This window comes from Pantoea sp. WEP (genome assembly GCF_041678305.1).
Classification (GTDB): Bacteria; Pseudomonadota; Gammaproteobacteria; order Enterobacterales; family Enterobacteriaceae; genus Pantoea; species Pantoea dispersa.
In genome coordinates, this window is record NZ_JBGNXB010000002.1 from 114,496 (window position 1) to 342,374 (window position 227,879).

204 protein-coding genes and 3 pseudogenes (2 of these 207 only partly in view) are annotated in these 227,879 nt (G+C 58.0%); 96 read left to right on the forward strand and 111 right to left on the reverse strand.

Annotation, left to right across the window (positions count from 1 at the left end):
• A protein-coding gene (gene malP, locus ABVR31_RS19665; protein ID WP_372774193.1) for a maltodextrin phosphorylase crosses the window boundary here: on the forward strand, nt 1–1,547 show its 3' portion. The gene continues 856 nt to the left of window position 1, outside the view; the window shows 1,547 of its 2,403 coding nt (coding positions 857–2,403); the start codon falls outside the window, past its left edge; its stop codon occupies nt 1,545–1,547.
• An 8-nt stretch (nt 1,548–1,555) separates the two neighbouring features.
• Complete coding sequence (malQ, locus tag ABVR31_RS19670; RefSeq protein ID WP_372774195.1) at nt 1,556–3,625, forward strand: 4-alpha-glucanotransferase; 2,070 nt, start codon at nt 1,556–1,558, stop codon at nt 3,623–3,625.
• Nucleotides 3,626–3,719: 94 nt separating this feature from the next.
• Here the strand turns inward: malQ and malM are convergent, their stop codons facing one another.
• The 3 genes from malM to malK all read right to left on the reverse strand — a co-directional run bounded on the left by malM (nt 3,720) and on the right by malK (nt 7,198).
• Nucleotides 3,720–4,631 (reverse strand): maltose operon protein MalM, encoded by a 912-nt coding sequence (gene malM, locus ABVR31_RS19675; RefSeq protein ID WP_372774197.1) that lies wholly within the window; start codon nt 4,629–4,631, stop codon nt 3,720–3,722.
• A gap of 114 nt (nt 4,632–4,745) precedes the next feature.
• Entirely contained in the window at nt 4,746–6,047 is a 1,302-nt protein-coding gene (locus ABVR31_RS19680) for a maltoporin (RefSeq protein ID WP_021509418.1), read from the reverse strand.
• 41 nt (nt 6,048–6,088) lie between these two features.
• Entirely contained in the window at nt 6,089–7,198 is a 1,110-nt protein-coding gene (malK, locus tag ABVR31_RS19685) for a maltose/maltodextrin ABC transporter ATP-binding protein MalK (protein WP_058770170.1), read from the reverse strand.
• A gap of 361 nt (nt 7,199–7,559) precedes the next feature.
• Here malK and malE point away from each other — a divergent pair, with 361 nt between their 5' ends.
• Genes malE through malG form a run of 3 tightly spaced genes read left to right on the forward strand, consistent with a single transcriptional unit; the run spans nt 7,560 to nt 11,241 of the window.
• Entirely contained in the window at nt 7,560–8,750 is a 1,191-nt protein-coding gene (gene malE / locus ABVR31_RS19690) for a maltose/maltodextrin ABC transporter substrate-binding protein MalE (protein ID WP_031280090.1), read from the forward strand.
• Nucleotides 8,751–8,808: 58 nt separating this feature from the next.
• On the forward strand, nt 8,809–10,341 hold the full coding sequence (malF, locus tag ABVR31_RS19695) for a maltose ABC transporter permease MalF (protein ID WP_031280088.1): 1,533 nt from the start codon (nt 8,809–8,811) through the stop codon (nt 10,339–10,341).
• A gap of 9 nt (nt 10,342–10,350) precedes the next feature.
• A complete protein-coding gene (gene malG, locus ABVR31_RS19700; RefSeq protein ID WP_372774199.1) occupies nt 10,351–11,241 on the forward strand; it encodes a maltose ABC transporter permease MalG in 891 nt (296 codons plus the stop codon).
• 134 nt (nt 11,242–11,375) lie between these two features.
• Here the strand turns inward: malG and ABVR31_RS19705 are convergent, their stop codons facing one another.
• The 4 genes from ABVR31_RS19705 to ABVR31_RS19720 form a co-directional block, all read right to left on the reverse strand.
• Complete coding sequence (locus ABVR31_RS19705) at nt 11,376–13,433, reverse strand: pyrroloquinoline quinone-dependent dehydrogenase (protein ID WP_249217958.1); 2,058 nt, start codon at nt 13,431–13,433, stop codon at nt 11,376–11,378.
• 31 nt (nt 13,434–13,464) lie between these two features.
• On the reverse strand, nt 13,465–13,848 hold the full coding sequence (locus tag ABVR31_RS19710; protein WP_150360275.1) for a hypothetical protein: 384 nt from the start codon (nt 13,846–13,848) through the stop codon (nt 13,465–13,467).
• Between the two features lie 352 nt (nt 13,849–14,200).
• Complete coding sequence (locus ABVR31_RS19715) at nt 14,201–15,229, reverse strand: methionine synthase (RefSeq protein ID WP_021509410.1); 1,029 nt, start codon at nt 15,227–15,229, stop codon at nt 14,201–14,203.
• 27 nt (nt 15,230–15,256) lie between these two features.
• On the reverse strand, nt 15,257–16,240 hold the full coding sequence (locus ABVR31_RS19720; protein WP_058776344.1) for a DUF1852 domain-containing protein: 984 nt from the start codon (nt 16,238–16,240) through the stop codon (nt 15,257–15,259).
• Between the two features lie 623 nt (nt 16,241–16,863).
• On the opposite strand from ABVR31_RS19720, the gene ABVR31_RS19725 reads away from it, so the two are divergent.
• Nucleotides 16,864–17,856, forward strand: a complete 993-nt coding sequence (locus ABVR31_RS19725) for a tyrosine-type recombinase/integrase (protein ID WP_372774723.1) — start codon at nt 16,864–16,866, stop codon at nt 17,854–17,856.
• A gap of 144 nt (nt 17,857–18,000) precedes the next feature.
• The gene (locus ABVR31_RS19730) at nt 18,001–19,695 is read left to right on the forward strand and encodes a thiamine pyrophosphate-binding protein (RefSeq protein ID WP_372774201.1); all 1,695 of its coding nucleotides are present in this window, start codon (nt 18,001–18,003) and stop codon (nt 19,693–19,695) included.
• Here the strand turns inward: ABVR31_RS19730 and ABVR31_RS19735 are convergent.
• Nucleotides 19,685–20,605 (reverse strand): LysR family transcriptional regulator, encoded by a 921-nt coding sequence (locus ABVR31_RS19735; RefSeq protein WP_372774203.1) that lies wholly within the window; start codon nt 20,603–20,605, stop codon nt 19,685–19,687. The genes ABVR31_RS19730 and ABVR31_RS19735 overlap by 11 nt on opposite strands.
• 123 nt (nt 20,606–20,728) lie before the next feature.
• A complete protein-coding gene (locus ABVR31_RS19740; RefSeq protein WP_372774205.1) occupies nt 20,729–21,631 on the reverse strand; it encodes a LysR family transcriptional regulator in 903 nt (300 codons plus the stop codon).
• 136 nt (nt 21,632–21,767) lie between these two features.
• Here ABVR31_RS19740 and ABVR31_RS19745 point away from each other — a divergent pair, with 136 nt between their 5' ends.
• On the forward strand, nt 21,768–22,361 hold the full coding sequence (locus ABVR31_RS19745; protein WP_166719186.1) for a UbiX family flavin prenyltransferase: 594 nt from the start codon (nt 21,768–21,770) through the stop codon (nt 22,359–22,361).
• A 10-nt stretch (nt 22,362–22,371) separates the two neighbouring features.
• Nucleotides 22,372–23,871: a UbiD family decarboxylase gene (locus ABVR31_RS19750; RefSeq protein WP_021509403.1), complete on the forward strand. Its 1,500-nt coding sequence runs from the start codon at nt 22,372–22,374 to the stop codon at nt 23,869–23,871.
• On the opposite strand, the gene ABVR31_RS19755 is transcribed toward ABVR31_RS19750, so the two are convergent.
• Both ABVR31_RS19755 and ABVR31_RS19760 read right to left on the reverse strand, forming a co-directional pair.
• Complete coding sequence (locus tag ABVR31_RS19755; protein WP_058759152.1) at nt 23,868–25,421, reverse strand: sensor domain-containing diguanylate cyclase; 1,554 nt, start codon at nt 25,419–25,421, stop codon at nt 23,868–23,870. The genes ABVR31_RS19750 and ABVR31_RS19755 overlap by 4 nt on opposite strands.
• A gap of 149 nt (nt 25,422–25,570) precedes the next feature.
• Entirely contained in the window at nt 25,571–26,599 is a 1,029-nt protein-coding gene (locus ABVR31_RS19760) for an NAD(P)-dependent alcohol dehydrogenase (RefSeq protein WP_278427277.1), read from the reverse strand.
• A 110-nt stretch (nt 26,600–26,709) separates the two neighbouring features.
• Here ABVR31_RS19760 and ABVR31_RS19765 point away from each other — a divergent pair, with 110 nt between their 5' ends.
• Together ABVR31_RS19765 and ABVR31_RS19770 are read left to right on the forward strand one after the other, a co-directional pair.
• Nucleotides 26,710–27,615 (forward strand): LysR family transcriptional regulator, encoded by a 906-nt coding sequence (locus ABVR31_RS19765; RefSeq protein ID WP_372774208.1) that lies wholly within the window; start codon nt 26,710–26,712, stop codon nt 27,613–27,615.
• A 385-nt stretch (nt 27,616–28,000) separates the two neighbouring features.
• A complete protein-coding gene (locus ABVR31_RS19770; RefSeq protein ID WP_372774210.1) occupies nt 28,001–28,648 on the forward strand; it encodes a hypothetical protein in 648 nt (215 codons plus the stop codon).
• A gap of 42 nt (nt 28,649–28,690) precedes the next feature.
• On the opposite strand, the gene ABVR31_RS19775 is transcribed toward ABVR31_RS19770, so the two are convergent.
• The gene (locus tag ABVR31_RS19775; protein ID WP_058776352.1) at nt 28,691–29,605 is read right to left on the reverse strand and encodes a LysR family transcriptional regulator; all 915 of its coding nucleotides are present in this window, start codon (nt 29,603–29,605) and stop codon (nt 28,691–28,693) included.
• 118 nt (nt 29,606–29,723) lie between these two features.
• On the opposite strand from ABVR31_RS19775, the gene ABVR31_RS19780 reads away from it, so the two are divergent.
• The 4 genes from ABVR31_RS19780 to ABVR31_RS19795 all read left to right on the forward strand — a co-directional run bounded on the left by ABVR31_RS19780 (nt 29,724) and on the right by ABVR31_RS19795 (nt 32,209).
• The gene (locus ABVR31_RS19780) at nt 29,724–30,461 is read left to right on the forward strand and encodes an SDR family oxidoreductase (protein ID WP_372774212.1); all 738 of its coding nucleotides are present in this window, start codon (nt 29,724–29,726) and stop codon (nt 30,459–30,461) included.
• A gap of 36 nt (nt 30,462–30,497) precedes the next feature.
• Nucleotides 30,498–31,412 (forward strand): SDR family oxidoreductase, encoded by a 915-nt coding sequence (locus ABVR31_RS19785; protein ID WP_372774214.1) that lies wholly within the window; start codon nt 30,498–30,500, stop codon nt 31,410–31,412.
• Between the two features lie 60 nt (nt 31,413–31,472).
• Entirely contained in the window at nt 31,473–31,733 is a 261-nt protein-coding gene (locus ABVR31_RS19790; protein WP_325924187.1) for a hypothetical protein, read from the forward strand.
• Nucleotides 31,734–31,879: 146 nt separating this feature from the next.
• Nucleotides 31,880–32,209, forward strand: a complete 330-nt coding sequence (locus tag ABVR31_RS19795; RefSeq protein WP_222952075.1) for a hypothetical protein — start codon at nt 31,880–31,882, stop codon at nt 32,207–32,209.
• On the opposite strand, the gene ABVR31_RS19800 is transcribed toward ABVR31_RS19795, so the two are convergent.
• On the reverse strand, nt 32,193–33,005 hold the full coding sequence (locus tag ABVR31_RS19800) for a DUF4225 domain-containing protein (protein ID WP_372774216.1): 813 nt from the start codon (nt 33,003–33,005) through the stop codon (nt 32,193–32,195). The genes ABVR31_RS19795 and ABVR31_RS19800 overlap by 17 nt on opposite strands.
• Nucleotides 33,006–33,332: 327 nt before the next feature.
• Here ABVR31_RS19800 and ABVR31_RS19805 point away from each other — a divergent pair, with 327 nt between their 5' ends.
• A complete protein-coding gene (locus tag ABVR31_RS19805; RefSeq protein WP_104187344.1) occupies nt 33,333–34,433 on the forward strand; it encodes an NADH:flavin oxidoreductase/NADH oxidase in 1,101 nt (366 codons plus the stop codon).
• A 129-nt stretch (nt 34,434–34,562) separates the two neighbouring features.
• Nucleotides 34,563–34,976: a hydroxyisourate hydrolase gene (uraH, locus tag ABVR31_RS19810; RefSeq protein WP_372774218.1), complete on the forward strand. Its 414-nt coding sequence runs from the start codon at nt 34,563–34,565 to the stop codon at nt 34,974–34,976.
• Nucleotides 34,977–35,162: 186 nt separating this feature from the next.
• On the opposite strand, the gene ABVR31_RS19815 is transcribed toward uraH, so the two are convergent.
• Entirely contained in the window at nt 35,163–36,002 is an 840-nt protein-coding gene (locus tag ABVR31_RS19815; protein WP_132463893.1) for a helix-turn-helix transcriptional regulator, read from the reverse strand.
• A 99-nt stretch (nt 36,003–36,101) separates the two neighbouring features.
• Here ABVR31_RS19815 and ABVR31_RS19820 point away from each other — a divergent pair, with 99 nt between their 5' ends.
• The gene (locus ABVR31_RS19820) at nt 36,102–36,998 is read left to right on the forward strand and encodes an SDR family oxidoreductase (RefSeq protein ID WP_372774220.1); all 897 of its coding nucleotides are present in this window, start codon (nt 36,102–36,104) and stop codon (nt 36,996–36,998) included.
• A 115-nt stretch (nt 36,999–37,113) separates the two neighbouring features.
• On the opposite strand, the gene ABVR31_RS19825 is transcribed toward ABVR31_RS19820, so the two are convergent.
• The 4 genes from ABVR31_RS19825 to ABVR31_RS19840 all read right to left on the reverse strand — a co-directional run bounded on the left by ABVR31_RS19825 (nt 37,114) and on the right by ABVR31_RS19840 (nt 41,967).
• Nucleotides 37,114–38,352 (reverse strand): aromatic amino acid transporter, encoded by a 1,239-nt coding sequence (locus ABVR31_RS19825; protein WP_088517257.1) that lies wholly within the window; start codon nt 38,350–38,352, stop codon nt 37,114–37,116.
• A gap of 158 nt (nt 38,353–38,510) precedes the next feature.
• Nucleotides 38,511–39,521 (reverse strand): Gfo/Idh/MocA family protein, encoded by a 1,011-nt coding sequence (locus tag ABVR31_RS19830; RefSeq protein WP_058770196.1) that lies wholly within the window; start codon nt 39,519–39,521, stop codon nt 38,511–38,513.
• A gap of 31 nt (nt 39,522–39,552) precedes the next feature.
• Nucleotides 39,553–40,374, reverse strand: coding sequence for a TIM barrel protein (locus tag ABVR31_RS19835; RefSeq protein WP_058759140.1), 822 nt, complete (start codon nt 40,372–40,374; stop codon nt 39,553–39,555).
• Nucleotides 40,375–40,521: 147 nt separating this feature from the next.
• Complete coding sequence (locus tag ABVR31_RS19840; RefSeq protein ID WP_058759139.1) at nt 40,522–41,967, reverse strand: sugar porter family MFS transporter; 1,446 nt, start codon at nt 41,965–41,967, stop codon at nt 40,522–40,524.
• 317 nt (nt 41,968–42,284) lie between these two features.
• Here ABVR31_RS19840 and ABVR31_RS19845 point away from each other — a divergent pair, with 317 nt between their 5' ends.
• Nucleotides 42,285–43,628: an MFS transporter gene (locus ABVR31_RS19845; RefSeq protein WP_372774223.1), complete on the forward strand. Its 1,344-nt coding sequence runs from the start codon at nt 42,285–42,287 to the stop codon at nt 43,626–43,628.
• Between the two features lie 3 nt (nt 43,629–43,631).
• On the opposite strand, the gene arnF is transcribed toward ABVR31_RS19845, so the two are convergent.
• From arnF to arnB, 7 genes are read right to left on the reverse strand one after another with little or no spacing between them, the layout of a single operon-like run.
• Nucleotides 43,632–43,994 carry a 4-amino-4-deoxy-L-arabinose-phosphoundecaprenol flippase subunit ArnF gene (gene arnF, locus ABVR31_RS19850; RefSeq protein ID WP_058781501.1) on the reverse strand — a complete coding sequence of 121 codons (363 nt, stop codon included), beginning with the start codon at nt 43,992–43,994 and terminating at the stop codon, nt 43,632–43,634.
• Nucleotides 43,991–44,311 carry a 4-amino-4-deoxy-L-arabinose-phosphoundecaprenol flippase subunit ArnE gene (gene arnE / locus ABVR31_RS19855; protein WP_021509383.1) on the reverse strand — a complete coding sequence of 107 codons (321 nt, stop codon included), beginning with the start codon at nt 44,309–44,311 and terminating at the stop codon, nt 43,991–43,993. Before arnE ends, arnF begins: the two co-directional genes overlap by 4 nt.
• Nucleotides 44,308–45,963: a lipid IV(A) 4-amino-4-deoxy-L-arabinosyltransferase gene (gene arnT / locus ABVR31_RS19860; RefSeq protein WP_372774725.1), complete on the reverse strand. Its 1,656-nt coding sequence runs from the start codon at nt 45,961–45,963 to the stop codon at nt 44,308–44,310. Before arnT ends, arnE begins: the two co-directional genes overlap by 4 nt.
• A gap of 31 nt (nt 45,964–45,994) precedes the next feature.
• Complete coding sequence (gene arnD / locus ABVR31_RS19865) at nt 45,995–46,879, reverse strand: 4-deoxy-4-formamido-L-arabinose-phosphoundecaprenol deformylase (RefSeq protein ID WP_372774225.1); 885 nt, start codon at nt 46,877–46,879, stop codon at nt 45,995–45,997.
• Entirely contained in the window at nt 46,876–48,855 is a 1,980-nt protein-coding gene (gene arnA / locus ABVR31_RS19870) for a bifunctional UDP-4-amino-4-deoxy-L-arabinose formyltransferase/UDP-glucuronic acid oxidase ArnA (protein ID WP_021509380.1), read from the reverse strand. Before arnA ends, arnD begins: the two co-directional genes overlap by 4 nt.
• Nucleotides 48,852–49,838: an undecaprenyl-phosphate 4-deoxy-4-formamido-L-arabinose transferase gene (gene arnC, locus ABVR31_RS19875; protein WP_021509379.1), complete on the reverse strand. Its 987-nt coding sequence runs from the start codon at nt 49,836–49,838 to the stop codon at nt 48,852–48,854. The genes arnA and arnC overlap by 4 nt, the downstream gene beginning before the upstream one ends.
• A 1-nt stretch (nt 49,839) precedes the next feature.
• On the reverse strand, nt 49,840–50,976 hold the full coding sequence (arnB, locus tag ABVR31_RS19880; protein ID WP_058776364.1) for a UDP-4-amino-4-deoxy-L-arabinose aminotransferase: 1,137 nt from the start codon (nt 50,974–50,976) through the stop codon (nt 49,840–49,842).
• A 457-nt stretch (nt 50,977–51,433) separates the two neighbouring features.
• On the opposite strand from arnB, the gene ABVR31_RS19885 reads away from it, so the two are divergent.
• Nucleotides 51,434–51,649 carry a hypothetical protein gene (locus ABVR31_RS19885; protein WP_227746467.1) on the forward strand — a complete coding sequence of 72 codons (216 nt, stop codon included), beginning with the start codon at nt 51,434–51,436 and terminating at the stop codon, nt 51,647–51,649.
• Between the two features lie 454 nt (nt 51,650–52,103).
• Here the strand turns inward: ABVR31_RS19885 and ABVR31_RS19890 are convergent, their stop codons facing one another.
• Nucleotides 52,104–53,231 carry a DDE-type integrase/transposase/recombinase gene (locus ABVR31_RS19890; RefSeq protein WP_372771880.1) on the reverse strand — a complete coding sequence of 376 codons (1,128 nt, stop codon included), beginning with the start codon at nt 53,229–53,231 and terminating at the stop codon, nt 52,104–52,106.
• Nucleotides 53,232–53,887: 656 nt separating this feature from the next.
• Between ABVR31_RS19890 and ABVR31_RS19895 the strand changes: the two genes are divergently transcribed.
• The 3 genes from ABVR31_RS19895 (at nt 53,888) to ABVR31_RS19905 (ending at nt 57,729) form a co-directional block, all read left to right on the forward strand.
• On the forward strand, nt 53,888–54,652 hold the full coding sequence (locus ABVR31_RS19895) for an A24 family peptidase (RefSeq protein WP_372774228.1): 765 nt from the start codon (nt 53,888–53,890) through the stop codon (nt 54,650–54,652).
• A gap of 215 nt (nt 54,653–54,867) precedes the next feature.
• Nucleotides 54,868–56,250: a diaminobutyrate--2-oxoglutarate transaminase gene (locus tag ABVR31_RS19900; protein ID WP_021509096.1), complete on the forward strand. Its 1,383-nt coding sequence runs from the start codon at nt 54,868–54,870 to the stop codon at nt 56,248–56,250.
• Between the two features lie 12 nt (nt 56,251–56,262).
• Nucleotides 56,263–57,729, forward strand: a complete 1,467-nt coding sequence (locus tag ABVR31_RS19905; RefSeq protein ID WP_372774230.1) for an aspartate aminotransferase family protein — start codon at nt 56,263–56,265, stop codon at nt 57,727–57,729.
• An 82-nt stretch (nt 57,730–57,811) separates the two neighbouring features.
• Here ABVR31_RS19905 and ABVR31_RS19910 read toward each other — a convergent pair whose 3' ends face one another.
• Entirely contained in the window at nt 57,812–58,204 is a 393-nt protein-coding gene (locus ABVR31_RS19910; RefSeq protein WP_150058993.1) for a RidA family protein, read from the reverse strand.
• A 129-nt stretch (nt 58,205–58,333) separates the two neighbouring features.
• Between ABVR31_RS19910 and ABVR31_RS19915 the strand changes: the two genes are divergently transcribed.
• On the forward strand, nt 58,334–58,936 hold the full coding sequence (locus ABVR31_RS19915; RefSeq protein ID WP_021509093.1) for a TetR/AcrR family transcriptional regulator: 603 nt from the start codon (nt 58,334–58,336) through the stop codon (nt 58,934–58,936).
• On the opposite strand, the gene ABVR31_RS19920 is transcribed toward ABVR31_RS19915, so the two are convergent.
• A complete protein-coding gene (locus ABVR31_RS19920; protein ID WP_372774233.1) occupies nt 58,917–59,828 on the reverse strand; it encodes a LysR substrate-binding domain-containing protein in 912 nt (303 codons plus the stop codon). The two genes, ABVR31_RS19915 and ABVR31_RS19920, sit on opposite strands and share 20 nt — an antisense overlap.
• 97 nt (nt 59,829–59,925) lie before the next feature.
• Here ABVR31_RS19920 and ABVR31_RS19925 point away from each other — a divergent pair, with 97 nt between their 5' ends.
• Nucleotides 59,926–60,789 carry an aldo/keto reductase family oxidoreductase gene (locus ABVR31_RS19925; protein ID WP_372774235.1) on the forward strand — a complete coding sequence of 288 codons (864 nt, stop codon included), beginning with the start codon at nt 59,926–59,928 and terminating at the stop codon, nt 60,787–60,789.
• Nucleotides 60,790–60,803: 14 nt separating this feature from the next.
• Here the strand turns inward: ABVR31_RS19925 and ABVR31_RS19930 are convergent, their stop codons facing one another.
• Complete coding sequence (locus tag ABVR31_RS19930) at nt 60,804–62,297, reverse strand: PLP-dependent aminotransferase family protein (protein WP_193751880.1); 1,494 nt, start codon at nt 62,295–62,297, stop codon at nt 60,804–60,806.
• A 109-nt stretch (nt 62,298–62,406) separates the two neighbouring features.
• Between ABVR31_RS19930 and gabT the strand changes: the two genes are divergently transcribed.
• Both gabT and gabP read left to right on the forward strand, forming a co-directional pair.
• Nucleotides 62,407–63,660, forward strand: a complete 1,254-nt coding sequence (gene gabT / locus ABVR31_RS19935) for a 4-aminobutyrate--2-oxoglutarate transaminase (protein WP_372774237.1) — start codon at nt 62,407–62,409, stop codon at nt 63,658–63,660.
• Nucleotides 63,661–63,764: 104 nt separating this feature from the next.
• Nucleotides 63,765–65,162, forward strand: coding sequence for a GABA permease (gabP, locus tag ABVR31_RS19940; protein ID WP_021509088.1), 1,398 nt, complete (start codon nt 63,765–63,767; stop codon nt 65,160–65,162).
• Nucleotides 65,163–65,193: 31 nt separating this feature from the next.
• Here the strand turns inward: gabP and ABVR31_RS19945 are convergent, their stop codons facing one another.
• Nucleotides 65,194–65,514: a hypothetical protein gene (locus ABVR31_RS19945; RefSeq protein ID WP_021312978.1), complete on the reverse strand. Its 321-nt coding sequence runs from the start codon at nt 65,512–65,514 to the stop codon at nt 65,194–65,196.
• Between the two features lie 172 nt (nt 65,515–65,686).
• Here ABVR31_RS19945 and ABVR31_RS19950 point away from each other — a divergent pair, with 172 nt between their 5' ends.
• On the forward strand, nt 65,687–66,979 hold the full coding sequence (locus ABVR31_RS19950; protein WP_372774727.1) for a glycoside hydrolase family 10 protein: 1,293 nt from the start codon (nt 65,687–65,689) through the stop codon (nt 66,977–66,979).
• 40 nt (nt 66,980–67,019) lie between these two features.
• On the opposite strand, the gene ABVR31_RS19955 is transcribed toward ABVR31_RS19950, so the two are convergent.
• From ABVR31_RS19955 to ABVR31_RS19975, 5 genes and pseudogenes are all read right to left on the reverse strand, one after another.
• Nucleotides 67,020–68,756 carry a hypothetical protein gene (locus ABVR31_RS19955; protein ID WP_372774239.1) on the reverse strand — a complete coding sequence of 579 codons (1,737 nt, stop codon included), beginning with the start codon at nt 68,754–68,756 and terminating at the stop codon, nt 67,020–67,022.
• Between the two features lie 464 nt (nt 68,757–69,220).
• Complete coding sequence (locus ABVR31_RS19960) at nt 69,221–71,203, reverse strand: autotransporter outer membrane beta-barrel domain-containing protein (protein ID WP_372774241.1); 1,983 nt, start codon at nt 71,201–71,203, stop codon at nt 69,221–69,223.
• 751 nt (nt 71,204–71,954) lie between these two features.
• The gene (locus tag ABVR31_RS19965) at nt 71,955–72,203 is read right to left on the reverse strand and encodes a hypothetical protein (protein ID WP_372774243.1); all 249 of its coding nucleotides are present in this window, start codon (nt 72,201–72,203) and stop codon (nt 71,955–71,957) included.
• A 39-nt stretch (nt 72,204–72,242) separates the two neighbouring features.
• On the reverse strand, nt 72,243–72,434 hold the full coding sequence (locus ABVR31_RS19970; RefSeq protein ID WP_372774729.1) for a VENN motif pre-toxin domain-containing protein: 192 nt from the start codon (nt 72,432–72,434) through the stop codon (nt 72,243–72,245).
• A pseudogene (locus ABVR31_RS19975) lies at nt 72,353–72,782 on the reverse strand (filamentous hemagglutinin); the annotation flags it as partial. The gene ABVR31_RS19970 and the pseudogene ABVR31_RS19975, both read right to left, overlap by 82 nt.
• A 162-nt stretch (nt 72,783–72,944) precedes the next feature.
• Between ABVR31_RS19975 and ABVR31_RS19980 the strand changes: the two are divergent.
• The 6 genes from ABVR31_RS19980 to ABVR31_RS20005 are packed head-to-tail and all read left to right on the forward strand — an operon-like array spanning nt 72,945 to nt 78,951.
• Nucleotides 72,945–73,655: a FadR/GntR family transcriptional regulator gene (locus ABVR31_RS19980; RefSeq protein WP_021509083.1), complete on the forward strand. Its 711-nt coding sequence runs from the start codon at nt 72,945–72,947 to the stop codon at nt 73,653–73,655.
• Nucleotides 73,642–74,808: a PLP-dependent transferase gene (locus tag ABVR31_RS19985; RefSeq protein WP_372774245.1), complete on the forward strand. Its 1,167-nt coding sequence runs from the start codon at nt 73,642–73,644 to the stop codon at nt 74,806–74,808. Before ABVR31_RS19980 ends, ABVR31_RS19985 begins: the two co-directional genes overlap by 14 nt.
• A gap of 21 nt (nt 74,809–74,829) precedes the next feature.
• Nucleotides 74,830–76,101 (forward strand): sugar ABC transporter substrate-binding protein, encoded by a 1,272-nt coding sequence (locus ABVR31_RS19990; RefSeq protein ID WP_372774248.1) that lies wholly within the window; start codon nt 74,830–74,832, stop codon nt 76,099–76,101.
• A 24-nt stretch (nt 76,102–76,125) separates the two neighbouring features.
• Nucleotides 76,126–77,046, forward strand: a complete 921-nt coding sequence (locus tag ABVR31_RS19995; protein WP_132463025.1) for a carbohydrate ABC transporter permease — start codon at nt 76,126–76,128, stop codon at nt 77,044–77,046.
• 9 nt (nt 77,047–77,055) lie between these two features.
• Nucleotides 77,056–77,880, forward strand: coding sequence for a carbohydrate ABC transporter permease (locus tag ABVR31_RS20000; RefSeq protein ID WP_132463028.1), 825 nt, complete (start codon nt 77,056–77,058; stop codon nt 77,878–77,880).
• Nucleotides 77,881–77,883: 3 nt separating this feature from the next.
• On the forward strand, nt 77,884–78,951 hold the full coding sequence (locus tag ABVR31_RS20005; protein WP_141495940.1) for an ABC transporter ATP-binding protein: 1,068 nt from the start codon (nt 77,884–77,886) through the stop codon (nt 78,949–78,951).
• Between the two features lie 27 nt (nt 78,952–78,978).
• Here the strand turns inward: ABVR31_RS20005 and ABVR31_RS20010 are convergent, their stop codons facing one another.
• Nucleotides 78,979–84,957 (reverse strand): autotransporter outer membrane beta-barrel domain-containing protein, encoded by a 5,979-nt coding sequence (locus ABVR31_RS20010; protein WP_372774251.1) that lies wholly within the window; start codon nt 84,955–84,957, stop codon nt 78,979–78,981.
• A gap of 300 nt (nt 84,958–85,257) precedes the next feature.
• A complete protein-coding gene (locus ABVR31_RS20015) occupies nt 85,258–86,385 on the reverse strand; it encodes an acyltransferase family protein (protein WP_058759114.1) in 1,128 nt (375 codons plus the stop codon).
• Between the two features lie 570 nt (nt 86,386–86,955).
• On the opposite strand from ABVR31_RS20015, the gene ABVR31_RS20020 reads away from it, so the two are divergent.
• The gene (locus ABVR31_RS20020; RefSeq protein ID WP_372774253.1) at nt 86,956–87,756 is read left to right on the forward strand and encodes an SGNH/GDSL hydrolase family protein; all 801 of its coding nucleotides are present in this window, start codon (nt 86,956–86,958) and stop codon (nt 87,754–87,756) included.
• Between the two features lie 168 nt (nt 87,757–87,924).
• Nucleotides 87,925–88,335, forward strand: a complete 411-nt coding sequence (locus ABVR31_RS20025; RefSeq protein ID WP_372774255.1) for a GNAT family N-acetyltransferase — start codon at nt 87,925–87,927, stop codon at nt 88,333–88,335.
• Between the two features lie 323 nt (nt 88,336–88,658).
• Here ABVR31_RS20025 and ABVR31_RS20030 read toward each other — a convergent pair whose 3' ends face one another.
• Nucleotides 88,659–89,603, reverse strand: coding sequence for a cupin domain-containing protein (locus ABVR31_RS20030; RefSeq protein WP_372774257.1), 945 nt, complete (start codon nt 89,601–89,603; stop codon nt 88,659–88,661).
• A gap of 99 nt (nt 89,604–89,702) precedes the next feature.
• Between ABVR31_RS20030 and ABVR31_RS20035 the strand changes: the two genes are divergently transcribed.
• Nucleotides 89,703–90,449: an SDR family oxidoreductase gene (locus ABVR31_RS20035; protein WP_021509071.1), complete on the forward strand. Its 747-nt coding sequence runs from the start codon at nt 89,703–89,705 to the stop codon at nt 90,447–90,449.
• Here the strand turns inward: ABVR31_RS20035 and ABVR31_RS20040 are convergent.
• Both ABVR31_RS20040 and ABVR31_RS20045 read right to left on the reverse strand, forming a co-directional pair.
• The gene (locus ABVR31_RS20040) at nt 90,446–90,874 is read right to left on the reverse strand and encodes an NUDIX hydrolase (RefSeq protein WP_372774731.1); all 429 of its coding nucleotides are present in this window, start codon (nt 90,872–90,874) and stop codon (nt 90,446–90,448) included. The genes ABVR31_RS20035 and ABVR31_RS20040 overlap by 4 nt on opposite strands.
• 80 nt (nt 90,875–90,954) lie before the next feature.
• Nucleotides 90,955–92,103: a CynX/NimT family MFS transporter gene (locus tag ABVR31_RS20045; RefSeq protein ID WP_372774259.1), complete on the reverse strand. Its 1,149-nt coding sequence runs from the start codon at nt 92,101–92,103 to the stop codon at nt 90,955–90,957.
• Nucleotides 92,104–92,213: 110 nt separating this feature from the next.
• Between ABVR31_RS20045 and ABVR31_RS20050 the strand changes: the two genes are divergently transcribed.
• Nucleotides 92,214–92,702: a MarR family winged helix-turn-helix transcriptional regulator gene (locus ABVR31_RS20050; RefSeq protein ID WP_059011261.1), complete on the forward strand. Its 489-nt coding sequence runs from the start codon at nt 92,214–92,216 to the stop codon at nt 92,700–92,702.
• A gap of 87 nt (nt 92,703–92,789) precedes the next feature.
• Nucleotides 92,790–93,329, forward strand: a complete 540-nt coding sequence (gene cybB, locus ABVR31_RS20055; protein ID WP_031280003.1) for a cytochrome b561 — start codon at nt 92,790–92,792, stop codon at nt 93,327–93,329.
• Between the two features lie 72 nt (nt 93,330–93,401).
• Here cybB and ABVR31_RS20060 read toward each other — a convergent pair whose 3' ends face one another.
• From ABVR31_RS20060 to ABVR31_RS20075, 4 genes are all read right to left on the reverse strand, one after another.
• Nucleotides 93,402–95,342, reverse strand: a complete 1,941-nt coding sequence (locus tag ABVR31_RS20060; RefSeq protein WP_132463053.1) for a methyl-accepting chemotaxis protein — start codon at nt 95,340–95,342, stop codon at nt 93,402–93,404.
• Nucleotides 95,343–95,805: 463 nt separating this feature from the next.
• Complete coding sequence (locus ABVR31_RS20065; RefSeq protein WP_150058968.1) at nt 95,806–96,135, reverse strand: YebG family protein; 330 nt, start codon at nt 96,133–96,135, stop codon at nt 95,806–95,808.
• A gap of 76 nt (nt 96,136–96,211) precedes the next feature.
• Complete coding sequence (locus ABVR31_RS20070) at nt 96,212–97,006, reverse strand: SIR2 family protein (RefSeq protein ID WP_010618046.1); 795 nt, start codon at nt 97,004–97,006, stop codon at nt 96,212–96,214.
• Nucleotides 97,003–97,563 carry a non-canonical purine NTP pyrophosphatase gene (locus ABVR31_RS20075; protein ID WP_010618047.1) on the reverse strand — a complete coding sequence of 187 codons (561 nt, stop codon included), beginning with the start codon at nt 97,561–97,563 and terminating at the stop codon, nt 97,003–97,005. The genes ABVR31_RS20070 and ABVR31_RS20075 overlap by 4 nt, the downstream gene beginning before the upstream one ends.
• Nucleotides 97,564–97,935: 372 nt before the next feature.
• Between ABVR31_RS20075 and ABVR31_RS20080 the strand changes: the two genes are divergently transcribed.
• Nucleotides 97,936–99,294 (forward strand): putative bifunctional diguanylate cyclase/phosphodiesterase, encoded by a 1,359-nt coding sequence (locus ABVR31_RS20080; protein ID WP_372774263.1) that lies wholly within the window; start codon nt 97,936–97,938, stop codon nt 99,292–99,294.
• Nucleotides 99,295–99,411: 117 nt separating this feature from the next.
• On the opposite strand, the gene ABVR31_RS20085 is transcribed toward ABVR31_RS20080, so the two are convergent.
• The 8 genes from ABVR31_RS20085 to ABVR31_RS20120 all read right to left on the reverse strand — a co-directional run bounded on the left by ABVR31_RS20085 (nt 99,412) and on the right by ABVR31_RS20120 (nt 107,048).
• Nucleotides 99,412–100,323 (reverse strand): ABC transporter substrate-binding protein, encoded by a 912-nt coding sequence (locus ABVR31_RS20085; RefSeq protein ID WP_141495934.1) that lies wholly within the window; start codon nt 100,321–100,323, stop codon nt 99,412–99,414.
• The gene (locus ABVR31_RS20090) at nt 100,323–101,117 is read right to left on the reverse strand and encodes an amino acid ABC transporter ATP-binding protein (RefSeq protein ID WP_372774265.1); all 795 of its coding nucleotides are present in this window, start codon (nt 101,115–101,117) and stop codon (nt 100,323–100,325) included. Before ABVR31_RS20090 ends, ABVR31_RS20085 begins: the two co-directional genes overlap by 1 nt.
• Nucleotides 101,101–102,027 carry an amino acid ABC transporter permease gene (locus tag ABVR31_RS20095; protein ID WP_141495932.1) on the reverse strand — a complete coding sequence of 309 codons (927 nt, stop codon included), beginning with the start codon at nt 102,025–102,027 and terminating at the stop codon, nt 101,101–101,103. Before ABVR31_RS20095 ends, ABVR31_RS20090 begins: the two co-directional genes overlap by 17 nt.
• 11 nt (nt 102,028–102,038) lie before the next feature.
• Entirely contained in the window at nt 102,039–102,551 is a 513-nt protein-coding gene (locus ABVR31_RS20100; RefSeq protein ID WP_141495931.1) for a GNAT family N-acetyltransferase, read from the reverse strand.
• A 9-nt stretch (nt 102,552–102,560) separates the two neighbouring features.
• Nucleotides 102,561–103,493, reverse strand: coding sequence for an ABC transporter substrate-binding protein (locus tag ABVR31_RS20105; protein ID WP_021509058.1), 933 nt, complete (start codon nt 103,491–103,493; stop codon nt 102,561–102,563).
• A 17-nt stretch (nt 103,494–103,510) separates the two neighbouring features.
• Nucleotides 103,511–104,824 carry an LLM class flavin-dependent oxidoreductase gene (locus tag ABVR31_RS20110; protein WP_104187426.1) on the reverse strand — a complete coding sequence of 438 codons (1,314 nt, stop codon included), beginning with the start codon at nt 104,822–104,824 and terminating at the stop codon, nt 103,511–103,513.
• A gap of 79 nt (nt 104,825–104,903) precedes the next feature.
• Nucleotides 104,904–106,040, reverse strand: coding sequence for an amidohydrolase (locus ABVR31_RS20115; protein ID WP_058759104.1), 1,137 nt, complete (start codon nt 106,038–106,040; stop codon nt 104,904–104,906).
• Between the two features lie 12 nt (nt 106,041–106,052).
• Nucleotides 106,053–107,048, reverse strand: a complete 996-nt coding sequence (locus ABVR31_RS20120; RefSeq protein ID WP_372774269.1) for an MsnO8 family LLM class oxidoreductase — start codon at nt 107,046–107,048, stop codon at nt 106,053–106,055.
• Between the two features lie 417 nt (nt 107,049–107,465).
• On the opposite strand from ABVR31_RS20120, the gene ABVR31_RS20125 reads away from it, so the two are divergent.
• Genes ABVR31_RS20125 through ABVR31_RS20160 form a run of 8 tightly spaced genes read left to right on the forward strand, consistent with a single transcriptional unit; the run spans nt 107,466 to nt 115,873 of the window.
• The gene (locus ABVR31_RS20125; protein WP_372774271.1) at nt 107,466–109,088 is read left to right on the forward strand and encodes a TIGR04028 family ABC transporter substrate-binding protein; all 1,623 of its coding nucleotides are present in this window, start codon (nt 107,466–107,468) and stop codon (nt 109,086–109,088) included.
• A gap of 10 nt (nt 109,089–109,098) precedes the next feature.
• The gene (locus ABVR31_RS20130) at nt 109,099–110,043 is read left to right on the forward strand and encodes an ABC transporter permease (RefSeq protein WP_372774733.1); all 945 of its coding nucleotides are present in this window, start codon (nt 109,099–109,101) and stop codon (nt 110,041–110,043) included.
• Nucleotides 110,040–110,897: an ABC transporter permease gene (locus tag ABVR31_RS20135; protein ID WP_372774273.1), complete on the forward strand. Its 858-nt coding sequence runs from the start codon at nt 110,040–110,042 to the stop codon at nt 110,895–110,897. The genes ABVR31_RS20130 and ABVR31_RS20135 overlap by 4 nt, the downstream gene beginning before the upstream one ends.
• A complete protein-coding gene (locus ABVR31_RS20140) occupies nt 110,894–112,504 on the forward strand; it encodes a dipeptide ABC transporter ATP-binding protein (RefSeq protein WP_372774275.1) in 1,611 nt (536 codons plus the stop codon). The genes ABVR31_RS20135 and ABVR31_RS20140 overlap by 4 nt, the downstream gene beginning before the upstream one ends.
• Nucleotides 112,501–113,505, forward strand: a complete 1,005-nt coding sequence (locus tag ABVR31_RS20145) for a putative FMN-dependent luciferase-like monooxygenase (protein ID WP_264251796.1) — start codon at nt 112,501–112,503, stop codon at nt 113,503–113,505. Before ABVR31_RS20140 ends, ABVR31_RS20145 begins: the two co-directional genes overlap by 4 nt.
• A 12-nt stretch (nt 113,506–113,517) precedes the next feature.
• Nucleotides 113,518–114,621 (forward strand): alkylhydroperoxidase domain protein, encoded by a 1,104-nt coding sequence (locus tag ABVR31_RS20150; protein WP_372774277.1) that lies wholly within the window; start codon nt 113,518–113,520, stop codon nt 114,619–114,621.
• Nucleotides 114,622–114,623: 2 nt separating this feature from the next.
• Nucleotides 114,624–115,001: a peptidase dimerization domain-containing protein gene (locus ABVR31_RS20155; protein WP_031280000.1), complete on the forward strand. Its 378-nt coding sequence runs from the start codon at nt 114,624–114,626 to the stop codon at nt 114,999–115,001.
• A gap of 23 nt (nt 115,002–115,024) precedes the next feature.
• Nucleotides 115,025–115,873, forward strand: a complete 849-nt coding sequence (locus tag ABVR31_RS20160; RefSeq protein WP_288421583.1) for a VOC family protein — start codon at nt 115,025–115,027, stop codon at nt 115,871–115,873.
• Between the two features lies 1 nt (nt 115,874).
• Here ABVR31_RS20160 and fetB read toward each other — a convergent pair whose 3' ends face one another.
• Both fetB and fetA read right to left on the reverse strand, forming a co-directional pair.
• Entirely contained in the window at nt 115,875–116,636 is a 762-nt protein-coding gene (gene fetB, locus ABVR31_RS20165) for an iron export ABC transporter permease subunit FetB (RefSeq protein ID WP_058775936.1), read from the reverse strand.
• Nucleotides 116,623–117,291 (reverse strand): iron ABC transporter ATP-binding protein FetA, encoded by a 669-nt coding sequence (fetA, locus tag ABVR31_RS20170; protein ID WP_372774279.1) that lies wholly within the window; start codon nt 117,289–117,291, stop codon nt 116,623–116,625. Before fetA ends, fetB begins: the two co-directional genes overlap by 14 nt.
• Nucleotides 117,292–117,415: 124 nt before the next feature.
• Here fetA and ABVR31_RS20175 point away from each other — a divergent pair, with 124 nt between their 5' ends.
• Nucleotides 117,416–118,351, forward strand: a complete 936-nt coding sequence (locus tag ABVR31_RS20175; protein WP_372774281.1) for a nickel/cobalt transporter — start codon at nt 117,416–117,418, stop codon at nt 118,349–118,351.
• A gap of 134 nt (nt 118,352–118,485) precedes the next feature.
• On the opposite strand, the gene fhuE is transcribed toward ABVR31_RS20175, so the two are convergent.
• On the reverse strand, nt 118,486–120,684 hold the full coding sequence (gene fhuE, locus ABVR31_RS20180) for a ferric-rhodotorulic acid/ferric-coprogen receptor FhuE (RefSeq protein ID WP_372774283.1): 2,199 nt from the start codon (nt 120,682–120,684) through the stop codon (nt 118,486–118,488).
• Between the two features lie 712 nt (nt 120,685–121,396).
• Between fhuE and ABVR31_RS20185 the strand changes: the two genes are divergently transcribed.
• Nucleotides 121,397–121,798, forward strand: coding sequence for an H-NS family nucleoid-associated regulatory protein (locus ABVR31_RS20185; RefSeq protein ID WP_021509031.1), 402 nt, complete (start codon nt 121,397–121,399; stop codon nt 121,796–121,798).
• Between the two features lie 156 nt (nt 121,799–121,954).
• Here ABVR31_RS20185 and ABVR31_RS20190 read toward each other — a convergent pair whose 3' ends face one another.
• Genes ABVR31_RS20190 through ABVR31_RS20200 form a run of 3 tightly spaced genes read right to left on the reverse strand, consistent with a single transcriptional unit; the run spans nt 121,955 to nt 125,574 of the window.
• A complete protein-coding gene (locus tag ABVR31_RS20190) occupies nt 121,955–123,154 on the reverse strand; it encodes an aminotransferase class I/II-fold pyridoxal phosphate-dependent enzyme (RefSeq protein WP_150058946.1) in 1,200 nt (399 codons plus the stop codon).
• A gap of 16 nt (nt 123,155–123,170) precedes the next feature.
• Nucleotides 123,171–124,469 (reverse strand): LLM class flavin-dependent oxidoreductase, encoded by a 1,299-nt coding sequence (locus tag ABVR31_RS20195; RefSeq protein ID WP_058770255.1) that lies wholly within the window; start codon nt 124,467–124,469, stop codon nt 123,171–123,173.
• Between the two features lie 34 nt (nt 124,470–124,503).
• Nucleotides 124,504–125,574, reverse strand: a complete 1,071-nt coding sequence (locus tag ABVR31_RS20200) for an iron-containing alcohol dehydrogenase family protein (RefSeq protein ID WP_058759090.1) — start codon at nt 125,572–125,574, stop codon at nt 124,504–124,506.
• Between the two features lie 252 nt (nt 125,575–125,826).
• On the opposite strand from ABVR31_RS20200, the gene ABVR31_RS20205 reads away from it, so the two are divergent.
• The 7 genes from ABVR31_RS20205 to ABVR31_RS20235 all read left to right on the forward strand — a co-directional run bounded on the left by ABVR31_RS20205 (nt 125,827) and on the right by ABVR31_RS20235 (nt 132,494).
• Nucleotides 125,827–126,372, forward strand: coding sequence for a GNAT family N-acetyltransferase (locus tag ABVR31_RS20205; RefSeq protein ID WP_288444998.1), 546 nt, complete (start codon nt 125,827–125,829; stop codon nt 126,370–126,372).
• On the forward strand, nt 126,369–127,520 hold the full coding sequence (locus ABVR31_RS20210) for an amidohydrolase (RefSeq protein WP_372774286.1): 1,152 nt from the start codon (nt 126,369–126,371) through the stop codon (nt 127,518–127,520). The genes ABVR31_RS20205 and ABVR31_RS20210 overlap by 4 nt, the downstream gene beginning before the upstream one ends.
• Complete coding sequence (locus ABVR31_RS20215) at nt 127,517–128,833, forward strand: MmgE/PrpD family protein (RefSeq protein WP_336699203.1); 1,317 nt, start codon at nt 127,517–127,519, stop codon at nt 128,831–128,833. Before ABVR31_RS20210 ends, ABVR31_RS20215 begins: the two co-directional genes overlap by 4 nt.
• Nucleotides 128,834–128,873: 40 nt before the next feature.
• Nucleotides 128,874–129,569, forward strand: a complete 696-nt coding sequence (locus ABVR31_RS20220; protein WP_288421560.1) for a YafY family protein — start codon at nt 128,874–128,876, stop codon at nt 129,567–129,569.
• Nucleotides 129,570–129,626: 57 nt separating this feature from the next.
• Nucleotides 129,627–130,010 carry a VOC family protein gene (locus ABVR31_RS20225; protein ID WP_372774288.1) on the forward strand — a complete coding sequence of 128 codons (384 nt, stop codon included), beginning with the start codon at nt 129,627–129,629 and terminating at the stop codon, nt 130,008–130,010.
• Between the two features lie 503 nt (nt 130,011–130,513).
• Nucleotides 130,514–131,665, forward strand: coding sequence for an MFS transporter (locus ABVR31_RS20230; RefSeq protein ID WP_372774735.1), 1,152 nt, complete (start codon nt 130,514–130,516; stop codon nt 131,663–131,665).
• Between the two features lie 34 nt (nt 131,666–131,699).
• Nucleotides 131,700–132,494, forward strand: coding sequence for a hypothetical protein (locus ABVR31_RS20235; protein ID WP_288421546.1), 795 nt, complete (start codon nt 131,700–131,702; stop codon nt 132,492–132,494).
• Between the two features lie 125 nt (nt 132,495–132,619).
• Here the strand turns inward: ABVR31_RS20235 and ABVR31_RS20240 are convergent, their stop codons facing one another.
• The 5 genes and pseudogenes from ABVR31_RS20240 to ABVR31_RS20260 all read right to left on the reverse strand — a co-directional run bounded on the left by ABVR31_RS20240 (nt 132,620) and on the right by ABVR31_RS20260 (nt 138,045).
• Nucleotides 132,620–133,327, reverse strand: coding sequence for a cysteine hydrolase family protein (locus tag ABVR31_RS20240; protein ID WP_021509020.1), 708 nt, complete (start codon nt 133,325–133,327; stop codon nt 132,620–132,622).
• A pseudogene (locus tag ABVR31_RS20245) lies at nt 133,320–134,631 on the reverse strand (cytosine permease). The gene ABVR31_RS20240 and the pseudogene ABVR31_RS20245 overlap by 8 nt, the downstream one beginning before the upstream one ends.
• Complete coding sequence (locus ABVR31_RS20250) at nt 134,624–136,072, reverse strand: amidase (protein ID WP_372774290.1); 1,449 nt, start codon at nt 136,070–136,072, stop codon at nt 134,624–134,626. The pseudogene ABVR31_RS20245 and the gene ABVR31_RS20250 overlap by 8 nt, the downstream one beginning before the upstream one ends.
• A 253-nt stretch (nt 136,073–136,325) precedes the next feature.
• Nucleotides 136,326–136,964 (reverse strand): leucine efflux protein LeuE, encoded by a 639-nt coding sequence (gene leuE, locus ABVR31_RS20255; protein ID WP_058759082.1) that lies wholly within the window; start codon nt 136,962–136,964, stop codon nt 136,326–136,328.
• A gap of 199 nt (nt 136,965–137,163) precedes the next feature.
• Nucleotides 137,164–138,045 (reverse strand): LysR family transcriptional regulator, encoded by an 882-nt coding sequence (locus ABVR31_RS20260; RefSeq protein ID WP_278706772.1) that lies wholly within the window; start codon nt 138,043–138,045, stop codon nt 137,164–137,166.
• 123 nt (nt 138,046–138,168) lie between these two features.
• On the opposite strand from ABVR31_RS20260, the gene ABVR31_RS20265 reads away from it, so the two are divergent.
• A complete protein-coding gene (locus ABVR31_RS20265; RefSeq protein WP_372774292.1) occupies nt 138,169–139,023 on the forward strand; it encodes a Vmh family MBL fold metallo-hydrolase in 855 nt (284 codons plus the stop codon).
• 48 nt (nt 139,024–139,071) lie between these two features.
• Here ABVR31_RS20265 and ABVR31_RS20270 read toward each other — a convergent pair whose 3' ends face one another.
• Nucleotides 139,072–140,052 (reverse strand): alpha/beta hydrolase, encoded by a 981-nt coding sequence (locus ABVR31_RS20270; protein WP_369974302.1) that lies wholly within the window; start codon nt 140,050–140,052, stop codon nt 139,072–139,074.
• 342 nt (nt 140,053–140,394) lie between these two features.
• Here ABVR31_RS20270 and yddG point away from each other — a divergent pair, with 342 nt between their 5' ends.
• Nucleotides 140,395–141,309, forward strand: a complete 915-nt coding sequence (yddG, locus tag ABVR31_RS20275) for an aromatic amino acid DMT transporter YddG (RefSeq protein ID WP_372774294.1) — start codon at nt 140,395–140,397, stop codon at nt 141,307–141,309.
• Nucleotides 141,310–141,356: 47 nt separating this feature from the next.
• Here yddG and ABVR31_RS20280 read toward each other — a convergent pair whose 3' ends face one another.
• On the reverse strand, nt 141,357–142,325 hold the full coding sequence (locus ABVR31_RS20280) for a GlxA family transcriptional regulator (RefSeq protein WP_372774296.1): 969 nt from the start codon (nt 142,323–142,325) through the stop codon (nt 141,357–141,359).
• Nucleotides 142,326–142,437: 112 nt separating this feature from the next.
• Here ABVR31_RS20280 and ABVR31_RS20285 point away from each other — a divergent pair, with 112 nt between their 5' ends.
• From ABVR31_RS20285 to ABVR31_RS20300, 4 genes are all read left to right on the forward strand, one after another.
• Nucleotides 142,438–143,079, forward strand: coding sequence for an HD domain-containing protein (locus ABVR31_RS20285; protein ID WP_371221326.1), 642 nt, complete (start codon nt 142,438–142,440; stop codon nt 143,077–143,079).
• Between the two features lie 594 nt (nt 143,080–143,673).
• Complete coding sequence (locus ABVR31_RS20290; RefSeq protein WP_371221325.1) at nt 143,674–144,408, forward strand: gluconate 2-dehydrogenase subunit 3 family protein; 735 nt, start codon at nt 143,674–143,676, stop codon at nt 144,406–144,408.
• Nucleotides 144,405–146,180 (forward strand): GMC family oxidoreductase, encoded by a 1,776-nt coding sequence (locus ABVR31_RS20295; RefSeq protein ID WP_372774299.1) that lies wholly within the window; start codon nt 144,405–144,407, stop codon nt 146,178–146,180. Before ABVR31_RS20290 ends, ABVR31_RS20295 begins: the two co-directional genes overlap by 4 nt.
• A gap of 18 nt (nt 146,181–146,198) precedes the next feature.
• Nucleotides 146,199–147,494, forward strand: a complete 1,296-nt coding sequence (locus ABVR31_RS20300; protein WP_372774301.1) for a cytochrome c — start codon at nt 146,199–146,201, stop codon at nt 147,492–147,494.
• A gap of 113 nt (nt 147,495–147,607) precedes the next feature.
• Here ABVR31_RS20300 and ABVR31_RS20305 read toward each other — a convergent pair whose 3' ends face one another.
• The 3 genes from ABVR31_RS20305 to ABVR31_RS20315 form a co-directional block, all read right to left on the reverse strand.
• Nucleotides 147,608–148,675, reverse strand: a complete 1,068-nt coding sequence (locus ABVR31_RS20305; protein ID WP_058759073.1) for a mechanosensitive ion channel family protein — start codon at nt 148,673–148,675, stop codon at nt 147,608–147,610.
• Nucleotides 148,676–149,092: 417 nt separating this feature from the next.
• Entirely contained in the window at nt 149,093–149,671 is a 579-nt protein-coding gene (locus ABVR31_RS20310; RefSeq protein WP_372774303.1) for a YceI family protein, read from the reverse strand.
• Nucleotides 149,672–149,952: 281 nt separating this feature from the next.
• Complete coding sequence (locus ABVR31_RS20315; RefSeq protein ID WP_058759071.1) at nt 149,953–150,330, reverse strand: helix-turn-helix domain-containing protein; 378 nt, start codon at nt 150,328–150,330, stop codon at nt 149,953–149,955.
• Nucleotides 150,331–150,431: 101 nt separating this feature from the next.
• Between ABVR31_RS20315 and ABVR31_RS20320 the strand changes: the two genes are divergently transcribed.
• On the forward strand, nt 150,432–151,160 hold the full coding sequence (locus ABVR31_RS20320) for an SDR family NAD(P)-dependent oxidoreductase (protein WP_372774737.1): 729 nt from the start codon (nt 150,432–150,434) through the stop codon (nt 151,158–151,160).
• A gap of 58 nt (nt 151,161–151,218) precedes the next feature.
• Here ABVR31_RS20320 and ABVR31_RS20325 read toward each other — a convergent pair whose 3' ends face one another.
• Nucleotides 151,219–151,998: a MipA/OmpV family protein gene (locus ABVR31_RS20325; protein ID WP_159377656.1), complete on the reverse strand. Its 780-nt coding sequence runs from the start codon at nt 151,996–151,998 to the stop codon at nt 151,219–151,221.
• A gap of 125 nt (nt 151,999–152,123) precedes the next feature.
• Between ABVR31_RS20325 and ABVR31_RS20330 the strand changes: the two genes are divergently transcribed.
• The 4 genes from ABVR31_RS20330 to ABVR31_RS20345 all read left to right on the forward strand — a co-directional run bounded on the left by ABVR31_RS20330 (nt 152,124) and on the right by ABVR31_RS20345 (nt 158,319).
• Complete coding sequence (locus ABVR31_RS20330) at nt 152,124–152,819, forward strand: response regulator transcription factor (RefSeq protein WP_372774305.1); 696 nt, start codon at nt 152,124–152,126, stop codon at nt 152,817–152,819.
• The gene (locus tag ABVR31_RS20335) at nt 152,816–153,988 is read left to right on the forward strand and encodes an ATP-binding protein (protein WP_372774307.1); all 1,173 of its coding nucleotides are present in this window, start codon (nt 152,816–152,818) and stop codon (nt 153,986–153,988) included. The genes ABVR31_RS20330 and ABVR31_RS20335 overlap by 4 nt, the downstream gene beginning before the upstream one ends.
• Nucleotides 153,989–154,085: 97 nt before the next feature.
• Nucleotides 154,086–155,255: an efflux RND transporter periplasmic adaptor subunit gene (locus ABVR31_RS20340; RefSeq protein ID WP_372774309.1), complete on the forward strand. Its 1,170-nt coding sequence runs from the start codon at nt 154,086–154,088 to the stop codon at nt 155,253–155,255.
• Nucleotides 155,239–158,319 carry an efflux RND transporter permease subunit gene (locus tag ABVR31_RS20345; protein WP_372774311.1) on the forward strand — a complete coding sequence of 1,027 codons (3,081 nt, stop codon included), beginning with the start codon at nt 155,239–155,241 and terminating at the stop codon, nt 158,317–158,319. Before ABVR31_RS20340 ends, ABVR31_RS20345 begins: the two co-directional genes overlap by 17 nt.
• Before the next feature lie 131 nt (nt 158,320–158,450).
• On the opposite strand, the gene ABVR31_RS20350 is transcribed toward ABVR31_RS20345, so the two are convergent.
• The 3 genes from ABVR31_RS20350 to ABVR31_RS20360 all read right to left on the reverse strand — a co-directional run bounded on the left by ABVR31_RS20350 (nt 158,451) and on the right by ABVR31_RS20360 (nt 162,316).
• Nucleotides 158,451–159,647 carry a cupin domain-containing protein gene (locus ABVR31_RS20350; protein WP_088517566.1) on the reverse strand — a complete coding sequence of 399 codons (1,197 nt, stop codon included), beginning with the start codon at nt 159,645–159,647 and terminating at the stop codon, nt 158,451–158,453.
• A 344-nt stretch (nt 159,648–159,991) separates the two neighbouring features.
• Nucleotides 159,992–161,191: an FAD-dependent oxidoreductase gene (locus ABVR31_RS20355; RefSeq protein ID WP_372774313.1), complete on the reverse strand. Its 1,200-nt coding sequence runs from the start codon at nt 161,189–161,191 to the stop codon at nt 159,992–159,994.
• 90 nt (nt 161,192–161,281) lie between these two features.
• Nucleotides 161,282–162,316 carry an SDR family oxidoreductase gene (locus ABVR31_RS20360; protein WP_372774315.1) on the reverse strand — a complete coding sequence of 345 codons (1,035 nt, stop codon included), beginning with the start codon at nt 162,314–162,316 and terminating at the stop codon, nt 161,282–161,284.
• A 108-nt stretch (nt 162,317–162,424) separates the two neighbouring features.
• Here ABVR31_RS20360 and ABVR31_RS20365 point away from each other — a divergent pair, with 108 nt between their 5' ends.
• Nucleotides 162,425–163,357, forward strand: coding sequence for an AraC family transcriptional regulator (locus ABVR31_RS20365; RefSeq protein ID WP_372774317.1), 933 nt, complete (start codon nt 162,425–162,427; stop codon nt 163,355–163,357).
• Nucleotides 163,358–163,385: 28 nt separating this feature from the next.
• On the opposite strand, the gene mgrA is transcribed toward ABVR31_RS20365, so the two are convergent.
• Nucleotides 163,386–164,420, reverse strand: coding sequence for an L-glyceraldehyde 3-phosphate reductase (gene mgrA, locus ABVR31_RS20370; protein WP_315658039.1), 1,035 nt, complete (start codon nt 164,418–164,420; stop codon nt 163,386–163,388).
• Nucleotides 164,421–164,589: 169 nt separating this feature from the next.
• Between mgrA and ABVR31_RS20375 the strand changes: the two genes are divergently transcribed.
• Nucleotides 164,590–165,489 carry a LysR family transcriptional regulator gene (locus ABVR31_RS20375; RefSeq protein ID WP_166719433.1) on the forward strand — a complete coding sequence of 300 codons (900 nt, stop codon included), beginning with the start codon at nt 164,590–164,592 and terminating at the stop codon, nt 165,487–165,489.
• Between the two features lie 165 nt (nt 165,490–165,654).
• Here the strand turns inward: ABVR31_RS20375 and ABVR31_RS20380 are convergent, their stop codons facing one another.
• Nucleotides 165,655–165,981 carry a DNA-binding transcriptional regulator gene (locus ABVR31_RS20380; RefSeq protein WP_211726866.1) on the reverse strand — a complete coding sequence of 109 codons (327 nt, stop codon included), beginning with the start codon at nt 165,979–165,981 and terminating at the stop codon, nt 165,655–165,657.
• Nucleotides 165,974–166,357 (reverse strand): type II toxin-antitoxin system RelE/ParE family toxin, encoded by a 384-nt coding sequence (locus tag ABVR31_RS20385; protein ID WP_021508991.1) that lies wholly within the window; start codon nt 166,355–166,357, stop codon nt 165,974–165,976. The genes ABVR31_RS20380 and ABVR31_RS20385 overlap by 8 nt, the downstream gene beginning before the upstream one ends.
• A gap of 305 nt (nt 166,358–166,662) precedes the next feature.
• On the opposite strand from ABVR31_RS20385, the gene ABVR31_RS20390 reads away from it, so the two are divergent.
• Nucleotides 166,663–166,953, forward strand: a complete 291-nt coding sequence (locus ABVR31_RS20390) for a hypothetical protein (RefSeq protein WP_021508990.1) — start codon at nt 166,663–166,665, stop codon at nt 166,951–166,953.
• A 25-nt stretch (nt 166,954–166,978) separates the two neighbouring features.
• On the opposite strand, the gene ABVR31_RS20395 is transcribed toward ABVR31_RS20390, so the two are convergent.
• A complete protein-coding gene (locus tag ABVR31_RS20395) occupies nt 166,979–168,406 on the reverse strand; it encodes a trehalose-6-phosphate synthase (RefSeq protein WP_288421495.1) in 1,428 nt (475 codons plus the stop codon).
• A gap of 172 nt (nt 168,407–168,578) precedes the next feature.
• The gene (locus tag ABVR31_RS20400) at nt 168,579–169,442 is read right to left on the reverse strand and encodes a substrate-binding domain-containing protein (protein WP_315658030.1); all 864 of its coding nucleotides are present in this window, start codon (nt 169,440–169,442) and stop codon (nt 168,579–168,581) included.
• Between the two features lie 234 nt (nt 169,443–169,676).
• Between ABVR31_RS20400 and ABVR31_RS20405 the strand changes: the two genes are divergently transcribed.
• From ABVR31_RS20405 to ABVR31_RS20415, 3 genes are all read left to right on the forward strand, one after another.
• Complete coding sequence (locus ABVR31_RS20405) at nt 169,677–170,372, forward strand: hypothetical protein (protein ID WP_058770282.1); 696 nt, start codon at nt 169,677–169,679, stop codon at nt 170,370–170,372.
• 98 nt (nt 170,373–170,470) lie between these two features.
• On the forward strand, nt 170,471–171,001 hold the full coding sequence (gene blc / locus ABVR31_RS20410) for an outer membrane lipoprotein Blc (RefSeq protein WP_021508986.1): 531 nt from the start codon (nt 170,471–170,473) through the stop codon (nt 170,999–171,001).
• Between the two features lie 229 nt (nt 171,002–171,230).
• Nucleotides 171,231–171,527 (forward strand): hypothetical protein, encoded by a 297-nt coding sequence (locus ABVR31_RS20415; RefSeq protein ID WP_072208578.1) that lies wholly within the window; start codon nt 171,231–171,233, stop codon nt 171,525–171,527.
• Between the two features lie 336 nt (nt 171,528–171,863).
• Here ABVR31_RS20415 and ABVR31_RS20420 read toward each other — a convergent pair whose 3' ends face one another.
• Nucleotides 171,864–172,652, reverse strand: a complete 789-nt coding sequence (locus tag ABVR31_RS20420) for a sulfite exporter TauE/SafE family protein (RefSeq protein ID WP_021508984.1) — start codon at nt 172,650–172,652, stop codon at nt 171,864–171,866.
• Nucleotides 172,653–172,759: 107 nt separating this feature from the next.
• On the opposite strand from ABVR31_RS20420, the gene ABVR31_RS20425 reads away from it, so the two are divergent.
• Nucleotides 172,760–173,527 (forward strand): helix-turn-helix transcriptional regulator, encoded by a 768-nt coding sequence (locus ABVR31_RS20425; RefSeq protein ID WP_021508983.1) that lies wholly within the window; start codon nt 172,760–172,762, stop codon nt 173,525–173,527.
• Nucleotides 173,528–173,726: 199 nt separating this feature from the next.
• Here ABVR31_RS20425 and ABVR31_RS20430 read toward each other — a convergent pair whose 3' ends face one another.
• Nucleotides 173,727–174,623 carry a LysR family transcriptional regulator gene (locus tag ABVR31_RS20430; protein ID WP_021508982.1) on the reverse strand — a complete coding sequence of 299 codons (897 nt, stop codon included), beginning with the start codon at nt 174,621–174,623 and terminating at the stop codon, nt 173,727–173,729.
• A gap of 109 nt (nt 174,624–174,732) precedes the next feature.
• Here ABVR31_RS20430 and ABVR31_RS20435 point away from each other — a divergent pair, with 109 nt between their 5' ends.
• A complete protein-coding gene (locus ABVR31_RS20435; RefSeq protein ID WP_136547306.1) occupies nt 174,733–175,896 on the forward strand; it encodes an alpha/beta fold hydrolase in 1,164 nt (387 codons plus the stop codon).
• Between the two features lie 91 nt (nt 175,897–175,987).
• Here the strand turns inward: ABVR31_RS20435 and ABVR31_RS20440 are convergent, their stop codons facing one another.
• Nucleotides 175,988–176,206, reverse strand: a complete 219-nt coding sequence (locus ABVR31_RS20440) for a hypothetical protein (RefSeq protein ID WP_372774323.1) — start codon at nt 176,204–176,206, stop codon at nt 175,988–175,990.
• A 331-nt stretch (nt 176,207–176,537) separates the two neighbouring features.
• Between ABVR31_RS20440 and ABVR31_RS20445 the strand changes: the two genes are divergently transcribed.
• From ABVR31_RS20445 to ABVR31_RS20460, 4 genes are all read left to right on the forward strand, one after another.
• Nucleotides 176,538–178,250: an ABC-F family ATP-binding cassette domain-containing protein gene (locus tag ABVR31_RS20445; RefSeq protein WP_372774325.1), complete on the forward strand. Its 1,713-nt coding sequence runs from the start codon at nt 176,538–176,540 to the stop codon at nt 178,248–178,250.
• Nucleotides 178,251–178,393: 143 nt separating this feature from the next.
• Nucleotides 178,394–179,569 (forward strand): efflux RND transporter periplasmic adaptor subunit, encoded by a 1,176-nt coding sequence (locus tag ABVR31_RS20450; RefSeq protein ID WP_372774739.1) that lies wholly within the window; start codon nt 178,394–178,396, stop codon nt 179,567–179,569.
• The gene (locus ABVR31_RS20455) at nt 179,566–181,503 is read left to right on the forward strand and encodes a MacB family efflux pump subunit (RefSeq protein ID WP_132463173.1); all 1,938 of its coding nucleotides are present in this window, start codon (nt 179,566–179,568) and stop codon (nt 181,501–181,503) included. The genes ABVR31_RS20450 and ABVR31_RS20455 overlap by 4 nt, the downstream gene beginning before the upstream one ends.
• 176 nt (nt 181,504–181,679) lie before the next feature.
• Nucleotides 181,680–181,958, forward strand: coding sequence for a hypothetical protein (locus ABVR31_RS20460; protein ID WP_215801065.1), 279 nt, complete (start codon nt 181,680–181,682; stop codon nt 181,956–181,958).
• 351 nt (nt 181,959–182,309) lie between these two features.
• On the opposite strand, the gene ABVR31_RS20465 is transcribed toward ABVR31_RS20460, so the two are convergent.
• From ABVR31_RS20465 to ABVR31_RS20485, 5 genes are all read right to left on the reverse strand, one after another.
• A complete protein-coding gene (locus tag ABVR31_RS20465) occupies nt 182,310–182,525 on the reverse strand; it encodes a YdgH/BhsA/McbA-like domain containing protein (protein WP_058770290.1) in 216 nt (71 codons plus the stop codon).
• A 114-nt stretch (nt 182,526–182,639) separates the two neighbouring features.
• On the reverse strand, nt 182,640–182,798 hold the full coding sequence (locus ABVR31_RS20470) for a hypothetical protein (RefSeq protein WP_164861079.1): 159 nt from the start codon (nt 182,796–182,798) through the stop codon (nt 182,640–182,642).
• A 141-nt stretch (nt 182,799–182,939) separates the two neighbouring features.
• On the reverse strand, nt 182,940–183,155 hold the full coding sequence (locus ABVR31_RS20475; RefSeq protein ID WP_058759052.1) for a YdgH/BhsA/McbA-like domain containing protein: 216 nt from the start codon (nt 183,153–183,155) through the stop codon (nt 182,940–182,942).
• A gap of 320 nt (nt 183,156–183,475) precedes the next feature.
• Nucleotides 183,476–184,027 (reverse strand): C40 family peptidase, encoded by a 552-nt coding sequence (locus ABVR31_RS20480; RefSeq protein WP_021508972.1) that lies wholly within the window; start codon nt 184,025–184,027, stop codon nt 183,476–183,478.
• A gap of 259 nt (nt 184,028–184,286) precedes the next feature.
• Nucleotides 184,287–185,804 (reverse strand): MDR family MFS transporter, encoded by a 1,518-nt coding sequence (locus ABVR31_RS20485; RefSeq protein WP_372774329.1) that lies wholly within the window; start codon nt 185,802–185,804, stop codon nt 184,287–184,289.
• Nucleotides 185,805–185,882: 78 nt separating this feature from the next.
• Here ABVR31_RS20485 and ABVR31_RS20490 point away from each other — a divergent pair, with 78 nt between their 5' ends.
• On the forward strand, nt 185,883–186,545 hold the full coding sequence (locus tag ABVR31_RS20490) for a TetR/AcrR family transcriptional regulator (RefSeq protein ID WP_215801061.1): 663 nt from the start codon (nt 185,883–185,885) through the stop codon (nt 186,543–186,545).
• A 1-nt stretch (nt 186,546) separates the two neighbouring features.
• Here the strand turns inward: ABVR31_RS20490 and ABVR31_RS20495 are convergent, their stop codons facing one another.
• The gene (locus ABVR31_RS20495; protein ID WP_193750267.1) at nt 186,547–186,702 is read right to left on the reverse strand and encodes a hypothetical protein; all 156 of its coding nucleotides are present in this window, start codon (nt 186,700–186,702) and stop codon (nt 186,547–186,549) included.
• A gap of 183 nt (nt 186,703–186,885) precedes the next feature.
• Here ABVR31_RS20495 and ABVR31_RS20500 point away from each other — a divergent pair, with 183 nt between their 5' ends.
• The 4 genes from ABVR31_RS20500 to ABVR31_RS20515 are packed head-to-tail and all read left to right on the forward strand — an operon-like array spanning nt 186,886 to nt 189,887.
• Nucleotides 186,886–187,452 carry a peroxiredoxin gene (locus tag ABVR31_RS20500; protein ID WP_125310836.1) on the forward strand — a complete coding sequence of 189 codons (567 nt, stop codon included), beginning with the start codon at nt 186,886–186,888 and terminating at the stop codon, nt 187,450–187,452.
• 14 nt (nt 187,453–187,466) lie between these two features.
• Complete coding sequence (locus ABVR31_RS20505; protein WP_215801059.1) at nt 187,467–188,696, forward strand: protein-disulfide reductase DsbD; 1,230 nt, start codon at nt 187,467–187,469, stop codon at nt 188,694–188,696.
• A 17-nt stretch (nt 188,697–188,713) separates the two neighbouring features.
• On the forward strand, nt 188,714–189,265 hold the full coding sequence (locus ABVR31_RS20510) for a sigma-70 family RNA polymerase sigma factor (RefSeq protein WP_058759048.1): 552 nt from the start codon (nt 188,714–188,716) through the stop codon (nt 189,263–189,265).
• Nucleotides 189,258–189,887 (forward strand): NrsF family protein, encoded by a 630-nt coding sequence (locus ABVR31_RS20515; protein WP_215801058.1) that lies wholly within the window; start codon nt 189,258–189,260, stop codon nt 189,885–189,887. The genes ABVR31_RS20510 and ABVR31_RS20515 overlap by 8 nt, the downstream gene beginning before the upstream one ends.
• Before the next feature lie 21 nt (nt 189,888–189,908).
• Here ABVR31_RS20515 and ABVR31_RS20520 read toward each other — a convergent pair whose 3' ends face one another.
• Nucleotides 189,909–190,973 (reverse strand): SDR family oxidoreductase, encoded by a 1,065-nt coding sequence (locus ABVR31_RS20520; protein ID WP_372774333.1) that lies wholly within the window; start codon nt 190,971–190,973, stop codon nt 189,909–189,911.
• Nucleotides 190,974–191,073: 100 nt separating this feature from the next.
• Between ABVR31_RS20520 and ABVR31_RS20525 the strand changes: the two genes are divergently transcribed.
• Nucleotides 191,074–191,976 carry a LysR family transcriptional regulator gene (locus ABVR31_RS20525; protein ID WP_372774335.1) on the forward strand — a complete coding sequence of 301 codons (903 nt, stop codon included), beginning with the start codon at nt 191,074–191,076 and terminating at the stop codon, nt 191,974–191,976.
• Nucleotides 191,977–191,983: 7 nt separating this feature from the next.
• Here the strand turns inward: ABVR31_RS20525 and ABVR31_RS20530 are convergent.
• From ABVR31_RS20530 to ABVR31_RS20560, 7 genes and pseudogenes are all read right to left on the reverse strand, one after another.
• A pseudogene (locus ABVR31_RS20530) lies at nt 191,984–192,633 on the reverse strand (methionine ABC transporter permease).
• Nucleotides 192,617–193,714, reverse strand: coding sequence for a methionine ABC transporter ATP-binding protein (locus ABVR31_RS20535; RefSeq protein ID WP_372774337.1), 1,098 nt, complete (start codon nt 193,712–193,714; stop codon nt 192,617–192,619). The pseudogene ABVR31_RS20530 and the gene ABVR31_RS20535 overlap by 17 nt, the downstream one beginning before the upstream one ends.
• Nucleotides 193,715–193,716: 2 nt before the next feature.
• Entirely contained in the window at nt 193,717–194,517 is an 801-nt protein-coding gene (locus ABVR31_RS20540) for a MetQ/NlpA family ABC transporter substrate-binding protein (RefSeq protein WP_021508960.1), read from the reverse strand.
• Between the two features lie 20 nt (nt 194,518–194,537).
• The gene (locus tag ABVR31_RS20545) at nt 194,538–195,899 is read right to left on the reverse strand and encodes an LLM class flavin-dependent oxidoreductase (RefSeq protein WP_141495882.1); all 1,362 of its coding nucleotides are present in this window, start codon (nt 195,897–195,899) and stop codon (nt 194,538–194,540) included.
• A complete protein-coding gene (locus ABVR31_RS20550; RefSeq protein ID WP_211724568.1) occupies nt 195,896–197,098 on the reverse strand; it encodes an SfnB family sulfur acquisition oxidoreductase in 1,203 nt (400 codons plus the stop codon). Before ABVR31_RS20550 ends, ABVR31_RS20545 begins: the two co-directional genes overlap by 4 nt.
• Before the next feature lie 9 nt (nt 197,099–197,107).
• Nucleotides 197,108–198,313, reverse strand: a complete 1,206-nt coding sequence (locus ABVR31_RS20555) for an SfnB family sulfur acquisition oxidoreductase (protein WP_372774340.1) — start codon at nt 198,311–198,313, stop codon at nt 197,108–197,110.
• Nucleotides 198,314–198,653: 340 nt separating this feature from the next.
• Nucleotides 198,654–200,078 (reverse strand): hypothetical protein, encoded by a 1,425-nt coding sequence (locus ABVR31_RS20560; protein ID WP_372774342.1) that lies wholly within the window; start codon nt 200,076–200,078, stop codon nt 198,654–198,656.
• Nucleotides 200,079–200,262: 184 nt separating this feature from the next.
• On the opposite strand from ABVR31_RS20560, the gene ABVR31_RS20565 reads away from it, so the two are divergent.
• On the forward strand, nt 200,263–201,150 hold the full coding sequence (locus ABVR31_RS20565) for an alpha/beta hydrolase (RefSeq protein WP_372774344.1): 888 nt from the start codon (nt 200,263–200,265) through the stop codon (nt 201,148–201,150).
• 8 nt (nt 201,151–201,158) lie between these two features.
• On the opposite strand, the gene ABVR31_RS20570 is transcribed toward ABVR31_RS20565, so the two are convergent.
• Nucleotides 201,159–202,268, reverse strand: coding sequence for a lactonase family protein (locus tag ABVR31_RS20570; RefSeq protein WP_141495878.1), 1,110 nt, complete (start codon nt 202,266–202,268; stop codon nt 201,159–201,161).
• A 373-nt stretch (nt 202,269–202,641) separates the two neighbouring features.
• Here ABVR31_RS20570 and ABVR31_RS20575 point away from each other — a divergent pair, with 373 nt between their 5' ends.
• The gene (locus ABVR31_RS20575) at nt 202,642–203,280 is read left to right on the forward strand and encodes a LysE family translocator (protein ID WP_141495877.1); all 639 of its coding nucleotides are present in this window, start codon (nt 202,642–202,644) and stop codon (nt 203,278–203,280) included.
• Nucleotides 203,281–203,393: 113 nt separating this feature from the next.
• On the opposite strand, the gene ABVR31_RS20580 is transcribed toward ABVR31_RS20575, so the two are convergent.
• The 4 genes from ABVR31_RS20580 to ABVR31_RS20595 form a co-directional block, all read right to left on the reverse strand.
• Nucleotides 203,394–204,194, reverse strand: coding sequence for an inositol monophosphatase (locus ABVR31_RS20580; protein WP_021508951.1), 801 nt, complete (start codon nt 204,192–204,194; stop codon nt 203,394–203,396).
• A gap of 14 nt (nt 204,195–204,208) precedes the next feature.
• Entirely contained in the window at nt 204,209–205,270 is a 1,062-nt protein-coding gene (locus tag ABVR31_RS20585) for an ABC transporter ATP-binding protein (RefSeq protein ID WP_021508950.1), read from the reverse strand.
• Nucleotides 205,267–207,489: an ABC transporter permease gene (locus ABVR31_RS20590; RefSeq protein ID WP_372774347.1), complete on the reverse strand. Its 2,223-nt coding sequence runs from the start codon at nt 207,487–207,489 to the stop codon at nt 205,267–205,269. The genes ABVR31_RS20585 and ABVR31_RS20590 overlap by 4 nt, the downstream gene beginning before the upstream one ends.
• Before the next feature lie 89 nt (nt 207,490–207,578).
• Nucleotides 207,579–208,607: an ABC transporter substrate-binding protein gene (locus ABVR31_RS20595; RefSeq protein ID WP_372774349.1), complete on the reverse strand. Its 1,029-nt coding sequence runs from the start codon at nt 208,605–208,607 to the stop codon at nt 207,579–207,581.
• Nucleotides 208,608–208,824: 217 nt separating this feature from the next.
• Here ABVR31_RS20595 and ABVR31_RS20600 point away from each other — a divergent pair, with 217 nt between their 5' ends.
• Nucleotides 208,825–209,859: a LacI family DNA-binding transcriptional regulator gene (locus ABVR31_RS20600; RefSeq protein WP_058759034.1), complete on the forward strand. Its 1,035-nt coding sequence runs from the start codon at nt 208,825–208,827 to the stop codon at nt 209,857–209,859.
• Between the two features lies 1 nt (nt 209,860).
• Here the strand turns inward: ABVR31_RS20600 and ABVR31_RS20605 are convergent, their stop codons facing one another.
• Nucleotides 209,861–210,763: a LysR family transcriptional regulator gene (locus ABVR31_RS20605; protein WP_372774351.1), complete on the reverse strand. Its 903-nt coding sequence runs from the start codon at nt 210,761–210,763 to the stop codon at nt 209,861–209,863.
• Nucleotides 210,764–210,894: 131 nt separating this feature from the next.
• On the opposite strand from ABVR31_RS20605, the gene ABVR31_RS20610 reads away from it, so the two are divergent.
• The gene (locus ABVR31_RS20610; protein ID WP_372774353.1) at nt 210,895–211,587 is read left to right on the forward strand and encodes an SDR family NAD(P)-dependent oxidoreductase; all 693 of its coding nucleotides are present in this window, start codon (nt 210,895–210,897) and stop codon (nt 211,585–211,587) included.
• A 5-nt stretch (nt 211,588–211,592) separates the two neighbouring features.
• Here ABVR31_RS20610 and ABVR31_RS20615 read toward each other — a convergent pair whose 3' ends face one another.
• Nucleotides 211,593–212,522: a LysR family transcriptional regulator gene (locus ABVR31_RS20615; RefSeq protein ID WP_372774355.1), complete on the reverse strand. Its 930-nt coding sequence runs from the start codon at nt 212,520–212,522 to the stop codon at nt 211,593–211,595.
• 79 nt (nt 212,523–212,601) lie between these two features.
• Between ABVR31_RS20615 and ABVR31_RS20620 the strand changes: the two genes are divergently transcribed.
• On the forward strand, nt 212,602–213,423 hold the full coding sequence (locus tag ABVR31_RS20620) for an MBL fold metallo-hydrolase (protein ID WP_372774357.1): 822 nt from the start codon (nt 212,602–212,604) through the stop codon (nt 213,421–213,423).
• A gap of 3 nt (nt 213,424–213,426) precedes the next feature.
• The gene (locus ABVR31_RS20625; RefSeq protein WP_372774359.1) at nt 213,427–214,788 is read left to right on the forward strand and encodes an amidase; all 1,362 of its coding nucleotides are present in this window, start codon (nt 213,427–213,429) and stop codon (nt 214,786–214,788) included.
• Here ABVR31_RS20625 and ABVR31_RS20630 read toward each other — a convergent pair.
• The 4 genes from ABVR31_RS20630 to ABVR31_RS20645 all read right to left on the reverse strand — a co-directional run bounded on the left by ABVR31_RS20630 (nt 214,763) and on the right by ABVR31_RS20645 (nt 218,378).
• Nucleotides 214,763–215,170, reverse strand: a complete 408-nt coding sequence (locus tag ABVR31_RS20630; RefSeq protein WP_372774361.1) for a DUF2000 family protein — start codon at nt 215,168–215,170, stop codon at nt 214,763–214,765. The two genes, ABVR31_RS20625 and ABVR31_RS20630, sit on opposite strands and share 26 nt — an antisense overlap.
• A 35-nt stretch (nt 215,171–215,205) precedes the next feature.
• Nucleotides 215,206–216,063, reverse strand: a complete 858-nt coding sequence (locus tag ABVR31_RS20635; protein ID WP_058759029.1) for an AraC family transcriptional regulator — start codon at nt 216,061–216,063, stop codon at nt 215,206–215,208.
• Between the two features lie 27 nt (nt 216,064–216,090).
• Nucleotides 216,091–217,386: an SLC13 family permease gene (locus ABVR31_RS20640; RefSeq protein WP_372774363.1), complete on the reverse strand. Its 1,296-nt coding sequence runs from the start codon at nt 217,384–217,386 to the stop codon at nt 216,091–216,093.
• A gap of 92 nt (nt 217,387–217,478) precedes the next feature.
• Entirely contained in the window at nt 217,479–218,378 is a 900-nt protein-coding gene (locus ABVR31_RS20645; RefSeq protein WP_132463230.1) for a LysR substrate-binding domain-containing protein, read from the reverse strand.
• 97 nt (nt 218,379–218,475) lie between these two features.
• On the opposite strand from ABVR31_RS20645, the gene ABVR31_RS20650 reads away from it, so the two are divergent.
• Nucleotides 218,476–219,246, forward strand: a complete 771-nt coding sequence (locus ABVR31_RS20650) for a 2OG-Fe(II) oxygenase (RefSeq protein WP_372774365.1) — start codon at nt 218,476–218,478, stop codon at nt 219,244–219,246.
• Here ABVR31_RS20650 and ABVR31_RS20655 read toward each other — a convergent pair.
• Both ABVR31_RS20655 and ABVR31_RS20660 read right to left on the reverse strand, forming a co-directional pair.
• Nucleotides 219,231–220,313, reverse strand: a complete 1,083-nt coding sequence (locus ABVR31_RS20655; RefSeq protein ID WP_372774367.1) for a DUF2817 domain-containing protein — start codon at nt 220,311–220,313, stop codon at nt 219,231–219,233. The genes ABVR31_RS20650 and ABVR31_RS20655 overlap by 16 nt on opposite strands.
• A gap of 38 nt (nt 220,314–220,351) precedes the next feature.
• Nucleotides 220,352–221,122 (reverse strand): transporter substrate-binding domain-containing protein, encoded by a 771-nt coding sequence (locus tag ABVR31_RS20660; protein ID WP_372774369.1) that lies wholly within the window; start codon nt 221,120–221,122, stop codon nt 220,352–220,354.
• Nucleotides 221,123–221,389: 267 nt separating this feature from the next.
• On the opposite strand from ABVR31_RS20660, the gene ABVR31_RS20665 reads away from it, so the two are divergent.
• Together ABVR31_RS20665 and ABVR31_RS20670 are read left to right on the forward strand one after the other, a co-directional pair.
• The gene (locus ABVR31_RS20665) at nt 221,390–222,064 is read left to right on the forward strand and encodes a heavy metal response regulator transcription factor (protein WP_104187544.1); all 675 of its coding nucleotides are present in this window, start codon (nt 221,390–221,392) and stop codon (nt 222,062–222,064) included.
• Nucleotides 222,061–223,440 carry a heavy metal sensor histidine kinase gene (locus ABVR31_RS20670; protein WP_159377628.1) on the forward strand — a complete coding sequence of 460 codons (1,380 nt, stop codon included), beginning with the start codon at nt 222,061–222,063 and terminating at the stop codon, nt 223,438–223,440. The genes ABVR31_RS20665 and ABVR31_RS20670 overlap by 4 nt, the downstream gene beginning before the upstream one ends.
• A gap of 37 nt (nt 223,441–223,477) precedes the next feature.
• On the opposite strand, the gene nfsB is transcribed toward ABVR31_RS20670, so the two are convergent.
• On the reverse strand, nt 223,478–224,131 hold the full coding sequence (gene nfsB / locus ABVR31_RS20675; RefSeq protein WP_058770319.1) for an oxygen-insensitive NAD(P)H nitroreductase: 654 nt from the start codon (nt 224,129–224,131) through the stop codon (nt 223,478–223,480).
• Between the two features lie 104 nt (nt 224,132–224,235).
• Complete coding sequence (locus tag ABVR31_RS20680) at nt 224,236–225,237, reverse strand: zinc-binding alcohol dehydrogenase family protein (protein ID WP_141495863.1); 1,002 nt, start codon at nt 225,235–225,237, stop codon at nt 224,236–224,238.
• A gap of 136 nt (nt 225,238–225,373) precedes the next feature.
• Here ABVR31_RS20680 and ABVR31_RS20685 point away from each other — a divergent pair, with 136 nt between their 5' ends.
• Nucleotides 225,374–226,291 carry a LysR family transcriptional regulator gene (locus tag ABVR31_RS20685; protein ID WP_058759023.1) on the forward strand — a complete coding sequence of 306 codons (918 nt, stop codon included), beginning with the start codon at nt 225,374–225,376 and terminating at the stop codon, nt 226,289–226,291.
• Between the two features lie 621 nt (nt 226,292–226,912).
• On the opposite strand, the gene ABVR31_RS20690 is transcribed toward ABVR31_RS20685, so the two are convergent.
• Both ABVR31_RS20690 and ABVR31_RS20695 read right to left on the reverse strand, forming a co-directional pair.
• A complete protein-coding gene (locus ABVR31_RS20690; protein ID WP_372774372.1) occupies nt 226,913–227,380 on the reverse strand; it encodes a hypothetical protein in 468 nt (155 codons plus the stop codon).
• A 185-nt stretch (nt 227,381–227,565) separates the two neighbouring features.
• Nucleotides 227,566–227,879: the end of an ABC transporter substrate-binding protein gene (locus ABVR31_RS20695; RefSeq protein WP_372774374.1), read on the reverse strand. It continues 616 nt past the right edge of the window; 314 of the gene's 930 nt are visible here — the last part of the coding sequence; its start codon lies off the right edge, out of view; the stop codon is at nt 227,566–227,568.

Genomic DNA, 227,879 nt, shown 5'->3' on the forward strand with positions numbered 1-227,879 from the left:
ATATTCTGCGCCGTCATCAGGCCGCGGGGCGAGCCATCGAAACGTTAGCGGATTATGAAGTGATCCAGCTGAACGATACCCATCCAACGCTGGCCATCCCGGAGCTGTTGCGCCTGCTGCTGGATGAGCACCGGCTCAGCTGGCAGGACGCATGGCGCATTACCCAGCGCACCTTCGCCTATACCAACCACACGCTGATGCCGGAAGCGCTGGAGTGCTGGAACCTGCGCCTGGTGCGCAGCCTGCTGCCGCGCCATGTGATGATCATCAATACGCTCAATGCGCAGCTAAAACAGCAGGTTGAGGCGCGCTGGCCGGGCAATCAGGCGATCTGGTCAAAACTGGCGCTGGTGCACGATCAGCAACTGCGCATGGCAAATCTGTGCGTGATCGGCAGCTTTGCAGTCAACGGCGTGGCGGCGCTGCACTCGCGTCTGGTGGTACAGGACCTGTTCCCCGATTATCACGCGCTTTGGCCGGAGAAGTTTCACAATGTCACCAACGGCATCACACCGCGTCGCTGGATCAACCAGTGCAATCCGGCGCTGGCGGCGCTGATCAACAAAACGCTGCAGCGTCCGTGGCTTAACGATCTCGATGCGCTGCAGGATCTGTCGCCATTCGCCGATGATGCCGCCTTCCGCGCCGAATATCGCGCCATTAAGCAGCACAACAAGCAGGCACTGACAGAGTGGATCGCCGCCCGAACCGGCATTGCGGTGCAGCCTGATGCGCTGTTTGACGTCCAAATCAAGCGGCTGCACGAATACAAACGGCAGCACCTGATGCTGCTGCACATGATTGCGCTGTGGCAAACGCTGGTCAGCGATCCGCAGGCCAATCTGGCTCCGCGCGTGATGCTGTTTGGTGCCAAAGCGGCGCCGGGTTATGCGCTGGCGAAAAACATCATTTACGCCATCAATAAAGTAGCAGAGACCATTAACCACGATGCGCGCGTCGGCGACCGGCTGAAAATTGTCTTTATCCCTGATTACAACGTGTCGGTTGCCGAGCGCCTGATCCCGGTCGCCGATCTCTCGGAACAGATCTCTACTGCGGGCAAAGAAGCATCCGGTACCGGCAATATGAAGCTGGCGCTGAACGGTGCACTCACCATCGGTACGCTGGATGGGGCCAACGTTGAAATCGCGCAGCAGGTCGGTGAAGAGAATATCTTCATCTTTGGCCATACCGTAGAGCAGGTCAGCGCGCTGAAACAGGCCGGTTACTCGCCATTGAACTGGCGCAGTAAGGACGCGCAGCTGGATCGCGCGCTGACCGCGCTGGAAGATGGCACCTTCAGTAACGGCGACCGCACGGCGTTCAGCGATCTGGTCAACAGCCTGGGCGCGCAAGGCGGCGATCCTTATCTGGTACTGGCTGATTTTCGCCACTATCTCAACGCGCAGCAGCAGGTTGAAGCACTGTGGGCCGATCCTGAGGCCTGGACGCGCGCCGCAATCCTCAATACCGCGCGTTGCGGCATGTTCAGTGCCGATCGCGCCATTCGTGACTATCAGCAACGTATCTGGCAGGCCAGCCGCTAAGGAACGCCATGAAACCCAAAGATGCTCTTGATCGCCGTGCTGACGCGCTTATTGCTGCGGAATATATTGATGCGCACGGAAAACCGCGGCAGATTTCTGCTCTTACCCATCAGCGTCTCGCTGCGCTGATGCAGGCCCCTGCGAACGGCTCCGCACCGCTGCCGTCGGTGGTAGTTTTTTATGTCGGACAGCCACTGAGTCTGGCACCGGTGCTCAGCGCCGACGCGGAATGGCAGTTGACGAGCGAAAGCGGCGAAAACTGGTCCGGGCGCTGCCAGCCGGGTGAAGCGTTGGTGTTGCCCGCGTTGCCCGCCGGTTATCACCAGCTGACATTGACCCAGGAGTTACAGTGTCACTGTTGCCCGATTATAGTGGCACCCCGCCGCTGCTACGAACCTGCGGAACTGCTGGCGGGCGAATCGCTGTGGGGCAGCTGTATTCAGCTGTATACGCTGCGCTCTGCGGCTAACTGGGGCATCGGGGATTTCGGCGATCTGCGGCAGATGATCGCTGAAACCGCGCGGCGCGGCGGCGCGTTTGTCGGGCTCAATCCGCTGCACGCGCTGTTTCCTGCCGCACCGGAGAGCGCCAGCCCTTACAGTCCCTCTTCCCGGCGCTGGCTCAACATCCTCTATATCGACGTAAGCGCCGTGGCAGATTTTGGCCTCAGCGACGCGGCGCAGGCCTGGTGGCAAGCTGAGGAGACGCAGCAGGCGATTCGGGCAGCGCGTGATGCCGCGTGGGTGGATTATACTGCCGTCACCCGGCTTAAGTTGCAGGGACTGCGGCTTGCCTGGCAGCAGTTTCGCCGGCGCACGGCAGATGATGGACAGGCGCAGGCGTTTGTGGAGTTTGTGCGTGCCGGGGGCGACAGCCTGCTGCATCAGGGGCTGTTTGATGCGCTGCACGCGGCGCGCAGCGCCCAGGATGGCACGGGCTATGGCTGGCAACACTGGCCGGCCGAATGGCAGCAGGCCCACAGTGCAACAGTGCTGGCGTTTCGCATTGAGCACAGCGACGAGGTGCGTTTCTACATGTGGCTGCAGTGGCTGGCGGCAGAGCAATTCGCCGCCTGCTGGCAGCTGTGTCAGCAGCAGCAGATGGCGATCGGGCTGTATCGCGACCTGGCGGTGGGCGTGGCGGCGGATGGCGCGGAAACCTGGCGCGATCGGCAGCTTTACTGCCTGGACGCCAGTGTTGGCGCGCCGCCGGATATCCTCGGTCCGCTCGGTCAGAACTGGGGATTGCCGCCGATGGACCCGCAGGTGATGGCCGCGCGCGGCTATGAACCGTGGATCGACCTGCTGCGCGCCAGCATGCGCGACTGCGGCGCGCTGCGCATTGACCATGTGATGGCGCTGCTGCGTTTATGGTGGATACCGAAGGACGAAAGCGCGGCGCACGGTGCCTATGTGCACTATCCGGTGGATGATTTGCTGGCGATTCTGGCACTGGAGAGCCAGCGCCATCGTTGCATGGTGATTGGCGAGGATCTGGGCACCGTGCCGGAAGCCATCGTTGATAAACTGCGCGACGCCGGGGTGTACTCCTACAAAGTGCTCTACTTTGAGCAGGAATCGCAGCGCCACTTCCGCGCGCCAGCGACGTGGCCGCGTCAGGCGATGGCCGTTACCACCACCCATGATATGCCGACGCTGCGCGGCTGGTGGCAAAGTGACGATTTGCGGCTGGGCAGTGCTCTCGGACTGTACCCCGATCGGGCGATTCTCGCTGGCCTGTATCGCGATCGGCGCCTGGCTAAACAGGCGTTGCTGCGTACGCTGTTGCGCAGCGGTGATCTGCCGCCGCGCCGCCGCTTCCGGCGGGCCAGCGTGCGCATGAGTCATCAGCTTAGTCAGGCGATCCATCGCTATCTGGCCCGCAGCCAGTGTGCGCTGCTCGGTTTGCAGCCGGAAGAGTGGCTGGATATGGCACTGCCGGTCAACGTGCCGGGCACCGTCGATCAGTATCCCAACTGGCGACGTAAGCTTAGCGTAACGCTGGAAGCGATGGCGGAGGATGACAGAATCGATGCGTTGCTGACGGCGGTACAATCACGTCAGCGTCAGCGTAAGTAGCACGAAACCGGCCTGCTGCGTGCAGGTCGGAGTGCCATAAAAAAGGTGCGCCGAAGCGCACCAGGTGGGGCAACTCAGCACTGTCGGGGCAGTTTCACCCCTTGCCTTTAACACTGCTGATAAAGGTTTGCCGCGCCGATGTCGATCCCAGACGCTCCGCTTCATCCAGCAGCTTCAGCGCTTTATCGATATTGCCCTGTTGCACCGCCTGACGAATGCTCTGATTGAAATAGCTTTCCGTCTCATTCACCAGCGGTGCCGGTTCAGGCGCTGGCGCGCGCGCCGTCGTGGCGGCCATGGCCGGCCGGGTGCTGCCAACGGTGACAGCGGCAGGCGCGGCTGAGCCAAACAGCGGGCCGACCAGAATCGACGAGCCGGAACTGGTTGCTACTTTCAGTTTGATTTTGCCGTCGCGACTGTGACGCGCCACCGGATCGGGAATATCCGGTACCGCATGGCCGGTGCCTTTGGCATAAGCTTTGGCCGGATCCAGCAGCGTCGTGGTCTGGGTTAAATCCTGGTCGGTGGTGAACACCAGCAAATAGATCTTCTGCTGGCCCGGCACCGGCGTCAGCTTCATCACCCCTTCCAGCCGGTCGGCGCTCATCACGCCGGGCTGCTGATAGCTAAAGAAGCGGCTCGGAAACCACGCGGCCGGCTGCAGGTTTTCATCCAGTACCAGCACATTGGGCGCAAAGACCTGATTGTGTACCACCTCGCTGCTTAGCGTAACCGTCAGCTCGCCCTGATTGGCAGGCAGGCTGTAAGCCGCGATGGCCCCTGTTAAGCCACGTACATCCAGCGGCGTTGCGCTTTGTGTCAGCGTGGTGATTTGTGCACGCGTTGCATCCACCGGCTGCCAGCTGAGCTGCTGCAGCCGGGCGGTGGGAATGGCGGGTGCCGCGGAAAGATCCTGCGGTACCAGATTGATGTCGGCCTGAACTGGCATAATGACGCCGGTCAGCAGCGCGCTGCTCAGGCAGAAGGCGATAAGATGTTTTTTCATTGTGTTATCCCAACAAGCTGTCAGGCAGCGGCGTAGGCCAGGCAATGGCCGCCGCTGTCCGAAAACGCCGTGCGTCTGCCGCACGGCGGATGTTTGCTTAACCTGCGCAGCGCCTTACCACCAGATTTCCATCTGTGCGCCGAAGGTCCACTCATCGTTGTCGCCACGGCTGTTGGTGAACAGACCGTTGCCGCTGCTGTCCGCCGCGGCCAGCGACGTGATATCGCCGGAGGCATCTTTGCTGTAGCCCCACTTCTCATCCCATTTGGCGTAGGTGGCGAACAGGCGCAGCGCCGGACGTGACCAGATGCTGTCGCCAGCCTGCCACTGCTGCGCCAGGGTGATTTTGTACTGACCGTTGCGTTCGCTGACCTGCTGTGACTTGACGTTGTCATAGCCTACTTCCAGCAGGGTGCTCATGATCGGCGTCCATTTGTACATAGGACGTACGCCGACGGTGTACCACTCGGTTCCGCGGTTGTTATCCAGATCGACGTTCTGGTACATCGCCACATACATCAGATCCCAGCGATCGGCCAGCGAGATCGCACCGTGATCGAGGATGCGGTACATCTTGCCGTTGTTATTGATGTTACTGCCCTGCGGCAGGCCTTTGCCCTGCGAGGTCAGCGCATCAGTGGCGTACTGCAGCACAAACTTGTTGTAGCCTTTCAGCATGCTCTGCGTGTGTTCCGCGGTGAACATCCAGCCATCTTTCGACGCGCCGTCGTCTAAGCGATAGCCGTCACGCGCGTTGGCGCGGCCATAGTCGACACCCAGTTCCAGCACGCCATTGGGGTTAGTTTCCATGCCGGCGAGACGCACATCAAAAACGTCATTGGCGGTACTGGTGGCGTAATCACGGATCTGGTCACTGGAGAAGGTGTAAGAGCCGCCCGCTTCGGAAGAGCGCGTCGCGGCGAACGAGAGCTTACCAAACCCGAGGTCGACATCTTCCAGACCGGCGCCCGGACCGGAGATATCCCAGTAGTAGAAGTCGATCATGTGAACATCGTGACGCTGATAAAAGCGTTTACCGGCCCAGATGGTGGAACCCGGCAGCGCATCGATCAGGTTTTTACCTTTCACGTTGGCTTCACGGAAGGCCGGAGAGGTCGCTTCCCAGTCATTCTGCTGGGAAACGGAATAGGCGACGTTGGTATCGAAATAGAAACTTTTATCGCCCTCTTTCCACACTTCCTGACCCAGTTTCAGTTCAGCATAGGTTTCACATTCGTTGCCCAGACGGTATTTGCTTTGCGCGCCGGTAGCCTGAAAGCACTGTTGCTCGCCGCCGCTGCCGGTCCAGCCGATACCTGAACGGGCGTAACCCGTAAAATCGACCGCCATGGCTTGAGCGGAGAGCGTACCCGCTGCGATGGCAATCGCGACGGGAAGTTTGCGCAGAGTTAACATTTTCTATCTCCTGAGGTCATTGCTTTTATTGTTTTGCAGGGCTAAACACCGGGTTCCTGATGCAGCCTGCGGCAGGCGCTCCCGTCCTCGCGGAACAGGTGACAACGCTCCGGCGGCAGGCCAATACCCATCAGGGCGCCCTCTTCTACCAGCACTACGTCCTCCTGGCGGTACACCAGGTTCTGACGAATGGCGGGGATCTGGATATGGATTTGCGTCTCGTGGCCGAGCTGCTCAACCACCTGCACTTCGCCCTCCAGCGTGACATCGGCGATGTCGCTGGAGAGCAGGTGTTCCGGACGAATACCCAGCGACATGTTGCTGCCGACCTGGACGCCGGCGCTCTCCACCGGCAGCCATACAAGCTGATCGTTGGGCAAGCGCACCTGCACCTGATCGATGGCGGTGGCGGTCACTTTGACGGGCAGAAAATTCATGCGCGGCGAGCCGATAAAACCGGCAACGAAGCGGTTAGCGGGATAGTGATAGAGTTCGAGCGGCTTACCGACCTGGGCGATGCGACCGGCGTCCAGCACCACGATCTTGTCGGCCAGCGTCATCGCTTCGATTTGATCGTGCGTAACGTAAATCATGGTGCGCTTCAGGCGCTTATGCAGGCGTGAGATTTCAATGCGCATCTGTACGCGCAGCGCGGCATCAAGATTGGACAATGGCTCGTCGAGCAGAAACACACGCGGTTCGGCCACCAGCGTGCGCCCGATGGCCACGCGCTGCCGCTGTCCGCCCGATAGCGCTTTGGGCCGCCGTTCCAGCAGGTGCGCCAGCTGTAACACCTCCGCCACCTGATTGACGCGCTGCTGGATTTCAGCGCGCTTTACGCCGGCCAGCTTCAGGCCAAACGACATGTTTTCGGCCACCGAAAGGTGCGGATAAAGGGCGTAAGACTGAAACACCATGCCGATACCGCGCTCAGCGGGCGGAACATCGTTCATACGCTGACCGCCAATCAGCAGATCGCCGCGGGTGATGGTTTCCAGGCCGGCGATCATGCGCAGCAGCGTTGATTTGCCGCAGCCGGAGGGACCGACGAACACCACAAATTCCCCTTCGCCGATCTCCAGATTGATGTCTTTTGATACCTCGGTATCGCCCCAGGCCTTGGTGACATGGTGTAACGCAACGCTCGCCATGATGCTTTCCTCTTCGCAGGCTCATGCTTGCCTGCAGCACCGCAGGCAGACTCCGGCGACCACTATGGGCAGGCGCAGACGGCGCAACATCCTCCACCGTGCGGGTTTTTACTGGGGGATGAGGCGGGAGGAGGAGAACGCGCATGACAGCAGCGCCGCCGCGACGTTCACGGCAATTTTGTGAGCTGTCACGCAGAGCTGATGCGTCAATAGTGTGCGCCAGCGCGTATTAAGGCGCGGTTTTGCAAGCGCGATCACGGCTTAGTGCCGTTGGGCGTAGAACGCAGGAGGATGAGGAAACGCCATAACGCCGCACAATGATGCCACTGATGATTTCCGCTTCCGCTAACAGGATGGAGTTATGACAATGAAAACCGGCGCACGCGTTCTGGCCCTTTCCGCCCTTACGGCCGTACTGTTTTCGGCTTCGGCCGTGGCCAAAATTGAAGAAGGTAAACTGGTCATCTGGATCAATGGTGATAAGGGCTATAACGGCCTCGCCGAGGTAGGCAAAAAATTCGAGCAGGACACCGGTATCAGCGTGACGGTTGAACATCCTGACAAAATGGAAGAGAAATACCCGCAGGTCGCCGCGACCGGGGATGGGCCGGACATCATCTTCTGGGCGCACGATCGCTTTGGCGGCTATGCCCAGTCAGGACTGCTGGCCGAAGTCACACCGGATCAAAACTTCCAGCAAAAACTGTTTCCGTTTACCTGGGATGCAGTGCGCTTCAACGGCAAGCTGATTGGCTATCCGGTTTCTGTGGAGTCGCTGTCGCTGATTTACAACAAAGATCTGCTGCCCACCCCACCGAAAAGCTGGGAAGAGATGGCGGCGCTGGATAAGCAGCTGCGCGCCAAAGGCAAGAGCGCCATCATGTTTAACCTGCAGGAACCCTATTTCACCTGGCCGCTGCTGGCCGCCGGTGGCGCCTATGCTTTCAAAAAGACCGATAGCGGCTATGACGTGAAAGATACCGGCGTCGACAACGCCGGCGCGAAAGCAGGCATGCAGTTCCTCGTCGATCAGGTGAAAGCCAAAATCCTTAATGCCGATACCGACTATTCGATTGCCGAAGCGGCCTTCAATAAAGGACAAACCGCGATGACCATCAACGGTCCGTGGGCGTGGAGCAATATCGACAAAAGCGGCATCAACTACGGCGTTACGCTGTTACCGACGCTGAACGGCAAGCCGACCAAAACCTTTGTCGGCGTACTGAGCGCGGGCATCAACGCGGCCAGTCCTAATAAAGAGCTGGCCAAAGAGTTTCTGGAAAATTACCTGCTGACTGACGCCGGTCTCAACGCGGTTAACAAGGACAAGCCGCTGGGCGCGGTCACCCTGAAGTCATTCCAGCAAACGCTGGAGAAAGACGCGCGCATCGCCGCCACCATGAGCAATGCGCGTAATGGCGACATCATGCCTAACATCCCGCAGATGGCGGCCTTCTGGTATGCGATGCGCACCGCGACGCTGAATGCGCTGAGTGGTCGTCAAAACGTCGATGCGGCGCTGAAGGATGCGCAGGCGCGTCTCAATAAGTAATGCTGTTACGGAGCCGACGGCTGTCGGCTCGCCACTGGCTGTTAAGGAACACCGTATCATGTCAGGAATACCGCAAAAGAGACGGCACAGTCTGGTGCTGCGCAGCCTGCTGGTCGGGATCGGCTGTCTGCTGGTCGGCTACCTTCTGGTGCTGATGTATGCTCAGGGTGAATACCTGTTTGCGCTGGTCACGCTGGTAGTCAGCGCGGCAGGCCTGTGGATTTACACCAACCGGCGCGCCTATGCCTGGCGCTATGTGTATCCGGGACTGGCCGGCATGGCGCTATTCGTCCTGTTTCCACTGGCCTGTACCGTCGCCATTGCCTTCACCAACTACAGCAGCACCAATCAGCTCAGTGAGGCGCGCGCGCAGCAGGTGCTGCTGAGTCGCCAGTATCAGGCCGGGGACGCGATGAACTTCGCGCTCTATTCGCAGGGCGATCGCTGGCAACTGGCGCTCAGCACAGGCGAAAACAGCTTTCTGTCTGCGCCGTTTACGCTGGGTGGTGAACAGCAGCTCAGCCTCACGCCAGCCGCGCTGCCCGCCACCGCGCGCGCCAGCTTAAAAACCATCACCCAAAACCGTCAGGCGCTGAGTCAGTTAACTGCCCGGCTGCCGGACGGTCGCGAGCTGGTGATGAGTTCGCTGCGCCAGTTTTCCGGCACGCGGCCGCTGTACGTGCTGGACGCACCGGAACAGCTGAGAAATCAGCAAAACGGCGCCCGCTATCAGGCCAACCGGGACACGGGGTTCTATCAGCAGATCAATGCCGATGGCAGCTGGGCCAGCGAACAGCTCAGCCCCGGCTTTACCGTTGGCGCGGGCTGGAAAAACTTTGCCCGCGTGTTCACCGACGAGGGCATTCAGAAACCGTTCCTGGCGATATTTGGCTGGACGCTGCTGTTTTCGCTGTTGACCGTGCTGCTGACGGTCGCGGTGGGCATGGTGCTGGCGTGTCTGGTGCAGTGGGAAGCGCTGCGGGGCAAGGCCATCTATCGCGTGATGCTGATTCTTCCCTACGCGGTACCGGCATTCATTTCGATACTGATTTTCAAGGGGCTGTTTAACCAGAGTTTTGGCGAAATCAACGTCATGCTCAATGCGCTGTTTGGCTTCAAGCCAGCGTGGTTCAGCGATCCGACGCTGGCGCGCGCCATGCTGGTGATCGTCAATACCTGGCTGGGTTATCCCTACATGATGATCCTGTGCATGGGCTTGCTCAAGGCGATCCCGGACGATCTGTATGAAGCGTCCGCGATGGATGGCGCCGGGCCGCTGCAGAATTTCTTTTTGATTACGCTGCCGCTGCTGCTGAAACCGCTACTGCCGCTGATGATCGCCAGCTTTGCTTTTAACTTTAATAACTTCGTGCTGGTGCAGCTGCTGACCAATGGTGGCCCCGATCGACTCGGCACCACTACGCCGGCGGGCTACACCGATCTGCTGGTCAACTACACCTGGCGCATCGCCTTTGAGGGCGGCGGCGGTCAGGACTTCGGCCTGGCGGCAGCCATCGCCACGCTGATCTTCCTGCTGGTCGGTGCGCTGGCGGTGATTAACCTGAAAGCGCTACGCATGAAGTTTGATTAAGGAGGCGTTATGGCCATGGTACAACCGAAATCGCAGAAGCTGCGTCTGCTGCTGACGCATCTGCTGCTGCTGCTGTTTATCGCGGCAATCCTGTTCCCGCTGCTGATGGTGATTGCCATCTCGCTGCGCAGCGGCAATTTCGCCACCGGCAGTCTGATCCCGGAACAGATTTCATGGGAACACTGGCGGCTGGCGCTCGGGTTCAGCGTCACCCATGCCGATGGTCGCGTGACGCCGCCGCCCTTCCCGGTGCTGCTGTGGCTGTGGAATTCGGTGAAGATCGCCGCCATCAGCGCGCTGGGGATTGTGGCGCTCTCGACCACCTGCGCCTACGCGTTTGCCCGCATGCGCTTCGCCGGTCGCGCCAGCCTGCTAAAAGGCATGCTGATTTTTCAGATGTTCCCGGCGGTGCTGTCGCTGGTGGCGCTCTATGCGCTGTTTGACCGGCTGGGGCAATATCTGCCGTTTCTCGGCCTCAATACCCACGGCGGCGTAATCTTCGCCTATCTGGGCGGCATCGCGCTGCACGTCTGGACCATTAAGGGCTATTTCGAAACCATCGATGGTTCGCTGGAGGAAGCGGCGGCGCTGGATGGTGCCACGCCGTGGCAGGCCTTTCGTCTGGTGTTGCTGCCGCTTTCGGTGCCAATCCTCGCGGTGGTGTTTATCCTGGCGTTTATCGCTGCGGTCACCGAAGTACCGGTCGCCTCGCTGCTGCTGCGCGACGTCAACAGCTATTCCCTCGCGGTCGGGATGCAGCAGTATCTTAATCCGCAGAACTATCTGTGGGGCGATTTCGCCGCGGCGGCCGTGCTGTCCGCCATTCCCATCACGCTGGTGTTTTTACTGGCACAGCGCTGGCTGGTGAGCGGACTGACGGCGGGCGGTGTAAAAGGTTAAAGATTCATCAGTACCACTGCTTCCTCAACGGCAACCACCTGTTGAGGTTTTGGCGGCCAATGGCCGCCGTTTTTATTGCAGGCATAAAAAAAGTGGAGCGCTGTGGCCCCACTCTGTTTGCTGACTGCGCTGGATTATTCCGGCAGTGCGTAAACCACCACCTGATCGCCAACCTGATCCTTCAGGATGGTGTTACCACCGGCGACAAAGGCGACATATTGGCGGCCTTTATATTCATACACCGAGGGGTTGGCAACCGCAGGCGCTTCAACCTGATCGGACCACAGCTCTTCGCCGCTATCCAGTGAATAGGCGCGTACTTTGGCATCCATTGAGGCGCCGATAAAGATCACACCGCCGGCGGTGACTGCCGGACCGCCAATGGTTGGCGAGCCCCAGCTTTCCGGCATGAAAAAGCCGTACTGCTGCGACGCGCCGACCGGACGACGCCATTTCACATCACCGGTGTGCATATCGAGCGCAACGATCTCGCCAAACGGCGGCTGCCAGCACGGCATGCCGAGCCAGTTGTTCGCCACCATCAGGCGCAGGCCGTAAGGCGCGCCTTCCTGCGGGGCGAAACCACTCTCGTTGCCCGAGCCGTTGTCGGCCTTGTCGTAATCGGCGCGGCTGTACAGCTTCACGTATTGCACGATGTGTGAGGTGTTCACAATGGCGATCTGTTTTTGCGGATCGAACGCCACGCCGCCCCACTGCACGCCGCCCGCGCTGTCCGGATAGGTCAGTGCGCCTTCGCCTTGGGTAGTCGGCGGCGTGTACATGCCGTCATAGCTCAGTTTATCCCACAGGCGTGAGCACTGACCGGCACCAACAATATCGGCCAGCTTCCAGATCGCCGGTTTTTTGGACTGATCCAGCAGCGGTGCCGGTTTGGTCGGGAACGGCTGGGTCGGCGACAGTTTCTCGCCCTGCACCGAACCATCGCCCTGCGGCACCGGACGCTCCTCAATCGGCCAGACATCTTCACCGGTCAGGCGATTGACCACAAACAGGAAGCCCTGCTTGGTGGCCTGAATCAGCGCCGGAATCTGCTTGCCGTTCACGGTAATGTCCATCAGCGTCGGTGCTGAGTTAATGTCGTAATCCCACACATCATGGTGCACCCACTGGCGCGACCACACCACTTTGCCGGTATTCACATCCAGCGCGGTCGTGGAGGTGCCGAGCGGAATTGGATCGACGCGGTTGCCGCCCCAGTAGTTTGGCGAAGGTGATGACACCGGCAGATAAACCAGGCCATGCGCTTCATCGGCCGACATGTGGGTCCAGACGTTAGCCGTGCCGGTGCGCGGGCGAATGCTGGCCGGGATGGCGTCAAAAGTCCATTCACGTGCCCCGGTCTGCGCGTTGATTGAAAACACCGTGCCCGGCGGCGCTTCTGCGTAAGCCCAGTCTTTGCCCGCCCAGCCAACGATCAGGTGTTCACCCACCACCGTCGGCGGCTGGAGCAGAGACAGCGGGAATTTAGCGTTAACCGTATTCCACTGGTTGACGTTGAGCACGCCTTTATCCGCAAAGTTTTCGCACGGCTTGCCGGAATCAGCATCCAGGGCATACAGCTTGCCGTCAACGGTGCCCATATAAACGATTTTCTGGCAGGCCTGACCTGCCTGCGGATTTTTCGCCTGCCAGTAGGAGACGCCACGATTTTTCAGCACCGGCTGCGTCAGCGCTTGGCGTGGCGCTTTAGTATCGTAGTGCCATTTCTCCTTGCCGGTGCCCGGATCCAGCGCAATCAGCCGATCAAATGGCGTGCCGATGTACAGCGTATCGTTGGCAAAAATTGGCGTGGCGGACCAGACGGTCGCCGGCGTGTCGCCCTTGCCATCCGAAACGTCACCGGTGTGAAACTCCCAGATTTTTTTCAGCTTGCTGACGTTGTCAGCGGTGATTTGTTTCAGCGGGCTGTATTTCTGCGCGTTGAGCTGGCCGTGAAAACTGTCCCACGTCGCCGTGGAGGGCACCAGCGGCGTGGCCGGCTGGCTGGCAGAGGCCACTTTCTCGCCGTCGCGCTTGCCGCTGGAGACATCATCAGTGGCGTGCGTGGTGCCGGGCGCCTGCTGATCGGCCGCATCCACGTTGAGTTTCTCCTGCGTACCCATCGACGCCTCAGCGGCTTTATCCTCGGCGCGTAGCGTGGCAGGTGCCATCAGCAGCGCCAGGGCGGTCATGCCGACTTTGAGCAGCGGAATGTATTTTTCATTATGCACGGTTAGCTCCTTGTGCAGTGGCGTGGCGAACGCGATGCGCCGGATTGCGCGCCAGCATAATCAGACCAATCAGGCCGATGATCATCGCCAGCGTAATGATCCCCTGATGCAGCAGCGCGGCAGCAAAACCGATCGCGCATAGCAGCAGCAGCGTGATGACGATCAGGAAAATGCGCCCGGCACGGCCGGTGGCCGCGCGCAGCAGAAAGGTCAGCACCGCCAGGACGACGCTGGCAATGGCGACGCCCAGCGCGCCAATGGTGCCGGTAACACCGGTGAGTGGCGTGAGCCAGGCATACAACGCGACAGCAAAGCCGATGAGTGCCGCCAGCAGCAGCAGTAAACTGCCCAAACGGGAGGATTGAGATTGCAACATACCAGGAAGTCCCTAAAGGATGAAAGCACAGAAAAAAGCGTGTACTGATGAGTCAATGCGGCTGTTGTTCGCGCGGGCTAATCAAATTAACGCCAGCGCAGCGTGAAAAGCAGCGGCATATATCACTTCGCGTTGCTGAGTATAGACGATGATATTCAGGCTGCCCGCCGGAGTAGATGCAGAGCAGGAATCAGATAAAATGGGGAATTTGTAATGGTCGGAGCGTGTATTTATAAAGGATAATTTAGCGAGGCCAGACAGGCGGCACGGCAAGGATGTTGATTACCGACGCTCAGGCCGCAGGATATTTAAACCCTGCGGACTGAGTCAGAGACAAATAAGGCGTTACGCGTTAGCCCTGCAGTTCTTTCCGCACAATTTCTGCGCCGGCACTTAATGCCTGCAGCTTACCGTAAGCCACATGACGCGACAGTGGCGTCATGCCACAGTTGGTGCTTGGATAAAGCTTATCGGCATCCACAAACTGCAGCGCTTTACGCAGCGTGGCAGCCACTTCTTCCGGTGTTTCGATGGTGTTGGTGGCGACATCAATCGCGCCAACCATGACTTTTTTACCACGAATCAGTTCAATCAAATCCATCGGCACGCGTGAGTTCTGACACTCAAGCGATACAATATCAATGCCGGAACTCTGCAGTTTCGGGAAGATCTCTTCATACTGACGCCATTCAGTGCCCAGCGTTTTTTTCCAGTCGGTGTTGGCTTTGATGCCGTAGCCGTAGCAAATGTGCACTGCGGTTTCACATTTAAGGCCTTCAATGGCTCTTTCCAGAGCGGCAATGCCCCAGTCATTCACCTCGTCGAAAAAGACGTTAAAGGCGGGTTCGTCAAACTGAATAATATCAACGCCAGCGGCTTCTAATTCGCGCGCTTCCTGGTTGAGAATTTTAGCGAATTCCCACGCCAGCTTCTCACGGCTTTTATAGTGATCGTCATACAGCGTGTCGATCATGGTCATCGGGCCCGGCAACGCCCATTTGATTGGACGCTGCGTCAGCTGACGCAGGTATTTGGCATCATCGACAAAGACCGGTTTCTGCCGGCTCACTTCGCCCACTACGCCGGGTACGCTGGCATCATAGCGATTACGGATGCGCACCGTTTTGCGGTTTTCAAAGTCAACGCCGTTAAGGTGTTCGATAAAGGTGGTGACGAAGTGCTGGCGCGTTTGCTCGCCGTCGCTGACGATATCAATACCAGCCTGCTGCTGGTCGTCCAGACATAAACGCAGCGCATCCTGTTTGCCCTGAATCAGCTCATCGCCCTGCAATTTCCACGGCGACCATAATGTCTCTGGCTGCGCCAGCCAGGAAGGTTTTGGTAAGCTACCAGCCGTTGACGTCGGTAATAATGTTTTCATTAATCAATAACCTTATTTATTCGTTAATCAAAGAGCGAAATGATCAGACCACTGTTTCAGAATGCTGTGGTAAGGCTTAATAAATTGCTCTTCGGTAAATTTACCCTGCTCAATCGCCAGGCGGGTACGCTCTTCGCGATCGTAAACAATTTTGGTCAGCGAGTGATCCTGATGATACAGGTCTGGCTGATATTCAATGCCCGCCGGTGAGTTCGCATTGTAAATCTCCGGGCGGTAAATCTTCTGGAAGGTTTCCATGGTACTGATGGTGCTGATCAGCTCCAGGTTACTGTAATCACTGAGCAAATCACCGGCGAAATAGAACGCGAACGGCGCTACGCTGTTGGCCGGCATGAAATAGCGCGCCCTGAGTCCCATTTTGGCGAAATAGAGATCGGTCAATGAAGATTCATTTTGCTGATACTCAATGCCCAGCACCGGATGCTGATTACCGGTACGACGGTAAATATTTTTGCTGGAGACGCTGAGGCAAATGACCGGCGCTTTGCGGAAGTTGGCTTTATACGTCTCTGAGTTGACAAAATGGCGGAAAATATTGCCGTGCAGCACGCCGAAGTCATCCGGAATACTGAAACCGGAACGGCCTTTATTATGCTCGGACAGCAGAACGCTGAAATCATAATCACGCACGTATGAAGAGAAGTTGTTGCCGGTGATCCCTTCAATGCGCTCACTGGTTTTTTTATCAACAATATTGGTTTTCAGGATCTCAATCGCCGGAAAGCTTTTGCCCTCGCCGCCTGCACCCAGATTCATTTCCACAGAAATGATATCCAGTTCAATCGCATAGCGATCGCCTTTGGGGTTGTCCCAGTTCGCCAGCGAATTGAAACGGTTGTTCATCATGATCAGCGCGTTGCGCAGATTCTCTTCACGATTGCTGCCGCGCGCCAGGTTGGCAAAATTGGTGGTAATGCGCGTATCTTTGGAGGGATTGTAATTCTCATCGAAGCGCGTGCTTTTTATACTAAAGGTAAAATCATTTTTCATCGAGAGCGGGCATCCTGATTTCTGCTTGCAACCTGACGCTATTCTCTCCTTCACCGGAGTTCTCAAAACGTTTACAGGTTTGCAAATTCAGCAGTGGTCATATTGTCGAAAATATTTAACATGGCCTTAGTTATGCCAGACTCCCTGCGAGAGGAAAAGTGATTAAATTTCAAAGCAAGATGAGCTAACTTCATGTTGCCTGCACCAGGCTCGCGCTGAGGGTAAGTAAGCAAAGGTTGGGCAAAAAACCTGCAAAATCAGGCGCTAATCTGCGCTATCACACTGCCCATCCTTAGCCTGACAGCTGACGGGGCGTTTGTAAGGTGAAAAAACTTCACCATCGCCGTTTTTCATCCCCTTTAGCGCTGTCCATCCAGATTTTCAGCGGTTAGAATAGCTGACTTCATATAATTGGCATTATATGAAGTCAGGATCCGTAGGATCATCACCTTTGGTTAACATGACGCAGTGTGTCAGTGCCACGCCGTGCCTAAAAAACCGGCACCGCTACGTTAAATCTGGCGGGTGATGACCCTGCAACATGCACAGAATTCACGTAGCGACGTCATAAATTAATGAGTAAAAAGGACACCCTGCCCGGGATTACCGCCAGCCCGGCCCTGATGCACAGTGCTGATGAGGATATTGCTGAACGCCTGAGAGAATTTGTCAGTGATAAAGAGGCATTTTCTGAAAACACCTGGCGACAGTTGCTGAGCGTTATGCGGATCGGCAGCCGCTGGGCGACTGAACATGGCCGGCAATTTTTACCGATGGATCCTGCCGATCTGCGTGATTACCTGCTGTGGCTTCAGGCATCGGGACGCGCCTCTTCGACCATCGCGACTCATGCGGCATTAATTTCCATGTTACACCGTAACGCCGGTCTGGTGCCGCCCAATGTTTCGCCGCTGGTGTTCCGCGCCGTAAAAAAAATCAATCGCAGCGCGGTGATAGCCGGTGAACGTGCCGGCCAGGCCATCCCCTTTCGCATTCGCGATTTACTCACGCTGGATCAACGCTGGGCGGGTTCCGATCGCCTGCAACAGCAGCGCGATCTGGCGTTTTTGCATGTGGCTTACGCCACGCTGTTACGCATCAGTGAACTGAGCCGCCTGCGGGTGCGTGACATTTCGCGCGCAGCTGATGGCCGTATCATTCTCGATGTCGCCTGGACCAAAACCATTGTGATGACCGGAGGACTAATTAAGGCACTCGGCGATCTCTCATCACAACGGCTGACCGAATGGCTGGTGGCATCCGGGCTGATCGCTGAACCCGACGCGTTCATTTTTGGCCCGGTGCACCGCGCCAACCAGGCGCAGATTGTCTGCGATAAACCGCTCTCGACCCGCGCGCTGGAGGATATTTTCGTCCGTGCGTGGCGTGAATCGGGACCGGGCACCGGCGTGCAACCCAATAAGAATCGCTATCGCGGCTGGTCGGGACATAGCACCCGGGTCGGTGCCGCCATCGACATGGCCAGCAATAAGTACAGCACCGCGCAGATCATGCAGGAAGGCACCTGGAAGAAGCCGGAAACGGTGATGCGCTACATTCGCCACGTTGATGCGCATGCCGGGGCGATGGTGGATCTGATGAATGGGCACCTTTAATCACGCGGCTTTGCCTCATAGTCATACCTTTTAGGGTATCAAACAGGCCAATCTTAGTATTGGAATCAACGCTCACCCTGCTTCTAAGATAAATTCAGCCCGGAAACTGGCGGATTATTAACCGATAGTCAGAGGTGAACAACGATGAATAAACCGATTGCAAAATTAAACGACATCCCGGTACGCCGCGGTGGTGATGTCCTGCTGGAAGTGTTAGAGAGCGAAGGCGTTGAGTATGTGTTCGGTAACCCAGGTACGACTGAATTACCGTTCATGGACGCCCTGCTCCGAAATCCCAACATCAACTATGTGCTTGCCTTGCAGGAAGCCAGTGCGGTTGCGATGGCCGATGGTTACGCGCAGGCTGCCGGTAAGCCCGGTTTTCTCAATCTGCACACGGCCGGTGGTCTGGGACACGGCATGGGCAATCTGCATAATGCGGTTTGCTCGCAAACGCCATTAGTGGTGACGGCTGGCCAGCAGGATTTACGCCACAGCATCACCGATCCCCTGCTGTTGGGGGATTTAGTGAGTATCGGTAAGATTTTTTCCAAATGGTCGAAGGAAATCACCAGCGTTGACCAGTTACCAATCCTGGTTCGCCGTGCTTTTCATGATGCGGATGCTGCGCCCAAAGGCCCGGTTTTCCTCTCTTTACCGATGGATGTGATGGAAGCCATGAGCGCCGTTGACATCGGCGCGCCGTCTAACGTTGATCGTAAAGCGGTCGCAGGTTCACTGCCGCTGTTAGCCAAAAAATTAGCCGCCTTTACTCCCGGCAAGGTCGCGATTATTGCCGGCGATGAGATTCATCAAAGCGGCGCGGCGGCGGAAGTTGTCGCACTGGCTGAGTTGCTGGCCGCTGACGTTTATGGCTCAACCTGGCCGAATCGGATTCCTTATCCCACCGCGCATCCTCTGTGGCGAGGCAATCTCTCTACTCAGGCGACGGACATTGCCAAAGCGCTTGATCAATACGATGCAATCTTTGCGCTCGGCGGTAAATCGCTCATCACCATCCTCTATACTGAGGGGCGTGCTGTGCCGGAGCATTGTAAAGTGTTCCAGCTCTCAGCTGATGCAGGCGATTTGGGGCGAACTTATCGTAGCGAGCTCTCAACTCTCGGCGATATTAAATCATCACTGGCGGTGCTGCTACCTGAGCTGAAAGAGGCTACCGCGCATAATCGCCCCGATTATCAGCGTCGTTTCGCGGCTGCAGCAGCACAGTTCGAACAAACTAAGGAGAACTTATTACTGTCGGTACAAGAGCAGCAGTCGGCCACGAAGATCACGCCATTGATCGCCGCATTTGAGGCCGCGCGCGCTATTGGTCCGGATATAACCATTGTTGACGAGGCCATTGCGACCTCACAATCGCTGCGTAGATCGCTGTCGAGTAACAGAGCAGATCAATATGCTTTTATGCGCGGTGGCGGTCTGGGCTGGGGCATGCCCGCTGCAGTGGGGTATTCCATCGGACTGGGCAAAGCCCCTGTTGTCTGTTTTGTTGGGGATGGTGCGGCAATGTATTCGCCTCAGTCGCTGTGGACCGCCGCCCATGAGCAATTGCCGGTAACCTTTATTGTGATGAACAATACTGAATATAATGTTCTTAAGAACTTTATGCGGTCTAAAGAAGATTATACCTCGGCGCAAACCAATCGCTTTATCGCCATGGATTTGGTAGATCCTGTGATTGATTATCAGGCACTTGGCACCGCGCTGGGGCTGAAAACGCGTAAGATTGAGGTGGCTTCACAGATCGCTGCGGCTGTCGAGGAGGCTATCGCCAGCGGTAAACCCAGCCTGATCGAAATCGTGATTGCTAAGAACTGATGCGGGTATCCGATGCCGTGCTTAACTCCTCTGCGAAGGCACGGCATTGGTTAACAAAGTGTTCCAGCGCTGGATTTTTATTATCAGAAGACCACATCAGGATATTTTCGATGGTATTTGCGTCCGCAATTTTCCGATAATTAATGCCTCTTATCTGCGCTGTCGCCATACTTGCCGGGATGATGGCCACCCCTAATCCATGAGCGACGAAATTAACGATGGTTTGCTGGACGGAAACCTCAACGCCAATATGTGGACTGAAGCCGGCTTTCAGACATTGATTAAAAATTCTGTCATAAAGCAGCGGCGACATAGGGCGGGGCACAATGATAAACGGGTCATTAGCCAGCGTTTCCAGAGTGAAATTTTCAACACTGGCCTGGGGATGATCCGCAGGAAGCGCGACGATTAACGGTTCACGCAATAACACCAGCGAGTTAATCGCGGAGCTGGTGACTTCCGAAAAGCTGATCGCAACGTCCAGCCGCCCATCTTCCAGCGCAGCGTTCAACCCGGTCGGGATCATTTCCTGGAATTGCAGATCAATACTGGGGTAGTTCATTCTGTGTTTCATGACCAGTTGCGGCACCACACTGTACGATGCGTACATGGTTGCGCCCAGCTTAATTAATCCCATTTGCCCTTCTGAAACAGCCTGCACATTACTACACGCCTGCTGCATCATTCTTAATACAGCGTAAGCATCTTTCAGGAATTGCTCGCCGGCAAAGGTAAGTTTCATGCCTTTGGCATTACGGGTAAACAGTTTCGCACCCACATCACGTTCGAGCTGGGCTATTTGTCTGCTTAGCGGGGGCTGCGAAATATTCAGCTTTTCTGCTGCCCGGCCTATATTCCCCACTTCTGCCACGGTACAAAAACTCATTAGCTGATTCAGTGTTGGCTTCATGACTGCGCTTCTCACGCATAATCTGACAATAGATACCTCAGTGAATCACAATTTAGCCGATATGGCATAGCAATTCGCCATATTGATCCCCATAACGCCGCTGAGGCTGGAATACCCGCCTGATTACGCAGCGGGCTCCTCCCCATAGTGTGACTGCGCGTACCCGGCAAAGCGCCGGATCTCCGGGTTAGCCGCGCCGGTTTTCCAGCACAGGTAGAGTGCCGTTGTGACATCCTGCTGCGCCAGCGGCAGCAGTGCCACATCCTGCCGCAAAAATCTCTCCGGGGCGTGGGGGATGAAGGTCACGCCCAGACCCAGCGCAGCGAGGTCGACGGCGGTGGCCACATCGCGCGCGCGGAGCACGCTGGCTGGAATCTGCCTGGCGGCGGCATAGAGATTAAGCACCGCGCCACCAAGCCCGATGCCTTCCGGATCTTCCTGCAAAATCAGCGGCTCCGCCGCTAAATCAGCCAGCGAGATGCAGGCCTGCTGCGCCAGCGGATGGTCGTCGGCCAGCACCGCACACAGCGAGGTTTGATGCAGAATTTGCCGGCTTATCTGGCGACGTTCCGGCAGCGGCCCGCGCAGGATGCCGATATCCAAATCGCCGCTCTCCAGCAGGCTTAGCTGTTGGTTGACGCTGTACTCCACGGGTTGCAGCGCGATCTGGGGAAAATCACGCCTGAAGGCACGGATAATTTTGACCAGCGCCGGCTCCAGCATGGACGTGCCCACATAGCCAATGCGTAACATGCCGCGTCGTCCGGCGGCCACCTGCTTAATCGTGTTCTGCAGATGCTCCACACGTTGCACCGTCTGCTGGACTTCCCCGAGCAGCAATGCGCCTTCGCGCGTCAGACTCACCTTACGCTTGTCGCGCGCAAATAACTTCACGCCCCACTGCTGCTCCAGTGCCTGAATATGCTGAGACAACGCTGGTTGCGTGAGGTTAACCGCCGCCGCCGCCCGTGCGAAATGCAGCGTATCGGCGAGTGCCAGAAAAGAACGCAGCTTACGGTAATCCATGCCACACCTGATAAGGATTCGTTATTAATAAAAGCATAATACCAATTAGACCCTGATTAGCGAGCGCATTATCTTTGCCAGCAGGACGGCGACGGCAGGAACGCGCCGGAAATTTTTGCCTCTCACAGGAGGCCTTATGCGCATCATTGTCGGCGTAACCGGTGCCACCGGTGCCCCACTCGCGCTGCGATTACTGCGGCAACTGGCGGACATTCCGCACATCGAAACGCATCTCATTTTGTCACGCTGGGGAAAAGTGACGCTGGAACATGAAACCAACTGTTCTCTCAATGAAATCAAACAGCTGGCCGATGTGTTTCATCCGGCCGGTGACCAGGCCGCGACTATCTCTTCGGGCTCATTTGTCACCGATGGGATGGTGATTATTCCCTGCAGCATGAAAACGCTGGCCGGTATCCGCAGCGGGTATGCGGAAGGGCTGATTGGCCGCGCGGCGGATGTCGTCCTGAAAGAGCAGCGCAAACTGATTCTGGTACCGCGCGAAACCCCGCTCAACACCATTCATCTGGAAAACATGCTGGCGCTGTCACGCATGGGCGTCAGCCTGATTCCCCCTGTGCCGGCCTGGTACAACCATCCGGCCACGATCGCCGATGTGGAAAATCATATCGTGGGTCGCGTGCTGGATCAGCTTGGTATCGACACTGCTGGCGCCACGCGCTGGCAGGGTTTGCATCCCGCCAGTGATGACCTGACACTCCCAAACTAAGGAACAGCCTATGTCAAACACATCTCCCTCTTCGCACAGCAGTGAGGTTTACGATCTGCGTTCTGCCATCGAACTGCTGAAACAATTTGATGGTGAGTATATTGAGACCGATGAACCGGTAAATCCCGAAGCGGAACTGTCCGGTGTCTATCGTTATGTTGGCGCGGGCGGTACCGTGATGCGTCCCACGCAGACCGGACCGGCGATGGTGTTTAATCACATCAAAGGTTACGACAACTTTCGCGTACTGATTGGTTTGCTGGCCTCACGGCAGCGCGTGGCGCGCCTGCTAGGAGTGCCGAAAGAAAAGCTGGCGCATCTGCTGCGTTCATCGGTACATAACGCCATAGCACCGGTGGAAATAAGCCAGCAGCAGGCAGTTTGTCAGGAAGTGGTGCACCTCGCCACGGATGACGGTTTTGATATCCGCCGCCTGCTGCCCGCGCCAACCAACACGCCTGAAGATGCCGGCCCTTATTTCACCATGGGGATGTGTTATGCCGCCGATCCGGAAACCGGCGAACACGACGTCACTATTCACCGCTTGTGTGTGCAGGGCAAAGATGAGATCTCGATGTACTTTGTGCCGGGCCGCCATCTTGATCAGTTCCGCATCAAGGCTGAGCAGGCGGGCAAAGCGTTGCCGATTACCATCAGTATTGGCGTCGATCCGGCCATCGAAATTGGTGCCTGTTTCGAGCCGCCGACCACACCGCTCGGTTTTGATGAGCTGGCGATAGCCGGTGGTCTGCGCGGTCGGGCGGTTGAGCTGGTTAAGGGTGTCGCCGTCGATGCCCGCGCCATTGCCCATGCAGAGATCGTGATTGAGGGTGAACTGGTGCCGGATTATCGCGTACAGGAAGATCAGCATACCCATAGCGGTAAAGCGATGCCGGAATTCCCAGGTTATACCGGTGAAGCGCAGGCGGCAGTGCCGGTGATTAAAGTCAAAGCCGTGACGCACCGCAAAAATCCCATCCTGCAAACCTGCATCGGACCGAGCGACGAGCACACCAATCTGGCCGGTATCCCGACCGAAGCCAGCATTCTCGATATGGTTGAGCGTGCGTTACCGGGTCTGGTGAAGAATGTACATTGCCCTTCGCCAGGCACCGGGAAATATGTTGCGGTGCTGCAAATCAATAAGCGCGGCCCACAGGATGAGGGACGCCAGCGTCAGGCTGCCCTGCTGGCTTTCTCGGCCTTTTCAGAGCTGAAGCACGTGTTTCTGGTCGATGAGGATGTTGATGTGTTCGACTTAAATGACGTGATTTGGGCGATGACCACGCGTTATCAGGGCGACGCGGATACCATCTTTATTCCCGGCGTGCGCTGTCACCCGCTCGATCCCTCACAGGATCCGGCCTTCAGTAACTCGATTCGCGCCCATGGCATTACCTGTAAAACCATTTTTGACTGTACGGTGCCGTATGACCTGAAACACAATTTCCAGCGCTCGCAGTTTATGGAAGTCGATGTTTCACGCTTCATTCCAGGTTTTAACCGTTAATCACTCACTGCCCGCCAGGCCTGCGCCTGATTGCGTCCGCTATGCTTGGCCTGGTAGAGCGCCGCATCAGCATGCTCGATCAGGTTGCCGGCCTGATCGTCATGCCAGGTGGTCGCACAGCCCGCGCTGAGCGTCACCTGCGCGTCGGGCAGCGCGGAAGCGGCGTGAGGCAGATGCAGGTCAGCAATCGCCTGTACTGCCTGACGCGCAATATTCAGCGCCGCATGCTGATCGGCACCGGCGAGGATGATGGCAAACTCCTCGCCGCCATAGCGCGCAACCATGTCGCTCTGCCGTAGCTTAAGGCGTTTAAGCGCGTCGGCCACCTGGCGTAAACAGTGATCGCCTGCCACGTGTCCGTAGCGATCGTTGTAGTGTTTGAAGTAGTCAATATCCATCAAAATCAGCGACACCGGCGCTGATTTTTCCCGCAGATTATGCAAAGCATTCTGCAAAAAGCGGTCAAACTGTCTGCGGTTAGCCAGACCGGTCAGCCCATCGAAAAACGCCAGCTGATCCAGATGGTGATTGGCATCGGCGAGGTCGTTTTTTAGTTTGAGCAGCGCTTCCTGATAATGCTGGCTATGCCGAGCCTGACGAATGACAAACAGTCCCAGCAGGATAATCGCGACCAGCAGCGCCACGTTCAGGGAAATATCCTGCAGTCTTCCTTTCACCCAGCGCAGATACAGATTGCGCTTGTCATAACCCGCCGCGACGACCAGCGGATAGCGTTCTGAGCTGGCGAAGCCGAAGATGCGCACCTGCCCATCCAGCGCTGCGTTCCACTCGCCGCTGCCGCGATCGGCTTTCACCAGCATTTGCTGGAACAGATGGCTGGCGGAAAGACTCTTGCCGATGTAGCTGTCGGGCATCGGACGGGCATAAAGCACCGTGCTGTCTGCCAGCATCAGTACCAGCACGTCACGTGGCCCCAGTTCGTAGTAACTGTAAAAACGGCGGAAATAATCCACTTTAATGGTGGCTAACAGGATGCCTTTGAAATCACGCGCGGCATCACTGACACGCAGGGAAACCGGAATAACCAGATCGCCAGTGCTGCGGCTGCGGATCACCGGGCCGATGTGCAAACTGTCACGGCTGTTGTTGCGGTGATAGCGGAAATATTCACGGTCAGAGTTGTTGGTGCCCACCGGCACGCTGCGCGTGGAGGTGGCGATCCAGCGTCCCTGCTCATCATAGTAAAACAGCCCGTGCAGCTGCGGCAGACGGCTTTGCAGATCGCGCATAATCTGGCTCAGGTTGGCGGCGTTGAGTTTTTCCAGCGGCTGCGCCTGCAGGTCGCGCTGCACTTCACGCAGGGCCAGTTCGGTCTGGAGCACGGTATCTTCCGCCTGACGTGACTGTGACAGGGAAAGATTGACCGCCATCTCTTCCGTCTGGCGCACCGCGCCGTGCCAGTCTTCGCGCAGCGTCCACAGGGTGAGCGCAATGATCGCGCATATCAGCAATCCGCCGGACAGCAAAATACTGCGCAGCAGCGAGGAACCTGAAATGATTGCCGCTTCATTTTTCCTTTTAAACGTCATGTTTCACCCTGTTGCTGTCTCAACGCTAAGTTAAGCACATAATCAGCGACGGGATTTTCAGGATTAAAGGCGGTAAAGATGTCAGGCGTGGCGATGGCCGCTGAACGACGGGTGAATGCTGCATAAATCGCCAGCGATCAGCGCGCGTCTCACTCGCTGCTCATCGTGATGACCACCTTACCGAAAGGCCCCCGGTCCAGATGGTCCAGCGCTGATGGCAGGTCAGAAAACGCGTACACCGAGTCGATCACCGGCTTTATGCCGGTCCGATCAACGGCACGGATCAGGCGTGTGAGTGCGCGACGGCTACCAGTGCCGATACCATGAAGGGTCACGTCTTTCATCATCAGCGGCATTGCCGGTGAGCTGAAGTCAAAGCCCTCAAGCGCGCCGATCTGGCAGATGTGCCCACCGACCGCCGCCAGCTGCACGGATTTCCCCAGATGATCGCCACCGATGACTTCGAGGATATGATCGGCGCCGTGGTTGGCGGTGATGCGGTAAATTTCCTCCATCCAGTCTTCACGGTGGCGATCCACATAATGGTCGGCACCCAGCGCTTTCGTCCGGTCGGCGTTGCTGGCTCTGCCGGAGACAATCACCTGCGCGCCATGCGCTTTGGCAATCTGCAAACCAAACAGGGCAACCCCGCCGGTACTGGGAATCAGTACAATATCACCAGCCTGCACGCCGGCACGTTCGACCAGCGCAAACCAGGCGGTGAGACCGGCACAGGGCAATGTGGCAGCCTGAATCGGGTTAAGCGTCGCGGGGGCGGTAACCAGCCACGCTTCCGGCATAACCACATATTCAGCCAGCACGCCGGGATAATAACCGCCCAGCGTTTTATAGGCCGGCGTGCGCGCATCGCCGGGACGCACACCGTCGATCCAGTCGGGCGTGAACGTTGAGATAACCCGGTCACCGGTGCTGAAGCGGCTGACACCTTCCCCCCGGCCAACAACGACGCCGGCCAGATCGGAACCCGGTGTAAAAGGAAACGCAAGCGGCAGGCCCCGGCCATTCTCAATCACCATCTTGTCCCGGTGATTCAGGGCGACGGCTTCAACTTTCACCAGCACCTGCTGCGGACCCGGAACCGGCATCGCGACCGTTCTCAGTTCGAGGTTATCGCGCCCGATGGCGTCTGTTTCCCAGCGTCGCATGTGTTTTGTCATCGTAAAGCCCTTCCAGGTCATTAATTTTATTGGTGTTGTTAGTCTCCGGCTTCTGATTATGAATAACAATACGCTATAATCGACACAACTTGTTGAGCCGGGAAGCAATAATGAAAGGCAGCGAATATAGCGAACTCCGGGCATTTGTGTGTGTCGCGGAGGAACGCAGTTTCAGACGGGCGGCGCAGCGCCTGGGTGTGTCGCCCTCCGCGCTGAGTCATACCATCCGCGCGCTCGAGGAGCGTTTGGGTAGCCGGTTACTCAACCGGACCACCCGCAGCGTGGCGCCGACAGAAGCAGGACAGGCCCTGCTCAATCGTCTGATGCCGGCGATGGCGGAGATCGCCTCGGCCGTCAGGGACGTCGGTGCCTGTCAGGACGAGCCGCGTGGACGGGTTCGCATCAATCTGCCGCGTATTGCTGCCCGCATGTTGATTGCGCCCATGCTGCCGTTATTCAGGGAGAACTATCCGCATGTCTCTCTTGATGTGGTTATTGATGACAGCCTCACAGACATTGTCGGCAAGGGATTCGATGCCGGCATCAGATCGGGACAACTCGTGCAGCAGGATATGATTGCCGTGCGGCTGACGCCCGACATGCGGATGATTGTGGTCGGTTCCCCGGACTACTTTTCACGCCATCCCGAGCCACAACATCCGCAGGATTTGCGCCAGCATCAATGCCTGACCTATCGCTGGGCCGAAACCGGTGTGCTGCAACGTTGGGAATTTCATGGGCCGGCAGGCGCGCACAGCGTGAATGTTGAAAGCATTGTCACCGCCAACGAAACGGATTTTGTGCTCGACGCGGCGTTAAAAGGAACCGGGCTGGCCTATATCAGCGATCAGTTCGCCCAACCCTGTATTGAACGCGGCGAACTCAGGCAGGTGCTGAGCGAGTGGTCTGCAGTATTTTCAGGGCTTCATCTCTATTACGTTAACAATCCCCATATGTCGGCCTCGCTGAGAGCGTTTATTGATCAGCTAAAATCCTTTGTCGCGACGAGGCGTTGAAATCAGCCAGCGCCATGCTGTTTGTTCGACTACGAATATTAAATCACGCTAATCATTATCCCTGCTATCGTTCCGGTTGTTACCGCCGGTATTTTCTCCCCTGCAACGCGCCTCATCCGCTGCCGCCACGCTTTTAAGGCGATCTAAATTTGCAGCAAAAATTTATTCAATCATTAAATTATATTTATTATATTAGCGAAACTTTAATGTGGACTGGTTGAGGATTACAGTGCATTTAACAAGGAAATCAGTGATTAGCAGCGCTATCTCTGATGGCGTACTGACAAAAAGAACCCACAGAATGTGCAGGATACTTAATGGTATCGATCAGCGCATTAGCATTACACCGGCAAGCGGATTGATTGACTTCCTTAAAGGGATGGAGGTGACCAATGAACAGTACCGGCGCCGTGGAATCGTTAAGGAAAAACGCTCAATTTTTCTCTATAACGAAGGGCTGCTGAATCCGGAAAGCACGCTATTTCTCGCCCGCAAAGGCCAGGATATCCTCGGCACGCTAAGTGTCATCGCCAATCACAATAACCGTCTGCCGTGCAGCAAACTTTTTCGTGAAGAGATGGCCGCCCTGAAGCTGGAAAAGCGCAAAGTGGTAGAGCTTGGCACGCTGTCGGTACGCTATCAGGCAGACAGTGAAAATATTGTGTTTATGCTGTACCTGAAAATCATGATCTACACCATTTTCATTGAACAGGTGGATGACATCTTTATTCAGGTCAAAGAGAAGGTTGCTGCGTTTTACGAGCGCAATTTCCTGTTCAAACAGGTCGGCGGCACCAAAAAGCACCCGGATTACAGTGACCTTAACGCCACGCTGCTGCGCGTGGACGTGAAAAGTATCCGCGACAAAATTTATGAGCAGCAGTGTTATGGCCCGATGGGCTGGCTGCGCATGCTGCGTGAACTTGGTTTACTGCAGCACTACCGCACGCTGAGCCAGCAGTGCCACAGCTGCCCGCGCTTTACGCCGGACCAGCGGGACGCGGAGCTCTATCAATATCTGTGTAATCTGTGACGGCGCCAGACTCCTCTGCACCGTTTTCGATTTTCACACAGATCACTTGCCGGCATTGCTATCCACGTCGTGCTGCAGGAAGAGTTCTTTTAGCCATTCGATGAAGACCCTGACTCTGGGCGATAGCTGTCGGTTACGCGGATACAGGACAGAGACGGGAGACGGTTCAGGTGGAAAGGCTTTGAGCAATTCGACGAGGGCCCCCGTCTTCAGATCATCTTCCACGTGATAACGCGGCACCTGGATGATGCCGAGTCCCATGCGCGCCACGGATACAAAGGTATCAGCCGCATTAACGGTAATTGAAGTTTTGATCGTCGTGGTGATGCGCTTGCCGTCCACCCTGAAGGCCAGCGGCAGGATACCGCTGCTGCCCGTGGTGCGGAATCCGATCATCCTGTGGCCGGAATGCAGTTCATCCGGATCCGACGGAAGCCCGAACCGGGAGACGTAACCGGGCGAAGCGACCGTGACCTCTTCCAGCGTGGCGACGCACCGCGCGATCATATCGCTGTCCTGCGGCGTTCCGACACGCAGGACACAATCAATTCCCTCACGCACCAGATCGACCAGCCGGTCACCCTCGCTCAGATAGATTTCGATATCAGGATAAGCTTCGAGGAAACAAGGAAGGTGCGGCAGAACAAAATGTCTTGCCAGCGTGCCATGAACATCGACACGCAACAATCCCTTCGGCCGGGCGCCGGCAAACGCCCCCTCGGCATCCTCGATATCGTCCAGTATAGAAACGCAGCGCTTGTAATAGGCTTCACCGTCCAGCGTCGGGCTGACGTGACGCGTGGTGCGTTCCAGCAGCTTAATGCCCAGGCGCGATTCAAGATGCTTAATCGCGTCCGTTACGGTCGAGCGTGGCAGGCCGAGGTCTTCCGCCGCCCTCGTGAAACTGCGGCGCGCTACCACACGCGTGAAAACGCGCATCGTATCAATTCTGTCCATGGCATTGTTCGTTATTATCGGATTCTGATACCAGATAGTGACTGATTATCCGGAAAAGATACAGTGCTAGATTTCTCCGTGTTCAGGCGCGATACCGCGCGAAAATAGGAGAATATCTATGTCTGCTTCAGAGAAAGTTGCAATCGTAACCGGTGCATCCCGCGGAATTGGTGCCGCCATTGCCAGGCAGCTTGCTGCGGACGGCTTTACCCTCGTGGTGAACTATGCCGGCAACGCTGAGGCTGCTGCCGCCGTGGTTGAGGAGATCGAAGCCGCCGGTGGCAGAGCCATCACCGCGCAGGCGGACGTTGCTGATGCCAGCCAGGTCAAACGCATGTTCGATTTAGCCGAATCTGCGTTTGGTGGTATTGATGTGCTCGTCAATAATGCCGGCGTAATGATGCTGTCTCCGCTGGCCAGCGCCGACGATCAGAGTTTTAGCAAGCAGATTGACATCAATCTTAAGGGGACGTTTAACACCCTGCGCGAAGCGGCAAACCACCTGCGCTCTGGCGGGCGCATCATCAACTTCTCCACGTCGGTTGTCGGGCTTAAGCTTGAGAATTATGGCGTCTATGCCGCGACCAAGGCGGCCGTCGAAACACTGACAACCATCATGTCCAAAGAGATGCGCGGACGCAGCATCACCGTCAATGCCGTCGCGCCCGGTCCGACTGCGACCGACCTCTTCCTCAACGGGAAAAGCGATGAACTGATCGCGCGCATGTCCAAAATGAATCCGCTGGAGCGTCTCGGCACGCCTGAGGATATCGCCAGTGTCGTTTCTTTTCTCGCCGGACCACAGGGCAGCTGGATGAACGGACAGATCCTGCGCGCCAATGGCGGAATGGTCTGAGCCGCAAACTGCAGATTGAGTCAATGGAGTACTGTTATGTCTCAGAAGATTATCCTTGTGACCGGATCGTCAAGCGGCTTCGGTCGCCTGACTGCCGAAGCGCTGGCTCGTGCTGGCCATACCGTTTATGCATCAATGCGGGATATTGCGGGTCGTAATGCCGCAAATGTCCGCCAGTTAAGCGAACTTTCCGCGCGGGAAGGAATTGACCTCCGGCCGCTGGAACTTGATGTTCAGAGCGACATATCGGTTGATGCTGCCATTGAAACGGTAATATCCGACGCCGGGAAGCTTGATGTGGTGGTACACAATGCTGGCCACATGATGTTCGGCCCGGCCGAAGCCTTCACGCCAGAGCAGTTCGCCCAGCAATATGACGTTAACGTGCTGGGAACGCAGCGCGTCAACCGGGCCATACTGCCGCATATGCGCTCCCGCCATGAAGGCCTGCTGGTCTGGATTTCCAGTTCCAGCGTGACCGGCGGCACACCGCCCTATCTGGCCCCTTACTTTGCCGCCAAAGCGGCGATGGATACGCTTGCCGTTCAGTATGCGCGCGAGCTCAGCCGATTCGGCATTGAGACGACAATCATCGTGCCGGGAGCCTTTACCAAAGGAACGAACCATTTTGCCTATTCAGGAAGTCCTGCCGACACCGGGCGTGTCGCGGAGTATGAAGCAGGTCCTTATGCCGGTTTCGGCGATGTTGTGCAAAAGGCCTTTGCGGAGATAGTGCCGGAAGATGCCGATCCCGCGCGCGTTGCAGCACAAATAACCGATGTTGTCGGTATGCCGTTTGGTACGCGTCCATTTCGTGTGCATAACGATCCGTCCGAAGACGGCGCGAATATCGGCTTTGCGGTCATCGACCGTTTGCGTGCCGAAATGCTAAATCGGGTTGGATTGTCCGATCTTCTGACGCCAGCGAAAGCACCGTCATGTGAAGGGTAACAGGTGTGACCGGCGGGATCGCTCGCCGGTTGCTTTACCATGCAAACAGGAGCGCCGGAAATGCACACCGTTGTCATCCTTATCTGTGGCTTTGCGCTATTTGGCATCTTCCTGGCATTTGGATGGCTCTGGCATTTAGGGCCCTTTCCCAGTGAGTTAACCACGAAAAGTTTCATCGCTGTCTGGGTGATAATCGCATTCATCAACATGTGGACAGGTATCAACAAAGCCGGCTATGCGTTCAGTGAAGAATTGTCCATACTGCCGTACGTGTTGCTGCCGCCGGTCATCGCTGCCGGTTTCGTGCTGTTTCTCTGGTAACTCGATCACAAACAACCAGCAAGTCAGACTAATGACGTAAGCTACTGTTTAGCTAACATCGAAACATGATTCGCAGATGGCGATTTATCGCCTGTTTTCAGGTAAACTTTCCGGTGATGTAATGGTGAATTTTAAGGATGAAATCCATGAAAATTAGCGAAGAATCACTGCTGGAGTCCGGCTTCAGTCATAAAGATATCCAGAAAATCAAAAGCAATGTGGAAAATTTCGGGGGAACTCTTGATGAAGTGGTTCAGGATTTAGCAAAACGATTTAATGTAGCTAAGTGGATAACTATTATTGCTTTTTTAATCCTGATTTTTACATCTGTTTTATCTACAAAAAATAACACACTCTCTCTGGCTTTTGCTTTAATTGTAGGGTTACCTTTTATCTGGTATTTGACGCCCGCCAAACTCGCTTTTAAAGCCTGGCGGTATAAAAAACATGCTTCCGGGATTAAGGGCGATCTTTAATTGTCATCAGATCAAAAATAACTTTGGCCTTCACGCCGTATCCAACTATTTTCATGGTTAGTTTTGGCCGACTTAACGTACTGACTTTCCTGTAATAATCGATGGGCATATAGCGAAATAGTCTCCATGCTCCAGGCTTTCTTATTAAGCCTAAGATGCTGTAAGCGTTAGCAATAAGTGAGATTGATTTATATACGCCTAATCCACTTTTAGAACTAAAACCCATAAATTCAGCCGTAGACATAGCAGCATTGGCAGCGAACCCTTCAGATGAAGAATCATGAAGGACCTGATGGCTAAATTCTTTACTAAGGCCATTGAATCCATCCACAACGAGTATTGCGCCAGCCAGCACACCCAATGGATTAGCGCTAGCCAGTAGCGTTGTTCCTAAAGCTATTTCTGCGCCCGAAAGCACTACATTCACAGCAGAAATCACATAACCGACAATTTTGTTATTTTCCCGGACGAACTCCACTTTGGCGTAAAGTTTCGCAGTATTCCTGCGCAGCATTTGCCCCTGCTCTGCAAGATTTTCGGTCTCTGCCCTGAGATTTTTTACGCAGGCCATGCACTCTTCATCAGACTTTGCGCGCCGGGCAATCGAGAACTGCTCTTCAATCACATCCCTTATTTCCTGCACAAACTGGAGTCGCGTAAGTCCATCCCTGATGTGAAACCCGGCTTCACGGTTAGCCGTTTCAATCAGCTTACGGGCTTCAAGATTGACCATCGATTCTGCCCAGGCCCTGTTGCGCCCATTTGAACGCATCATTGCGAGTAGTGCTTCATCCATTTCACAGTTCCTTTGATTAGCCAATAATTCGATAATACTTAATCAGATCCCTCTTTAACATGAGGAGTTATTTTGGGCCGCTGGGTTTACGCCTGTCCAGAATTCCTTAGCGTTAGCTTGCATTCTGTTGAGCCTCAGCCCCTGGTTTGAATAAATGGCGCTAGTCAGCTTTACCGGCACGTTAGCCGAACCCGGCGCCATTACATCAATCACTAAAAGTATGTTGTAATTAATGTGTGTCATTGCCGCTTACATCTGGCATTGCTGCAAATCCGGCTGCAGCTCCTATGCTGTAGGGAGTCATTAACGTGCGGATATGAGGTATGCATGAGTTTACTGTTTAGCGCGACGCAGCTTGGCGAGTTGTCGCTGGAAAATCGCATTGTAATTGCACCGATGTGCCAATACTCAGCGGAAGAGGGTCAGGCAACGGCCTGGCACCGCATTCATCTCGGCCAGCTGGCGCTCTCCGGCGCGGGACTGCTGATTATCGAGGCAACGGCGGTGGAAGCTATTGGCCGTATCACACCGGGCGACCTGGGGTTATGGGACGATGCCACTGAAGCCGCGCTGGCCAGCGTGCTGCAGGACGTGCGGCGCTACGCTACCCTGCCGATTGGCATTCAGTTGGGTCACGCCGGGCGCAAAGCGTCCTGTGCTGCGCCATGGCAAGGCGGTGCGCAGCTCTCTGAGGAACACGGCGGCTGGCAGACCGTCGCGCCGTCTGCGCAGCCGTTTGGACAGGATGAGCGTCCGCCGGCCGCACTCAGCAAACAGGATCTGGCGCAGCTGAAACAGGCCTTTGTCGATAGCGCTCTGCGCGCGGTACGCATCGGCATTCAGCTGGTCGAACTGCATGCTGCGCACGGCTATTTGCTGCACCAGTTTCTGTCGCCGCTCAGCAACCAGCGTGACGATGAATATGGCGGCTCATTAGAGAACCGTCTGCGTTTCCCGCTTGAGGTGTTCAAGGCGCTGCGCGCTGCGCTGCCGGCGGAAATCCCGGTTGGCGTGCGGCTTTCTGCCACCGACTGGATCGAGGGCGGCTGGGATAATCAGCAATCGATTGTTTTCAGCCAGCAGCTCGAAGCCGCAGGCTGCGCCTATATTCACGTCTCCAGCGGGGGGCTGGCACCGCAGCAGCAAATCAGCGTCGGTCCAGGTTATCAGTTGCCGTTCGCCCGCGAGATTCGCCAGCAGGTCTCGATTCCGGTGATTGGCGTGGGGCTGATTACCGAACCGAAACAGGCCGAGCAGGCGCTGCAGGAGCAAGATGCCGATTTGATCGCGCTGGCACGCGCGGTGCTGTATGACCCACGCTGGCCATGGCACGCCGCCGCCGAACTGGGTGCGCAGGCCAAAGCGCCGCCTCAGTATCTGCGTTCCGAACCGCACGGCCTGAAAGGCACCCTGATTAGCAACCAGTAGTTTCCCTGACCGGCAGCCGCCCGGTTGCCGGTTCTGCTCTGGGAAATTTCACAGATTTCAGCCCGTTGTGCGCGACTGCACTGTTTTCGTCTTATGCTTTCCCGGCCAATTAACCAAAAGGAAGATGAGATGAAATTGCAGCATTATTTACTGGGCGGCGCGCTCTGCGCTTTCAGCGTGAGCGGCCTGGCCGCTGAGATAAAAAATCCCCTGAGCGTGCATGTGCTGAATCTGCAAACCGGTGTACCGACCGCAGGTATTGAGGTCGAGCTGGATAAGAAACAGGGTGAAGAGTGGGTGAAACTGGCGCAGGGCACCACCAACGAACAGGGACGTATTCCAGCGCTTTACCCGGCGGGCCAGAAGGCGCAGACCGGGATTTACCGCGTAATTTTTAAAACCGGTGACTATTACAAAAAAAACGCTCAGCCGACCTTTTTCCCGGAAATTCCGGTGATGTTCAACCTGGATAATGCCGAGCAGCACTACCATATTCCACTGCTGCTCAGCCAGTACGGCTACTCCACCTATCGCGGCAACTAAGCCAAAAGGCGCTGCGGACGGTATATTTATACCAGTACGTTTTGTTGAACCGTTGCCTCGTTAAGCGATTGAATCAGGCAGGAGAACCTCTATTTCGTTTCTCCTGCCCATTACAGGGTAAGCCTGTTTTTTTCGACTGGTGTGATTGCTATAGCGTGCTGGCTGACGCATTAAAAACTGCCTGACTCAGCTTTCGCGCTGAGCTGGGTTCTGTGAAATCCAGCGCTCTGTTTTCGCTCTGCTTTCATCGGTTGCCGGATTAAAGAGCATCATCGTTAAATCCGGCCTGCCTTCAACTGAAAAGGTCGAAAACTCCAGGGCAATCGTTCCCATTTGCGGATGATGCAGCACCTTAAACCCTTCGCCATGCCCGGCCACATCGTTGTTACGCCACAGGCGGGCGAAGTCAGCACTTTGAGCGGATAGCTCCTCAACCAGTCGATCAATTTCCTCTGAAGCACCCAGGCGCGCGGCATCCGCCCGAAAGGCGTTGACGATGAGACGGGCCACGCCCTCCCAGTCGTCTTGCATCCCCCGCGCTTCCTGATCGGTAAACAGCAGGCGCAGAATATTGCGCCGCGCGGGCGGAAGTTGCCCGTAATCCTTCAGCACAACCGTCGCCGGGTGATTCCATGCCACCACATCCCAGGTGGCGGTTTTAATAATCGCCGGAATCGTCAGGCTTTCCAGTACGCGTTGCAGCCGTGGGGTTATGCTGTCGCACCGACTTACCCGGTTTTCTGGCGGATGCCCAAACGCGAGGATAAACAGATGATCGCGCTCGGGAGACGTAAGCCGCAGCCCGGCAGCAATGCGGTTCAGTACCTCACGCGAGGGCGCTCCCCCGCGGCCCTGCTCAAGCCAGGTGTACCAGGTCGGGCTGATATTCGCGAGCTGGGCAACCTCTTCGCGGCGCAGGCCCGGTGTACGGCGGCGGCCGGGCAAAAAACCAAACGAAGCCGGGTCAATTGCCAGACGGCGTGCCCTTAAAAACTCACCCAGCGGATTTTCAGAAAGCAGCGTCATAAATCACCCTGTTAATGTTTATACCCTGATAACCTCACTACTTTAATAGTAAAAGATCCGCGCTTACGCTGTCGCACTAAATCACTCAGGAGACAGGCTATGCGTATTTTTATAACGGGTGCGACGGGCTTTATCGGCTCACGCGTTGTATCGGCCCTGCTGGCTCGCGGCCATCAGGTGACCGGTCTTGTACGTTCAGAAGAAGCAGCTCAGCAGTTAAACGATAAGGGCGCCACAGCCCAGCGCGGTACGCTGGAAGATCCCCAGGCGTGGATTGCCGGCATTGAACAATGTGATGCGGTGATCCACACCGCTTTCGATCATAATTTCAGCCGTTTTGTCGAAAATTGCGAAAAAGACCGCCGCGTTATTCGCGCGATTGGCTCTGTATTGCAGGGCAGTCAGCGTCCGCTGCACATCACTTCTGGTACCGGAATGGGTGATGACGGCAGCGGCCAGCCCGCTCTTGAGCAGAATTTCAACCCGGCACACCCTAACCCACGCGTCGCCTCGGAGCTGGAAGGTACTAAGCTCCTTGAATCGGGAATCGATCTACGTGTGGTGCGCTTACCTCAGGTTCACAACACCGAACGTCAGGGATTAATCAGCTATTACATCGCTCTTGCCAGGGAGAAAGGCGCGGCAGCTTATATCGGCGGAGGTGAAAACGCCTGGTGCGCGGCACACGTTGATGACGTCGCCGGGCTGTACGTAAAAGTGCTTGAGCAAGGCGAACGCGGCAAACGGTATCATGCGGTAGCAGAGGAAAGCATTGCCTCACGGCTGATTGCTGAAACCGTAGCAGCAGGTCTGGGGATTCCTGCCGTTTCGCTGAAACCCGACCAGGCCGCGGAGCATTTCGGCTGGTTCGCCGCTTTCGCCAGGCTGGATCTGCGTGCCAGCGGTGCCTGGACGCGTCAGCAGCTCAACTGGCAGCCCAAAGGACCGGGTCTTATCGCTGATTTAAGCAGAGTGAATTATTCAACCCAGTCGTAGCCCCAGCGCCGGGTAGCGGCGCAATTCATCGCGCAATTTACAACGCTGCGGCGGATGGATTCGCGCGATAAATCGCGCCGCTACGAATACCTCTGAACCCCACGACTCTCGCCACTCAGGCCGCAGCAAATTGCGGTAACACACCCAGCCAGCTCAGCGTCCATGCCAGCACATTCAGCGCGCCGAAAAGCAGCACCAGGCCAATCGCCAATGGCGTACGCGGCCGATCGGCAAAGCGCTGTTGCGCACGCCGCGCCAGCAGCGCCGGAATAATCACCGCCCACAGCGTGGCAAACAGACCGGCAAAACCGATGGCGGCGACGAAGCCATGCGGCCACCACAGCGAAGCGAGCAGCGGCGGCAAAAATGTCAGGCAGGCGGTTTGCAGCCGCGCGCGCGGGGAATGCCCCCAGCCGAGGCGGTCGGCGATGAAATCAAACAGTCCTGCCGTCACGCCGAGAAACGAGGCTATCACTGCAAAATGTGAGAACACCGACATCATCAGCGACAACGCGCGCACGTGCAGATGATCGCGCAGCGCGGCCATCAGCGCGGCAATATCTCCACCCTGCTGCACGATGTCAGGAAACACAGCGCGCGGCAAATTCCCCATGGTGCAGACAATCCAGAACAGGTAAAGAGCCAGCGACATCAGCGTGCCCAGCACCAGCGCGCGAGTCACCGGCGACTCGCGGCGCTGATAATAACTCACCAGTCCGGTGATGTTACCGTGATAGCCAAAAGAGGCCAGACAGAACGGCAGCACGCCCAGCGCGTAAGGCCAGTAGCTGTCTCCCGGCGCAGCGGCAGCGAACAGCGAGGGCACGTCTACCTGGGTTAACAGTCCGCCGAAAAGCAAAATCAATAGCAGGATTTTTGCCAGCACGCAGAACGTCATCAAACGACTGACGCCGGTGGTGCCGAGCCATACCACGGCGGCGACACACAACGTCAGTGCGATTTTGGCCCCGGCGGTTGAGAGCGGCACGCCAAGCTGATTCAGCGAGTGCTGATAAACCGGACCGCTGGCTGAAATATAAGCGTAGGTGAGAATGCCCAGCACAAACAGGATGCTGAGGCCATTGATACTGGCCCAGCCGCGCCCGAGCAAATCGCGCGTCAGCGTATCGTAACCCGCGCCCGGCGGATAATGCAGGCTGACACGCATAAACAGCAGCCCGGAGAGCAGCATTGCGCCCCAGCTGATGCCCAGCAGCAGCAGCGCCCAGCCAAACCACGCCCCGGCCATCACGATCGGTAACGTAAACATACCGGCGCCCACTACCGTCCCACAGATGATCATGGCGCCCCACCATACCGAGGGCTGGCGGCGCGCCATTACGCTCTCCGTCATCACACTTTTCCTTGCACAACATAAAGGCGGCGATGATACACGGGATCGGTAACAAATGTGAGGCGCGGGCGGTGACTGACAGGAAGATGGCTGTCAACAGGTGACAACGTCACATATAAGCGCACCGGTTAGGGTGCGCCAGCCGCGATGTGACGGGATTAACGATAGAAAGCCGGACGTGGCGGCATGGTAATCGGGACAATGTCACCGTTGTTCTGTGCCGCGACACAGGCATCGGCCGCCACGGCGGCGGCATAGCCGTCCCACGCCGACGGGCCTGTCATATTGCCCGACAGCACGTTGTTAATGAAATCCTGCAGCTCAACGTCATACGCAGCGATAAAACGCTTTTTCCAGTCGGTCAGGATGCCGGTAGAAAGCTGCGCCGCGTGGCGGGTCTGTACCGACATTGGTTCAGGCAGGCGGGCAATGCCGCTCTCGCCAACAACCTCACACTGAATGTCGTAACCATAGGCACAGTTCACGAAGATCTCGACATCAATGCGGATGCCCTTCGCGGTTTCCAGCAGCACAATCTGCGGATCTTTCAGGTGCGATGACGCGTGGCGGGTCTTGCGGGGGTAAATCACCTGCGCGCTGACGTAATCATCGTTCAGCAGCCAGCGCAGCACGTCAAGTTCATGGATCAGCGTATCGGTGATCGCCATATCGGTGGTATAAGCATCGCCGACCGCCGGATTGCGGTGCGCGCAGTGTAGCATCAGCGGCTCACCCAGGGTGCCGCCGTCGATAACCGCTTTCAGCGCGCGATAGCCGCTGTCGTACGGTCGCATAAAACCCACCTGCACCAGTTTTTTGCCCGCGGCAATTTCCGCTTCGACAATATTCATACAGCCCTGCGCGGTCACCGCCAGTGGCTTCTCGCAGAATACCGCTTTGCCGGCTTTGATGGCTGCCAGCACAAACTCTTCATGCGTCGGGCCCCATGAGGTAACCAGAATGGCCTGCACCTCCGGCGCGGCGATTAAATCGTGCGCGTTGTCGTAAATCTCCGCCTGCAAGCCGAGCTCGCTAATCACCTGCTCACAGTTGTTGCGATTGATATCATTAAGCGCGACCACGCGCGCATGCTGCAGCACCTGGCTGCAACGACGAATGTGTTCACGGCCGATAGCGCCAGTGCCGATTACACCAATATTGAGTGTCATGCGAGGTTCCTTCAGCAAAATGCCGGATTGGTTAGTGGTTGAGATAATCAATGCTGCTGCGGATTTCGCGCGCAATATCCTCAGCGCTCCAGCTCTCCATCACCGACGAAAACGGCTCGAAAGCATAAACACCGCGATAGCCCATCTCTTCCAGGCGCTGCACCTGCTCGCGGGATTTCAGCAGGTCATCCGCGCTCAGCATGATGCGCTCTTCGTCGGTGAGTTGATGAGTCGGGCGCGCATCCGTTACGCCAGAGAGATGCACCAAGCCGATGTGATTCACGTCTACGCCACCGGCGAAATCCTGTTCGGCGCCTTCGTACAGGTGATGATGGAAGGTATCCAGCACGATGTTAAACGGCACGCCGGCCTGAGCGATAAGCTGCTGCGCCAGCGCGGCGGAGCGCAGTGAGCTCTGCGGAAAACCGAGTGGTTCAACCAGCCCGGCAACACCATATTCGGCAAACAGCGGCGCCAGGGTTTGCAGTGCCTGTACGGTTTGCTCATTACTCACTGGCGTCCCATCATTGAGCGGACAGAGCACCAGCGCTTTCGCCCCGGTGGCGCGCGCATCGGCTAACAGCGCGCGCGTTTTTTTCAGCACCGCATCATCTAACTGATTGAAGGGATACACCGCGTTGATGGTTTCGATCTCAAGCTGATGCTGCGCTGCCAGACGACGCACTTCCTCACCGCCTGCGCCGTCGGTCACGCTGCCGCTTTTCATATCGTTGCGTATTTCAACTTTATTTAATCCCAGTTGTTCCACCAGCGCGAAGAATTCCGCCATGCTGAGATGAGGGGCAATTTTACGGTTAACACAGAATCGGTCACTGCTTATTTTGTAGGTCATGATCTTTCCTGGATAATAATCACTGGGTAAGGTTCTGTTTACTGCAAGATACTGACATGCCCTGATAGTAAGTTATCTTTTTTGTCCGCTCTGCGGCTTCTTTGAGTGATTTACATCAGCCTGAGCGCAATCTGATCGCCCTCACATTTAGCCTTTGCCGTCATACAGTTCATAGAAATAGTGTTCGACCTGTTCCAGGCTGCGCCCTTTGGTTTCCGGAATAGCACGCAGCACAAACAGGGCGCCGCCGATGCCGATCACGGCGAAGGTGAGAAACGCCCCGGCCAGGCCAAAGGCGGCCAGCAACAGCGGGAAGGCCATGGAAATGGCGAAGTTGGCAATCCACAAGGCAAAAACGGCACCGCCCATGCAAATGCCGCGCATGCGCGCCGGGAAGATTTCCGACAGCAGCAACCAGGTGACCGGTGACAGCGCGCCCTGCTGAAAACATAAAAACATCAGCATTCCGGCCAGTACCAGATAGGCCCGCAGCAGATTAACCGCACCACCGGCGTGATACTCCGGCATAAGCAGGCACACCGTGGCGATAAAGAACAGGCAGGCGGTACAGCCCATCTGCCCAATCAGCACCAGCGGACGACGGCCAACCTTACCGATTATCACGATCCCCACCAGCGTCATGATTACCGAGATCACGCCGTTGGCGATGGTGGCGAACAACGCCGCATCGTTGCTCAGGCCGGTAGCAGTGAGCATGGTTGGCGCGTAGTACATGATGGTATTCACACCGGTCAGCTGCTGGATGGCGGCAATGCCAATTCCCAGTAAAAACACTTTGCGCAACCATGGCGTGCGCAGGTCACGCAGGCGACCTTTGCCTTGCTGGCGATGCTCTTCGATGGTCTCTTCGATCTCCTCCAGCTCCCACTCTACGTCCTCCGCCGCCCGGGTTTTCTCCAGCACCCTGCGCGCGCCAGCAGTGTTGCCGCGCATGACGTGCCAGCGTGGACTTTCCGGCATAAAGATCATTCCGATCCACAACAGCACGGCGGGTACGGTGGAGATGGCCAGCATCCAGCGCCAGGTATGTTCGCCACCCCAGATTTCATTGAAAGTGGCATTGGAGACATAGGCCAGCAGCTGGCCAGAAACAATCATCAGCTCCTGCAGCGTCACCAGTTGACCGCGTTTATTCGCCGGAGCAATTTCCGCGATATACACCGGCACCGTGGCAGCCGCCCCGCCAACGGCAATACCAAGAAACAGGCGTGAAGCAATCATCGTCACCACATCAGGTGCGAAGGCAGAGCCGACCGCGCCGAGGGCAAAAATAAAGGCCAGCGTGATGATGATTTTGCGGCGCCCGAGGGCATCTGCGAAGTGCCCTGCCAGCAGTGCGCCAAAGGCAGCGCCGAACAACAGTGAACTGGTCACCAGCCCGGTAGTGAACGGCGTGAGATGTAAATCACTGCGCATGAAGAGCAGCGCACCGGATACTACGCCGGTATCGTAACCAAACAGCAGCCCGCCGAGTGTCGCCACCAGCGCGATGATTTTTACGAAGGGTTCGGTTTTTGTTGTGCTGTTGGGGCCGGACGCGGTGTTGGTGGAGAGATAAAGTTCTTTTTCCATAATACCTCCTGGTAAAAAATGCGTTAGGAAAAGCATCAGAACAAAGCAGCGCGTCCAGGCTATCGGCATTTTTATTTCATGTTAATTTATATTTGAAACCTGCTTTTCAAATTGTGAGTTCAAGCCTTTTGACCGGTTTATTTTGATGGATTTACATCAGCCGAAATAAGGAGAATGGAGATTGGGCGAGGTGGTTATGGAAGCGCAGCTGACCGGCCCCTTTACGCCGAGAGTCGCCACGCTTTGTGATCAATCGCGCAACAACTGCACAAACCTTCTTGTATGGTAGTCGCTCTTTAACCTCTTCGGGATTTGTCATGGCCTCTTCAACTGTTGCTCAATCTGATACCGCTGAAGCTCACCCTAAATCATTGATTCGCCGCGTCGCCAGCGCCTCGGCGATAGGCACGGCGGCAGAGTATTACGACTTTTTCGCTTACGGTACGGCAGCGGTACTGTTCTTTGGCCATCTGTTCTTTCCCAGCCACGATCCGCTGGTCAGCACACTCGCTGCCTTCGCCACTTATGCGGTTGGCTTCCTCGCACGTCCTATTGGCGGCATGGTGTTTGGGCACATCGGCGACAAAGTGGGACGCAAAAAGGCGCTGGTGGCGACCATCCTGATCGTGGGCCTTGGCACGTTCTGCATTGGCCTGTTGCCAACCTACGAAAAAATTGGCGTCTGGGCCCCGATATTACTGATTGCCATCCGCTTGCTGCAGGGGTTTGGCGTCGGCGGTGAACAGGCGGGCGCGGTATTAATGACGGCCGAATATGCGCAGCCTGCCCGGCGCGGTTTCTTTGCCAGCTGGGTGCAGATTGGTGCTCCGGTCGGGTTTCTGCTGCCGCTGGCGCTGTTCGCTGTGCTTAATGCCGCGCTGAACGCGGAGCAGATGATGGACTGGGGCTGGCGCGTGCCTTTTCTGCTCAGCGCGCTGCTGGTGATTGTCGGCCTGTTTATTCGCCTGCGCATTGATGAATCGCCGGTCTTCGCCGCCATTCGTGAAACCAAAGCGGCAGAATCCAGGCCGTTAAAAGAGGTGCTGCGTGGTAATCCGCGGCTGGTGGTCAACGGCGTGGCAGCGAAACTGATCGAAGCCTGCGCCTTCGCCCTGTTTACCGTCATCATCCTTGCCTGGGGTAAGGCTAATCAGCTTGATGCCGGCATTTTGATGAACAGTATGATCGTCGCGGTGATCCTCGAAGTCCTGGCGATCCCGCTGATGGGTGCCCTTTCCGACCGCATCGGTCGCAAGCCGGTTTATCTGATCGGCACGCTGCTGATCATGCTCTCGATCGTGCCATTTTTTCTCGCGCTGGCGCACAACAGCTACTGGCTCACGCAGATGGCGATGATCGTGGCGCTGACGCTGGGCCACAGCATGTGTTATGCCCCGCAGGCGTCATGGTTCCCCGAACTGTTTCCCACGCACATTCGCTGCAGCGGTATCGCGGTGATCTGGCAGATCGGTTCGCTGATCGGCAGCGGCGTACTCGGACTGGTGGCGGTGAAGATTCTGCAGGTGACCCATGGCCACTGGTATGGTCTGGCGCTGTATGTTGTAGTGCTGGGGGTGATTTCATTGTTCGGCCTGCTGCGTTTGCCGGAAACGGCGCCAGGCCGCCGCCAGGGTGAATATCACCCGTGGCAGCAGCATTAACGGTTAACGGCGCGGCAGCGCCACGCACAGCAGGCCGCAGACGATCAATATGACGCCTGCAAGACTGCTCCAGCGGAAGGTTTCATGCAAGGCTGGCAGGGAAATGGCGGCCAGCCACACCAGCACATAGCTCAGACTGAGCAGCGGATAGAGCCGGTTGAGCGGCAACAGCCGCAGCGCCAGCAGCCAGCACAGCATTGAGCAGCCGTAAGCTGCCAGTCCGCCGATTAACGGTATCAGGCCGTGCTGCCACGGTAGCGCGGTCCATGTATCCAGCGGTGGCAGCGCGAGCATTGCCGTGCGCAGCAGCAGCTGCGCCAGTGACACCAGCAGCACGCTGGCCAGCGCCAGCAGCCAGCCCTTCACAGATGGCTCCCCATCAGCGCAACCCCGGCAACGATCGCCAGCGTACCCAGCCACTGCCGTCGCGTGTAGGTCTCACGCCAGATGACGCGCGCCGCCACCGCCACCAGTACAAAATTCAGGCTCAGCATCGGGTAAGCCACGCTGACCGGCACGGTGCGCAGCACCACCAGCCACAGCAGCATCGCCGTCCCCAGCAGCAGCAGGCTGAGCACGAGCCAGCCGAACAGGCGGTGCCCGCCGCAGTGGGCCGCCTGTTTCTGGCACAGCTGGGCGGCACAACTGAGCAGACTTACCAGCAGGATCAGCAGCAGATTCATGGTGTCGCGTTATAGCCGTAGTAGACCAGCCGTCCCTGCTGATACACATCATCCGGCACCGGCAGATGCGCATCCGCTTGCTTTTCGTCAGAATTCAGCAGCAGCACCAGCGCTACCGGACCCTGCCGGCGATGCAGGCGCAGCCAGTCGGCGAAGGCTTCCCCGTCGACGTAACGCGTTTTTGCATCGGGATAACCCAGTCCGTACTCCAGCTCACCTTTTTCATCGAAGAAAGTGATATCGCTGCGGCGCAATTCCCATGCGACCGCAGAAGCGATGCCGGAATTGTCCACCACCAGATAGCGGCTCTGCGCCAGCTGAGGCCGAACGGCGCTGACGAAGCTCTGCGGCTGTTTGCTATCACGCACCTTTTGCGGGATAGCCAACCCGACCAGCAGCGCCAATGCCAGCGGGCAAAGCGCAGCCAGTTGCCAGCGGCCTGTTTTCAGGCTTAACCAGCCCATCACCGCCCAGCCGGCAAATGCCAGCGCAGCGCACACTACCCGCAGCAACTCATCGCGCGCGTACACCGGATGGTGCGCCAGCCCCCAGGGTGCCATCACCACCACGACCAGCAGCGTGGCGCCCAGACCAAACAGCAGGTTAATCCAGCCATTTACCGCCAAAGCCTGTTTCAGGCGCGCGGTGTTACCGTGCGCATAATGCGCCATCAACAACGCCAGCGGCGCAAAGCACGGCAGGATATAGGTCGGCAGTTTGCCTTTGGCGATGCTAAAGAACAGCAGCGGCAGCACAACCCAGCTAAGCAAATAGATCGCGACAGCGTGCTGTTGACGCTGTCGCCATGCGCCGCTCAGCGCGCCTGGCAGCAGGCCGAGCCATGGCAAACAGCCTGCCAGCAGCACCGGCAGGTAATACCAGAACGGGGCTTTGTGCTGCGCATCGCTCTCCGCGAAGCGCTGAATATGTTCGACCCAGAAGAAGTAGTGCCAGAAATCGCCTTCCTGATGCTGAATGGACAGCGCCCAGGGTGCGCTGATCGCGGCCGCCACCAGCACAGTAAGCGGGCCCCAGCGCAGTAGTTCGCCAAAACGTCGCTGCCAGAGCACCCAGGGCACAATCGCCAGCACCGGCACCGCCAGCGCCAGAAAGCCCTTGGTCATGAAGCCCATGGCACAGGCCGCGCCGAGCAGCACATAGCCCGTCAGCCGCTGTGAGGTACTGTGCGCCTGCGCAGCAAACCAAAAGCTGCACATCGCCGCCACCAGCCACAACAGCAGAATCGGATCGAGCACGGCATAGGTGCCGATGCCGTAAACCAGCAGCGAGGTAAGAAAGATCACGCTGGCGGTGAGCGCTATTTTGCGGCTGGGGAACATCCGTTTGCCCAGCCAGTAGATCAGCATGGCACTCAGCGTGGTACAGATAATCGCACCGGCGCGCACGCCAAAATTATTATGCCCAAATAACAGCTGGCCAAGATTATTGACCCAGTAACCGGCAATCGGCTTCTCGAAGTAGCGCAAATCAAAAAAATGCGGCACCACCCAGTTACCGCTCAGCAGCATCTCGCGGCTGATTTCGGCATAGCGGGTTTCATCCGGCTGCCAGAGATCGCGGAATGGCACCGGGATCAGATAATAGAGAGCAAAAAGCGCTATCAGCAGCACTATGCGGGTGCGGCTGCGCATCGGTGTTTCCATACTTGGGTCCTGTAAAATGTTAACTCTGGCAACCCAGCCAGCCTTCCCGGCCGGCAATGTGCCCGCGCACCACATGGCCCTGTGGCAGCGTACTGAGATCGTCCGGCAGCAGCTCGCTCAGCGGACAAAACCGGATGCCCTGCTGCTGCGCGCGCGTCAGCAGATCGGCAAAGGCGGGCAAACCGACGATGCCTTCGACCTCTGCGTGAATGGTATAGACCGGCGTACCGCTGGCGGCATGCATCTGCGCGAGAATAAAGTCGTTAAACCCCTCCGCGCTGACCTGCTGGCCCACCACTTCATCCCACGTCGGCAGGGTTACCGGAATTTGCACCGTGCCGAGGCTGCCATCGTTGAGGCGCGGAATGAACGGCCCGCTGCCGCGACAGTCGCTGTTATAGCGAAAGCCAAACGGCTGCTTAGCATCCAGTACCCGGCTGTCGGCGCGCCAGCCTGCCACCGCAGAGCAGGTGACACTGTCACCTAAAATGGCTTCCAGCGTCGTTTTACCGCGCGCAATCTGCGCATTCAGCTGCTGTGGCGACCAGACGCCAGCCCAGGTCTGCCAGGCAAAGTGATCCCACGCGTGTAACCCCACTTCATGGTGATCTGCCGTGGCGCGAATAATCGACGCCAGCCCTTTGCCTATTTCGCGGCCCGGCCAGGCGGTACCGGCCAGTAAAATATCCCAGCCGTACAGCGAGGCCGCGCGCGAACGCAGCATTTTCCACAGAAAGCGCGGCTTCATCAGGCGCCACAGGTGGCGCCCCATGTTGTCCGGCCCAACGCTGAAGAAGAAGCTGGCCTGCAGCTGATGCAGGCTGAACTGCTGCAGCAGCGCCGGTACGCCCAGTTGCGTGCCGCGCCAGGTATCGACATCAACACGCAAACCCACTCGCTTCATGGCTTTTCCTGTAGCTCAACGGTGCGCAGGAAGAAGTCCAGCGTGTTATCGATGGTGGTATCCATCGCCACGGTTGGCGTCCAGTCGAGCAGGCGGCGGGCGTTTTTAATCGACGGCTTGCGGTGCTCCACGTCCTGATAGCCCTTGCCATAGTAGCTGCTGCTCTCTACCTCACGGAAACCGGCAAATGGCGGGAAGCGATCGCGCAGCGGGTGGCGCTCAAAGCTGGCCAGCAGGTGTTCCGCCAGCTCTTTAATACTGGCTTCGTTCTCCGGGTTACCAATGTTAACGATCTGGCCATCGCAGTTGTTGTGTTTATTCTCGATAATGCGGAACAGCGCTTCGATGCCGTCGCGAATATCGGTGAAACAGCGCTTCTGTGCGCCACCGTCGATCAGCTTGATCGGCGAGCCTTCCACCAGATTAAGGATCAGCTGGGTGATGGCGCGAGAACTGCCGATACGCGCGGCGTTGAGGTTATCCAGCCGCGGGCCCATCCAGTTAAACGGACGGAATAGCGTAAAGCGCAACCCCTCTTTTTCGCCATAGGCCCACAGCACCCGGTCCAGCAGCTGTTTTGATACCGAATAGATCCAGCGCTGTTTATTGATCGGTCCGACCACCAGGTTGGAGTGATCCTCGTCGAAATGCTGATCGGTACACATACCGTACACTTCGGAGGTCGACGGGAAAATGATGCGCTTTTTATACTTCACGCAGTCACGAATAATCTTCAGGTTCTCTTCGAAATCCAGCTCGAACACGCGCAGCGGATTACGGGTATATTCGATCGGCGTGGCGATCGCCACCAGCGGCAGCACCACGTCACATTTCTTGATGTGATACTCAATCCATTCAGAGTGGATGCTGATATCCCCTTCAACGAAGTGGAAGCGCGGTTCATCCAGGAAGCGGCTGATGGCATCGGAACCGATATCCAGGCCATAAACCTCAAAATTATCATCCTGCAGCAGGCGTTCGGTGAGATGGTTGCCGATAAAGCCGTTTACGCCGAGGATCAGCACCCGCGTGCGGCGTTTTACCGCAGCAACCGGCTGCGAGTAAAGCAGCGCACCCGGCACCATGCCCAGACTCTGCGCCAGCTGGCTGCCGTTCATGTAAACACCGTTGTCGCTCTGCCCGGTGACCACTTCGAGCGCGCCCTCGCCGCAGGCAATCAGGAACGGCTCAACTGACAGCACCGTTCCCGGTTTGGCGCTGGGCGCATCCTGGTGAACCCGCCCTTTCCACACCACGAATTTCACCGTGCCGGCATACGCAAACGCACCAGGCCACGGATCGGTGACTGCACGCACCAGGTTATTCACTTTAGCCGCCGGCAGCTCCCAGTTGATGCGGCCATCCTCCGGCGTGCGGCGACCGACCACGGTCGCTTCCGCGTCGTTCTGCGGCGTGGCGGCAATCTCACCGCGCTTCATCGGCGGCAGCGCGCCTTCCAGCAGCTGGCCGGCGCAAGCCACCAGCTTACGGTGCAGCGTCAGCGCATTATCCTGCGGGTCAATCGCCACGCGCTGCTGCGCCACAATGTCGCCGGCATCGGCACGTTTCACCATGCGGTGCAGCGTTACGCCAGTTTCCGTCTCGCCGTTGACCAGCACCCAGTTAAGCGGCGCACGACCACGGTATTTCGGCAGCAGCGAACCGTGCAGGTTAAACGCGCCAACCCGCGCGCAGTTCAGAATGGTATCGCTCAGCAGTGCGCGATAATAAAACGAGAAGATAAAGTCCGGCTGCATGGTGCGGATGCGATCCACCCACAGCGGATGGTTAGCATCTTCCGGCGCATAAACCGGAATGCCCTGCTCAGCCGCGAGGCGTGCTACCGAAGGAAACGCATGGCTCTCCGGCGAGGTGTCCGCATGGGTGAAGATGGCACTGATTTCATAGCCTGCGTTCAGCAGCGCAGTGATGCCTGCACAGCCCATTTCGGCATAGGCGAAGACGATAGTTTTCATTGCTTAATTTCCTGTACAGACGGGGCATCTTGTTGCGGATGGATAACACGTTGAATGAAGTAGCGCGGACGGGCGCGTACGTCGTTATAAATACGACCGATGTATTCGCCCAGCAGGCCCATGCCGACAAACTGCGCGCCGACAAAAATAAACAGCACGGCAAATAGCATGAACACACCGTCACCGGCCCAGCTGGCACCAAGGAACAGGCGCAGCACAATCAGGATCAGAGAAAAGGCGAAACCGGCCAGCGCGATTAAGCTGCCGACAATACTCAGCAGACGCAGCGGCGTGGTGGTCAGGCAGGTCACCAGGTCATACATCAGGTTGATCAGCTTCATAAAGCTGTATTTGGAGTCGCCAAACTCACGCTCGGCATGCGTAACCGGCAGTTCAATGGTGCGGCGCGCGAAGGTGTTCGCCAGAATCGGGATAAAGGTGCTGCGTTCGTGGCAGTTGAGCATCGCATCGACAATGTGACGGCGATAGGCGCGCAGCATGCAGCCATAATCGCCCATCGCTTTGCCGGTCACGCGCTGAATCAGGTGGTTGATGGTGCGTGAAGCGCGGCGACGGAACCAGCTATCCTGACGGTTCTGGCGCACGGTGCCGACCACGTCGTAGCCCTGCTGCGCGGCTTTGACCAGGTTGGGGATCTCCTCCGGCGGGTTTTGCAGATCGGCATCCAGCGTAATGATCACATCACCGGAAACATGGCTGAAACCGGCCATAATCGCCGAGTGTTGTCCGTAGTTGCGATTCAGCAGCACGCCGACCACGTGACTGCCCGGCATATCCGCCGCATCGGCGATCATCTGCGCGGAGCGGTCGGCGCTGCCGTCATCCACCAGTAAGATTTCATAGTCAAGGCCGAGCGTGCGGCAGGCCGCGTCGGTGCGGCGCACCAGCTCCGGCAGGCTCTGTTCTTCGTTGTACACCGGGATCACCACGGAGACTTTGCGAATCGGTTTTTCTTCCAGCATCTCAGGCTCCCGCAAGGTGGCGTAAGGCAGTAATCACACGCGTTACATCGTCATCGAGCATGTCGGGGAACAGGGGCAGCGAGCAGATACGTTCGCTGTTCCATTCGGTGGCCGGCAGCGAGAGCTGCGGATAGCGTTCACGGTAATACTTGTGGGTATGCGCGGCGCGGAAATGCAGGCCGGTGCCGATGTCATGAATTTTCAACTGCTCCATCAGCGCATCGCGACTGATACCGCAGCGCGTTTCGTCCACGCGAATGATAAACAGATGCCACGCATGCTGATGCGGCCACGCCGGCTGCACCAGCGGCAGCAACGGCGTATCTGCCAGCTCGCGCAAATAGCGCGCGGCGATGGCCTGGCGACGTGCATTGATGGCCGGCAACTTTTGCAGCTGCACCAGCGCAATCGCGGCGTTGATGTCTGGCAGGTTGTATTTAAAACCGGGCATGATTACTTCGGCCTGCGGTTTGCGGCCATGGGTATGGCGATCGTAGGCATCGACGCCCAGGCCGTGGAATTTCAGGCTGCGCAGGCGGTCAGCCAGCTGCGCATCATCGGTCACCACAATGCCGCCTTCGGCGCAGGTGATGTTTTTGATGGCGTGCAGCGAGAAGATTGCGGTGCCCTGCTGCCCGACGTGCCGGCCTTTGTAGTAGCAACCTACCGCGTGGGCCGCATCTTCAATGAGCGGGATATTGTGGCGCGCGCTGACGGCGCGAAGGGCGTCGATATCCGCCGGCGCACCGGCATAGTGAACCGGCACGATGGCGCGGGTGCGCGGCGTAATGGCCGCTTCGATCTGTTCTGCGCTCACCATCAGGTTATCGCGATCCACATCGATCATCACCGGCGTCGCGCCCAGCAGCGTAATAATATTGAGCGTGGAAACCCAGGTCAGCGACGGGGTGATCACCTCGTCGCCGGGCTGGATACCCAGCGCCATCAACGTGACGTGCATGCCTGCTGTGGCAGAGCTGACGGCAATAGCATGCTGGTTGCCGGTGAGCTGGCAAAACGCCTGCTCCAGCGCAGCATTCTGCGGTCCGGTGGTAATCCAGCCCGATGCAAATACCGCCTGCACCGCGGCCAGTTCTTCCTCACCCAATGCCGGGCGCGAAAACGGAAGGAAACTCATAAGATAACCTTACTGTTGTGCCTGAAAACATGCTGAAAAATAAAACAAGCGTTATTGCCGCGCATGACAACCTGATGAAACACGCTGTAACCTTTTGTTTAAACGTTACTTAAACGAGTGTGTTCGCAGGGCGGCTGTCATCTGCGCGCAATAAAACTTAAGCAGGTCTGTTTTATCGCTATAAGAAACCAAAATACGGGGGAAAACTTAACTGAACATTAAATGGCAAAGCGGCACGCTGACTTTTTTACGTGATGTTGAAGATTGGTAGAAGATTGCGCGCCGGGGCCGGAAATCAGCATCGGGTCAGACATCATTGGTCGGCTTTACGATACAGGGCAATTAAAGTGGCTATTTTTCAATGCATTAACCAAGAGACTATACTGTTCTTAAGGTTATCCTAAGGTTGGCTGCTTATTCTTCCCTGGGATAGTGACGCCAGAGGCTGGACAGGAGAATGATGATGAGAACCGCGACTGACAGACTTTCACAGGCAGCACTACGCCGGCATCACATTGGCGTGAAAACAAAAGGATTGCGTTTCCGCGGTGAGCTGTATGTGTTTCGCTATAACGCCGGCCATTACGACGTTTTTCGCAACAGCGAATGGGTGATGTCGCTCGCCACCAGCAATGTGCTGGAAGCCATGCAGCAGTTTAAACAGAGCCAGTAAACTCGCTGGCGCATTGATTGGATTATGATCTGTCTCCGCTGGTGTATTGATTAGATTGTTGTCGGCCTCGGCTGGCCCATCGATTGGATTTCTGCCTGTCTTCGCATCGATTTGGTCATTGCCAGCCCGTGAAATTCACGCATCCCTGCTTATATCTTCTCTGTTCTCTGGAGCCCGCTCGTAAATCCTGCTGCAAATCGCTGCAACGCCGCTTTGCTGCTCGCCACGCCGTCTCCGCCGGCGTATTGTGCCTCTCGCACACCGGCCGGGGTTGTCGACAGGTCGCGGTGCGCATCAATGCGCACCCTACAGATTTTGTAGGATCGCCATTCATGGCGACCTGCCATCAAACCGCACAGAACTGGTAGCGGCGCGATTTCGCGGTACGCATAAAGGTACGACCGGGCACATGGGTAACAGATCAGACCGGGCACACAGGTAACACTTTTTGTGGTCAGTCGATCCGGATAATACGCTTTTCTGCCCGGTCATAATACGCAAGGATGAGCCTGTCGAAGAGGATGACGTCAATGCCGTCGTCCACTTCCAGGAACCGCACGTATTCCCCCCGTAACGCCGCGCTCAGGAAGGTTCGCCCGTTCAGCCTCAGGTCGCCTTTTTCACCGACTTTGTACAGCTTCGCCCCCTCCGGATAGCCCACCTCCGGCACTTTTCCGTCCCATTTCCGCGGTGAAGGCGTCCATATTTTCGCGGGCGGCTGCTGCCCGTGCGCCTCATGCGGCTTTTCCTGATTGAACTCGTTCCGCCATCCGCTGCACCACGCCTGCTGCTCCGGCAGCGAGCCAAAGACGTCGTGGTGGCTCATGGCGACCTTCAGCGACCGGTGCATCCGCTCGTGGCGGGCGTTCTGCCCCGGACAGCCCGGCGCGGTTCTTTCCGGCTGTATCCCCAGCTTTATCAGCCACACGCTCAGCTGCGTCAGCGCGAGAATGCCCGGCGCAACGAAGGGCGAGCCGTTGTCGGTGCGGATAACGTCGGGCAGCCCGCCTTCCAGGAAGGCCCTTTCCATGCAGCCGCGCACGAACACCGTGGTCTCCGACGTGCCCGGCTCGCAGGACAGCAGGTAGCGGCTGTGGTTATCGGTAAGCGTGAAGGGGCGGCACCAGCTGCCGTCTTTCAGGCGGAAGCGCCCTTTAAAATCAGCGCTCCAGACGTGGTTATTCCTCACGGGCGTCGTGAGGCTGCGCAGGTTGCCCGGCGTTCGCTTGCGCGGCGTCCGCGGCTGAACCATTCCCGCCGCCTTCAGCAGGTCGCCGATGGTGCTGGCGGCAGGGACGCTGAAGTCAGCGCCGTTGCTGAGGAACCAGTGGCGGATTTTTTTTGGCCCCCAGTCGGGGTGCTGCTGGCGGAACTGAACGAGGCGCGCGGTGATGTCGGGGGCGATTTTATCGGGCTGGAGATGGCGGGCGCGGGAGAGATTTTCAAGCGAGGAGAGCTCGCCGGGGTTAAAGCGGCTGAGCCACTTGTAGCCGGTTTTGCGGCTGATGCCGTGGCGGTGACACAGCTGCGTCATGGATTCCCCGCCTGCCTGGCAGGCGAGGATGAATTCAAGGCGTTGCATGGTAACAGTCTCAGTCCAGGGCATAGTGAGTCTCCTCTGCTATGCCGTTTATAACTGTTACCCATGTGCCCGGTCTAAAGTGTTACCTATGTGGCCGGTTTGTACCTAAATGCGCACCCTACAAAACCTGTAGGGTCGCCATTTATGGTGACCTGCCGTCAGACCGCACAAATCCGTAGCGGCGCGATTTCGCGGTACGCATAAATGCGCACCCTGCGAAACCTGTAGGGTCGCCATTTATGGTGACCTGTCGTCAAGCCGCACAAATCCGTAGCGGCGCGATTTCGCGGTGCGCATCAATGCGCACGCTGTGAAACCTGTAGGGTCGCCATTTATGGTGACCTTTCGTCAAACCGCACAAATCCGTAGCGGCGCGATTTCGCGGTGCGTATAAATGCGCGCCCGGCGAAACCTGTAGGGTCGCCATTTATGGCGACCTGCCGTCAAACCGCACAAATCCGTAGCGGCGCGATTTATCGCGCAAACAGGTTACGCGGCACCTTTATGCCAACCTGTCGTGCAACCGGGCAAAAAATCGCCCCGCTTACACCGGTACGCATCAATGCGCCCCCACGGTAACCGCGCCATGATCTGCACGATCGCCATTCGTGGCGACAGAAAAACCCAACGCTGCATGGACAGCAGGAGAAAACCTCATGGAAATCGCCTACTGGTTGATCGGTACACTGCTGGCGCTGTGCGTCGGCAGCTTTCTCAACGTGGTCATTTATCGCCTGCCGCAGCAGGTAATGAACCCGCAACCCGGCATTACCCTGCTGTTGCCGCGCTCGCACTGTCCACACTGCCAGACCACGCTGCGCGCGATCGATATGCTGCCGCTGCTCAGCTGGCTGTTGTTGCGCGGACACTGTCGCTACTGCCACCACCCGGTGAGCCTGCGCTACCCGCTGACGGAACTGCTCACCGCCGCGATCAGCCTGGCGCTGGCCTGGCTGCTGCCGCCCGATAGCCGCCTGCTTGCCGCCCTGCTGCTCGCCTGGATTCTGCTGGCGCTAACCCTCATCGACATTGAGCATCTGCTGTTGCCGGACGCTCTCACCCTTTCACTGCTGTGGCTTGGCCTGCTGTTCAAAGCGCTGTACTGGCTGCCCGGTACGCTGAATGATGCCGTGTTCGGTGCGATAGCTGGCTACAGCACGCTGTGGCTAGTGGGTGAACTCTATCAGCTGATAAACAAGCGCCCCGGTCTCGGGGGCGGAGACGCCAAACTGCTGGCTGCGCTGGGTGCCTGGCTTGGCTGGGCGCTTTTACCCTTTGTGCTGTTACTGGCTTGCACAGGCGCAATTTTATTTGTTCTGCTGGCCCGATTAGGCTGGCAACGCGAGCTGCATCACGTGCTGCCCTTTGGTCCGTGGCTGGCACTGGCGGGCATAAGTCTTTTTATTCACACGATTATTTAATCGCCTGTTCATATCGCGGCGTTAAAATAAGTGGCCAGTTTCTGTCCAACGTCCTGATTCCTAAATGAAAAGAATAAACAATTCTAAACAAAATTAATCATTGTGATGTGCGTCAAAAGGCTCTATATTGGCCGCGTTTTTTGAGCCACTGATACTTTTTTGTTCAACTAGTCAATCGGCCAGCCTGTTCGAGCCCCGGTTGAAGGAGAGATATGATGACGGATAAAGTCCGTATTGATACTTTTGGTGCCAACTCATTCAACGGAAACAACGACGCATTCTTAGCCCGTCAGGCTGAGTTTGAATCAAACGTCAGGAGCTACCCGCGCAAGTTGCCTTTAGCGATTGCCAAAGCCAATGGCGTGTGGATTACGGATGTTGAAAACAAACAATATCTTGACTGTCTGGCTGGCGCAGGGACGCTGGCACTTGGTCATAACCATCCTGATGTTCTGCAGAGCATCCAAAATGTCATTACCAGCGGCTTGCCGTTACATACTCTTGATCTGACGACGCCACTGAAAGATCAGTTCTCCGAATCTCTGCTCTCGCTGCTGCCAGGTCAGGGTAAAGAGTACTGCCTGCAGTTCACCGGTCCATCCGGTGCTGATGCCGTTGAAGCGGCGCTGAAGCTGGCGAAAAAAGTCACCGGCCGCAGCGGCGTAATCAGCTTCTCTGGCGGTTACCACGGGATGACGCACGGCGCGCTGTCCGTGACCGGCAACCTGTCGCCGAAAGAAGCGGTTGACGGCATGATGCCAGAAGTGCAGTTCATGCCTTACCCGCACCTGTACCGTTGCCCGCTGGGCCTCGGCGGCGAAGCTGGCGTGAAAGCCCTGACCTACTACTTCGAAAACCTGATCAACGACGTTGAAAGCGGCGTGCGTAAGCCTGCGGCCGTGATCCTCGAAGCGGTACAGGGTGAAGGCGGCGTGAACCCGGCGCCAGCTGAGTGGCTGCAGCGCATCCGCAAAGTGACCCAGGAACACGGCATTCTGCTGATCCTTGACGAAGTCCAGGCTGGCTTTGCCCGTACCGGTAAGTTCTTTGCCTTCGAACACGCGGGCATTGAGCCAGACATCATCGTGATGTCTAAAGCGGTGGGCGGCGGTCTGCCTCTGGCCGTGCTGGGTATCAAAAAGCAGTTTGACGCCTGGTCACCTGGCCACCACACCGGTACCTTCCGCGGCAACCAGCTGGCGATGGCAACCGGTCTGGCGACGCTGAAGATCCTGACCGAGCAGAACATCGCCGGCAAAGTGGCAGAACAGGGTGAATGGCTGAAAGCCCAGCTGAACGCGATGGCGAAACGCTTCCCGGTTATTGGTCACGTACGCGGCCTCGGGATGATGATCGGTATCGAAATCGTTAAGCCACACGAGCCAGCTGACCACATGGGTAGCTTCCCGGCCGACGGCGAACTCTCTGCACTGCTGCAGAAAAAATGCTTCGAAGCCGGTTTGATTCTGGAGCGTGGCGGTCGTCACGGTGCGGTACTGCGCCTGCTGCCATCACTGCTGATCAGCAACGAAGAGCTGGCCGTGTTCCTGGATAAATTTGAGCAGGCGCTGCTGGGCGCTGGCGTCAAACCTGTTTGACTGGAAGAGTAAATGTCTGAAGTAAACCCGATTCTGGCCGCCTCGGCCCCGAGCATTGAGGCGTACCAGCAGGCGATTGCCCAGAGCAGCGCCGCGGTTGTGCAGTGGCTGCAACAGCCTGAGATGTACCAGGGCAAAACGGTTGCCGAACTGCGCGAGCGTATCACGCTCGACTTCAATCCAAACGGCCTGGGCAACCAGGCCGCGATTGAACGTGCGATTGAATATTTCCTCAAAGACAGTCTGGCGGTGCACCATCCGCAGTGCGTTGCGCACCTGCACTGTCCGAGCCTGGTGGTAAGCCAGGCGGCTGAAGTGCTGATCAACGCCACTAATCAGAGCATGGATTCGTGGGATCAGAGCCCTTCTGCCACCATTATTGAAATCAAACTGATTGAGTGGCTGCGTGCGCAGGTTGGCTATCCGGCCGGTGATGCGGGCGTGTTCACCAGCGGCGGTACGCAGAGCAACCTGATGGGCCTGATGCTGGCACGTGACGCTTTCTATGCACGTCAGGGCCATTCCGTGCAGCAGCACGGCATCACTGGCGATCTGCGCAAGATTAAAGTGCTGTGCTCAGAAAATGCCCACTTCTCCGTGCAGAAGAACATGGCGCTGCTGGGCCACGGCTATCAGTCTGTGGTGCAGGTGAAGTCGGATCAGTTCGCCCGTATGGACGTGAATGACCTGAAAGCCAAAATGGCGCAGGCTGAAGCCAACGGCGAACAGATCCTGGCGATCGTCGCGACGGCAGGCACCACCGATGCCGGCGCCATCGATCCGCTGCGTGAAATCGCAGCCATCGCCGCTGAGCACAACATCTGGGTGCACGTGGATGCGGCCTGGGGCGGTGCGCTGCTGCTGTCTGAAAAGTATCGTCATTACCTGGATGGTCTGGAGCTGGTGGATTCCGTCACCCTCGACTTCCACAAACAATACTTCCAGACCATCAGCTGCGGCGCGTTCCTGCTGAAAGACGCGCGTCACTATGAGCTGATGCGTTATCAGGCGGCTTACCTGAACTCCGAGTTCGATGAAGAAGCTGGCGTGCCGAACCTGGTGTCCAAATCACTGCAGACCACGCGTCGTTTCGATGCGCTGAAACTGTGGATGGGTCTGGAAGCGCTGGGTCAGAAACAGTACGCCGCGATTATCGACCACGGCGTGAGCCTGGCACAGGACGTTGCGCAGTTCGTTGAATCTGAGCCACGTCTGGAGCTGGTAATGCAGCCACAGTTGGCCAGCGTACTGTTCCGCTATCGTCCAGAACAGCTGAGCGACAGCGCGCAGATCGCCCTGTTCAACCAGCGCATCGGCGATGCGTTGCTGGAGTCTGGCCGCGCTAACGTCGGTGTGACCGAGCATGCAGGCGTGACCTGCCTGAAGCTGACGCTGCTGAACCCGACCGTCACGCTGGAAGACATCAAGCTGCTGCTGGCGCTGGTAGAAAAAACTGCTGATCAACTGCTGAGCGCCTGATTAGGCGTGAAGTGAACAAGCCGCTAACCGGCAACGGTTAGCGGCTTTTTTATGGGTTGCAGACTGATCGCCGCACGCTGGCTCACTGCGGAATGCGCGCAATTACCTTGATTTCGAAATCATAGCCCGCCAGCCAGTTGACGCCCACCGCCGTCCAGTTGGGATAAGGCGCATCGCCGAAGAAGCGCAGCCGTACTTCGTTCACCGTGGTGAACTGCGCTTCCGGATCGGTATGAAACGTAGTGACATCAACTACGTCATCAAAACTGCAACCGGCGGCCTTCAGCACCGCCGCGAGATTGGTGAACGCCTGATTAACCTGACGCGTGAAATCGGGCTCGGCGGTGCCATCATCACGACTGCCCACCTGGCCGGAAACAAACAGCAGGTCGCCGGAGCGAATCGCCGCAGAGTATTTATTGATGTTGTACAACGCCTGACGGCCCGCTGGAAAAACAGCATCGCGTTTGTTCATAATCGTACTCCTGAAGATGAGAGAAGAAAGCGGGTTAGCTATGCCCGCTTTCGCTTTAACATACGCAGCGTATGTATTACTATGTTTTACATACGCGGCGTATGTCAATGCATAATTTAAGGAACAGCGATGGCAGCCAGACGACGGGCAGACCAGGTGGAAGAGACACGCGGCAAACTGATTGCCGCTGCACGACGCGCGTTTGCGCAGAAGGGTTACAGCGAAGCGTCAATGGATGACCTCACGGCAGCCGCCGGGCTGACGCGCGGTGCGCTGTACCATAATTTTGGCGATAAGAAAGGGTTACTACAGGCGGTCATTGACCAGATTGATGGCGAGATTCTTGAGCAGATGCGCGCAGCCGGACAGCAGTATCACACTCGCTGGCACGCGTTTCTGGCGGAAGCCATTACCTATATCGAGATGTCGCTGGAGCCGGAAGTCCAGCGCATCATGCTGCTGGACGGCCCGGCGGTGCTGGGCGATCCGTCGCGCTGGCCTAATCAGACCGCCTGTCTGCGCACCACCGCCGCCATGCTGGCGGAGCTGATTGAGGAAGGTACGGTGAAACCGGTCGATACCGAAGCGGCGGCGCAACTGGTCAACGGCGCCGCGCTCAATGCCGCGCTGTGGATTGCCGCTGCCGATGAGCCGGTCGCGGCACTGCCGCGTGCGGTGCAGGCCTTTCGGCTGCTGGTTTCCGGGCTGCTGGTTAACCCGGCGTCGCATTGAGTTCACGTATCCAGCTGAGAAACGCCTGCAGCGGTGCCGGGATCAGCCGGCGGTCGTTGTAATACAGCCACAGGCCGGGAAAGCTGAGCCACCAGTCGGCAAGAATCGGTTGCAGACTGCCGCTGGCCAGCGCCGGCTTCAGCCAGTCCTCAAACAGATAGACCACGCCGGCACCGGCGATGGCCGTTGACACCGTCAGCTCCATCGCCGCACCGATACTGCAAATCAGCGGCCCCTGCGGCTGTAGTGTGATGCGTTCCGCGCCGCGGCTGAACTCCCATTCGGCCGTCACCCCGGTGGCATAACGACCATACAGACAGCGATGCTGCATCAGGTCGCGCGGATGCTGCGGCGTACCGTGAGCCGCCAGATAGGCCGGCGCCGCGGCCGCGGCAAAGCGCTGCACGCGCGGACCAATCGGCAGCGCCACCATATCCTGTTCCAGATGATCGTCGTAACGGATACCGGCATCGCAGCTGTCGCGAAAAATGTCCTGCACATTACTCTCCGCCACGATCTCCAGCCGGATGTCGGGATAGCGCTGCAAAAATCCCGGCACAATCGCCGGTAATACCAGCCGCGCCGCGCTGACCGGCACGTTCAGCCGCAGCGTGCCGCCCGGCGTGTCACGGAACGTGTTCAGGGCATCCAGCGCCGCATCCACTTCGTTCATGGCGGGTAGCAGCCGTGACATCAGCGCCCGGCCCGCTTCGGTCAGTACCACCGTTCGCGTAGTGCGATTGAACAGCCGAACGCCCAGTTGCTGTTCGGCGCGCCGCACCGCATCACTCAAACGCGACGGATTGCTGCCGCTCATGCGCGCCGCCTCGCGAAATCCACCGGCTTTTGCCACCGCCACTACCGCATGCAGCAACGCCATATCCAGCGCCATTGTGCGTCACTCCGTACAGTCTGTCCTGATTTACACGGATAGTCGCACAGCACCGTTGTGATTACAATTTAAACACTATCCGATGAAGGAGGTTTACATGTCACAGGCTACCACCACTTACACACTGGGCGACCGTCAGGTTGCCCGTCTCGGCTACGGTGCCATGCAGCTGGCCGGTCCCGGCGTATTTGGCCCGCCAAAAGATGAGGCCCGCGCGTTACAGGTGCTGCGCGATGCCGTGGCTGCCGGTGTGAATCACATCGACACCAGTGATTTTTACGGCCCGCACATCACCAATCAGCTGATCAAAAAAGCGCTCTATCCTTACCCCAGCGATCTGGTGCTGGTGACCAAAGTGGGTGCCCGACGTAATACCAAAGGCGGCTGGCTGCCCGCCAGCACGCCGGAGGAACTGACGCAGGCGGTTGAAGATAACCTGCGCAATCTCGGCCTCGACGTGCTGGAGGTCGTCAATTTACGCTCGATGCTGAGCGTTCATGGACCGGCAGAGGGATCGCTGGAGCCGCAAATCGAGGCGATGATTAAACTGCAGCAGCGTGGCCTGATTCGGCACATTGGCCTGAGCAACGTGACCGCCAGTCAGGTGGCGCAGGCACAGCAGATGACGCCGATTGCCTGCGTACAGAATCTGTATAACCTCGCCAATCGTCAGGATGATGCGCTGATCGACCAGCTGGCCGCACAGGGCATTCCCTACGTGCCGTTCTTTCCGCTCGGCGGTTTTTCGCCGCTGCAGTCGGAACAGCTCAGCGCGGTGGCCAGCACGCTCAACGCCAGTACGCTGCAGGTGGCGCTCGCCTGGCTGTTGCAACGCTCAGATAATATTCTGTTGATTCCCGGCACCTCCTCGCCGCAGCATCTGCAGCAAAACCTGGCCAGCGCGGCGCTAACGCTCAGCCCGGAGGTGGTTGCGCAACTGGACAGCATTGGCCGGGCGTAAGGCATATGCCGGGGCTATCCCCGCCCGGCGATGCCCGCTTCCACCAGGCAGGCTTTGAGCACACCAAACGCATCCTGGCACTGGCGCTCATCCACGCAGGCGTAACCGAGCAGCAGACCGCGTCGCTCCTGCGGATGCATGTAGTATTGCGACAGCGGCCGCACCTTGACGCCGCGTCGCAGCGCCAGCGCGGCAATCGCCACATCATCGCAGCCCGGGGGCAGATTCAGCACCAGATGCAGCCCTGCTTCATGATTGACCACCGGCATAAAGGCCGCGCCCAGGTAGCGCTCAATTAGCGTCATCATAAAGCGCCGGCGCTGACTGTAGAGTTTGCGCATGCGGCGGATGTGCGTCATGTAATGGCCTTTCTGAATAAACTCCGCCAGCGCCCGCTGTACCAGCAGATGCCCGCCGCGATAGAGTTCGGCCGCCGCCACGCGCAGCGGCTGCGCCAGCGCTTTTGGCACCACCAGATAGCCGAGACGCAGCGCGGGATAGAGCGTTTTACTGAAGGTGCCCATATAGATCACCGGCGCATCCGGTTCAAAGCCCTGTAGCGAGGGGAACGGCTGGCCGGCGAAACGAAATTCGCTGTCATAGTCATCTTCCACCAGCCAGCTTTTGTGTTTGCGCGCGAGATCGAGCAGCTGCCTGCGCCGCTCCAGACTGAGATGCACACCCAGCGGATACTGGTGTGACGGTGTCACAAAAATCATCTTCGGCGCTTTGCTGCGCGGTGCCAGCTCCGGGATAATGCCCTGTTCATCCACCGCTTTGGCCTGAATTTTTAGCCCGTTAATGCGTAACAGGTTGCGTGTGCCCCAGTAGCCTGGCTCCTCGATCCACACCGGATCGCCCGCGTCGCACAGCACGCGCGTCACCAGATCCACCGCCTGATGAATGCCTTCGGTAATGATGATTTGATCGGCGTCGGCACGCACCGAGCGCGCCACGCTGAGATACTCAGCCAGCGCCTGGCGCAGCTGCGGGCAGCCGCCGTTGCTGCTGTAAATCAGCCGCTCGATGTCAGGTTCGCGATTCAGCCGCGACTGAATCTGGCTAAATAACTTATGCGGAAACTCACGCACATCCGGCGCGCCGGGCACAAATGCACCCCACTGATAAGGCGAGGCATTGGCGTGACCGAGCAGCGTGGCGCCACGTTTTGAAATCGCCGCCGGTTTACTCATCAGGGGTTCACTGAGCGGCAGCGCCGGCGCGCTGTTGAGGCACCCTTCCGGCAGGTTTTCTGCAATCCAGGTGCCGCTGCCGGTGCGCGCGCTGACATATCCCTGCGCGACCAGATTTTCATAGACGTTGAGCACCGTATTACGCGACACCGCCAGCTCGCGCGCTAAATCACGCGTCGCCGGCAGGCGTGAGCCGCGCGGGAAAATGCCCTCTACAATCGCCGCCTGCATGCAGTGCAGCAGGCGCTGCTGCAGCGTGCCCTCCGCGACAAACTGTAGTCGTTCCAATACATGATCGGCGTACAAACTCCGCAATTGGCTCCATCCTTCTCAGTGAAATTGGCTCTGGCAACCGCGCTCAGTGCAGGCATAAATAAGCGTGTTTGTCGTGATTTGTAAAGACGCTTATCGCTAAGGAAAGGTTATGGAAGGTAAAAACAGCCAGTTGCAACAACGCAAAGATGACGCGCTGCCGCGCGGCACCGGTAATCTTTGTCAGTGGTATGTCGATCAGGCCGAAAACGCCACGCTACGTGACGTTGAGGGCAATAGCTGGATTGATTTCGCCGGCGGCATCGCGGTGCTCAACACCGGCCACCGTCATCCGAGCGTCGTGCAGGCCATTGCCGATCAGTTAGCAAAATTCACCCATACCGCCTTCCAGATAACGCCGTATGAGAGCTATGTGGCGCTGGCGGAACGCATCAATCAGCGGGTGCCAATTGCCGGTAAAGCCAAAACCGCTTTTTTCACCACCGGCGCTGAAGCGGTAGAGAATGCGGTTAAAGTGGCGCGCGCCGCTACCCGTCGTCACGGCATCATCACCTTCGGTAACGCCTTTCACGGCCGCACTTTCATGACCATGGCGATGACCGGCAAAGTGGCCCCCTATAAGCGCGATTTTGGCCCGATGCCGGCCTCGGTGTTTCACGCCCGCTACCCTAACGCGGTCACCGGCATCAGCGTTGAGGACGCTATCGCCAGCCTGCACGATCTGTTCAGCCACGACATCGCGCCGCAGGATGTGGCCGCCATCGTACTGGAACCGGTGCAGGGTGAAGGCGGTTTTCACATCGCGCCGGCAGAGTTTCTTACGCAGCTGCGCGCGCTGGCCAATGAGCACGGCATCCTGCTGATTGCCGATGAGGTACAGAGCGGATTTGGCCGCACCGGCAAGCTGTTTGCCATGGACCACTATAGCGTCCAGCCCGATCTCATCACCATGGCGAAAAGTCTGGCGGGCGGTATGCCACTGTCGGCGGTGAGCGGTCGTGCTGACATCATGGATGCGCCCGGTCCGGGCGGGCTGGGCGGTACTTACGCCGGCAATCCGCTGTCGATTGCCGCCGCGCATGCGGTGCTGGATGTCATCGACGAAGAACAGCTGTGCCAGCGCGCCAGCGACCTGGGCGCTACGCTGAGCGAACTGCTGCACCGCGCGCGCCGCGCTAACGCGTCGATTACCGACGTGCGTGCGCTGGGCTCAATGGTAGCCGTGGAGTTTGCCAGTGCGCAGCAGGCGCAGGCGCTGCAGCAACAGGCGATGGCGCGCGGTCTGCTGCTGCTGACCTGTGGCCCGCAGGGCAACGTGATCCGCTTCCTCTATCCGCTCACCATTCCGGATACCCAGTTCCGCCAGGCGCTGGATATTCTCGACAGCCTGCTCAGCCAGCCTTAGCGTTCCACCCATTGTCCGATCGCTTGCCTGCCGCGCGCAGGCAAGTTTCACCTGCATAACAGGCGGGGTCTGCCCTGCCTGAGAGACGATCTGGAGAGATATTGATGACTGCTCAGAATGCCGATGTACTGGCACAAAGCCTGAAACCCCGCCACGTGCGCATGCTGTCGATTGCCGGAGTGATTGGCGCCGGGCTGTTCGTCGGTTCCGGCCATGCGATTGCCGAAGCCGGACCGGCGGTGCTGCTGGCCTATATCGCCGCCGGCGCGCTGGTGGTGCTTATTATGCGCATGCTGGCGGAGATGGCGGTCGCCTCACCGGACTCCGGTTCCTTCTCCACTTACGCCGACAAGTCTCTTGGCCGCTGGGCCGGCTTTACCATCGGCTGGCTTTACTGGTGGTTCTGGGTACTGGTGATCCCGCTGGAGGCCAACGCCGCCGGCACCATTCTGCACGGCTGGTTCCCGCAGGTGGCGGTGTGGGAATACACGCTGGCGATCACCAGCTTCCTGACCATCAGCAACCTGTTCAGCGTGAAAAACTACGGTGAGTTTGAGTTCTGGTTCGCGCTGCTGAAAGTAGTGGCTATCGTCGCCTTTCTTTGTGCCGGCAGCCTGGCGCTGTTTGGCCTGCTGCCCGGCAGCAGCACGCAGGGTATTTCACACCTGTACGACACTCACGGCTTCATGCCTAACGGTATCAGTGCCGTGCTCGCCGCCATTCTTACCACCATGTTCTCTTTCATGGGCACGGAAATCGTCACCATTGCCGCCGCCGAATCTAACGAACCGCGCAAGCAAATCACCCACGCCACCAACTCGGTGATCTGGCGTATCGCGCTGTTTTATCTGCTGTCGATCTTTCTGGTGGTGGCGCTGGTGCCGTGGAATACGCCGTCGCTGATGAAAGCCGGGTCTTACCAGACGGCGATGGAGATGATGAACGTGCCCTATGCCCGGCAGATTGTCGATGTGGTGGTGTTGATCGCGGTATGCAGCTGTCTTAATTCTGCGCTTTATACCGCGTCGCGCATGCTCTATTCCCTGTCGCGCCGTCAGGATGCGCCAGCGGCGGCCTCGCGCACCACGCGCAGCGGCACGCCATGGGTCGCAGTGCTGATGTCTACCGCCGCAGCATTTCTGGCGGTGATCGCCAACTATCTGGCGCCGAGCGCGGTGTTTGAGTTCCTGCTGGCCAGCTCCGGCGCCATTGCGCTGCTGGTTTATCTGGTCATTGCCGCTTCGCATCTGGTGCTGCGGAAAAAGCGCGAGGCGCGCGGCGAGCAGCTCAGCTATCGCATGTGGCTGTTCCCGGGTCTGACGTGGGCCACTATGGTGTTCATTGTCGGCGTACTGACGTCAATGCTGTTCAATGCGCAGCATCGTTCCGAAATTATCGCCACCGGCCTGTTAACGCTGCTGGTGCTGGTCGCCAGCCAGATTGTGCACCGCAAGCGCGCGGCGCGTAAAAACAGCGAGGAGATGGTAGCGCTGCGTTCGTAACGCTCGCCATGACGGGCACGGAAGCCCGCCGTTACTGCACATCAATACTGATCGACTCTTCCGCCACGTTAATCGTCACGGTGCAGTGCGTCCACACCGGCTGCCCTTCAGTCATCTCATGTTCGATAAAGTATTGCTGAAAGTCTTTCAGCGCGGCACTGAGATCGCCAATCGCGCGCGCGTCCGGCTCGAACCAGTCCGGTTCGCCGTTTTCATCAAGGTAGTTAAACTGAAACTGCCCGCCCTCCTCATCGGCAAACAGCTCCGCCTGCACCACCAGCACCTGCGCGCCGTCGGGGCCACAGCTAAAAATGATCTGGCCAATGCGGCGATAAAGGTCTTCGTATTGCATAATGAGAACTCCTGTAAGATGCGGGACGCGCGACAGCGCCGCGGCGGCATTCATCTCAGCCAATGTCTTGACATTATGTCTGAGGATCAGAGAATGAACGCCTGCGAATAACGGACTACAAGAAACGGAGTTTATCATAGCCTGTTCAGCGCGTTACCTCTCTGTTACCCACATTAAACGCGTCGCCCGTCTGCTGTCTGCCGTGCTGTTGCTGGCCAGCTGCGCCTCGGAGCCGCCAAAATCGCTGGTCACCCCGTTTCCGTCGCCGACCAAACCGCCTGTTCCGGCTAAACCCGCAGCGCAGACTGAACCAGTGCGCGGCGTCTGGCTCACCACGGTGTCGCGCCTCGACTGGCCGCCGATATCCTCCGTTACGGCCAGCCCGGCACTGCGTATACGCCAGCAGCAGCAGGCACTGACGGCCAAACTGGATAAGCTGCACAGCCTGGGGATTAACACGGTATTTTTCCAGGTGAAGCCCGATGGCACCGCCCTGTGGCGTTCGCGTATCCTGCCATGGTCCGATACCCTGACCGGCAACATCGGGCAAGATCCGGGTTACGATCCGCTGCAATTTATCCTCGACGAGGCGCACAAACGCGGTATGAAGGTGCATGCGTGGTTTAATCCTTATCGCGTGTCGACCAATACCAAACCTGCCACCGTGACGGCGTTAAACAACACGCTCCAGCTGCAGCCGGCCAGCGTGTTTGTGCTGCATCGTGACTGGATCCGCACCGCCAGCGACCGCTTCGTGCTCGATCCGGGCATTCCGGCGGCACGCGATTGGATCACCAGCATCGTGGCGGAAGTGGTGTCAAACTACGCCATTGATGGCGTTCAGTTTGATGACTATTTCTACACCGAAACCGCGGCATCGCCGCTCAATGACAGCGCCACCTTTCGCCAGTACGGCGCGGGCTTTGCCAGCAAAGCCGACTGGCGGCGGCACAATACCCAGCTGCTGATCGAGCAGGTTTCCCGCACGATTAAACAGCTCAAGCCTGCCGTTGAGTTCGGCGTCAGCCCGGCGGGTGTATGGCGTAATCTGTCGCACGATGCCGCCGGCTCCGATACGCGCGGTGCGGCGGCTTATGATGAAGCCTATGCCGACACGCGCCGCTGGGTGCAGCTTGGGCTGCTGGATTACATCGCGCCGCAGCTCTACTGGCCGTTTGCCCGCCAGGCTGCGCGCTATGACGTCCTGGCGCGCTGGTGGGCCAATGTGGTACAGCCAACCCACACCCGGCTGTACATTGGCGTGGCGCTGTATAAGGTGGGTGAAGCCTCGAAAAGTGAGCCGGACTGGACAGTTCAGGGCGGCGTTCCCGAGCTGAAAAAACAGCTCGATCTGAACGAATCGCTGCCGCACATCGACGGCACTATTCTGTTTCGCGAAGATTATCTTAATCAGCCGCAGACGCAGCAGGCGGTCGAATATTTACGTCAGCGCTGGGGAAAATGATTTATTCAGGCCAGCAGTATTCCTCAGCTGGCCTGAAGCGTTAGCGCGGGTTATCCGGATCGAGTAATTCAATACTGCGCGGCACGCCGTTCACGCGGACTTTCAGGAAACGGCGGGTGATCCACTTCCCCGCGGCATCCTGCTCCTGCCGTTCAAAAAACGGCCCACGCAGCAGCAGTTCCTTATTATTGTTGTAGCCAAAGCCGACATCTTTATTGCCCACCCAGTGCTGTTCAAAGGCGACGACCGGCTGGTTGTCCAGCGCCGTGGCTTCTTCCGCACTGCAGGCGGTAAAACTTTTGCGGAAAATAAAACACTGACCGGACTGATAGCGATCGCGCCCGTTGGTTTCCACCAGCGCAATCGAGAAGCCGGTATAGGCCGGAATTTTAACGTACAGTTTGGTGTGCGCGCCCTTGCCCTCGATATGTACCTTAATTACAGGTGAGGAGCCTTCACCATACCAGCTGCCAATGGTGTTTTCACCGTTACGAGCTTGCAGATAGATATGCGCTACGCCCTCAGGCGTTTTGTAACAGTAATCGGTTTGAGTGCTGTCCTGCGATACGTATTGAGCGCTGCCAACAATGCGAACATGAATTTGGGTAGATGAATCTGAAAAATTAAATTCGCCGACGTAAAACCATTTCGCGTCTTTGCCACGGTTATCCATGTGATGCTGCGAGGTGGTGAAGTCATAACTCAGCGATCCCTGAATGATCGCGCCAAGATCGGAAATCTCCATCACGCCACGATCGCCTTCCGCCAGCAGCGTCCATGGCTCAATACCCTCTTTGCTGAAGTCAAAGCCCGCGCTATCGCGGTGCACGCTTTTCTGAATAATCATCGCGCGGCAGTAGCCCATTTTCATGGGATTTTGCGTCGATTCAATCACCAGCCCTTCAATGGTCCACTGACCATTGGTGAGATCGCCGGCAAATTCGGAGTGCTCGATCCAGCCATTGCGAATAAACGATTGCGTGCAGCGCGGCAGATCGAACACCGGCTGTCTGGTGCTGCGCTGCAAATTAAAGTTGGAGAGTTCAATGGCGGTCGAATGATCCCAGGCACCCTGTTCCCGGTCGGACCAGCGCGCATAGACAATACTGCCCTGACAGCCACGTGAATAAAACTGGTCGATTTTGCAGTCCAGCGTGTCAATCAGTTCCAGTGCCCGCCCGCCGAGGTAGCGAAACTCCATACTGCTGACGCGCAGAAACTGGCCACCGATAATACTGTTGGTAAAGAAGCCGACATTATTAAACGCCGTGCCGCCGTCTTCGCCGCTATCAGAACTCATGCCTTTCACCACAAAGCCGGAAATTTCCACATAGCGTGCGCGTACGCTAAAGAAATGGGTTTTGCGCGGTTTCGGTCCCCAGTTAAATTTCAGCGTGGTGGTGGGGAAATAACCGAAGTTGACCGGCGCGCCGGATATTTTGAAGCGGTTAATCTCTCTGTCGCTGCCCAGCACTTCCGCTAAATCAAAGCCGGACAGGCTGAACTCACCGGCGGTAAAGCGAATGCCCGCGGAGGGTAAAACACGCTGTGACCATTTAAACATGCGGATCACCGCATCAATGCAATCGGTGGTGCCATCGGCTATCGCGCCAAAATCCACCACCGTGACCGCGCTATAATCGAGGACCACTCTTTTCCAGCGCTTTTTACCGGACGTCACGAAATTCAGCCCGCCGTCATCGGGCGTGCTGTTGTCGGTGGCATCGTAGACAAACACGCCGCCGCCCATCCGACTGCCACGGCTGTATTCCAGCACCGACGCAATTTCGCCAATCGAAACAGGTTCCTATTTACGTAAATCGTCAATGGTATGTAATTGAATCACCGTCCCGGTGGCAGATGGTGTGGTAGTGCTGGTGGTGCCAGATGTATTCGCCATGGTGTTCCCCATAAATTATTAACGTAATACGACAGAGCATCAGCAGTATAAGTGATTGAAAATTAATATATTGACCTGTACCAGCTTATACGGGAGCTTTTCAGCGGCGTGATGTGGCGAGAGAGAATAACGATATGATTCCGGAAGGAAAGCGAAGCGACAAAAATACGTTTTACAGATTTATCGCAGAATAATTGTGGTAATCGCCGGTACGAGCGTCCTGATTAATTTGACTTACGAAGAAGAATGGCTTGAATTATCGAAATATTTCCGGCGATCATCAGTTTAATTTTTTACGCGAGATAACGCGCCAGTGAAAATTTCCGACTGGCGCGCCGTTATCAAAATGTCGCGTTCAGGCCAATATTCCAGCTCACCTGATGATACGCGCTGTTGCCTCCGACCGCAGAAACCCCGGCAAAGGCGTTGACCGTTTCACCCAGCGGCACGCTGGCCCCCAGCGACATATCCAGCCAGTTTTTATCACCGGCGTTGACGCTGCGTACAAAGCCGGTCTGCGTTGACTTCAGTCCGGCGCGCACCGCGTTCTGCGTATCGCCAAACTGGTGGTTATAACTGAGCTGCGCCCACGGATTCACCGGCCACTGTTTGCTGTCGATACGCCAGCCAAGCGCGCCGATTTGCGAATGCAGGGTTTGATCGGAAAAGCGCATAGCGGTACTGCTGTCGCCGTTTTCGCTGTAGCCCCCTGCCCGCACATAATCCAGTGCGTAGCTGGCAACCGGACCGGTAGAAAGGTGTTCGCCTATCGGCAGATCCCAGCCGGTTTGCACCCGTAGCCCGAGCATTTTTCCGCTGCTACTGCCCTGTTCGGTGCGCGTTGCCGGGCCGATATTGATGCGACGTTCGATGCTGTCAAAATCGAGATCGGCATAGTGCACATCCGCATTGATCCAGCCCTGCTCCAGCAGCGTCAGCTGGCTATACAGCGCCAGCAAATTGCCGCGCAGCTTGTAATCATAGTGCGCCGAAGGATGCTGGTGCTGCGCGGTGCTGGACAACAGCAGACCTGCCTGCCAGTTATCTGTGAACTGATAGCCTAATCCCAGCGTCAGGCTGCCGGCATTGGCGTCACCGTTGAGCAGGCTATCTCCGCGATAATCAATATGCTGACCGGCATAGCCGCCGAACACGCTAACCTGACCGGCGCTGGCCGGCTGCTGACGCTGCTGCTGTAAATGGCCGTCGAGGGTGTTCTGCATATCACGCGACAGCATCAGCGGCGCCCGTGCCAGTGCCGCCACCTGCGCGGGTGCGTCGAGGATCGATTGAATATAGTCGGCGATCATGGCATGTACCGCCGGGCTGGGATGCAGCCGGTCGGCGAACAGATAGGCCTGCGCGTTACTGAAACCGGGCGTTGACGAGGTGCATTCGGCGGCGGAGGTGCCGACCGGACAGGCCATCCCCAGCGTATTGCTCAGGCCATAGCGTTGCGGATCGGCAATTACCTCGTTGAACAGGCCGGCGATGTCGGCACGCACAATGTTGCCATTCAGCGCCACCAGCCCGGCCTCTTCCTGCTGGTTATAGCCATCGGAGAGGGCCGTCACCTGCTCGCTGAGCAACTGCCAGGCCGAAAACAGCTGCTGCGCCAGCGCGGCACGCAGCGCCGGGATGGTCGATACCTGTGCGGCGGCCTGATCGAATGCGTCGCGCACCGCCTGCTGGCGCGCAGCCACGTCGGGCGTGGCATGGCTGTCCAGCGAGGCAAACGCCGCGACCATCGCCGACTGCGCCGCCGGGCCCAGCACACTCAGCACCGCCTGCACCATGAAAGGCGTGGAGCCGAGCTGCGGCACGTTTGGCACGATTACCGCCCCCGCACCGGCATCCAGCAGGGTTTTGATTTGCGACACCGCCGCGCTGGCGCTGTTGCTGATAGTCTCGCGCGCGGTGAGCGGATTGGTCACCGCCGCCGCGATATCGTTAGCGCCTACCCAGTGAATATACAGTCCGTTGCTATCTGCGCGTTCGCCGGTGGATTGCAGATAAGCAGCCAGCTGGTCTTGCGTATTGAGGCTGGCATCCAGCGCCGGCACGGTAACGCCGCCGCCCTGTGCATAGTTGCTGCCACCGCGCGACGACGGCTGCAGCGTTTGCCCGAACTGTGCAGCAAGGATCTCGTCATACAGTGGATGTTGCGCGCCATCATAAGTAAAGCGCCCGACATTACCGCCATCGCTCAGGCTATCGCCGAAAACCGTCAGGTTATCCCACGCCAGGGCGCTACACGGCACACACAGGCAACTCAATGTGGCAAACGCGACCGCCGATCGCGTCAGGTTGCGACTCTTCATCATTCACTCCGAATCAGGTCAGAAATCATGTCTGACCGCTAAAGTTGCCGGCGCGTCAGGATGCCGGCGCGCAGGCTGAAAACCGCTTAAGCAGCGGAAAGGACAGTGATAACAAGGATGCTTAAGGTGTAGTCAGGCAGGCGCGCCTTTACCAGGCAGAGAGCGGAAATTTGCGGGGTAGATCGGCACGTCAGGGATTGCGGACTGGTAATCGCAGCGTGAGGAACGGTGCTTTGAGTGACTTAGCGGTGGCATTACCTGAAGCCGAAATGATTTCGATTGTTGCAGCCTGGTAATCCAGCGCCGACAGGGCTGCTGGAAAGCTTTCAATAGCACCCGAACCAGGAACAGAATTTACCCGAATAACGGGTTTTTCTGCCGCGTCTGAGTAAGCTGGTTATGCATCTTTGCTGAGCACGCATCTGTAAATATCCGCGTTCGCCTGGAGCACAAACCTTCATCCTTCATCACTCTAAAGGCCACTGGTTGATCGGATTGGGATTTGCTACCGGACAGAAGATCGAGGTGATCACTACGCCAGGGCGGATGATTTGCGGTGATATTTTTGACGCTCACAAACAGCGTTGCCCGCGTATTTGTAAGGCTTTTTTTGGGTGTCGGGGCTGCGCCCTGACAGGATCGCTTTTGGAGTGCCGATTATGGCGGTGCTCCAAAAACACATCTCGCCTGCTGTTGGAGGGATTCAAGGCAAAAAAAATCCCGCCAGCTATGGGCGGGAATGATTACCATACAATTATATCAAGCCAAGTGATTCAGGAAGTTCTTTAATATAGACTGCACGATCTCCTTGATATTCTTTTGATACCAGATAAAAAGCATTCGCTACTTTCTTTTTATCATCTAGACTTATAAGTTGTAGTTCAGCCGCAATACTTTCCATCATTCCCACGGCAATATCAGGATCCAAAGACTCTTCATCAGAGAACTCCAGAAAAATAGCCATGTCAGCTATTATCTTTACCAGGCGAGCATAACTATTCATGGATAATTTTCACCTCTATGTTTTTTTATGCCTAATTCGTCAAAAATTTTTGGGCTCCCCGGCTTTTTGCTCCAGTGTCTTACATTCAGATTGTGCCTGCGCAATATCACTCAGCGAGTTATTCTCCACCGCATTCTTCCGTGCCTGAGCGCCAGATTGCCACCCGCCAAACCCTGAATCGCCGCAGTCGCCGCCTGAATCCCCTTCTGGATATCGCTGCCGGTGCCCCAGAGTGCCATGGCCTTCTTATAAGCGCTGCTGTTTTCCAGCGCTTCCTGATACGCCTTCTTTATTACCCGCAGGAGCGTCGGCATCCGGCTGGTTTATGTTGTTTTTTGCCAGTTCCTTCTTACCTGCTTCCGTCGCATCAATCTGCCCCTGCGTCCGGGCGATATCCGCAACCTGGCTGCCTGGTTCACCGATCAGCTGAGCCGCCTGCAGGCGTTTCTGCTCCTTCTCTTTGTCGAAAATCGGGCTGATGCTGTCATTAGCGTGCTCGGTGTCGCGGCTAAGTTCAGCAACATCCTGCTGCTGGTTTGCCTGGTCGCGCACCACTATCGTTCCCTGGGCAACGGCTGAGTACCGCCACACCACGGTGCACCCTGGCGGGTTTTGCACCAGCAGATCTCATAATCTGCACTTATTACGGCATCAAATTTCTCGCTAAATCAAAAGCTCACGATTATGGCATGCAGGTTGCTAAGCCTTTGGTAGAGATGTTGGACCAATTAAGGCAAAGCGATGCATGACCCGGCTGAACTCCATCCCATCATTCCGACGCGCAGCGATACGCTGATTCTTGATGCGCTCACGCGCTACATGGCGCATGCCGGCGCGCAGCCGGGCAGTCGCCTGCCGCCGGAGCGCGAGCTGGCGGAGAAACTGGGCGTCAGCCGTAATACAGTGCGCGAGGCGCTCAAGCGCTGGGAAGCACTCGGTATCATTGTGCGCAAAAAAGGCAGCGGCACTTTTCTGCAGGCGGAAGTCGGTCTGCATGACAGCTTTCTCTCTCTGCGCTTTAAAAACGACTCCGCCAACATGCTTCATGCGCTGGAAGTGCGCCGCATCATTGAGTCCGAATCCTGCGTGCTGGCCGCGCAGCGCGCCAGCGCCGACGACCTGCTGGAAATCGAACGGCGGCTGGAAGAGATGGAGCGTGTGCACCTGGCTATCGGTTCCGCCGGGCCGGAGGATTGGGCTTTCCACACCAGCATCTACCGCGCCGCCGGCAATCCGCTGCTGTTGCAGATGCTTAACGGCGTCTACGACACGCTTCACGCCTTTTTCGAATCCCCGCCGGAGCAGGCGCTGTTTTCAGACTCGTTTCCCCTGCACCGTGAACTGTTTAACGCCATCCGCGCCCGCGACAGCCAGGCCGCGCGCGCCCTCTGCCACCAGATTCTTGATATCACCGAACGCGACATGAAGGACGTGATCCATGCCAAACGCTAAACCTATTGCGCAACAGACACTGCTGACCCACGACCAGCGCCATGAACAGGGCGCCGTAACGCCACCGATTTATCAGTCCTCGCTGTTTACCTTCAGCGATTACGACAGCATGATCGCCCGCTTTCGCGGTGAGAGCGACCAGCCGCTCTATTCCCGCGTTGATAATCCGACGGTTAAAGCGCTACAGGATAAAGTTGCCGCGCTGGAAGGCGGTGACGCCTGCCTCGCCTTTGCCAGCGGCATGGCCGCCATCAGCAACGCGATTTTGAGTGTGGTTCAGCCAGGCGCGAAAGTGGTCTGCGTCAATCATGTCTATCCCGATACCTACCGCTTTTTGCGCGGCTTTTGTCAGCGTTTCGGCATCACGACGCAGTTTGTTGATGGCGACGATGAAGCGGCGATAGCCGCCGCGCTGCCCGGCGCCAGCCTGCTCTATCTGGAAAGTCCCTCCAGCTGGGTGATGAGTGAACAGAATCTGCGGCAGCTGGCCACGCTGGCGCGTGATGCGGGCGTCGTCACGTTGATTGATAACAGCTGGGCTTCGCCCATTTTCCAGCAGCCGCTGCTGTGTGGTATCGACATAGTGGTGCACTCCGCCTCGAAGTACATCAGCGGCCACAGCGATGTAGTGGCCGGCCTGGTGATTGCCAGCCACCAGCACATCAACAACATTGCCCGTCACATTAGCCCGTTCCTTGGCGGCAAACTGTCTGCGAACGAAGCCTCTTTGCTGATGCGTGGCCTGCGCACGCTGCCGCTGCGTATGAAGCAGCATCAGCACAGCGCCCTGCAGCTGGCGGAAAAGCTGCGTGACCATCCGCAGGTCAGCGCGGTTTGCCATCCCGGGCTCAATCCCCCTGAATGGTCCACGCTGCGCGGTTACAGCGGGCTGTTTTCCTTTGCCGTGACCGAACAGGTCGACATACCGCAATTCTGCAACGCCCTGCAACTGTTCCACATGGGCGTCAGTTGGGGAGGCTTCGAGAGCCTGGTGATGCCGGCGATTTCGGTCATCAATCAGGCCAGTGAATTTAATTCAGCCCAGGATTTTGGTGTTTCGCCGCGCCTGATCCGTATCTCTGTTGGCCTCGAAGAGACCGACGATCTTTGGACCGATCTGACTCAGGCACTTGCTGCCGCCACTCACCGTTAATCACGCTCCGGAGAACCAGCCATGACAACACGTTTCGCCCTGAAAGCCCTGATACTCGCCGTGGGTTTAGGCAGCGCCTTTTGCAGCCTCGCCGCCAAACTCACCGTGGTGGAAGTCATCACCAGCCCGCCACGTACCGCGCTTCTGCAAAAAATGCTCGACGAATACAAGACGCAGCATCCTGGTACCGAGATTGAGCTGATTTCGCTGCCATGGGGTCAGGCATTTGAAAAACTGGGCACCATGTTACAGAGCGGACAGGTTCCGGATGTGGTGGAGATGCCCGATACCTGGCAAGGCTTATACGCCAGCAACAATATGCTGGAGGATCTGGAACCCCGCCTGAAAAGCTGGCCTGAAAGCGCCCAGCTGACGGACAAAACGCTGGCAATGGCGCGGGCCGCGAACGGCAAAGCCACCATGGTACCGTACGGTTTTTACCTGCGGGCGCTGTTCTGGAATAAAAAGCTGTTTAAGCAGGCAGGACTGAGTGAGCCGCCGAAAACCATGGACGAGTTTGCCAGCGACGCGAAGCGTATTAGTCAGTCAGGTAACGGTATCAGCGGCTACTGCATGCGCGGCGGTGTCGGGGGAACCAATGCGTGGATGATGTTTATGGCGGCGATGAACGGTTCGCCTGCCTTCTTTGATAAAGACGGCAACAGTACTTTAACCCAGCCGGGGGCGATAAAGGGAGCACAGCTGCTGGTCGATTTGTATCAGCAAGGCGGCGCGCCTAAAGACAGCGTGAACTGGGGCTTCAACGAGATTGTCTCGGGCTTCTATTCCGGCAAATGCGCGATGCTTGATCAGGATCCGGACGCGCTGATCGCGATTAAAAATAGCATGGCGGCTGAGGATTTTGCTGTGGCGCCCATGCCGGTCGGACCGTCCGGTAAAGCCTTCCCGACCATCGGCTATACCGGCTGGGCGATGTTCAAACAGGGTAAACAAAACGATGTCGCCTGGCCGCTGATTACCTTCCTCAGTAATAAAACCAACAACCTGGCGTGGGCGAAGTTTGTCGGCACGCTACCCATCTATAAAGGTGCGGAACAGGACCCGTTCTATCAGACGCCGCAGTTTGCCGGCTGGTTTAAGGAGCTGAACGATCCAAATTATGTGCCGCTCACCATGCCGACCCATCTCAAAGGCTGGGGCTATTTCAATTCAGTGATCGTGAAAGAGAGCAGCCAGGAGACGTTACTGGGCGAAAACGACACCAAAGATATGGTGCAGGACTGGGCCAGCTATCTGAGTAAAGAGCAAAAAGCCTGGCTCGCCAGCCAGTAATCCCGCGTAAACCGGAGCCCTGAAATGACGCCTGAAATCTCTCTTCCTGCCAGCCCGGCGCGCCGCCGCTGGCGCTGGACCCGGCTTGCGGAGCCATGGTGGTATCTGTCACCGGGCCTGTTGCTGATCGCCCTGTTCATCTTCGTGCCGATGGCGATCGGCATTTCTTACGCTTTTCAGAGCATGAACCTGCTCAATCCGCTGGAGAGCGGCTGGGTTGGCTGGGCGAACTTTGCGCAGATGCTCGACGATCGCCGCTTCTTTCGCGCGCTCGGCCATACCCTTAACTGGACGCTGAGTTCACTGCTGCTGCAGTTCTTTTTCGGCCTCGCGCTGGCGCTGCTGCTTAACCGCGAGTTTCGCTTTCGCCGCTGGGTGCAGGCGCTGGTGTTTTTACCGTGGGCGGTGCCGGCGTTTCTTTCCGGCCTGACCTGGTCCTGGCTGCTCAACCCGGTTGTAGGTCCGCTGCCACAGTGGCTCAGCGACGTGGGCATTCTCAGCGAACCTTACAATATTCTTTCCGATCCGCAACTGGCGATGTGGGGACCGGTGATTGCTAACGTCTGGTTTGGCATCCCGTTTTTTGCCATCACTCTACTGGCGGCACTACAGTCGATTCCCAAAGATTTGTATGAAGCGGCAGCCATCGACGGTGCCAGCGGCTGGCAGCAGTTTCGCCGTGTCACCCTGCCGTTTCTCGCCCCGATGATCGCCATTACCGTGATGCTGCGTACCATCTGGATCGCTAACTTTGCCGATTTGATCGTGGTGATGACCGACGGCGGTCCGGCCGGTTCAACCTCGATTCTTTCCAGTTACATCTTCACCACCGCTTATCGCAAACTGGATTTTGGTTATGCCTCGGCGATGGCGGTGTGTCTGTTACTGCTGATGACCTGCTATGCGCTGGTACTGCTGCGCATCCGCCATCAGTTACTTAAGTAAGGAGTCTGCATGCGCCTGTTACCGTTGATCGGTCATCGTCTCAGCATCGCCGCCTATTTGCTGTTTGCGCTGTTTCCGTTGTACTGGATCATTAAAATTGCCGTCACGCCGGACAGGTTACTGTTCAGTCAGGGTGTGACGCTGTTACCTGGCGGTTTCACCCTGAGCCATTTTGCGAAGGTATTGACCGACAGTGATTTCCCCACGTTTTTTATGAACAGTCTCATTGTCTCCTGCAGCACTGCCGCGCTGACCACCTTGATTGCTGCGGGTGCCGGCTATGCCTTTTCCCGCTTTCAGTTTCGCGGCAAGATGGTGATGGCGGCCCTGCTGCTGTTTACGCAGATGTTTCCGCTGGTGATGATCATTGCGCCGATTTACCGGGTGATGGCCCCGCTGGGACTGACGAATAGTCTGCTGGGGCTGATTCTGATTTACAGCGCCTTTAATGTCCCGTTCGCCACCTTCCTGATGCAGTCATTTTTTGATGCCATCCCGAAAGATCTCGAAGAGTCCGCCATGCTGGAAGGCTGCACCCGCTTTCAGGCGCTGTACCGCGTGCTGATGCCGCTGACGCTGCCCGGCATGGCAGCGACGCTCGGCTTTGTTTTCACCGCCGCGTGGAGTGAGTTGCTGTTCTCACTGATGTTAATCAACAAAAACGAAGTTATGACCTTTCCGGTCGGGCTGCTCAGTTTCGTCTCCAAATTCGCCGTTTCGTGGGGCGAAATGATGGCTGCCGCCGTGCTGGCGTTAATTCCAGCCTGTCTGTTCTTCGCTTTCATTCAACGCTACCTGGTTCAGGGACTCACCGCCGGTGCGGTTAAGGGGTAAATAATGGCTGAAATTACGCTGGCGCAAATTGAAAAGCGCTATGGCAACGTTGAGGTTCTGCGCGACATCAATCTGACCATTAAAGATGGTGAGTTCGTGGTGCTGGTCGGCCCGTCCGGCTGTGGTAAATCCACCCTGCTGCGCACCATTGCCGGCCTGGAATTAGCGACGGGCGGCAATATCCATATCGGCAGTCAGCTGATGAACGAGGTGGCGCCGAAAGACCGCGATATTTCGATGGTGTTCCAGAGCTATGCGCTCTATCCGCATCTGACGGTCGCGCGCAACATGGGCTTCAGCCTTGAAATTCAGAAACGGCCGCGTGCTGAGATTGAGGAGAAAGTCCGGCGAGCGGCGGAGATTCTCAGCCTGACGCACCTGCTTGATCGCCGGCCAAAAGAGCTGTCGGGTGGACAACGGCAGCGCGTGGCGATGGGCCGCGCCATTGTGCGTCAGCCGCAGGTGTTTCTCTTTGATGAGCCACTCTCCAACCTCGATGCGCAACTGCGCGGCCAGATGCGCGTGGAGATCAAAAAACTGCATCAGCAAATGCACAACACCATCGTTTATGTTACCCACGATCAGGTTGAGGCCATGACGCTGGCGGACCGCATCGTGGTGCTCAACCACGGCGTCATTCAGCAGGTGGGCACACCGCTGGAGCTGTACGACACACCGGCCAATAAATTTGTCGCCAGTTTTATCGGGTCACCGTCGATGAATTTTATCAACGGCGTGATGACCCCCAGCGGCGTGCGTATCAGCGACAGCGCTCAGTTGCCCCTGAATACGCACTGGGCGGCACAGGCCGCTGGCCGTGACGTTATTTACGGCATCCGTCCGGAAAACATCAGCCTGGCGCAGCCGGGTGAGCAGCATGCGCTGCCCCTTGAAGTGTCGCTGGTGGAGCCGACCGGCCTGTCCGAACTGATTCACGGTTCGCTGTTTGGCCACCCGCTGATGCTGTTTACCACCCAGCGTTCCGGCGCGCGCGCCGGTGATATTTTGCCGGTCACGCTGGACAGCGAACGTGCGATGCTGTTCGACGCCGCATCACAGCGCCGCCTGTAATTGCACGTTTAAGGTGGTCATTTACGTTTAAAACGACCAGCGCACCCCGGCATTGTAGCGCCAGCCTTTGACGCCGTTGCCGGCAATCTCTTTGCGGTAATCCGCCTCGGCATACAGCGCCACGTTGTTGATCAGCGTCGCCGTGCCGCCGAGGCCGACGTCCCACATCTGGCCAAATTTGCCGCTGCTGAAGCTCTGGCTCAGGTCGCTGTCGCTGGTGCCGACCCTGACCTGCGGTGTACCGCCCCAGCCGCGATAGTAGTTTGCGCGCAGATACGGCGTGTACTGGTTCTGACTGCTGTCCTGCCAGCTGCGCGCCACGCGTGCGCCGAGCCGGCCAATGGTTTGATCGTAATCGTTATAAGAGACGCGCGCGCCGTCATCATCGGTAAAACTGTCCATGTTCATACGCAGCCAGCTAACCTGTGCCTGCGGTTCCAGGCGCACATCACCCGCCAGCATCAGTGGATAGCCAGACTCGACTGACGCCGTCCAGCCGTGCCCTTTGGGTTTGGCGACCGCTTTCTGCCGCGCAATGTCGGTTTCGCCACGGTAGCCGCTCCAGCTCAGCGAACCATCTACATACCAGCCACTGCTGCGCAGCCAGGTGCCATAAAGTGACAACGTATCGCTATCAAAGCTGGTGGAGCTGTACCCGTCAGCGGCATGCGGGCGAATGCGCGTGTTGCCGCGCGTATAGGCGACGCCGCCACGTACGCTATCTTCAGCGCCATCGGCGCGCAGCAAATTGCCGCCGAGCTGTACGGCGCTGTAGTTGAGGTCGAAGTCATAACCCCAGGCGTCCAGGCCGCGATTGCTTCGATACTGCAAATCCGAACCGAGGTAGCGGATAAACATCTCTGCGTTGTCTGCAGGCTGCTGGCGCAATTCGCCGAGACGCTTATGCAGATCGTCAGTGACTGCCAGCGAGTAGTACGCCAGCCCGACCGGTGCGGAGATCCAGGACGGCACCTGCGGCGTAACCGCCGGACGTACCGCCTTCACCGCACTGCCCGCCTGCGGCTGGCACAGCGAGCCATCGCTGCAGATGAAATTGTTTGCCAGACGATAGTCCCATACGTTGCCGCCCGCGCTACTGCCCGGTGCAAAACTGTACAGACCATACTGCCACGGCCCGGCTGCCACATAGCCATTGCTCAGCCTGAAGCTGTCGGCGCTGGCGCTGCCGGTCACCTGCGCCAGCGAAACGCCTTCGCTAGCGGCAATAACGTTGTCACGATTGCTGTCCAGCAGCCCGCCGCCCTGCAGGCGGTCATCCACCCAGGTCGTGCCGCTGGCGTTACCGTTAACAAGCAGCACGTCGCTGTGGGTGGCTGTCGAATTGAGTTTCAGGCGGCCCTGCGCGGAGGCCAGACTACCTTCGATGGTCAGGGTATTTGCCGCCAAATTGCCACCGTTGGTCAGGTCGAGCGTGCCTGCATTATTCACTACCAGCGAATCATTGCTGGCCCCCTGCAGCCGCGCGTTAACGCCATCGCCGGCGAACAGCGTGGACCCGGCATCGATATTAATGGTGCTGTGCGCCAGTTTAATGTTGTCGCTCAGCGTCCACTGCGTATCGATGAAGTTCAGCGTGCTCCAGCCCGCGCCGAGGTTGGTGCCTTTGGTGAGGTCGTCCTGCCGGAACGAACCGCCGCGCGCATTGAGCTGGCTGAGGTTCAGCGTGCTATCCGCGCCGCCGCTGGTGATATGACGGGTCTGGTTCAGGCTGATAGCCTGCACCGTCGCCTGATTCGCGCTGCCGTCACCCATACTCAGGCCGCCATCCAGCGTGCCGCCCGTAACCAGCAGCGTATCGCTGCCGTTGCCGGTGTTCACTTCGCCCGTGACTTTGCCCGCCAGCAGTGCCACCACATCACGGGTCGCGCCGCCCGCCACTACCACCTGATCGGCGTACGGCGCATCCAGCGTGCCCTGGTTGATAAACACCGTCTCGCCGCCGCGCAAATCAATGAGCGGTGCGACGCGGCTTTGTGAGCGGATGGTGCCCTGGTTGATCACCTGGCTGGCGCTGCGGGTGACAATCGCCGAACCGCCATCGGCATCGCGGATATCAATCAGGCCCTGAGCGATCACCCGTCCACGGGTGTTGGCACGCACGCCGGTGCCGCTGCCGTTGACTTCAATGCGGTAGTCGCGCCCAATCACTAAATCGTTGCCCGTGGTCGATCCATCTGCGTTTTCGAAACGATAGCCGGTACCGCCTGCGCCGACGTGAATCTGCGCGCTGCCCGCCGGATCGAACGAGGTGGCAGAGCGAATGCCGGTGCCACCATTGGCCTTGAAGCGCACATTACTCAGCGAAATATCACTGATGCCGGCGCGATTGTTCAGCGCAGTGCCGCTGCCGTAAGCGCCGATGATGATGTCGTTGGCTTCAAAGCGCTGCGCACCGCTGTCGAGCAGCAAACCATCGGCTTTGCCGTAAGCCGCCAGCGTGCTGGCCCCCTGCCCGTCGCCGTAAATTTTCATCGCGCCGCCGGAGCCCACGCGCAGCGCGGCGGTGCCGTCATTCACACGTAAGGTACTGTCGAGCGGGACATACTGGCCATAACCGCTGCTGACATCCACGCCGGTGCCGTTGGCGACGCTAACCGTGCCTCGGTTGATAAAGTTACCGCCATCGTGCACCCGGGCCCCGGTACTGTTGCGGCCACGCAAATCCACTACGCCCTGCTGCTGATTAAACAGGCGCGCGTCGCCGCTGACATCAAACGCCGTGGCGTTGTGCCCGGTGCCGGTGATGAGCGAGGCGGCGTAGACCTCGGTGCCATCGCCTGTCGCCTGCGCGCCGAGGGTGTTTTTGCCGTTCAGCGCGATTAGGCTGGTAATGATCCCCTGCGCGCGATCGCTGGCGCGCAACACGGTGGCACCCTTACCGGTGACCTGATAAACATCGGTGCTGGATACCAGCGCATCCGTCCCGCTGACCACGATGCCGGTGCTGTCCCTGCCGCTCAGCGTGACGTTGCCAAAGCCCTGGTTGTACAGCCACGCGCCGTTGCGGATTTCATACAACGTCGAGTTACGACTGCTGACATCAATCGGGCTGCCGTTGACGATCAGGCGTGAGCCGGGATCGAAAGCCTGATAGCCGATCTGCTGTGCGTCATGGAACACCACGCGGCTGTTCGTGCCCAGCGTAATACGACCGCCGGCAAAGGCTTTCGCGCCGACCACGTTATCGCCGTACAGATTAATCGTGCCGTTCTGGTTAATCCGCCCCAGCTGGTGATACGAGACCGCACCGAAGGTGGTGGTTTGCTGGGTGCTCTGACCGCTGTAGAGATTAAGCGTGCCGCTATTGTTAATCTCCGTCAGGGTTTTGCCGTCGCCGGCGCCCGGATAGCCATCGGCGAACAGTGCCCGGCCGTTACGTAAAATGTTGATATCGCCGCGGTTGTCGACCGTTGCGCCATACTGCGCGTAGATACCCGTTACGCCTTCACCCCGCAGGGAGATCGCGCCGCGATTCACCAGCCGCGCATGATTCATCACGGTAAACGGCTGCTGGTTATTGGCGCGGCCGTCTATCGCCGCCTGATTGATCAGTAAAGTGTTCGGGTCGAACTGCGTATTAGGGTTAACAACGTTACCCTGCAGCGTATAGCGATTACCGTCAGCGATGGCGACGCGGGCATCAGACCCGTTGAGGTGAATACGCGTTGCGGCATCAATGGTGGCGCGGGCGCCATCAGTAATGGTCAGCCCGCTGGCAAAGCTGGCGATGTTCAGCGTCGCGCCGTGGGTATCAATGTCGGTGCCGGCACCGCTGCCGTACACACCGGTCGCAAACGGGCTGTTCATCGACAAAGTCAGGCCGCGCCCGTCAAAATCCGCTCCCTGCTCGACGCGAAAAATCGTGCCGTTCCACACGGAGGCGCTGTAGCGGCCGTTGGCCGGCAGATTAATGCGCGCATCCGGGCCGATACGGTAGAAACTGATCTGTCCGCTATCCAGCATGCTGTCGCTGCCGCTGGAGGTGGGAATGGCGCGGGCGCTAACGTTGACCGTTGCCTGGCCTTCAGCACGAATCCCGATGCCCGCTTTGCCGCTGAGCCGGATTGGGCCGGTGATATCGGCACTGGCGTGACCGCCCGGTTCGCCAGTTACCCACACCGCCGTATTGTTGGTGCCGCCAAAGCGGTCGGCGTCACCCGCCACGTTGATCGCGCCGCTGGAGAAGGCGTGCGCCTGATTGCCCGCCGTGGCGATCACTTTCAGGCCGGTGCTGTTATAGCCATTCAGATTGAGGGTACCGCGGTTGCCCACCTGGCCGCCGCTGCCGGAATCCATCGCCAGCATGGCGATATTTTCGCGCGGTAGCGCCTGCGCCATACCGTTGACGTCGATAACACCGTTATTCAGTGACACCGCGTTGGGCCCGGCCTCGATGCGCATGCCAACCGCGTTCTCGACTTTTGAGCCGATAACAATACGGCCATCATTGATGGCACGCGAGTCGAGCAGGCCGGAAATGGCGCTGATGCCACCGCCGAGGCTGACCGCGACATCCTGCGTGACGTCGCCCTTATGATTTTGCGGTGTGCGGCCGAGGTAAATCGTGCCATCGCGCGCGTTGACGAAGCTGCCCTCGCCGCTGAAACTCACCGCTGCTGCTGAGGAGCCGTTCGCCACATCGTGAATGCCGATGTTAATATTGCCGTGGTTGACCGCGCTGCTGCTGCCGAGAAATAAGCCGGCGGTGCCCCACGGCGCATCACCGATATGCACATTGAGCACGCCATTGTTGCGGAACTCACTGTCATAAATCGCTGACACCGCCGTGCCCGCATAGCCGAGGGAATCCTCCGCCACGCCCCGTCCATTGGCGGCGTTGAAAAAACCGCTGTTGATGACACCATTATTGATACCGCGCGCGCCGCTGATCAGCTCCAGCGCGCCCGCTTCGGATGAGAGCGCGTTACTGGTCGCCAGTTTTCCGGCGATAATCGCCGTTGCACCGTTGCTGGCGCGCATCACGGCGCTGGCGCTGTTGGCCACTTCCAGCGTTTTGCCGCGATTGATTTTCACACTGGCTTTCGCGCCATCGGCACTCAGCACCACCTGATCGCCCAGTGCGGCAGCCACTTCATCATCGTAATTACCGGTGCTCATGCGGTAAACCATACGACCGTCGCGCAGGCTGAACGCCTGGTTCAGCGCGGCGTTATAACTTTCCGGGCTCAGGTTGCCGCCACTAATCTGGTCAATCAGCCAGTCGTTATAGTTCCGCAATTCATTGAGATTACTGACGTAGTACGCGTTGCTGCTGCCATCCCTGAGCGTGACATCAAACAGACCGGCGTAGGTCACCACGCCTCCGGCATCAAATGCCAGCCGATCGCCACCGTACGGCGGCGTGGCGGCGGTAAAGCGGATGCGGTTATTACTGTCCCAGTTAATCTGGCCGTTATTACTGCTGGCAAATAACTGACTCTGTTTGGCCGCCATTGACCAGCGATTGGTGCTGGCGTTAGCGGCTGCGCCTTGCTGACCAATATTGATATTTAACCGGCCATTAGTGACTGTCGCCACGCGCGCATCAATATATTGCTTATCGTTCACATCATAATAATCTGGCACTACCGTAGCGCCATTAATTTCCGCCGGCGCAATCATTTCCGCACTGTTATAAACCTGATAGACACGATAACTGCCTGTTTCTTCATCCGGAATACCAATAGCGTAATTTTGTGCGCCGAGTTGCAGGCGGGGCTCGCCGATTAAATTGTCATTAATAATACGCCCAACCTTTTGTAGTTCACCCAGCGTGACGCTGCTCATGCCACTTTCTCCAGCGGTAAAGCGCGGCACGCCGCTTAGCGTCTGGGTGGAACCATTACATAAGCAATAAGCGCCAACTTTATTGTCGTTGCGCTCGGGAGTGAAAGGTTTTAATACCACCGCCGATACCGGTGTGGCAGGCAGCATTAAGCCCTGCGCAGCAAGCAGGCTCAGCAACAAAGGATTTAATTTAAACACACTATTTTCCTCACCAGAGAAAAAACAAATGCCGCACAGCGAATGCGCAGTGCGGGGAAATAGCGAAGCGAAATATATTGTCGTAATAGCTTACGGCTGGAAATCCGTTGAAATGAGTATTACCGCGATCAGGTTAAAACGTCCAGTTTGACTTAAGGAATTGTGATGACGGCGATAAGCTTTAGGAATTGCGCTAACGGCCTGAGATAATTATCTGGAACTAAAAATGCGGAAAATGGCAAAAATCAGATGGCGGGAAATAATACCCGGCACGCCAGTGGCTGCCGGGCATGATGACAATTACAGTCGCGCTTCGACCGGCACCGCCACCTTTTTATCTTTCGGCTTGAGGCCAAACATGAACGAGGCGAAGCGTGAACGTTTGACGATGGCGTAACACACCGCGCTCAGCGCAATGCCGAGGGCAAAATCGATCAGGACATACAGGACTGACAGGTTATCCGGTAACCAGACATCCAGCAGCCATGAGAAAATGATCACCACCGGATAGTGCAGCAAATAGATGATCAGCGCGGAATCCACAATCGCCGTCAGAATGCGACTCTCTTTCACGTTGATACGTTCGAAGCTAAACACCAGCCAGTAGGACAGCATCACCGACAGCACGCTGCCCAGCATCACCGGCACATATTTCATCACCCCGGTGATGTGGTTGTGCGCGACAACATAGCAGGCGGCCCACACCGCCAGCACCAGCGCGGCCACCAGCCAGCCATTCATCAGTTTACTGTTGGCGTACCGGGCAATTTTCTCGCGGTTGACGTATAACGCAAAACCGGCGGTGTAATAGACGAGGAAACGTGCGGTCACCGGGATGAGCTCGACAAATTCACCGCGGCCTTTCACCAGGAACTTCAGCACGAAGCAGGCGTTACCCAGAATCACCAGCGTGGCGATCAGCATTGGCAACGACATTTTGCCCAGCTGACGGGCGCTCCACTGATAGAACGCGCCAGGTACCAGCAGCGACATCACCGACAGCGACACGAGGAACCACAGGTGGTGCATCATGGTATAGCTATTTAGCCAGCCTTCGAGACTCAGCGGGGTGTTATTCATCTGTCCCGCGATAAAATACATCAGCGGCGGAATAAACAGATAGGCTGATATCAGCGGAATCAGGACGCGCTTACGGCGATTATCCGTAAAGAATTTCTGCCCTTTGCGCAAAATAATCAGCGCGGAGAACATGCCCGAAAGAAAGAAGAACACTTCCATCCTGAAGGTGTGCACCATGCTCAGCAGTGCCGTGAATATTTCCGAGGGATCGCGCTGCGCGACATAATACCAGCCATTCTCACCCGGTAAACTCCGTGAGGCGTGTAATAACACCCCTTCCAGAATTAGGCCGGCACGCAGCAGATCCAGGCCAATATTGCGGCTGGATAAAAAGGATTCTGTTTTCACATTGCACATCCTGAAATGAGTTGTAACGCAATCATAATGATTCAGTCAGAATGCTAACACCGGATTAATCTGTATACATTATGTTTAGAAACGTTTCGGAATTTCGCCATAGTGTAAAGAATGTCACTGTGCAATGGCTATAAAGCTTAAGCCAGAATGTTCTGATGGTAAAAGTTATCGTCAGGCAGTGCTTATTCGCAGCTAACCGCCGAATAAATAGTGAAAACCCGATACTATACAATAAGTTATGTATTATCCGTCCCGACTCGCAGTGCGAAAATTCGCTAATCAAACCGCGTTATGTCCTGAAGCAACCATGATGTTTTAAGCAGGCGACAATGCGGGATTTTCTGGCTGAAGGGAGGCTATCAGGCAGGGATGTTTTTTACCTGATTGAATTTAAATAACTTTTATTCAGCAAGCGGCTTTTTTCTCAGAGTTGACCTAATTTTCACCCGACAACCGTGCTTTCGGATTGTTGACCCGCAATCTCCCCTGTTAAGGTAATTCGCTTACGGTAAACAACCGATTCTCCATGTAACCTTGAGTATCAAAAGGCGGAAATTTGTTATGCAACGAGCGCTATCTGGCATCGTCACTTTGCTGATTACCACAGCCTCTCTGTGCAATACCGCATTCGCCGAAAGCGGCAAGCCCGATAATAACTTTATTATTGAAGCCTATGGCGGTTCCAGCACGCGTGGCGCTATGGCGATAAAGGAAAATGGCAAATTGCGCGCAATCTATATTAAAGACAATGAAATTGCTCTGATTAACCAGTGGTTACAGGAGAAGTACGGCGATGGCATCCGCGTCGTGAATAAAGGCGCGTCCTCATCGCAGGCCATGGACCTGTTAAATGGCAAATATTTCTACAAGAATAATAAAAGCTGGCGCGAAGAGATGAAGAAATCGCCGGCAAAAATCATTTTGCTGAATTTTGCCACCAACGATGCACGCCATTTCCATTTCCGCGATATAGAAAAGGATTACCAGGTTAGCCCGGATAAATATACCCAGGTGATGACACAGCTGATTACTATTGCCCGTGAAGAGGGTAAGCAGGTGATATTACAGGAGCCGCACCCGATTTGTGGCCGCGCGGAGAAATGGCACGTTGCACCTTACGTCACCAAACTGGACGCGCTGGCTAAAGCGGAGTCGGTGCCGCTGGCGCGTCAGTATCAGCGCATCCTGCAGATGAAAGACTGGCAGTCGCTGATGTCACCCGACTGTATTCATCCGTCCGAACAGCTGTACCGCATGAAAGCAGAGGAAACGTTTTCGGTGCTGGTCTCCCACTTTAATACCGAGCTGGCTGCTGCCGGGCATGGCAAAACCCCGGATGGCGAGCAGGTGGCGAAACGCTAAGCCGGTGATTGGCTGACCGGTAAAAACGGCTTAACGCGATAGTGTAGCGGCATATTAACGGTAGTCTTTACCACCACGCTGTGTTATCCCTCGGGTTGTCGCGGAGGGATAACAATGAATATCAGTTTACTGAGCCAGTGTCCGCAGTTGCTGGATACGGTGGCAACAATGCTTCATCAGGAGTGGTCCGGGTTTTCTCACTGGCGCGACCGGAGCGCCATTCGTCAGCGCCTGCTGATGCGCAACGCGCAGCCGGCAAAAACGTTTACGCTGGTCGCGTTGAATGCAGAAAATGAAGTGCTTGCCACCGCCAGCACGATTCTTCACGAGCTTGATGACATCCATGAACGCCAGTTCTGGATGGGCGAAGTACTGACTGTCGCGGCACACCGCGGTAAAGGCGTGGCCTCTGCTCTGGTATTGCGTTTAATTGAAGAAGCTCGCCAGCGCCACATGCCAGAGTTGTGGCTGTACACGCCGGATCAGCAGGCATTTTACCGTCGCTATGGCTGGCAGGAAATCGAGCAGCGCATCGTGTCGTCAGAACAAGTTAGCGTGATGCGAAGGGAAATCTTTTAAGGAAAAGAAACAGAGGCAATTGTGCTCCCCGATGAAGTTGTAATTCTTTGTTTTAACGATGCTTTGATTTAAAACGATTCTTGTATGGTCGTATGTTGGCTACACAAGTATTCCCTGGTCGCCATAAATAGCGACCCTACGGGTTAATTGCACGGTTTTGTAATGTGTTTTAGGTCGCCATAAATGGCGACCCTACAGGGTAACGGCACGGTTTTGTAGGGTGCGCATTGATGCGCACCGGCTTTAACAGGGTATTTTTGAACTGAACGGCATTGCACGCTTTATGGCGGCCCGTTTTACGCTGGCGGCCACTGCGGGCGTGATTAACTTACCTGGGCGATTGCTGGCTCAGCTTCTGCGGTGCCGCTGCGCCGTTCCGCGCCAGCGAAGCCGGTCGGCGTCTGGCCGGTGAAGCGGGTGAAAGCGATGCTGAAGGCGCTGGCAGAGCGGTAACCCACCCGTTCAGCCACGTCGGCCACTGACAGGCGGCTGCTGCGCAGCAGATTTTTCGCCAGCGCCATGCGCCACGTCAGCAGATATGCCATCGGCGCCATGCCCACTGCATCGCGAAAACGCACGAAAAACGCCGAGCGCGATAGCGCCGCGTGTTTCGCCAGCTGGGGTACTGTCCAGCCATGGGCTGGCCTGGCGTGGATGGCGCGAATCGCCCCGGCCAGCCGCTCATCGGCCAGTCCCCGCATCACGCCAGGCGATGCATTCGCCGCGGGCATTGCGCGCAGCGCCTCGATCAGCAGTAATTCCAGCAAACGTTCCAGCACGATCTGCCGTGCCGGACGCTGTGCACGACACTCATCCCTGACCAGCTGCACCAGCGTGGTCAGACGCGATGCGCCATGCACATGAATAAACTGTGGCAGCAACGAGACAATCAATCCCGCGTCGGGTGCGGCAAACTGGCAGTAACCAATCAGCGTCTGTACCTCGGCTGGCTGCTGGCGATCGCCAAGCCACACTTCGCCCGGCGCAAGCATCTCCGGCACAGAATCAGGCGCATCTGCTGCCGGTGGCTGCTCGCTGGTCATGCAAAACTCCCACGCAGCCGGAATCAGGACAAAATCCCCCTGCTCAAGCGCAACCGGAGGATGACCTTTCATTTCCAGCCGGGTGCGCCCCTCCAGCACCACGCAGTAAAACGGCTGGCCGGTCTCACTGCGCTGCACACGCCATAATCCATTGGCACGCGCGCGTTTGGAATAAGCCGCCCCGGGCTGTAACAGTGACACCATTTCGGCGAGCGGATCGATCATAATGGACTCCTGCAAATGAAACCAGGACTGTACGTTGTAGTGAGTCCGGTAGTGGCACTCTATAGTGAGCTCTTACCCAACGCAATGCAGGAGTGAACCATGAAAACCATTTTAATCACCGGCTGCTCTTCTGGTTTTGGTCATGCTACCGCGCTCTGGTTTCTGGAGCGCGGCTGGAAAGTCATCGCCACCATGCGCACCCCGCGCGCCGAACTGTTTCCCGAATCCGCCCATCTGCGACTGCTGCCACTGGATGTCACCGATGCCGCCAGCATCAGGCAAACGCTGGCTGAAGCAGGAGAGATTGATGTGCTGGTCAACAATGCCGGCATCGGATTATTAACCTCGCTGGAAGGCGCGCCGATGTCCTCGGTGCGGGAAGTGTTCGAAACCAACACGCTGGGCACCATCGCCATGACGCAGGCGGTCATCCCGCAGTTCCGTGCGAAAAACAGTGGCATGGTGATCAATGTGACCTCGACGGTGACGCTGAAATCCCTGCCGCTGCTGGCGGTTTATACCGGCAGCAAAGCGGCAGTCAACGCCTTTACCGAGTCGCTGGCGCTGGAACTGCAACCCTTTAATGTTCAGGTGAGACTGGTATTGCCCGGGCTGGCACCCACCACCGACTTTGGCAAAAACGCCCGGCCTCGCATGGAAAACACCTTGCTTGAGCCTTACCAGCCGATGTTTGATGGCATCATCGCCGGCATGCAACAGCCTCAGCCAACCACTAAAGCACAGGACGTTGCCGCTGCCGTGTGGCGTGCCGCGACCGATCCCGCCGCACCGATGCGCATCCCGGCCGGAGAAGATGCCGAAGCTTCGATGAAGCAATACGGTTAGCGATCTTTACGCTGGGCCAGCGCCTGCAGTGCCGCCAGACCGTCGCGCGCCAGCCAGCTTTGCAGCGGGGCAAACAACGGTTCAGGCAGCGCCTCAGGCGCGAACCAGTGCCAGCCTGCGCACTTATACGGTTCCCGCAGCTGCGGCTCACCGCTGGCGTCCGGCGCCACCATCAGCAGCGTAATATAGTGGCGGTTGACCGCCGGAAACACATCGCTGACGAAGGCGCCGTTGTGTACGCTGTGCAGCTGTAAACCGGTCTCCTCCAGCACTTCCCGCCGCGCACAGGCTTCCGGGGATTCACCAAACTCCAGGTGGCCGCCCGGCGCCGACCAGTCACCGGCACCGTGGCTGCCTTTACGCTGGCCGAGCAACAGCTTGCCATCGCGGAAAATTAATACGCCAACACCGACCTGCGGGGACATCATTGCTCCTGATTTATCGATCCTCTCACTCTGCACGGTTTATAAAACAGCGTATTCCGTCTGACAATGGTTTCCTGCCGTTATCGCTGGGGTTTGAGTCGCAGCGCCATCAGCATCAGTAGCAACACGCCCGCCGCCATGATCTGCCACGCACTGTCGAGTGATGCCGCGCGATCGCGCACAATGCCGGCCATCAGCGGCATCAGCGCGGCCAGTATATAGCCGCCGCCCTGCACGAACGACAGCAGCGCAGTGGCTTCTTCCGGCGTATGGGCATGATCAAGCGTGACAATCAGCGATAGCGGAAACAGCGTACCAATCCCCAATCCCAGCAGCAGCGTCGGTAACCAGGCGCGTTCGCCGCCCAGCCACAGCAGTGCGATCAGCCCCAGCAGGATGGAAGCCAGCACCAGCAGCAGCGGCCAGCGGCGATCGCGGCAGCGATGAATCAGTGCGGAGAGCATAAATCCGGCGGCGACTTCGGTCAGGGTTAATGCGCCCAGCACGTAGCCGCTCTGCGCCGGCAGCCAGCCGTGTTGCATGTAAAATGGCGGCAGCCACGCCAGCACCAGCGTGTAAGCACCGGTGCCGATGCCAAAAAACAGCATCAACAGCCAGGCGCGCGGCGTGCGGTGTACGCCGCCGGCCGGTGGCGTGTTTACTCTTGTGGTCATAGGTTGCAGGCGCAGCCACAGAATCAATGCGATCAGCGCCGGTAGCGACGGCAGCATCAGGGCGATCGTCAGTCCGGCATGGCTGGCGAGCGGCGCGGCGCTGGCTGCGGCCACTGCAGCTCCGGCCATAATACCGGTGGTGAACAGTGCCATTAACGTACCGGCACGCGAGGCGAAGTGACGCTTGATGAGCGCGGGCATCAGCGCCTGAATCAGCCCGATGCCGCAGCCCGCCAGCAGCGCGCTGGCGGTTAGCATGGTGGCACTGTGATCAACGCCACGCGCGCCACCCGCGAGCACCAGCACTATCAGGCCAGCGGTAATCCCGCGCGCTTCACCCAGCCTGCGCAGCAGCAGCGGCCCGGCCAGCGCCGCCAGCCCCATCATAATGACCGGCAGCGTCGTCAGCAGGCTCAGCTGTGTGGCACTGAGCCCTGCATCGTGCTGCAGTTGCAGGAACAGCGGTCCGATGGCCGCCATCACCGGACGCAAATTTAGCGCCACCACAAAAACCAGTAAAGCAAACATGCCAATAGCAGGTAAGGTACGATTCACATTCTGTCTCCATACGCCAAAGTATCTTAACGTTAAGATACTTTGCGGAAGAACGATAGCGGGTGCGCACAAAGCGACACATTGCCCGCCGTGAACTGATGAGAATTAACATGACTGACCACGTAGATTTTGTCGTTGCGCAATGGGCCAGCGCCATGCCGGAGCTGGACGCCTCTTCCATGGCGATTTTTGGCCGCATGCTGCGCCTGATGAAGCATCTGGCGAAAAAGCGCGCTGAGGCGCTTGCGCCCTTTGGTTTTCGCGACGGCGAATTTGATGTACTGGCTACGTTGCGGCGTGCCGGCGCACCTTACCGGCTGTCGCCCACGCAGCTCTACAAATCGCTGCTGGTCACCTCCGGTGCCATGACCAACCGGCTTAACCGGCTGGAAGAAGAGGGATTGATTGCGCGTGTTGCCGATGCCGATGATAAGCGCAGCATGCTGGTGACGCTGACGCCGGCCGGGCTGGCGAAGATTGAGCAGGCGCTGCAGGTGCATACGCAAACGCAGAACGCGCTGCTGGCCACGCTGGACAATCGGCAGCAGCAGCAGCTTGCCGCCCTGTTGCGTCAGCTGTTGCAGACAGCCGAACAGTAAGCCGGACGGGATGTGGCAAAAAATGAATTAATTCAGCGCGTTTTTCGCTATGTTAAGCATCCCACACCGCTTATTTTCGGACTGGCTATGCGTAACAAATATGCCCCTGCGCAAATCTTTATTCACTGGCTGACGCTGGTACTGGTGGCCACCGCTTACTGCACCATGGAGTTTCGCGGCTTATTCACGCGCGGATCCTGGCAAGGCTACACCATGATCGTCGGACATTTCAGCGCCGGCAGTTGTGTGCTGTTGCTGATGCTGTCACGCATTGTGCTGCGTTTTCGCCATCGCAGCCCGAAAATCGAACCCCAGCCGCCACACTGGCAAACCGGACTGGCGCATCTGATGCATCTGGCGATCTATCTGTTCTTTATCGTGCTGCCGATTCTCGGCATCCTTTCGCGCTTCTACATGGGCCGTAACTGGTGGATTTTCGCGATTCCGATGCCGGTCAGCGCCAGCCCGGATCCCGATTTTGCCGATATGCTGAGCGACTGGCACGAAACCCTCGCGCCATACGGCTACTGGCTGATTGGTCTGCACGCGGCGGCCGCGCTGGTGCATCATTATCTGATTAAAGACAATACGTTGCTGCGCATGATGCCGTCACGGCGAAACGGATGAAAGGAATAAGACGGTCGCCTGATGTGGCGACCGTCCTGATTTACGCGGCGTGCCGGCGATCGGTCACCGACCTCAGCTGAGGTGAAAACGTCCCACGGTATGCGCCAGCTGTGCCGCCTGGTCTTCCAGCGAACTGGCGGCGGCTGACATCTGCTGGACCAGCGCGGCGTTCTGCTGGGTGGTGCCATCCATCTCGTTCACCGCGATCGTTACCTGGCTGATGCCGCGCGCCTGCTCGTCTGACGCGGTAACAATCTCGCCGATAATAGTGCGCACCGAGTTTACCGCCTGCGTCATCTCCTGCATGGTTTTACCGGCATCCTGCACCAGCTGCACACCGCTGCCGACGCGCTGCCCGGACTCTTCAATCAGCGCAGCGATATCCTTCACCGCATTGGCGCTGCGCTGTGCCAGATTACGCACTTCCGACGCCACCACGGCAAAACCGCGTCCCTGTTCCCCGGCGCGCGCCGCTTCAACCGCGGCGTTGAGCGCCAGAATGTTGGTCTGGAAGGCGATGCTGTTGATAATGGCGGTGATGTCGCCGATTTTCTTCGCGCTGTCGTCGATTTGCGCCATGGTCTGCACTACCTGGCCCACCAGTGACTCACCGCGGCTGGCGATGTGCGTGGCGTTATCGGTCAGCGTCGTCGCCTGATGCGCGTTAGCAGCGTTGTGTTTCACCGTCGCGGTAATCTGCTCCATGCTGGCGGCAGTTTGTTCCAGCGCGGCCGCCTGCTCTTCGGTACGTGACGCGAGGTTGAGGTTGCCGCTGGCGATTTCACCCGCGCCCTGGCGCACCGACGCGCTGGCATCCTGAATCTGCCCGACAATCTCGCGCAGCTGGTTTTGCATGGTGTGCAAGGCGAAGAACAGACTGCTATTGTCGCGCGCTTTCAGTGGGATGGCGTTATCCAGTTTGCCATCGGCCACCGCCAGCGCAATGGTGGCTGCGGTCAGTGGCTCACCGCCAATCGGCTTCAGCACTTTGCGACTGAATACCAGCCCAAGCAGTGCGCACACCACCAGGATACTGATCACCATTAAAATCACCGCGTTAATCAGCTGACGGTGCGCCGCTTCCATCACCTTGCTCACCGGGGCCACCACGCCGAGATACCATTTCTGATCGCTGTTACCGATCACCACAGGCCGCCAGGCTACCAGCGCATCCTCGCCCAGAATAGCGTCATGCTGTTCGGTGACCGTGCTGCTGAAATTATGCGTGTCGCCCTTCCAGGCTTTGCTGGTCTGGCTTTTGTCCGGATAAGACACCACATTGCCCGCGCTCGAGAGCAGCATGGCGTAACCGCTGCCTTCCCACGGTTTGATGCTGTTCACTTTTTCCTGCAGTGACGCCAGTGAGATATCGGACGTCACCACGCCCCACAGTTTGCCCTGGCTGATAATTGGCGCGGCCACCGAGGTCAGCAGCGTTGGCACACCGTTATAGGCATAGCTATAAGGTTCGATCAGCGTATCTTTCTGGCTTTTCTGCGGCAGCAGATAGTAATCGCCCTGGCCTGGCGTAAAGATTGAGGTCAGCGGATGCAGGGCAAAATTGCCGCCCTGGTCGCGATCGACGAAATAGGCGTAACGTCCTTTAGGTGCCGCGCCAGCCTGAGAGGCAAACTCAGCATCGCGTCCGTCAAACGCGTTTTCTTCGAAGATGACCGATATAGAGAGATAGTCCGGATTATCACGCAGTGCAGAGACCAGCAGCTTATCGGCCACTTTACGGTCCTGCACGCCGGCAGCCGGCAGAGCAATCAGACTGTGGCCGAGGTTGTGTGCGACATCGCGTGCGTAACTCAGCTCCTGCTGGATTTGCAGCGCCTGACTCTGCGCAATCTGCTGTAAGTAACTTTCCGCCAGCGATTTTTGCTCATTGCTGGACTGCCAGCTGAGCACGCCGATAGTCACGGCGAAGCCGAGGGTGATGGTTAAGGCACCCGTCAGCAGCATTTGTGTGCGGGTGCTCATTTTTTTCTTATTAGATACGGTTGTGGCCATGTCGGCGCTCCTGGTGTTGACACTTTATTACTGAAAAAGAATCACGCCCTGTGCACCTGCATCCCTGTAATCACTCTATCGGCGCACAATCCGGGAACTTGATGGCCTGGCAGGTCCGATCAGAAAACCATCAACCGCTGTTGCGGCGTCGGGTCGCCATTAAAAACGCTAAGACGATGCAGTAAAAAAGAGGGAATTTGATCTGGCGCAAGATCGCCACTTCGTTGTGCTGTCAGGTTATTGCGTACGGGCGCAACGCGCCGCATAACAAGAGGAATGCAACATGGCAGGTAAATTGAGTCTGGCAGGGTTAATGGTGGTCTGGCTGGTGTATGTGGCGTGGATGATCAGTTACTACTCAGGCACCTTCTCTCTGTTCACGCACTGATCCTTAGCACGGATCCCAGGCCAGCACAGAGGCTGGCCCGGATTCAGCAGCAGTAAAAAGCGAACAAGCTGTTACTCAGGCGGCTTTGACCGCACGCACCTTCTTCTCTTTTTCCGGCACAGCCGTATCGCTGTAGTCAGCAGCGGTTTCGCCGCTGTCTTTCACCGCGTCCGGCAGTTTGCTGGTGCGCAGAATGTGTTGCACCGCGTCTTTCTGTTCGGCCAGCAGCATGCCCAGCGCTTCGGCCTGGGCCTCATCCATCGCTGGCTGATGTTGCTGCAGCCAGTCGGTGAACGCGTCGGCCATATCGAGCATCTTGTCCCATGCATCTGCGTCTTTTTTATTGGCAAACGTCATCTTCTCTTCACCCTTTCTGACCACAACATATTTGGTTTCGACTGCCATGATGCACCTCATTTACTGTGTTTATATACAGTATATTTCATTCGGCTTTTTTTCGCCAACGGTTTCTGCTTGCCGTTTAAGCCAGCAGCTCTTCGAGGAAGGTTGCCAGCGCTTTGCGCGGATCGTCCTCTTCAGACACGATCATCTCAATGCCCCACTGCCCCAGTACCTCTTTCGCCACCGGATTATTACGGTTGGTGAACAGGTAGGATTTAGGCCGTGCGGTCGCCAGCCCGGTGCGGCCCCACATCTTGGTCAGGCGATAAAACAGCAGACGGATATTGAAATCGCTGATGCTGTAGCCAACAAACAGCACGGAGTTACCCATAACATCATGGGTCAGTTTGATATCCAGCGGCGAGTCAAAATAGAGCCGCTCAAAGTAGCTGCTCTCATCCAGCACAATGGAGGTATCATCGTCAAAGTCGCCATGGAGTTTAATAATATGGCGCTTATCTTCGGTCAGCGACACCAGATCGGCGGCATTAGCGACCTTGCTGTACGGCACGTTGTGCGCTTCATGCGCCATCTCCAGCCAGCGGTCGTAATTAGTGGTATAGATGCGCGAGAAATTGCCCTGAGTGATCATGGTGTGGATTTCAGAGCTGCGTACGTCGATGTCCGGACGGTGCCACTCGCGATCCATCCAGCTGCGCAGCGGGCCGAGCGAGCCTTTGCGCTGTTTGTAATACTCCGCCAGCGACAAATGGGTGCCGTAGGTATTGAAGATCTTCGGATCGTAGCCCAGTTCATTAGCCAGATGTGCAATCAGCTCGTGCCACTCCGGCAGTCCGAGATTGCGTGAGATGCCCGCACCGGCGAACAGAATCAGTTTGCCGGCATCGTAAGCGCGTTTGAGTTCCGGTTTCATGCCAGTCCCCGCGAAGTTTTCAGAAAGGTGGCAAAGCGATCCAGCGCCAGGCGGCGCATCGAGATTTCGTTTTTCAGTTCGCCCATTTCAGCGAACGTCTGGGTGTGCCCTTCGGGGATAAACACACAGTCCCACTGAAACTCACGCGGCCCCGCCGGCTCTCGTGCAATGGTGCCGCGCAGCTGGCCTTCAAACTGGTACATTTTGCGCCCGTCACAGTAGCCGAGGACGGTTTTGGCGGTCACGCCCGGACTGTCCAGCCCGTTCACCAGTTTGGTAAAGCGTTCCGCATTCAGCCGGCTCCAGAAGATGCGCGTCAGACCGGCGGGCAGGCCATTGAGCCCATCCAGATAAAGACCGGTATGCTCGACAAACAGCGGGCGGCCAATGATTGAAAAGGCTTTAGTCAGTTTGTCACGAACCAGCTCCACCTCATTTTCGGTCTGAATCTCTTCAATACGGCGCGCAATGGGCACCACTTCGACACCCACCGGCTCAAGGATGGTACGCACCTCGGCCAGCTTGAGTTCATTAGCAGATAAGAAACGAATTTTCATTGCAATCAGTATGTTGAAAGTGGGTTAGTCCAACCTGGTGACGCGTATCCGGCTGCGGTTCCGGCTGTTATTGTCCGGCACGCTGTCGCCGCGCCGCGTGGTCATTCTACTCTGCGGCGACGTCACTGGCGAGGAACAATCGGGCCGCGCTGCGCGCGCCTTCGCCGGTATAGCGCATCGCTTATCGCTGGCGGCGTTAAATATTGCGCCTGAATGCGTTAATAGCGCTATTTGACGCCGCTTATGTCAAATATAAAAATCCGCGCTTAACGCGCAAATAATCTGAAAACAATTATGACAGTCGTCTCGCTTAAATATATTATGTGGCGTTTACACCTTCACGCGTCATGACAATAAAACCCGGAACCGTTTATGGACCCTTTGTTGAGTTCAGCCTGGTCGCGCATCCGTAATCTGCCCTTCATTCTGCAGGGTGATAGCCCGGAAAAAAAGCTCCGCCTGACGCTGCTGATTGCCGGCGTCGCCAGTATCGTGGCTGGTATCTTTATGGCAACCCTGAATTTCAGTCGCGGTCATCATGACATTGGCTGTCTGTATATCGCCAGTATAGCGCTGGGGGGCTACATCATCATCGGCGCCTTCAGCGACCGGCTGGAGCGGCATCTGGCGATCATTACCCATGCGTTATTATTTACCATCATCGTGCTGTTGCTGGTGGATAATCATCACGCTGCCGGCAAGCGTTCAGAATATAACTATCTGGTGGCCTTGATCATCGGTTCGGCACTGGTGTTGCGCCAGCAATCCTTTTATCTGAGTAAAATATTTCCGCTGCTGTGCCTGCTGTGTTATCTGTTTTTTGTCACCACCGGTTTGACCTGGGAAAATAATCGTTTCCATCTGAATATTCCGCAGGAAGCCGTTTTTACCGTTTTCAATTGTGCAGTGCCGGTGACGGCATTGCTGTCGACCGTGTTCACCTATGGCGGCAATTATTCCGCCACCGATCTTATCAAGCGCGAGCTCGCGTCCGCCATTGAGCGCCAGCAGCTGGAGCTCTATTACCAGCCGCAGGTCGATGGCGACAAAAATCTCATCGGTTTTGAAGCGCTGCTGCGCTGGAAGCACCCGGAGAAAGGCTTTATCTCGCCGGAAGTGTTTATTCCGGTAGCCGAAAAAAGCGGGCTGATTATTGATATTGGCAAGTGGGTGCTGGAGCGCATGCTGCAGCAAATCGTTGAGTGGGATCGCGTGCTGCGGCTGCCCCCGCTGGTGTTTTCCATCAATATCAGCCCGCTGCAGTTGATGCACCGCGACTTTACCCATGACACGCTGCTGACGCTGTCGCATTACAAAATCCGTCCCGAGCGGCTGAAGTTTGAAATTACCGAGACCACCTTTATTTACGATCAGCAGCGCATTGGGGATGTCATTAACCACTTCAGCCAGTTAGGGATTAAGTGGGCGATCGACGATTTCGGCGTCGGTTACTCTTCGCTTAAGTCGCTGAGTGATTTCGCTATTGATGATATTAAGATTGATAAATCCCTGATCATGCACATTTTTGAAAACGAATCGGCGGCGATTGTGGTGCAAAAGACCATTGAGCTGTCGCGCGCGATGGGGCTGAACGTGCTGGCGGAAGGGATTGAGAGCGAGGAGTATTTCGAGCACCTGCGCAATAAGGGCTGCCATTTATTCCAGGGCTACCATTTTGCCCGCCCGCTGCCCGCCGCCGAAGCATTGCAGTGGATAAAAAAAGCAGGATAAACCAGGCGAGCCTTCATTTTTTAAGCCGGTGCGCAGCAATGCGCACCCTACGAAAGCCCGTGCGAGCTGTAGGGTCGCCATTTATGGTGACCACACCGTGCGCCTGACCACCCCGCCCTAATTATCCTGATAAACAATCCCGGGCGGATTAACCTGCGAAATCTCCACCGCCTCGCCCTCTTCACCCCATCTTGCCAGCACCTGGTGGTACTGGCCACCAGCGATAGCGCCGTTGATCGCCTGCTGCAGCGCCACGTCCAGGCCATTGCCCTTCTTCGTGGTGACCGCCACCCAGGCGCGAAACGGTCCGTGCCCGACAATTTTGGTTTGCCCGCGCGAAGCCACTTTCCACGCCGCCATGGCCTGCGGGCCGAATGACGCATCGGCCCGGCCAGAGAGCAGCGCCAGCGTGGCGGAGGCATCATCGTTGAGATAAATCGGCTGCACCGGGGCAAGGCCCTGCGCCCGATTCTTCTCATCCCAGCTCAGTAAGATTCGCTCCTGATTGGTACCGGAGCCCACAATAATCCGTTTGCCGGCCACGTCTTCCCGGCGACGAATCGCGCTGATTTTACTGTCCGCTTTCACCGCGAAGGCGTGGTTATCCGCGCGATAGGTGGCGAAATCGAATTTCTGCTTGCGCTCCTCGGTCACCGCGATATTAAACATCGCCACATCATAGCGCCCTGCCGTGATGCCCAGCGGCCAGTCCTCCCACGCCGCCGGCACCAGCCTGAGTTTCAGACCGAGGCTGTCGGCCAGCAGGCGCGCAATGTCCGGGTCGCTGCCGATCAGCGTTTTATTATCGGACGCCCAGAGGCCAATCGGCGGTGAATTATTGGCTGAAGTGGCGACGGTTAAATAGCCGGGGTGAACAAAATGAAATCCGGCGGGGATCTTCGCGATCGCCTGCGGATTGGCCGCCATGGTGATCGGCGTTTCGTTATGACTGGCGTCCAGCTGTTGCGCGCCTGTCGCGGGTGCCGCCAGCACCGCACCCGCCAGCGCGACTATGATCACTTGCTTCATTACAGCACCCGGGCGAGGAAACGTTTGGTGCGCTCATGACGCGGCTGATTCAGCACCTGCTGGCTGCTGCCCTGCTCAACCACGCGCCCGTCAACCATAAACACCACGTTATCCGCCACTTCGCGCGCAAAGCCGATCTCGTGCGTGACAATCACCAGCGTGGTGCCGGATCGCGCCAGTTTTTTAATCACATCCAGCACTTCGCCCACCAGTTCCGGGTCGAGCGCCGAAGTCGGCTCATCAAACAGCATCACGCGCGGGTTAAGCATCAGCGCACGCGCAATCGCAATGCGCTGCTGCTGACCGCCAGAGAGATGCCGCGGCCAGGCATCGGCTTTGTGCCGCAGGCCGACCACATCCAGCAGCTCACCGGCGCGATCGATCGCTGCCCGGCGCGACAGCTGACGATGGGCAATCGGCGCTTCAATCAGATTTTCCAGCACTGTCAGGTGCGGAAACAGATTGAAGTTCTGGAACACATAGCCGACGTTGATGCGCTGCCGCAAAATCGCCTTCTCTTTCAGCTCATAGAGTTTATCGCCGCGCCGCTGGTAGCCGATGTAATCGCCATCGATCTGAATAAAGCCTTCATCCACGCGCTCCAGATGATTGATGGTGCGCAGCAGCGTCGATTTGCCAGAACCGGACGGTCCGAGGATCACCGTCACCGAACCGGGAGCCAGCTCAAGCGACACCTCATCCAGCGCTTTATGCCGGCCAAACGTCTTGCTGACGCCGGTAATACTGATGGCGCCGGCGGTATGCAGATAGCGGTAATCAATGGCTTCGGACATGAGACAGCTCCTCGTTGACGGCAGGGTTCACGCTGCGGTTACGCCACTGGCGCCAGCGCGAAGGTTGCGGTTCACGCGTGACGCTGCGTGCCAGCCAGCGCTCGACGCTGTGCTGCAGCAGCGACAGCACGGTGGTGATGATCAGATACCAGGCGGCCCCGACCATCAGCAGCGGGATCACCTGCTGGGTGCGGTTGTAGATCATCTGGATGGTGTAAAACAGCTCGGGCATCGCCAGCACATACACCATTGAGGTGCCCTTGGCGAGGCTGATGATCTCATTAAAGGTGGTGGGAATAATCGCGCGCAGTGCCTGCGGCAGAATGATGCGAAACGTGCGGCGCGACGACGATAATCCCAGCGCCGAAGCGGCCTCAAACTGACCGTGATCGACACCGAGAAACCCGCCGCGAATAATCTCCGCGCTATACGCGCTCTGCACCAGCGTCAGGCCAATCACCGCCGCCGGGAACTGGCCGAGCACGTTGATGGTCTGGAAGTGCCCCCACGACAGGGCGGTGAACGGAATACCGAACGACAGCGTGTCGTACAGGTACGAGAAGTTATACAGAATGATCAGCACCACAATCAGCGGCAGCGAGCGAAACAGCCAGATATAGCCAAACGCCAGCGTGCTCAGCAGCCACGATGACGAGAGCCGCGCCAGGGCCAGCAGGCCGCCGAATATCAGGCTCAGCAGCGTGCCGCACAGCGTCAGCAGCAGCGTTTGCCCCAGGCCATTAAGGATCACCGGATCGAAAAACCAGCGGGCAAACACGCTCCACTCCCAGCGCGGATTAAAGGCCACGGAATCGATCACCGCCGCAAGGATAAATAGCGCGATGATGGCACCGACGGTACGCGCCGGATAGCGTGCCGACACCACGGTCAAAGGTTGTTGCTTACTCATGGTGGCTCTCCTTAGCTGGCCTGCGCCACGTTGTGCACATCAATGACTTTGAGAAAACGCAGCCGGCCATCGTGCGGCGGCTGGCCGTAAATCTCCATATCTTCGCGCAGCTCAAACTGCGGCTGATAGCCGTGGCCGATATACAGCTGTACCGCTTCCGGCTGACGGAAACCGGTGGTGAGAAACACGCGCTGATAGCCTGCGCGCAGCGCCCGGCGCTCCAGTTCCTGCAGGATCAGCAGTGCCAGTCCCTGACGGCGCAGGTCACGCCGCGTCCAGATGCGCTTCAGTTCGGCGGTGGTAGCATCCCACGGTTTGTAGGCGCCCATGGCGATGATCTCACCGTCGCGCTCCAGCACGATGAACAGCCCGCGTGGCGGCAGATACCACTCGATCAGCTCAACTTCATTGTGTTTCCTGAAGAAATCGCCGTAGCGTGCTGCATATTCACCAAACAGACCGTCAAGAATCGGCTGCAGCTCCGGCGCTTCCGGTGACACTTCGCGGAAAAATTGCTGGCTCATGCCGCCTCCTTAATCGCCCAGTCCGGGCGGATTGATCTCGGAACGATCCAGACGCTCCACGCCTTCACCCCAGCGGTTCAGCACCTTGTCGTAGTCACCGTTTTTGATCACGCCGTTGAGCGCGGTGTTGATTGGCTGCACCAGCCCGTTGTCTTTCTTCACCGTCACCGCGATGTGCGCCGCCTTCGGCCAGCCGCCGTCCACGCTACCCACCAGCCGGGTCTTTTTGGTCAGCGCCGCTTTCCATGCGCCAATCACGTTAGGGCCGAAGTAAGCGTCGGCGCGCCCGGCCTGTAGCGCCAGCGTCTGCGCAGCGTCATCTTTGGTATAAACCGGTGTGAAAGGCTTCAGTCCCTTAGCCTGATTCTCTTTATCCCAGGCCAGCAGGATGGCCTCCTGATTGGTGCCGGAGCCGACGATGATGCGCAGGCCGGCGATATCTTCTGCCTTGCTCAGCGAGGTAATCGGGCTGCTGGTTTTCACATAGAAGCCCAGCGAATCTTTACGGTAAGTGGCAAAATCAAAACGCTGTTTACGATCTTTGGTCACCGTCACGTTGGTGATCGCCGCGTCATATTTGCCCGATGCCACGCCCAGCGGCCAGTCTTCCCACGAGGTGGGCACGATGTTGAGCTTCAGCCCGAGGCTGTCGGCCACCAGACGCGCGATATCCACCTCACTGCCCAGCAGCGTTTTATTGTCGTCGCTGAATACCGTGAGCGGCGGCGAGTTGAGTGCCGCCACCGCCACGGTGAACGATCCCGGCACGGCAAATTTGTGGCCCGCCGGAATTTGCGCCACGGCGGCAGGATTCTCTGGTGTGTTGATGGGCGTTTTATTGGCGGCAAGACTCACCTGCTGGCCATTGACGGCCACGTCCTCGGCCAGTGCCGCACTGCTCAGGCTCAGTAACAGCAGCGCAATCAGGGATTTTTTCTGCATAGCATGTTTTCTCATCGTTATTGTGGTGTGAACTGGTTGAGCGGTTGTTTCAGACCAAAGCTGGCGCGCAGCGTGCTGCCCGGGTATTCGCGACGCGTCAGGCCGCGCGCCTGGAGAACCGGAATCACCTGATCAACAAAACGCTCGAAGGTGTCCGGCGTGCCGCCCTGAATAATGAAACCGTCAGTGGCTTCGGTTTCGAACCACAGCTGCAGACCATCCGCTACCTGCTGTGGCGTGCCGTGAAACAGCGGACGCGGCGTCGTGGCTTCCAGCGCCGCCTGGCGCAGCGTATGGCCGTGTTCACGCGCTTTGCGTTTGATTTCGTCGGTGGTGCTACGGAAACTGTTCTGGCCAATATCGCCAATGTCCGGGAAAGGCTGGTCGAGCGGATACTGCGAGAAGTCGTGATGGTCAAAGAAGCGACCAAGGTAGTTGAGTGCATCCTCAATCGAGACCAGCGCCGCGGTGGTCTGGTACTGGCGCTCGACGTCTGCGTCATCCTCCCCCACGATCACACTGACGCCCTGGAAAATGTGCAGATCGCCCGGTTCACGCCCGTTCGCCACCAGCTGCTGCTTCACATCCCGGTAGAACGCCTGCGCCTCTTCGCGCGTTGGCTGATGGGTGAAGATGGCATCGGCATGACGCGCCGCCAGCTTGCGGCCATCTTCCGAGGCGCCCGCCTGAAAGATAATCGGCCGGCCCTGCGGCGTGCGCTCAATGTTCAGCGGCCCCTGTACCTGGAAAAAATCACCGTGATGATTCAGCGTGTGCAGTTTGTCAGGCGCATAGAACTGACCGCTGGCTTTATTGCGCACAAACGCGCCCTCTTCCCAGGAATCCCACAACCCTTTCACCACCTGCAGGTACTCGTCGGCGATGCGGTAGCGCAGCGCATGCTCGGGATGCTGCTGACGCGAAAAGTTTTTTGCCGAGCCCTCCAGCGGCGATGTCACCACATTCCAGCCCGCGCGCCCGCCGCTGAGATGGTCGAGACTGGCGAACTGGCGGGCGACGGTGAACGGCTCACTGTAGGAAGTGGACACCGTACCGACCAGACCGAGATGCTCGGTGACGCCGGCCAGCGCCGACAGCAGCGTCAGCGGTTCGAAACGGTTAAGAAAGTGCGGGATCGATTTCTCATTGATGAACAGGCCATCGGCGACAAACAGGAAATCCAGTTTGCCAGCCTCGGCTTTACGGGCGATACGGCGGGCGTAATCAAAACTGATGCTGGCATCCGCCTGCGCCGCCGGATGACGCCAGGCGGACATGTTGCCGGATGCGCCGTGCAGAATGGTGCCGAGGCGCAGTTGTCTTGCAGTCATAATCGTCTCTCTTTGCTCATGGCGCAGCCTGCCGGCGATAGCCTTATCGCCGTACAGCGCTGCCAGAAATGGAAGGAAATCAGTTAAGGATGGCGTCGCGACATCGCGCGTTTAGCTGCTGCAATGCCTGTTGCGCCAGCTGACTAAAGTAGTGTGCCGCCGGAGCGATCAGCGCTTCATCGGGGTTGAAGCCACCGTGATGCAGGCCAAATTCACTGGCGCTGCCAATGCTGACAAACGCGCCCGGGAGCTGCTGCAGGTAATAAGCGAAATCTTCGCCGCCAAGGTGTAGCTCAGCCTGTTGCACCTGATAACCCACCTGCTGCGCCACCTGACTGGCAAACTGTGCCCAGTGGGCGTCGTTCTCCAGCACCGGCGGCCCCGGATGCCAGCTAAAGGTGGCCGTGGCACCGCTGGCGGCGGCGATATTGACCACCACCTCGCGTGCACGCTGCTCCAGCTGCGCGCGCACCTGTTTATCGTGCGTGCGCACCGTGCCGCCAAATTCCGCTTCAGCCGTCTGCTGACCGTCGTGCCTGTGTGCATCAATCCGCGTGACGCTCAGCACCAGACTGTCCAGCGTATTAAAGCTGCGGCTGGTGAGGGATTGCAGCGCCTGAATAATCTGGCTGGCGACCAGGATGCTGTTCACGTCCGCGCGGGTGCTGTGCACACGCACCACAAATTTATCGGCGTTGGCATAAAACGCACCGCTGCGCGTGGCAAAGGTGCCCGTGGGTAAACCCGGTTCGTTGTGCATGCCAAAAATCGCCTGTACCTGATCCAGCACCCCCGCATCGATGAACTGCCGCGCGCCCTGGGCAATCTCTTCCGCCGGCTGGAACAGGATTCGTACCCGCCCCGCTAGCTGAGCTTCCCGTGTTTTCAGCTGCAGCGTGGCACCCAGTATCACCGCACTGTGCACATCATGACCGCAGGCGTGCATGACGCCGGCTTGCCGTGAACGAAAAGGCAGCCCGGTGGCTTCATGGATCGGTAATGCATCAATATCGGCACGCAGGGCGATCAGAGGCGCGCCCTGACCCACTTCCGCCACCACGCCGGTGTGCAGCGGATAATCCAGCAGGCGCACGTCAGCCTGCTGCAGCCAGCGGCGCAGCCGCGCGCTGGTTTCCACTTCATGACCGGAGAGTTCCGGCCAGCTGTGCAGCTCGCGCCGCCAGTCAATCAGCTGCTGTTCGCTTACTATCGTCACAGGACCTCCCGGTCAGGCGCTAACCAGACGATGCGCCGCCAGCAGTTCGAGGGATTTCACCCGCGCCTGCTCCTCCGCCACCGGCGTATCAATAACAAACTCTTCAATGCCGTAGCGCTGGTGCAGCGCATCAAGCTGCGCGTGCACCTGTGCCGCGGTCCCTTTCAGCAGCGACGGCGTGCGTGGCTCAATCACGTAGTCACTGAAACCTCCCTGACGCACATAGCGCTCAGCCTGTTCAATGCTGCCGACGTTAACACTCTGTCCGCCCGTCACGCTGACGTGATAAATACGCAGTGTGTCGACCAGCAGGTCAGCTTCTGCCGGCGAATCCGCCACCACCACCTGTACCGCCACCAGCGCACGCTGACCCTGACTGTGCTGGCGATAGCTGTTCAGCACCTGAGCCATCAGTTGCGGATCGCCGTTGTGGTGTGCGGCGAACACCAGCTGCCAGCCGAGCTCTGCCGCCAGTCGGGCGCTCGCTTCGCTGGCTCCGAGCAGAAAGCGATTGGCCGGACGCGGCGGCTGCGGCGTGGCGCGCAGGATCTCCTCATCCCCCACCGGCGGCACACTGAGCCAGCTATCCAGCAGCGCCAGCTGTTCGGCAAAGCTGCCTTTCTCCTGCTGGTGCACCCCCAATTGCAGCGCGCGGGTGGAAAGCGGCAGTCCGCCGGGCGCTTTCCCCACGCCCAGGTCGATACGTCCAGGTGCCAGCGCAGCCAGCAGGTTAAAGTTTTCCGCCACTTTATAAGGGCTGTAGTGTTGCAACATCACGCCGCCGGAACCCACGCGGATATGTCGGGTCTGGCCAATGATCCAGGCAATCAACAATTCCGGCGAAGGACTCGCCAGCTGGTCGCTGTTGTGGTGTTCCGCCAGCCAGAAGCGGTGATAACCCCAGGCTTCCGCGCGCTGAGCCAGCTGCAGTGTGCGATGCAGGGCCTGCGTGGCGCTCTCACCTGCTGCAATCGGTGATTTGTCGAGCAAACTCAGTCGGTATGACATGCGCCTGTTCCTTATTTCGATGAATAGGGTTGCGATGAATATGGCGCTTAGTGTGGCGGGGAGATTTATATTTCGTAAAACAACTAAATCGGCAAAGCGATTCAGGAAATGAGAAATAGTCATAATACTTGCTGGTGAAAGCCTGATTTTTCGTAAAGCGGTTTTCGCTTTCTGTCGGATTAACATTACGCGAGCCGGTAATGATCCGCAGCAGCAATAACCTCAGTGCAGGTTTTCAGGTTGAGAAAAAACAATTTTATCGAGCCAGGAAAACAACCCGGTAATTGCGGCATACAATTAATTGTCCGCTTTTGTTATTTTCGCAAAAGCTTAGTGCAATTCATTGGTTCAACTCACGGGTTGCACATTTGATGATGATTTCAGCCCACCGGGCACTTGATAACAAAGGAAATCATCATGAAGACGCATTTTCACTTGCGGGCGCTGAGCTTAGCCCTGCTGACAGGGATATTTAGCGCCCACGCGGCGGAGACGCCGGTCAAAGGCGGCACGCTGATTTATCTGGAACAGCAGGCACATACCAATCTTTATCCGCCGGCCGGGGGTTTTTATCCCAACGGCGGCATTCTTAATCAGATCACCGACAAACTGACGTGGCAAAATCCGAAAACGCTGCAGGTGGAACCGTGGATTGCCGAAAGCTGGAGCAGCAACGCGGATAAAACGGAATATACCTTTAAAATTCGTCCTGGCGTCACCTTTTCCGATGGCACGCCGCTGGATGCGAATGCCGTGGCGAAAAACTTTGATACTTATGGACTCGGTAATAAAGCCCAGCGCCTGCCGGTATCTGAAGTGATTAATAATTACCAACGCAGCGAAGTGATTGATCCCCAGACGGTGAAGTTTTATTTCAAACAGCCCTCACCTGGATTTTTACAGGGCACGACCACCATTGGCTCCGGCCTGGTTTCGCTCAGCACGCTGCAGCGCAGTTTCGACCAGCTCGGCGATGCGCGCCATATTATTGGCTCCGGGCCGTTTGTGGTCAGCGATGAAAAGCTCGGGCGGGAAGTGGATTTAACCGCGCGCAAAGATTACCAGTGGGGACCGAAAAACAGCACCCAGCAGGGACCGGCGAATCTGGCTGGCATCAAATTTATCGTCACACCGGAAGATAGCGTGCGCATCGGCGCGCTGCTGGCCGGCCAGGCCGATTTTATTCGCCAGGTGCAGGCGTATGACGAAAAACAGGCACAGCAGCAGGCGTTCCCGGTTTACGCAGCGCCGACGCGTGGCGTCAACGACAGCATCAGCTTCCGCCCGGATAACCCGCTGGTCAGCGATCTGCGTGTACGTCAGGCGCTGTTGCACGCGACCAACGCGCAGCAGGTGGTGCAAACGCTGTTTTCACCTAACTATCCGCAGGCCACCTCGGTGATCGCCGCTTCGGCCGCCGGGTATGTCAACCTCGCGGACAAACTGAAATACGATCCCGCCCGCGCCGGGCAACTGCTTGACGAGGCTGGCTGGCAGCCCGGCAGCGACGGCATCCGCGCTAAAGCGGGGCAAAAGCTGGCCCTGACCGTGTATGAATCGCTGCCGCAGCCGCAGAACAAAGAAGTGCTGCAGCTGGTGGCTCAGCAGTGGCGTCAGGTTGGCGTCCAGCTCACGGTGAAAGCCGGTGACGCCGGCAGCCGCACGCTGGACAACCTCGATCCGCTAAAAACCCCGCTCACGGTCTCGGAAGTGGGCCGCGCCGACCCGGACGTGGTGAAGAGCATGTTTTATCCCGCCAACCGCGATGCGCTGCTGCAAAAAGGCGGCTCCAGCGACAAAGTCCGGCATTTCCGTGACGACCAACTCAACAAGCTTTTGGTGGCGATCTCGGCCGAAGTCGATCCGACTAAACGTCTGGCGCTCACCGGAGACGCCCAGCGTTATCTGCTGGATCAGGCTTATGTGATCCCGATCTTTGAAGAGCCGCAGGTGTTTGCCGGCGCGCCGTGGCTGAAGGGCGTGAGCTTTGAAGCCGTAGGCCGACCGTCGTTCTACGGCGCATGGCTGGAAAAACATTGAGAGGATGATGATGCGACACGCACTGCTGCATAGAGCGGGACAAAGCCTGCTGGTGTTATGGGCGGCGTTTACCCTGTCGTTTCTGCTGCTGCAGGTGCTGCCGGGCGATGCGGTGCTGATCAAGTTCCAGAATCCGGATCTGGGTCTCAGCCCGCAGCAAATTGCAGAGATGCGGCAGGCCTACGGTGCCGATAGCCCGATCTGGCAGCAGTATCTGCATACGCTGCTGGCGATGCTGCGCGGTGACTTTGGCTACTCGGTGCAGGCAGGTGTGCCGGTCAGCGATCTGCTGCGCAGCAATCTGCCCGCCACGCTGCAGCTGGCGCTGGCGGGATTTGCCGTTGCCTGCGTGGTGGCCTTCGCACTGGCGGCGCTGGCGCGACTGCCTGCGCTGCGCCTGCTGCGTACGCTATTGCAGTCGCTGCCGGCACTGTTTATTTCGTTGCCGACGTTCTGGCTTGGCATCGCGCTGATTCAGCTGTTCTCCTTTCAACTGCGCTGGATCCCGGTGATCAACCCATCGCCCCTGCAGGGGCTGATTTTGCCGGTGCTGACCGTCGCCGTGCCCATCTCCGCCCCGCTGGCCCAGATTCTGCTGCGCAGCATCGATCAGGTTGCTACTCAGCCGTTTGTCGCCGTGGCCCGCGCCAAAGGTGCCAGCGCACCACACGTGCTGTGGCGCCATATCATGCGTAACGCGCTGCTGCCGGTGCTCAATGTGGCCGGTTTGCTGCTGGGGGAACTGATCGCGGGCGCGCTGATTACCGAAACCGTGTTCGGCTTAAGCGGCATTGGCCAGCTGACCCAGCAGGCGGTCAACAATCAGGATGTGGCGGTGTTACAGGCGGTGGTGATGATCTCCGCACTGGTGTTTGTGCTGATCAACCTGCTGGTCGATCTGCTGATGCCGCTGTTCGACCCACGTCTGCAAACCGTAGCCGGAGGAAATTCATGAGTCTGGTCGATTACTCTACCGCGCGTCAGGGACAGCCGGCCTTGCGGCGCGATCGTGCCCGCCGCCTGCAGCCCGGCTTGTGGCTGGCATGGACGGTGCTGGCGCTGGCGTTTGTGGCGGCCGTGGCACCGCAACTGTTTACCCACTATAGCCCGACCGAAGGCATTGCCGGCGCGCAGCGCTTAGCGCCGCACAGTGCGCACTGGCTCGGCACCGATCAACTTGGACGCGACCTGCTGGCGCGCATCGTCTATGGTGCCTCGCAGTCGCTCTCTGCGGCGGTCGCAGCGGTGGCGATGGGGCTCACTGGCGGAACCGCGCTGGGCGTCCTGGCCGGGGCCGTGGGCGGCCGCACTGAACAGGCGCTGATGCGACTGGTGGATGTGCTGCTTTCAATCCCGGCGCTGCTGCTGTCATTAAGCCTGCTGATCCTGCTGGGTTTTGGCACCGTGCACGCTGCGCTGGCGGTGGGCATCGCCTCGATTGCCAGTTTTGCCCGGCTGGCGCGCGGCGAAGTGGTGCGGGTACGCCGCAGTGAATATGTGGAAGCGGCTTTCGGCAGTGGCGGCCGTTTCTGGCAGGTACTGTGGCGCCACATTGTCCCGAGCTCGCTGACCGCGGTGATTGCCTTCGCCGCACTGCAGTTTGGTCAGGCCATTCTGGCGCTCTCAACCCTCAGCTTTCTCGGCTATGGCACGCCGCCACCGACCCCCGAATGGGGTTTGCTGATCGCCGAAGGCCGCAACTATCTGGCTACCGCGTGGTGGCTGACTACCTTTCCCGGCGTGGTGGTAGTCGCCGTGGTGCTGGCGGCGAATCGCGTCAGCCGTCAGCTGGCAGGAGGTGACGCATGACAGCGCTATTAAGCGTGGAAAACCTCAGCCTCAGCTATCGCCAGCGCGGTGTGTGGCGCGAAGTGGTGCATAACGTGAGCTTTACCCTGCAGCCGGGCGAAATGGTGGCGCTGGTCGGTGAATCCGGCTCAGGCAAAACCACCACGGCCCAGGCGATTATCGGTCTGCTGGCGGACAATGCCCGGCGCGATAGCGGTAAAATCCTGCTGAACGGCACCGATATCGCTGGCTGGTCATCCCGGCGCATGGACAGCGTGCGCGGCGTGCATATCAGCCTGGTGCCGCAGGATCCCGGTAATTCGCTTAATCCGGTGAAGACCATTGGCGATCAGGTTGGCGAGATCCTGCAGCTGCATCAGAAGATTAGCCGGACCGCGCGCCAGCAGCGCGTGCTGGAGCTGCTGCAAAAAGTTGGGCTGAGCCATCCGGAGCAGCGCCTGCATCAATATCCGCATCAGCTCTCTGGCGGGATGAAGCAGCGCGTGCTGATTGCCATCGCCCTCGCCCTGCAACCACAGTTGATCATCGCCGATGAGCCGACCAGCGCGCTGGATGTCACGGTGCAAAAGCGCATTCTCGATCTGCTCGACCAGCTACGCCGTGAGTTCGCCACCGCCGTGCTGTTTGTCACCCACGACCTGGCGCTGGCTGCGGAACGCGCTGACCGTCTGCTGGTGTTTCGTCACGGTGAGATCCAGGAACAGGGAAGCGCAGCGACGCTGGTCAGCGCGCCACAGCATCCTTATACCCGCCAGCTATTACAGGACGCGGTGCCCGACGCTACTGCTCTGCCTTATCCGTCCGCAGCCCGTTTTTCCACACCGGCGATTCAGCTCAACGCCATCGATAAACAGTTTGCGCTTGGCAGGCAGCAGACGCTGACGGTGGCGAAAGCGGTCAGCCTGACGGTGCCACGCGGTACGACGCACGCGCTGGTAGGTGAATCCGGCTCCGGCAAAACCACGCTGGCGCGTATTCTGCTTGGCTTTGAACGCGCCGATCGCGGCAAAGTGGTGATCGACGGCATTGATGCCAGCAGCCTGCGCGGCGAAGCGCTGCGTCAGCTGCGGCGCAAAATCCAGTTTGTTTACCAGAATCCGTTCGCCTCGCTCGATCCGCGCCAGACGCTGTTTAACATCATTGAAGAACCGCTGCGCAACTTCGGCTCGCTCAGCGCCGCCGCACGCCAGCAGCGGGTGCACGAGGTGGCGCAGCGCGTGGCACTGCCGCTGGATCTGCTGACGCGCAAGCCGCGCGAGCTGTCCGGCGGCCAGCGTCAGCGCGTCGCCATCGCACGGGCGTTGATCCCGCAACCGGCGATTCTGGTGCTGGATGAGGCAACGTCAGCGCTGGACGTCACGGTGCAGGCGCAGATTCTGCAATTGCTGCAACAGTTACAGCGCGAGCTGGGCCTCACCTATCTGTTTATCACCCACGATTTGGCCACCGTACGACGACTGGCACACAGCGTTACCGTGCTGCGCGCCGGCGAAGTGGTTGAACAAGGTGACACCGTCACACTGTTTAATGCGCCGCAGCATCCCTACACCCGCGCGTTAATTGACGCCATTCCGGTTTTCCGTCCGCTGATTAAGGAGTCTGCATGACGCGCAAACGCATCGGTTTTTTTACCCGCCTGCTCGACGACACCACGGCGCAACAGCGCTACCGGCTGGCGACGGAACAAATTCAGCACGCTGAACGCTGCGGATTTGACAGTGCCTGGATCGCGCAGCACCACTTTCATGAAAAGGAAGGCGGGCTGCCCTCACCGCTGGTGTTTCTTGCTCACGTGGCCGCGCACACCCGTCATATCCGCCTCGGCACCGGCATCATCACCCTGCCGCTGGAAAATGCCCTGCGCGTGGCCGAGGACGCGGCGGTGCTGGATCTGCTGAGCGACGGACGCCTGGAGATTGGGCTCGGCTCCGGCGGCACGCCAACCTCATTTTTGCCGTTTGGCCTGACCAGCGAACAGCGCGCCGGCGTGTTTGCCGACCAGTTACATACGCTGCTCAGCGCATGGCGCGGCGACACGCTGGCCCATCCGGACAATCATCTCTATCCGCCGGCTCCCACGCTGGCGCAGCGTGTGTGGATCGCCACCTTTTCCGTTGCAGGCGCGACGCGTGCCGGCCAGGCCGGTCATGGGCTGATGTTATCGCGCACCCAGCCGCGGCCGGTGGGTCAGCCGGACCTGTCGCTGCAGCAGCTGCAAAACCCGATGATCGATGCTTATCTCGCAGCGCTGCCGTCGGGCGTTGCGCCCCGCATCCTCGCTTCACGCACCGCGTTTGTTGCCGACTCGAACGACTACGCGCGCCGCCTTGCCGCACCCGGTCTGCAGCGTCAGGCGGAGCAGTTTCGCAAGGCGGGCCACGACATCACCGGCAGCACGCTGGAGAGCCACGCGCGCCAGCTCGATGCGCATATCGGCGATGCCGACGCGGTGCTGGCTTCGCTGCTGGCCGACAGCACGCTGACGCGCGCCACCGACATCACCTTCCAGGTGCACTCTATCGATCCGCCGCACGCCGATACGCTGCGTTCGGTGGCGTTAATTGCTGAACATATTGCCCCCACGCTGCGTGCGCTGGGTACCGCTTAACAGGAGAAAACCATGTCTCAGGCTACAGATTTACTGGCGGCACTGGCCGATATCGACCCGGCGGCGCAACTGGCAGAGGCGCGCAACGTGCGTCAGGCCGCGACCCGACACGCCCAGGGCAGCTATGAGGTGCTGTTTGGCCAGGATGATGACGATTTCCCGCTGGCGCAGCGCTACGCGCTCGCCGGGCAGGTCGCGGGCTGGCACGGCGTCACATCATTGCAGGCACACTATCAGCATCAATCCAGCGAAACTCCGGCAGATGCGCGCTTTGCCGCCGGTCGCGCCTTTGCTGAACTGCTGAGCCTGCATCCGGTCGACGCCACACCGCAACAACTGACCACGCTGCGCCATGCCGGCTGGACGCCGCGCGGCATCGTCACGCTGGCGCAGCTGGTGGGATTTGTCAGCTTTCAGAGTCGCCTGCTGACCGGCCTGCGCCTGCTGAGCGGTGAAACATCGCGCGCGCAGCCGCATGCGGTGGCCGGCAAATGGCATAGCGCCCCGCTCACGGCCAGCGGTCAGACTGCGCTCACCGCATTTACCCAGCAGGAGCTGGGCTGGGAGCCGTGGCTGGCAGCCAAACCGCTCAGCGAGTTTACGGTGGAAGAACAGGCGACGCTGGCAAAAAACGGTCATAGCGAGTCCGACTATTTCCGTCTGCTGGCGCGCAATCTGCCGCTGCTGGAACAACGCACGCTGACGGATAAAGGCATCTTTTATACGCCGGGCGGTTTACCTCGCGCCGAGCGCGAACTGGCGGCCACGGTGGTGAGTAAAGTCAACGGCTGCATTTACTGCGCATCCGTGCATGCCCGCAAAGCCAGTCAGCTGTCAAAAGATGAGACTGCGGTGCAGAAACTCCTGAATGTCGCGCCGGGTGCCGAGCTGGCACACGGCCAGTCTGCGCGCTGGGCGGCGATTATCGATTTTGTCGCCACCTTATCGCTAACCCCGGTCGCCAGCAGCCAGACCCAGCTGCAGACGCTGCGCGAGCACGGGCTGGATACGCTGCAGCTGCTGGACCTGATCCAGTCCGCCGCGTTTTTTGCCTGGGCCAACCGCCTGATGCTAACGCTGGGCGAACCTTTCTTACCACAACAGCCGCAGGGATGACCATGACACACACGTTATCTGCCACACCGGCAGCGTTTACTGACCATTTTCATATCACCATTCACGGCAAAGGCGCTCACGCTGCACGTCCGCATGAGGGCATCGACAGTATCGTTACCGGCAGCCACATCGTCAGCGCGCTGGCGGCCGCCGGCCTGGATGTCACCCGCTTTCAGGGCGGCAACAGCTGGAACGTGCTGCCGCCAGAGGTCGTCGTGGAAGGCGTACTGCACAGCGAGGATGCCAGTGCGCGCCAGCGGTCATCGGCGCAGGCCGCGACGCTGGTCAGCCATATTGCCCGGGCGTTCGGCGCCGAAGCGCAGCTCGCCTGGCAACCGCAACGCGAAGCCGAACGCAGCGCGACACCGCGGTCATCGTAATGATGCGAACCAGGAGGCAGATAATGGCGATACCGGTACCCGTTCCACAGCTCGATCATGCAGTGATCAATGTTGCCGATCGGCTGGATGACGCCAGCGCGCTGTATCGCCGGCTCGGTTTCCAGCTCACGCCACGCGGCCATCATTCGCTGGGCTCCAGTAATCATCTGGCGGTGTTTGGTGATAATTATCTGGAACTGCTGGGCTATGAAGCCGGGCGTGCGCACCGGCGTCAGGATATCTGGCAGGCACCGGCGGGCCTGAGCGGTCTGGTATGGAAAACCGGCGATGCCGATGCAGTGTGGCGCTATCTGGAAAGTCAGGATATTGATGGCGATCCCGCCGCCAGTTTTTACCGACCGGTGCAGTTGCCGGATGGCAGCGCACAGCAGGCGCGTTTTCGCACCGTTCGCCTGCGCCCCGCTCTGGTGCCAAATGGACGCAGTTTTTTCTGCCAGCATGAGACACCGCAGGCGGTCTGGCAGCCAGTGTGGCAGCAGCATCCCAACGCGGTGACCGATATTATTGAGTTTGTGGTGGTGGCACAGGATCCGGCAGCCGCCGCGCTGCCCTACAGTCGTTTATTTGGTGCCGATAAGCTCACCGCCTGCCAGCAGGGCGCGTTTGTGCTGAAAGCGGGCGTGGCCACCGTGCGCTTTGCCGCTGCGCACTATGTGACGCAGCGCTTTACCGGCCTGCCGCCCGATTATGACGGCAGTGCGCGTATGGCCGCGCTGACGCTACGCAGCAGCGACTTACGCAGGGTGAAAGCCAGCCTGCTGCTGGGCGATGTGCCTTTCCGCGAAGAGCCAGACGCCATCGTGGTCAGCGCGGAACAGGCCAGCGGCGTGGCGCTGCGGTTTCAGGCGTAATCTACGGTTTGAGCTGCGCCCGCGCGGTGTAAAAGCGACGGTAGGACAGATACGCCGCGATGATGGTCGACAGGCTGGCGGTGGCAATCAGCATAAACGTCACCATGATCTGGTACTTGATGGCCTTTACCGGATCGATCCCGGCGAAAATCAACCCGGACATCATGCCTGGCAGACTCACCAGCCCCACCGTTTTCGCGCCGTCAACGGTGGGGATCATCGCGGCACGAATACTGTCACGCATCAGCCCGGCGGATGCGCGTTTGATTGGTGCCCCCAGGCTGAGCATCTCCATGATTTTTTGCTGGTTGTCGCTAAAGCGCTGATTGAGATTGGTGAAACACAGCCCGACCGCCACCATGGCGTTACCGGCAATCATGCCGGAAATGGGGATCACCTGCATGGGAACAAAGGCAATGGCGCCGCTCAGCAACAGCACCGTTAGTGTCAGTGCCGTACCGCTGGTAATCGCCACCAGCGCGATGATAAAACCATGATCGATCTGCCGGCTGCGTTTGCGCGCATTCAGCGCTGCATTGACGCAGATAAACAGCACCATCAGTAGCGTCAGCCAGTCATTATTGACATCGAAAATTGACTTCAGCACGTAACCGACGATCACCAGCTGGATAATGGCGCGCGTGACACTCCACAAAATGTCTTTGCTCATCCCCAGCTTCTCTTTCTGGCTAATCAGCAGCGCCACCAGCACCAGCATGAGTGAAAGCAGCAGCGAGCTGTCGCTGATATTATGCTGATTCATGCTGTTCTCCCGCTGCGGGTGGGGTCAGCCGCAGAATACGCTCAGCGGCATCAATCTCCTGTACGTCATGGCTGATGCGGATCACCGCCAGCCCTTTTTCCGCCACCAGCGTGGCAATCAGCTGGTTAACCCGTTGTTTATTGGGCTCGTCCAGTGCGCTGGTCACTTCGTCCAGCAACAATATCTGTGGCAGAAACTGCAGATTGCGCAGCAAAGCCACCCGCTGCTTTTCACCGCCAGAGAGTCCGGCAACGTTTTTGTCCAGCATGTCGCCGGATAAATGCAGACTGCGCAACGCCGCCACCAGCTGCTCGCGCGACGGTTGTTGCTGACGCAGTTGCCACGGCAGCGCCAGGTTATCGTAGACCGTGTCACCAAACAGTTGCGGTGTCTGGAAACAGTAGGAGACCTGCTGGCGATAATGTTCGACTTTCAGCGTGTGAATATCCCGCTGCTGAAACAGGATCTCGCCGCTATCGGGCTCCAGCAGTGAGGCAATAATTTTCAGCAACGTGCTTTTGCCGCTACCGGACGGGCCGGTGAGCAACAGCGTTTCACCTGCGTACAGCTGCAGTGATACCGGCGCCAGCAAGGTGCGCCCCTGCACGGCCAGCGTGACGTCTTGTACCGCCAGCAAAGGAGAATCAGCAGACATAAAAGGCATCCGTGAGAAATTGTCGGCAGATTATAGTCAGCTGCACAAGGCAGGGGAATGCGTCACGATGCGGAGAGCGGCTGCCGTTTAACCGCCGTGGCTTTACAACGCGGCAGAAATCCGCATGCTGGTGACATTCAGGACCACTTTCTTCATTACTATGACCGCCACCAAAACCGGATTTCTCTACGCGAGCGTGCTGCTGCTGAGCGCGCTGACGCTGCTGTCGTTGCACTGGAGCGCGTTTCAGACATGGGCGCTGCAAAGTCAGATTCAGCTGCACCGGCTGCTGGTTACCCATTTACTGCAAATCAATAGCGGCCAGTACAGTGCCGGACTGTGGCTGCTGGCTGTGACCTTCATTTACGGCATTCTGCACGCGGTGGGTCCCGGACACGGTAAATTTATCGTTACCACCTGGCTGACCACCCATCAGCCCCCGCGCGGCGTGGCGCTGAGCGTGCCGCTGCTGGGCAGCCTGGTGCAGGGCCTGAGCGCGATTGCCTTTGTCTTTATTCTGGCGGTTGGTTTTAACCTGACCACCGGCGATCTCAGCCTGAGCCGCTGGTATCTGGAGAAAGCCAGCGCTGTGTTCATTGCCGGGCTGGGCCTGATGCTGCTGCTGCAAGCCTGCCGCAGGCCGCCAGCGGAGCATCATCATGATCATTGCGGCCACGCGCATGGCGTCGCGGCTGGGCACGGCAGCGACTGGAAAAGCTGGGCGGGTATTATCATTGCCACCGGCGTGCGGCCGTGCAGCGGTGCGCTGACGGTGCTGCTGTTCGCCAGCGTCATCGGCATTACGCGCTGGGGCATGCTGGCGGTGATGAGTATGGCGCTCGGTACCGGCATGGCGCTGGTGGCGCTGGCACTGTTTGTGCAGCATTATCGTCAGCGCGCCGGGCAGCTGTGGCTGGCAGAGCGCTCACCGCAGGCGGCATCGCTGCTGAGAGCGGTGCGGATCGCCGGTGGGATATTGCTGGTGATGTTTGCGCTGGTGCTGTTTTTTACCGTGGTGCCGGTGAGTGCCAACGGGGATTATATTGCGGCGGGATGTTGAGGTGCATGGGTTGGTGAGGGTGCGGTTTTCCCCTCACCCTAACCCTCTCCCGCACGCGGGAGAGGGGACGTCAGGTGCGGCCTGTTCCCCGGGAGAGGGGACGTTAAGTGCTACTTTGGGCACTGACTTAATGATCAGAAACGGTATTTCGCGGACAGCATAAAATTGCGCGGTTCGCCGTAGACGATGCCGGTGCTGTCAACGTTTTCGTCGTACTCTTTGTCGAACAGGTTATTCAGGTTGGCCTGCAGGCTGAGGTTTTTGGTCACGTCGTAGCGCGCGAACAGATCCACCAGCGCATAGCTGCCCTGACGGGTGCGCCAGGTGCCATTGCCATCCGGGCCACTGATATCCGCGTAAGTTCTCGCCTGCCAGTTCACACCGCCACCCAGCGTCAGCTGGTCCAGCATCGGCAGGCGATAGCTGGTGAACAGATTGAACGACGTGCGCGGCAGCTGTGAATTATAGCGATCGCCGTTGGCGTCATCCGCCACATACGAAGTCCCGCCAAAGGTCATCTGCCAGTTATCGGTCAGCGCCCCATTCACCTCAAACTCGACGCCACGACTTACCACGCCCTTCTTCGCCACGTAAATGGTGTTACCGGTCTGCGCATTGGTCTGTCCGGTGCTCTGACCGACGTTATCCAGTTCGGTGCGGAAGATCGATACCGAGGCGGTCAGACGGCTGTTGAACCAGTCAGATTTCACGCCAGCTTCGTAGTTTTTGCCAATCACCGGCGAGAGATAAGCGCCTGACGCATCCTGATAATCCTGCGGCTGGAACACCGAAGTGTAGCTGGCGTAGGCAGACCAGTTATCGTAGAAGTCCCAAATCACCCCACCGTACGGCGTGATGTTGTTTTTCTCCATCTCTGCCGTCAGCGTCTGGCGGTTCCAGTTGGTGTAGCGCGCCCCGACAATCAGGTGCAGCGGATCGGCCAGATTGATGCGCGTCGCAAGATACGCTGACTTCTGCCGCACCAGTTGGGTGTCGGCCGCGGGTTCACGCGGATTCCAGTCGGTTTCCGGGAAATCGCCGTTAAACTGGTTGAAGTTGCCCAGCTCGGCTGACGAAATGTTGGCCCAGGCGCTGTAATATTTGTTGTCCTGACGGCTGTAGTTCACCCCGACCATCAGCTCATGCTGGCGGCCCAGCAGTTCATAAGGACCGCTGGCGAAGGCATCGACCGCATCCACCTTACGTTTGCCGGTGTTGTAGCCGGTTCCGCCCACCACCGGATAGCCGGCATAACCAGAGACGCCTGCGCCAGTGGTTTTATCGAAGTAACCGTCGAGATACAGCTGCTTGCTGTCGAGGAACATCTCGTTATGCGTGCCGTTAAGGGTGATGTTCCAGCCGTTATCGAAATTCTGCTGCAGATTAACAAAGACCTTTTTATTTTCTTTGTTGTTGTAAGCCCATTCAGGTGCGGTGTTATAGCCGCGACGGGAGTGGATCTGCGTGCCGTCGGTGTACCAGCGCGGCGCACCGCCCCACATCGGTGAATCGGTATTTACCTGGCTGAATTCATAACCAACAGACAGTCTGGTGGCGTCCGTCACGTCAGCGTCGACCACGCCGTAGATAAACTTCTTATCGGCGCCGTAGCGTTCAATGAAGCTGTTTTTGTCTTCATAGCCGGCCACCAGGCGACCGCGCACGTTGCCTTCCGGTGACAGCGGTGCAGAAAGATCGGCGACGTAACGCTGCTTATTCCAGCTGCCATAGCCAGCTTCAAGGCTACCGGTAAACTCTTTGCTGTCGGCATGTTTACGCACCATGTTGATGGCGGCGGAAGGATTGCCCGGTCCGGTCAGCAGGCCCGTTGCGCCGCGCACCACTTCGACGCGCTCGTACAGCGCGGTATCGGTCTGCGCATCACCGAGGTTCCAGCGCTGGGCAAACGCGGTCGGAATGCCGTCGGTCATGTAATTATCGATCAGGAAACCGCGCGAATAGTAATTGATGCGGTCCATATCGGCGGCCACACCGTGGATGCCGGTGGTGTTGCTCAGTACGTCGTTCAGCGACTGCAGCTGTTGATCCTGCATGCGCTGCTTGCTGACGATGGTGACCGACTGGGGAATATCACGTGCGGTCAGCGCCATTTTGGTGCCGGCCCGCGTCACCGGTACGCTGTAATCCGCTGCGGCCTGCGCCTGCTGCGCTTCTGCGCTGGCGCTGGCATCAACGATCAGGGTGGCCTCACTGTTTTGCGTATCGGCCGCCTGAGCGACACCCGAGGCAACCAGCACTGCCAGCAGTGACCGGCGCAGCGCGCGCTGCGGCGCAAGACCTGCGTCCCGGACGCGCATCTCTTTGCAAGACATAATATTCCTCAATCGGCTTATCGTTATTTTGTGGTGAGCATTTTGTTAAGAAAGCAAATGAGAAATATACGCATTAAGATTAACATTGCAAGAATTTGTTACTGCCTTTCTGACGCCTTTACACTGCGAAAAAATCTTATGCTTCAGGGAGTAACGGCCCTGAGGCTGCTTTACAGGAAACTATCACGCCTGAAATCATCCTTAATCTCAGTCAACCGGTGCGTGAGCTACGGCCTCCCCGCCTGAACGGCTGTGCCTGCATCCTGATCTGGCATCTGAACACCACGCATGTACCAGCTTCGTACCCGGTCACCGCCATTGATTTATAATTACGCTGCCGATAGGAAAGGCGTTTATAAAGTTTCCTTTTCTGCGCTAAGGTGGACCAGTTATGCTTTTAATCCTGCAGCAATCGCTGCGTTGTTAACATGGCGCCATTTATTAAGCTGTAAATCGCCGTGACGTATATTGCGTGAGATGCCGCGATGTTAAATGAACGGCTTAACGTAGGTGGCGAGTAATATTAAATCAGCCGCTAACATGTTTATGCGTAATCAATGAAGAGACAAAAATCTTTACGCCCAATCAAAAACTGTACAGGTCGGGGCATATTTCCGGACAAATCTGTCGGCGGGTGAATATTTCCATTTGAATAAAATTGCCGTAGAATGCACGCTTTCAAATCAGTGGTATCAGTAATAAGGGTTTATACATGAGCGATGCACTCAAGGCATTGAACAATCTTCGTACGCTGCGTGCTGAAGCACGTAATATTGAGGTTGCGGTATTAAACGAAATGCTGGAGAAGTTTGCCGTGGTGGTCGCCGAACGCCGCGAAGAGACGGCTGCAGAGAGTGCTGCACAGCGCGAAAAAGAAGAGAAGCTGGCGTTATATAAAGAGATGCTGCGCAAAGACGGCATTACAATTAATGAACTGGCGCAATTAAACCAGGGTGAAACGAAGAGCAAAGCAAAACGTGCACCGCGTCCGGCGAAGTATAAATTTACCGACGAACAGGGTAATGAGAAATTCTGGACCGGTCAGGGTCGTACTCCCTCGCCGATAAAGTCAGCGATTGACGCTGGCGGTTCGCTGGATGATTTTCTGATTTAATCCAGTCGCAGGAAATCGGGGCGGAACCGGCTAATTGCCGCATCACCGCCCCTGTATCCCGGCACCCTAAATGCTTTCATGCAATCCTTTCATGCATTCCTTTCATACAGTGTGCCGCGAGGTGATCAGGCCATTACGCCTTCCCACACCCGCCCGTCAGATTAACGCTGCACAGGCGCGCGCAATACGTTTACCCGCCTCCTGCACGCTATCGATATCCGTGGCGATCGACAAACGGAAATACGGCGACAGGCCGTAAGCACTGCCCGCCACGCCGGACACACCGCTCTCCAGCAGATAATTCAGCACATCCTGTTCGTCATGCAGTACGGCGCCGTCAGGCCGGGTTTTGCCCAGCAGGCCAGCACAGCGACAAAAGACAAAAAATGCGCCCTGAGGTTGCAGCACTTCAATGCCGGCCACCTGCTGCAACTGCTGCACAATGACATCGCGTCGCGCCTGATACGCGGCGCGCTGCGGGGGCAGAAAATCGAGCCCACCGCTAAAGGCCGCAACCGCCGCCGCCTGGCTGATGGCGCTGGCGCCAGAACTGTTCTGCGACTGCACCACCACCATGGCATCAATCAGCGGCTGCGGCCCGGCAGCAAAGCCAATGCGCCAGCCGGTCATGGCATAGGTTTTCGACACGCCTCCCACCAGCAAAACGCGTTCAGCCAGATCCGGCGCCACCTGCAGCAGACTAACATGCTGACGATCGTCAAACAGGATATGTTCGTACAGCTCATCCAGCATAATCAGCACATCGGGATGATCGCGCAGCACCGTCGCCAGGGCCTGCAACTCCTGTGCGCTGTACACCATGCCAGAGGGATTGCCGGGATTGTTCAGCACCAGCCAGCGGGTTTTCTCAGTGATCGCCTGCGCCAGCTGCGCCGGCTGCAGCTTGTACTGCTGCTCAAGCGGACAAGGCAGCAGCACCGCCTCGCCACCATTGAAGCGCACGCTGTCCGGGAAAGTTGGCCAGTATGGCGTGGGCACAATCACCTTATCGCCGTCGTTTAGCGTCGCGGCAAACGCGTTGAAGATGATTTGCTTTGCGCCGTTGGCGATACAGATTTGACCCAGCGCGTACTGCAGCTGGTTCTCGCGCGCCAGTTTGGCCTGCACCGCTTTACGCAGCGCGGTGGTGCCATTGGTCGGCGTATAACGGGTTTCACCGCCATCCATCGCGGCGCTGGCGGCGGCACGGATGTGCGCGGGCGTATCAAAATCCGGCTCACCGGTGGTGAGGTCAAGAATATCCACGCCCTGCTCTTTTAGCTGGCACGTCAGCTGACGTGCCGCCGCGTTAGCCGAGAGCGACACAGATTGTACGCGCTTCGATAGGGTGATCATGTTTCGCTCCTGTCTCTCACACCACCGGCAGGCCGAGGTTTTCACGCAGCGTGGCGAACTCGTACTCTTCGCGGAACAGACCGCGACGGCGCAGTTCCGGAATCACCAGCTCCACAAACAAATCAAGCTGCTCGGACATGATCGCCGGCATGATGTTGAAACCATCGGCACCGCCCTCGTTGAGCCACAGCTCAAAGTCATCGGCAATATCCTGCGCGGTACCGACGATTACCCGGTGACCACGCGATCCGGCGGCTACCGCGGCCAGTTCGCGCAGCGTCAGATTTTCACGTTTCGCCATGTCGGTCATCAGCTTCACACGGCTCTGGTTGCCTTCACCCAGCGGCACTTCCGGCACCGGACCGTCGAGCGGATACTGGCTCAGATCCATATTGAAGCGCAGCGAGAGCTGACGCAGACCGTTGTCTATATCAACCAGCGTGTTGAGCTCTTTCCACAGCGCTTTGGCCTCTTCGCGCGTGCGGCCAACAATCGGCATCACGCCAGGCATGATCACCACGTGATCCGGATTGCGTCCGGCGGCAATCACCTGATCTTTCTGCGAACGGTAGAAGCTCTGTGCTTCTTCCAGGCTGGCCGAGGCGGTGAAAATCACCTCGGCGGTCTCTGCCGCCAGCTTCTGCCCATCGCTGGAAGAACCGGCTTCGATAATCACCGGACGCCCCTGCGGTGAGCGGGTAATGTTCAGCGGGCCCTGCACCTGGAAGTGCTCGCCGACGTGGTTAATCGGCTGAATTTTGTCATCAATGAAGTACTGACCGGTCTCTTTGTTGGGCTGCACCGCCCCTGCCTGCCAGCCGTCCCACAGCTTATAGGTAACATCAAGGAATTCACGGGCGCGCGCGTAGCGCTCCGCATGATTAGGCATATCGCTGCGGCTGAAGTTACGCGCCACATCGGTAGAGAACGACGTCACCACGTTCCAGGCGGCGCGGCCGCGGCTGATGTGGTCCAGCGACGAGAAGCTGCGCGCCATGGTGAACGGGTCGCTGAAGGTAGTCGAGGCGGTCGCCGCCAGGCCAATACGTTTGGTGTTGACCGCCAGCGCCGACAGCAGCGTTAACGGCTCCAGACGCGCCATGGTAGAAGGCAGACGATACATGCTGGTCGCCAGTGCATCACCCACGAAGAACAGATCAAACTTGCCGGCTTCGGCTTTTTTCGCGATGGTGATCAGCCAGTCAATATCCGTCGGATCGCCCAGATTTTCCGTCAGCCGCCAGCCGCTCACGTGCTGTCCTACCGGTTGCACAAACAGCCCTAAACGGATGCGGCGTGAAGATGAAGTAGCCATATTTTTTCCTGGTCAATAAAAGGGTCAATAACAATTAAAAGGCGTTCTCGGTCGCCAGCAGCGCCTGCTCTAAGGCATCCGCGCTGATGCGGAACGGCAGACGTTCGGCGCTGGCCGCCGGGAATTTGATCTGTTCAGCAATGCTTCTGATGGCTGCGCGACGATCGCCGTGCAGCGGCGCTAAGGTCAGCGGCATATCATACTGCCGCAGCAGCGCCAGCAGCGCGGCGTCCGGCTCACCGTCGTGCTCAATCAGCGACTGCACCAGCAGGCTGTAACCGACTTTTTCACCGTGCAGCCAGTGGTGCAGCTCCGGCTGATGGGTCAGACGGTTATGAATCGCATGGGCAAAGCCTGGCGTTGGCAGCACGTCACGCACGCTGTTGGCCAGGCCGGCCAGCACAATGCTGGCATCGATCACCTTCACCAGTTCCGGCGTTACCTGCTGTTGCTGGTTGGCCAGCACGGCGGCGGCACCGTGCTGGCGATAGACATCCAGCGCGCGCTGCGCGGTCATCACTTTAAGATCGAGGGCGAGATCGTGGGGGTTGTGCCGCAGATAAGGAGAGAACTCGTAGTATTTAGCCAGCGCGTCGACAATGCCCGCTTTGAGGTAACGCACATCACTTTGCGCAATCACTTCGCTGTCTACCAGTACCAGTTCAGGCATTTTGCCCAGCGGCTGGCTGCGCACGTGGCCGCCCTGCGCGTCATAAATAATCGCCACCGGCGACCAGGCGGCACAGGTCGCCGCGACGGTGGCGAAATTGACGACGGTGATTTCCGGTAACTGGCTGCCGACCGCTTTAGCCGCATCCAGTACGCGCCCGCCGCCAATTGCCAGCAGCAGTTCAGCCTGCTGCTGTTGCAGATTGCTTTTCAGCGTATCAATGGCGGCATCGGTGCATTCGCCGTGCAAATACTCGATTTCCCAGCGAATACCACAGGTTTCCAGACTTTGCGTTAATTGCGGATTAACCGCCTGCCAGGCGCGCGGAGAGGTGAAAATACGGATATGCGTAGCATAAGGTTTAATGAATTCACCGGTGCGCGCACGCAGTCCCGGTTCGTGTGCGTAGGCACGCGGAGATTTAATCGCTAACACGTTGTCACCCTGATTAGGAAAAACGCCATAACAAAATTGTTATATTTCAGAGGATTAATGCGAAATAGTTATAGCGCTATGTATTTTATGCATACTACGGTAAATGGCGATTTGTGCAATGAAAAAGCCGTCATTTCATTTTCACAAATTTGCATTAGCTTATCCGGATTTCACATATAGCCCGTCAGCGCTTTACTGCTACTCTGAGCCTTCTTTTTTTATCGCCCGCCGGGCGGTTTTCCGGGGATAGCTATGACACTTGAGTTTCGTCAGGTCACAGAAGACGAAGTGGACACTTATCAGGCGCTGATGCATGCCGCCTATGCGCCCACGCTGGCGCTGGGGATCAAATTTGATGCGGCCACCGCTGACCGCGAGAAAACGCTGCGGCATCTGCAAAGCCACGGCGTGTATGCGCTGTATGCCCAGGGCGTGATGGTCTCCTCGGTCACCGTGCGTTATCCATGGGGCCCGCTGCCGGGTCCGTTCGGCCTGCCGCATATCGGCTGGTTTGGCGCTCACCCGGACTACGCGGGGCAGCAGTTTGGCCGCCAGGTTCAGGATCGCCTGGAGCAGGAAATTTTACGCGGCCAGTTACGCGCACCGGCGGTATCGCTCGGTACCGCCATCAGCCATCCGTGGCTGATTGATATGTATCGCAAGCGCGGTTTTGTGCTCATGCACACCACCGATCTCGGCAAAGGCCACATCACGCAATATATGAAAAAAGTGCTGGATGAAACCGCGCACGATGCCTGGCTGTCGCGCCAGGCGGCATCACAAGGAAGCCAGGCATGAGCCAACTGAATGAAACAGCGCTGGGCGAGCAGCTGATCGCCTTTCGCCACGAACTGCACCGTTTTCCGGAACTCTCTAATCAGGAGTTTGAAACTACCGCCCGCCTGCGCCAGCAGCTGGAACAGCACCAGATTCGCATCGTTGATTTGCCACTGAAAACCGGTCTGGTGGCGGAGGTCGGCCCGGCACAGGGACCGCTGATTGTGCTGCGTTCGGATATTGATGCGTTGCCGATTGAGGAGCAGTCGGACATCGCTTTTCGTTCGGAGCGTCCCGGCGTGATGCATGCCTGCGGCCACGATTTTCACGCTTCCGCTGCACTCGGCGCGGCGATTCTGCTTAAGCAGCAGGAGGCAACGCTGCCCGGCCGCGTGCGGATTCTGTTCCAGGCCGCCGAAGAGACCGGCCAGGGCGCGCCGGATGTCATCGCCACCGGCGCGCTGCAGGAGGCGGTGGCGATTTTCGGCATTCATAACGATCCGTCGCTGCCGCCTGGCGTGGTGGGTAGCAAAGCCGGTGCGCTGACCGCGGCGGTGGATCGCTTCGATATCCGCATCACCGGCACCGGCAGCCATGCTGCCAAACCACATCAGGGCAACGATCCGATCGTTATCGCGGCGCAGATTGTCTCCGCGGCGCAAACGCTGATTAGCCGTAACGCCCCCTCCGCTGACAACGCGGTGGTGTCGATCACCCAGCTGCACAGCGGCAGCACCTGGAACGTCATTCCGGACAGCGCCTGGCTGGAAGGCACGGTGCGCACCTTCTCTCAGTCCACGCGTGAGCGACTGGAGCAGCGCTTCCGCGAAATCGTGCTCGGCCTCGGTGCGGCTTTTGCCGCAGAGGTTGAGTTTAACTGGCACGCCGGTCCGCCTGCGGTGGTGAATGATGCGCACTGGGCGGATTTTGCTCTGCAACAGGCCACCGCCAGCGGACTTGAGGCGCGCGTGGTGGAAGCCAGCCCGATCGGCGAAGATTTTGCTTTTTATCAGCAACAGCTGCCCGGCGCCTTTGTGATGATCGGCACTGGCGAACCTTATGCGTTGCACCATCCGGCTTTTCGCATCAATGATGCGGTGTTGCTGCCCACCTCACGCTACCTCGCACAGCTCGCCGTGGCGGCGCTGCGCAGTCTGGAGCAGGCATGAACCTGAGCCACGCGCTGGCTGAGCGCATCCTGCAAAGCCAGCCGGATGCGGCGGCACGTGATGCCGCGCGCACTGGCGTGCAGGATTTTCTGGCTGTGAGCTGGCCGGTGTTACAGCAGCAGGTCCCGGACAGCGGCTTACCGGCGCTGCGACAGGTTTATGGCGACGGCAGCGTACGCTCACAGGCGTTACTGCTGGGCTATGCCGGTCATGCGCTGGATTACGATGATTTCCATGCCGATTTTCGCGGCCATCCCAGCGTGGCGATTCTGCCTGCGCTGTTTGCCTGGCAGCAACAGCAGCCCGCCACTGCCGAAGCGTTCCTTGATGCTTATGTCATCGGCGTGGAAGTGGCTGGCCGGCTGGGACTGGCCGCCAGCCAGCAGCACTATGCGCTGGGTTATCACAACACGGCCACGCTGGGCACGCTGGCGGCGGCGGCCGCGCTGGCACGCCTGCTGCAGCTTAATGCAACCGACTGCGCCACGCTGATCGGCATCGCGGCGACCCAGGCCAGCGGACTGCGCGCCCAGTTTGGTTCAGCGGTGAAGCCGCTGCATGCCGGACTGGCGGCAGAGCGTGCAGTGATGGCGGCGCAGCTGACGCTGGCGAAATTCGATGGCCGGCATGAAGGCGTGATCGACGCGTTTCTCGCCGCCAGCAGTAACGGCGAGGCGCAGCCGCATCGGCTGGTGGAAAACTGGGGCGCGCCGTGGCGCATCAGTACCCCCGGTCTGGAGTTCAAACCCTTCCCCACCTGCGCCGGGACTCACAGCGCTGCCGAAGCGGCACGTCTGCTGCGGCGCGCCTGGCTGGCAGAAGGTCACTCGCTGGACTCGCTGCTGGAAAATATTGATGACATCACGGTCGCCTTCCCGCCGGGTGGTGACATCGCGGCGGCAGTTCGCGTGCCGGCTAACGGCATCGAAGCACGCTTTAGCCTGGAGTACGTGATTGCCGCGATGCTGATGTATGACGATTTGCGGCTGGAAGATTTTGCCGAAGGTGCACTCAATCCGGCGGTGATGCCGCTGGCGGCCAAAGTGCGTCGCACGCCGGATGCGTCCGCGCCGCCCGATGCGCTCAACCCGGCGCGGCGTTTTCATCTCGTCACGCTGACGCTGAAAGAGGGTCGTCAGCTGCAGCAGCGCCGCACGCGGCAGCAGTCGCTGGCGGATGGCGTAGATGTGGCGGCCAAACTGCGTCAGGCGCTGCGCCATGAAGTGCCGGCGCGCCAGCAGCAGTTACTGGCTATCAGTAAGCTGCAAAGCACGGCGGATTTGGCTACATTAAGCCAACTGTTGCGTGCCTGAATCCTGGCGGCGCGCGTTCTTCGCTTAAGGCTGGCGTATCATGTCTAAAACTCAGCGGCTTCCCGAACTGCTGCAATTGCTGCGCTGTCATCGCTATCCGCTGACCGCGCAGCGTATCGCTGAACAGCTGCACATCAGCGTGCGCACCGTCTATCGTGACATTCTTAGTTTGCAGCAGCAGGGCGTAGAGATTGAGGGCAGCGCGGGCGTTGGTTATTTACTGAAATCAGACGGCCATTTGCCGCCGCTGATGTTTTCCCGTCAGGAGATTGACGCGCTGGTGCTCGGGCTCAACTGGGTCACCCGACACACCGACGATGAGCTTAAGTCCGCCGCGCGCCATGCGCTGGCCAAAGTCCAGGCTGTGATTCCGCCGCATCTTACGCAGAGTATCGATCACCAGTCGCTGCTGATCGCCTCCCAGGGCGAAGCGTTGTTCGAAACCCATCTGCCGCAGATTCGCCAGGCAATCCATCAGCGCAGCAAGATCAGCCTGCGCTACAAAGATCTGCAGGATAACCTCTCCACGCGCACCATCTGGCCGGTGGTGATTGGCTACTTTGAACGCGTGCGCCTGCTGTGCGGCTGGTGCGAACTGCGCCAGGAGTTTCGCAATTTCCGCGTCGATCGCATTGAAGCGATCAGCGTCACCAGCGAACTCTATCCCGGCACGCGTCATCAGTTGCTGAAGCGCTGGCGGGATTATCAGAATCTGCGTTACCCGGTAGACTCCTGACAAAATCTGTCACAGCCTCCCCCTACTATGCAGCGGTAAACACACAAGGAGATCACCATGCTTACCGCTAACATGACCATTATTTATGTGCCCAACGTCGTGAAAAGTGCTGACTTTTATGCCGCGCTGTTCGACATCAAACCCACAGAACTCAGCCCGACCTTTGCCATGTTTGTGTTTGAGAGCGGCTTTAAACTGGGTATCTGGTCGCAGTATACCGTTGAACCCGCACTCTCCCTGCCCGCCAGTGCAGCGCGTAGCGAAATTGTGTTTAAAACCGCGCGCAAAGACGATGTCGATTTTCTTTATCACGAATGGGGCGTGCTGCGTGAAATCACCATCATTCAGTCGCCGGTGCGTATGGACTTTGGCTACACCTTTACCGCGCTGGACCCGGACGGGCACCGCCTGCGTGTTTGCTATTTACAGCTGGATGAGTAAGTGAAGAGACCTGGCGCTGACGGTTGCAGGTTGTTAAATACGCTGATCAATCATTAACTATATTTATATTTTTAATTGCCGATTAAGAACATAAACGCTGCTGTTCAGTTAAGCAATGTGCAGGTAATTCATCCAGGTAGATAGCGGTGCGATTTATCACGCCATAAGTTGCACCGCTACACAGTGCGCGAGATGCTTATATTACCTCAGGATAATCACCATATATTTCAGTTCATTAAAGTAATTCTTGTCATCGTTGACTTTACCCGTCATTACCGCTCCCATCCCACATCGCGCTTTTTTAAAATGCCTTCCGTGTATGCCATAAATAAAATCTACTGAATACAGCCACCTGAACACGCTACGTCATTTCCAGGACAAGTCTTGTTACTGTTAAATATCAATTACGTTTTTATGGGCCTCTGCACAGGCTGCAGTGTACCTGTAGCCCGACCATGGAGAAGGCCAGGCCATGAAACGCCGTACTACACCGGGATGTGATGATGACCAGTAATCTGCTTAACCTGCGCCAGCAGCGCGCGACGCGCACGCTATTTTTTATCGCCGGACTGGGCATGGCCGCCTGGGCGCCGCTTATTCCCTTCGCCAAAGCGCAACTGGCGATCAATGACGGCATGCTGGGGCTGCTGCTGTTCTGTATCGCCGCAGGCTCCATGTCAGTTATGCCCTTTACCGGCGCGCTGATTGCCCATTTTGGCTGTCGCACGCTGCTGCTGCTGTGCGGTGCCGGACTGGCCCTGGATCTGCCGCTGCTGATGCTGCTGAACTCACCGCTGCCAATAGCGGGCGCGCTGTTGCTCTTCGGCGCGATCAACGGACTGATGGATGTCAGCATGAATTATCAGGCGGTGATCGTGGAGCGCGAGGCCGGGGTCAGCAAGATGTCGGGCTTTCACGGCTTTTACAGTCTTGGCAGCATTGCTGGCGCCGGCGCGGTGAGTCTGCTGCTGTGGCTGCAGGTTGCGCCCCTGCTGGCGCTGCTGCCGCTGTGTGCGTTGATTGTATTGCTGCTGCTGATGAGCCATACCGCCCTGTTGCCCCGTCGTCGCACGGATGCAAAACCAACGCGCGGTACGCTGCGCGCCCTGACGCACCGTAACGTGGTGCTGATTGCCCTGCTGTGTTTCCTGCTGTTCCTCACCGAAGGCGCCATGCTCGACTGGTCAGCGGTGTTTATGAACAGTGAACGCGCCATGTCGATGCAGCTGGCCGGTTTCAGCTTCACGCTGTACGCCACGGCTGTCGCCACACTGCGCCTGTTTGGCGATCGGCTGATTAATCACTATGGCAGTCGCCGCGTGCTCACCTTGGGCGGTCTCGTCGCCAGCGGAGGGCTGGCATTAGCGATTTTCTCCGTCTGGCTGTGGAGCGCCCTGCTCGGCTTTGTGCTGGTGGGTATCGGTCTGGCCAATATCGTGCCGATTTTATTCAACGCGGCGGGTAACCAGCGCACTGTCGCCGCGCATTACGCCATACCGGCCGTCACGCTGTGCGGTTACTCCGGGCTACTGCTGGGCCCGGCGCTGATTGGCTTTAGCGCCCAGTTTACGTCCCTGACCACCACGCTCAGCGCCGGCATCGTGATGTTGCTGCTGGTGACTTTCGCGGCGCGTTTCGCTCTGACAGCGAAGTAGCGCCTCTGCCCTGTCATATTCACAAGGAGTTTCTATGACAACCTCAACGCAACCGGTGTTCAGCCTGCACTACGTCGGGCTCAATCTGAAGAAAGGCGTTAATGCCGCAACCTTCGAAGCCTTTCTCAAGGCGCGCGGCACGCAGATTCCTGCTTATCCGGGCTGGCAATGGTCGCTGTTAAAAGGCCTGCGCGGCGAACGCCAGGAACAATACCTGATGCTGTATCAGGCTCCCAGCCAGGCAGACTATGACCGCTATATCACACCGGCTGGCGAACTCACGGCTGAGGCCATCGCCTTCTGGCAACAACGGCCCGAGGCGAGCGCGCTGCTTGAGGAGTGGAAAAACTTTGCCACCTATGGGGAGTTACCAACGCTCTTCTCCACGTTCTCGCTGCTGGCAGAAAACCGCCACAGTTCACTGCCGCCCGGCCCGAATTTTCAGCCCGATGCTCAACCTCCGGTGGCACGCGTGGTCGGTTTTCATCATCTGGCGCTACGCACGGGCGTGACGGCTGCCGACTTCGATCGCTTTATGATTGAGAACGTCGCGCGCATTGATGACTATCCCGGCTGGAAGTTTCACATACTGAAGGGCACCGGCGGCAATCGAAGTGAGCAATATGCAGTGATGCTGGTGATCGAAAGTCTCGACTCGCTCAACAGCTTCCATCCGGCGATGGACGTCTCAACCGAAAAATCGCTGACGTTTGTGAAAAACCATCAGGAGAGCGAGCGTATGTATGATGAATGGCGCACCATGGCCTCGTTCTCCGGCGCACCGCAAATGTATACCGACTATCTGACGATTGCCGGCAACGTCGGCTGAGGTTGGCCATGACCGGCGGAGGCCGGTCAGACTGCATCATCACGCCCGCGCAGGGTTGGTGTGCGGTTGTGGCTGGCCCGGCACCTCAACGCCTGGCCAGCCCGCCGTTCGCGTCCGTTGCCGGATTAGCTCACCCGTGCCGCTGCCGGGCTGTTCAGCGCGGCCAGCAGCGTTGCCGAGTCTGCCACTGCGCCGAATATACCGCCTTGCATATGAATCATGCTGAGCGCCGCTTCATGATGCTTCAACTCCGTCGCCGCGCAGCAGTCGCTCAGCACCAGACATTCAAAACCGCGATCGTTGGCTTCGCGCAGTGTGGTATGCACGCAAACGTCGGTGGTGATGCCGCTGATGATTAAGTTGCGGATACCGCGACTGTGCAGAATCAGCTCAAGGTCGGTGGCGTAAAAAGAGCCCTTGCCGGGTTTATCAATAATCACTTCATCCGGTAGCGGCGCCAGCTCGGGAATGATTTCCCAGCCTGGCTCACCGCGCACCAGAATGCGACCACAGGGCCCAGGTGCACCAATCTCCGCCTGCATGCGCCGCGAGCGCCAGCGCTTGTTAGCCGGCAGATCGCTCAGGTCCGGACGATGGCCTTCACGGGTATGGATGATCGGGAAGCCGGATTCGCGCATGCGCGCTAACACCTGCTGCAGCGGTTTGATGGGGGCGCGTGTCAGGGAGATGTCGTAACCCATAGTGTCAACATAACCGCCCTTGCCGCAAAAGTCGGTTTGCATATCAATCACCAGCAGCGCGGTGTTTTGCACCGTGCAGTTGCCGTCAAACGGCCACGGATAGGGGGTTGAATCTACGATATAATCAGGCATTGCTTTTCTCCATTACCGCCGTGCTGCTTTCCGGTTTCCATTTCACAATCAGCGTATAGCTCAGTGCCGCGGTGACCAGGCCGATAACCGCTTCACCAAACTGCGGGAATTCGAGGTGGGCCATCACCGCACACAGGCTGCCGATGGCCCAGGCGGCGAACGCGCTGCCGCGCAGGCGCCGGGTTTGACGCTGTTCGCTGATTTTTGCCATAAAGATCAGATCAACAATCATCACTGCGCCAAACGGCGGCACCACCATGCCGAGCAGGCTGAGCCATTCAAGGAACCAGGACCACACGCCGGCCAGCGCCAGCACGCCACCGATGGCCCCGAGGATCAGCGTCCACAGGCGCATTTTGCTACTGAACAGATGGCTGAAACCGACCGCGCCGTTATACAGGCAGTGCGTGCACACCGAACCGAGGTTGATAAACACAAACAGAAAGGCAATGACGGAGAGCAGCATGCCGTGCCCCATCAGCAGCGGCAGGAAGTTACCGCCGTTGCTGAGCGGATCGACCGCCGCGCCGACGGCGACAATCACCACACCAAACAGATAGGAAATCACATTCGCCAGCGGGAACGCGGAAAACGCGGCGATCACCGCTGATTTGCCGTCCTTCGACCAGCGGGTAAAATCCGCTGTCATGGTGCCGGAATCCGCAAAGCCGGCAATCACCATGGTGACCGCCGTGCCCATGCTCATGGCGCCAGCGGCTGCCGGACTGCCCTGCCACTGGGTCAGCGTGGTGAAATCATGATCCTTGCTCACCAGCCACAGCGCCACCAGCCCCAGCACCACAAACAGCGGAGCGGCAATCATTCCCAGCACCGAAAGCGCCCGCACCCCGAGAAAGGTGACGCCGGTATACAGCACCATGGCAAACGCGGTGACCGCCAGCGCGTTCCAGCCAAAAGTCTGGTTGATCACCGTCCCGGTCAGGCCGGTCTGGAAGGCGTACCAGCCTATCACCACGGTAGAAAGAAAGCCGGACACCAGGATATAGCCTTTGGTGCCAAAGGTCCGCTTCGCCTGCAGCGCGAAGTTCATACCGGTATGCCCGGCGAACCAGCTAAGTGCGCCGACATAGGCAAACAGCACCAGGTTACCCAGCAAAATCGCCAGCAGTGCCGGCCAGAAGCCAAGATGCCAGGTGATAATGCCGCCGAACCAGCGCATTGGTAAGGATCATCGGAAAGCCAAACCACACAGCCGACACCGAGCCCGTCGAGTGGCGATGGCTAAGCGGCACCGGCTCATGCTCGAACTCCTGCTCCAGCGCAGGGGAAGATTTGTTACTCATGGAGAACTCCAATAGCAGCAGGATAGTGATGATTCCATGGTTGGATGCGCTCAAAAGCGGCACTGGCCGCCAGCACCAGGCCATCGTCCAGATGACGACCCACAATTTGCATACCGATCGGCAGACCACTGGCCGTGAAGCCGGCAGGCACCGAGGCGGCAGGCTGACCGGTAAAATTGAACGGGAAGCAGAACGACAGCCAGTGATCGCTGCGCACCATGCGGCCATCAATGACTTCCGGGCCCTGCATATGCAGCGCAAACGGCGGCACCGCCAGCGTCGGCGACAGCAGCAGATCGTAGCGCTGCATAAAGCGCCACAGCTGGTTGCAGAGCTTTTTGCGCGTGGTGTTGGCGTCGGTGAAATGCTCCGCGCGCCAGTCGCGCTGCAGCATGGCGCTCAGGTGCGGTGACATCGCTGCTCCCAGTTGGCTCTGCATCTGGCGCATGCCGCTCAGGTCGCTTTCGAACGCCACCAGCGCTGCAAAGCTGGCGCTTTCGTCAGCGATGCCGGGATCCACCTCCTCCAGCTCTGCGCCCAGCGCCGCAGCGAAACGACGCGCGGCTGCGGTGACCACGGCGCGCACTTCCGCATCGACGGCGATATAGCCAAAGTCGGCGCTGAAAGCGATGCGCACCCCCTGTAGTGGCCGATGCAGACTGGCCAGCCAGTCAACATCGCTGCATGGGATGGAGTGCCGATCGCGCATGTCCGGACCGGCCATCACCGACATCATCAGCGCGCTGTCGCGCACGCTACGCGTCATCGGACCGATATGTTCAAGGGATTCCCAGCTGGAAACGCCAGGATAACGCTCATCGCGGCAGCCCGGCCACAGCGGCACCCGCCCCATCGAGGCCTTGAGTCCATAGACACCGCAGTGGGCGGCCGGGATACGTACCGATCCCCCGCCATCACTGCCGAGCGCAATCGGACACAGCCGCGCCGCCAGCGCCGCGCCGGATCCCGCACTCGATCCGCCCGGCGTTTTGCTCACATCCCAGGGATTACGCGGTGAGGGAAACAGGGGATTATGGCCGACACCGCTGTAACCAAACTCCGGCGCGGTGGTCTTGCCCAGCAGGATGGCATCCGCCGCCAGCAGGCGCTCAACAGTGATGTCATCTTCTTCGGGAATAAAATCGGCGTAGGCGGCCGATCCTGATGTGGTTCGCACACCTGCGGTACAGATCAAATCTTTTACCGCCAGCGGCACACCCGCCAGTGCGCCCAGCGGCTCGCCGCGCGCACGACGGCGGTCGATCTGCTCTGCCTGTGCCAGCGCCCGCTCCGGCGTCAGGGTACAAAACGCCTGAATCAGCGGCTCCCGCTGTTCCAGGCGATCCAGCGTCGCCTGGGTTAACTCGCGCGCGGAAACCTCGCCGTCGCGCACCCGCGCCGCCAGCTGGGTGGCATCTTCATCCAGCAGTGCATCAAACATGATCGTTCTCCGGGGTTAATTGGCTACCGGGAGGAGTGCAGTTTGCGTGCCAGAATAGTGTGGTGTGCGCGGCCGTTATGCGCCGGACCAGATGGGATACGGTCTGGGATACAAGATGGAATACTTATGGATGCGGCAGTCATACGAATGCAGGCAATACGCACAAACCGTGCGCACCGCTGCATCATCGCGTTGCCATTTTAGGGTGCAGCCGGCGGAGGCGGCGTTGCTGCCGTGGCGTGCGTCAGAAGGGTTAGCTTTGCGCGCTGACTAACCGCACGGCGAAGCCAAAAAACAGCATGCCGGTCAGCATGTTCGCCAGCTTGACCAGGCGGGTGCGGCTGCGCAGATAGCGTACCATCACCGCGCCAGCCACCAGCAACAGGGAATAGTAGCTGAAACTGATCACCTGGATCAGCGCACCCAGGGTGGCAAACGCCGGCGCAGTATGGGTTACGCGCGGATCGATAAACTGAATGAAGAACGAAACGTAAAACAGAATCGCCTTGGGATTGGTTACGCCAAGCAGCAGCGCACGCAGGAAATAGTTTTCCTGTTTTACCACTTCAGCCGGTTGATCGCCGCTGCGTTTGCGCAGCGCGCCGATGATAATCTTCACGCCAAGATACAGCAGGAACATGGCGCCAAGATAACGCACCACCATAAAAATATGCGGACTGGTACGGATCAGCGTCGCGACGCCCGCCCAGGCGAGGAAAATCAAAATCAAATCGCCCGCCATCACCCCGGCTATCGCCTGACAGGCCGGCTTTGCCCCACGACTCATCCCGGTGCGCAGCACATACAGGCTGTTGGGTCCGGGTAATAGAATGATCACCAGCGCGCCCGCCAGGAAAGTCCAGAGATTGATGATGCCTAAATCGTGAAACATTACGGTGCTACCCCATGCCGTTAAGCAGGTAAAATGAGTGAAAGTGGAACCCGGCGCGCTGCTCAACTGCCGCGGCGCGGCGCATAGTAGCAGTTGTGCGGTGGATTTGTCGCTTAACGCCAGGGTTCAGGTGGTCGAAACGGTGTTACGTAACACATACAGCGCGTGACAGTCACAGTGACGTTGTCACAGTGATGATTCAGAGGTTTCGCAACTGCTGCATCACCGCATCCAGAAATACCCGTAATACCGCAGGCTGGCGTTCGCGCGACATATACAGGCCATAAATGCCTAAGGTGCGCGGTTGAAAGCCGGGCAGTACGCAACGTAACTGACCGCTGGCGAGCGCAGCCTGTGCCTCCATTGCCGGCACCATGGCAACCCCACATCCGGCGATAGCGGCATCACATAACACGGATGAAATACCGGCGCTGAAATTGCCGCTCACCACCACGGAAACCGCCTCGCCTTGCGCATCGTGAAACTGCCAGCGCTGCCCGGCGAAGCGGCTGTAGTGCAGGCAATTATGTTGTGCCAGATCCGCTGGCGTCTGCGGTTCGCCCCGCTGCGTTAAATAGGCCGGCGCAGCGCAGACTACCGAAGCACATTCACCCAGCCTGCGGGCAATCGCGCCGGGCTCCGGATCGTCGGTAATGCGAATGGCCACATCGATGCGCTCACCCACCAGGCTGACCGGCTGATTATTGATCTCCAGCTCAATACGCACCGCCGGGTAACGCGCGAGGAACGCCGGAATCATCGGTCCAAGAATGTGTGTGGCGGTTGAATGTGCACAGGCCACGCGCAACGTGCCCTGCGGTTTGCCCTCATCGCCCTGCTGTTCAATCTCGTCGGCCAGCCGGGCCAGCGCGCGTGTCTTATGCAAAATCTGCTCACCCGCCGGGGTAATGGTCAGCCGCCGTGAAGAACGGTGCAGCAGGCGTGCGCCCGCCCACTTCTCCATTTCATCAAGATAGCGACTGACCATCGGGCGCGAAATATCCAGCGCGCGCGCCGCCGCGCTCAGGCTTCCCAACTCACAAATCCGGTTAAACACCCGCGCTGCCGTCACTCTGTCCATGCAGGCTCCATCTGATCGTTTTATGCAACTGATCATATCTGATTGCGGGAATTCTGCCAGCTGGCGATTTGCTTACAATAGCGTCTTTCAGTGACGGCACGTTGCCGTAAAAAGGAAGATGCCATGAAGATGAAATCACTCGCGCTGCTGGTCACCTTAGCCGCCGCGCCGGCTTTTGCCGCTCCGTTGCAGTTAGACGTGTATAACCCACAGGAACAGGGAGTTTTTCCGGTCTCGTCGACGCTGGTCTCCGGTCCGCATGAAGCGATTCTGTTTGATGCGCAGTTCAGCCCCAAGGATGGCGAGAAGCTGGTGGAACTGATTAAAGCGCGCGGCAAGCAGCTGACCCACATCGTGATCACCTCGGGCGATCCGGATTTCTACTTCGGTCTTGAGCCGCTGGTGCGGGCGTTCCCGCAGGCCAAAATTGTCGCCTCGCCGCTGGTAGTGGAACATATCGAAGCGACCAAAGATGCCAAGCTGCAGTACTGGGGACCGCAGATGAACGGCGCTGCGCCGCACCAGCTGTATGTGCCGCAGATTACCCACCAGACGCGGTTTAGCGTCGATGGTGAGCGCATCGAGCTGCGCCACGCGGCAGAAAAATCAGCCTACGTGTGGATTCCCTCCAGTAAGGCAATACTCGGTGGCACAGTGGTGGATTCCGGCATTCACGTCTGGACCGCGGACACCCAGACCGCAGCCAGCCGCGCAGAGTGGCGTCAGGTATTGCGAGAAATGCAGCAGTTGAAGCCGCAGGTGGTGATCCCCGGCCACTATCTGGGTGCGCGTCCGGCGGGCGATAAGGCGGTCACCTTTACCCTGGATTATCTGCAAAGTTTTGAGCGGGCGCTGCAACAGCACAAAGGCTCCGCGGCGGTGATTCAGGCAATGAAACAGGCGTGGCCAACCTTAGCGGATGTCAGCTCGCTGGAGCTGAGCGCGAAGGTGAATACCGGTGAGATGAAGTGGAAGTGACGCGAGGATAAATGAACGGGCCAGACGCCGCCGCGCCTGGCCTGAAGCTTACTGCAAATGGGTTTTCAGCTCTTCCGCCGCCTGGCGAATCGCAGTGCGAACCGCCGGCACCTCGCTCAGCGGATTGAGCAGGCCGTAGTCATGAATCAGGCCGTTATAGCGCGTCACGGTGACATCCACTCCAGCAGCATCCAGTTTGCGACCAAAGGCTTCACCCTCATCACGCAGCACATCCAGTTCTGCCGTCTGAATCAACGTTGGCGGTAGGCCCTGCAGCTGCTCTTTCGTGGCGCGCAGTGGCGAAGCCAGGATATTGTCGCGTTCGCTCTGTTTGGTGGTGTAGGCGTCCCAGAACCATTTCATCATGTTCCGCGACAGGAAATATCCGTTGGCAAACTGGTGATACGAAGCGGTATCAAAGCGCGCATCGGTTACCGGCCACAGCATGATGTCATAACGAATTGCTGGTGTTTGCTGCTGTTTAGCCTGCAGCGCGACCGCCGCCACCATGTTACCGCCGACGCTGTTACCAACCAGCGCCAGGCGCTTGCCATCGACACCAATTTCACTACCGTGTTCCGCCACCCAGCGTGTCGCCGCATAAGCCTGATTGATGGCCAGCGGATAATGCGCTTCGGGGGACGGCGTATAGTTCACAAACACGGCCGCAGCGCCAGATTCCACCACCAGATCGCGCACCAGACGTTCGTGGGTCGGGAAATCACCGAGGATCCAGCCGCCGCCGTGGAAGAACATAAATACCGGCAGCGTACCCTGTGCGCCCTGCGGTTTTACGATATTCAGCTTAATGGGCTGGCCGTTTACCTGAATGGTTTTTTCAGTGACATCGGCCGGCGGCAGCGTTACGCCCTTCTGCGCATCAATCAGGACCTGACGCGCCGCCTGCGGTGACAGTTGCTCAATCGGTTTGCCGCCGCTGCTGTTCAGCGCCTGTAAAAACTGTTGCACGTGACGTTCAGGTTGTGGTGCGTCAGCAAAGCTATTTACCGACGCAGTAGCCATCGCCATGGCAAGCAGAGAGTGTTGTAATTTCATGGTGTTACTCCTTTAATGTTTTTTGCGATTATATCGCACGCTATTTAAATGATAATGACTTGATGGTCGTGTTCTGAACTGAGACTGAATTTATATAGCGCGCTATTTAATAGCAAGATATTTTTTAGCGAAGATTTACATCACTACTCTATTACACTGATTTTAATCAGGATATTTTTTCAGATTCTTGCCTGCAGGCGGGTGCGCTTTCCGGCCAGTCACATCGGCAACCTGCAGATTCATCTTGTCTGCGTCCCCGCCAGCCGCCACACTGGCGAGCACGCCGCGATTTTTCACACATTGAGGTAACGGGTAATGCCGCAGAGTAAAGCTACCCTGACTGGTCTGCTGGCCATTCTGCTGTGGAGCACGATTGTAGGATTAATAAAAAGCGTCAGTGAAAGTTTTGGTCCGGTAACCGGTGCCGCGCTGATTTACAGCGCCAGCGCCCTGCTGTTGCTGCTCACCGTGGGTTTTCCTGACCTGCGCCAGTTTCCCCGCCGCTATTTGCTGATCGGCAGCCTGCTGTTTGTCTGCTATGAGCTCTGCCTGTCGCTGTCGCTGGGTTTTACTCATAGCGGCCATCAGGCGATTGAAGTCGGCATGGTTAATTACCTGTGGCCGGCGATGACCATCGTTTTAACGGTGATGGTTAACCGGCAAAAGACCAGCCCGTTGATTATTCCCGGCCTCCTGCTGGCAGTCGCCGGTATTTGTCGGGTACTGAGCGGCGATCGGGGATTTTCACTGGGCGAAATGATCGACAACGTGATGGATAATCCGCTCAGTTATGGTCTGGCATTTGGCGGTGCGATGATTTGGGCGGTTTATTGTGTGGTGACAAAAAATAGCGCGAAAGGCAGTAACGGCATCACGCTGTTTTTCATCTTAACTGCGCTGACGCTGTGGCTGAAATCGCTGCTATCACCGCAGCCGCCCGTGGTGTTTTCGCTGCAGGCGTGCATCAGCCTGGCGCTGGCAGCGATGGCGATGGGGCTCGGCTATGCGGCGTGGAACGTCGGCATTCTGCACGGCAATGTCACGCTGTTAGCCGCAGCATCCTACTTTATCCCTATCATTTCATCGCTGATAGCCGCTTTTATCCTTAACTCCAGCCTGACCTTCTCCTTCTGGCAAGGCACGGCCATGGTTTGCCTCGGTTCGCTGCTCTGCTGGTGGTCAACGCGCGGGACTGTAACGCGTAAGCTGGAAAGCAACACGCTGGAATAACCGGCTGGATGGCGCAGCCGGACGAGAATACAGACAGTGGTGCAGACTCAGCGCGGCGGCGGGAACATTTTGCGATACAGCGACGGCGTCATGCCGGTCACTTTGACAAACGCGCGGCGCATTACATCGGCACTTTGATAACCGCAGGCCGCCGGGATCGCTTTGAGCGGCAGCTCACCGGCATCCAGCAAAGCCCGCGCGTGGCTGATGCGTGCCTGCTCCAGCCATGCGCCAGGCTGGATCTGCATCTCCTGCTGAAACAGACGCGCTAAATGCCGCGTACTGAGGTGCATGTGCGCCGCCAGGTCATCCAGCCCGCGAATCTGTGCCAGATGCGCGATTGCCCAACGCTGCATCTCCTGAAAGGCGCTGCGTCCGGCCAGTGACACCTGCTGTTTACGCACAAAATGTCCCTGTGTGACCGGGCGCTGGAAGAACATCACCAGGCTGGCGGCCACCTCCTGCGCCAGCTCGCGCCCGAGATCCTCTTCCACCAGCCGCAGCGCCAGATCCAGTCCGGACGTCACCCCGGCAGCCGTGCGTAATGCACCATCCGCCACATACAGCGCATCGGCTTCGACCTGCGCATCGGGTAGCAGTAATGCCAGCCGTTCCGCACACGCCCAGTGAGTAGTGACTTTCCTGCCGTTCAGCAAACCCGTTTGCGCCAGCAGCAGCGCCCCCGTACACACCGAGCCGTAACGCTGGCTGCGCTGACAGAGCGCGGTAATCTGCTGGCGCTCACTGGCGGAAAGCTGCATCTGGCTGGCGTCAGGTGCTCCGGCAACCAGAAAGGTATCGGCGCGATGCTGTGTCGCCGCAGTTAGCGCAACGTCGGCTTCCAGCCGGACACCAGACGAGCAGCGGATGCTGGTGTGCTGCAGCGACATCACGCTGAGCTGATACACCTGACGATGCAGCAGCCGATTTGCCTCGGCAAACACATCCAGCGGCCCGGAAATATCCAGCAACTGGGCGCCGGGAACGGCCAAAAGGGTAATGAGATGATGAGTCATTATCTGGCTGTCCGCTTAAATCGCAATGTCTGAAATCATCGTTAAACAGAGATTCATGACATTGTCGCGCGGCTTTATGCTGAACGCAACTTCACTAAGCGGAGACATCACCATGAGTTTTACAATTAACGGCATTCGTATTCCGGACAGCAAAATGGCGCGCGATGTTACCGCGCTGGTACGTGACATCGAATCGGATCTGTTATTTCATCACTCCAGCCGCGTTTTTTACTGGGGCGCTTTGGCAGGTCAGCGACTGGGGGTCAAAGTGGATGCTGAGCTGCTTTACGTTGGCTGCATGTTTCATGATGTGGGTTTGACGCAACAGCATTGCAGTTGCGATAAGCGCTTTGAAGTCGATGGCGCCAATGCGGCGCGCGATTTTCTGCAACATTATGGGGTTGCCCAGGCGGATATTGATAAAGTGTGGACGGCGATTGCCCTGCACACGACGCCCGGCATTCCGCAATTTATGGCCGGGGAAATCGCCCTGGTGACGGCCGGCGTTGAGATGGATGTGCTGGGTATTGACTATGACCACTTCAGCGATGAGCAACGTGAAGCCGTGGTGCAGCAGCATCCCCGTCCGGCACAGTTTAAAGAAGAAATTATCCAGGCATTTTATGATGGCATTCAACACAAACCGGCGACGACTTTCGGCAACGTGAAAGCTGACGTCATCGGTGATAAGCAACCGGCATTTCGCCCGATGAATTTTTGCCGGATTATCCGCCAGTCGCGCTGGGCGGGTTAACGTGGACAGCGGAGATAGCTCACCGCGAACGGGAGAAATGGCGACGGAAGCGTGCGCTGTGAATCCCGGCAACAAAATTAACTCATCGAACATTGTCAGCAGGAGAGAATTTTCGTTGCTACTATAGTGACGCAACACACAGCTCAAGCGTTGCGACGAGAATTTTTCCTGTAGTTTTTTGTTATGCCCGCTCTGCGGGCATTTTTTTATGCCAGAAATGGACTGCCGTCCCCTGCCGCTGCCGTGCTGCCTGATGTCCGCTGGACGTATACCCGGTACCGGATGTTAATGAAAACGACCATTTCATAACAATTCGCCCACCACGCATGTATATCTTCGTTACAAATAGGGTGACAAAATGACCTTGTTGCATATGGTACAACACTGTTTCACCATGTAAAATCGCAACGACTATCCAGTAAAACTGCTTACAGCATGCATCGATCCCTGAGAGATCGGGCTGCCGCATGGCCAGAGGATTGAATACAGAAAAACAATTAGTTGAGGTTATTTATTATTCCCCTGGGAAAGAAAGGGGGTGGGCAAAAGCAAGTAGTGCAAAGCGCCATGTCTTTGTACTCAGGAATCATTTGAATGAAATCAAAAGAGCAACCAATCAAAACATCCAGAAGGTCATTTCTGCAGAAAACCCTTTCTGTCATCCCCTTCACCGCGATTGCAGGCACCACAGCAGTCAGCGCGATGGCTTCTGCAGCTCCGGCTAAAGAAAAAAGTGAGACCTATCACTACGTTCCGGTATTTTTTAATAATGACGAATGGCGATTTATTTTATCCGCAACGGACCTGCTGATTCCTGAAGACGAATTCGGCCCCGGTGCGGTGAGTGAAGGCGTGCCCGTTTACATCGATAAGCAAATGGAATTGCCTTATGGCTATGGTTACCTGTGGTATATGAGCCCGCCATTTCAGGAGTCGATTCCTGAGATGGGATACCAGACTAATCTGGTGCCACGGGAAATTTACCGCCGGGGTATTATCAACCTGAACAAATACTGCCGTGAAAATTTCCAGAAAAATTTCGCAGATTTAAGCAAAGAAAAACAGGAAGCAATTTTACACGATCTGGAGTCGGGAAAAATCGTGCTTGATACTATTTCAGGCAAGTTATTTTTCTCTCAGTTACTACAGAACACTAAAGAAGGTTATTTAGCCGATCCGGTGCATGGCGGTAATCAAACCATGGCATCCTGGAAATTGATTGGTTTTCCGGGCGCGCGCGCGGACTTTATTCAGGTTATGGAGAACCCAGATAAACCTTATCCTTTAGGCCCTGTAAGTATTTCTGGCAAGTATGGTGCAAAAAAATGACGATTAAAAAAGAACCTGTAGATGTAGTTATTGTTGGCTTTGGCTGGGCTGGTTCGTTGATGGCGATGGAATTAGCCTCAACCGGATTAAAAATTGTTGCGCTTGAACGGGGAGAACAGCGAGATACTTACCCTGACTTTGCCTATCCCCGTATCATTGATGAGCTGACATATGGTGTCAGGCTAAAACTTTTTCAGAACATATCCAAAGAGAGCGTGACGGTAAGGCATACCACTAAAGATACCGCTTTACCTTATCGCCGCATGGGTTCTTTTTTACCCGGCGACGGCGTGGGCGGCGCTGGCGTACACTGGAATGGTCTACTGTGGCGGCCACTGGAAGCGGATCTCCGACTGAAAACCGTGGTGACTGAAAAATATGGTGCCAGTTTTATTCCTGATGGTATGACGCTGCAGGACTATCCTTTCAGCTACAGTGAAATAGAACCCTATTTTGATAAGTTTGAGAAAATTTGTGGTGCTTCAGGCCAGGCCGGGAACCTGAATGGCAATATCATCGAAGGTGGTAACCCCTTTGAAGCGCAACGCGCGAATCCTTTCCCGACCAAACCGTTGCTTTACCAGTATTCTGCCATGCTGTTTGAAAAAACCACGAAAGAACTGGGCTACAATCCCTTCCCGGGTCCCGCCGCAATCTGCACTGAGGCATATACCAACCCGTACGGCGTTGCGCTGGGCGTCTGTAACTATTGTGGTTTTTGTGAAAAATTCGGTTGCTATAACTATTCTAAAGCGTCGCCACAAACCAGTGTTATTCCCGCCCTTAAGCAATACGATAACTTTGAATTGCGCTGTAAATCACATGTGCTTCGCGTCAATAAAGACAACACGGGGAAACTGGCCACTGGCGTAACCTATATTGATGAAAATGGCAGTGAAGTCGAACAACCCGCAGCGATGGTTATCCTCAGCGCCTTCCAGTTGCATAATGTCCGGCTGCTTTTGCTGTCTAAAATCGGTAAGCCTTATAATCCCGAGACAGGCGAAGGCGTGGTTGGCAGGAATTATGCCTATCAAATGTTAGGCGGCGCAAAACTGTTCTTCAATAAAGAGACCTACTTTAACCATTTTGCCGCCACCGGTGCGTCAGGCGCCTATATTGATAATTACAACAGTGAAAACTTCGATCACTCTGCTGCAGGCTTTATTGGTGGCAGTACGGTCTCTGCGCATGTTACCGGCGCCCGGCCTATAGAGCAAACTGTCACGCCTAAAAATGCGCCTAAATGGGGCAGCGGCTGGAAAAAAGCAATCAGGGATAGCTACCTGCATAATATGAGCATTGGCGTCAGTTCATCTGTCATGCCTTATAAGCAATGTTATCTTGATCTTGACCCGACCTATACCGATGGTTATGGGCTGCCTTTATTAAGAATGACGTTTGACTGGCAGCAGAATGAACTCAAAATGACCCAGTTCATGGCAGGCAAAACGGAAAATATCATTAAGGCTATCGGGCCAGATTCTTACGACATGGGCTTCAAAAACTTATCTACGCATTACGATGTTCGTCCTTATCAATCTACCCATACCACCGGTGGCGCCATAATGGGTGACAGCCCGGCGACCAGCGTGGTGAATAAATATCTGCAGTGTTGGGACGTGTCCAACGTTTTCGTGGCCGGCGCCAGTTGCTTCCCACAAAACCATGCATACAACCCCACGGGAATCGTCGGCGCAACCACGCTATTTTCAGCTAACGCAATCAAAACGATTTACCTGAAAAATCCAGGCCCAATGGTTCAGGCTTAAGGGGATAAGGATAAGAAGATGAAAATGACCTGTTTGAAATGGCTGTCCTTATTAACACTATTCTGTGCTTTATCCTCTGCAGCGGAAGATGTCTCTCCGGAACTCATCAGCAAGGGTAAATATATTGCCACTGCCGGAGATTGCGTTGCCTGTCACTCGATTGCCGGAAAAGAGAGCTTTACCGGCGGATTAAAAATGATGACGCCGGTTGGCGCGATTTATTCGACCAATATCACCCCGGATAAAGCCACCGGTATTGGCGAATATAGCTATGACGACTTTGCTAAAGCATTACGTCAGGGAATAGCGAAAGACGGGCGCCATTTGTATCCAGCGATGCCTTATACTGCTTATGCCAAAGTTAACGATGAAGATATGCATGCTTTGTATGCTTACATGATGCATGGCGTAACGGCGGTTCACGCGGAAAACAGAAAAAGCGATATTCCATGGCCACTGAATATGCGCTGGCCACTGGCCCTGTGGAATCTGGCTTTCCACGACGATAACGCTTACGCAGCGGATACCACCAAAAGTGCGGAGTGGAATCGTGGCGCTTATCTGGTGCAGGGATTGGGTCACTGCGGCACCTGTCATACCCCGCGTGGCATTGCTTATCAGGAAAAATCGTTAGATCAGCAGGGTAAAACGTACCTGACCGGCGGGACACTGGAGGGCTGGCATGCGCCGGATCTGACCGGCAACGCGAAGTCGGGACTCGGCAGTTGGTCAAATGAAGATATTGCGTTATTCCTGAAAACCGGTCGTACCAACACCTCAGCCGCGTTCGGCTCTATGACGGATGTGGTAGAGCACAGCACGCAATATCTCAGCCTGGCCGATCTTGCAGCGGTGGCGAGCTATTTGAAGTCACTGCCGGCTTCCGCCCCTGATGCGCCGTCTGCGCCATCCGCCGATACCACTACTGCCGCACTTATCCGGGGAGACATCAGCGCACCTGGTTCACGACTGTATATGGATAACTGCTCAGGTTGCCACCGCCTGGATGGCAAAGGCTATGCCAAAACCTTCCCTTCTCTTGCCGGTAACTCAGCGATCCTGAGTGATGATCCTTCATCGGTGATTAGCATCGTACTGCGCGGCGGTAAAATGGCTGTCACGAAGGAGGCGGTCACCGGGCTGGCTATGCCTGATTTTGCCTGGCGGCTCAACGATCAGCAGGTGGCGGATCTGGTGACATTCATTCGTAACGGCTGGGGCAATCAGGCACCTGCGGTAAGCGCGGATCAGGTGGCAAAACTGCGTAAAGATCTGCCAAAGGCAGCGGAGGCGGATAAGGAAAAGAGTCAGTAAAAACTGACGGAGAAAACGCCCTGTTCAGGGCCCCGATAAGGGCCCTAATAATGACGCCGGATAGCCATGGCAACCTGAGCAGTTACTGCGCAATGCCCCATCGCCAGCCTGAACTAAGCTTTGTCGGCGTCGGTCAGGGTGGCTCTCACCTGCGGCAGACTCTGCGGGTAATTCTGCTGAATGAATTCAATCATTTTCTCGCGGACGTAGCAGCGTAAATCCCATGCCGTCGGTGAGTTCTGCGCGGTCATCAGTAAACGGATGGTCATGGTTTTTTCCGTGGTATCGGTCACCTGCAGTACCTGAGTTTCGCGATCCCAGAGCCGCGTCTCATTGAGGATTTTTTCAAAATGCTCACGCAGCGGCGCCAGCGGCATCGAATAATCAACATAGAGAAACACAGACCCTAATATCTGTGCATTATTTCGCGTCCAGTTCTGAAATGCATTCTCGGTAAAATAGGTGATGGGCAGCACCAGACGGCGTAAATCCCAGATGCGCACCACAACATAGGTCAGATTGATTTCCTCAATCCAGCCCCACTCCTTTTCGACCACCACCGCATCGTCAATTTTTATCGGTTGGGTGAAAGCAATCTGAATGCCGGCAAACAGATTCACCAGCGACTTTTGCAAAGCGAAACCAATAATGATACCTGCTACCCCGGCACCCGCGAGGATGGTGGTGCCGAATTTACGAACACCAGGGAAGTTGAGCAGAATTAAACTCAGGCAAAACAGCACCAGAATGACAATCGCTACCTTTTTGACGTAAATGAGCTGCGTACGTATTTTTCGTGCACGCAGGTTGTTCGACAGGTTGATATCGTAGCGAATAAATAACATATCCTGCGCTACGTTAATCAGGCGAATCAAAATGGAACAGAACGATAAGATGATAAAGATATTAAGCGTGGTGGCGATAAAGCTCAGTGAGCCAGGATCAAGATGCACATAATTCATCCCCATATTGATCAGCAGTAATGGAATGAATAAAAATAACGATCCCCGCAGATGCTTTTCCAGCGATTTAAACAGCTTGCGATCGCGGCTTTGCCAGTAGCGAATAAACCTGAGAAGAATAAAGCGGGCCAGAAAACCCAGCAGTAACGAGAGTGTGACGAGCAATACAGCAGGTACCCATGTCGGCGCACCAGATAACTCACCAAGCAGTAATGGCATGATATTCCCTTCTGTTCAGCTAACAACCGTGGTTGTCAGATAAGTCACCAAAATCAGTAACCGTTATCGTGCCGGTTATCTGCTAAACCCATGATTTCGCACTTCAGTGGGTAAAAATATAGTTCACTGGCCGTTGTTAGCAGGGGAAAAACCCATCAGGTAATCAGGTGCTCTGCTGGCGATCATCGCAAGATTATGAATTGGTAGTTTTTTTCGGCTTTATTGCTAAAGGTCTGAAATTGCAGGCAGGTGATGAGGCACAGCGTCAGAGGGTGCTGACGTGAAATGCGCTGACAGGCAGTGATGCTGCACCCGGGGAAGAAGTACAGACAACCTGTTGCGCCAGCTCGCGCTGACCACGCGCATAGCGCAGCAGGTTGATGCAGAGAAAAAGCGCTCGATTAAGCGCGCAATGCATTATTTGGCGTACGCCTCGGTAGAGAGCGTAATCGTCACTTCGTCGCCCACGGCCGGAACATATTTATCGATTTTAAAATCCGAGCGTTTGATGACGCCGGTAGCATCAAAACCGATCGCCTGCTTTTTAACCATAGGATGCATATCCTGCTTGTTCAGCGTGGCATGCAGCACAACCGGCTTAGTGATCCCTTTGATGGTTAAATTACCCTGCACATCATATTTATTATCGCCTCTGCTTTCCACATGGGTGCTGTGGAAGGTGGCCTGAGGATATTTTTTAACGTCAAAATACTCATTACCCAGAAACTCTTTGGTCAGCGCTGGCACATGCGTGTCAATCGTTTTTAACGGCAGGGTCACATTAACCTGTGACTTTTCCGGGTTTTCTTTGTCAAAAGCCAGCTGACCGGAAACATCAGAAATATCAGCAGTCGGATGAGAGAAACCAAAGTGATTCCATGCGATCACCACGGAAGTATGTTGCGGGTCAAGGTTATATTCCGTCGCTGCGGCATGTGACAGGGGAACATATAATGCCACCAGAGAAAGCAGCGCCGTTTTTTTCAAAAATTTCATGGAAACATCCTCAAATAATCAAGTGCTAATACTGTAGCGCACACCTGCAGAGGTGTTATTGAAATCATTTGCTTTACCCATTCAAAATTTTTAACCGTTTTTTCCCGCACGCAAATAATAACGCAGCGTGAAATTTACTGAAATGACGTAATTAAATTCCGGTGAGTCGAATCTAATAAGTCCGTTTTTATGTGGGCTAATTTAGCGGCGAAGAGAAGAACGGCAAACCATGTTGAGCATGCGATTAACAGACCGCCTGAATAGCCGGCGGCCGCCACGCTTTATTCTTCGCTGGCACGACGTTGATCATAGACAAGCTGTGCCTTTTCAATCGCGTCGCCCTGCTCTCTGGCCCACTTCACCAGCGCAACAAACGGATCCTGCAACGTCTGGCCCAGCGGCGTAATGGCATATTCCACCGCCACCGGGGACGAGGCGATCACGCGACGGCTAATCAGGCCGTTACGCTCCAGCCGGCGCAACGCCTCCGTCAGTGCCTTGTGGGTAATCGGATCAAGACGGCGCTTGATCGCGTTAAAGCGCGCGGGTTCAGTGCACAGCACGGTCAGAATTAATACCGACCACTTATTGGCGACCTGTTCCAGGATCGGACGGGTGCTGTTGATCTCTGCCAGCAGCGCCGCGATATCAGTCGGCATGGGGTTTCCTTATGTATATCTAATGTAGATAAGGTGCGTAATTGACACTAAATATACGAAATGTATCATCAGCCGTCCACCCCTCTTATTCTGGAGCAGCCATCATGAAACTCGAAGGAAAAGTCGCGCTGGTGACCGGCGGCGGCAGTGGTATCGGCCTCGCCATCGCGCGCCGTTTTGTGCAGGAAGGTGCCCACGTTTTCATCACCGGGCGACGCGAAGCGCTGCTGGCCGAAGCCGTCACGCTGACTGGCGGCCGCATTGAGGCAATAGCGGGCGACCTCACCAGCGCAGACGATGTTGCCCGTCTGTTTGACACCGTGCAGGCCCGCGCCGGACGTCTCGATATTTTGGTGAACTCCTCTGGCGTGGCCGAACCCGCCAGCCTCGAAGAGACCAGCGCAGAGCACTTTGACCGCACGTTCGGCCTCAACGTGCGTGCCATGGTATTCACCGTACAGCATGCGGTGAAGCACATGACGGAAGGCGGTGCCATCGTGCTGGTGGGCTCGATTGCGGGCAGCATGGCCAATCCCGGCTATGGCGCTTACTCGGCCAGCAAAGCCGCGGTGCGCGCCTATGCCCGCACCTGGAGCAGCGAACTGGCACCGCGCGGCATTCGCGTCAACACGCTCAGTCCCGGCCCGACGGACACGCCGATGTTTGACCAGGTCAGCGACGAGGTACGACAGACATTCAGCGCGCAGATACCGGCCAAACGCCTCGGCCATCCTGGCGAAGTTGCGGCGGCTGCCCTGTTCCTCGCATCGGACGAAAGTGTCTATGTTACCGGCAGCGAACTGGTGATTGATGGCGGCATGTCCGCGTAGTGGCTATCGTGCTGCACAGCGCGCCGGCCGGGCGTTGTGCAGCCACCGATAACGTTTCTCAGAAGGTGTAGCTAAAGCCGACCGTGCCGGTGACCTGGTCGCGCCGGGACACGATCGGGCTGTCCGCGGCGCGATCGCCCAGCCAGCTGTAACCCGCGCTGACCAGCGTGCCCCAGTGGGCATCAAACTGGTGGCTCCAGGTGAGCGTAGTCGCAACACCATAAAAGCCGCCGCCGGCATCGTAGCGTGAAAACCGGCTGCGCCTGCTCTGGACATCGCTCACGCCATACCAGGTATTCATATAACGCGCATCGCCAAACAGTGCCGCCGTCTGCAGTGCAACGGTATCGCTGTCGCGCTGGAGAGGCACCAGCGTAACGGATGCCTGATAGTTCACGCCCTGATCATCGCTGAGCGGCAGCACCGCTTTGCCCTCTGCACTCAGCCACGGCGTGAGCTGCCAGCCCAGCGCCAGTGCAGTGTTCACCGTCGCACTGATGTTTCCCATGCCTTGCAGCCGGCTGGCGCCGTCGCGCCACGTTGAATCTTTATCGCTTCGGCCCAGGCCATAACCCAGCGTGTGTTCCAGATAAAACCCGCTGTCGCTCTGCAGGTCGTACCCGATGCCTTTCTGGGCATCAGCAAAAAATGCGCCATCTCTGGCCTGGAAAATCGGTACCGGCTGCACCCGTGTTTTATTCGATCCGCTGTAGCGTGGCGCGAATTGCGCCCCCGCGCCGAGCGTCAGGCTGGTCTGTACGTCGCCATCCGCCCTGGCGGCAGCGGAAATCATGAGTAGCAGATGGGTCATGTACATCAGCGTTTTTCTGGTTATCATCGTGTCACCTCTTTATCGGTCCGTTTACCGCCCCTTGCCCGGGCAGCCGCAGCGCGAAGCCGAAGTATCCCGGGGCTGTGTCAACAAACAGCCAGGGATTTATGAAGAAACTGTCAAGGTGAGTTATGCAGACCAAAAATATCCTGATTATTGAGGACGACGCTGACGCGGCTGAGGTGCTGGAGGCCTATCTGCTACGGGAAAATTATGCGGTGCGTGTTGCCGCGGATGGCCTGAGCGGACTTGAGCTGGCCCTGCGCTGGCAGCCCGATCTGATTTTGCTTGATGTGATGCTGCCCGGCCTGAACGGCACCGAGGTGCTGGCAAAACTCCGGCGCAGCAGCGAGGTGCCGGTGATTATGGTCACGGCCATGGGGGATACGCCCGATCGCATCGGTGCCCTGCGCTACGGCGCGGATGATTATGTGGTCAAGCCTTATCATCCCGGCGAAGTAGTGGCACGCGTGCAGGCAGTACTGCGGCGCAGCGCGGTAAAAACGCTGCAGGAAGAGATCCTGCGCTGGCAGGGGCTGGAGGTGAACAGCGGCGCGATGACGGTTACCGTCACGCAGGCCTCGGGTAACGTGCTTTTCGTTGATACCACGCCAACCGAATTCACGCTGCTGGTCACGCTGATGCGCGCACCGGTGCGCGCGCTGAGCCGCCCGTTTTTGCTGGAGCAGTGTATGCCGGACAGCGACGCGCTGGAGCGGGTGATTGATACCCACGTATATAACCTGCGCAAAAAGCTGGAAGCGGCCGGTATGGCGGGCGTGCTGCTCAACGTGCGCGGCGTAGGCTACCGGTTCCGCCAGCCATGACACAAAAATCCCCACAAACGCTCTGGCGCTGGCTTTGTCTGCGCATTCTGACGCTGGCTATCGGTACCGTGGTACTGATTGCTTTGTGCATGTGGCTGCGCTTCACGGTGCAGTACCTGTGGATCACGCACCATATGCCGCCGGCGGTTCTGCATGAATTTCTCGCCCTGCGTGCACATCCGGAACGCGATCCCGCGCGCTTTCACCAGATCATCGATAGCTGGTGGGGCATACGCTACTCCGACCCGTCCATTGCCTCCTCGGACTGGATCACCGTCGGCATCCTGGTGCTGGTGACCATTCCGTTTATTGCCTATTTCGGGCTGCGCCACGCGCGCCCGCTTTCTGCGCAGTTCAGCCAGCTCAGACGGGCGGCAGACCAGGTGACCGCAGGCGACTTCGGTGCGCAGGCGGCGTTGACACCGGATGCGCCCGCCGAACTGGTGCAGTTCGCGCACAACTTCAACGCCATGACGCGCCAGCTGGCGCGTTACGACAAAGAGCTGCGTACGTCGCATGTCGCCATGGCGCATGAGCTGCGGTCGCCGCTCAACGCCGCCATGGTGCGTCTGCAGGCGCTGCTTGATGGCGTGTTCAGCGCTGACTCACGTCAGCTCGCCCTGATCATGGCGCAGCTCAGTTGTCTGCATCGGCTGATCGATGAGCTGCATCTGCTGTCACTGGCGGATGCCGGCCAGCTCACGCTGGAGAAAGTCCGCTGCAACCCGGCCGATATCCTGCGCGAGCGCCTGCAGTGGATCAAACCGCAGCTGGATGAAGCGCGCATCAGCACCGGGGTAGCGCTGGCTGAAGAGACATTGCTGCCGGTCGATCCGTTCCGTCTCGGACAGGTTTTCACCATCCTGCTGGAAAACGCCCTGCGCTATGCCGGAAGCGGCAGCCAGCTGCAGCTGCGCACGCGCAACACCGTTGATCATTACGAAATCATCGTGCAGGACAGCGGCCCGGGCGTTCCTGCGGCGTTTCTGGCGTTGATGTTCGAGCGTTTTGCGCGCGGTGAGGCGTCACGCGCCCGCCACTCGGGCGGCAGCGGGCTGGGCCTGTCGATTGCGCGGGCGATTTGCCAGGCGCACGGCGGCACGATTAATGCCACGCTGCCAGCAGCGGGAGGCTTGCAGATACAGATTTTGTTGCCGCGCAACGCCTGACGTTGTTGCCCTTCTTGACACGCTCTTGATGGAACATCGCCGGATTCTTGATAATCGCACGGTGTAATGGCGCAAATACCGATAAAGGAATTGCGCCATGACCGACGAGCTTCCCTGCCTGATCAAACAGGGTGTGCGCCACCTGCTTAACCCGCGCCACCTGGTTTCCCTGCTGCCGCTGCTGCCCTGTCTGCTGCTGACGGCCCTGCTGCTGACCGGCTGTGACCGCAAGCGTTCACCCATGCCGCCGCCACCGCGTCCGGTAAAGTTCATCACGGTTGGCCCGCCCACGCCCGCCGGGCAGCAAACCCTGACCGGCGAGATCCGCGCGCACGATGAAACCTCGCTCAGTTTCAGGCTGGAGGGGCGGATTCTGACGCGCAGCGCCGATGTCGGCAGCCGCTTCAGGCAGGGAGAGACGCTCGCCGTGCTTGACAGTCCCGGCGCGCTGAATCAGCTGGCGAGCGCACAGGCGGAGCTGAACAGCAGCCGCGCGGCCGAAAAGGTGGCGGCCCTCAATCTGCACCGCATGCGCCTGCTGATGCCGTCCGGGGCAATTGCCCGTGCTCAGCTCGATAGCGCCAGCGCCGACTGGCAGGCTGCGCTGGCGCGGCGGCAGAGCAGTGAAGCGGCATTGAAAAATGCGCAGGATAGCCTGCGCTGGACCCACCTTACCGCGCCTGAGGATGGCGTGGTGACGGGCGTCAGCGCCGCAGCCGGTCAGGTGGTCAGCGCCGGTCAGACGGTGTTTACGGTTGCGACCGGCACAGGCCGTGACGTGGTATTTGACGTTGCCACACCTGAAACCCTCGATCGCCGGGCCAGTGCCCGTTTCCGCGTTGCGCTATTGCAGAATCCGTCCGTGATGGCCGAAGCGCACCTGCGTGACGTCAGTCCACAAGCCGACGCCCAGACACGCAGCTGGCGGGTGCGCATCACACTGGACAATCTTCCCGCGGAGATGGTGCTGGGTGCCAGCGTCGCCGTCACCCTGCCGCTGGCCGACACGACGGCGGATGCGGTGATGGCGATTCCGGCCACCGCGCTCACCCGCCGGGCAGGCCAGCCGGCGGTGTTTATTCTCGACCCGGTGAAAAACTGCGTTATCCGGCGCACGGTTGCGATTGCCGGCTACACGGCAGATGCGGTATGGATTCGCGCCGGCATCATGCCAGGCGATCGGGTGATCACGGCGGGCGTAAGAAGCCTGCGTGATGGTGAACGCGTTGCTGGCAGCCAGGAGGATCAGCATGAAACCGGCGTTTAATCTTTCTGCCTGGGCGCTGAAACAGCAGCAGCTGATGGCCTTTCTTATGCTGCTGATTGTGGCAGCAGGCATCGTCAGCTATGAAAAGCTCTCGCGCAACGAAGATCCGGCGTTCACCATCAAAACTGCGGTGGTGTCTGCGCAGTGGCCAGGTGCCGACATCAACGATACGGTCAGACTGGTCACCGATCCGCTGGAGAAAAAGCTGCAGGAAATTCCCTGGCTGGATTATGTGCAGAGTGAAACGCACGCTGGCCGCACGGTCATTTTCGTCAATCTGCGTGACGACACCCCGCCCGCGCAGGTGGCCGGAATCTGGTATCAGGTGCGTAAAAAAATGCAGGATGTGACCCCGGCTTTGCCGCAGGGCGTGCAGGGCCCGGCGGTCAACGATGAGTTTGACGATACCTTTGGCACGATTTACGGCTTCACCGCTGACGGTTTTTCCCCGCGTGAGCTGCGGGACCGGGTGGACGATATTCGCCGCGATCTGATGAGTCTGCCGGATGTGGGTAAGATCCAGCTACTGGGCGAGCAGGAAGAGCAGCTGGTGGTGGCCTTTTCCCCGCGCCAGCTATCCGCCATGGGGCTGGATTTGCAGCAGGTAGCAGAGGCGCTGCGGGCGCAGAATGTCGTGGAGCCGGCGGGCAGCGTGCGCACCGCCACCGATAACATCGCCCTGCGCGTGAGCGGCGCGTTCAACAGCGAGGCGAGCCTGCGGGCGGTTACGCTGCGCGTTAACGATCGCTATGTTCCGCTGACGGCGATCGCCACCATCACGCGCCGCCCCGCCGAGCCGCCTGCCCCGCTTTTTCGCGTTAACGGCCAGCCGGCCATCGGACTGGCCGTGTCGATGGCCGCCACCGGCAACATGCTGGAGTTTGGTCAGGCACTGCGGACGCGCATGGAGAGCGAAGCCAGCCAGCTGCCGCACGGCATTGAGATGACGCGCATCGCCGATCAGTCAGCGGTAGTGCAACAGGCGGTCAGCGGATTTGTCGATGTGCTGGGCGAGGCAGTGATCATCGTGCTGGCGGTTTCGTTTGTCTCGCTGGGACTGCGCGCCGGACTGGTGGTCGCGGCGGCGATCCCGCTGGTGCTCGCCATGACGTTTATCGGCATGCATCTGGCCGGTATCGGCCTGCAGCGCATCTCGCTGGGCGCACTGATCGTGGCGCTGGGCCTGCTGGTGGACGATGCAATGATCACGGTGGAAACCATGGTGGCGCGGCTGGAGGCCGGCGATTCCCGCACTGGCGCAGCGACCTGGGCGTTCAGTACCACCGCCTTCCCGATGCTGACCGGTACGCTGGTGATGATTGCCGGTTTTATTCCGGTCGGCTTTGCCGCATCCAGCGCGGGCGAATATTGCTATACCCTGTTTGCGGTGGTGCTGATGGCGCTCATCAGCTCATGGCTGGTAGCGGTGCTGTTTTCACCGCTGACCGGCAGCTGGCTGTTGCCGGCCACGCTAAAGCAGCACCGCGCTGGAAACGGGCGCCTCAGCCAGTGCTATCGCCGCCTGCTGAGCAGCGTGCTGCGCCACCGCATGCTGACACTGGCGATGGCGATGCTGGCGCTGTTGCTGGCCGGCGTCGGCACCACGTATATGCAGGGTGAGTTTTTCCCGGCCTCCGATCGGCCTGAGCTGCTGGTGAGTCTGGCGCTGCCTGCCAGTGCGTCGCAGCAGGCCACCCTGCGTCAGGTGCAACGCCTTGAGCAGATTGTCTCCGCCAGCCGGGATGTTGACCACTATTCGTCTTACGTCGGCACCGGTGCGATACGCTTCTACCTGCCCATGGATGTGCTGCTGGACGATGAAAACAGCGCTCAGCTGGTGGTGGTGGCCAAAAGCCTGGCCGCCCGTGAACGACTGCAGCGCTCGCTGGATGCGAGGCTTGCCCGGGACTTCAGCGACATCACCACGCGCGTCGCGCCGCTCGAGCTCGGTCCGCCGGTAGGCTGGCCGATTCGTTATCGCATCAGCGGGCCGGATTATCGCCAGGTGCAGCAGCTGGCAGAGCGGCTGGCCGCCGCGCTCGGCAGCTCAGCGCTGACGCGTGACGTCAATCAAACCGCCGGTGAGCCCGAACGCGTTATCACCTTGCAGGTGAATCAGACGGCAGCGCGCGCAGCCGGCCTCTCTTCTGACCTGATTGCTCAGTATCTGCATACGCTCTGGTCAGGAACGCTGATCACCACGGTACGCGATCGCAACCGGCTGATTGATGTGGTGCTACAGGGCAACGCTGCGGCGCGCCATGACCTGAGCAGCCTGTCCGGACTGCAGCTAACCGCGCCGTCGGGCGCAAAAATTCCGCTGACGCAGGTCGCAACACCGCAGTGGGGGCTGGAGGATCCCGTTATCTGGCGACGCCAGCGCCTGCCGTTTATCACCGTTCAGACCGATACGGCGCCGGGTTTGCGCGCGGAAGCCGTCTCCGCCGCCCTCACGCCGCTGATTGCCACCTTCAGGGCCAGCTTGCCGGCCGGTTACCGCCTGAGCGAGGACGGGGCGGTAGCAGAGTCTGACAAGGGCAACCAGTCGGTGATCGCTATCCTGCCGGTCACGCTGCTCTGCATGCTTCTGCTGCTGATGTTACAACTGCGGCGGATTTCCCGCATGCTGCTGGCCCTGCTGATGGCGCCCTTTGGTCTGCCGGGCATTGTGCTGACCATGCTGCCGACCGGCACGCCGATGGGCTTTGTGGCGCTGCTGGGTATTATTGCCCTGGCTGGCATGATCATCCGCAACGCGGTGATTCTGATCAGCGAGGCGGATAACAACGTTGATGCAGGTATGCCGCCGGACGCGGCCATTGCGGCTGCCGCCGAACACCGCGCACGGCCGATCGTGCTCACCGCCAGCGCCGCGATTCTCGGTATGATCCCCATCTCGCGTCAGGTTTTCTGGGGACCGATGGCACTGGCGATTATCGGTGGGCTGTTAGTGGCGACGCTGGTGACGCTCACGGTCTTACCCGCCGCGATGAGTCTGGTGATGCAGGCAGCAGCCCGTCGTGACAAACTGAAATCGCTGCGCTGGCGGCCGTTCAGAAAATAACCGCCTGCTGGTCAGCCCTGCTGGCATGGGGCAACGAAAGGTTTATCCACAGGGTTCCGGGCGGGATATGCACGCCAGATGTGGACAGTATCAGGAGAGAACGCGCAGCACCGGCTGCGCGTGGCCACGGGCTATTTCACTACCGGATGCTTCTCCTGCTGCAGCGCATTCATAAAGGTGTCGCTGAGATGCAGATGCTGGCGCACCAGCGCTGGCGGCGTGCTGGCCAGCCACTGGTTAAGCGAAATATCCGCGTAATAATCGCTTTTAAACAGTTCCAGAAAGCGCAGCGGCTTGTCACCCGTGTTTTCGATATAGTGACCCATGGCAAAGGGCACATAGCCGACATCACCGGCGCGGAAGTCAAACGTACGCGCCTGACCCGACGAGGCAAACACGCCCATCCGCCCCTGACCTTCCAGATAGTATTGCCATTCGTCGTTATTGGGATGCCAGTGCAGTTCGCGCATCGCGCCGGGAGCCAGTTCCACCAGCGCGGCGGCGATGGTTTTCGAGACCGTAAAATTACTGGAATCAGTAATGCGTACCGTGCCGCCCGGCAGCGTCAACGGCTTCTGCGCCAGCATTTTATGCGAGAAGACCTGCTTCGATTTCACCCCGCCGCTCACCGCCGAAGCCGGCGCGCCGTCCGGTGCCTGTCCGGCAAAGATGTACTCCTCTTCCGGCGAAGGCAGCGTGTTAAACACCTCAGCCGGCACGCCAAAGTTTTTTGCCAGCACTTCTGGCGGGATATGTTTGAACCAGTCGCTGAGCAGAAAGGTACTGTCTTCATCGAAATTGCCGTTGTCGAAGGCCAGCAGGAATTCACAGCCGTCCGGCCCGAGCCCCTGAATCGAGTGCGGTACGCCCGGCGGGAAATACCATAAATCGCCCACGCCAACGTCATCGACAAACCAGCCACCTGCGGTATCCAGCGCGGTAATGCGCGCATTGCCGTACAGCATGTAGGCCCACTCGCCCTCTTTATGCCAGTGCAGTTCGCGGATGCCCCCCTTGTCCAGCCGCATATCGACGCCAGCAATGGTGGTGGAAATGCCCAGTTCGCGCTGCGTCACCTGGCGCGTCCAGCCGCCGCTGCCCTTGCGCACGTGCGCATCGCTAAACGAAAAGCGCAGGTTGGGTAACGTGCCGCTGTCGGTTGCTGGCGGATCGACCAGATCCGGATTCAGCGCTTCGCGCACCGGATCGTGCGGGCCAGGATCGCGCGGATGGTTGGGATCATTCGCCGGATAAGTCGCCACCTTGCCGTCGTGGGCATGGACCTTGCCGGCCGCCAGCGCCACGGTGCCACCAGCCGCGAAGGCCATAAAGCTTCTGCGAGATAAGTTTTCCAGTTTCATACCTGCTGTCTTCCTCAGTTTCTTATGGTTTGTGTCATGCCCCTTAACCATAATCAAACTGTGGCTTCCGCCAACCTTGTGTCACCGCTGAAATCAATAGAAAACCTTTATCATCGCGTAATCCCGCTATTCACCCGCCTCACGCCATTTACGCTTCGTTGAGATCGCGTTGACGTTCAGGTTATATCAGCCGACAAATAAGGCACAAAGTGATTAAATCCCCTCTCCGATTAAACAATTTTTTTAATGATATCCCGCCGAAAAAGTTAATTTAATGTTACAAAAGCATCGCAATTGCAATAATTACCCGACTACGTTTTTTCTCCGGCGAGACGAGGCCGTTCCGGGCGAAAGCCCATGCCAATCAACCGGCCAAACAGATGGCGCAAAAACGGATAGCGGCTGATGAGCTGCGGAACCTTACTGGGCGTAGTACGCGGGCGCTTGCCGCTGCTCATTTTGATCTGCAGGAATTGCGTCGCCACGGTCGGAAACTGCCGCCGCCGCTGCACGTTCTCTAAATCGCGCAGCGTGAGCGTGCCGTTTTGCAAGGGCCGCGTCAGATAATTGGCGCTGGCCACCGCGTCCTGAATCGCCAGGTTCACGCCCACGCCGCCAATCGGTGACATCGCATGTGCGGCATCGCCAATGCACAGCACGCCGGGCTTCATCCATTTGTCCAGCCGATCGATACGGATGGATAACAGACTCAGCTGCTGCCACTCCTGCAGCTGCGCCATGCGCGCCACGCTGAACGGCGCAACCTCTGCCATGCGGTTTTTCAGCGCGTCGAGCCCGGCCTGCTTCAGCGCCTCGAATTCGCCTTTCTGAATGGTGAATCCACACTGCCAGAATTCGCCGCGGTCAATGACAATGAAGTTTTGCTTCGGCCCCTTGTGGCCCATCCCGAGTTCAGGGTCGTCCGGTTGTTTATCCAGCCGGAACCACACCACATCGCGTGGAGCACCAAAGCTTTTACCCACCAGCCCGGCTTTCTGCCGCACCGCCGAGCGACGGCCATCAGCGCCTATCACCAGCGGCGCGTGAATTTCGTGACCTTGTAACGTTTTCACGCCTGCGATTACGCCATCCTGATAAAGAAAATCGTCAAAACCGGTGGATTGCAGCAGCGTGAAACCGGGATAGTGCGCCGCCTGGGCGGCGAGGAAAGTGAGGAAATCCCATTGCGGCATGAAGGCGATGAAACGGCAGCGCAACGGCAGACGGGAGAAATCGGCCATGGTGATCTCCTGCCCGCCCACTTCCGCCTGTAACTTCTCCGCGCGCTGATGCGGCAGCGCCAGCAGCGCGTCGAGCAGACCCAGCTGGTGCATGATCTCCAGGGTTGAGGGATGAATGGTGTCGCCGCGAAAATCGCGCAGAAAATCGGTGTGCTTCTCAATCACGACCGCGCGCAGGCCGGCGCGCGTCAGTAAATAGGCCAGCATTAAGCCGGCCGGACCGCCGCCGACGATACAGCAGTCGGCGTTTATCACCTGTGGAGACGGCATGATATCCTCATCAATCGCTATATATGATAATTGTTATCATTTATATAGCATCTGCGCGTCACCAGGGTGATGATAAATGCCGCAGTCAGACTAGTGATTTGCCACCAGTCCCAGCGCAATCAGGCTGCGCGCGGTGGCAAGAATGGCCTCCTGCGGACTGCGCGGGTGCCAGTTCAGCAGCCAGCCAGCTTTAGCGGCGCTGACGTTCATATCAACGCCCAGCAGTTTTACCATTCCCGTCATCAGCGGATTTTGCGCTGCCGCCGCCCGCACCATGGCGTCACTCATTGGCTGCAGCGAAACTTTCTCTGCTTCTGCTACCAGATGGGTTTTGAGCGTGCGTGCCACCTCAATAAGCGGCAGGCTGTGCCCCGAACTGGCAAGGAAGCGCTGCCCCTGCGCGGCGGCGTGGGTCATCGCCAGCACGTGCAGACTGGCCACGTCACGCACATCGACAAAACATGAATTGATGTCAGGACAGCCTGGCTGCCCCTCCAGTAGCTCCTTCACAATGCGAATCGAATGTGAATAGTCGGCACCCAGCACCGGTCCCAGCACCGACACCGGGTTCACCGTGGCCAGTTCCAGACCGTTACCCTGCTCAGTGATAAACTGCCAGGCAGCGCGTTCCGCCAGGGTTTTCGATTTCTGATACGGCCACACATCGCCGCTGACATCGCTCCAGTCGCGCTCGGTAAAGGGGCGCGGATAGTCCGCTGGATGTCCGATACCGACCGCGCCAAACGCCGAGGTCAGCACCACACGTTTAACACCTGCATCGCGCGCGGCGCGCAATACGCGCAGATTTCCTTCAATCGCCGGATTCACCCAGTCAGCTTCGCTTACCTGGCTGCCGGTCGGGGTGGGTGAAGCGCCATGCAGCACGAAGCGACAGCCCGCCACTGCGTCTTCCCAGCCCGCGTCTGCCGTTAAATCGGCAACGACAAATTGCAGCGCCTCGCCTGCGGCCACCCCGGCCTGCAACAGATGCGCCCTGACTTCAGCTTCACGTTCGGCATCACGTAAGGTGGTTCGCACCTGATAGCCCTGCTGCAGCAGCGCAATAATGCAGTACTGAGCGATAAACCCGCTGCCGCCGGTAACCAGAACCTTTTCATTACTCATTTTTCTTCCTCATCACAAGCATCGTTCATTCGACGCGCTTTACGTTAAGCGGCGGAGGGCGGATTTTGAATGCTTGTAAATGCACTTTACTTGCGTGATAGTACAGAAATGAGCCTTGATCCCTTTTCCGACATTCTGCGATTCGTTCGCGCTGAATTATTGCTGACCGGCGGTTTTACCGCAGGCGGACGCTGGGCGCTGCGTTTCCCTGCGCCCGATAAAATTAAATTCTTCGCCATTATCAAAGGCAGTTGCTGGGTCATACTGGAGGGCGAATCTGAACCGTTCCACTTTGCCACCGGCGACGTCGGCTTGCTGAGCGCTAAACGCGCCTTCGTGCTGGCCAGCCATCCGGACGAGCCGCCGGTTGACGCCATGAGTGTGTTTTATGGCGCAGGAAAAGGCCATGCGCCGATTGGCAGCGGTGATGATTTTGTCCATATCGGTGGCCATGTACTGCTTGATCCTGCCAGTGGTCGTTTACTGACGCACGTATTACCTCCCTGGATTCAGGTACCGGCGGCGTCACCGCAGGCGGCGTCATTCCGCTGGGTGCTGGATCAACTGGTGCAGGAAGGCCAGCATGTCCAGCCGGGATCGCAGCTGGCAACGGCCCAGCTGGCACAACTGCTGTTCATCCAGATTCTGCGGGCGCATTTGCAAACCAGCAGCGCACTGCCCGCCAGCTGGCTGCGGGCGCTGAGCGATGCGCGATTGGCACCGGCGTTACAGCGGCTGCATGGCGATCCGGCGCGTAACTGGCATCTGGACGAACTGGCGCGTGCCTGTGCCATGTCGCGCACCCGTTTTGCCCAGTATTTTCGCCAGGTGGTCGGCATCACGCCGATAGCCTATCTGACGGCGTGGCGCATGCGGCTGGCAGAGCGTGCGTTGCAGGAGGAAAATGAGGCGGTGGCCGTGGTAGCGCAGACGCTGGGTTACGCCTCTGAGAGCGCCTTCAGCCATGCTTTTAAGCGTGAAACGGGTCAGTCACCCAATGCATTTCGCCGCGCCGTGCGGTTACAGCAGGCGCAGCGATAAAGCGCGCCGCGTTGCGCGGCGCCGGGCATTATTTAAGTTGCGAAGAGACGCGCCACATATCCACCCCGCCTTCGGTGGCGTAGCGATCAATGTCCGCCAGCTCCTGTGCCGTAAAGGTCAGGTTGTCCAGCGCGCGCAGGGAATCGCTTAACTGATCAACCGTGCGGGCACCAATCAGCGCAGAAGTGACCCGCTCATCACGCAGCGCCCAGGCGATCGCCATCTGCGCCAGCGTCTGACCGCGCGCTTCAGCAATCGCGTTGAGCGCGCGAATTTTTGCCAGGTTCTCTTCGCTGAGCATGGCAGAAAGACGCGGATCGCTGCCGCCGGCGCGCGCGCCCTGCGGTACGCCGTTGAGGTATTTACTGGTCAGCATGCCCTGTGCCAGCGGTGAAAAGGCGATGCAACCGCTGCCGAGCTCCGCCAGCGTATCGAGCAGCCCATGCTCAATAGTGCGGTTTAGCATCGAGTAATTGGGCTGATGAATAAACAGCGGCACTTTCTCATCGGCCAGAATCGCAGCGGCCTGACGCGTCAGCTCTGGCGAATGGGAAGAGATGCCGACATACAGCGCCTTGCCCTGACGATGCAGCTGTACCAACGCGCCCATGGTTTCTTCCAGCGGTGTATTCGGATCGACGCGATGACTGTAGAAGATATCGACATAATCCAGCTCCATGCGGCGCAGGCTGTTATCACAGCTGGCAATCAGATGCTTACGGGTGCCGGTCGGGCCACCATACGGACCCGGCCACATATCCCAGCCCGCTTTGCTGGAGATAATCAGTTCATCACGATATGGGGCAAAATCCTGCGCCAGCCAGCGACCAAAGTTCTCTTCAGCCGATCCCGCTGGCGGACCGTAGTTATTCGCCAGGTCGAAATGGGTAATGCCGTTATCAAACGCGTGGCGCAGGATCGCTCTGCCGGTCTCAAACACGTCAACGCCGCCAAAATTCTGCCATAGCCCCAGCGAGATCAGCGGCAGCACCAGGCCACTTTTGCCGGTTTTACGGTACTGCATGTTGGTCTGATAACGCGCTGGCGATGCAACATAACTCATAACAGATTCCTCTCATTAAATGCCGCCGTACAGGTGCACAGAAGACAATGTTCTGCCTTCCTGCAAAATCGCGCGGCGAACAGGCGATTGCCGGACAAATTTTTACCGCGTATGGTTAATCTGTAAAATTCATTATTGTGATTAAATTCATCTTTTATGGAGATAACTGATGGAATTGCGCCAGATGCGGCACTTCATCGCCGTGGCGGAACATGAAAATTTCACCCGCGCCGCACAGAGTATGCATATTGTGCAATCGGCCTTGTCCACCTCGATCAAACAGCTGGAGGAGGAACTGGGCGCGCCGCTTTTTATCCGCTCTACTCGCCAGGTGCGCCTGACCATGGCCGGGAAAGTGTTTCTTGATTACGCCAGAACCATCGGTGCCTTTGTCGAAAAAGCGTCGCAGGAAGTGGCGGCGATCGTGGCGCTTAAGACCGGAACCCTGTCGATTGGCACGGTGCAAAGCGTGCCGCCGTTTATCGATCTGCCGCAATTACTGGAAACCTTTATTCGTCGCTTTCCGGATTTTGACGTCAAGCTGTGCCAGGGATCATCGGCGAAGCTCAATGCAAAAGTGCACAATCAGCAGATCGATCTGGCGATTATGCCGGTGGAGGAAGTCTCCGACCGGCTGTCGTCGCGCATCATCGCCTGCGATGAAATCGTGGTAGCGTTCGCCGCGGATTATGCCGGATTCACCGCGATGCAGCCGGACGTCACCATGGCACAACTGGCGCAGCAGTCGTTCATCGATTTCGAAGCCGGCCAGGGCACGCGCAAGGTGAATGACAACAGTTTTGCCCTGCAGGGGCTGAGCCGCAAGGTGACGTTTGAAGTGAGCGATCTGGAAACCCTGCTGAGTCTGGTTGAGCGCAATATGGGGATTGCCCTGCTGCCCGAACAGGTAGTGAAAGCGCGCAGCACGACGCTGCATTATTGCCGCATCAGCGACGTTGATGTGTGTTGGGAATTGGCAGTGGCCTGGCTCAGCGATCGTCCCGGCAGTATGAACGTTTACGACCGGCCAGTGCAGGAATTTATGGATATTCTGGGCAGCAGCGATTAGCGCCGGGGCGGGTAACGGCGGGATAGATACTAACAGGCATAAGATCTATGCCTGCTTTTCATCACTTCAACCCAGCGTCACAGCGTGATTTTGGCTGCGGCGTCACGACAAATTCGTTGTATCACGCAATGTCAGGCCACCTTATCCTGTGGCCGCAAAAAATGATTAACGCAACACCTCAAGACCCTTTCTATCAATGAGGTTAAGCAGGCGCAGCGCAGCGCCATTTGGCTTCTTCTCCTCACGCTCCCATTTCACCACGGTGGCCGGGGACAGGCCAATATAGGCCGCTAACATGGCCTGACTCAGACCATGACGCTCACGTAACTCACGAATAGCCTCGCCTGACATCAGTTGTAAAACCGGCAGAGAGGTACGCAGCTCACGTAATCTGACACGTGAATCGATTTTTTCGGTAAGCTCATCGCTAACCACCCCCAGCGGGTTAAAATCATGCGCGATTTCCTGCAGATCTTTTAGATGATCAACCATCGCATATTACCTCTCGCATTTTTCTCGCCTTTATCGCTGCTCTTTCCTGCTCAGTCGTCATGGCAAACAGTTGACTGGCTACCTGCCTGTAGAGATTAAGCTCATCCTCTTTAATCTCACGTATGCCACTCTTCGTGGTCGATTTAGCGTAACCGTTAACAAAAAACAGGTGTTTTTGTGATTTGAACGCGACAATCGCTCTGGCTCCGCCGCTTTTGCCGGCGCCGAGCGGAATGCGTTTTTTGTAAACACCACCCCCCAGGCTGGCCTCATACTGTCCGGCAATCAATTCGCGGGCAGCCAGACAGAGCTTGATGTCCGCAATCATGTCACCTTTGAAATTTCGGTCGAAGGGCTTCAATACATAAATGGCCATGCTGTTTCCCTGCTTTATGAAGAAGAGGACTGTCCTTGTCCTTGCCTGAACCACCTATGCTACTAAGTACAATAGCAACCTGCAACGCCAGCGCGCATTAAAGCGCTAAATAGTGAAAGGGATGACACTCCCGCCTGTACAGAAGCGCTTTTGTTGTATAAGTTTAAGGGTGCTGTCGGGGAAACATTTCGCTCAGCAGGTCACACATTTCCGACAGAGGAAGAGCGACACTATCAGTCGTTGATTAGGCTTTGGTTTACCTGCACCAGGCAATGCTAAACGCAACGCGGATACTGAGAGCTTTTATGTATAGAAGTGAAGATGAAAAACTGGCCGACATTGTCATGGGCGATGCCGTGCTGCAATTGTTAAAACAAGCCGGACCGGTAACCACTCTCGCGCTGCTGGAAAAACTGCGCGCGATGGCGGCATCAGAAACCGATCCGGCCCGCCAGCGCGCGTTTCGCTATGCGATTGCTGAAGTGCAGAACAGCAAAAGTGCGCCTCAGGGCGAAGCAGTGGCGTTAAAAGGTAGCGATAACGTGACCCATATTTTTCGCAATCGTGATAATACGGGCAAGAACACCCGACATTAGCCCCGCTCTGCCCCCTGTCTGCTTATCAATAACGTAACCTCCCGCTTATGCCTGCGCCCGACAGGTGACGGCTACACAGCTGCACACTCTCCGGCTGCTGCTCATCCATTAACAGGGCGAGGAAGCTGTCGGCCCACCAGTGACAATCATAGCGGTGCAGATTATTCAGCAAGCGCGCATGACGGTTCTGACGGTCGCTGAGCGGCAGCCGCAATGCCGTATGGATGGCATCCGCCATTGCATCAGGATCGTAAGGATTAACGATCAGCGCGCCATCCATCTGTTCGGCCGCACCCGCGAACTGCGACAGAATCAGCACGCCGGGATTCGCCGGATCCTGCAGCGCAGCATACATTTTCGCCATCAGGCTCATGCCCGCCATCAGTGGCGTCACCAGCGCCACCCGCGCCGCGCGATACAGCCCGGCCAGCTCCTCACGGCGATAATCGTGGTTGAGATAGCTGACCGGATACCAGTTGAGCATACCGTGCACGCCATTAACCTCACCGCACAGATTTTCCAGATTGTGGCTGATCGCCTGCTGCCGGTGCGGGTGTCCGCTGGCAGCAGAAGCCAGCTGCAATAACATGATGTTGCCCGCATAGTCGGGATGATGGCGCAGCAGCACTTCCAGCGCGCTGATGCGATACGGCAGACCTGCGCTGTCGTCGAGATGACCGCCGCTCAGCACCGTGTTGGCTGGCAAATGTTCGCGGCTTTGCTGTTCCATGTACTGGCAGCTGTTGCTCTCAAGTAACGCCTGAACCTCAGCCAGATCGATCCCGACCGGAAACACGCCGGTAGTGATAATGTGACCGTGCACGCGCAGACGGTTCCTGCCTAAGCGTTCAGCGCGAAACTCGCTCTCCAGCCACAGCAGAAAGTTATTCATATCCTGCGCGGTCTGGAAGCCAATCAGGTCGCAGCACAGCAGCGACTCTGCCAGGCTGCGCCAGTCAGGGATCGCTTCAAACAGCTGACCGGACGGAAACGGCTGATGTAAAAACAAACCGATGCGGTTAGTTAAGCCGGTATCACGCAGCATTTTTACCGTTGGGATGAAGTGATAATCCTGCAGCCAGATCACATCGTCCGGCATGGCATATTCGGCGATGGCGTGGGCATAAGCCGCATTCAGCTGGCGATAGGCCTGGAAGCTGGCGCTGGTGAAACGTGCCAGGTCCGGACGCTGGTGAAACACCGGCCACAACCCCTGATGTACGTAGCCGTGATAGCCCTCTTCGTATTCTGCGCGCGTCAGCGCAAACTGCAGCCTGTCGTATTCGTTATCCTGCTGAAAGCTAAGCGTGCGCGCCGCTTCCTGCGCAGCGACGGTACGTTGTCCATCCCAGCAGACCCAGAGGCCACCGCGTCGCGCCATCAGGCGATCGTAAATGGCTGCCAGCGTGGAAGACTGATGCTGATTATGTGTGACCAGAATAGTGCCGGGCATGATATTTCCCTTTAAGGTTAAGGCGCGCCACAGTGCCGCCTGCTGCGCTGATTTAACCGCCGGCAATATAAAAAAGGCGTAAAGAAAAGCTGCGCGGATATAAAAATCCGGCAAAGATCAGCGCCAGTGTGTGGAAATCAGCCCGGCGCCAAAGGGGAAAGGCTTGCAGCGATCAGTGACGGATGGCGCAGCCGCACTGCGACATTTCGCCAGGCACATATTTGCCGTGATGCGAATGGCGCACCTGCAGCTCACCCTGCTGCCAGGCGCGGCTGTGGTCCGGACGCTGATCCAGCAGCCGGTTGAGGGCTTCCGTCACCAGTAAATCACGGCGCGGTGCCCAGCTGCTCAGGTGCCATGTGGAGCCGCGCGCCTCGTCAGCATCATCAAAGCCCACCACGGCGATATGCGCGCCCTGACCGAAGTCGCGCACGGCCTGCAGTGCGCCAAAGGCCAGCTCGTCGTATTCGCACATCAATGCATTGATGCGCTCTGCCGCACGGGTTTTCTTCAGGTAAGCCATCATCGTCTGATAAGCCTGCTCACGGTGAAGGGCACCGGCGTGCAGTGCTGCGTGCAGCGTCTTATCTTCCGCCTGCAGGCTGGCAATAAACCCCTGAACCTGGCGCGGCGGCGTGTCACTTGCCTGCACCTGCATAGCGCCCAAACGCTGGTGCCCCTGCGACAGCAGCAGTGCGCCAAGCTGCTGCCCGGCGTGATACGCATCCGCAACCACCACATCAGCGCCCGCGCTGTCGCTCGGGCAAAGATGCACCGCGCGCAGCGACGGCAGCAGGTGCGCGGCGATCTCCTGCGCATCCCGACACGGCGAGCTCAGGAACAGCAGTCCACCCAGCGGCAGCGACGACGCGTTACGCAGCGCGGCCTGAAAATCCTCGCGCGTGGCGGCGCACAGCAGCACGGGCAGCAGATCACGCGCACTGAGCTGACGCATGACTTCTTTGAGCATGTGCATACTGTGCGGATGGCTGACATCATCGCTGACGATGCCGATGAGCGGCGAATGGACGGACATAACTGACCTCTTCTGTTACGTAGGGTACGGGAAAAATTTTGACGTATTAGTATGAAATTCCACGTTACCCGAATAATGAGATATCGCCAATCGGTGGATGCGAAGGATTGCTGCTCTCCCCCTTCACCCGGTGCGTGTTGATGGCGGCAAAATGCGCAGCCGCTGCAGCGGACGCCCGGTGAGCTTCGTTTTACGTTACACTGACGCCACGAATATTTTGCTAGCGGAAAATTTATGCGCATCACCCTCGATCAGGCCGATCAGCCTTTTATTCACCGCTTACTGGGCGAGGAGATCGCCAGTATCGATTCCCCGTCTGACGAACAACTGCGCCTGCAACAGGCGTTGCAGGATGCGCGGTTACAGAGAAATCATGAAGCAGAGCTCGACTGGAAACGCAACGCGCTCTATCTGCTGCTGTTTGTGTTCCTGTATGGCGCACTGGGCTGCTCGCTGACGCTGGATTTGAGCGCGGTCGCACAAGCATCGAGCCATAAAAGCATTGCCTATGCGCTGGAAGCGGTACCGGTCCTGATTGCCTTCTCTGGCCTGTTCCTTTCGCTGCTGTTTCTGTTCGCCGCGCGCGGCAGCGCCCGCCGCCTGCACAACTGGGATCACACTATCGTGCTGCTGGAAAAATACAGCGGCTGCAACCTGAGCCTGCAGATTAATGAAATGGGGGCGCGTACCACGCATTACTCGCAGTCGGCGATTACCGTGGCGCTGGCGATGTTTATCTGCCTCACCTGGGTGGTGATGTACAACTACTTCACCTTCACCACCAGCGGCGTGATTGGCAGTGTGATTTCGCTGTTTATTACCACTATGACCTACGTGATTCTGGATATTCAGCTGCTGAAATCCGGCAAATCGATCGCTATCGATGAGCCGGTGATTCCGCCAGAAGATGAGGTTGAGAAACGCCGGTAATCGACAGACCGGCAGCGGCATAAGGTTTTGCGCCGCACCGGTTTCGCTATCCTTATCTATACTTCAGACAGGATTTTGAGAGATATAAAGGAGTTGCGATGAAAATCTGGCCGTTAGTCGCCATTACGGCGCTGTCTGTTACCCTGGTCGCCTGTAAATCCCCGACGCCACCTAAAGGGGTGCAGCCCATCACCCACTTCAATGCCGATCGCTATCTCGGCACCTGGTATGAAATTGCCCGCCTCGATCACCGTTTCGAACGCGGTAAAGATCATGTGACCGCCACCTACGGCAAACGCAGCGACGGCGGTATCAGCGTGCTGAATCGCGGTTACGATCCGGAGAAAAAAGCGTGGAGCGAGAGCGAAGGCAAAGCTTACTTCACCGGCAAACCTGACGTCGCCGCGCTGAAGGTCTCGTTCTTCGGACCTTTTTATGGCGGTTATAACGTGATCGCGCTGGATGAAGATTATCAGTATGCACTGGTCGCCGGGCCGAACCGGGGGTATCTGTGGATTCTGTCGCGTCAGCCCACCATTCCGGCTGAAGTCAAACAGCGTTATCTCGCCTATGCCCAGCGACTGGGCTTCGCAACCGATCAACTGATTTGGGTGAACCAGTCACGATAAGAGGTGCAGCGCCAGTGACTCCCGCGCGGGCGTCAGTGATTACCCTCGCAATAAGCAGAGTGAGGTCAGCAGCAGGCACTGCGTAAATTGACGGCCTTAGTTTCTTATTGAAAACGGGTGTTGATGATCTGTTAAGTCAGCAGAGATAAAACGGATGGTAGTGTATCTCTTCGTGAGTATTACCCGCCGCGGCAGCCTGAGCTGCCCGTTACGAATCGAGAGGCTAACAATGAGTAAGTATTTTCTGGCCTGCTTTTTGGCACTGTTTGCATGCTCTGTCAGCGCTGGACAGGGAGGAGCCGGAGGTCAGGGAGGAAATGGCGGCTATGCGGGAGAATCCGGCGCTGACGGTGGAAACGGTTCAGATGGAGGTAATACTGATGGCTCTGCCGGCAGGCCGGGATGTCCCGGCGGCACCGATCCTGATGCGGACGGAAAATTTTATCTCCCTGGTACCACTCAGGAGTGCAATCCAGGCAAGCATGATTCGATGAAGATTCATCAGCCGACGGTAACCGGCGCTTAATTCGCTAGCGTGTTGCCGGGTAAATGCATGTTTGGGCCAGCGTGTCAGTTACTTCCCCGTCATGTACGGTTTAAGTCACTCTCTAAGCGTCAGCAGCAGGCTGGCGCCGCCAAAGGCCAGTAGCAAACCTATTCTCTAATGCGCCGCCGCCGGTAAGTATGCTCAACCTACGCATTCCAATACATGGCACACAATGTACTGGCTGCATACTGCCTGTCAGTGTCAAATGCCTCTGGACAGCTGGAAGTGCTGTGAACGTCCGCTTTGTGCCAGTGACGGATGTTCATACAATTATTGCTTCTGTAACAGCAGCCAAATCAGCAAAACAAGGTTTGTCTAAAGCACTATTACTACCAGAACCATGCACAGCAGCATCACGTAGATTCGCGCGTGCCAGACATCGGGGACGGCGGGGATAGCCCGGCGGCTGAAAGCAATACCCGCCCAGCCGGTCACCAGGAGCAAGCCCAATATTTTCAGGCTGATAAATCCCAAAAATCCGCCTGCCTGAATTTTATGCCAGCCGCTTATCGCATATGTCATCGCACCGCACAGCGCTACCGGCAGGGAAAGCGGGTTGGCCGCACTAATACACGCGCGCATTGCATGGCCGTGTCGTCGTAACAGTGGCACCGTCATTACGCTGCCGCCAACGCCCAGCAGTGCAGCAATCATGCCGATTAGCATACCGCCACCGGCAACCGTCAAAAGTGATAAACGACGCGGCGCGCTGCCGCTGAAGAAGCCTTTGCGTAACAGACAATCCCCAATCGTCGACAGCATATAAAGGATAAAAAGCGCGCGAATCAGCGCCTCGCTCATCATTCCCGCTAACCACGAACCGACTACCGCGCCTGTGGCGATAAACCACAGCAGCGGAAACAAGACGGTTGAAGAAAGCCTGCCCGCTTGCCAGTTTTGGTAACTAACCCAGCCTGCGTTGAAAATCATCACCGCTGTCGAGGTGGCCACGGCAATATGCATCGCATTTCCTGCCAGCAGCGGCTGCCGCATCAGCAACTGATAAATAAATGGCACGACAACAAAGCCGCCGCCGAAGCCAAAAAGGACCGTGGTTATGCCGGTAGTAAAGCCGGCAAGTACTATTATCAGCAATTCGTTCAAGGAGGTGTCCCGTTTACAAGTGAGGCAGCAGCATATCGCGCCAGCGGCCCGCTTCCCATTTGCGCAGCGCTCAATTACCCTTGCAAACTGGTCAGATGGGGACGGATATGCGAAACGAGAAAATTGACGGCTTCGATCGGCTGAATCGCGATGTTGTAGCGCTCGGCAACGACTATGCGCAGGGATTTTTCCTGCCGCAACATCAGCACCGCCGTGCGCAGCTTCTGTATGGCGCAACCGGCCTGATGCACGTTTCAACCCGTGACGGGGAATGGGTGGTGCCGCCCCAGCATGCGGTATGGATCCCCCCCGAAATCCTGCATGCCGTCAAGTTTACAGGCGTAACGACGCGTAGCCTGTATATCGAACCCGCATGCGCGTCCAGATTGCGTAACATCAGCCGCTGCGAAGTGATTGCCGTATCGCCGCTGTTGCGGCAGCTACTACTGGAGGCGGTGGATTTGCCGCCGTGCTATGACAGCGTACGCGATCGGGCGCTGATAGATTTAATGCTGCTTGAAGTGGCGGCAATGCCAGTGTGCGCGCTCGAGATCCCTTTGCCGCAGCAGCCCGCGCTGTTGAGGCTATGTCAGGCTTTTTTACTTGCGCCAGCCATTCACGATCCGGCAGAACGCTGGGCCAGCGCGCTGTTTATGAGCGGCAGCACATTTCGTCGCCATTTTCAGCAGCAAACCGGCATGTCGTTTTCAGCCTGGCGTCAGCGAGCCTGTGTGGTCAGCGCGCTGGCAATGCTGCTAACGGGAACACCGGTAAACGAAGTCGCGTTGTCGCTCGGCTATGACAATGGTTCATCCTTCGCGACGATGTTCCGTCGGATTACCGGCCAGCCACCTTCATTTTATCACCCGACTTAACAGGGGGGCTTTGTCCACTGCTACCAGCTCAGGTCTGATAGCTTTCCTGCGCCATTGACTGAACAGACGCATGGCAGTTGCTATTTTGAAGGTAGAATAAGCTTTGTAAAGCCAAGGTAAAGACGTAATGTTGGAACAATAACGTTCGCGTTGTGCTAAAAGCGGGCATCATTCTATGTTTGTTCAAGTACCCGCACTCTTAAAGCGGCTTCGCTTTCAAAGCATCAGCAATAAAATCAACGAAAGTGCGAACCTTAAATGGAATGCGCATCGCACTCGGGTACACTGCCTGAATGGTAAGCTCTGATGTCCGGTAATCTGGCAGCAGCTCAATCAGTTGGCCCTGCCTTATGTGCTCTCGAAAAACAAAACAGGGGCCATATACAATCCCTGTACCGCCCAAGGCCGCTTCCATTAACAAATGGATATTGTTTGATGTGAGCCGGCAACGGCTTTCAATAGTGTGTGGCCTGTTATCTGTGTCATAGATTGTCCAGTCTCCGGCAGAAATTGCCTGGCTGAAAGCCATGCGCGGCATACGCGAGAGATCATCTGGCGTTTCAGGCATGCCGTATTTTTTCAGAAAGTCTGTTGATGCGCATAAAACCATTTTACAGGGTGCCAGACGTCGGGTGACAAGCGTCGGATCGTCCAGATGTCCTATGCGTATGGCTACATCTATCCGTTCCTCAAGCAAATCAATATACTTATCCTCAAGGACAACACCTGCACTGACTTCCGGAAATTGCTCAAGGTAGCGTGACACAATCTTCCCCAGATGCATTTCGCCGAAGGCAAGAGGGGCGGCGATGCGTAACAATCCCCGGGGAGTGGCCTGAATGTCACTGGCTTCCCTGTCTGCGTCATCCAGAGCCTCGATAATCACTTTGCAGCGGTCATAATATCGCTGACCAACATCCGTAAGGCTCAGTCGGCGTGTAGAGCGCTGAATAAGCCGCACGTGTAAATCGGATTCTAAAGCACTGACATGTTTTCCTGCCATGGCTGATGAAAGTTTAAAACGTCTTGCGGCCGCAGCAAAACTGCCTTCCTCAACTGCCGCAATAAAAATTCGCATACTGGTAAACTTGTCCATTACGCACACCATTCGATAATATGGTTATCGACTGTAAACACTATTCAGCCAATTATCATTTATAAGAACTGTAATTAACATTGTTTTAAACCATGAGGAGAATGAAATAATGAAAATTACAGTGAACAATACAGGTATTAATGTACAGCAACATGGTCGCGGTGAGCTTGCACTGGTGTTCCTGCATTACTATGGCGGATCATCCCGAACGTGGCAGAGCGTGATATCACAGTTACCTGATCACTATCGCACGGTAGCTATCGATCACCGTGGCTGGGGATTATCAGATGCGCCGAAGTCCGGATACCGGATTGCGGACCTTGCAAGTGATGCTGAAGGCGTCATTGCCGCGCTCAAGCTAAAGCGATATATCCTGATTGGCCACTCAATGGGAGGAAAAGTTGCCCAATTGATGGCATCCCGTCGGCTTCAAGGCCTTGAAGGGCTAATGCTGATTGCACCCTCTCCTCCTTCGCCCATGATGCTTTCTAAAGAAGATCGCGACAGGCTTACCAGTGCATATAGCAGCCGTGAATCAGTCGAGTTTGTTATCGACAATGTTCTGACGTCGAGGCCGCTTAGCCCGGCGCTCCGTGAGCAGGTCATTGAAGACAGTCTGAGCGCCGGAACTGAAGCGAAGGCTGCCTGGCCCGACATCGCCATGCGCGAAGACATTACAAGTGCAGTTGCCTCCATTAATGTTCCCGTAAGAGTCATATCAGGAGAGCTGGACCGGGTCGATACCCCGGAAACGTTGCAAAGAGAGCTGCTGCCTCGCATTCCTCACGCAGCAATGATGATTGTTCATGGCACAGGACATCTTTCGCCGCTGGAATCACCTCAAGAAATTGCAGGATACATTTCCAATTTCGCAGCTTCGGTTGAGAGGAGCGATACTGTCCATCGATCGCCAGCTGAAACCATTGCTGCATTTGATGAAGCATTTAATGCCGGAAATATTGACGCATTGATGTCTGTTTTCAGTAACCGTGCCTCGATGAGAATGCCCAGCAATGTTGTCATCGAAACTGATCCTTATGCATTGCGTATGGCTTTTACCACGTTGATAGCATCAAGGCCAATTATCAGAAACCAGATCCATACTCTTATCCCTTCAGGTGACCTTATTCTTGCCATCATTAAATGGTCGCTGACTACGACATTAGAAGACGGCACTCAAAGAGATGATTGCGGCGTCGCCACACAGGTGATGGAACAAGGGGCGGATAAGGGCTGGCGGATACGCATTTCAAACCCGACGGGAATTAACTGACTGGTCAATGTCCGCTTTTGCTCAAAGCGGACATGGACTTGTGCACCGTCCGCTTTATGCCAAAGGCAAACATCTCAACATAACCAGGTTTTCATTCGATGCGTTTCACATCGGGATGATGCTCAGTTGCAGCTTCATGAAAGATATCACCCAGCCAGCCTGCAATGTCGTCTTCTGGCATATCATCTGGAATAGCGATATCAAACATTCGTGAGAATTTTCTTTCTGTCACGTCGGCGCGAAATACCTGCCAGGCATCCTCCTTGCGCAGAACGTCAATGTGCCGGCCAAAAACGTCATAAATCAACATATTCACTCTCCTGTAATATCAATCAGACTCTGACGCCATACTATACCAACGCTGATACAAATCGCTGGAAAAAGCCGCACACCGCCACTATTATCTGCTGACTTATTCACCTGCTGATAACTAAGGAGGATCCCTATGCCGTCGTGTGAACTGTTTGTTTACTCACACTTCTATGGTGACTGGACCCGCTCAGGTTTTACCGCACTCGTGCTGCGATAATCCGCCTGAGCGAAGTTCTGACAATCTAATCCCTTCTCTCCGGCTTACCGGGTTGTCGTCAGCGAAATTCTGACGTCAGGCTTTTTTGCGCCTGCAACTTGAGAGTAAGTAGATGAGCACACTCCTTTCCGCACATGCCGTCGGCTTCGACAATGCCTTTGGCCCGCTTTTCCATTCCCTGGATTTCAGCCTGAAAAAAGGCGACCGCATCGGCCTGATTGGCGACAACGGCAGCGGTAAAAGTACCCTGCTGAAAATTCTCAGCGGTGAACTGGCCGCCAGTCACGGCAGCGTCACACCCGCCAGCCACTGTCTGCTGGCGCGCATCGAACAACACCTGCCGGAAACGTTATTCGGGGCCTCATTGCTGGATGGCGTGATCGCCCGGCTGCCGGCAGCACAGCGCAATAGCGAGCGCTGGCGTGCCGAGGCGCTGCTGCATACGCTGGGTTTCAGCACAGCGCAGCAGTCACAAACTGCGGCGACGCTGAGCGGCGGACAGCATATGCGGCTGTTGCTGGCGCGCGCGCTGATTCTGCAGCCCGATTTACTGTTGCTGGACGAACCGGGTAACCATCTCGACCTGCCGACCCTGCTGTGGCTGGAGAATTTTCTGATCGGCTGGCAGGGCAGCTTTGTGCTGGTGTCCCACGACAGCGCGCTGCTGGACCGCGTCACCAACTGCAGCGCAATCCTGCGCGATCGCACGCTGCATGTTTTCCGTCTGCCCTGCACGGCCGCCCGCGAGGCGCTGGCGCAGCAGGATGAAGCCGATGCGCAGCGCCACCAGGCACAGCAGCAGGAGATCGCCCGGGTTGAGAGCAGCGCAAAACGGCTGGCGATCTGGGGCCGGACCTATGACAACGAAGGTCTGGCGCGTAAAGCAAAACAGATGGAGAAGCGCATCGACTGGCTGAAAGCCGCGCAGACCACGCTCAGCGCCGGCAGTCCGTGGCAGCTGCAGTTACAGGGCGAAGCGCTGCAGGCGGATCGCGTGCTGGCGCTGCCGCCGATGTCGATTCAGCCTGCTGCCGGGGCGCCGACCCTTTTTTCCCTGCCCGCGCTGCAGGTGAAAAGTGGCGATCGCATCGCGATTGTCGGCCACAACGGCTGCGGCAAATCCTCACTGCTGCGCCAGCTGTGGCACAGCTGGCAGCAAGGCGACAGCCCGCTGTTTCATCCGCGCGCCCGCGTCGGCTATTACGACCAGAGCCTGCAACAGTTGCGTGACGACCAGACGTTAAGCGCGGCGCTACACGGTTTCGCTGCGCTGAGCGATGAGCAGTGCAAAATGGCGCTGATTAGCGCAGGCTTTCCCTGGCTGCGCCATCAGCAGAAGGTTGCCTCACTCAGCGGTGGTGAGCGCTCGCGCCTGCTGTTTGTTGGCCTGACGCTGGCGCGCTACTCGCTACTACTGCTGGATGAACCGACCAACCATCTGGATATGGCAGGCAAAGAGGAGCTGGCGCAGGCGCTGCAGCAGTTCGCCGGCGCGGTGCTGCTGGTGTCTCATGACCGCAGCCTGATCGCCAGCAGCTGCAATCGCTTCTGGCTGATTGAACAGCAGCAGCTGAGCGAGTGGCATGACTGGCCGCAGGTGACCGCCAGGCTGGCCACCGCTAATGTGCCAGTCGATCACCCGCTTGCCGCTGCCGCCGTCGATGACCGCCCGGGCGATGAAGATGCGCTGTTGCAGGCGCTGCTGGTGCTGGAAGAAAAGCTGCAGCAGGACGAAGCGCGTAAGGCAAAGCATCAGAAACCGGCGCAGCAGCAGCAGTGGCGCAGGGAGATTGCGCAGCTGAAGCAACAGCTGAATCTGCTCTGAACGGATTGACTGACGGGGTATCGCAAACCCATAAACTGCGCCAGGGATGGCGCACTCCCCTGCGGCTGACAAAATTCCGCAGAATTTTTCTCCAGTTTGTCCCGCTTAGTGATTATTATTCTCGCTAAATTTAAGGGACGATGATGCACACAATGACGAAAAAATGGCTGTTTGCCGCGCTAACTGCGCTGGTGATGATTCTGGTTCTCTGGGGGTATTCGGCGTCACGCAGTAAACCCAATCCGCTGATGACCGTCGCGGTGCGCCAGGGCGACATCGAAAACGTGATTGCCGCCACCGGCAAAATGGACGCGATTGAGCGCGTTAATGTCGGTGCGCAGGTCTCCGGTCAGGTGAAAAAGCTGTATATCAAAGCTGGCGACAACGTTCGCAAGGGCCAGCTGATCGCGGAGATCGATGATCAGCCGCAGCGCAGCGATCTGCGTAATGCGCAGGCGGCGCTGAGCGTGGCGCAGGCGGATTTACAGACCCGTCAGGCTACGCTGGTACGCCAGCAGGCACAGTTTCAGCGCCTGCAGCAGATGGTTAAAACCAATGCCGTTTCCCGCCAGGATTTTGATACCGCCGCCGAAGCGTGGCGCATCGCCCAGGCAGAGCTGACGGCGCAGCAGGCGCGGGTGATTCAGGCGCAGATCGAAGTGGATAAAAAGCAGCTCGATCTCGGCTACACGCGCATCATGGCACCGATTGACGGCACGGTAGTGGCGATCGTCACGAAGCAGGGCCAGACCGTAAACGCCGTGCAGAGCGCCCCGACCATCGCCAAACTGGCGCAGCTCGGCACCATGACCATCAAAGTGCAAATCTCCGAGGCGGACATTACCAATATTCAGCCCGGCCAGCAGGCGTGGTTTACCACCTTCGCCAACCCGGATAAACGTTATAACGCCACGCTGCGCAGCATCGAACTGGCTCCTGAGTCGGTGATGAAAGATGATGCGCTGATGGGCAACAGCGAAAGCAATACCGTGAGCAGCACGAACGCGGCGGTGTATTACAACGCCCTGCTTGATGTGCCGAACCCGGATAATGCGCTGCGCATCTCCATGACGGCGCAGGTTAATCTGCTGCGCGACCAGGCGAAAAACGCGCTGCTGGTGCCGGTGCAGGCCACGAAAAAGGCCAGCGATGGTCGTACTTACGTCGAAATCGCGGATCAAAATAATCAGCCTGAGAAGCGCTACATCACCACCGGCATCAGCGACAGCGTTGACATTCAGGTGCTGAGCGGGCTGCGCTTAGGGGAAAAAGTGATCCTTGCCACGCAACAGCCGGGCGCGGACAAGGTGGTGATGTGAATATCATCGAACTGCACAACATTCAGCGCAGCTACGTCAATGGTTCCCAATCCCTGCAGGTGCTGAAAAACATTAATCTGCAGATTGCCAGCGGCGAAATGGTGGCGATCATCGGCCCCTCGGGCTCAGGCAAATCCACGCTGCTGAACATTCTTGGCTGCCTTGATGCGCCGGACAGCGGTGATTACCTGATTGGCGGCAAAAATACCGCCACGCTCTCGCCCGATGCGCTGGCACAGGTGCGGCGCGAGCACATCGGCTTTATCTTTCAGCGCTATCACCTGATGCCGGATCTCAGCGCGCTGAGCAACGTTGAAATACCGGCGATTTACGCCAATTTATCCGGCACCGCACGCCGTCAGCGCGCCGCACAGCTGCTGGCACGGCTCGGATTACAGGGGCGCGAACAGCATAAGCCGGGCGAGCTATCGGGTGGCCAGCAGCAGCGTGTCAGTATTGCGCGTGCACTGATCAACGGTGCCGAAATTATCCTCGCCGATGAGCCCACCGGCGCGCTCGATTCGCACTCCGGTGAAGAAGTACTGCGCATCCTCAGCGAACTGAACCGCGAAGGTCACACGGTGATTATCGTTACCCACGATATGAAAGTGGCGCAGCACGCGGAACGCATCATTGAAATTCAGGACGGCGAGATTTTTGCCGACAGCGGCAGCGCTGCCACGGCCGCAAAAACGCGCTTTACGCCAGCGCCACGCAAGCGGCAAAGCCGATTCCGCGGTCTGCTTGACCGGCTGCGCGAATCATTGCGCATGGCGCTGAATGCCATGAACGCCCACCGCCTGCGCACCGCGCTGACTATGACCGGCATTATCTTTGGCATTGCCGCCGTCGTCACCGTGGTGGCGCTGGGCCAGGGCGCGCGGGAAAAAACGCTGGAGAGCATTTCCGGACTGGGTACCAATGTGGTTTCTATCTATGCCGGGGGCGATTATGTCGAGGACGATGCGCATCCGGTACAAACCCTGGTGATGGCCGATGCCGATGTGATTGCGCGCCAGCAGTTTGTCGCCGCCGTCAGTCCGGAAATCATCGCCACGCAGCCCATTCGCTACCTGGCCAACGCCTCCAAAACTTCAGTTTCCGGCGTGGGCGTCGACTATTTTCGCATTCAGGGCATTAAGCTGGTGGAAGGCAGCAACTTCAGCGATGAGCGGCACGCGCGCCAGGAAATCATTATTGATATCAACACGCGCAATAAATTATTTGGCGAACAGGGCCCGAGCCCGATTGGCAAAATGATTGTGCTGGGATCGGTGCCGGTGCGGGTTATTGGCGTGGCCAATAATGAAGATGGTCTGTCGCCCAACCGCCTCAGCGTCTGGCTGCCGTGGAGCACGGTGATGTATCGCATCAGCGGCCAGACCGCGCTCACCAGTATCAGTATTAAACTCAAAGATGATGTGGTGAGCGGTGCGGCGGTGGAATCGCTCACCCAGTTGCTGACGGCGCGCCACGGTACCAAAGATTTCCTCATGTTCAACCGGGACAAGTATCGTAAAGCGATAGAAGGTGCGGCGGCCACGCTGACGCTGCTGATTTTACTGGTGGCTTCGATTGCGCTCATGATCGGCAGTATTGGCGTAATGAACATCATGCTGGTGTCGGTGACCGAGCGCACTCACGAGATTGGTGTGCGCATGGCGGTAGGTGCGCGACGCGGCGACATCATGCAGCAGTTTATGATTGAAGCGGTGCTGGTGTGCCTGGTGGGCGGATCGCTTGGCGTGGCGCTGTCTCTGGTGATAGGTCCGGTCATTTCACTGCTGGCTGGCGGCGTGCTGACCGCCATCTACTCGTGGCAATCGGCTGGCGCAGCCTTTGCCTGCTCAACCATTATCGGCATGATATTTGGTTATCTGCCCGCGCGCAAAGCCGCACGAATGGATCCGGTCGCCGCGCTCGCCAGCGAATAAAATCAGCAACCGGACCGGCACATTATTCATGCTGGTCCGGCTATTTCAGGTCTAATCCGAAAGTCATTAAATCAATTAGCCCCGCAGGTCATCATCGGCGTAGACTGAATGCGTCTCTAATTTAGACACATCACCGATTATCTATTCGATGGCTATCACTCGCCCGAGAGTAAGTTATGTTAGAACCGCACTATTTTTATTTATGTCACGATCCGGACGCCGGCTGGGTATTGCATAAAAAAGGCTGTTACGTACTGGAATTTGAGGAAGATAAGCGCTTTATCGGCTCTTTGTATACCGTGCATCAGGCGCTGACGGTAGCGCGTATCCACCATCCGCAAATAGCCTGTTGCCGCGACTGCCTGCTGGACAAAGGCCGGTCGAAAAGAACGCCGGTTAATAAAGAGAAAAATCTGATCCCCTCTCGCCATTTTGACGACGACGCGAAAAAATAACGGTGCAGATTACGCAAACCTAATGTGTTTTGAAATGGTGAAATAAACTCTCCCGCTTCGCGTTTATTTAGCCGCAACCGGATTCATTTCTGACAAAATAACCGACGGGTAAGTCGGGAAATCCACTCAGCGTTTATCGCCTGACGGTTTGATATTAAAGCAGTTATCCACAACTGACGTGCAAAGAGGCTGGCTTATCCTGTGGATAAACGCCTGGGCTCCGCCTGTTGCGCCCGCTGAGCAGGATTGGTCAAATTTCGAACGCCAGTCTGCTGCTTTTGTTTGTTTCAATCCTTCCGGAAACAGCAAAGCCGCCCGAAGGCGGCCTTAACGCAGTGAACCAGTCTGAACTTAGTTATACAGTTCAGCCGTCATGTGCACGCGGTTGTTAGTGTTGGCTTCAGTAATTTTATATTGAGCGCCCTGCTCTTGCGCCTGCGCGGCGATTTTAGCTTCTGCACCGTCCAGCGTAGAGGAAGTCACGGTTACGCTCTGGGCAAAGCTGGCAGCTGACATCAGAGAAAGAGCGGCAACAGCGGCGATTGACATAGCTTTAATGGTTTTCATGGTCTTATTCCTTAATGGTTGTGGCTGAAGGCTGTGTGCCTTCGATGGAACTAATAATAACTCAGGTTACTATACTGCAATTGATAATTAGTGCGGTTATCGTGATCGTGCTAATTATTTCTGATTGCCCGGTTGCGCCAGCTCAGCGCGCACCGTCGCGATAAATTGCGGCCAGTGGGCAAAACGAATCACCGGAACGTGAGCATGGCGTTGCGTGCGTAATGCATCGGCAAAAGCCAGCGCCTGCCGGTTGATATCCACGTTGTTCAGCATATTGCGTTCTCCTGCCAGACAGTCTGCGCTGCAAATTCAGCAATATCGCCAGAATGATTGATACGCTGCGAGCCTGACTGCACGACAAAAAAGGCCGCCCGTCAGGCGACCCGTTCTGGCACATCCCTGTGCAACCATCCGTTATTTGTAGAGTTCAGCGGTCATGTGCACCAGGTTGTTGGTGCTGGCTTCCAGAATTTTATATTGCGCACCCTGCTGCTGAGCCTGAGCGGCAATTTTCGCTTCGGCACCATCCAGTGTGGTGGAGGTGGCTGAAACGGTTTGCGCGAAGCTGGCAGCAGACATCAGGGAAAGCGCGGCGGCGGCGGCAATGGTCAGTGTTTTGATAGTTTTCATGGTCATATTCCTTAGTGTTTGATGAGAAGGCGCTGCGCCTTCGATGGAGGTAATAATAACCATGTTTACTATTACAAAATTGATAATTAGTGCGAACACTATGATCGCACTAATTGTTAATGCATGATATTTAAATTTACTATTTATAATCAATAGGTTGATTGGATTTCAATACCCATAAAGCGGCACAGAGCGTTAAAGCAGCCATCATGTTGGATGCGAATTGCCACTGAAACAGGAGATGGATGGTTGACGGCAGGATGGGTCTGAGCACGGGCGCGAAAATGTCGCGCCGCGGCTTTAAGGAAGGATGTCTGACCTCAGACTTTATTTTTATAATTGAAACTGATCTGCGAATTTTGCTCGCGCGGAAGTCGTCTGGCTTCTAAATATACTGATTTCCAGTACGGATTATTCAGTGACGAGCGCATCACGCCCTGGCTAACTGATGCATGCAGGAACTGGCGATCGGTGTCGTAAAAGCCGACGTGCAGCTCATGCTTGATGCGGAAGAACACTAAGTCGCCAGGCTGTAAATGCGCCTGATCGACCGGCTTACCCATGGCAATCAGTTCACGCGTTGTGACGCGATCCATGGGAATATTGAAACGATCTTTTAAGGTGCGCCAGACAAATCCGGAACAGTCAACGCCGGATAATTGCGTTCCGCCCCACTGATATTTGGTGCCTTCCCACGAATGCATTTGATCGTGCAAAGCGGCTATTACAGGAATTAAATCGGGCTGTTTACCACCGTCCTGTGAGGTATCAACACTTTCCTGCTCCGGTGCTGGCGAGGAGTGAGACGAGCAGCCAGCCAGGGTTAATAACATCAGGCAGGCAATCAGGTTGCGGGCCGCAGTAGCAATCATAGGGTGACGTTTCACAGTGGATAACAGGGATAGCAGATTTATACCGTAAAGAAGTTGCAGAAATAAAGCGTCTCCGCCCGAATTCTCGCTGTCTTCACTATTTTTACCTAAGTTTACAGAAAGGTAACGCTATGTATTTAGGATAAAAATCTATATCTTTTGCTGCTTTGCGCCGACAACGCATATTTATCCGGCAAATTGCGTTTAAATTTTATTCCGCAGCCTGTCCGACTGACCTGCTGCGAAATAACCGGAAAGCTTATTTGCGCACGTTATCGCGCAGCGGCGACTCCGGCAGCAACAGCGAAAGTATAAACGCCAGCAGCATAACGCCGGCGGCCATCTGAAATGCGGCATGCACCGCATCACTGAACACCAGCAAATAAGCCTGACGCAGCGCTGCAGGCAAATGGTTCACGGCGACCGGATCCAGCGAAGGCGGCAGCACGTTACCCTGCTCTATCAGTCGGGTGGCTCCGGATTTCAGCACGTGACTGAACACAGCGCCAAACAGCGCAACGCCGATTGAACCGCCCACCGAGCAAAACAGCGTAACCGATGAGGTCGCTACGCCGATGCGATCGGGCGTCACCGCATTTTGCACCGCCAGCACCAGCACCTGCATAGTCATGCCCATTCCCATGCCGAGCACGCTGGAGAACAGATAAATGTGCCAGAGCGGCGCATCCAGCGTCAGCGTGGTCATCAGCGCCATCCCGGTTGTGGCCAGTAGCGTCCCGGCGATGGGGAACAAACGGTATTTCCCGCTGCGGCTAATCATGCGACCACTAATGATCGAGGTGACCAGCAGCCCGCCCATCAGCGGTAACAGCTGTAGTCCGGCCTCGGTGGGCGTGGCGTTTTTTACCACCTGCAGATAAAGCGGCAAAAACGTCACGCTGCCAAACAGCGCCATGCCGATAATAAACGCCATCAGACTGGCGAGGGAAAAACTGCGATTGCGGAACAGATCGAGCGGAATGATGGGTTCCCACGCACGTCGCTCCTCATAGATAAATCCCAACACGCCAACCAGCCCCATGGCCAGAATGCACCATAGCTGGGGATCTGACCATTCGCGCAGCGTGCCGCCTTCACTGGTAAACAGCGTCACGCCCACCAGCGCCAGGCTGAGAAACACCGCACCCGGATAATCGATTTCATGGGGTTTGCGTCGGCTATCCGCTTTAAACACCGCATTAATGATCAGCAGCGCCAGCAGGCCGAGTGGCAGATTAATGTAGAAAATCCAGCGCCAGGACATGTGCTGCACGATAAAACCGCCCAGCAGCGGCCCAATCACCGTCGCCAGACCAAACACGCCGCCAAACAGGCCCTGGTACCGGCCGCGATCGGCGGGCGGAATGACATCCGCGACCGCCGCCATGCTCACCACCATCAATCCGCCGCCGCCCAGTCCCTGCAGCGCGCGGGTAAAAATCAGCTGCGGCATGTTTTGCGCCAGCCCGCACAGCGCCGAACCCAGCAAAAACAGCACCACCGAGATTTGCAGCACCGTTCGGCGGCCAAACAGATCGCCAAATTTGCCGTACAGCGGCACAACCAGGGTTGAGGCCAACATGTAAGCGGTGACAATCCACGACAGGCGATCCAGCCCGCCCAGTTCGCCGACGATAGTCGGCAGCGCGGTTGAGACAATGGTCTGATCAAGCGCGGAAAGCAGCATCACCAGCATCAGCGCGCCCATCAGCAGGCGAATGGAAAGCGGGCGGGTTGCCCCGCTGTCGCGCTGCGATGTGATAGATTGAGGTTTCATAACGACACCGTTTGAAATTAATTAAATGCACAATTAATATTAACCGAAGTCTGACACGAAACCCGTGAGTACGTAAAGATGACCGCACAAAAAGTGATGGAGAGCGAGACAGCGCCTTCTGATAAACCCCGCCGGCCGGGCCGTCCACGCGGCGGCGCAATCAATGCCCAGCAGCGCGAGCATCTGCTGGACATCACGCTCGCGCTGTATGCGCAAAACGGCATCGCGGAAACCTCGCTCAACGCCATAGCCCGTAAAGCTGGCGTCAGCCCGGCCATGCTGAATTACTATTTTCAGTCGCGCGAGTCACTGCTGGATACCGTGGTCGCGGAACGCTTTGTGCCATTACGGCAACGGCTGGAAGCGCATTTTGTCGAAGAGAGTAGTGACCCTGTCGCTGCGATCAGCGGATTCATTAAAGAGTTCGCGGATATCGTGCTGAGTCATGACTGGTTCGCACCACTGTGGCTGCAGGAAGTCGCCAGTGGTCAGGGGCTGGGCGGCACGCTGAAACAGCGTCACGGTCATGCCGGACGCGAACGGATTCGCGCGTTGCTGATTCAGTGGCAGCAGCAGGGATTACTGAATAACCAGCTGAATGTCGATGTGCTGATGACCTCAATTCTCAGCATGGTGCTGGTGCCCTTTACCCGCTTTGCCCACGAGCCGGGCTTTGATACCGAAATGATTCTGCAGCACACCCTCAGCATGGTGTGCCACGGTATACAGCCGGCCAACTGAGTCAGGCGTCGTCGCCGTGGGTCAGCGTCTCCAGCTGCTGCCAGAAATCTTCCGGTACCGGCTGCACCCGGGGTGCCGGCTCGGCAATGTGCTGTTCAAGGGAGGCCAGCAGCTGCTGGGTTTCACTGTTCTGTTTATCGCAAGACGTTGAAGACATATCTAAAACCTAAAAAAACATCAGGCGATTATTGTAAGGATTTCACGCAAAGAATAAATAAACGAGACGGGAAAAAGGGATCTGCCCTGCTTTTTTTTGCCCTCCGCGCAACTTTTTACCGACTGCGGCGAACTGTCTGGCTGAACACCCCTAACCGGACCTCTTTCACCGCAGGAGCAGATCATGACAACTATCAGGCATCTCATCGCTACCCTCACCCTCGGCACCACGCTGAGCCTCGCCGCCTTCGCTGCTGGCGCGGCGCTGCCCGTCGGGGCCAAAGCACCTGACTTTGAACTTCAGGGCGCGCTGGCCGGTAAGCCGCTCACCTTCTCGCTGCAGCAGGCGCTGCAAAAAGGGCCGGTGGTGCTCTACTTCTTCCCGGCGGCCTTCAGCGCGGGTTGTACCATTGAGGCGCACGACTTCGCCGAAGCCACGGATGATTTCAAAAAAATGGGCGCCACGGTGATCGGCGTCACGGCCGGTAACACCGAGCAGATCAGCGATTTTTCTAAGCTGGAGTGTCGTGACAAATTCGCCGTAGCTGCCGATCCGGGTGCCAAAGTGGCCGCCGAATATAAAACGCTGATGCAGATAAAAGGCAAAACGCTGTCTGACCGCACCTCTTATGTGATTGCCCCCAACGGCAATATTCTGCTGAGCTATACCGACAGAAACCCGGATACCCATATCGAAAAAGCGCTGGCGGCGGTGAAAGAGTATGACGCTGCGCATCCGCAAGCGCAGTAAGTGAGAGGGCAGCCATGTTAACCGCGATGCTGGCCGCCTTTTTGGGCGGCATCATCCTCAACCTCATGCCGTGCGTCTTTCCGGTGATTTCGCTGAAAGCGCTTGGCCTGCTACGCCATCAAAGCCAGGCTGCCAGCGCGCGCCGTGAAGGCCTCGGTTTCCTGCTCGGCGTGCTGGTGACCATGATGGCGCTGGCCGGCATTCTGCTGGCCGCGCGCGCGGGTGGCGCCGCGGTCGGCTGGGGCTTTCAGCTGCAGTCACCGCTGGTGATCGCCCTGCTGTCGCTGGTGATGCTGGCTGCCGCGCTTAACCTGCTTGGCGTCTTTGAGGTGGGACTAACGGTGCAGCGCGTCGGGGCCATCGACATCCAGCGCGGCGCTTTTTTGCGTTCCGCGCTGACCGGGGCACTGGCGATCATCGTAGCCACGCCCTGCGCCGCGCCCTTTATGGCCAGCGCCATCGGCTACGCGCTGGTGCAGCCCCCTGCGGTTGCGCTGGTCATTTTCTTTGCGCTGGCGCTCGGCTTTGCCGCGCCCTTTACCCTGCTGTCGCTGTTCCCGCCGCTGGCGCGATTTTTACCGCGTCCTGGCGTCTGGATGGATATCCTTAAGCGCGGGCTGGCCTTTCCCATGCTGGGTGCCTGGGCCTGGCTGGTGTGGATTCTGGCCCAGCAGGCGGGCAGCAGCGCGCTGGCTATTGTGCTGGCCGCCTCGGTGGTGCTGGCGTTTGCCGGCTGGCTGTATGGCATGGCGCAGCAGCGCCGCTTTGCCGGAAAAGGGCACAAAGCGCTGTTCAGCGTCACGGCGATATTGCTGATTGCGGTGATCGCGCCGCTGCCGGGGCTGATCAAGCCAGGCGCGGCGCTGCAAGCCGATGTGCAGGCGCAGGTCAGCAAACAGACGTGGACGCCGCAGGCGGTGGCTGCTCAGCGCGGGCATGGCAAAGCGATTTTTGTCGATTTTACCGCATCATGGTGCATCACCTGTCAGGTGAACGAGAAGACCTCGCTGTCGACCCAGGCGGTGAAAACCGCACTGGCGAAAACCGGTACGCTGTACATGGTGGCAGACTCGACTAAATTTAACCCGGACGTTGATGACGTGATGAGTGAGTTTGGTCAGGGCGGTTTACCGATGTACCTGGTGTATCCGGCTGATGGCGGACCACCGAAAGTACTGCCGCAGGTGCTGACACCCGGCATCGTAGTGGATGCGTTAAACCAGGCGGCAGCGAAGAAGACGTAACGGCAACAAGGCAGCGTATGCACACAGGCGATAGCGCACGTGAAAACTGGCCCGGACTGATGGAACGCGCGCAGGCCGGGGATCAGTGTGCCTATACCCGGCTGCTGCGGGCGCTGGTGCCGGTGATACGCGCGCAGGTGCGGCGCAGGCTGAGCGATGAAGCCTTAACGGAAGATGTGATTCAGGATGTGCTGCTTACGCTGCATCGCGTACGCCATACCTACGATCCCGCTTACCCTTTTCTGCCCTGGCTGACGGCGATAGTCTCGGCGCGCGCGATTGATGCCCTGCGCCGCCGCGGCCGCCAGCAGCACTGTGCGCTTGACGACGCCCAGGCCGCCGATCCCGCCAGCACGGCAGAACAGCAGCAGCTGGACACCCGGCAGGAGCTGGCGGGCTATCTCAGCCAGCTGCCGCTGCGTCAGCGTGAAATCGTTGAGCATGTTCATTTGCATGAAATGAGCCTGAACGAGGCGGCGGCACACCATAATCTGAGCGTGTCGGCCGTGAAATCGCTGTTGCACCGCGCGCTCATCAATCTGCGCCGCTTTGGAGCAAACCATGACTGACCATCATTTGCTGATTGAAAAACTGGGGCGCGATCTGCGCCCGGTGAAACGCCCGCCGGCGACCGGAAAACGCGTGCTGGGCTGGCTGGCGCTGGCGCTACCGGCGGGCATCGCGGCCAGTTTGCTGGTGCCGCGCACTCTGACCGACTGGTCGCAGACCGGCGCGATGCAGGCCGCGCTGCAACTGATGCTGGCCTTTATCCTCGGGCTGCTGGCGATGCGCAGCGCCTTTGAACTCAGCATTGCAGGGCGGCGCGGCATCAGCGCAAAGCTGTTGTTGCCGCCGGGCCTGCTGTGGCTGGGATTGAGCGCCAGCAGTCTGCTGCAAACGGCCACGCCGCTGCAGCAGCACGACACACTGCCGTGCTTTGTTTTCCTGCTGGTGGTGAGTCTGCCGATGCTGCTGCTGACCATCCTCAGTCTGCGCCGGACGCGAACACTCTATCCGGCCCGCAGTCTGGCCATGGCGGGCCTGGGCGTCGCCTGCATGGCGGTAAGCCTGCTGGCGTTCTGTCATCCGGTGCATCTGCATGCGCTGGATTTGCTGCAGCACCTGGCGGCCATCGTGAGCATCATCGTGCTGACCGTATTGCTTGGCCGGCGCTGGGTGCAGATCGCCTGACGACGCCGGCCAGTAACGCTATCAGGGAATGATGCGCTCCGCCCGCAGCCGGTCGAACAGCTGGGTGAAGGAATCCAGCGTGGCGCGATAGCCGGTAAAGCCGGCTTTACGGCTCTTGCTCATATCGGTAAACGCCTCCATCGGCCGGCCCAAATCCGCATCGGTGTGCCACCACGACGCCAGTTTATCGATGTCCGCTTCACGCAGTTGATAGCGCGCAGCGATCTCACGCCAGGCCGCTGATGCTTCCTGCATGCGTCCTTCCAGCGGCATCATCTGCGCCGGATAGTCTGCAGCTTCAATACCGAAATAGTCTGCCAGACGCGGCCACAGCCAGTTCCAGCGGAACACATCGCCGTTCACCGCGTTGAAATCCTGATTGGCAGCCCCTTCAGCACTGGTCGCCCACAGCAGCTGTTCCGCCAGTAAACCGGCTTCGGTGACATCGGCCAGACCGTTCCACTGCTGCGGCGAGCCGGGAAAGATAAACGGCCAGCCTTTTTCACGGCACAGCGTGGCGTAAACGGCCAGCGTCTGCCCCATGTTCATGGCGTTACCCAATGCATAACCGATGATGGTGTGCGGACGGTGCACGCTCCAGCTGTAGCCATATTGCTCTGCGCCGGCAAACACTTCATCTTCCTGCGCATAGTAAAAGTTATCGACTGGCTGACGTCCCTGCTCTTCGCGGAACGGCGTCACCGGCACCGCACCTTTGCCATATGCTTCGAACGGACCAAGATAGTGCTTCAGCCCGGTCACCAGTGCCACATGCGCGCCGTTCAGCCGCTCGCCGAGCGCGGCAATGACGTTATGCACCATGCCGCCGTTAACGCGAATGTTCTCTTTTTCATTCGCCTGGCGTGACCAGACGCTAAAGAACAGCGCATCCGGTTTTTCCTGCGCCAGCGCATTGCGCACCGCTTCTGCATCGGTCAGATCGGCCGTCAGACTGCGGCAGCCTTCCGGAATAGCACCGCGTCCGCGCGACAAACCGGTTACCTGCCAGCCCTCGCTTTGCAGCCTTTCCGCCAGCGCACGGCCAATAACCCCGCTGATCCCCACGATTAACGCCTGTTTTTGCATGTCGAATCTCCTCTGTTGCAGTTATCCTTAGCGTAATAGAGAATTAAATTCTTAGCCGTGGCATTAATTCACATCATTCCTGAACTGGGTTCACTAATACATGCGCGATCAGCGTCTGAAAGACATCGTTCCTTTTGTCGCCAGTGTTGAAAGCGGCAGTTTTGCCGCTGCCGCTGAGCGTCTGCACCTGACCGGTTCCGCCATCAGCAAAAGCGTGACGCGGCTGGAAGCGCGGCTCGGCTCTCGCCTGCTGGAGCGCACCACCCGCAGCCTGACGCTCACCGACGCCGGCAGCGCCTATTATCAGACCTGCCTGCGCATTATGGAGGAGCTGGCGGAAGCCGAAGCAGTGCTGGCGGCGCAGCGCACCATTCCTTCCGGGCGATTGCGGCTGGCGGTGCCGAATACCTATGGCCGGCTCGGCGTCATGCCGCTGCTGATTCCGTTCTGTCAGCAGCATCCGGATGTGGAACTCAGCCTGACTTTCTCGGATCGCTTTATTGATCTGTTTGATGAGGGCATTGATGTCGCGGTGCGCATCGGCGGTTCGCCGGATCTGCCCGCCTCGCTCGGCTACCGGGCGATGGGCCGCGAGCGTATGGTGTTTTGCGCCGCGCCGGACTATCTGGCGCGCGCAGGCAGACCGACCAGCGAGAGTGAGTTGCTGCAGCATCGGGCGATTCTGTACGAGCGCGTTGACGGCAGTACCAAGCCGTGGCTGTTTACCACGGAGGATGGACATCCGCACTGGCGTCAGGTGCCGTCTCGCATGGCGCTGGGCGACGTGGATGCACAAATGCAGGCGCTGTGCGCTGGCCTTGGGGTGGCGCAGATGCCGTCATGGCTGGTGCGTGACGCGCTGGCGAGCGGCGCGCTGGAAGTGATTGTGCCTCAGCAGCAGCCGGACGGTCTGCCGCTATCGGTGATTTGGCCGCGGCGCAAACAGCTGCTGCCGAAGGTCGACGCGCTGCTGGCGGCGCTTGACGGCCTGCAGATCAGGTGAAATGCCTTTAGCGATGGTTCAGCCGGCGCGACAGCCGGTCGCCACACAGCTGCAGCAGCGTGACCAGTGCCACCAGCACCACGATCACCGTGAGCATGACCTGCATATCGAAACGCTGGTAGCCGTAACGATAAGCCAGATCGCCCAGCCCGCCGGCGCCAATCGCACCGGCCATCGCCGAGGCATTAATCATCGTCACCAGCGTGATGGTAAAACCGCTGACGATGCCAGGCCGCGCTTCCGGCAGCAGCACGTGCCAGACAATATGCCAGCGCTGAAAGCCCATCGCCTGCGCCGCTTCCGTCAGCCCTTTATCCACTTCGCGCAGACTCACCTCCGCGATGCGGGCAAAAAACGGCGTCGCCGCCAGCGTCAGCGGCACCACGGCCGCCCAGACGCCGTAGGTAGTGCCGACAATCCAGCGGGTAAACGGGATCAGCGCCACCATCAGAATCAAAAACGGAATCGAGCGGAACAGGTTCACCAGCCAGCCCAGCAGCCGGTTGAGCAGCGGATTGGGGAACAGATCGCCGCGCCCGGTTACCACCAGAATCACCGCCATCGGTAAACCGATCAGCAGCGCCAGCAGCGACGACACGCCGACCATCAGCAGCGTATCCAGCAACCCCTGCATAAACGATCAATAGCCAGTGACATAACCTGCAACCTCCAGTTGGTCCGCCAGCGGATGAAGCGCGGTAAGGGCTGCCGGCGCGTCGTGGCGGGTATCCAGCAGCAGCAACAGCTGGCCGGTGGGTTTGCGATCGACCCATTCAACCGCGCTATACAGTAGCGTCAGCTCGCCGCTGACCTGTGCGCTGATCGCCGCCAGATCCGGCTGCGCGCCCTGCCCGCTGTAGCGCAGCCGCACCAGCAAACGCGAGTCCACGTCCTGACGTTGCGGCGTCAGCAGCGGCTGGATGGCCTCCGGCAGCGCGCCGAATTGCGGATTAAGCAACTGCCGCGTCGTCTCATGCTGCGGATCGCTGTACACCTGCCACACCGGACCGCGCTCAATGATTTCACCCTGATCGATCACCGCCACCTGGTGACACAAGTCGTGCACCACGTCCATCTCATGGGTGATCAGCACAATAGTGATATGACGCTGCTGATTGATTTTTTTCAGCAGCGCGAGGATGGCGCGCGTGGTTTCCGGATCCAGCGCCGAGGTTGCCTCGTCGCACAGCAGCAGTTCCGGATCGTGCACCAGCGCGTGCGCAATGCCGACGCGCTGCTTCTGCCCACCGGAGAGTTGCGCCGGCCAGGCATGCTGGCGCGCCTCCAGTCCAACCAGCGCCAGCAGCTCATCCACTTTTTGCCGCCGTTGCGCCGCCGGTATGCCGGCCACCTTCATCGGCAGCTCAATGTTTTGCCGCACCGTTTTAGCGGACAGTAAATTGAAGTGCTGGAAAATCATGCCGGTGCGACGCCGCCACTGCACCAGCTGGCTGGCGCTCAGTGAACTGAGATCGATACCGTCAATCACCACCGCACCCTGCGTCGGATTTTCCAGCCGGTTCAGACAGCGGATCAGCGTCGATTTGCCCGCGCCGCTGCGGCCAATGATGCCAAAAATTTCGCCGCGTTTAACCTGCAGGTCGATGTGCTTCAGCGCATCCTGCGACTGGCCGTCATAGCGTTTGCTCAGCCCGCGGATCTGCACATGCGCACGGCCCGCGACCGGCGTCGTGGAGTGCAGCGCCGCCTGCTCGCCAGGAAGAGTCAGGCTGACCATGATTACTGGCTCCAGCCCGGCTGATACAGCTTGCCGTAGAACTCATCCAGCTTCGCGCGCACCACCGGCGAGTGCTGATAGATATCAACAAACTTTTTGAGACGCGGATCGTCCTGATGTCCGTCACGAATCACGAACTGAATCACATATTCCGGATGCTCAAGGCCATCAAATAACAGGGCCTTGTTGGGGTCGATGGTCTTCGACAAACGCAGATAGTGCGGATATCCCTGCGCCAGGTCGACCTCATCCAGCGAGCGCGACAACTGCACCGCCTCCACTTCGATGATTTTCAGGTGTTTTGGATTGCTGGCGATATCATCCACGGTGGATTTCAGCCCGCTGCCCGGTTTTAACGTAATCAGCTGCGCTTTTTGCAACAGCAGCAACCCGCGCGCACCGTTAATCGGGTCATTGGCAATCGCCACCGTGCCGCCGTCCGGAATCTGATCGATTGCCGTGTGCTTCTTCGAATAGAGCCCGATGTTATTGATGATGGCGGGCGCATACGGCACCAGATGGAAACCGCCCTCGCGGTTGGCATTGTCAAGAAACGGCTTGTGCTGGAACAGGTTGACGTCAATGTCGCCATTTTCCACACTCACGTTCGGCGCAGTCCAGTCGGTGAACTCCACCAGCTCCACCTGCAGTCCCTGCTTTTTCGCTTCAGCCACGGCGGTTTCCAGCGGCGGCGCGAAAGCCGCCGTGGTACCGACTTTGAGGGCGCCGCTGTAGTCACCGGCGGCAAACGCGCTGGCGGTTAATATTGCGGCGCTCAGCGCCACTAATGAGGCAAATTTCATCCTGATTCCCTGAGGTTAAATTAACGAACGTCAGCCGCAGGCCGCCAGCGCGCGGCCGGGTGGCGCGCGGGCAGACGATCCTGCTGTTGAAAAATTTTTTGCCGGAGCGATCCCGGCTGATAAGCGGTTTTAAAGCGGCCGCGCTGCTGAAGTTCCGGCACCACCAGCTCAATAAAATCGCGGTAGCTTTGCGGATTCAGGATGCGCGTCAGATTGAAGCCGTCGATGTCACCTTCATCAATCCAGCGGATCAACTGGTCGGCGACCTGAGACGGGTTGCCGACAATCACCGGGTAGCGGCTGCCAAGCGCGTGCTGCTCCAGCAGCTGGCGGCGCGTCCAGCCGTTATAGGCTTTGCTCACCGATTCAATGGCGCGCGTGTCGCCGCTGTGAATCGGTTCATCGAGGCCAAACGCGGCGAGATCGACGCCAATTGAGCTGGAGAAGTGCGCAATGCCGGCTTCGGCACTGGCGTATTCCAGATAGCTGCGGTGCTTCTCCTGCGCTTCGCGTTCGCTGGCGGCGACGATCACGCTGACACCCATAAAGATGCGTAAGTCGTCCGCCTGGCGACCCACGGCCACCGCCGCGTGGCGCAGACGCTGCGCCTGCTCGCGCAGCGCCGCCGGCGAGCTGGCATTCACGAAACTGCACTCGGCGTGCCGCGCAGCAAACGCCACGCCGCGCGCGGATGAGCCTGCCTGGAACAGCAGCGGCGTGCGCTGCGGCGAGGGGCTGCTCAGGTGATAGCCCTGCACCTGATAAAATTCGCCCTGATGATTGATCGCGTGAATCTTCTGCGCATCGGCATACAGCCGGCGCTGTTTGTCGGCCAGCAACGCATCGTCCTGCCAGCTGCCTTCCCACAGCTGATAAGTGACATCAAGAAACTCATCGGCCTGGTCGTAGCGCCGATCGTGCGCCAGCAGTTGCTGCTGCCCCATGGCGCGCGCCGCGCTGTCGAGATAGCCGGTCACGATATTCCAGCCGATGCGGCCGTTGGTCAGATGGTCGAGCGTCGACAGGCGGCGGGCAAAAGGATAAGGGGCTTCGTAGCTCAGATTGGCGGTCACGCCAAAGCCCAGATGCTGCGTCACGCTGGCCATGCCGGAAATCAGCATCAGCGGATCGTTCACCGGCAGCTGAATGGACTCGCGCGCCGTCAGGCCGATACCCTGCTGATACACATCGTAAACGCCGAGAATATCGGCAATGAACAGTCCGTCGAACAGGCCGCGCTCCAGCAGACGCGCTAAATCCAGCCAGTACGCCAGCGAATTGAACTCCACTGAGCGGTCCTGCGGATGGGTCCACATGCCATGGTGAATATGCCCCACGCAGTTCATGTTAAAAGCATTGAGCAGAATCTGTTTGCGGCTCATAGCGTTCCCCGTCGCGGTGGCAGCACGCCGTTAAGCAGATAGTTGCCGATGACCGGATATTTCCAGCGTACCGGGTCATGCAGCGTGTGGGTGCGCGCGTTGCGCCAGTGGCGATCGAGATTGTGCTCGCGCAGGCTGGCGCGCGATCCGCCCAGCTCAAACAGCAGGTTGCCGGCTTCCAGCGCCACCTCAGTGGTCCAGGCACGCGCTTTCGCCACTTCAACCGATGCCAGCGCGACGTGTTCAGCGCTCGGGTTGCGTTGGGCGACATCGACCGCCTCCCCGGCGACATCCAGTAACGCATCACCGGCGCTGAGTCGTGCGGCAAGCCGCCCGGTGCGATCCAGCGTCAGCGGATCGTCACAGGCTCGCTCAACGCCGCTGTCCGGCCACGGCCGCGCGCGCTGCTGCACAAAGGCCAGCATGTCGTTGAACGCCGCGCGGGCAATGCCCTGGTCGATAGCCGCATGCATAATCTGGGCAAACGGTCCGACGGTGGTCGGCCGCTCAAACGCGCTGTGAAACGGCACCACATCGTCCGGCGCGATCGCCACATCACGAAACTGCACGCTACCGCTGCCGGTGGTGCGCTGGCCGAAACCGCTCCAGTCATCAATCACCGTCACGCCCGGCTGATGGCGCGGCACAAACACCAGCTGTTCTTTGCCGTCATCGGCGATGGCCAGCGTCGGGATGCGGTCGGCAAACAGCGCCCCGGTGCAGTAAAATTTGTCGCCGTTGAGCCGCAGCCCGCTGGCGGTCTGGCTAAAGGCGGTGGTGCGCTGATGCGCCGCCGCAGAGCCGAACTCCGCCAGCGCGTTGCCATAGTGAACGCCCGCCAGCACTTCGTTGTACAGCCGCTGCTGCTGGGCATCGCTGCCGTTAACGCGCAGCACCTCCAGCGCGTAGAAGTGGTTTTGTGGCACCTGACCGATCGATGCATCGGCAGCGCTGAGCATGACAAAAATCTGCGCCAGTTCTGCGCTGGAAATCTCAATGCCGCCCCACGCACGCGGCACGGTAATGGCACCTAAGCCGGACTGGAAATAGTGCTGAAGTTCAGCATGTGGCAGCTCGCGCTGCCGATCGCGCTGCGCTGCGCCGCTGCGAAAGCGTTCAGCCAGCTCCTCTGCCACCTGCAGGGCCTGCTGCGCACTGCGGATGCGTGCTGCCGGCTGTTTAGCGAAAACCTGCGTCATCATCGCTCCTTAAATCCACGCATGACGCGCGGGCAGAACATCATTGAGGTAATAGTTGCCGATGGCGTGCGTTTTCCAGCGCACCGGATCGTGCAGCGTATGGGTGCGCGCGTTGCGCCAGTGGCGATCCAGCCCATGCTTCAGCAATGTGCCGCGGCTGCCGCTCCACTCCAGCAGCTTTTCGCTGGCTTTCAGCGCAATTTCAGTGGTCAGCACTTTGGCTTCTGCAACCGCGATGGAGGCGCGCGCGCAGTGCGCAGCGGTAAGCGCGTGCGGGTCAATGCTGTCGAGTACGCGCGCCGCCCGCACCAGCAGCGCGTTGGCGGCGCTCAGTTCGGTGCCGATACGCCCGACATCGGCGAGAATGTAAGGGTCGTCTGCGTTGCGGCTCACGCCCGCGTCCACCCACGGACGCGAGCTGCTGTGAATAAACGCCAGCGCCTCATCCAGCGCGCCCTGGGCGATCCCGGCGTCAATCGCGGCCTGGATCAGCTGCGATACGGCACCGCGTAGCGTTGGCTTATCGGGCGACGGTAGCACGATGGTCAAACCGGCATCGACCGCCACCTGCTGGAGCTTCACCGTGCCGCTGGCGGTGGTGCGCTGACCGATACCCGACCAGTCATCGATAATCTCCACCCCTGCCGCCGGCAGCGGAATGAACGCCATCACCGGCTGGCCCTCCTGCTGCGCGGTGGTCACCAGAATGTCGGCAAACAGTGCACCGGTGGAATAGAACTTTTCACCGCTGAGCCGTAACCCCTCCGGGCCTGACACCAGCTGCGCCTGCACATCACGCGTGTGTTTGCTGTTCTTTTCCGGACCGCCGTTGCCCAGCCGCTGGCCCTGTACCACCGCGCTGAGCAGGCGCTGCTGCTGTTGCGCGCTGCCTTCCCCCAGGATGAACTGGATCAGCCCGAAGTGGTTTTGCGGAATCTGGCCAAGCGACGGATCGCTGGCGGAGATCAGGCGGAACACCTCCGCCACGGTACCAAACGACAAACCGCCGCCGCCAAACTGGCGCGGTACGCTGATACTGCCCAGCCCCAGCTGGGTGAACTGATCGAGCAGTTCACGCGGATAGATACGCTGTTGGTCGCGTTCGGCTGTCCCGGCTTTCGCCTGTTCCGCCAGGTGGCGGGCGGCGTCGATTGCCGCCGCGTCAGACGTGATCACCGCCGCGCGCTGAAGTTGTTGAGCCCTGATTTGCGTCATCGCTGGATTCACTTTTTATTTTGCTGTGATTCACAGGCTCATTCTGCCGGGGCAGAGAGCCGTAATTTAATAACAGATTGAGCGCGATGATAATCAGCGGGAATAACAGCGGTAAAGAGCGCGGTTATGCTATATCCGGCAAACGGCATGCAGAAAGAGAATAAAGAATTTTTCAGGGATAAGAAGGCGTTAGCGGGCGCGGAGATGCAGGGTTATTACGCTGAGTGATACGGGTGAATTATCTTAAGTATTAATTCCGCTATCGATAGTGATAAATGACATTATTGCTTTATTGCGCCATGGGCTGGCGCAATAAAGTGGGCATTACGCCATCCTGGTATTACGCCTGCGCCAGATACATCGCCGGAGAATAGTGGCGCGTCGATTCACTCTTCTCACTGTGCGGTGTGCTGGTACTGTCGATCAGCTTCGCCAGCTGATAAGTCTTCACCGTTTCCTGCTGCGTCAGCTGCCGGGCGAAACGGGCGGTGAGGTTACCCTGCGCATCCTGCGTCATCTCAGTGGTGCTGCGCGTTTCATCGTGAATCTGGTGGTAGTGATAGTTTTGTGACTCTTTGGTTTCATTGAGCGCCAGCGGCGAACTGGCGCTTAGCGCGGTATGAAAACTGGCGTTCAGCTTAAACAGGGTTTCCTGCGTCATGCGCTGCGTATCGCCGTTCTTCTGCTGGCTGCTGCGCTGCGCCACATCCAGAGCGAAAGTATCTTCTTCTTCCGGCTTCAGCGGATTGCTGGAGCGCGCCGTCTGGTGATAGCTGGCCGAGAAATCTGCCAGGCCGCTGATGGCACCGGCCTGCGCCGCATGCGCGCCTACGGTGATCGCCTGCGGGGTGCGCATCGCCACGCCGGCCGCCGCGCTGGTGCTGTTTAAGCTCTCGAAACCCTGCTTGAACAGTGCCAGCGCCGCGCGATCGCCGTGACCGCGCGAAGCGGCCTGATCAAATTTCGTGCTCCACTGCGCCAGGGCGCTCTGCTGCTGACCGGCGTTGCTGGCCTGCGCCAGGCTACGCATGTCCGTCGTCAGTTTGAAACTGGCGTCGGCATTATGGAAACCCAGCCAGCGTGAACCCGGGCCGGCATGCAGATTCAGCGACTGCATCACTTCGCCGCTGCGACGCAGGTCGGTTTTCAGATCAACGCTGGCCAGCTGGTTACTGTCAAAACTGAGCAGGTCACCGACATCCAGTTTACCGTTGCCGTTATCCAGCCCGCTCAGGGTTTTATCCAGCGCGCCAGAAAGTTTGGCAATTGCCGCAGCTTCGTCATCGCTCAGCTTACCGTGAGTGGTTTTCAGTGCCACCGCTACGCCATCCTGCTGCCGCGTCATCTGCAGAGTCAGGCTCACGCCGGACTGAGTGGTAATCTCCAGCGCCACCGCGCTCTGCGTGTCAGTTTGCGCGCCGCCGCTGGCCGGTACGCTGATGGTGACATCGTCACGCTGCTGCGTCAGTGCGCTCAGCAGCGCGCTGCCAATGCCATTCATGCTAACGCCCGAGCTGCGCAGCGCACCCATCGCCTGCGTCTGCATATCAGGCGAAAGAGGCGTGCTGGCGGTGACGCGCGCCGGCGTCATCTGGTACACCGCAGAGATGGCGTCGGTGGCTTCGCTAAAGGTGACTTTCGCTGAGGCGTCTGCCGTCAGACTATTTTGCCGGGTCGCATTGCTTGCCGTGCTGCTGTTCACGCGTGCGCTGGCGCTGCTGAGATGGAGCGGTGAGAAACTACCCGGTCCGATACCGTTAATCATCCTGACTATCCTCGCTGGTATTATACCGCTACGTTATCGGCGATCCTGACGAAATCTTTACACTTCCGCGCGGCGCATGACGGTGCAAAATGGTTGTTGAAATTAATAATCATTATCACTAATCTGTCTGGCGCTTTCGCTGTGACACGGAAGTAATTGACTCGCCAGCTAGTAAGGAAGCGCCATGATTTATCGCTTTATCATTCCGCTGTTCACCCTGCTGAGCCTGCTGCTCAGTCCGGCTGTCGGTTTCGCCCGGCCTGATATGACGCCGCTCGGACCCAATATTGCCGACAAAGGCTCTGCCTGGTATCGCTTCACTGTTAACACGTTTGATTCCGCTGACGGCCAGCGCCACTACAAGGTGTGGACGGCGGTGCCACGTAAACCGGCACCGGCCACAGGTTACGCGGCGCTGTATATGCTGGATGGCAACGCGGTGATGAACCATCTCAGCGAAGCACTGTTGCAGAAGCTGGCAGCAGGCAACCCGCCGGTGCTGGTGGCGGTAGGCTATCAGACCCCGCTGCCGTTCGATCTCGCTGCGCGCACGCTGGATTACACCCCGCCGCAGCAGGTGCAGGATCGTCGCGGCCGGCCAGCCGGCGGCAGTGCCGCATTCCGCCAGCTGCTGGAACAGACTATCGCGCCGCGTGCCGAACAGCATCTGCCGATCAATGCGCAGCAGCGTGCGCTGTGGGGCCACTCTTACGGCGGGCTGTTTGTGCTGGACAGCTACTTGACCTCCGGATTTTTCCAGCGCTATTTTGCCGCCAGTCCTTCCCTGCGCGGCGACGCAACGCTGTTGCAGCAAATGGCGGCGGTGACGCCCGCATCGTTTAAGCAGAAGCAGCTGGTGCTGATGGAAGGCAACGGCGAATCCCGTTCTGGCGTCAGCGATGTGCTAAGCCGGATTCGCACCACTCTCGACGGCATGCATGAAAAAGGCCTGGCGGCTCGCTTCCAGCTGTTTCCCGGGCTCAGTCACGGCCAGATGTTTCCGGCTTCGCTGGAAAGCGCGCTGTCGGCTATGGCGGAAGACGGTGCGCCGTCACGCGCACCTGATGAGTGAAAGGGCAGTTAGTTAAAGAATTTGATGTCGGTTGGCGTTGCCAGCTTCGCCGCCACACCGCGCGCGCTCAGCTTGCCGCTGTGCGCATCAAAATCAAACAGCGTAATGGTGTTGGTAAACACGTTGGTGACATAGAGGTGTTTACCGCTGTTATCAAACGCCAGCGCGCGCGGCTCAATACCGTCGGCGGCATAGCGCTGTGCATCTGTCAGGCTGCCATCGGCGGCAATCTTAAACACCAGCAGATGATTGTCAGATCCGCGGTTAGCGGCAATCAGGAATTTACCCTGCGGGCTGAGAATGATGCCGCCGCCGCTTTTGTAGGCGGCGCTGCTGTTTTGCGTATTCAGCGCCACCTCTGCCTGCCGTTCCAGCCGGTCATCAGTGACGCGGAACACCACGATTTCGCCCGCCATTTCAGTAATCACATAAGCGTGTTTACCGTCGGCGGAGAACACCATGTGGCGCGGACCCGCACCTGGCGCAAAGCTCACATCACGGCTGGTATCCGCCTGCAGCGGCTCTCGCCGATCCGCGTGGTAGCGATAGGCGTGCAGTTTGTCGTCACCGAGATCGGCCGCATACAGATAGCGGCCATCATGGGTAAAGGTGGTGGAGTGCGCATGGCCGCCATCCTGCCGATCTTTTACCACACCGCTCCCCTCGCTGAACGCGAAATGCTGGACCTGTTCGCCCAGCTTGCCGTCCGACGCAATCGGGAACACCGTTACCCCTGCTCCGCCTTTCGCCACCGAATAGTTGGCGACAAACAGGAATTTGCCGTCCGGGCTAAGAGTGGCGTGCGTCGGCTGCTCGCCGTGGCTGTCGACCTGATTCAGCACCCGCACTGCGCCCTGTTTATCGATCGCCAGCGCGGTAACGGCACCGGCATTCTCTTCATTGGTGGTATAAGCAAACCGCCCGTCGCGTGATTTAACGATCCACGACGGGCTTTTCATCCTGATCACCTCCAGCGGCTTGAGCGTCCCGTCGCTGTTGACCTGCATGCGATACAAACCTTCACTGGGTCGATCCGGCTTTTGTACCGCAGGGGCATCCGGAATACTGGTCCAGGTGCCGACTAATGCTGTTTGATGATGTTCCGTGTTCTGCGCCATAGCACTCCCCGCCAGCGTCAATAGAGCCAGTGATATTGCCACGGTTAAGTTAGTTGCTAAACCGCCAGTTGCCGGTTTTGGGTATCCACTCATTGTCTTTCCACCATAATCGGAATTTTCACGGGCCTGCGCCCAAACCAGGTTGATTTTTTTGTATTGAAACGGACGTTGTTAACGTCTCGTTAACGACTATAGTGGCATTCGCTGCGCGCAAAGCTGCGCAGGCCGATCGGCTTCACAAATCGGTTTATTTAATTGTGCCTTTGCTAATAGGTCATAGCGTTTGGTTATGGATGGCAGGAAGCAGTGTAAAAAGCCCCGGCACGCATGCTTTAATCTTTCCTTTACCGAACTCAGGGATGGTCACGACGTTATGCTGCCGTTTTCTAATGGTTTTTTATTGAGTTTATCGCTGTGTCTGGATATCGGACTCGCCAACATCGCCATGCTGACGCTGGCGATGCAGCGCGGTTATCTGCACGGTTTCTGGCTGGGCATGGGCACCTGCGTGGGTGATTTAATTTACGCCTTACTGGCGATGGCTGGCATGGCGGTGGTACTGCAGTTTACGCCGGTGCGCTGGTTGCTATGGATTGGCGGCGGCATCTTGCTGCTGTGGTTTGCCGCTAAAATGCTTTACGCCGCGCTGGCCAAAAAAATCGACATTCCCACGGCTGAAACCCAGCCTTATCGTTCACTGCTGCGCGAATTTCGGCGCGGCATCGTGCTGGCGATGTCGTCACCGACGGCGATTCTGTGGTTCGCCAGCGTGGGCGGCGCGCTGATAGCCCGCATCGGCCACAGCGATGCCGCTGCAACCTCATGGTTTCTCAGCGGATTTTTCCTCGCCGGGGTGGTGTGGACCTGTGTGATCTGCCTGATCGGCAGCATGGGCGGAAAGCTGTTAGGCGAGCGCCTGCTGAAGTATTCGTATCTCGCCTCAGCGCTGATTTTCTGTTATTTCGCGGTGTATGTGATTTGGTCGGGATACCGCGAGTTCGTGGCGGTTTAAGTCACCACGTAATCGTTAAAAATCAGCGATTATCCAGTAACGACAGCGCAAGCGTTGTAAGGTCGCCATGGATGGCGACCCGGAAAACGTCGCGCGGCCGTGAAATACACCACTTAAACGCCGGCAATCCGCCTCAGCTCCGCCTGTGCACCCGGCGCCACCGCCAGCACCTGCGCGCCTTTCAACAGCCGATCGCCCTCGGTGTTAAACGGGTGATACCAGCCGCCGGCCTCTTTCACCAGACAGTAACCGGCCAGGCAATCCCACGCGTGCATGTAGGGTTCGAAATAGCCCACCACGCGTCCGGCTGCCACCCACGCCAGCATCAGCGCACCAGATCCGATACGGATAAAGTTGCCACCCGCTGCCAGCAGTGACGCCAGCAGGCGGCCCACCTCTTCCGGGCTGACATAGCTATTAGCGCCAAAGCCGGTCACGTGATTTTGCAGCGTACGTGACGGATCCACCTGCAAACGGCGGCCATTCAGCGTTGCGCCCTGGCCGAGCGCGGCGACGTAGCACTCCTGATAGGTCGGCGCAAAGATCACGCCAATCACCGGCACGCCGTCATGCAGCACCGCAACGGAAACACACCAGTTTGGCATACCGTTGAGGAACGGGCTGGTACCGTCAATCGGGTCGACCACCCAGGTATAGCCTGACGTGCCAGGCTGCAGGCCGTACTCCTCGCCAAGAAAACCGTCGTCCGGGAAGCTGGCGCGAATCTGCTGGTCGATCATCTGTTCCACCTCGCGGTCAGCGCGTGATACCACATCCTGCAGGTCGTGCTTGGTTTCGACCACCAGCGTGTCACGCTGATTGAAGTAGGCCAGCGCCTTCTCCCCGCCCGCCCGCGCGACGCGTTCGGCCAGCAGCAGACGCGATTGCAGCGCGTCATTTTTCGTATCACTCATGCGTTATCCTTAAATTAACCGGCAATCAGGGCCAGACCCTGAGGTTTAAAATCAATCGCCACCCGGGCGGCCAGCGGCAGCTGCTGCTCCATCTGCGCATCGACGATAAACAGCGAGCCCAGTTCCGTGTTGACCTCGTATTCGATGTGATCACCCAGCCAGGTGGCATGCGTCACCTCACCGCGCAGTGCGCCTTCAGCACCGCTGTGCAGGGTAATGAACTGCGGTCTGACCGACAGCTGCGCGGATCCGGTCGCAACGCCGTTACCGCGCACGCGATAGCGCTGCCTGCCGAGTCGCACCAGCGCTTCGCTGCCTTCTACCTGTTCGACTTCGCACGGCAGAATATTGGCTTCGCCCATAAAGTCAGCGATGAACACCGAATTGGGCGCGTGATACAGGCTTTCCGGCGCGCCCTGCTGAGCAATATCGCCCTCTTTCATGACAATAATTTTATCCGACACCGCCAGCGCCTCTTCCTGGTCGTGCGTGACATACACCGCCGTGAAGCCCAGCCGCTGCTGCAAATCACGAATATCGGTGCGCACCCGGCGGCGCAGGCGCTCGTCGAGATTGGAGAGCGGCTCATCCAGCAGCAGTACCTGCGGCTCGAGCACCAGCGCGCGCGCCACCGCAATGCGCTGCTGCTGCCCACCGGAAAGTTCGGACGGCAACCGCTGCCCCTGACTCTCGAGCCCCACCAGCTTTAGCCCTTCGCGCGCACGATCCTGCGCTTCCTTTTTGCTCATGCCGGACGATTGCAGGCCGTACATAATGTTGTCGAGCGCACTCATATGCGGAAACAGCGCGTAGGATTGAAACACCATCGCCACGTCGCGCTCGTTGGCTGGCAGATGCGTCACGTCTTTACCACCAATCAAAATGCGCCCCGAGGTCGGATGCTCCAGGCCGGCCAGCAGGCGCAGTGTGGTGGTTTTGCCGCAGCCGGAAGGCCCCAGTAGCGTCACCAGCGTACCCGGCTCCACCGTCAGCGATAAATCCGGCAGCGCGGTAAAACCGGCAAAGCGTTTTTCGACGTGTTCAAACACCACGGAACCAGCAGTAATCGCGGTCATACGGCACTCTCCTGAGTTAACGAAGGGGAAGCAGGTGGCGCGGCGACGTCCACCGGGCGCGCCACACGGCGCAGGCGACGTTCGCCCACCAGCCACTGGAACACGCCAATGATCAGCAGCATCACCACAATCAGTACTGTCGAATAAGCAATGGCGACGCCGTATTCGCCATTCTCTACCAGCCCGACGATGTAGGACGTCGCCATGTTGTACTGGGCGCTGACAAGGAAGATCACCGCGCTGATCGAAGTAATGGCGCGGACAAAGGCATACACCAGCGCCGCGCTGATCGCCGGTTTCAGCAGTGGCAGCACCACTTTGCGCAGCGTGCGGAAACTGCTGGCACCCAGCGTCAGTGACGCTTCATCAAGGCTTTTATCCAGCTGGCTCATCGCTGCGATACCGCCGCGCACGCCGACTGGCATATTGCGGAACACAAAGCAGGCAATCAGGATCATTGCGGTGCCGGTAATCTCCAGCGGCGGCAGGTTATAGGCCATCACGTAACTGACGCCGATCACCGTGCCGGGAATGGCAAAGCTCAGCATCAGCAGGAACTCAAACGTCTGACGACCGGCAAATTTCTGCCGCACGATGAGCCAGGCGGTCAGCAGGCCCACCACGGCGGTGAGCGGTGCGGCAATCAGGGCAATTTCCAGCGTGGTCCAGAACGAGTTCCACGCCACGCCGCTCCACAGCAGATGACCGTCACTGACGCTGACGCGGAAAGCGCGCACGTAGTGTTCGATGGTCAGCGCATCGTTCAGGCCCCACGACTGCACAAAGCCGCCCACCACAATCATGCCGTAGATCACCAGGGTAAACAGACCCCATGGAATCACCATGCCGTATACGCCGTAGCGCAGCAGACGCGGCAGCTGACCATGTTTGCCGCCGTCGCCCTTGCCGGTCACCGTGGCGAAGTTTTTGCCACCCAGCCACAGCCGCTGCAGCACAAAGGCGGCCAGCGTGAAGCACAGCAGAATCATCGCCAGCACCGCGGCGCGACTCGGATCGTTTTGCGCGCCTACCACCGAGAAGAAAATTTCGGTAGAGAGCACGCCGTGACTGCCGCCCAGCACCATCGGATTACCAAAATCGGCCATGCTTTCGATGAAGCTGATTAAAAAGGCATTAGCCAGACCCGGCGCCATCAGTGGCAGCGAAACGCGGCTGAAGGTGCGCCAGCGGTTAGCGCGCAGCGTTTGCGACGCCTCTTCCAGCGACGGACTGACGCCTTCCACTACGCCAATCAGCACCAGAAAGGCAATCGGCGTGAACGACAGCACCTGAGCAATCCAGATACCGGTCAGGCCATACAGCCAGCGGCCGGGCTCGATGCCAAACAGCTCCGCCAGATGCTCCGTCACTACGCCCGAGCGACCGAACAGCAAAATCAGCGCCAGACCAATCACGAACGGTGGCGTGATGATTGGCAGAATAGTCAGCATGCGCAGCGCTTTTTTGCAGGGCAGCGGCGTGCGCGTTGCCGCCAGGGCAAAGGCCAGACCCAGCAGCGTCGAACCGCTGGCAGTCATCAGCGCCAGCCACAGCGTGCGCCAGGCGGTGCCGCAGGTGCCGCCTTTCAGACAGGCAAGGCTCCAGATCGACGGATCCTGTAAATTGCTGATCAAACCGTCCGGTTTGAAACTGCCGTCAACGTCCTGCACCGACACCACAAACATGCTGAGCACCGGATAGAGTACGAAGATGCTGACCAGCGCAGTCAGCAGCACCAGCGACGCCACCACAAAGGCATCGCCTTTCAGCACGCCGCGTTCGGCCAGCGCAAACGAGAACAGCAGCAAAAACACGGTCAGCAGCAGAAGCGCGCCAGCGCCCATCGCTGGCTGTCCCTGCGGCAGCGCGCCGAAGCGATTTTCCAGCCACAGCCAGCTCCAGCCGCTGTAGCCAATCGCGTGCCCTTCCACAATCAGGAAGATCACGCCCAGCGCGCTGAACAGCAGCAGCAACCGGCTGCGCGCGCTGCCGGGCAGTAAACCGCAGGCGGCGCACAGCGCCAGCAGCGCCACGGCGAGCGCCAGCCATGGATGGCTGCCGATCTGCCACAGCGCCGGCGCGCTGGCTTCATCACGCCACAGGTTAAGCAGCCAGCCGCTATCGAAAAAGCCTGCTTCCAGGCTGTACCACGGCAGCAGCAACAGCGCGACGGCGCCCAGCAGCAGCGCGCCTGTCAGACGGCGATTATTTGCGTTCATGTGTTACCTCAATGCGGGATCATCGCGCCATCCTTAGCGCTGTCGGAATCGGTATGCCGCCGTCAGCGGCAGCGTCCGGCGATGTGGCATTACTGCGCGCTGGCGCCGATCTCTTTATCCCAGCGGCTTAGCAGCGCTTTACGTTTGGCGGAATCGCCGTAGGTTTTGAAGTCATAATCGATCAGTTTGATGTTCTCGAAGCGCGGCGCGTATTCGGAAATCTCTGCACTGCGGTTTGACGGCAGCTGGAAGGATTTGGCCTCTTTCATGTGCGACTGCGCTTCGGCGCTAAGCGCCCAGTCGTACCACACTTTGGCATTGGTCAGATTGCGTGCCCCTTTGACGATCGACATTGAGCCAATCTCATAGCCAGTGCCTTCACAGGGCGCGACGGTTTTGATCGGAAACCCGTCGACTTCCATCGCCACCGCGTCGTGCATAAATACGATGCCAACGGTGGTTTCGCCGCGCGCCGCTGCCTTCACCGGTGCCGAGCCGGATTTGGTGTACTGGGAAATGTTGGCGTTGAGCTTTTTCAGGTAATCAAACGCTTTGTCCTCGCCCATGATCTGCACCAGCGTCGCCAGGGTGTTATAGGCGGTGCCGGACGAGTTCGGATTGGCAATCTGAATTTCGCCTTTGAAGGCCGGATCGAGCAAGTCAGCCCAGCAGGCTGGCGCTTTGAGCTTTTTATCCGCCAGCAATTTGGTGTTGTAGCCCCAGCCGAGCGCACCGGCATAAATTCCCACCGTACGGTAACCTGAGTTTTCCGCCTGCTTCTGCGCCCAGTCCTGCTGCTGGTCGAGCAGCGGCGATTTATACGGCTGCGTCAGCCCCTCTTCCGCCGCCTGCATATGCGGATCGCCGGTGCCAGCCCACCAGATGTCGGTGCGCGGGTTACGCGCTTCGCTGCGCAGGCGGGCATAGGCTTCACCCGCTGACAGGCGCACCATGCTGACTTTAATATCCGGATGTGCCTGGCTGAAAATGCGCGTCATATGTTCGCACACCACCACGTCCGCCGAGCAGACCATATTGAGATTGCCAGCGGCCGTCGCAGCAAACGGCAGCGCGGTGCAACTGAGGGACAGCGCAATGGCCAGTGAGGTGTAGCGCATGATGTTCTCCTTGGTTGGCAGGGTTCCGTGCTTAACAGAGGTTTTTATTTGCACGTGTGTGCAAATTAGTAATGAACAGAAAATAGCCTGTCAAATAGCGCAATCTGCAATTGACAGGCTGTGTCACAAAAATGCAACAAATGTGATCGCAGACAAATTGCACAGCTTTGCAATTTACGGCAGACTGCTTTTCAGCCGTAATTGTGAGGAGTTGAAGATGCAGAATGACAAAGCCGGGGTGAGCGCACAGGATGTGGCGGATCGGGCGGGCGTGTCGCGCTCGGCGGTGTCGCGCGCCTTTACGCCCGGTGCCAGCGTTTCTGCAGCCACGCGTGCCCGGGTGATGAAAGCGGCGCAGGAGCTGGGCTATCACGTTAACCACCTGGCGCGCGGGCTGGTGCGCAACCGCAGCGGCATCGTCTGCCTGATCGTCTCTGAAATCGCCACGCCTTACCGCGCCACGCTGGTGCGCTGGCTGACACAGTTTTTACAGGAAGCAGGCAAAGTGGCGATGCTGATTAATACCGATCGTTCCGACAACAGCGTCTCCGCCGCGCTGCTGCAGGCGATCAATTTTCGCGCCGACGCCTCCATCATCCTTTCCGGCATGCCGGATCGCACCATCACCCGCCAGTGCTATCAGCACGGTCAGCGCATCATCCTGATCAACCGCGACGAAGCGCTGCCGGGCTCGCTCAGCATCAACCTCGACGCGCAGGCGGCGGCCGAAACGGCGGTGATGGCGTTTCAGCGCGCCGGCTGTCGTCAGCTGGCGTTCGCCAATTCGCTGGCCGGTACGCCGAGCCTGATCAAACGTGAAGCGGCGTTTATCGCTGTGGCAGAGCGCGCCGGACTGACGGTCAGCGTGGAGCGGTTCGGCACCACCTCGTATGAGAGCGGTCAGATTCTGGCGCATCGCCTGCTGACGCGTCATCAGCGCCCGGACGCAGTGTTCTGCGTCACCGACCTGATGGCCTGCGGTTTCATGGATGAAGCGCGCCACCGTTTCCAGCTGCGCGTACCGGAGGATTTGTGCCTGATTGGCTACGACAATATCGCGCAGGCTGGCTGGTCCTCTTACAATCTCACCACCTTCGCCCAGCCGGTGGAGCGCTTTGCCCGCGACGCCATCGCCTGGCTGACGCAGACCGAGCAGGCGGAAAGTGGTTTTACGCCGCAGAGTGAGCAGCAGCACGACACGCTACTGTATCAGGCTGATGTGGTATGGCGCGGATCGGTGCGCGGCGGCTGATCTAAGCGCGGCATACCTGCCGCACCGTGTCACGCAACCAGCGGTGCGCGGCATCCTGCTCCAGTCGCGGATGCCATAGCTGTGACACCGTCACCTCTGGTGTGGCAAACGGCAATTCAAACATCGCAAACGCCGGATTATCTTTGATTAACGGATGGTGCAGGCACAGCGTATGCGGCACCAGCGCCAGCCAGTCGCTGTGCAGCGTGAACGCGACGGCAGTAGAAAAAGCGGGTACCACGGCGGCCACCTGGCGGCAAAAACCGGCGGCGAGCAGCGCCTCATGCACCGGCCCGCCCAGCTCACCACGCCTTGACGCCACGATGTGACCATATGCGGCCAGCTGCGCCAACGTCACGTCCGCGAGTAACGGATGCCCGGCGCGCACCACGCCGACGAAGCGATCGCGAAACAGCGCCTGCAGCCGAATCTCCGGTCCCATATTGCCCAGAACACCAATCTCCAGATCGACGTCGCCACTGCGCAGCGGTCGATCATTTTTCTCTGCTTTCGGCATGAAGCGCAGCTGCACGCCGGGCGCCTGTGCGCGGACTGCGGCGATCAGCGCGCTGCCAAACGCTTCGACAAAACCTTCGTTGGTACGCAGCGTGAAGTGGCGCTGCAGCTCGGCGGCAGCAAAGCGTTGCGCGGGTGGACTCAGCAGCGCCTGCGTGTCCCGCAAAGTGGCATGCACCTGGTTGCGCAGCGCTTCGGCGTGTGGCGTCAGCACCATCACGCGCCCGGCGCGCACCAGTAGCGCATCGCCGGTGGCGGCACGCAGTCGCCCCAGCGTGCGGCTCATTGCTGACTCGCTCAGCCCCAGGCGACGCGCAGCGCCCACTACGCTGCCTTCACTGAGCAGCGCGTCCAGCGCAGGGAGTAAATTCAAATCGACGCTATTCATCGCATTATCCTTATTGATTGAGCGCCATCTGGCAAGGCGTTTGCTGCAGGTTATCTATGCAGATGCTGCGCGTTCCGCCTGTTGTCATGCAAGGGTAGACTTTTCACTCACCCCAAAACCAGGAGAGGGTCATGAACAAGGCTTCCCGTGCTTTATTGATTGGTGCTTCGCGCGGCCTCGGCTTCGCGCTGGCGGAGAATATGCTGCAGCGTGGCTATCAGGTGGTGGCGACCGGCCGCCAGCACTCCCTTCACGCGCTGCAACAGCTGGCGCAGCGTTACCCGCAGCAGCTGACGGTGGAGAGCGTGGACATCACCATGCCAGCAGAGGTCAACGCTCTGCATCTGCGGCTAAGCGGCCAGCAGTTTGATCTGCTGCTGGTCAACGCGGGCGTGAAAAATGACGATCGCGAAACCCTTGCCGATGTGTCGACGGAAGAGTTTATTCGCGTAATGGTCACCAACGCGCTGAGCCCGCTGCGCGTGCTGGAAACCTTCAGAAATAACGTCAGCGCGCGCGGCACGCTGGCGGTGATGTCCTCCGGCCAGGGCAGTCTCACCAACAACACCCATGGCAACTACGAGGTGTATCGCGGCAGTAAAGCGGCGCTGAATATGTTTATGCGCAGCTTTGCCGCGCGTCACGACGATGCACGCACGCTACTGCTGCTGGCCCCAGGCTGGGTGCGCACCGACATGGGTGGCGCCGGGGCGCGACTGAGCATTGAGGAGAGCATCCCGAATCTGCTCAACACGGTGGAAGGCCAGACCGGACGCGGCGGCCTGCACTATCTCGATTACCTCGGCCGCGTAGTGCCGTGGTAAGCATTTCACGCCAGCTTGCGTTCGATCAGCTGACGCAGCGTGGCGCGCAGCCAGCGGTGCGCCGGGTCTTCGGTCCGGGCGTTATGCCACAGCAGCGAAAGCGCATAATCCGGCATGCCGATCGGCACCGCCGTCGTACTCAGCGCATAGCGCTGTTGCCATGCCTGCACCAGTCCCTGCGGAACGGTCGCGAACAGCGGCAGACGCTGCAACATTAGCGGTAACACCGAGAAGTGCGGCGTGACATAACGCACGCGGCGCGTCAGCCCCTCGCGGGCTAACGCGGCGTCCAGCGCACTTTCACTCACGCCGCGATAGGAGACCAGCGCATGCTGATACTGCACGAACTGCGCCAGCGTCAGCGGTGGCGCAAGGTCAACTTGTCCACGATGCCATACCGTGCGGAAGCCGGCGCGCGCAATGTGCTCCCGCGTGAGATCGTGACTGGTTTCCTCTCCGACGGTCACCACCACGTCAGCCTGCTGCTGCTCCATCAGCGGAATGGCCTGCCACGGATCGGCAGCCACCACCCGGATATCAATATTTTGGGCCGAGGCGGCCAGCTGCAGCAGTAAATCGGGCATCAGCCAGTGCTCAAGCCAGTCGCTCATGCCGAGCGTAAAACTGCGGCTATCGTGCGCGGCATCAAAGCGATCGGCAGTGAAAATAACGCGATGGACGCTCTGCAGCAGCGGTGCGATCTGGCGCACCAGCTGCTCTGCGCGCGGCGTGGGCGTCATGCCTTGCGAGGAACGCACGAACAGCGCATCGTCAAACATTGCCCGCAGTCTTTTTAATGCCGCGCTGACCGCCGGCTGCCCCAGATAAAGCCGGTTTGCCGCCTGAGTTACGCTGCGCACGTCATACATGACCAGCAGCACAATCAATAAGTTAAGGTCGATTTTGCTGAAATCATTTTCATTGATGCTTTTCATGATTTTAATCGATTTAAATAATGAAACAGCCCTCAGTATAGTGACCTGCAGTAACAGGCACCACGCTTTAGGAGGCAATATGACCCTGCACATAGGTGAATGCAGCATTGATAAAGTGATCGAGCAGACCAGCTCACTCCCCTTCGCTGCGCTGTTTCCGGCACACCGCGAGACGATGAGCGACACGCTGGCACAGCAGCCGGCAGAGATATCCATCCATAGCTGGGTGGTGCGCACCGCTCGCGACACCATCGTGATTGATACCGCAACGGGCAATGGCCGAAACCGCGATAACAAGCCGCTGTTTCACCAGCTGCAAACCGCGTGGCCGCAACGTCTGGCCGAAGCGGGCGTCGACCCTGATGAAGTGACGCTGGTGCTGATGACGCATATCCACACCGATCACGTCGGCTGGAATACCTGCTGGCGCGCTGGCCGCTGGCAACCGATGTTTCATCATGCGCGTTACATCTGTTCAGCGCGTGAACTGGCACAGTGCCGCAGCACGCCGTCGATGCAGGCGCTGTATCACGACAGCCTTGCGCCGCTGCTGGCGAGCGGCCAGCTGGAAACCATAGATGTGCAGCACTCCCCGCTGTTTGCCGGTGTGCTGCGCTATATGCCGACGCCGGGCCACAGCGTCGATCACGCTTCAATTGTGCTGCAAAGCGCCGGTGCCCATGCGGTATTTAGCGGTGATGTGATGCATCATCCAGTTCAGTTTGCACATCCGCAATGGAACTCAGTTTTTTGTGAGGATTTACCACGCGCCGTAACGTCACGTCAGTTACTGATAGACTGGTGCATCCGCCATCAGGCACTCTGGTGCAGCTCACATTTTGCCGGCAGTTCGTGCGGCCGGGTTTCGCCAGAGCGGCAATGGATTCCTGTGGAGGCCTGAACCATGCAATACGCTGATTACCTCACCGCGTCGCTGGGGGATATGCAACAGGCGCTGGCCCAGCGCCGGGTGAGCGCACGCCAGCTCACCATGTTTGCGCTGCAGCGCATTGCTGACGTGGATCAGCCGCGCTACAACGCCATCAGCTGGCTGTTTGCCGATGACGCGCTGGCTGCGGCCGCTGCCAGCGATGCCGCACGGCAGCAGAATGCGCCAGTTGGCCCACTGGCCGGTATTCCGCTGCTGATTAAAGACAACATTGAAGTCAAAGGCTGGCCGACCAGTGCCGGTTCGGCGCTGCTGCGCGATGTGATTGCCAGCGAGGATGCACCGCTGGTTACGGCTCTGCGTCAGGCTGGCGCAATCCTCATCGGCAAAACCACCATGCATGAACTGGCGGCAGGCATCACCGGCGCCTCGTCGCTGAGCGGCTTTACCCATAATGCCTGGCAGCATGGCCGTTCTCCAGGAGGTTCAAGCAGCGGTTCAGCCGTGGCGGTGGCCGCAGGCTTCGTGCCGCTGGCGATAGGCAGTGATACCGCCGGTTCGGTGCGCATTCCGGCCGCATTCAACGGCCTGTTTGGCTTACGTATGACGCGCGGTGCACTGAGCAGCGCTGGCATCGTGCCGCTGTCGCCTACCCAGGATATCCCCGGACCGCTGGTGCGCTACGCGGCCGATTTGCGGCTGATCAGTGAAACACTCACGGGCCAGCGTTTTTCCCGTCCCGACCGGCCGTTGCGCATCGGTATCTGGCAGGAAGGATTTGCCGTAGAGGAAACGGAGATTAACCAGGCGGTGCAGGATGCTGTGGCACCGTTTCAGCCGCGCATGCTGAGCTGGCCGCAGCTGGAGACGCTGGCGGCGGAAGCCAATATTATTGCCTATGAATTTGCTGACGCGCTGGCCGCCTGGCTGGCGGATAAACCGCAGGCACCGCTGCGCACGCTGGCGGCGATTGCCGCGTCAGGGCGCTATCATCCCCAGTTGGAGGCCACTTTTAAAACCCGGGCGCAGCATCCCGGCATGCAGAGTGACGGCTATCGCGAGGTGCAGCTGCGCCAGCAGAGGCTGTATCAGCAGCTGGCGCAGTTTTTTCAGCAGCAGCAGATCGACCTGCTCGCTTATCCGGTAGTCCGCCATCCACCAGTGAAGCATGGCGAGTTACAGCCTGGCAGCAATGCGCTGATCTCAGCCGTCACCGGCGCACCGGCAATCAGCATTCCGGTCGGCCTGAGTACGGAGGGGTTACCCATCGGCCTGGAGCTTCTGGCGCTGCGCGACCAGGAAGATGTGCTGTTAATGGCGGCAGAACAGATTGAACAGGCGCACCCGCCGTTCAACCGTGCAGCGCCAGCCCTTTGATGGCTTTATCCACCGCCTTTTTCGGGCCGCGCAGCGCGATGCCCACCAGGTTGAGATTATCGGCGTCTTCGGCCAGAAACACCGCGCGGTTGGCGGCATCGTGGCCGGTGGAAAACATCGCTTCGACGTAAGGAATCAGCGTTAACTCACGCTCTACGCCCTGGCAATGCGCCCGTTGCAGGCCGGCTAAATCGGCGGCAAACACCAGCATCGGCTGGCCGGCCATGTTGCCGTACTGACGACCGAGCGCGTCGACGTAGGGTTCACCCATCATCTCCGGCGCGGCTGCCGCAATGCCGGTCGCCAGAAAAGCCACCACATTCAGGCGCTGCCAGGTGGCTAAATCATCGCGTACAATCAGGGCAATTTTGGTATCAAACATCTGTCAGAACTCTCCGGTGAGGATTAAAAATCCCATCATCGGATAGCCGGCAGAGAGCGGTATAGAACGTTTGTGCACTGGCGCTGATAGGCGGCGGGCGTGAGGCGATAAGCACGCTGGAACCAGCGGCCAAGATGGCTTTGGTCGGCAAAGCCCACCTGCGCTGCGACCTGCACTGGCTCAACGCCCTGTGCCAGCAGCGCGCGGGCGCTACGCAGCCGCAGCCGCACCAGATAGGCATGCGGCGACTGACCAAATGCCTGCTTAAACTGGCGCGTCAGGCGGAAACGATCAATGCCGGACAAGCGCGACAGATCGTCCAGCCCGATATCCTGCGCCATAAAATCGTGCAGATAGTCACGCAGCAGATGCATCTGCCGCTGGGCGTCACTGAGCTGCACGCCGGGTTTATTTTCCAGATGCCGGGAAAGCAGTGTGAGCAGATGATCCAGGCTCTGATCGCGCGCCAGTCGCCCTTCCCGCTGATGCACCGCAAACCATGCCTGCTGAATCGCACTGGCCAGCTGCGCATCATCGGTGAGCGTGGAGCGAAACGCCCCCTGAATATTCGCCACATCGCCCAGCCCGCGGCGCTGCATCATCTCCGCCACCCAGGGTTGTGGCAGATAAAGCATCACATAGGTAAAACCGGCGGCATCGGGCGCGTGACCATCGTGTACCGCGCCCGGCTCAATCAGAATAGCGCGGCCCGGCGTGCTGGTGTGCAGCGCGCGGTGACAGTTAAAGCGCTGCAGCCCCTGCTGCGTCACGCCGACCAGCAATTCGTCGTGGTCATGCGGATCGTAAGCGTGGCCGCAGAAGTGCGCGTTAACACTTTCGATGCCCGTCTCCTCATCGCGACGGAAATCAACCCAATCGTTAGTAGCTGACATAGCGAATTCGTGACCTCTGACGGCGTATCAGGCATAGCCTAGCAGCCGGAACCACAGATAATCCAGCGGTAACAGCAGCAGCGCGCTCAGCACGAACACCAGCAGACACAGCTGCAGACCGGCTCTGGCAGGCACATTCCCCAGCCCCATTGCCACCACGATGGGCGACGCCTGATATGGCAGCAGCGGTGTGGCGTAGGCAAAAACCTGCAACATCACCACGCTCAGTAGCGGAAAGCCTGAAGCGGCAGCCAGCTCCTGCGCCATCGGCGTGACCATCGCCGGCACGCCGTTGGCGGTGAGCACAAAATTCAGCAGCGTCACCAGCGCATTGAGCACGGCAAAATTACTGAATGACGGCGAGTCATGCAGCGGCAGCAGGTGAAGCAGTGCATTGGCGATGAGCCGCCCCAGGCCAGAGTCCACCACCACCGTGGCGACGCCGAGAATGCCGGCGATATAGATGCAGGTGCGGAAATTGACGCCGCTGGCAAAATCGTCGCCCGAAAGAAAGCCCACACGCGGTAACAAACACAGACACGCCGCGGCCAGCCCGACCCACGCAGCGGATAAGCCGTGCAGGCTGTCGGTCATCCACAACAGTAACGTGACGGCCAGTAGGGCAATCAGCCGCCATTCGCGCCCGCTTAGCGCCGGCAATGCTTCCCGCGTTGCCACCGGCTGCGGCTGAGCGCGGAACAGCAACGTAATGCAGGCAACCAGCAGAATACCTTTGCCCAGCCCCACCACCGGCATGTGCAGCATCCACCACTGCAGCCATTGCAAATGCAGCTGATACGCGCTTTCCGCCGCGCCGCTTAGCACCAGGTTTGGCACGTTGGCGGGCAGAATACTGGCGGAGAGTTGAAAGGTGCCGAAGCCCACCGCCAGCGCCAGCCCAATGCTGCCGCGACTGCCCGGCCGGATACCGGCCCGCTCGCCCAGCGCCAGCACCACCGGCATCAGCAGCGCGATGCGTCCCATGTTCGACGGCATCACCAGCGCCAGCAGATAACTCAGCATCACCGTGCCCGCCACCATCCGCGGCCAGCTCTGGCTGAACGGCACCACCAGCCAGTTGGCCCAGCGTTGGGCAAGGCCCACTTTGCGGATCGCCGCGCCCAGCACAAAACCGCTCAGCACCAGCCAGAACGCTGAGGAGGCAAAACCGCTGAATACGCTGCTGGCTGGCGCTATCGACAGCAGCATCGCCGCCGCAAAAAACAGCAGCGCGGTAAGGTATTCCGGCAACCGCGCCAGCGCCCACAGCAAAATTGTGATGCTGACCACCAGCGTGGTCAGCCAGAATGAGGTATCAATCATCGTGCCTGAACTCCCTTTCTTCGCAACTGCGCACAAAGCGCATCAGCATAGGGCAATCCCTGTCGCAGAACGCTGCGGCAGTTAACAGTTTGTTAACTCGCCAGCTGCGTTAGCCACTGAATCAGCGCCTCGCTGCCGGGCTGACTGCGGGAGCGCTGTGGCCAGGCGAGGAAATAGGGTTTGCTCAGCGGCAGGCTGAGCGGATCCACCACCTGTAGCGCGCCGCGCGCCAGTTCGCCGGCAATCAGACGACGCTGTCCCAGCAGCACGCCGACCCCGGCTACCGCCGCGTCGATGGCCAGGGAGGTGAGATTAAAACTGAATGCCGGCTGGACCGCCGGCTCCATGCTGCCTTTGGCCTGAAACCAGCTGCGCCAGTCGGGCAGAAAGCGCCCTTCATTGCCCCAGTCCAGATGGATCAACGGCGCCTGGCTTAGCAACGATTCGCCCGGGTAACGCTGGATCAGCGCCGGACTGGCGACCGGCAGCACCTCGTCACAGAACAGCCGTTGCTTGTCGAGTTGCGGGTAGCGATCCTCACCAAAGCAGATGACAAAATCTGCCGGTGTGGCGCTGAAATCCACCGGCGCATGAGTGCCGTGCAGGCTGAGATCGCAGTCCGGGCAGTGATCCCGCCAGGCGGTAATATTCGGCAGCAGCCATTTCGACGCCAGCGCCGGCAGTGAATAGAGCGTCAGCTTTGGCATGCTGGCCGCATGGCGCAAATTTTGCTGCCCCAGATGCAGAATGTCGAACGCTTCACTGACGTAGCGCAGATACTCTTTGCCGGTTTCCGTCAGCATCACGCCGCTCTGGGTACGCACAAACAGTGCGCTGCCCAGCTGCGCTTCCAGCTGACGAATTTGCTGGCTGACGGCAGCCGGCGTCAGCGCCAGCTGTGCGGCGGCTTTCGCCAGGCTACCAAGTTCCGCCGCCACTTTGAACGACTGAATCACGCTGATTTTCGGCAAACGCGACGCGGGTGCAGGCATTAAGGTTTCCTTAGCAAGGCGTTAAATATTTATCGTTAGGCATCAACATATCAGGCCGTTACAGTCTCTACACCTGCCAACTCAGAGAACCACCGCGATGTCTGCTTTGATTCGATTTGATTTGCACCCCCTGGCCGACGCCGACTGGCGTCGGCACTGTCGCCAGCAGCTGGAGCAACACGGCGCGCTGGTGCTGCGTCAGTTTTTGCAACCGACTGCGCTGCAGGCGATCGTGGCTGACGGGCTGGCCCAGCGCCATCTGGCTTACCACACCGTCAGCAAGCACAACGTCTATCTGCTGAAGCCGGACGAGGCGTACCGTGCCGATCATCCGCGCAATCGTGACGTAATCAGCACCAAAGGCTGCATTACCGACGATGTGATTGCAGCGGAATCGCCGCTGCGTCAGCTGTACAATGACGAACTGTTTAAACGCTTTCTGTGTGATGTGCTGGACGAAGACGCGCTGTATCCATATGCCGACCCGCTGTCGTCCATAAATCTGCATTACGCACCTGACGGCCAGGAACTCGGCTGGCACTTTGATAACTCCTCTTTCGCCATCACGCTGCTGGTGCAGAAACCGCACGCTGGCGGTGTGTTTCAGTACGTGAAAGATCTGCGCGATGCGGACGCCGGCGAGATGAACTACGACGGCGTCGCCGCCGTGCTCGATCAGCGCCAGCCGGTTGAGGCGCTGGAGATCGATGCCGGCGATCTGGTGCTGTTTCGCGGCCGCAATTCGCTGCACCGCGTGACACCCACCGAAGGTGATGTTACGCGCATGCTGGCGGTGCTGGCCTACAACACCCAGCCCGGTATCGCACTGTCCGAAATCGCGCGCATGACCTTTTACGGCCGGTTGTAAGCCACCAGCCCGCGCCAGCCGCGCAGGAAAATTTGTTGGGTACGAAACGCAGTTAAGGCGCGCCAGTCCTCATCGGCGGGCCAGAACCCCTCCACCAGCTGCTGCTTCAGCGCGCGTCCGGCGTGGCTTGCCGGATCGCCCTGCAGATGCAGCCAGTGATCGTCGCGCACCCGGCGGTGCATCTCTTCGCCCGGATAAGTGCCACACTCCACCACCAATGGCAGCAGCTGCGTGTCAGGCAGCGAGGTCAGCAGAAACTGCGAGACATAGCCGGTGGCGGTCGCCGTGACGCCAGTGTCGCTGTCGCGCCCGCTGCCGGTAAACAGCAGCGTCAGCCACTCAGCGTATAACGATTTGCCCCAGTGATGCGCCGGATAGCGCTGCTCCGCAATCGCCAGCAGCATCGGATGGCCCCACGCGCCGGCACCGGTGTGCAGGTCGAAACTCAGGATGACCTGCGCCTGACGCAGGTGCTGTTCGACGATGGCGTGCAGCGTGCGGTGCGACCAGGCCGGCTGCTGCCCGCCATAAAACAGGCCATCTGCTGCCTGATATTGGCCCGCTTCCACCACCCGTTTTAGCGCCGGCCAGCCTGACTGCTGCAGTGTCTCCGCCAGCAGCCGATCGGCATGTGCGCGGTCGCCCTGATACAGATCGTGCCATAGCGCATAGTGCGGATTAGCGGGTGCGGGCTGGCTGAAATCGATGAAATTCCGGTTGAGATCGATATTGTCTTCATTGACGCGCCGCAGATGCGCAGCGCCCCATGGATTCAGCAGATGGACCAGCACAAGGGCGCAGTCGGGCGGTAACGCGGTGACATCGAAGCTATCAAGCCAGGCGATCTGGCTGTCTGAACCGTAATAGCCCTCCACACCGTGTGTGCCGGAGAGAATCAGCATGCGTTTGGGAGCCGCCGGATCGCCGATCACCGCGACGTCGGTGTACAGCGCGGCCCCGTCGGGCGCGGTCAGCGGATGGCGATAGGCAGTCAGCGCGCCGTGCTGGCGCGTGACGGCGGCCAGGAATCGCGCCCGCTGCTGGGTATAATCAGGGAGTAAAGACATGATTTTCCTGTGCGTGATGAAGGCAAATCGCCCTGCGATTAGGGATAAACCTTAACCTTAAAGTATTTCTGTGCCAGCCGGTCGTAGGTGCCGTTGCTGTGCAGCGCGGCCAGCGCATTGTTGATTAAAGTAAGATTGGCCGTATCGCCTTTACGCAGCCCGATACCCACGCCGTTGCCCAATAATGCTTTATCCACCAGCGTGGCTTTATTGACATAGCCCTTGCCTCCCGGCGTGTTGATAAAGCCCTGCTCGGCTGAAACCGCATTCGCCAGGCTGGCATCGAGTCGACCCGCTACCAGATCCGGGTAGATCTCCATCTGATTCGGATACGAGACCACGTTGACGCCCTGCGGTGCCCATTTCGTTTTGGCGTAGGTTTCCTGAATGGTGCCCTGCGCGACGCCGATATTCTTCCCGCGCAGCGTGCTGATGTCCGCCGTCAGCGTGCTGTTAGCAGGCGTCAGCAGCGCGCTGGGCGTGATGTATAGCATATCGCTGAACGCCACCTGCTCGCGGCGCTTCTCCGTCATCGACATCGCCGACAGAATGGCGTCAAATTTCTTCGCCTGCAGCGCCGGAATGCTGCCGTCAAAGCCAATCTGCACCCACTGACATTTCACTTTGGCCTGCGCACAGATGGCATTGCCCAGATCAATATCAAACCCCTGCAGCGAGCCATCGCTGGCTTTGGATTCGAACGGTGGAAAAGTGGGATCGACGCCAAAACGCAGCGTCTGCTGCGCCGCAGCCAGTTGGCTAAGGGCGCTGAGTGACAACAGTAAGGCATAAGACCAACGCTTTTTCATGATGCTCTCCGGCAGGCTATCTCACAGGTTTTAACCTTGTAATAACACGATGCCGCTGACACCACCATCAAAAGCGCGCAATAATGCAGAGCAAATTCTTATATATGTTAATGAGTTAGCGAAATTTGTCGCGCCATTAAGTTTTACTTAACGCTCTGTAATGATTTTGTCATCAGGGGCTCATGCCGCTGTCAGCCTCGGTTTTCTATGCTAACCCGCGTTATACTGCCCGCCATCAGCAAGCGGCCGCCACTGCCGGGAGATCGCATGAAAATATTGGTGATAGAAGATGAAGCCGGGGCGCGTGATTACATGCGCAAAGGATTGACCGAGGCCGGTTTTATCGTCGACGTGGCGGAAAACGGTCAGGATGGCCTGTTTTATGCGCAGGAGCACCATTACGATCTGATTCTGCTGGATGTGATGATGCCCGGCATCACTGGCTGGGAGGTGATGGCGCAGCTGGATAAGCAATTGCAAACGCCGGTGATTTTCCTCACCGCCAAAGGCACGGTGGAAGATCGCATCAAAGGGCTGGAACTGGGTGCCGATGACTATCTGGTCAAGCCCTTCTCCTTCGCTGAACTGCTGGCGCGCGTGCGCACCCAATTGCGGCGCGGTAGCCAGCAGAAGCTGCCCGACATCCTGACGCTGGCCGATCTGCAGCTGGATATTGCCCGTCGCCGGGTCGAGCGCGCCGGACAGCGCATCGACCTGACCAACAAAGAGTTCAATCTGCTGCATCTGTTTCTGCTGCATCCCGGCGAGGTACTGACACGCACGGTGATTGCGTCGCGCGTCTGGGATATGAATTTTGACAGCGACACCAACGTAGTGGATGTGGCGGTAAAACGGCTGCGGCAGAAAATTGACGGCCCTTTTACCCGACCATTAATTCATACCGTGCACGGTGTCGGTTATCGCTGCGAAGCTGAAACATGAAACCCCGCTCGCTCGCCGTCCGCCTTTCGCTACTGCTCAGTGCTACGGTGGTGGTCATTTTTACACTCAGCGGCATGGCGCTGTATCACGCACTGGCGAAGCAGATCGGCGTGCGCGATGACGCAGCCCTGCTGACGCGCATCGATCAAATGCGCACGCTGCTGCGCGATGAAGATGCGCTGACGCTGATTCAGCAGAAGCCGCGGCTGTTCGCCAACATGCTGGGCAATACCGAATCGTTGCTGGTGCTGCGCTTTCCCGGCCAGCCGCCGCTGATCGTGATCAATCCCGGCGGGCGTCCGGTGCCAGCCATTACGCCGGTCGCCGCCGATCAGCCGTTAACCCTGCAATCGGTCCACCATCAGCAGGCGACGGACGGCACGCCGTTTATTGCCGCCGCCGCGTTAACGCCAACGCGCGATGGCAGCGGCCAGATCGAAATCATCACCGGTCGCCTGATGAGCGACCGCACGCAAACCCTCACCGGCTATCGCCACCAGATTATCCTGTGCACCGCGCTGGCGGCGCTGCTGGTCGCCGCGATCAGTGTGCTGCTGGTGCGCCGCGGTCTGACGCCGCTGCGCCGGCTGGCGGCGGAAGCTGGGGTGATCGACGTGCGGCGGCTGTCGCATCGCATTGAACTGACCAGCGCGCCAGGCGAGCTGCAACCGCTGCTGGCGGCGCTCAACCAGATGCTGAGCCGGCTGGAGCAAGGTTATCAGCAACTTAGCCAGGTCTCAGCGGACATGGCACACGATCTGCGCACGCCGATTGGCACGCTGCTTGGCCAGACGGAAGTGGCGCTAAACCAGCCGCGCAGCGTCAGCGAGTATCAAACGCTGCTGGGTTCCAATTATGCTGAGCTGGAGCGGCTGGCGAAGATGATTGATAACATGCTGTTTCTCGCCAAAGCCGCAGACGCCAGCCAGGCGCTGGACAGACAACGCATCGATCTGACACCGCTGGGTGAGCGGTTGAGTGACTATTTTGAGGGTATGGCAGAAGAGCATGGCATGCAGCTTGTCATCTCGCTTCACAGCGAGTTGCACGCCGATCCGCAGTTGTTACAGCGCGCGCTGGCGAATCTGATCGCTAACGCGCTGCATTACGGCACGCGCGGCGGCACCATTCACGTCTCCAGCATTCCGCAGCCAGACGCCGTGCTTTTGGTGGTGGAGAATCAGGGGCCGACGCTAAGTCAGGCGCAGCAGGCACGCCTGTTTGACCGCTTCTGGCGCGCCGATGCGTCACGCCAGCAGGGCGGCAGCGGACTGGGTCTGTCGATCGTGCGCGGCATCATGCAACTGCATCAGGGCAGTTGCACGGTGAGCAGCGAACACGGCATTACCCGTTTCTGCCTGCGGTTCCCACGTTAAGCGCGCAGGTGCGCAGGCACGCACCTGGTTAAGCTCTTTAGATAAAGGTGAAAATTTCGTCCTGCGGCAGACGCGATTTCGGCAGCGTGGCGTTGAAATCTTCCTCACTGCGATAGCCAAGCGAAACCAGCACCACGCTGGTAAAGCCCTGTTCACGCAGGCCCAGCGCCTGGTCAAGTGCGCGCGCATCAAAGCCTTCCATCGGGGTGGCATCAATGCCGAGCATCGCGGCGCCCAGTAACAGTCCGCCCAGCGCCAGATAGACCTGTTTCTCCATCCACTGCGGCACGTCGCGCAGCTCATAACGGTGCATATCCACGTAGCTGCGGCGGCTCTTATCCTGCCCGGCTTTGGCTTCGGGTTTGGCAAAACGCCCGTCTTTCTCTTCCTGCGCCAGCACATTTTGCAGGTGCGCTTCATCCAGATCGGTGCGCATGCACAGCGCAATCACGTGTGAGGCGTTCAGCACCTTAGGGTTGTTGTAAATGAACGCGCCGCTGGTGGATTGCGCCATCTTTTCCCGCCCTTCCGCAGTCGACGCGACAACAAAGTGCCACGGCTGCGAGTTAACCGATGACGGGCTGTTGCGCAGCAGGTTAAGCAGCGTGTCGATCTCCTGCTGCGGCAGCGTTTTGCCCGCAGAGAAAGCTTTTACGGTGTGACGGCGGGCAACCGCATCATTAAGGGTCATGAGAGTCTCCTGATTGAAGATTGCGCCAGAGCGCAGATAAATAGCAAAGTCGCTACCATAACCGCCCGGGCTGACGGACGGTTAACCTTACGTGTTTTAATGACTTAAAAGCCGCTAAGGACAATCTTGCCGCGTGCGCGACCGCTTTCAATCAGCGCATGCGCTTTACGCAGGTTGGCCGCGCTGATGCTGCCGTGATGCTCGCCAGCGGTGGTCTGCAGGGTTTGATCGTCAATCAGCTGACTCACCTGCTGCAGAATCTGATGCTGGCGCTGCATATCGGCGGTATGGAACAGCGAGCGGGTAAACATCAGTTCCCAGTGCAGCGAGATGGCTTTGCGCTTCAGCGGCACCGCATCCAGGGTTTCCGGATCGTCAATCAGCGCCAGTTTGCCCTGCGGAGCCAGCACATCGATCAACTGCGGATAGTAGCTGTCGGTATGGGTCAGTGAGGCCACGTAGCGCACCTCTTTATGGCCAATCGCTGCCAGCTGATCACCCAGCGGACGCTGGTGATCGATAACATGATGGGCACCCAGCGAGCGCACCCAGTCGGCGGTTTCCGGGCGAGAGGCGGTACCAATGACCGTCAGTCGGGTCAGTTTGCGCGCCAGCTGCGTCAGCATCGAACCCACGCCGCCGCCCGCGCCGATGATCAGCAATGTGCCTTCGTCGGCAGCATCAATTTCCAGGCGATCGAACAGCAGTTCCCACGCGGTGAGTGATGTCAGCGGCAGCGCGGCGGCATCGGCGTCGCTCAGCGTGCGCGGCTTGAGTCCGGCGATGCGTTCATCCACCAGTCCATACTCGGCATAGCTGCCAGCGCGTGTGATGTCGCCGGCGTAGTAAACTTCATCGCCGGGCTGAAACAGTGTGACATCGCTGCCCACCGCCTCGACCACGCCCACCGCATCCCAGCCGAGAATGCGCGGCGTGTCTGTCGGGGCGCCAGCGCGCACTTTGGTATCAACCGGGTTAACCGCAATCGCGCTGATTTTCACCAGCAGATCGCGTGCGCCTGGCTGCGGTTTCGCCACGTCCAGTTCATACAACGCATTTTCATCTGAAATCGGTAAACCGTTTTGGCTATAAACAATCGCTTTCATGCAACAGGCTCCAGGTGAGTGAATATTTTCAGGGTATTGACAGCAGCATAGCCAGACATCGCACCGGGAAAAATGCCTGTTGCAGGACAACACTTTCACTCGTAGAGTGAAAATCCCGATAATGGCGAGAACGTCGATGATTCGTTTAGAAGATGTCACCCTGTTTGTGCGCTCTGCCGCGCTGGGCAGCTTTTCCCGCGCAGCGCGCGAAGCCAACCTGCTGCCCGGTCAGGTCAGCGCCGCCATTCAGCGGCTGGAGCGCGATCTCGATCGCCGCCTGTTTGCGCGATCGACGCGCAGCCTGCGTTTAACGGCGGAAGGCGAAAAGTATCTGCCGTTCGCGCAGGAGATGCTGGCGCTAATGCACGCCGGTGCAGAAAGCCTGCAAAGCCACGACGATGCCCTGAGCGGCGAGCTGAAAATCGCTCTGCCGTCTGATATCGGCCGCCATATTATTCTGCCGCTGCTGACAGAATTTTGCCGGGCGCATCCGGCGCTCGGGCTGCGTCTCTCGTTTTCCGATCAGGTGAGTGACGTGTTCCGCGATCCGGTGGATATCGCTATTCGCTACGGTAAGCTGGAGGACAGCAGCTATGTCGCGCTACCGCTGGCGGAAGAAAACCGCCGTGTGATGGTCGCCGCACCCGATTATCTCGATCGACATGGCCGTCCGGAAAAACTCGAGGATCTGGCACAGCATCACTGTCTGCCGTTTGTCATGGGCGGCCACGTGTATGATAAATGGACCTTTCCGCAGGAAGGGATGCGGCGGCAAATCACGGTGAAAAGCCGGCTGCTGTGCGACGACGCTGAAGTGGCGCGCCGCTGGGCAATTGCCGGAATGGGGATTGCTTATAAATCCTGGCTTGATGTCTGCGACGATATCAGGCATGGCCGGCTGGAACGGGTGCTGCCGCAGCTGCCAGGCGAAAGCACGCCGCTGCATTTAATCTGCCCGCATCGCAAACAATTCTCGCCGGCGATTCGCGCTTTACATCAATTATTGCGTGAACATTTACGCACTCTGACGGCGCAAATCTTACCGGCAATTTAATCTCACCGCTGCGCCTCGACGCCATCAGCCACGCAATCCGGGCCAGCCATCAGGCGAATGCCTCTGCGATTTATCTTTAAAATTAAGGACGCGCGGCCGCAAGCAAATGAAATGCTGCGCCTTCTGAACCCGCGCATGAAAACGCAGCCGTCCGGCACCTCTGATAACCGTGGCACAGCATAGTAATCTTATTCTTAACAGGTAATATTTAACGTTACTTCACTGTATTCACGTTAATTATTCAGGACTGATGATGTCTCAACCCAAAGCGATGTCCGTTAATGCCCTCACCCACATTATCCTGTTCTTCCTGGTCATCAACGCCATTGATGTCGTGTATGCGCTGATGCACTGATGGCTTATTGCGCTTTGCCTTTGCCTTTGCCTTTGCCTTTGCCTTTGCGCTGAATAACAATTATTTATGCAGATGCGCATTAATGCGCACCACATTTAAAATCACACGGTTTCAGTGCAGGATTAGCATTAATGGCTGCCGGGTAACCAGGTGCGCATAAATGCGCACCCTACATAAAACGACGCAGTTTCAATGTAGGGTCGCCATTAATGGCGACCAAATGAGAGCAGTAGTGTCGGGCAGCATCTGGCCCGCACCGCAGTCAATCAGGAGTTGTTTGGCGTGGCAGCGCTTTCGCTGAACTGCGGTTTTTGCCGCGTAACGGAATAGACCACGTTTTTCGGGCCATTGGTGTCTGTGGTGACATCGACCGCAGGAATGGTCACTTTGCCAAAACCAAACAGTGTTTGCACGTAGCCGCCGATCTGGTGTTTACCGGCCGGGACGCGGAGCTCTTTACTCTCGCCCTTTTGCAGCAGTCCGGCTTCCTGCCCATCCACCGTCACGTACACGGATGAGCCATCGTCGGTGCGCGTCACCTGATGGGAGACATTGATGACGGTCGGTCCGCTGGCAAACGGCGAAGCGCTGTCGTTGTTTTCGACCGGAGCGGAAGCGGAAGCCGGGGCTTCTGCGGCGGCAGCATCAGCGCTGCTGTCGCTGGCAGCATGACGCGCGCAGCCGGTGAGCAGGAGTGTGGCCGTTAACGTGGCCAGTGTGAAACGCGAAAACATCGTGACGAAAAACCTTCTGCTAAATGAGAAGTATTTATTTTAGCGTTACCCGCGCAGTGATAACAGTCACAGAAATCCAGTATTTTCCGAAAACCGGGGATGCGGGTCTTCGTTTGTCCCCCGGCCGCACGCAATGTCAACGCGCGCCGTTCTCCCGGCCCGGGAAAACGGCGCAAGCGGATGGATTACAGTGAATAGCGCGCCAGCGGCGCCACGGTGGTGATCAGCCCGTTGGCTTTCATATATTCACCAAATGCCTGATAACGCGCCTGATTAAATTCCGCACTGTGCGTTGCAAAATAAGGCAGCGTCGCCTGCCAGGCCTGATGATTGAGCGGCGTATCCAGTTCAGGGTAACGCTTAATGAACGCCTGCCACGCCTGTTGCGGGTGAGCGCGCAGCCAGGCGATGCCCGCATCCAGCCCACGCAGAAATGCCGGGATGCGAGGATCGTTTGCCGCTGTGTTGCTATTGGCCAGAATGATCAACTCATCGTAGG

Excerpts from the sequence above, each read along its gene's own strand:
- ABVR31_RS19925 (WP_372774235.1), top strand. The coding sequence starts at position 59,926 with ATGTCACAGGCTACCACCACTTACACACTGGGCGACCGTCAGGTTGCC.
- ABVR31_RS19805 (WP_104187344.1), top strand. The coding sequence starts at position 33,333 with ATGAGTTTACTGTTTAGCGCGACGCAGCTTGGCGAGTTGTCGCTGGAA.
- ABVR31_RS20660 (WP_372774369.1), bottom strand. The coding sequence starts at position 221,122 with ATGAAAAAGCGTTGGTCTTATGCCTTACTGTTGTCACTCAGCGCCCTT.
- ABVR31_RS20235 (WP_288421546.1), top strand. The coding sequence starts at position 131,700 with ATGACAACCTCAACGCAACCGGTGTTCAGCCTGCACTACGTCGGGCTC.
- malE (WP_031280090.1), top strand. The coding sequence starts at position 7,560 with ATGACAATGAAAACCGGCGCACGCGTTCTGGCCCTTTCCGCCCTTACG.
- fhuE (WP_372774283.1), bottom strand. The coding sequence starts at position 120,684 with ATGTCTTGCAAAGAGATGCGCGTCCGGGACGCAGGTCTTGCGCCGCAG.
- ABVR31_RS20290 (WP_371221325.1), top strand. The coding sequence starts at position 143,674 with ATGAAATCAAAAGAGCAACCAATCAAAACATCCAGAAGGTCATTTCTG.
- ABVR31_RS20020 (WP_372774253.1), top strand. The coding sequence starts at position 86,956 with ATGCAACGAGCGCTATCTGGCATCGTCACTTTGCTGATTACCACAGCC.
- ABVR31_RS19900 (WP_021509096.1), top strand. The coding sequence starts at position 54,868 with ATGACGGATAAAGTCCGTATTGATACTTTTGGTGCCAACTCATTCAAC.
- ABVR31_RS20280 (WP_372774296.1), bottom strand. The coding sequence starts at position 142,325 with ATGACTCATCATCTCATTACCCTTTTGGCCGTTCCCGGCGCCCAGTTG.
- ABVR31_RS19915 (WP_021509093.1), top strand. The coding sequence starts at position 58,334 with ATGGCAGCCAGACGACGGGCAGACCAGGTGGAAGAGACACGCGGCAAA.
- ABVR31_RS19895 (WP_372774228.1), top strand. The coding sequence starts at position 53,888 with ATGGAAATCGCCTACTGGTTGATCGGTACACTGCTGGCGCTGTGCGTC.
- ABVR31_RS20490 (WP_215801061.1), top strand. The coding sequence starts at position 185,883 with ATGACCGCACAAAAAGTGATGGAGAGCGAGACAGCGCCTTCTGATAAA.
- ABVR31_RS20440 (WP_372774323.1), bottom strand. The coding sequence starts at position 176,206 with ATGTTGATTTATGACGTTTTTGGCCGGCACATTGACGTTCTGCGCAAG.
- malK (WP_058770170.1), bottom strand. The coding sequence starts at position 7,198 with ATGGCGAGCGTTGCGTTACACCATGTCACCAAGGCCTGGGGCGATACC.
- ABVR31_RS20550 (WP_211724568.1), bottom strand. The coding sequence starts at position 197,098 with ATGACGCAGGTTTTCGCTAAACAGCCGGCAGCACGCATCCGCAGTGCG.
- uraH (WP_372774218.1), top strand. The coding sequence starts at position 34,563 with ATGAAATTGCAGCATTATTTACTGGGCGGCGCGCTCTGCGCTTTCAGC.
- ABVR31_RS20635 (WP_058759029.1), bottom strand. The coding sequence starts at position 216,063 with ATGTCAGCTACTAACGATTGGGTTGATTTCCGTCGCGATGAGGAGACG.
- fetA (WP_372774279.1), bottom strand. The coding sequence starts at position 117,291 with ATGTCTGCTGATTCTCCTTTGCTGGCGGTACAAGACGTCACGCTGGCC.
- gabP (WP_021509088.1), top strand. The coding sequence starts at position 63,765 with ATGACTGCTCAGAATGCCGATGTACTGGCACAAAGCCTGAAACCCCGC.
- ABVR31_RS19755 (WP_058759152.1), bottom strand. The coding sequence starts at position 25,421 with ATGACGTTTAAAAGGAAAAATGAAGCGGCAATCATTTCAGGTTCCTCG.
- ABVR31_RS19780 (WP_372774212.1), top strand. The coding sequence starts at position 29,724 with ATGTCTGCTTCAGAGAAAGTTGCAATCGTAACCGGTGCATCCCGCGGA.
- arnT (WP_372774725.1), bottom strand. The coding sequence starts at position 45,963 with ATGCGCAGCCGCACCCGCATAGTGCTGCTGATAGCGCTTTTTGCTCTC.
- ABVR31_RS20510 (WP_058759048.1), top strand. The coding sequence starts at position 188,714 with ATGCACACAGGCGATAGCGCACGTGAAAACTGGCCCGGACTGATGGAA.
- ABVR31_RS20565 (WP_372774344.1), top strand. The coding sequence starts at position 200,263 with ATGATTTATCGCTTTATCATTCCGCTGTTCACCCTGCTGAGCCTGCTG.
- ABVR31_RS20475 (WP_058759052.1), bottom strand. The coding sequence starts at position 183,155 with ATGAAAACTATCAAAACACTGACCATTGCCGCCGCCGCCGCGCTTTCC.
- ABVR31_RS19890 (WP_372771880.1), bottom strand. The coding sequence starts at position 53,231 with ATGCAACGCCTTGAATTCATCCTCGCCTGCCAGGCAGGCGGGGAATCC.
- ABVR31_RS20505 (WP_215801059.1), top strand. The coding sequence starts at position 187,467 with ATGTTAACCGCGATGCTGGCCGCCTTTTTGGGCGGCATCATCCTCAAC.
- ABVR31_RS20350 (WP_088517566.1), bottom strand. The coding sequence starts at position 159,647 with ATGGCCTTCGCGGCTGGTGGCACCGTGGCGCTGGCGGCCGGCAAGGTC.
- ABVR31_RS20230 (WP_372774735.1), top strand. The coding sequence starts at position 130,514 with ATGACCAGTAATCTGCTTAACCTGCGCCAGCAGCGCGCGACGCGCACG.
- ABVR31_RS20005 (WP_141495940.1), top strand. The coding sequence starts at position 77,884 with ATGGCTGAAATTACGCTGGCGCAAATTGAAAAGCGCTATGGCAACGTT.
- ABVR31_RS20515 (WP_215801058.1), top strand. The coding sequence starts at position 189,258 with ATGACTGACCATCATTTGCTGATTGAAAAACTGGGGCGCGATCTGCGC.
- ABVR31_RS20340 (WP_372774309.1), top strand. The coding sequence starts at position 154,086 with ATGACCGACGAGCTTCCCTGCCTGATCAAACAGGGTGTGCGCCACCTG.
- ABVR31_RS20205 (WP_288444998.1), top strand. The coding sequence starts at position 125,827 with ATGACACTTGAGTTTCGTCAGGTCACAGAAGACGAAGTGGACACTTAT.
- ABVR31_RS20480 (WP_021508972.1), bottom strand. The coding sequence starts at position 184,027 with ATGATTGCTACTGCGGCCCGCAACCTGATTGCCTGCCTGATGTTATTA.
- ABVR31_RS19945 (WP_021312978.1), bottom strand. The coding sequence starts at position 65,514 with ATGCAATACGAAGACCTTTATCGCCGCATTGGCCAGATCATTTTTAGC.
- ABVR31_RS20030 (WP_372774257.1), bottom strand. The coding sequence starts at position 89,603 with ATGATCGATCCGCTCGCCGAAATGGTGTCACTGTTACAGCCCGGGGCG.
- arnD (WP_372774225.1), bottom strand. The coding sequence starts at position 46,879 with ATGAAGCGAGTGGGTTTGCGTGTTGATGTCGATACCTGGCGCGGCACG.
- ABVR31_RS20240 (WP_021509020.1), bottom strand. The coding sequence starts at position 133,327 with ATGCCTGATTATATCGTAGATTCAACCCCCTATCCGTGGCCGTTTGAC.
- ABVR31_RS20655 (WP_372774367.1), bottom strand. The coding sequence starts at position 220,313 with ATGTCTTTACTCCCTGATTATACCCAGCAGCGGGCGCGATTCCTGGCC.
- ABVR31_RS20175 (WP_372774281.1), top strand. The coding sequence starts at position 117,416 with ATGCTGGTGACATTCAGGACCACTTTCTTCATTACTATGACCGCCACC.
- ABVR31_RS20555 (WP_372774340.1), bottom strand. The coding sequence starts at position 198,313 with ATGACGCAAATCAGGGCTCAACAACTTCAGCGCGCGGCGGTGATCACG.
- ABVR31_RS20465 (WP_058770290.1), bottom strand. The coding sequence starts at position 182,525 with ATGAAAACCATTAAAGCTATGTCAATCGCCGCTGTTGCCGCTCTTTCT.
- ABVR31_RS20560 (WP_372774342.1), bottom strand. The coding sequence starts at position 200,078 with ATGATTAACGGTATCGGACCGGGTAGTTTCTCACCGCTCCATCTCAGC.
- ABVR31_RS19745 (WP_166719186.1), top strand. The coding sequence starts at position 21,768 with ATGCGCATCATTGTCGGCGTAACCGGTGCCACCGGTGCCCCACTCGCG.
- ABVR31_RS20355 (WP_372774313.1), bottom strand. The coding sequence starts at position 161,191 with ATGCCGTCTCCACAGGTGATAAACGCCGACTGCTGTATCGTCGGCGGC.
- ABVR31_RS20090 (WP_372774265.1), bottom strand. The coding sequence starts at position 101,117 with ATGTCCGAAGCCATTGATTACCGCTATCTGCATACCGCCGGCGCCATC.
- ABVR31_RS20160 (WP_288421583.1), top strand. The coding sequence starts at position 115,025 with ATGGCGATACCGGTACCCGTTCCACAGCTCGATCATGCAGTGATCAAT.
- ABVR31_RS19800 (WP_372774216.1), bottom strand. The coding sequence starts at position 33,005 with ATGGATGAAGCACTACTCGCAATGATGCGTTCAAATGGGCGCAACAGG.
- ABVR31_RS19725 (WP_372774723.1), top strand. The coding sequence starts at position 16,864 with ATGCACAGTGCTGATGAGGATATTGCTGAACGCCTGAGAGAATTTGTC.
- ABVR31_RS20525 (WP_372774335.1), top strand. The coding sequence starts at position 191,074 with ATGCGCGATCAGCGTCTGAAAGACATCGTTCCTTTTGTCGCCAGTGTT.
- ABVR31_RS19790 (WP_325924187.1), top strand. The coding sequence starts at position 31,473 with ATGCACACCGTTGTCATCCTTATCTGTGGCTTTGCGCTATTTGGCATC.
- ABVR31_RS20425 (WP_021508983.1), top strand. The coding sequence starts at position 172,760 with ATGCGAAACGAGAAAATTGACGGCTTCGATCGGCTGAATCGCGATGTT.
- ABVR31_RS19765 (WP_372774208.1), top strand. The coding sequence starts at position 26,710 with ATGAAAGGCAGCGAATATAGCGAACTCCGGGCATTTGTGTGTGTCGCG.
- ABVR31_RS20415 (WP_072208578.1), top strand. The coding sequence starts at position 171,231 with ATGAGTAAGTATTTTCTGGCCTGCTTTTTGGCACTGTTTGCATGCTCT.
- malQ (WP_372774195.1), top strand. The coding sequence starts at position 1,556 with ATGAAACCCAAAGATGCTCTTGATCGCCGTGCTGACGCGCTTATTGCT.
- ABVR31_RS20065 (WP_150058968.1), bottom strand. The coding sequence starts at position 96,135 with ATGGCAGTCGAAACCAAATATGTTGTGGTCAGAAAGGGTGAAGAGAAG.
- ABVR31_RS20610 (WP_372774353.1), top strand. The coding sequence starts at position 210,895 with ATGAACAAGGCTTCCCGTGCTTTATTGATTGGTGCTTCGCGCGGCCTC.
- ABVR31_RS20315 (WP_058759071.1), bottom strand. The coding sequence starts at position 150,330 with ATGCCGACTGATATCGCGGCGCTGCTGGCAGAGATCAACAGCACCCGT.
- ABVR31_RS20300 (WP_372774301.1), top strand. The coding sequence starts at position 146,199 with ATGAAAATGACCTGTTTGAAATGGCTGTCCTTATTAACACTATTCTGT.
- ABVR31_RS20330 (WP_372774305.1), top strand. The coding sequence starts at position 152,124 with ATGCAGACCAAAAATATCCTGATTATTGAGGACGACGCTGACGCGGCT.
- ABVR31_RS20360 (WP_372774315.1), bottom strand. The coding sequence starts at position 162,316 with ATGAGTAATGAAAAGGTTCTGGTTACCGGCGGCAGCGGGTTTATCGCT.
- ABVR31_RS20135 (WP_372774273.1), top strand. The coding sequence starts at position 110,040 with ATGAGTCTGGTCGATTACTCTACCGCGCGTCAGGGACAGCCGGCCTTG.
- ABVR31_RS20140 (WP_372774275.1), top strand. The coding sequence starts at position 110,894 with ATGACAGCGCTATTAAGCGTGGAAAACCTCAGCCTCAGCTATCGCCAG.
- ABVR31_RS20260 (WP_278706772.1), bottom strand. The coding sequence starts at position 138,045 with ATGGACAGAGTGACGGCAGCGCGGGTGTTTAACCGGATTTGTGAGTTG.
- ABVR31_RS20590 (WP_372774347.1), bottom strand. The coding sequence starts at position 207,489 with ATGAACGCAAATAATCGCCGTCTGACAGGCGCGCTGCTGCTGGGCGCC.
- ABVR31_RS19680 (WP_021509418.1), bottom strand. The coding sequence starts at position 6,047 with ATGTTAACTCTGCGCAAACTTCCCGTCGCGATTGCCATCGCAGCGGGT.
- ABVR31_RS20195 (WP_058770255.1), bottom strand. The coding sequence starts at position 124,469 with ATGGCTACTTCATCTTCACGCCGCATCCGTTTAGGGCTGTTTGTGCAA.
- ABVR31_RS20375 (WP_166719433.1), top strand. The coding sequence starts at position 164,590 with ATGGAATTGCGCCAGATGCGGCACTTCATCGCCGTGGCGGAACATGAA.
- ABVR31_RS20485 (WP_372774329.1), bottom strand. The coding sequence starts at position 185,804 with ATGAAACCTCAATCTATCACATCGCAGCGCGACAGCGGGGCAACCCGC.
- ABVR31_RS19760 (WP_278427277.1), bottom strand. The coding sequence starts at position 26,599 with ATGACAAAACACATGCGACGCTGGGAAACAGACGCCATCGGGCGCGAT.
- ABVR31_RS20570 (WP_141495878.1), bottom strand. The coding sequence starts at position 202,268 with ATGGCGCAGAACACGGAACATCATCAAACAGCATTAGTCGGCACCTGG.
- ABVR31_RS20250 (WP_372774290.1), bottom strand. The coding sequence starts at position 136,072 with ATGTTTGATGCACTGCTGGATGAAGATGCCACCCAGCTGGCGGCGCGG.
- ABVR31_RS19965 (WP_372774243.1), bottom strand. The coding sequence starts at position 72,203 with ATGAATAGTTATGCTCGCCTGGTAAAGATAATAGCTGACATGGCTATT.
- ABVR31_RS19785 (WP_372774214.1), top strand. The coding sequence starts at position 30,498 with ATGTCTCAGAAGATTATCCTTGTGACCGGATCGTCAAGCGGCTTCGGT.
- ABVR31_RS20035 (WP_021509071.1), top strand. The coding sequence starts at position 89,703 with ATGAAAACCATTTTAATCACCGGCTGCTCTTCTGGTTTTGGTCATGCT.
- ABVR31_RS19795 (WP_222952075.1), top strand. The coding sequence starts at position 31,880 with ATGAAAATTAGCGAAGAATCACTGCTGGAGTCCGGCTTCAGTCATAAA.
- ABVR31_RS20430 (WP_021508982.1), bottom strand. The coding sequence starts at position 174,623 with ATGGACAAGTTTACCAGTATGCGAATTTTTATTGCGGCAGTTGAGGAA.
- ABVR31_RS20680 (WP_141495863.1), bottom strand. The coding sequence starts at position 225,237 with ATGAAAGCGATTGTTTATAGCCAAAACGGTTTACCGATTTCAGATGAA.
- ABVR31_RS20600 (WP_058759034.1), top strand. The coding sequence starts at position 208,825 with ATGCAGAATGACAAAGCCGGGGTGAGCGCACAGGATGTGGCGGATCGG.
- ABVR31_RS20130 (WP_372774733.1), top strand. The coding sequence starts at position 109,099 with ATGCGACACGCACTGCTGCATAGAGCGGGACAAAGCCTGCTGGTGTTA.
- ABVR31_RS20040 (WP_372774731.1), bottom strand. The coding sequence starts at position 90,874 with ATGTCCCCGCAGGTCGGTGTTGGCGTATTAATTTTCCGCGATGGCAAG.
- ABVR31_RS20125 (WP_372774271.1), top strand. The coding sequence starts at position 107,466 with ATGAAGACGCATTTTCACTTGCGGGCGCTGAGCTTAGCCCTGCTGACA.
- yddG (WP_372774294.1), top strand. The coding sequence starts at position 140,395 with ATGCCGCAGAGTAAAGCTACCCTGACTGGTCTGCTGGCCATTCTGCTG.
- ABVR31_RS20305 (WP_058759073.1), bottom strand. The coding sequence starts at position 148,675 with ATGCCATTACTGCTTGGTGAGTTATCTGGTGCGCCGACATGGGTACCT.
- ABVR31_RS19710 (WP_150360275.1), bottom strand. The coding sequence starts at position 13,848 with ATGTTGCAATCTCAATCCTCCCGTTTGGGCAGTTTACTGCTGCTGCTG.
- ABVR31_RS20545 (WP_141495882.1), bottom strand. The coding sequence starts at position 195,899 with ATGAGCCGCAAACAGATTCTGCTCAATGCTTTTAACATGAACTGCGTG.
- ABVR31_RS19995 (WP_132463025.1), top strand. The coding sequence starts at position 76,126 with ATGACGCCTGAAATCTCTCTTCCTGCCAGCCCGGCGCGCCGCCGCTGG.
- ABVR31_RS20110 (WP_104187426.1), bottom strand. The coding sequence starts at position 104,824 with ATGACTGCAAGACAACTGCGCCTCGGCACCATTCTGCACGGCGCATCC.
- ABVR31_RS20615 (WP_372774355.1), bottom strand. The coding sequence starts at position 212,522 with ATGAAAAGCATCAATGAAAATGATTTCAGCAAAATCGACCTTAACTTA.
- arnE (WP_021509383.1), bottom strand. The coding sequence starts at position 44,311 with ATGAATCTGCTGCTGATCCTGCTGGTAAGTCTGCTCAGTTGTGCCGCC.
- fetB (WP_058775936.1), bottom strand. The coding sequence starts at position 116,636 with ATGAATCAGCATAATATCAGCGACAGCTCGCTGCTGCTTTCACTCATG.
- ABVR31_RS20345 (WP_372774311.1), top strand. The coding sequence starts at position 155,239 with ATGAAACCGGCGTTTAATCTTTCTGCCTGGGCGCTGAAACAGCAGCAG.
- ABVR31_RS20630 (WP_372774361.1), bottom strand. The coding sequence starts at position 215,170 with ATGTTTGATACCAAAATTGCCCTGATTGTACGCGATGATTTAGCCACC.
- ABVR31_RS20270 (WP_369974302.1), bottom strand. The coding sequence starts at position 140,052 with ATGGCGATGGCTACTGCGTCGGTAAATAGCTTTGCTGACGCACCACAA.
- ABVR31_RS20285 (WP_371221326.1), top strand. The coding sequence starts at position 142,438 with ATGAGTTTTACAATTAACGGCATTCGTATTCCGGACAGCAAAATGGCG.
- ABVR31_RS20640 (WP_372774363.1), bottom strand. The coding sequence starts at position 217,386 with ATGATTGATACCTCATTCTGGCTGACCACGCTGGTGGTCAGCATCACA.
- ABVR31_RS20265 (WP_372774292.1), top strand. The coding sequence starts at position 138,169 with ATGAAGATGAAATCACTCGCGCTGCTGGTCACCTTAGCCGCCGCGCCG.
- mgrA (WP_315658039.1), bottom strand. The coding sequence starts at position 164,420 with ATGAGTTATGTTGCATCGCCAGCGCGTTATCAGACCAACATGCAGTAC.
- ABVR31_RS19910 (WP_150058993.1), bottom strand. The coding sequence starts at position 58,204 with ATGAACAAACGCGATGCTGTTTTTCCAGCGGGCCGTCAGGCGTTGTAC.
- ABVR31_RS20685 (WP_058759023.1), top strand. The coding sequence starts at position 225,374 with ATGATTCGTTTAGAAGATGTCACCCTGTTTGTGCGCTCTGCCGCGCTG.
- ABVR31_RS20190 (WP_150058946.1), bottom strand. The coding sequence starts at position 123,154 with ATGATCACCCTATCGAAGCGCGTACAATCTGTGTCGCTCTCGGCTAAC.
- ABVR31_RS20650 (WP_372774365.1), top strand. The coding sequence starts at position 218,476 with ATGTCTGCTTTGATTCGATTTGATTTGCACCCCCTGGCCGACGCCGAC.
- ABVR31_RS20400 (WP_315658030.1), bottom strand. The coding sequence starts at position 169,442 with ATGTCCGTCCATTCGCCGCTCATCGGCATCGTCAGCGATGATGTCAGC.
- ABVR31_RS20000 (WP_132463028.1), top strand. The coding sequence starts at position 77,056 with ATGCGCCTGTTACCGTTGATCGGTCATCGTCTCAGCATCGCCGCCTAT.
- ABVR31_RS20665 (WP_104187544.1), top strand. The coding sequence starts at position 221,390 with ATGAAAATATTGGTGATAGAAGATGAAGCCGGGGCGCGTGATTACATG.
- ABVR31_RS19720 (WP_058776344.1), bottom strand. The coding sequence starts at position 16,240 with ATGAAAAATGATTTTACCTTTAGTATAAAAAGCACGCGCTTCGATGAG.
- ABVR31_RS20220 (WP_288421560.1), top strand. The coding sequence starts at position 128,874 with ATGTCTAAAACTCAGCGGCTTCCCGAACTGCTGCAATTGCTGCGCTGT.
- ABVR31_RS19840 (WP_058759139.1), bottom strand. The coding sequence starts at position 41,967 with ATGGAAAAAGAACTTTATCTCTCCACCAACACCGCGTCCGGCCCCAAC.
- ABVR31_RS19885 (WP_227746467.1), top strand. The coding sequence starts at position 51,434 with ATGATGATGAGAACCGCGACTGACAGACTTTCACAGGCAGCACTACGC.
- blc (WP_021508986.1), top strand. The coding sequence starts at position 170,471 with ATGAAAATCTGGCCGTTAGTCGCCATTACGGCGCTGTCTGTTACCCTG.
- ABVR31_RS20625 (WP_372774359.1), top strand. The coding sequence starts at position 213,427 with ATGCAATACGCTGATTACCTCACCGCGTCGCTGGGGGATATGCAACAG.
- ABVR31_RS19905 (WP_372774230.1), top strand. The coding sequence starts at position 56,263 with ATGTCTGAAGTAAACCCGATTCTGGCCGCCTCGGCCCCGAGCATTGAG.
- ABVR31_RS20185 (WP_021509031.1), top strand. The coding sequence starts at position 121,397 with ATGAGCGATGCACTCAAGGCATTGAACAATCTTCGTACGCTGCGTGCT.
- ABVR31_RS19980 (WP_021509083.1), top strand. The coding sequence starts at position 72,945 with ATGCATGACCCGGCTGAACTCCATCCCATCATTCCGACGCGCAGCGAT.
- ABVR31_RS20450 (WP_372774739.1), top strand. The coding sequence starts at position 178,394 with ATGCACACAATGACGAAAAAATGGCTGTTTGCCGCGCTAACTGCGCTG.
- malG (WP_372774199.1), top strand. The coding sequence starts at position 10,351 with ATGGCCATGGTACAACCGAAATCGCAGAAGCTGCGTCTGCTGCTGACG.
- ABVR31_RS20215 (WP_336699203.1), top strand. The coding sequence starts at position 127,517 with ATGAACCTGAGCCACGCGCTGGCTGAGCGCATCCTGCAAAGCCAGCCG.
- ABVR31_RS20210 (WP_372774286.1), top strand. The coding sequence starts at position 126,369 with ATGAGCCAACTGAATGAAACAGCGCTGGGCGAGCAGCTGATCGCCTTT.
- ABVR31_RS20495 (WP_193750267.1), bottom strand. The coding sequence starts at position 186,702 with ATGTCTTCAACGTCTTGCGATAAACAGAACAGTGAAACCCAGCAGCTG.
- ABVR31_RS19775 (WP_058776352.1), bottom strand. The coding sequence starts at position 29,605 with ATGGACAGAATTGATACGATGCGCGTTTTCACGCGTGTGGTAGCGCGC.
- ABVR31_RS19740 (WP_372774205.1), bottom strand. The coding sequence starts at position 21,631 with ATGGATTACCGTAAGCTGCGTTCTTTTCTGGCACTCGCCGATACGCTG.
- ABVR31_RS20310 (WP_372774303.1), bottom strand. The coding sequence starts at position 149,671 with ATGAAATTTTTGAAAAAAACGGCGCTGCTTTCTCTGGTGGCATTATAT.
- ABVR31_RS20365 (WP_372774317.1), top strand. The coding sequence starts at position 162,425 with ATGAGCCTTGATCCCTTTTCCGACATTCTGCGATTCGTTCGCGCTGAA.
- ABVR31_RS20380 (WP_211726866.1), bottom strand. The coding sequence starts at position 165,981 with ATGGTTGATCATCTAAAAGATCTGCAGGAAATCGCGCATGATTTTAAC.
- leuE (WP_058759082.1), bottom strand. The coding sequence starts at position 136,964 with ATGTTTCACGATTTAGGCATCATCAATCTCTGGACTTTCCTGGCGGGC.
- ABVR31_RS20470 (WP_164861079.1), bottom strand. The coding sequence starts at position 182,798 with ATGCTGAACAACGTGGATATCAACCGGCAGGCGCTGGCTTTTGCCGAT.
- arnB (WP_058776364.1), bottom strand. The coding sequence starts at position 50,976 with ATGAGTTTCCTTCCGTTTTCGCGCCCGGCATTGGGTGAGGAAGAACTG.
- ABVR31_RS20085 (WP_141495934.1), bottom strand. The coding sequence starts at position 100,323 with ATGAAGCAAGTGATCATAGTCGCGCTGGCGGGTGCGGTGCTGGCGGCA.
- ABVR31_RS20390 (WP_021508990.1), top strand. The coding sequence starts at position 166,663 with ATGTATAGAAGTGAAGATGAAAAACTGGCCGACATTGTCATGGGCGAT.
- ABVR31_RS20435 (WP_136547306.1), top strand. The coding sequence starts at position 174,733 with ATGAAAATTACAGTGAACAATACAGGTATTAATGTACAGCAACATGGT.
- ABVR31_RS19985 (WP_372774245.1), top strand. The coding sequence starts at position 73,642 with ATGCCAAACGCTAAACCTATTGCGCAACAGACACTGCTGACCCACGAC.
- ABVR31_RS20105 (WP_021509058.1), bottom strand. The coding sequence starts at position 103,493 with ATGCAGAAAAAATCCCTGATTGCGCTGCTGTTACTGAGCCTGAGCAGT.
- ABVR31_RS19750 (WP_021509403.1), top strand. The coding sequence starts at position 22,372 with ATGTCAAACACATCTCCCTCTTCGCACAGCAGTGAGGTTTACGATCTG.
- ABVR31_RS19990 (WP_372774248.1), top strand. The coding sequence starts at position 74,830 with ATGACAACACGTTTCGCCCTGAAAGCCCTGATACTCGCCGTGGGTTTA.
- ABVR31_RS20145 (WP_264251796.1), top strand. The coding sequence starts at position 112,501 with ATGACGCGCAAACGCATCGGTTTTTTTACCCGCCTGCTCGACGACACC.
- ABVR31_RS20605 (WP_372774351.1), bottom strand. The coding sequence starts at position 210,763 with ATGAATAGCGTCGATTTGAATTTACTCCCTGCGCTGGACGCGCTGCTC.
- ABVR31_RS19920 (WP_372774233.1), bottom strand. The coding sequence starts at position 59,828 with ATGGCGCTGGATATGGCGTTGCTGCATGCGGTAGTGGCGGTGGCAAAA.
- ABVR31_RS20395 (WP_288421495.1), bottom strand. The coding sequence starts at position 168,406 with ATGCCCGGCACTATTCTGGTCACACATAATCAGCATCAGTCTTCCACG.
- ABVR31_RS20585 (WP_021508950.1), bottom strand. The coding sequence starts at position 205,270 with ATGACCGCGATTACTGCTGGTTCCGTGGTGTTTGAACACGTCGAAAAA.
- ABVR31_RS20335 (WP_372774307.1), top strand. The coding sequence starts at position 152,816 with ATGACACAAAAATCCCCACAAACGCTCTGGCGCTGGCTTTGTCTGCGC.
- ABVR31_RS19960 (WP_372774241.1), bottom strand. The coding sequence starts at position 71,203 with ATGATGAAGAGTCGCAACCTGACGCGATCGGCGGTCGCGTTTGCCACA.
- ABVR31_RS20575 (WP_141495877.1), top strand. The coding sequence starts at position 202,642 with ATGCTGCCGTTTTCTAATGGTTTTTTATTGAGTTTATCGCTGTGTCTG.
- ABVR31_RS20540 (WP_021508960.1), bottom strand. The coding sequence starts at position 194,517 with ATGAAATTTGCCTCATTAGTGGCGCTGAGCGCCGCAATATTAACCGCC.
- ABVR31_RS20645 (WP_132463230.1), bottom strand. The coding sequence starts at position 218,378 with ATGCCTGCACCCGCGTCGCGTTTGCCGAAAATCAGCGTGATTCAGTCG.
- ABVR31_RS20050 (WP_059011261.1), top strand. The coding sequence starts at position 92,214 with ATGACTGACCACGTAGATTTTGTCGTTGCGCAATGGGCCAGCGCCATG.
- ABVR31_RS20225 (WP_372774288.1), top strand. The coding sequence starts at position 129,627 with ATGCTTACCGCTAACATGACCATTATTTATGTGCCCAACGTCGTGAAA.
- ABVR31_RS20520 (WP_372774333.1), bottom strand. The coding sequence starts at position 190,973 with ATGCAAAAACAGGCGTTAATCGTGGGGATCAGCGGGGTTATTGGCCGT.
- ABVR31_RS20295 (WP_372774299.1), top strand. The coding sequence starts at position 144,405 with ATGACGATTAAAAAAGAACCTGTAGATGTAGTTATTGTTGGCTTTGGC.
- malM (WP_372774197.1), bottom strand. The coding sequence starts at position 4,631 with ATGAAAAAACATCTTATCGCCTTCTGCCTGAGCAGCGCGCTGCTGACC.
- ABVR31_RS19835 (WP_058759140.1), bottom strand. The coding sequence starts at position 40,374 with ATGACCTACAAAATAAGCAGTGACCGATTCTGTGTTAACCGTAAAATT.
- ABVR31_RS20535 (WP_372774337.1), bottom strand. The coding sequence starts at position 193,714 with ATGGTCAGCCTGACTCTTCCTGGCGAGCAGGCGGCGCTGCACTCCACG.
- ABVR31_RS19820 (WP_372774220.1), top strand. The coding sequence starts at position 36,102 with ATGCGTATTTTTATAACGGGTGCGACGGGCTTTATCGGCTCACGCGTT.
- nfsB (WP_058770319.1), bottom strand. The coding sequence starts at position 224,131 with ATGACCCTTAATGATGCGGTTGCCCGCCGTCACACCGTAAAAGCTTTC.
- arnA (WP_021509380.1), bottom strand. The coding sequence starts at position 48,855 with ATGAAAACTATCGTCTTCGCCTATGCCGAAATGGGCTGTGCAGGCATC.
- arnC (WP_021509379.1), bottom strand. The coding sequence starts at position 49,838 with ATGCTGGAAGAAAAACCGATTCGCAAAGTCTCCGTGGTGATCCCGGTG.
- ABVR31_RS20120 (WP_372774269.1), bottom strand. The coding sequence starts at position 107,048 with ATGTCATACCGACTGAGTTTGCTCGACAAATCACCGATTGCAGCAGGT.
- ABVR31_RS20405 (WP_058770282.1), top strand. The coding sequence starts at position 169,677 with ATGCGCATCACCCTCGATCAGGCCGATCAGCCTTTTATTCACCGCTTA.
- ABVR31_RS20100 (WP_141495931.1), bottom strand. The coding sequence starts at position 102,551 with ATGAGCCAGCAATTTTTCCGCGAAGTGTCACCGGAAGCGCCGGAGCTG.
- ABVR31_RS19715 (WP_021509410.1), bottom strand. The coding sequence starts at position 15,229 with ATGAAAACATTATTACCGACGTCAACGGCTGGTAGCTTACCAAAACCT.
- ABVR31_RS20150 (WP_372774277.1), top strand. The coding sequence starts at position 113,518 with ATGTCTCAGGCTACAGATTTACTGGCGGCACTGGCCGATATCGACCCG.
- ABVR31_RS19705 (WP_249217958.1), bottom strand. The coding sequence starts at position 13,433 with ATGACCGCCCTGGCGCTGCTGATGGCACCTGCCACGCTACGCGCCGAG.
- ABVR31_RS20155 (WP_031280000.1), top strand. The coding sequence starts at position 114,624 with ATGACACACACGTTATCTGCCACACCGGCAGCGTTTACTGACCATTTT.
- ABVR31_RS20075 (WP_010618047.1), bottom strand. The coding sequence starts at position 97,563 with ATGAAAATTCGTTTCTTATCTGCTAATGAACTCAAGCTGGCCGAGGTG.
- ABVR31_RS20385 (WP_021508991.1), bottom strand. The coding sequence starts at position 166,357 with ATGGCCATTTATGTATTGAAGCCCTTCGACCGAAATTTCAAAGGTGAC.
- ABVR31_RS20460 (WP_215801065.1), top strand. The coding sequence starts at position 181,680 with ATGTTAGAACCGCACTATTTTTATTTATGTCACGATCCGGACGCCGGC.
- ABVR31_RS20580 (WP_021508951.1), bottom strand. The coding sequence starts at position 204,194 with ATGAGTGATACGAAAAATGACGCGCTGCAATCGCGTCTGCTGCTGGCC.
- ABVR31_RS19735 (WP_372774203.1), bottom strand. The coding sequence starts at position 20,605 with ATGAAGCCAACACTGAATCAGCTAATGAGTTTTTGTACCGTGGCAGAA.
- ABVR31_RS20620 (WP_372774357.1), top strand. The coding sequence starts at position 212,602 with ATGACCCTGCACATAGGTGAATGCAGCATTGATAAAGTGATCGAGCAG.
- ABVR31_RS19730 (WP_372774201.1), top strand. The coding sequence starts at position 18,001 with ATGAATAAACCGATTGCAAAATTAAACGACATCCCGGTACGCCGCGGT.
- ABVR31_RS20325 (WP_159377656.1), bottom strand. The coding sequence starts at position 151,998 with ATGATAACCAGAAAAACGCTGATGTACATGACCCATCTGCTACTCATG.
- ABVR31_RS19845 (WP_372774223.1), top strand. The coding sequence starts at position 42,285 with ATGGCCTCTTCAACTGTTGCTCAATCTGATACCGCTGAAGCTCACCCT.
- ABVR31_RS19815 (WP_132463893.1), bottom strand. The coding sequence starts at position 36,002 with ATGACGCTGCTTTCTGAAAATCCGCTGGGTGAGTTTTTAAGGGCACGC.
- ABVR31_RS20080 (WP_372774263.1), top strand. The coding sequence starts at position 97,936 with ATGGACCCTTTGTTGAGTTCAGCCTGGTCGCGCATCCGTAATCTGCCC.
- ABVR31_RS20070 (WP_010618046.1), bottom strand. The coding sequence starts at position 97,006 with ATGAAACCGGAACTCAAACGCGCTTACGATGCCGGCAAACTGATTCTG.
- malF (WP_031280088.1), top strand. The coding sequence starts at position 8,809 with ATGTCAGGAATACCGCAAAAGAGACGGCACAGTCTGGTGCTGCGCAGC.
- cybB (WP_031280003.1), top strand. The coding sequence starts at position 92,790 with ATGCGTAACAAATATGCCCCTGCGCAAATCTTTATTCACTGGCTGACG.
- ABVR31_RS20670 (WP_159377628.1), top strand. The coding sequence starts at position 222,061 with ATGAAACCCCGCTCGCTCGCCGTCCGCCTTTCGCTACTGCTCAGTGCT.
- ABVR31_RS20445 (WP_372774325.1), top strand. The coding sequence starts at position 176,538 with ATGAGCACACTCCTTTCCGCACATGCCGTCGGCTTCGACAATGCCTTT.
- gabT (WP_372774237.1), top strand. The coding sequence starts at position 62,407 with ATGGAAGGTAAAAACAGCCAGTTGCAACAACGCAAAGATGACGCGCTG.
- ABVR31_RS20595 (WP_372774349.1), bottom strand. The coding sequence starts at position 208,607 with ATGCGCTACACCTCACTGGCCATTGCGCTGTCCCTCAGTTGCACCGCG.
- ABVR31_RS20500 (WP_125310836.1), top strand. The coding sequence starts at position 186,886 with ATGACAACTATCAGGCATCTCATCGCTACCCTCACCCTCGGCACCACG.
- ABVR31_RS20690 (WP_372774372.1), bottom strand. The coding sequence starts at position 227,380 with ATGTTTTCGCGTTTCACACTGGCCACGTTAACGGCCACACTCCTGCTC.
- ABVR31_RS20025 (WP_372774255.1), top strand. The coding sequence starts at position 87,925 with ATGCTTCATCAGGAGTGGTCCGGGTTTTCTCACTGGCGCGACCGGAGC.
- ABVR31_RS20095 (WP_141495932.1), bottom strand. The coding sequence starts at position 102,027 with ATGAGTAAGCAACAACCTTTGACCGTGGTGTCGGCACGCTATCCGGCG.
- ABVR31_RS19830 (WP_058770196.1), bottom strand. The coding sequence starts at position 39,521 with ATGACACTCAATATTGGTGTAATCGGCACTGGCGCTATCGGCCGTGAA.
- ABVR31_RS19825 (WP_088517257.1), bottom strand. The coding sequence starts at position 38,352 with ATGACGGAGAGCGTAATGGCGCGCCGCCAGCCCTCGGTATGGTGGGGC.
- ABVR31_RS20060 (WP_132463053.1), bottom strand. The coding sequence starts at position 95,342 with ATGGCCACAACCGTATCTAATAAGAAAAAAATGAGCACCCGCACACAA.